Below are 224,603 nucleotides of genomic sequence, written 5' to 3'. Positions count from 1 at the left end.
TCCCTTGCCGCGGGTCGACGGGCAGACCAGCATCCGGATCTCGTCGACGGCGCCGGCATCTAGTAGGGAGCGCATGAGTTTCAAGCTGCCCCACAGCCAGATGTCCTTGCCGCTCTGGTCCTTGAGCTCCCGGATGGTGGCGACCGGGTCGCGTGTCACGGTCGCGGCCGGGAAGTCGCCCCACGGCGCGTCATCCAGCGACGACGAGGCAACGAACTTGGTCAGGCTGTTCAGCTTCCGGCCGTACTCACCCTGGTCCTCGGCGTGCGGCCAATAGTCCTTGGTTTGGTTGTAGGTGTTGGCGCCGAGAATCATCGTGTCGACCGAGTCGATGAAACCCATCAGGCTGTTCTGGAACGGGTTGTCGGTCACCGAGTCGTCGAACGGCTCCCCCGACACGAAGCTGAGCCCACCGTCCTCCTCCGCCGCGATGTTGTCGACCGTGACCCACTGCTGAACTACAAGCTTCCGCATGACTGTCCTCCGGCACGTGCGGCCACTCTGGCCGCATCTACACCTGAAACGGAGCCACCACACGGATCTCGACATCCCGCCCGATCTTCAGTGAGACCGCTCGAGCGACCGTCAGCGGCCGATCGTGCGGGTGAGGAAGTCGAGCATCAGGCCGGCCACCTCGTCGAGGGCGCTTTCGAGCAGGAAGTGGCCGCCGTCGAGGAGGTGGATCTCGGCGAGCTCTGTGTCGCGCGCGAAGCCCTCGGCTCCGGCCGGGCCGAAGATCGGATCACCCTTGCCCCACACGGCAAGCACGGGCAGCTGACGTTCCCGCAGCAGGTCGTGAAGAGCGGCGTACATCGGCGGGTTGCTCGCATAGTCACCGATGATCGCGAGCTGGATCTCGTCGTTCCCGGGCCGGGCGAGGAGCGCGGCGTCGTGTAGCCATGCTTCAGGATCGACGACTTCGGAGTCGTCAACGCCTGTGACGTACTGCCATTTCACCGCCTCAACCGGGTCGCTCGGGTTCAGCTTTGCGGCGTTCTCGGCTGTCTTGTCGCGGTTGTACTCCCAGATGGGCGCCCAGAACTCTTCGACGAAGCCCTCGTCGTACCCGTTGCCGCTCTGCGTGACGATCGCGGTCACCGCATCCGGGTCGCGCAGTGCGAGCCGCCAGCCGGTCGGTGCGCCGTAGTCCTGCACATAGATCGCGTACTGCGTGATATCGAGCTGCTCAAGCAGTCCGTGCACAACATCGGCCAGCGCGTCGAAGGTGTACGGGAACTCGGCAACCGCGGGCGCGTCCGAGAGCCCGAATCCGAGCAGGTCCGGCGCGATCACGTGATACGAGTCGGCGAGCTTCGGGATCAGGTTCCGGAACATGTACGAGCTCGCCGGGTATCCGTGCAGGAGCACGATCGCCGGAGCGTCGACGGGCCCGGCTTCGCGGTAGAACACCTGATGCTCCTGAATTGTCGCGGTGCGGTGAAAGACGGTGACCATGTATTTCCAACCTCCACAGTGGTATTCGATGGTTCAGAAACGTGCGCGCAGTGTCTGGGAGATGGCCCAGATGACTACGCCTACAAGCGAAAGCACGACGCCGAGGATGGCGATGCCGGTCCAACCCGCGTGTGCGTACACCACGCCCGATAGCGCTGATCCGGTCGCGCCGCCGAAGAAGACGCTGGCGATGAAGACCGTGTTGAGCCGAGAGCGCGCATCGGGCCGCAGCGCGTAGATCTCTTGCTGGCTGAGGACCAGGTTTCCCTGCACCGCGAGGTCAAGAAGGATGCCTGCGAGGGCAAGAACGACGAGATGGTGAACTCCGAAACCGGCCACGGCCATCGCGACGGCGGCCAGTGCGAAGACGACGCCGGTCGCGGGCCGACCGAGACCACGGTCGCCGATCCTTCCGGCGATCGGTGCCGCGGCGGCGCCGGCCGCACCGACGAGCGCGAAGATCGCGATCTTTGTCTGTGAGAGGTCGTACTCCGTGATCAGCACATACGTGACCGAGGTCCAGAACGCGGAGAACGTCGCGAACATGATCGCCTGCAGTACGGCGCGACGTCGCAAGGCCGGCTCTTCGCGGATCAGGTGCCAGATCGAGACCACCAGACTGCCGTAGCTACCGGTGTGATCGGGCTTGCGCCGGGGCAGCACGGTCGCCAGGACGATGACCATGATCACCATCAGCGCGGCGGAGAGCACGTAAACGGAGCGCCAGCCCCAGAGGTCGGCGAGGAAGCTGGAGACGCTCCGGGCGAGCATGATCCCGAGGAGCAGCCCACTCATCACCTGCCCGACGTACCGGCCGCTCTGTCCGGCCGGCGCCAGGTGCGCAGCGAACGGTACGACGATCTGCGCCACCACAGACGTGAACCCCAGAACCGCCGAGGCGACCAGGAAGATCGTCAGGTTCGTCGCAACCGCCACGCAGGCCGCCGCGACGGCCGTGATGACGAGCACCCGCGATGCCAGCGCTCGTGGATCGAACAGATCCCCGAGCGGAATGACCACGATGATCCCGGCCGCGTACCCCAGCTGGGTCACCGTCACCACGACAGCGGCCGAGCCCTCGCTGATCCCGAAGCTCTCGGCGATCAGGCTCAGCAGCGGCTGCGAGTAGAAGACGTTCGCGATGGAGATGCCGGCCGCTGCGGCCAGGACGAACGTCAGCGCGCGGAGCCGGCGCGTGCTGAGGCCCGGTTCGACCGGGACCGATGGGCTCCGAGAGGTCATGGGGTTCCTTCTCCTACGGGTCGAGGGGCAGCCACAAGTGGTGAGAATGCTCATTCTCACTAGCACCGACTACCCTAGAGAAGGAGCGTTCTCGCCGTCAAACGGAAAGGGCATGATGTCCACCACCTCGACCGAGGCGACCATGAGGGGACAGCTCCTCGACGCCGTGGAGCAGGTGTTCTACGCGCGCGGCATCCAGGCCGCGAGCATGAGTGAACTCCGGGACGTCGCCGGGCTCCCGCTACGCCGCATCTATCGGCTCTTCCCGAGCAAGGACGATCTGATCGTCGCGTTCCTGCGGCGGCGGCATGAGCGCATGATGGCCGCGATCGAGGCGCGAGTGGTCGCGGCGAGCTCTCCCGAGGACCAGGTTCTCGCGATCTTCGAGCACCTCGACGGATGGTTTCACGAACCGTCGTTCCGCGGCTGCCCCTGGACGAACGCTTACAGCGAGCTGGGGCCCACGAACGACGCCGTCGCCGCGGAGGTCGACCACCATGAACTCGAGTTCCGGGCTCTGGTGACCCGGATCGTCGTCGATGCCGGCTACACCCGCGACCTTGCTGACGTCATCTACCTCCTGGTCGCGGGGTCCGTCACGACCGCGGGAATACAGCACGCCCTCGACGCGGCGGTCCAGGCCAGCCGCGGCGTGCGGATGCTGCTCACCGGCCCGCAGGCGCGGATGCAGGTCAGGCCAGGCCGTTAGTCGGCTGCGGCGTCGAGGCGCTCGAGTGGGCCTGGACCCTTGTGTGGCTTTGGTGGGGCGCCGAGGTGGCGGGTGCGGAGTTCGTCCATGAGGTCATCGAGGAATGCCGGGCCCTCGTCGCGCATGAGTTGTTGCCGGCTGCGGAGTTCGTCGGCGCCGGGGCGCCAGTCGAGACCCCAGTTGCCGAGCGCATAGATGATCGGGAGCGTCTGGATGCCGGCTTCGGTGAGGCTGTACTGCGCGCGCTGTCCGCGGGCCGCCGTACCGCGACTGAGGATCCCTGCCTCGACGAGCCGCACGAGGCGGTCGGCGAGGATGTTCGAGGCGATGCCCTCGATCGATCCGGTCAGCAGCGCCCGGAAGTAGCGGCGGTCGCCGAAGATGACGTCGCGCAGTACGAGCAGCGACCAGCGATCCCCCAGCACCTCAACGGCGGCGTTGATCGGACACCTGGACCGTGGTTCCACGACTCCTCCTTGACAGCTGTTTGCATCCCAATATAGTGATTGCAGAACGCAAGCACTATTCGGAAGAGGGGGATGATGGGCCGCCTCGTGTATTCGATGAACGTGTCCCTCGACCTGCGGATCGAGCAAGTTCCCGGGGACAACGGTGCGGGCGAGTGGCTGCGCATCGACGAAGAACTGCACCGCGCGTTCAACGCCCACGCTCAGGCCCTCGCGCTGATGGTCCAGGGCCGGGTCATCTACGAGACGATGGAGGAGTACTGGCCACGGGGGCGCCAGGACGCGTCACTGCCGGACTTCATGCGCGAGTTCGCCGAGATCTGGACCGCCAAGCCCAAGGTGCTCGTCTCCCGCACCCGCGACAGCGCCGACTACAACACCCGGATCATCGGTGGAGACGACGCGATCGAGCAGCTCGCCGCGCTCCGGGCCGAGACCGACGGCATCATCGGCGTCGGCGGCGCGGCCCTTGCGACGCAGCTGCTCCGGGCCGGGCTGCTCGATGAGTTGCTGCTCGCCACCCATCCCTCGATCCTCGGCTTCGGCCGGCCGCTGTTCGACGACTACGACCTGCCGATCGACCTCGACCTGCTCGAGCAGCGATCGTTCAAGAACGGCGTCACGATGCACCGCTACGCGATCCGCGACGTCAAGGAGGCCGGCGCATGATGACGCAGGTTGCGGACGGTGTGTTCGTCCACCAGAGCGAGTTGATCCAGAACAACGCCGTTGTCGTGCAAGGCAGGGACGGCGTGCTGCTCGTCGACCCCGGACTCACGGGCGGCGAAATGGCCTGTCTCGCGGACGACCTTCGCGCACTGGGCCGGCCCGTGGTGGCAGGCTTCGCGACGCATCCTGACTGGGATCATGTGCTCTGGCACTCCGAGTTCGGTGAAGTGCCGCGCTACGGTACTGCGCGCTGCGCTGCCTTCATGGAGGATCTGCGGTCGAAGGCGGATTGGAAGACCGGCGTCACCGAAGGGCTGCCGGAGGAGATCGCCGACGAGATACCGCTGGACCTGTTCGGCCTCATCACCGGTCTACCCACTGGAACCACTCATCTTCCGTGGGATGGCCCGAAGGTCAGGGTGGTCGAGCATGAGGGACACGCCCAGGGCCATGCGGCACTGCTGGTCGAGGAACGCGGCGTTCTCGTCGCCGGCGACATGCTGTCCGATGTCCTGGTTCCGATGCCCGACCTGTACGGCGACGCCGCCGACCCGCTCGACGACTACCTCGCCGGGCTGCGACTGTTCGCGGACGTCGCGGACGACGTCACTGTCGTCGTCCCGGGCCACGGGGCTGTCGGCGGAGCGGACGAGCTGCACGCACGGATCGACCAGGATCGGGCCTACGTACAGGCCTTGCGTGATGGCCAGGACCCCAGCGACCCGCGAGTCGTATCGGCCAAGCCGGGCTGGGAATGGGTGAGCGACATACACACAGGCCAACTCCAGCGCCTCGCCCAGAGAAGCCAGCCCGACGGGACGCCCGGCTAGCGAGCGGATCAACGCTCAGGTCACCACAGCTGTCGGTGCCGGCGGGACCAGTAACAGCGGACAGCCGAGGGTGCGGAAGCGCCTTGACTGATAGCAGTTGAGAGAACTTCGCGCGCGTCTGTCGCGGTCGTTCGAGGCGTCGGCCGGCCTCGCGACGCTAGATGCGAGGCTCGGAGGGCTGGAATACGCGGTTTCGCTGATGGCCCGCGATGCGGCGACGGCGTAGCGTCGTACCTGGGAGAACGCATGACCGACAGCATGAGTGGGCGGGATCTGGACGCGCTGCGCGACGTGGTCAACTCGACCTTCGACGAGCCAGGCCCCGGGCTGCCGTGGGAGCTCATGGAGCGTGTGCGCGACCTGTTCCACTCCGAGTACGTGGAGTTCGACCGGACCCAGCCGCACTTGCGACTGTTCGTCGTCGAGCAGGACTTGGGCGAGACGCAGGAGTTCCTCGATCGAGATGTCCAGGATCCGCACTTCTGGGAGCTCTACCGATCCGACGATGCGGCCAACTACCCCGACCGCACCGGCGACATCACGCACGTGACCATGCTGAGCGACTTTGTCTCCGACCGTCAGCTGCGGGCCAGTCCGCTGTACGTCGAGTACTGCAGCTCGGCGATGTTCCGGGCTCTGTCCGTCAACTTTCCCGACGAACCCGGACATGCATCGCGGCTGATGCTGTGGCGCGGGCCGGGGCGGGACTTCGATGAGCGGGATCGGCTGGTGCTCACGTTGCTGCGGCCGCATCTGATCGCGGCGTACCGGAGCGCGGAGCGTCGCCGTCGAGCACCCTCAGCACTCACGCCGCGCCAGCTCGAGCTGCTCCAATACGTTGCCCAGGGCTACACCAACACGCAGATCGCCCGGCGAATGGAGCTGTCAGAGGGAACCGTACGTACGCACCTGAACCACATCTACGAGCGACTCGGTGTCACCAGCCGCACCGCAGCGGTGACAACCATGAGCACCGCCGGCCTGGGATAGCCGGCCGGTACGCAGCGTGATGTTTGGTTGCCCAAGGCCTCTTTATTGGCGCCATGGGTCGCGGATCAAGGATCTCAACTATTGCTGAGGTTTGGTTCGTGGTGGGTGGTGTTGGTTGCCGTTCGTTCGGCAAGGCGCCATGAAGGTATCAGCGGCGGGTCAGCTCGGAGGCCGACGATCGCAGGGCGCCGATTGCGGCGCACTCGACTGTTGATGTGAGGTCATCATGAACGAATCTCCTGACGCACCCGCGGGCATGAGCCGGCGCCGGCTGCTCGGCACCGGCGCCGCCGCGGCGAGCCTGGCCGCGGCCTCGCTCGCGCTGCCGCCGAACGTCCGTACGGCGCTCGCGTCGCCGCCCCCGAAGCACGGTGGGCTGAAGGACATCAAGCACGTCGTCATGCTCATGCAGGAGAACCGCAGTTTCGACCACTACTACGGGACGCTGTCCGGCGTACGGGGCTTCAGTGACCCCCGCGCGGCGCGACTGCCCAACGGGCGGAACGTGTTCTACCAGCCGGACCCGTCGAACCCGGACGGCTACCTGCTGCCCTACCGGCTGAACACCAAGATCACCGCCGCCCAGGCGATCCCCTCGATGAGCCATGCCTGGGCTGTGCAGCACCAGGCGCTGAACGGTGGGAAGAACGACAACTGGGTGCCGGCCCATATGGCCGCCGACGGTCCCATCGACGGCCAGTACACGATGGGGTACTTCACCCGCGAGGACATCCCGTTCCAGTTCGCCCTCGCCGAGGCCTTCACCGTCCTGGACGGCTACCACTGCTCGGTGCTCGGGCCGACCGCGCCGAACCGGCACATGTGGATGTCGGGCACGCTCGACCCGAACGGCCTGGCCGGCGGACCGTCGCTGACCACCGGCGGGCCGGCGAACCAGTTCAGCTGGAAGACGTACCCGGAGCGGCTGCAGGAGGCCGGCGTCAGCTGGAAGATCTACCGCCAGCCGGGCGGTCAGACCGGAGCAGCATCGATCACCAAGTGGAAGCAGTTCGGCAGCGCCCAGCCGGGCGACCCGCTGTACGACAACGGCATGGTCACCCAGCCGATGGGCCAGTTCGAGTACGACGCGATGAACGACCAGCTGCCTACGGTGAGCTGGATCCTCCCGCCCTCGGGCTTCGATGAGCACCCGGCCGCGCTGCCTGCTGCCGGCGCGACCTTCGTGGCCGCCAAGATCGACGCCATCGCCGCCAACCCCGAGGTGTGGGCGAAGACGGTCTTCATCCTGTCGTACGACGAGAACGACGGCATGTTCGACCACGTCGTACCGCCGACCCCCAAGCCCGGCACGCCCGACGAGTTCGTGTTCAAGACGTCCAACACCGGTGAGGTCGGTGGCGGTCTGCCGGTCGGCCTCGGCTTCCGGGTGCCGTGCGTCATCGTCTCGCCGTGGACGACCGGCGGCTACGTCTTCTCCGAGACCTCCGACCACACCTCGCAGCTGCGCTTCCTGGAGCGCATCACCGGTGTGAAGGAGACCAACATCAGCGACTGGCGACGGAAGACCGTCGGCGACCTGACCGGCGCGTTCCGCTTCGGCGACTCGAAGCGCGCGCCGACCCTGCCGGACACCACCGGTCAGTACAACCTCGCCCAGTATCAGGCCTCCCAGCTACCGCTACCGACCATCCCCGGCAGCGACCAGTCAGTCCCCCGCCAGGAGCCGGGCCACCGCCCCCACACCAACTGACGAAGCAGACGGCCGCTCCCCCACCCCCGGGAGCGGCCGTCAGTGCTGGTGCAGTCTGACATTGGCGTACGTCGGCGGTGTACGGGTGAGGTCGAGCATCTCACCGGTTGCCGAGACGTACAGGCCGGGGAGGTGTTCGCGGAGGCGGACGGTTCCGCCGGCCCAGTGGTCGAAAAGCAGGACCCCGTTCTCCTTGCGGAGTCTGGCGATCCCGTCCCGGACGCCGCTGGCCCGGATGACGTAGTCCCGATTCCACGCACCCTCTGCCGCGGCCGCCGTACCAGCTTGGAACGTGGTGGGCGCCGTGACTGGTTTCGGACTCGGCGCGGTTCGATGCGGGCGGGTTGGGATGAGGTCGCGGAAGATCTCCTCGGCCAACTCCCAATGCAACGGGTGGTTGGTCGAGTTGGTGAGTACGACGACGCCGATCTCTTCGTCTGGTGCCCAGTACATGTCGGACAGGAATCCGAAGCCGCCCCCGCCGTGGCCACGGACCGGTACGTCGGCCGCGTGCGTCAGCGCAAGTCCGAGGCCGTATCCCTGGTCAGGCTGGGGCGCCGCGTACATCTCGGCGAGGAGTGCGGGGTCGAGCAAGGACGCGCCACCGGTGAGGTGGAACTGCAGGTAGCGGCATGCATCGTTGACGCTCGTGTACAGGCCGCCGGCGGCAACCATTGGGACCCGGACCGGCACGCGTGCGGTGCCGGCCGCGTGACCGATGGCCCGATGGGGATCACGCATGATCTCCCGCGGGTTGAACGTCGTTCGCTTCATCCCCAGCGGCGCGAGCAACACCCGGCGTACGAACTCGTGGAACGGCTGACCGCTGCAGCACTGCAGGATGTATCCGGCGAGGTCGATGCCGAGGTTGGAGTACTGGTGGTGGTGCCCGACGGGGAAGCGCAACCAGGTGTCGGAGATGCTGTCGCAGTGCGCTTGGAAGGATTCCCGGCCGACCAGATAGTTGGAGCCGACCGGCGCCTCGTGCGTGAATCCGGCGGTGTGACCGAGCAGGTGGCGCAGGGTGATCCGGCGTTCGGGATGATCCTCGAAGGAGCTGTTGACCCGAAACTCCGGCAGGTAGCGGGTGATGGGAACGTCCAACTCGACCAGACCCTGCTGGACGGCGAGAAGAACCGCGGTCGCCGTGTACATCTTCGAACACGACTGCATGCCGTACGCCGTCTCCGCTGTGACCGGCTCACCCCCACCGGCCCGCGTCGTTCCGAACCCGGCCGACCACAACACGGCCGTCGAATCGCAAACCCCGACCGCCACACTTGGAAGCCCGTGCTCATCCAACAGACCAGGAACCCGTCGCCGCAGCTCATCACCCACACGCAGCACCGGGTTGCCGCGCCCGTCTGCCCTACCCAACGCCAACACTCTCCCCTACTTGTCCGCGTTCATTGGAAGGGGCGGACCTCTACCTTGCGGTTGCAGGCTTTGGAGGCTTGGGCGGCTAGGCGGTGGGCTGTGGCGAGGTCGGGGGCCTCGATGACCCAGAAGCCGCCGAGGTACTCCTTCGACTCCAGGTAGGGGCCGTCGGTGAACAGCGGCTTGCCGTTCCGGTTGTCGATGACCGTGGCGGTGCCGGGCGCCGCGAGTCCGCCGACGAAAACCAGGTGCCCCTCGGCCTCGAGTCGGTTGTTGTACGCGCTCGGGGCATCCGGGTCGCCCGGGCTGATGGAACTGGTCTCGTCGTCGATCGCGGAAACTAGGTACTGCATCTCGGATCATCTCCTGTTGCTCGGACGGCGCCCCTGGTGGACAGCCGCTCACCCCTACTACGAGCACAGCGGCCCAGATCCGACGTTCACTTCTGATTTGGCCAGTTCTGGATCGTTCGCGCCACTGATGGATCCAGATCGGCCAGCATGTTGACCACGTGGGTGAGGTCGAGCGGCGGACCTTGCAGGGCGGCGACAAGCGTGCGGAGAGCGGTGGCGCCTGCGGTGTCCCACAGGCGCTTCGCCAGCACATGCAGGCCGAACTCGAACCAGACGTAGTTCGATCCGTCGCCGACGAGCGATTCGTTCATCCGGGCCAGGTCGTGGACGGGCCACGGGTCGCTCGGCGCGGCCCACGTGACCTCGAAGATCGTCTCGAGAGTTGCTGACTGCTCGGGCTCGACCTCGGCGACGTACCCCTGGAGCCCGAGGTTCGCGGCGAGCTCCTTCAGCCAGAACCCCACCGGTCCCGCCGGCCACGACGCACCGTGGGCGAGATGGCTCAGCTCGTGGCACACCAGCAGGTCAGCGAACCCGCCCAGGTCGAGGTCGTCGCCGTACACCTGCCGCAGCCTTGCCAGCCCCTCGGGACCAACCAAGGGCGCGATGACGCCGGTCAGCGTTGACCAGAAGGCGGCGGGCTCTTGGCCGACCACGATGCGATCGCTGTCCACATGCGGCATCCCGTACTGGGGAGTGGTCGCGACGGCATCCCAGTCGTTCGCATTCACGACGTACAGCGGTGGTATCTCCGGCATTCCAACGGTGCGGTCGAGCCATTCGGCCGCCTGCGCAGCCCTCACTGCCACCGAGCGCCCACGCTCAGCACCGCCCGAGCTCACGAAGACCGGGAACGGGAAGCCCCTCAGAGTGTCCATTGAGCCGCTACTTGAGGATGCCGGTGATGTAGAGGGTGTCGCCGAATTGCATGTCGTCGTCGTTCAAGGGCGGGAGGTTGTTGGCGGCGAGTAGGTCTCGGATGGTGATTCCGTTCAGGGTCCAGCCGTGGTCGGCGAGGTAGGGGCCGGCCTCGTTGCGCTCGCCGTAGTAGCGCACCCTCGCCATATCGGCGTCGAAGTTGTGCTCACGCCACTGTTCGGAGATGCGATCCAGGCGTTGCTTCGTCTTGGTCTCCTCGCCCGGTTGTGGGTTGGGCTTGCTTTCGGTCGCCATCCGGCTTCCAGGTGCGCTGAGTTCGGTGATGGTGTCCAGCAGACGGTCCTGGGCCTCGGGCGGCAGATAGCCGAGCAGCCCCTCGGCGCTCCAGGCGGTCGGCTGAGCCGGGTCGAAGCCGGCGGCGCGCAGTACGGCGGGCCAATCGTCGCGCAGATCGACCGCGGCCACTCTCCGGTCGGCGGTGGGCGCAGCGCCCAGCTCGGCCAGGATGCGGGTCTTGAACTCGATGACCTCCGGCTTGTCGAGCTCGTACACCACGGTCCCGGCGGGCCAAGACAATCGGTACGCGCGGGAGTCCAGTCCCGACGCCAAGATCACGACCTGCGTGATGCCGGCGTTCGTCGCCGCGAGGAAGAACTCGTCGTAGTACTTGGTACGCACCTTGGCGACGTCGATCCAGACTTGCTCGACCAGGTCGCCGGGAGGGACTTCGCCGGTCGCCAGGCCGCTGAGGAGGTCGATGCCGACCGCCCGGACGAGCGGTTCGGCGAACGGGTCGTCGATGAGCCGTCGATCCGTCCGGGTCGCGATCGCCCGGGCTGCCGCGGCCGCGGTGGCGGTCGTGCCGACGCTGGAGGCCAGGTCCCAGGTGTCTCCGTCGTACCTCGTGGAAGTCATGCGGGCACTCTAAGACGCAGCTCCGACAGTCGTTTGAAACCCGCACAGAGCATGCGGGAAGGGCTCTTGGGTACGAGGACGGCATGCTGAGGATCCTGTTCACCCCGGACGACCTCGCGTCGACGCGGTTCCTGCCCGAGCCCACTCCAATCCTGGAGCTGAAGTTCGCGGCTGTCGGGCTGCGCCAGGGGATTCGTGCGCCGTGGGGAGAACGGTGGCGCAGCCGCGCGCTGGCGGCGATCCCGCTGTCGGCGCGGCAGACGGTGCGTCACGTCGGCGGACACTTCTCCTGGGCGTTGTCACCCACGTTCGCCGCCAGCCCTGACCTCGACGAGGGGATGGAAACGTTCCTGAGTTTCGGCACGGAGCGGTTGCGCGAGGAGATGGCCCTGTATTTCAGCGCCCCCAACTCAGGTGTTCCGATGTGGTCCGCCTTCGAGGGAGACCGCGACGCCGGACAGGTGCTGGTGCACGGGACGAGGACCACGTTCACCGCGACGGTGCAACCGTACTGGGCCGACATCCGCGCCAACCACCACAGCGAACTGGCACAGCACGGGCGGCGGGTGGCCTGCGACGGGGTTGGTGCCGCACTGACCACGGTGATCCCCGGGGCGAGCTGGTACGGCGACTGTCTGCAGATCGACAGCCCGCAGGACCGCACGGTCCGGTTGGACGGACGCGGACTGGTGATCACACCGACCGCCTTCTGGACCGGACCGCCGCTGGTGGGCGAGTTGCCGGAACAACCGGTCCTCCTGGCCTACCCCGCCCCCGCCGAGCTGAGCATCCGGGTCGGCGCCGAGTCCGACTCCCTCGCAGGGATCCTCGGAGCGACCCGGGCGGCGGTGCTGCGTCTGCTGTCCACCGAGCACACCACCGGCGACATCGCGCGGGAGCTTGGCATCAGTGCGGCATCGGCGTCCGAGCACAGTACGTCGCTGCGCCAGGCCCGGCTGATCTCCAGCCGCCGCGACGGCAAGGCGGTGATCCACCGCGCGACCGTCCTTGGCCTGGACCTCATCAGACTCAACAGCCCGTAAGTCGCTTCAGGATGGGCCGAACCAGGCAGTGAGCGCCGTACGCAGAGCTTCCCGGTCGTGGTGATCCGGCCGAGGCTTGTCGGTGGCCCAGGCGACGTAGCAGTCCGGGCGCAGGAGCAGCCCGGTGGTCGAGCCGTCCTTGGCGTGGGCGGCGACGGTGTCGATGCGGTCGCGCCACCCGTCCGCCGCTGCCGAGAGCGACGCATCCTCGGTGAGGTCGAGGAGCAGCGGCCGGGCGGTCTGGGTCAGCTCCGCGAGCCGGATCGGTTCGCTGCCGGCGTCGAGCACGAGGTCGGGAGCCCACCGGCCGACTAGATGGTGCGGATCGTCGACTCCCATCTCGTAGCGGATGTCCGCACCCGCCATCATGCTCGCGATCTGGGCGATGTTCCGCCGGTCGCGCAGCAACTCGGTGAACAGCTCACGCAACGCCGTGACCTCACTGCCCGGGGCCAGCAGCGCGAGCTGGGCCTGGCTGAGCATGGACACTCGATCACCGACCGGCCGCCGCTCGGCGTCGTACGTGTCCAGCAGGCCAGGTGGTGCCCAGCCATGGATGGTGGCGGCGAGCTTCCAGCCGAGGTTGACCGCGTCCTGCAGGCCGAGGTTGAGTCCCGGCCCGCCGATCACGAAGTGCACATGGGCGGCGTCCCCGACCAGCAGGACCCGGCCGTCGCCATACCGGTCGGCCAGGCGTGTATTGACGCCAACAGACCGATCCAACCGATGCGGTCCCCCGCTGTCCGGTGACCGCAGCGGCAGGTCAGCGCCCATGACGCGGTAGATGCTGTCGTGAACTTCCTCGAGCGTAAGCGGCGCATCGGCATCGATCCCGCCGGCCGTCCACTCGACGGTGAACACCAGATCCGCTCCGGACGCCATCCGCGCGTAGGCGAAGACTCCCTGTTCGGTGCGGTGGTACATCGGGGAGATGTAGCCATAACCAGGCATGTTCAGCCCACCGGTGGCCGGGTCGACGTACTCATCGGGTACGGCGACCTCCGCGATCCGGGTGACGATGTGATCGCTGGCCGCGCCGGGAAATCCGATGCCGGCGAGTTTGCGCGTCGCGCTGTGCGCACCGTCCGCGCCGACCACATACCGACTGCCGATCTCATAACGCCCCTCCGGCGAGGTGACCTCGACGGTCACAGAGTCAGCGTTCTGGGACAAGCCGGTCAGTTCGTGACCCCGGCGAACCTCGACGCCCAGCTCGGCGGCGCGCTCTGCCAGAACCTGCTCAATCCGGGTCTGCGGTACCGGCAGCAGATAGAACGGGTTGTCGTCCAGCAGCTGCAGGTCCAGCGGCATGGCACCGAAGAAGAACGCCGGCAGCGGTTCCGGTGGCTCCGACTTCCCGGCCAGTGGTTGATACAGGCCGCGACGATCCAGCATCCGCACCACCTGACCGACCAGCCCGTTCGCCCGATTCTCCCGACGCGGCTCGGACAAACGCTCCAGCACCACCGCACGCACCCCGGCCAGCCTCAGCTCACACGCCAGCATCAGCCCGTTCGGCCCCGCACCCGCAATCACAACATCGGCAACCATCCACGTCTCCTCAACGCCGAATTCGGTCCCGATCCTGCTGCGCCCCAACACCCCCACCAAACATTTCGGCCAAACCCGAACAGAGGGATGCGGTTACTCCGGCGGGGCTGGTGGGGTGAGGGCTGATTCGAGGTCGGCGGCTGCTGCGTCCAGGTCCTGGGACAGGGTTTCGGCGGTGCTGGAATCGCGGAGGGCTTCCATGCGGAGGCGCGCGGAGCGTACGGCGTCTCGGAGGGTGGTTGCCCGCGCTCGGTCGGAGTCGTCAGGAGCGGAATCCTGGAGGACGGTCAGGCGGTCCTCGGCTGCGGTGACGCGGCTCGCGGCGATGGTCCAGCCGCCGGCGGCCGCTTCGACTGAACCCGTCTGGCGTAGGTCGGGGATCAGCGACCGGGCGAACCACGCCACGTCCTGCTCAGCGGCAGCAAGGTCATCCCGCCAGGCCCGGCGATGCCGGCTTCGCACCAGCAGAGGTATCGCCACGGCGAGCGCAACCAGGAACGCGATCAGCAGCCACCACAGCCAGGACGGCGTATCGGATGCCTCGGCGGACGTGGGCGCAATGGCCGGCGAGGTCGGCGGCGAGGTCGGAGACGCTGGCTCGGACTGGGTCGGCGTGATGGTTTCGGTGCGCGTCTCTGTCTGGGTCGGCGCTGGGGGCGGCGCGTCGGTTTCGGTGCGGGTCACCGTCCGGGTCGGGTCCGGCTGCGTGTCTTCGGAACTGGGAGCCGTGGTTTCAGGGCGTGCCGGCGTCCGAGTGGTCTCGGTCTCCTCCGGACTTGGGGCGGCGGTTTCCGCGCGGGCCGGTGAGCGCGTCGGGCTCGGAACCGTCCCCGTCACTTCCGGCCGCTCGCCGGGTGAGCGCGAAGGCGCGACCGTCGGCGAACCAACGGTGCCACCGTCGCCGCACGAGCCGAGCAGGAGGGCCGCCACGGCCAGAACGACCACTCGCATCACGCGCACCGACGACATCGTGCTCTCCCTCTGTCTCGCAGAGTCACCATCGTCGCGTCGTACGGCGTCCGCGGCATCATCCCGCAGGGGCGAGACGGTCCCTCCTGGAGAAGGGTTTCGGTGGAAGATGTAGGCCAGCAGTCACCGGCATGCCACCGAAGGGACACCATGAACGCCCTGCAGAAGTTCTCACTCGAGGGCAAGGTCGCTCTCGTCACCGGCGGCAGCCGGGGTCTTGGACGCGCTATGGCCGAGGCACTCGGCGATGCCGGTGCCGCGGTAGCAGTCACAGCCCGAACGCTCGCCGCAGCGCAGGCCGCCGCCGACGAACTGAGCGCGCTCGGCATTCGCGCGTACGGCGTTCAGCTCGAGGTGTCCGATGTCGACGACGTCGAACGCGCGGTCGAGCAGGTGAGCACCGAGTTCGGCGAGATCGACGTACTGCTCAACAACGCCGGCATCGGTGTCGCCGGGCGGGCGTTCGAGACGCCCGACTCCGCGTGGCATGAGGTGTTCTCGGTCAACGTCGACGGCATCTGGTACTGCAGTCGTGCGGTCGGGCGCCGGATGGCGGAGCGGGGTGGAGGCACGATCGTCAACGTCGGTTCCATGTCGGCCGAGATCGTCAACCAGCCCCGCTGGCAGGCGTCGTACCTCTCGTCGAAGGCCGCCGTCCATCAGCTGACCAAGGCGCTGGCGGCCGAGTGGGCGCCGCACGGGATTCGCGTGAACGCGATGGCGCCGGGGTACTTCCTCACCGAGATGTCGCCCGTCGACCAGCCGGAGTTCAAGGAGTGGTGCGTCGATCCCGCCGCGATGAAGCGCTACGGGCTGCCGCCGGAATTGGGGCCGGTGGCAATCTTCCTCGCCAGTGACGCGTCCAGCTTCATGACCGGCTCGATCGTGAAGGTCGACGGCGGCTTCACCCTGTTCTGATCCACAACGTTCCCTGAAGGGTCGCTCATGGTCACCATTGGCATCGTCGGCGCCGGGCTGCGCGGGAGGCTGTTCGCCGAGGCACTCGAGGCACAGCCGGACGTCACCGTCGTCGGGCTGACGGAACCCTCGGCCAAGGTGGCCGACGAGGCGAGGGACGCCACCGGCCTGCCCGTCACCGCGTCGCACTTCGAGTTGCTCGAGAAGTTCGATCCGGATGCCGTGATCGTGGCGACCCCTGACTTCGCCCACCGCGAGATTGCCGTCGACGTGGCCGAGGCCGGCAAGCATCTGCTGATCGAGAAGCCTGTTGCCACCACCTCGGACGACGCGCATGCCATTGCTGCGGCGGTTCACCGCGCCGGCGTTCGATGCCTTGTCGGCTTCGAGAACCGTTGGAATCCGCACGTCGTACAGGCGAAAGCGGCGATGGCGTCCGTCGGCGAAGCGATCACGGCATCGGCCACCCTGAGCAACTCGTTCTACGTGCCGACCACCATGCTGTCGTGGGCGAGCCAGTCGTCACCCGCTTGGTTCCTCATGCCGCACACCGTCGACCTTCTCCTGTGGCTCACCGGCAACAAGCCGGAATCGGTGAGTGCGGTGGGATCTCGTGGCGTCCTCGCCAAGCGCGGCATCGACACGTGGGACGTCGTACATGCCCTGCTGACCTTCGACGACGGATCGACCGCGACACTCTCGTCGGCATGGACGCTCCCGGACGCCGGCGACGGCATCGTCGACTTCCGCTTCCAGGTGATCGGCACCGGGGGATCGGTGACCGCGGACCTGTCGCATCAGGGCCTCACCGTCGTCAGCGACAAGTACCGGTCGGCCTGGCCGGTCTCCGGCCGGATCGGCCGATCACAGGTCGGCCCCGCCGTCTGGATGGTCCAGGACTTCGCGGCCGGCCTCGTCGACGGCAGCGACCTCGGCCCGGGCATCGACCACGGCGTACTGGTCACAGACATCATCTGCGCCATCGAGCAGTCCATCACCACCGGCGGGACGGTCAGACCTTTTCAAACGTGAAAGGTGTTCGTGTGGTTGGTGAACGTTCGCCCGCGGCTCGGGGAATTCGATTGCCCCGCACCGGTGACCACGGGCGCGTTGTCCAGTTCCTGACAGCAAGGTGGCGCGCGCGGACCTGATCGGGACAGGGTTGACGGTAGTCGAGGGAACGGGAAGGGCGTATGACCAACCGCAACGCCGACAAGGACCGTGAGGCGACCGGGTTTCAGGAGCAGGCGCCGTACGACGCATCGATCGATCTGCGCACCGATTTCGTGATGGTCTACGGGCTCAACGACAGCACGCCGGAACGCATTGCGCGGTGGCGCGAGGCCGGGTATCGCGTCCATCTGATGACCGGTATTTCGTGGGGCAACTATCAGGACTATCTGGATGGGCGGTGGGACGGCTCCGACCACTGGGCCGACGCGCAGGCCGTGGGCGACGGGTCGCCGATCCTGCACGGCAGCAGCACGGACATCCCGTACATGGTCCCGACGTTCGGCTTCACCGAGTACCTGGTGCAGAAACTGCGCCCGATCATCGAGCTCGGCGTCGAAGGCGTCCATCTCGAAGAGCCGGAGTTCTGGGCCCGCGCCGGTTATTCGGAATCCTTCAAGCGGGAATGGCAGGCGTACTTCGGTGAGCCGTGGCAGCCCCCGCACAGCACGCCCGAAGCGCATTTCCGCGCCGGGCAACTGAAGCAGCACCTGCTGTCCCGCAGCCTCGACCGGGTCACATCCGTACTGCGCGACGAAGCGCTCCAGCAGGGTCGACAGGTCCGCTTCTACGTGCCGACGCACAGCCTCCTGAACTACACCCAGTGGCAGATCATCAGCCCCGAATCACGGCTGCGGACGCTGCCCTCGATCGACGGCGCCATCGCGCAGGTGTGGACAGGCACCTCCCGGACCCCCAACGTGTACGCCGGAAAGGTCGCCGAGCGCACGTTCGAGACGGCGTACCTGGAGTACGGCATCGCGCAGGACCTCACCCGCGGCACCGACCGGCGGATGTGGTTCCTGCACGACCCGATCGAGGATCACCCGGACCGGACCTGGGAGGACTACCTGGCCAACTACCAGCGCACCCTCGTCGCGTCGCTGCTGCATCCGGGCGTCTCGCGGTACGAGGTGGCGCCGTGGCCCAACCGGATCTTCAACCGCCCGTACCTGCGCGAGGGTTCCACCGAACGGCAGCCGATTCCGCCGGACACCGCCACCAGCTACCTGATCGCCATGAACAGCCTGCGCGACCTGGACCAGCCGGACGTGCGGTGGGCTCAGGAAGGACCGCGGATCGGGATCGCGCTGTCGGACACCGCGATGTTCCAGCGCTGGTCGCCCGGCGGTGAGAGTGGACACTACGACGGCTTGCAGGACGCCCTGGCACTTGAGGGCCGCGAGCAGCTGCACTTCTCCGACTTCTACGGCCTGGCGCTGCCACCGTTGTACGACGGGCAGCGGGTCAGCCCGGTCCAGCTCGAGAACGTGATCGACACTCCTGATGCGCTGGACGATGTCGACGTACTCGTCCTGAGCTACGAATTCCAGAAGCCGCTTGCCCCCGGCATCCATTACGCACTGGCCGGATGGGTCAGCCGCGGTGGCAGCCTGCTGTACGTCGGCGACGGCGCCGACCCGTACCACGAGCTCCGCTCTTGGTGGACCGGCCGCTACGACACTTGCGCCGACCACCTGGCCGAGGCGCTCGGCGCGGACCGCAACCGCGACGGTGTCCAGCCGATCGGTCAGGGCCGGGTCCGGTTCCTTCCGTCCCGGCCGGCCGACTTCACCGAATCACCGGATCGCGCCGCCGAACTGGTCGCGGCGATCCGCGAGCTCGCCGAGGCGGGCGGCCTCACCTGGGAGTCCACCAACTGGCTGTCCGTGCAGCGCGGTCCGTACCTGGTCGGCGCCGTACTCGAGGAGGCCGGCGGCTCGCACGTTGTCGAGGGCAAGTATCTCGACCTGCTCGACCCACAACTGGGTATCGTCCGCCAACGAGAGCTCGGCCCAGGCCAACTGACCTGGCTCCGCGACCTCACCTACGACGAAGAACCCCTCCTCGCCTCCGCCGGCCGAGTCATCAACTGGCACCAGGACCACACCACCATCAGCTTCACCTGTCAGGCTCCAAGCGGCGTCCAGGTCACCACCGCCCTCCGCGTCTCCTCCAACCCGACAACCGTCCAAGCCGACGGCACCAAGGTCACGGATTTCCGGTACGACGCCGGCGTCCTGTGGCTGCAGCACGCCGGCATCCCCACCGGCACCCACATCGAGATCAAGTTCTGAGGAGTTGTTCGTATGGCTGCGTTGCGTGTCTTGTTTCTTGGTGGGACCGGGATCATCAGCTCGGCGTGTTCGTGGAAGGCGGTTGGGGCCGGGCACGAGCTCACGGTGGTGAACCGTGGGAAGACCTCTGTGCGGCCGATACCGGCGGAGGTTCGGCAGATCACGGCTGATGTGAATGATCCGGCGGCGTTCGCGGAGGTTGCCGGGCAGGACTTTGATGTGGTGGTGGACTGGGTGGCGTTCACGCCGGATCAGGTGAAGGCTCGCACTGATGCGCTGCGCGGACATGTGGGTCAGTACGTGTTCATCAGCTCCGCCTCGGCGTACCAGACGCCGCCGTCTCGGCTGCCGATCACGGAGTCGACACCGTTGCGGAACCCGTTCTGGCAGTACTCCCGCAACAAGATCGCCTGCGAGGACCTCCTGAACACGCTGTACCGCGACGAGGGTTTCCCGGTCACGATCGTGCGGCCGTCGCACACGTACGACCGCACCCTCGTCCCGTTCGACGGCGGCTGGACCATCGTCGAACGCATGCGTCGCGGCCAACCGGTCGTGGTGCACGGTGACGGCACCTCGCTGTGGACGCTGACGCACCACCGCGACTTCGCCCGCGGCTTCGTCCGGCTGCTCGGCCACCCCCGCACCCTCGGCGAGGCCTTCCAGATCACCTCCGACGACGTCCTGACCTGGGACCAGATCGCCTACGCCCTCGCCGCCGCGGCCGGGACGACAGCACAGATCGTCCACGTCCCTTCCGACGCCATCGCCGCCGTACACCCCTCGTGGGGCGACGGCCTGCTCGGCGACAAGGCCCACGCGGCGGTCTTCGACATGACCAAACTCCGCCGCGTGGCCCCGGACTTCGTCGCCACCATCCCCTTCGAAGCAGGCGCCCGAGAGATCGTCGCCTGGCACGACGAGGACCCGACCCGCCACCGCATCGACCAAGCCATCAACGAAGCTATGGACACCCTCATCACCCGCTACACGCCCTAGCAGTCAGCCGAGGCAGCCGAAGTCGTACACACCCCGTTTCCGGCTCGGTGGTGTACAGACCGACAGGTAGTGCACCTGCGATACACCGTACGCGGGAACGCACTCGCGCTCAGCTGCACGACAGTCGGCCCAACACTTCCTGTCGAGCTGCACGCTGCGAGTCTCACCAGTTCGTGACGGAGCCGTCGGGGCGGTGGAGGCGGGGGATGGTGGCTGTCTCGGGCGGGACTGCCTGGGAGAGGTCGGCGGTGATTCCGAGGCCGGGGGCGTCGGACGCGGTCAGGCGGCCTGGCTCGGCCACGATTGTGGAGGTGAAGGCGCCGAGCGGTGCGGTGGCGCGGTGGGCCTGCTCCTGCACGCTCACGTTCGGCAGCGCGGTGTTGAACTGGGTCGACGCTGCCGTACACAGCGCGCCGATCGAGTTGTGCAGCGCCAGTTGCACGTGGTGCGTCTCGCACAGCGCCGCGATCTTGCGCCCTTCGGTGAGCCCGGTGTGGCCGAGGTCGATCCGGGCGTGGTCGATCAGCTCGTCCTCGACCAGCTGCCGGAACTCCCACTTCGTGCAGAGCTGCTCCCCCGCCGCGATCGGTACGCCGACCCGGCTCCGCAGCGACTTGTACGCCGACAGGTGCTCGCTGCGCAACGGGTCCTCGACGAAGAACGGCCGCAACGGCTCGAGCTCGCGGCACAGCTGCACCGCCTCCGCCAGGTCGAGCCGGGTGTGTACGTCGATCAGCAACTCGACGTCGTCCCCGAGGCCGGCCCGCAGCTCACGCATCAGGTCGACCGACCAGCGGACCGCACGACGAGCGTCGTACTCCGGCTCCTGCGGGTCCCACGCTGTCAGCCGCAAGTGCTTCCACCCCTGACCAGCCAGGTCGGAGGCATGATTGAGTACGTCGTCCATCGACCCACCACGCACGTGCGCGTATGCCGGAACGTAGTCCCGCGACCGCCCGCCGAGCAGCTCATGCACCGGTACGCCGAGCGACTGCCCACGGATGTCCCACAGCGCGATGTCGATCCCGGCCAGCACCGACGCATGATGGCGGTCGGAGGGAAAGAACACCGATCGAAAGCCCAGCTGCCAGATGTGCTCGATCCTGGTCGCGTCGACGCCGACAAGCAACGGGCGCAGGTCCTCCACCAAACCCGCCGCAGCCCGCTCGCGGCCGCGCATCCCCACCTCGCCGAGGCCGGTCAGACCGTCGTCGGTCCTGACCACTGCCACCAGCGCCGGCCAGTCATCGGCGGCCGGCAACGCCACCAGGTCGATCTCCTCGATCTTCATACCCTCACCCCATCACAGCGGGCCAACCAGGTCAGAAGTGGTCTATGCGGGGTTGGGTGCGGTCTTCGGTGCCGACCAATACGTCGATGAGCATTTCCTGCAAGCGGAGTCGCGTGGGTGCGTGGTCGGGGTTGTCCCAGAGGTTGTCCAGTTCTTGCGGGTCGGCCGCCAGGTCGTAGAGCTCGCCGGTTCGCTCGCGGTCCGTGGCGGGCAGGCCGTGATAGACCACGATCTTCCATTGGCCGGTGCGCAGCATGGTGGTGTGTACGGCGGGGTCGTACGGATGGCCGCTGTTGCGGTACTCGCAGAGCGCCCAGCCTCGGGTGACCGCATCCTGCTCGCCACGCGCCAGCGGCAGCAGGCTCGTGCCTTGACCGCGGGCTAGCGCCGGAGCACCGGCTGCTTCGAGGAACGTCGGCGCCAGGTCGATCCACTGCACGAGGTCGGAGCGGCGCTCCCCCGCCGGCAGGTGGCCGGGCCAGCGCACGATCAGCGGAACCCGTACGGCGCAGTCGTACATCATCGGGCCCTTGAGCATCAGCTGGTGGTCGCCGAGCATCTCGCCGTGGTCGCTGGTGAACACCACGATCGTGTTGTCCGCCAGCCCTTCCGCCTCGAGCGCCGCCAGGATCCGGCCGACCTCGTCGTCCACCAGGCTGACCATCGCCCAGTACGCCGCTTTGACCTGCTGCAACTCGTCCTCGCTGTAGGAGAGGTAGCCGCGCGCGTGACCGCCGTACGACTCCTTCGACGCATCGGTCAGGATCGGCGGCTTCCGGTCCAATTCCCCCTCCCGCGTCACCGGTCGCGGCAGCTCGTCCGGCTGGTATCGCTCGAGGTACTCCTTCGGCGCACCAAAGCCGTGGTGCGGGTCGAAGAAGTTGGCGACGAAGCAGAACGGCTTCGACCGGTCCCGCGACGACTGGAGGAAATCGATCGTCTCGTTCCCGATCCACCGGCTGTAGTGCGCCTCGGTCGGCAGGTTGTCGAACCCGTGGCGGTCAGGTGCCTGCGCCTCGGCGTACAGATGCGGGAAGGCCGTCTTCAACCAGCGGTGGTACTGGTTCTCCGACGAGCCCGGGTACGGGTCGTGCGCCCACCGGAAGACGCGGAACCCGTCGTCGTGCCTCGGCTCCAGCCGACCGCCCTTGCACGCCGACAGGTGCAGCTTGCCGACGAGGCCACAGTCATAGCCGTCGTCCGCGAGCGTCTTGGTGAAGAACTGCTCGTGATCGGGCAGTTGGACGCCGTTCGCCCACAATCCGTGCGCATGCGGATATCTCGAGGTCATCAGCGATGCGCGCGACGGCGAGCAGACGGGGTTCTGGACGTAGCAGTTCTCGAACAGGACGCCGTCGGCGGCCAGCCGGTCGAGGTTCGGTGTCCTTACGTGCTCGTTGCCGTAGGCCCCGATCGTGTCGTAGCGCTGCTGGTCGGTGCAGATCAGCAGGATGTTCGGCCGGTCGGTTCGGGTGCTGGGAAGGGTCATGACTTGATGGCTCCTGCGATTCCCTCGACGAAGTAGCGTTGGAGTACGACGAACAGCACGACCACCGGCAGCAGCGAGATCGAGGCGGCCGCGGCCATACCGGACCAGTCGGTCGAATTCTCCCCGACGAACGCCAGCATGCCGACACTCAGTGTGCGCAGGTCCGGCCGCGAGAACGTGAACACCAGCGGCAGGAAGAACGCGTTCCAGGTGCCCAGGAACGTCAGCAGCGTGACGGTGGCGGTGACCGGATTGGCCAACGGCAGCATGATCCGCCCGAAGATGCTGAGGAACCCGGCACCGTCGATGACGGCCGACTCCTCGAGCTCGCGCGGCAACTGCCGGAAGTAGCCGAGGTACAGCAGCACCGACGCCACGTGGGCGCCGCCGGACAGGGCCAGCACCATCCCGGTCAGGGAGTTGAGCAGCCCGAGTCGCTGGGAGACCTCGACCACCGGGATGATCGTGTACCCCGTCGGCACGAACAGCGTGGCGATCAGGATGCCCATCACGATCTTCCGGCCGAAGAACTGGTGCCTGGCCAGGACGTAGCCCGCCATCGCACACCGCAGGACGACCAGCACCACGGTCGTCACCGTCACGATGACGGTGTTGACCAGGTACTTGCCGAATCCGGCGTCACCCCAGGCCCGGCTGTAGTTGCCCCACTCCGCATGCTTCGGCAGCAGGGACAGACCGGACGTGAACACCTCGAGCGGATCCTTCAGCGACGCGCCGAGCATCCACAGGAACGGGTAGATCCAGAGCAGCCCGCCGATCCCGATCACGACGGCCGCTCCCCACCAGGGCAGCCTGCGCAGGATCCGGCCGGGACTCCACCGGTTTCCGCGCGGGCGGTCGATCAGGACGTCCGTCATCGCTCACTCCTCGCCTTGCGCGCGGCCCGGATCCCGAGCAGTTGCAGTACGCCGATCAGTCCGACGAACAACCCGAACACCACAGCGGCGGCCGAGGCGAAGCCCAACTGCGGAACCGTGGCCGCAAAGGCCCACCGGTAGATGTAGATCTCCACTACCTCGGTGGCGTAGAACGGACCGCCGTTGGTCATCGTGAGCATCAGGTCGAAGATCTTCAGCGTGCTCTCCAGCGTCAGCAACGTGATGATCACCGCGAACGGCTTGAGCAGCGGCAGCGTCACGTGCCGGAGCAGGCCCCACGGTCCGGCCCCGTCGATGGCGGCGGCCTCATACACCTCGTCGGGCACCGTCTGCAACGCCGCGAGCCAGTAGATCAACGTGACGCCGAACCACTTCCAGATGTAGACCCCGACCACCGTCCACAACGCCGCCTTCGGGTCGCCCAGGAAGTTGACGCCATCAGCAACGACACCGAGCTTGCGCAGTACGACGTTCACCGGACCGGAGGCCGGGTCGAAGACGAACTGCATCACCACTCCGACGATCGCGGTCGTGGTCACCACCGGCAGGAAGAACGCGGTCCGGAACAACGTCCGCAGCGGCAGCTTCGGCGAGTTGAGCACCAGCGCGAGCAGCAACGTCAGCAGGACCTTCACCGGCACCACCGCGACCATGAACAGCACGGTGATCCTGAACGAGTTCCAGAACAGCGGATCGGCGACCACCGCGCGGTAGTTCGCCAGGCCCACCCAGGTCTTCGCGGCGTCGAAGCCGTTCCACTCGACGAACGAGTACCAGTAGCTCGCGACGACCGGGTAGATGGTGTAGACGCCGTACAGGACGATGGTCGGGGTCAGGAACAGCCACACCCACAGCCGGTTACGGCCGAGCCGCGGGCCTCTGCCGTTCATCGAGGTACGGCGCGCCGAGCCGCTGCGGCGTTCCGGCGGCGCGTCGGGGACAACGGTGACAGCCACAGGTTCTTCCCATCCTCACGACGTCTTGTACTTGTCCCGGCCGTAGTCCTGACCTGGCGTCCAGTTGTCGAACGCCCAGTCGCCGGCCGCGACCTTGACGCCCTTGGCCGCGACCGCCTTGATCGCTCGCTCGCGCTCCGCGGTCAGCTTGCGGTCGAGGTCCGTGAGCGCCTTGCGGGCGTCCGGCAACTGACCGCTCAGCACGCCCTGGACGATCGAGCCCAGGTCCGGCTGGATCTGCTTCATCTCCGCGACCACTTCGCTGATCCCCGGATTGCGGACCTCGGGCGCGGGCCGCAGCCTGATCTGGCGACCGAAGATCGCGGCCGCCGTCTTGTACGTCGGGTGGACGTTCGCCTTGTCCACCAGGGACAGATCGACCGGCATCCCGTCCATCTGCTCGGTCTCGGCGAGCATGACTTCCTTGGTGGTGAACAACTTCAGCAACTCCGCGGCCGCCTCGGGCTGCTTCGACGTGGCCGCGAAGCAGTAGTCGCCGGCCTTCGGCGGGGTGTAGACGAAGATCGGCCGGCCGGCTTCGGACGACGGCATCGAGGTGACGCCGACCTTGTCCACGAACGGCTTGAACTGATCCTTGACCACTCCGATGTTCCATGGGCCGTCGAAGAACAGGCCGGCCACTCCGGTCGACCAGCGCGCCCGCGCCGTCCGCGCGTCCAGCGACGACGAGGCCGGGAAGAGCAGGCCGTCCTTCTTCAGCGAGACGAGGAACTCGATGGCGTGCACGTAGGGGTCGGTCCCGTAGGAGTATTCGCCGGTCCGCGGGTCGGTCGCGCCGGAGCCACCGGCCGCCATGGCCAGGTCGGTCACGTGCTCACCCATCCGCTCCGCGAACTGCAGCGGGGCGATCCAGCCGGAGACGCCGTCGCCGCCGGCCGACTCCATCTTGGCGGCCGCCGCCCGGAACCCGTCCCAGGTGGCGAGGTCGCGGTCCGGGTCCAGCCCGGCCTTCTCAGCAAGTTCCACGTTGTACCAGGTCAGCGTCCCGTACTGCCGGAAACTCACCATCGGCAGCGAGTAGAGCTTGTCGTCGAAGTGCGTGAAGCCGTTCAGGAACGCATCCTGCGGCATCGCGGCGAGGTCTTCCTTGCTGAGCTGGATGGGAGCGATCCAGCCGTCCTTGCGCAACCGGGCCTGCGGCAACTTCACGCCGGCGGTGGTGAAGATGTCCGGAAGTTGCTTGCTCCCGAAGGCCAGCTGCAGCGCCTGGCCCTGCTGGTTCGGGTTGTAGACGGTGTATTCCACGGCGGTTCCGGACGATTTCTGGAAGTCCGCGAACAGCTTCTTGTGCAGATCCTCCCGGGGCTGGAAGTGGTCCCAGACGCGCAGCGACTTCGCGCCGGCGGCCTGACCGCCGCCGCTCGGGGCCGTGCTGCACGCACTCGCGGCGAGCGCGCCGAGCACGCCGCCGGCGGATGCGCCGAGGAACCTTCGTCTGCTGATCATGAGTCCTCCTCGAGGAGCGGTGAGCGGTCGACCGCGGTACAACGTTGTACCAAGAAATGCCGTCAGCTGTACAGAGCCGATCGGAATCCCCGCTGCGGGATGCGGGTCGAGGCGATCTAACGTTGTATCGTTCGGTGCGACGATCCAGCGTGATGGGAGGTGCCGATGGCAGCGACGCTGAGCGATGTCGCGGCGCGCGCCGGCGTCTCGATCAAGACGGTCTCGAACGTCGTCAACGGCACCGGCCGGGTCGGAGCCGAGACCAGGGATCGGGTCGAGCGGGTGATCGAGGAGCTCGGCTACCGTCCCAACGTCTCGGCCCGGAACCTGCGCCACGGCAAGTCAGGTGTGATCGCGCTCGCCGTACCGCAGATCGGGAACCCGTACTTCGCCGAGCTGGCCGAGCTGGTCGTGAAGGCCGCCGAGGGCTACGGCTGGACGGTGCTGATCGATCAGACCGACGCCGACCCGGATCGCGAACGCCTTGTGCTGCAAGGGATCCGGTCGCATCTGATCGACGGGCTGCTGTTCGTGCCAGGCCGGTTGAGCGCTGAGGACTTCGCCGCCCGGACGGACACCACGCCGATGGTCTTGCTCGGTGAGCGGCTGACGAGGGTCGCCGACCGGGTGGCCATCGACAGCTATGCGGCGGCCCGCGCCGCGACCGAGCACCTGATCGACCTCGGCCGGACCCGGATCGCTGCCATCGGTGCCACCGCCAGCGGTGATGCCGTCTCCCGCGGGCGGTACGAGGGTTACCACGATGCCCTCGTCGCCGCCGGTCACCGGCCGTCGGCCAGGCTCGTGGTGCCGCAGCGACGCTGGCGCCACGAGAGCGGCGTGGAGGCAGTCGGTCGCCTGCTCGCCCTGAGCCGGCCGCCCGACGCGCTGTTCTGCTCGAACGACCTGCTGGCTCACGGTGCGCTCCGGGCTCTGCACGATCACGGCGTACGGGTGCCGGACGACATCGCCGTCGTCGGCATCGACGACATCGCCGAGAGCCGGTTCAGCCGGCCCAGCCTCACCTCCGTCGCGCCGGACAAACGGCACATCGCCGAAACCGCGGTCGGCCTGCTCGCCGACCGCCTGAAGGGCAGCTTCTCGTCCGCACCCCGCGAGTTCATCGCCGGCTTCCACCTCGAGGTCCGCGAGAGCACCGAAGGATGAGGGACCCGACGCCCAGAGACATCGTCCTGGTGATGACAGACCAGCAGCGAGCGGACCTCACGGCACGGGAAGGATTCCCGAGGGACTGCACCCCGACCCTCGACAGTCTGGCCACCAGCGGCCGCTGGTTCGACCGCGCCTACACCACGACACCGCTCTGCGTCCCCGCCCGCATCAGTCTCCTGACCGGCCGATTTCCCAGTGCACACGGGATTCTCGGGAACAGTGGGTACGACGATCCGGACCGCGGCGACGACCTGATCGACGTACTGAGTACCGCCGGATTCCGTACTGCGCTCGTAGGCAAGAACCACTCGCACCTGACGCCCGTCCGCCTCGATCATTGGGTCGAGTTCGGCCACTTCGGTCGTGTACCACCGTCTACCGCGACAGGGACCGATCGCGAGTTCGACGACTGGTTGCGCGCCCATCCTGGTACGACGACGACCCCCAGCCCGTTCCCGCTCGAGCACCAGTTGCCGGCGCGCATCGTCGACGAGGCGATCACCTGGCTGGACACCGCCGGTCCGGACGACCGGTCGTTCCTCTGGCTGTCGATTCCCGAGCCGCACGTCCCCTATCAGGTGCCCGAGCCGTACTTCTCCACCTATGAGACCGTGCCCCCTGCAGCGACGACCGCTGACGTCCTTGCAGACCGCGACTTCAGTTGGCGGTACGCGGGCAAGCTCGCCGAGCAGAGCGGTGAGGCCGAGCCGGATGTCCTGGCGCGGGCTCGCGCGAACTATGTCGGCATGCTCCGGCTCGTCGACGACCAACTGGCGAGACTCGTCGCCCATCTCGAGCGAACCGGGCGGCTCGCGACGACGCTGTTCGTGCACCTTGCCGACCACGGCGACTTCGCCGGCGAGTACGGCCTGATGCGCAAAGGCCCCGGACTTCCCGAAGTCCTGGCCCGGATCCCGATGCTCTTCCACGGTCCGGGCGTGAATCCGGATCCCCGCCCCAGCTCCGCTCACGTGTCGATCGCCGACGTCCTGCCGACGATCTGCGAGCTCATCGGCACGCCCGTCCCGTCCGGCGTCCAAGGCCGCAGCCTCGTTCCGCTGTTGCGCGACCCGGATCAGGTGGATGGGTTCTCGAGCGTGTACGTCGAGCAGGGCCACGGAACGCCGTACCGCGAGGAAGATCTCGGCGACCGGACCCCTGGAGTACGGCGGGGAGCGGATGGGCGACCGGTGATCGACACAGTCAACGAGGTCACCCAAGCCGGCGTACGCCGGATGATTCGCTCCGACCGGTGGAAGCTGCTGTCCGGGCCGGACGGCACGATCCAGCTCTTCGACCTGTCGACCGATCCGTTCGAACTGAACGATCTGGCAGGTCGCCCGGAACATGCTGCGACCTGCCAGAAGCTTCGAACAGAACTGGAGTCTTGGCTCGCGTCACGCGGCGTTCACGCGTGACCGGCGCTTCGACTTCCAGGCATTGGCGCCCAGGGCAACGATGCCGACGACCAGCCCCGAGCCGACGCCGATCATGAGGGCGATGCCCGTGGTGTACCCACGCAACGCAAGGTCCTGCCAGCCTGCGCTGAAGTTGTCGGCGAAGGCGACCGCGCCGGCGGGTGGGTTGTGGCCGAGCGAGGGCCCGACGTTCCACAGCACCTGGTGGACAAGCACCAGCGACAGTGCGTAGAGGACGCCGACCATCAGGAAATCCAGGAACGGGCGACGACTCCTGCGTACGACCGCCACGACCAGCCAGACCGCGAACGGCACCAACGCGAGGAAGTAGTAGAACAACGAGCCTTCCGGTTCGACGATGCCCAGGTCCTCCAGGACCGTCCGCGGCACCGCGAGCGCGACCAGCACAAGCATCAGCCACGTCGGCAGATCCGTGGCCGGGAAGCGCCGGCTGACGTGATGCTGATTCATGATCCTCCTCCTTTCCGGTACGCGACGCCGAACCGCGTCGCAACCATCCAAGAGTCCGTCGCACCACCGTCCCGCCGCATCGGCCCGGCGGCGTCACCCGGCGTACGCCCGACGACGTACTCCGAACCATCCCGGCCTACGGCGATCGGCGGTCAAGCCAAGAGCTGAGAGTCCACCACAGGCGCCGTCGTGGTCAGCTCGATGATCGAGTAGGAACTGGGCGGCAGGACCAGGGCACGGTCGTCGTCCAGCTTGACCTCGTCCGACCGCGGAGCCACGCGGTCCGGTTCGGCCAGGCTGTTGCGGTCCAGCGGATCCTCCGTGTGCAGTTGATGGACCCGTACGACGCTCGTCGCGAGCGGATGCCCTAGCTCGACGGACAGGCGTACGGACTGGTGGCGATCCCGGTTGACCACCGACAGCCAGACGGTCGTACCGCCCCGATCCGTCGAGGCGCTCACGTCGAGAGCCGGAAGCTCGATCGCAGTACGTTCGAGCGACTCACCGGCGACAGCGGAACAGATGGTGTCGCCGGCCAGCGAGATCCCACCGCTGTACCGGCGCTGCATCCACAGCGGCCAGTAGACGGTCTCGCGCACCAGCTCGTCGTCGGTGACGACCAGAGCCCCTACAACGTTGATGGTCTGGGCGAAGTTCGCCAGCGTGACACTGTCGGCCTGCCGCTGCATGACGTTGAGGAACGATCCGACCGCCAGTGCATCGACTGTCCGGTAGCGCGTGTCCGTCGGGCGCCACTTCGGACTCATCTCGAACCGGGTCGCGTCCGCGCAGTTCCACTCGGTGAACGCCAGCTCCGGCTTCGGCGTACCGGGCTTCTCCCGCGCCACCAGGTCCACGAGTCCCTGGATCGCGACGATCGCGCTCTCCGTGCGGTATGGACCGCTGAGGACGCGCTCGTAGTCGCCGCCTTCAGCCTCGGGATCGAACGGCCAGTACGTGTGCAGCGTCAGGTAGTCGATGTGGTCCCACGCCTCACGCAGCAGGGCGAGATTCCAGTCGAGTGCCTGCGAAGGCTCGAAGCAGCCGATCGCAAGCACCTTCAGCTCCGGGTCCAGTCGCTTGATCGCCTTGGCCCATTCGCGGCACCGTACGGCGTTCTCCTGCGGACCCACCTGGCCGAGCTCCCAGGACCCCCACTCCTCGTTGCCGATCTGCCAGTAGCGGACATCGAAGGGTTCGTCGTACCCGTGTGAGCGTCGCAGATTGGCCCATACCGAGTCGCCGGTGCCGTTGCAGTACTCGACCCACGCGAGCGCCTCGCGCAAGGACCCGGTCCCGGTCGTCAGGTTGATCTGCGGCTCGGCCCCGATCCGCCGGCAGTACGCGACGAACTCCGCCGTACCGAAGCCGTTGCCGACGTCGTAGCCGAAGTGCCAGTCGACCGTCCGCGCGCGCTGCTCACTCGGACCGACCCCGCGCTCCCACTCGTACGACGTCCCGGTGCAGCCACCCGGCCAGCGGACGACTGGGGCCCCGAGCTCGGTGATCGCGTCGACGACGGACCGTCGCAGGCCCGACTCGTCCGCGTCGGGATGGCCCGGGTTGTGCAGGGCCTCGTCGGCCACCCAGCGACGGCGGGACAGGAACTGCCCGTAGATCTCCGGCCGGATCGTCCCGTTCACAGTTCCCCGCAGCTTGAAGGTCGCTGGTGCACTCACTGGCAGTAGTCCCTTCATCGACTTATCTCTGTCTTGAAGATAAATAGGCCGCGCCAGCGTGTCAACAGTTGGCCCAAGCGCTCGGCAGTGCTAGAACCGACGGCATGAAGGAGCTCATGCGTTCTGCCCAGCTCAGCGATGTCCGGCAGCAGAACTACTCGACGATCATGCGTGAGCTCATGCGATCCGGACCGACAGCCCGGACGGATCTCGCGTCCGCCATCGGGATGTCCACCGGGTCGGTGACCAGGCTCACCGGTGCACTTGTACGGGCCGGGCTGGTCCGGGAAGCCGCGGAGCCGATGACACGTGGCATGGGCAGGCCGAAGGTCCCGGTCGCCATCGACGACTCGACGTACGGCGTCATCGGCGTGCACTTCGGCCTGCACCGGATCAACACCTGCCTGATCGATCTGCGCGGACAACTCGTCGCCGAGCTCCACGCGACCGAACGCACGACGAACCTCAGACCCTTGCTCCGGGGCGCGGCCCGATCGGTGCGGAAGATGATCGACAGTCACGATCTGACTGTTCTCGGTGTCGGCGCGAGCACTGGTGGCTGGGTCGACAGCTCGAGCGGGCAGGTGCACACCCAGCCGGTGCTGGGCTGGCAGGAGGCCCCGCTGGCGGAGGCGCTTCATGACCTGGTCGGTCTGCCGGTGCTCGTCGACTCGCAGGTGCGGGCGCTGGCGCTCGCCGAACACTGGTTCGGCGCGGCGGCCGGCGTGGACAACTTCATCCACCTGTTCGTCGGCAACGTCGTCGGCGCCGGCTTCGTGTTCAACGGGTCGCCGTACCGGGGAGCGCACTCGGCCGCGGGTGGGCTGGATCACCTGCCGGTCGCCGGCCGCTCCGGCCAGACCTGTGTCTGCGGCAGCCGGCGTTGCTTCGCGATGGTCGCCGGAGACCTCGAAACCGCGCGCCGAGCCCGCGCTGCCGGCCTGATCACCGACGATCAGGAGGTCTACGACGTCTTCGCCCTGGCGGTGGCCGGCAATCCGCAGGCCCGACGGCTGCTCCAGGATCGCGCCGGCGTGGTCGGGACGGCGACCGCCACCCTGATCGAGCTCCTCGATCCTGAACTCGTCGTCATCGGCGGTGGAGTCAGCGCCCCGGTCGACCACGTCTCGGTCGTGCGCGACGCCGCGCAGGACCGGCTGGCGGCCCGCCGAGGCGGCGATGCCACCGCGCGGATCCTGGCAAGTGCGTTCGGACCACACGCTCTGGGCATCGCCGCCGGCGCGATCATGCTGGACGCCGTCTACCGCTCCCCCGAGACCTTCGTCCCGGCGCTCACAGCCACCGCGAGCTGACTCACCGATAGCTCAGCTCGATCAGGCTCGCCGAGTGCGGCGGCAGCTCGGCATCGACCTCCTGTCCCTTTGCCTCCAAAGGCGTCGTCGTCCGCTGCACCGGCTGCGCCACGTCGTTGTTGTACGCCGTGATGTCCTCGTCGGTCACGGTCGTACGACGTGCCGACTTCACCGCCGGACCGCCACCCGGATCGACCGTGATCGGGACCGGCTGGTCGAGGCTCCGGTTGACGACCAGCAACTGAACGCCGTCGTTCGTCCGGGTCGCGGCTGCCACAACGGCCGAGTAGTCCTGGCCGGGCGGCACCGGATTGCCCGTCATCGTCACCTTCCGCGGCGCGGCGCCGATCATCGGCGCGGCGAGCGTGAGGGACAGCGCGCGCCCGGTGACGCCGAAGCCCGGCGGCGACCCCAGGATGTTGCCCCAGTCCCGCTTCGCCGGATCGGCGTTCGGTCCGCCGTTGAGGTTCGAGTTGATCGACAGTCGTGCGCCGTTGGTGAGCTGACCGATCAGCAACGCGGTCTCGTACACGTTGTGCATCTGCATCGCCGTGAAGTTGCCCGGCGTACTGACTCCGGTCGGACCGTTCTGGCTGATCGTGCCGTACTCCGTGACCGCGAGCGCGGGCCGCTTGCGCGGGTCCGGGAAGTACCGGCCGAGTTGCTTGCGCAGGTCGGTCAGCTCCTGGGTCGGGACGTCGCTCACACTCATCAAGCGCTGATAGAGCTCGGTCGGCGTGTACGCGCCGTCGGCGTCACCGCCCTGCTGATCGGTGTAGGAGTGGATGCCCAGGCAGTCGTACGGACGGTTGCCCATGGCATCGACGAACTCCGCCTTGCCCCAGCCGGAGCAGACCGTGATCTTCGGATCGACCGCCTTCATCGCGCGGACGAAGTCGAGGAAGCCGTCCTGACGGCCGGTGGTGTACTCGATGCTCAGCTTGGCGCCCTGCGGCGGCACCGCACCGTGGACCCCGTCACCGAAGCTGACCGTGCCGTCAGCCTGCCCGACGCGATACACCTGCTCGCTTGGTCCTGCCGCCGCCAGTGAATCCACGCGCGTCCACCGCACGCCGTTCACGGTCAGCACCGGTTCCGGGATCGGACCGGACTCAGCCGTCGCATCCGCAGGTAAGGCGATCGGCCGATAGCGCGTCCGGTAGGCCTGATCGGCCGCACCCGTACCGGTCCGCCGGTTGACCAGATCGCAGCCGCTGAACAGCCCGTCGTCGTTCTGGTAGGTCACCGACGCAGCCGTCTGCCGGCTCCACCCACCCTCGATGAACTGCTTCACCCGCACCTGCTGATCCTCGTCGCGCCAGTAGCGCTGACCGTCGAGGAACGGCTCGTTGCCGTACTCCCAGGTCTTGATCCCGTACGGCGCCGGATGGCCGTTGGCGGCGCGTACTTCGGCCCAGTCGGTGCCACCGTTGGGATTGATCGCCGTACCGTCGCTGGGCGAATTCATGTACTCGACATAGTCGGCCGCATCCGCGGCCGTCTGGTTGATCGACGGCACCATCACCATCGTCTTCGCGCCGATCGCCGAGACCAGTGCCTCCTCCTCGTCCGGCCCGAACCCGTTCCGCGCACCGGGAATCGCTCCGAAGCGAACCGCCGCGAAGCCGCCGGACGTCTGACACCCGCGCTGCTCCACCGGGCCGATCGCCGACTTGAAGTCGAAGAAGTTCGCGACCGTCCCGCCTGGGTAGCGGATCAGGTTGAGCTCCGCCGCCGCGGCCGCATCCGCGAACCCGGCCGCCGGCGCCTGTGTCGCCGGATCCCAGGCACCGAGCTCGTCGTCGATCCACCGAGCATTGGCACCGAAGATCTCCGGCTCGATCGTCGGCGCGGCCATCCCGTCCGCCATGACCAGTGGCGCCCGATCGACCCGGATCTCCACCCGACTTGGCGGTCGGGCGGCAGCCTGGGTGAGTCCGGCCGCGACCAGTACGACGGCGATCGCTCCTGTCGTTCTCCTCATGTCTGCACCTCCTCAGGCAGGCTGGTTGGGCATCGTGGCGCGGGCCGCGAGTACGTCGCCGTACGGGATGACGCCGACCGTGTTCGCCCAGGTCTGCCAGCGATCCGCCAGCTCCTTGACGCGTTCCGGCTGCTCGTCGCCCAGGTTGTTGCTCTCGCTCCGGTCGGACAGCAGGTCGTACAGCTCCCAGGGTCCTTCGTACTCGCGGACCAGCTTCCAGCGATCGGAGCGGATCGCCGCGTTGCCGATGTGTTCCCAGCAGAGATCGTGTGGTTCGGCCTCGCCACCACGGAGCAGCTCGAGCATGCTGACGCCTGGCAGCGCAGGCAGCTCGTGCCCATCGCGCTCGGCGAGCGGCGACACACCGGTTGCCTCTAGCAACGTCGGCGCGATGTCGGTCAGCTGGTGCGGCGCGTCGATCACGCCGTCGGACAGGCCACCGTCCGGCCACGACACGATCAGCGGGGTCGAGATGCCACCTTCGTGCACCCACCGCTTGTACAGGCGAAACGGCGTGTTCGAGAGGTTCGCCCAGGCCTGACCGTAGCTGGTGTAGGTGTCCGCGGTCCCCGGACTGATGTCGGGCGAGTTGCCCACGCGCATCGGCGTACCGTCGGGCGCACTGGGCGGGATGATCAAGTGGTGCTGCCGGAACCGAGCCGCGCCCTCGGGATCGCTGCGGAGCTCCTCCGCGCAGCCACCGTTGTCGGACAGAAAGAGCACGATCGAGTTGCCGGCCTGTCCGGTCTCTTCCAGCGCGGTGAGAATCGTGCCGACGGCTCGGTCCATGGCGCGCACCTGAGCGGCGTACGTCTCCATCCTCTCGAGCTGCCACTTCTGCTCGGGTTCGTCCGTCCACGCCGGAACGGCCGGATCGCGGCGGTCGAGCGTCGCGTCCTCCGCGCAGATGCCGGCATCGAGCTGGCGCTGCCGACGGCGGGTCCGCAGTACGTCCCAGCCCTCGTCGAACAGGCCGCGGGTCTCGGCCAGATCGGACTCCTTCGCGTGCAGCGGCCAGTGCGGCGCGGTGAAGGCGACGTACCCGAAGAACGGGCGCTCGTCGTCGGCGGCGTCGCGGATCGCCGCCGCCGCGTGCGAGCCGATCTCGTCGGTGTAGTAGAAATCCGGGCCGAGCTCGGACAGCGGTACGGGCGTCTCGCCGTCGTGCAGCGTGGTGGTCTGGAAGTAGCTGCCGGCGCCGCTGATCGTCCCCCAGAAGCGCTCGAACCCACGACGCGTCGGCCAGCTCCGATCCGGCTGCTCACGTTCGTTGGACAGGTGCCATTTGCCCGTCATGTGCGTGTGATAGCCGGCGGTCCGGAAGGTCTCTGCCAGCGTGGCGCATCCCTCGGTGAGGCTGCCTGGATAGCCACCGGGACCGTCGTTGTTCACCAGTTCGGCGACGCCGGTCTGGTGTGGGTGCAGGCCGGTCAGCAGCGACGCGCGCGACGGGCTGCAGCGGGCGGTGTTGTAGAAGTTCGTCAGGCGGGCGCCGTTCCCGGCGAGCCGGTCGATGTTCGGCGTACCGATCTCGCCACCGTAGCAGCCGATGTCGGAGTACCCCATGTCATCGACGAGGATGATGAGGACATTCGTTTCCATACAAGGCCTCCAAGAGCTTCACGTGTTCGCATCAGGCCCACCGTGGCAACGTGGCGAGCATTCCTCCGTCGACCGGTAGCGACGCCCCTGTCACTCCCCGGGCATACGGTCCGAGGAGGAAGGCAACGACCTGCGCCACGTCCTCGGCGGTGACGAAACGGCCGAGTGGATGCTCGGCCAGCAGGCTTTCGGCAGCAGTCGGATCGGACCACCGTTCCTTGTTCCGCGGCACCGGAACGAAGCCCGGAAGGACGGCGTTGCAGCGAACACCCTGCGGGCCCCACTCCACCGCGCCGGCCCTGACCAACGCGTCCAGCGCGGCCTTGCCCATCGCGTACGCCGCCATGCCGGGCACTGCCCGCTGCGCATGCACGCTCGAGATGTGGACGATCGATCCGTCGCCCGACGCCGCATCGGCTACCGCCGTACTCCAAGCCCAGGCCGCGGCGACCTGTACGTCGTACGCCTCAGCGAGGGAACGTCGGTCGAGGCTCCCGAGCGCACCACGATGCTCGGTCAACGTCGCCGTCACCAAGCCACTCAACCGTCCCAGCCGAGCCGCCGACTCGACCGCGCGGTCAATGCTCGTCTCATCGCGGACATCACCCACGACCCACTCCACCGCGTCGAGGCAATCCGGCCGGTCAACCAGGTCGACGCCGACCACCGCCCAACCGCGTGTCGCGAGAGTCGACGCGACCGCGGAGCCGATGCCGCCGCCGGCGCCCGTCACCAGTGCAACGGATCTCATCCCTTCAGGCCCGAGGTGGCGACTCCGTCGACGATCCTCCGCTGGAACGTGATGAACAGCACGAGCGGCGGGAGGAGGGCAACGGTGCTCATGGCAAGCATCGGGCCCCAGGACGAGTCGCCGGTCGAGTCGAGGAACTGGCGCAGCCCCAACGGTACGGTGAACAGCTCGACGTCGTTGAGGTAGATGAGCTGCTTGAAGAAGTCGTTGTACGTCCAGATGAACGTGAAGATGATCGTGGTGACCAGCGCCGGCCGCAACAGCGGGAACACGATGTAGCGGTACGTCTTCCACGGATTGCAGCCGTCCAGCCGGGCGGCCTCGTCCAGCTCGCGCGGCAGCGACCGGATGAACTGCACCATCAACAGCACGAAGAACGCGTCGACGGCGAAGAAGTGCGGCACGAACAAGGGATAGAACGTGTTCACCCAGCCCAGCTTGTTGAACAAGATGTACTGCGGCACCAGCGTGACGTGGGTCGGTAGCATCAGCGTCACCAGCATCGTCGCGTAGGCGATCCGCCGTCCGAGGAAGTTGAGCCGTGCGAACGCGAACGCGGCGAGGCTGCACGAGATCACGTTGCCGACGATCGCGAACAGCGAGATCAGCAAGGAGTTCTCGATGAAGATGCTGAACGCGGTGGACACTCCCCGCCAGCCCTCGGCGTAGTTCGACGGCTGCAGGTGACGCGGAATCAGCCCGGGCTGGGAGAAGATCTCGTCGGTCGGTTTGAAGGAGCTCGCCACCATCCACACCAGTGGATAGAGCATGACGAGTGTGACCACGATGAGCGCGAAGTGGGCGAGCAGGCGCCGTCCCGGCGCCCAGCGGCGGACGGCCGGACGGCTGTCGGCGTCGTCCCGGATCGCGGCAAGTCGCTCAGTCGCCATAGTGCACCCAGTACCGGCTGAAGATGAAGTTGACCGCGACGACCGCGCCGGCCAGCAGCACCAGCATCCAGGCCATCGCCGCCGCGTAGCCCATGTCGAAGTTCACGAACCCCTCCTGATAGAGGTAAAGGGAGTAGAAGAGCGTGGAGTCGGCCGGCCCGCCCGATCCGTCGCTGATGATGAACGCCGGCGCGAACGCCTGGAACGACCGGATCAGTTGCAGGGTGAGATTGAAGAACAGGATCGGACTCAGCAACGGCATCGTGATGCTCCAGAACTGGCGCCACCGGCTCGCGCCGTCGACCTGCGCCGCCTCGTAGAACTCCCGCGGTATCTGCCGGAGCCCGGCCAGGAAGATCACCATCGGGGCACCGAACTGCCACACCTCGAGCGCGATCAACGTGCCCAGCGCGGTGTGCGGTTCGGAGATCCAGGACGGGCCGTGGATCCCGACAAGGGCCAGCACCTGGTTGACCAGCCCGTCGCCGTTGAAGACCTTCCGCCACAGCACCGCGATCGCCACGCTGCCACCGAACAGCGACGGGAGGTAGATGGCCGAGCGATAGAAGTCGAGGCCGCGCAGTCCCCGGTTGAGGACCACCGCGACGGCGAGGGCGAAGGTCAGACTCAGCGGCGTACCGACGAAGACATAGATCGCGGTCACCTTCAGGGACTGCAGGAAGAGCGGATCGGCGCCGAACATCCGGCTGAAGTTGCCCGCACCGATCCACTTCGGTGCCGACAGCAGGTCGTAGTCGGTGAAGGCGAGATACAGCGACATCAGCATCGGACCGGCGGTGAAGGCCAGGAAGCCCACCAGCCACGGTGCCAGGAAGGCCAGTGCCCAGCCGTTCTGATAGCGGGTACGACGTTTCCGCTCGCCGCGGATCGTCGGATAGGTGATTGCCATGGATCACTCCTCTCGGCGGGAACGGGGCAGGCACCCGATGCCCGGACCGGTCGGCCGGATGATTCCGTCGTTCACGGGCTCGGCAGGCTCGAGGAAAGCGGTGCGATCCGCTTCGCCCCACGCGTACTCGAGCCAGGTCGTCGTACCGCCCAGCCCGGCGAGGTGAGCCGCGTGCGCGGTGCCGACCGGGCCGCTCGGATTGTGGAAGGTCAACTGCGTAGCTCCGACCGCTTCGGCGATCCGTACGACGCCGACCGGTCCGCCGGCGTGCTTGGGATCGACCAACCAGTACCGGAGCGCGCCAGTGGCACACGCTGCCGCGGCGATCTCCGGATTCCAGATGTGCTCCCCCGCGGCCAGTGCGAGTCCACCGGCTGCAGCCCGTTCCAACCCGGACCGGTCACCGACGTGCACGAGGTCCTCGACCCAGTGCAGCCCCATCGGCGCCAGCTCCCGGACGACGACGTCCAGCAGCTCGGCAGGGACCAGGTGGTGACAGTCGGCCATGAGCCGTACGTCGCTCGGAAGTGCATCCCGAACGCGTGCGACGAGTTCGATGCCTTCGTCAACCAACTGGTCGCCGGTCACGCCGCGGGCGTGGTTGTCCAGGAACGGCGCCACCTTCACGGCGGGGAATCCGTTGCTCACGGCATCTGCTGCGGCCGCGAGGATCGCCTCCGGACCATCGCCGCCGTACCGGCGGTTGAGGTTGGCGTACAGGCGCACGGGCTGCGGTTCGCCGAGGCCGAGAGACGTCGAGAGAGGTCTGCCCTCGAGGCGTGCCTGCAGGTCCGCGAAGGCGGCCTCGTATCCGCCCAGGACGGTAGACCACAGGAAGGCGTCCTCACCGGCGGTCCTCAGCTTCTCCAGCTGCCGACTCAGCGTCGTCCGGGCCACGTCCAACGGCAGCCCGATCACCACCGAGCTGACCGAGCAGGCGGCGTTCACCAAGGCGCCCAGCGGTGCTCCGTCGGAGAGCTCGCCGACACCTCGGGTGCCGTCGGCAACCACTTCCACCATCACCCACGTGCTTCGCCGCGAAGCCCGGTACGACCAGACTTCCACCGAGTCGATGTCACCCATAGCGCAGCTCGAGCAATCCGGGGACGAACTCCGCAGGCGCCGCGTAGATCCGATCGAGGATCACGCTGGCCGCCGACACGGCGACGCCGTCCGTGCCGAACGCGCTCAGCCGCACCACGGAGTCGACGTCCACCGGACGCTTGTCGCGCAGGTACGCACGCGCTCCCCGCTGGACGGACTCGAGGTATTCCGGCGCATCGACCACACCACCGCTGACGACGACCACCTCGGGGTCGAGCATGTCGATCAACGTGCCGGCCGCAACACCGACCAACTCCGCTCTCGCGACCAACAGACCGTCAGCACGCGCATCGCCGTCCCGAGCCGCCTGGACGAGCCGCTCCAGCGTCCCTCGCGTCCCGATCAAGCCTTCCTTGCGGGCACGCGCCAGTACGGCGAGATCGCTGGCCGCCACGTGCAGGCAGTCTCGCCGTCCGCAGGAACAGACCTCGTCGGCCGTCACGCCTACCGACAGATGATCGACCGTCCCCGCGGCCGCGCAGTACCCCGGGAACACCCGGCCGCCGAGCATGAACCCGGCACCCACGACGTTCCCGACGAACAGCCCGATCAGATCGTCCACACCCTGGGCGCCACCGAACCAGCGCTCGGCCATGGCCAGCGCCCGGAAGCTGGAGTCGACCTCCGTAGGCATCCCCAGACCACCCGCCAGCGCGTCCCGCAGCGGAGCGTCGCGCCACCGCAGTACCCGCTGGTCACGCACCACACCGGCTTCACGATCGACCCAGCCGCCGGTGCTCGCGCCGACACCCAGAATCCTGCCCGGGGTCCGCGACGTCAGCTCCTGGATCCCCTCGACCGCCTGGGCGACGAGCGGCTCGAAGCCGCGTCGACGATGCGGAAGTCGCACCTCGGCCAGCAGCGCGCCACGGAGATCCAGTAGGCAGACCGTCGTACGGCGCAGCCCGAAATGTACGCCGACCACGCGATGGGTCCGATTGTCGACAACCATCGGCGTTCGCGGCCGGCCGAGCGCGCCCTGACCGGACTCGGCCGGCAGTTCACGCAGCAGACCCGCCTCGGACAGGAGCCCGGTGAGCTTGGTCATCGTGCCCGTCGCCATCCCCGTGAGCCCGGAGAGCTCCGACCGCGCGATCGGACCGTGCTGCATCACCGCACGCAGGATCGCCGAGTAGTTCTGCTGCCGGACGTCGAACGGCTGCGCCGACCGCAGCCGCCGGCCCTGGCAGGCAGTACTCACTTGAGCGCGGCCTGAGCGTCCGCGAAGAACTTGGTCACCGCCTGAGCCACCGTGCTCTTGCCGAAGCCGACGACCTGGTTCGCGTTCGGCAGCGAGGTCTGCAGGAGCTTGCTCGCGCCGGGCGGGTACATCTGCAGCGCCGCCGGACCCTTCGACTCGACGAGAGCGTAGTTCTCGAGCACCAGCTTGTTCAGACCCGTCGCGGACGTCGCGATCGTGGCGCGAATGTCGTCGGGAATCGGGACGCCACGGGCCAGGCCCATCGCGTTGGCCGCCTCCGGCTTGCTGGTGAGGAACTTCAGCATCGACACGGCGCCCTCGATGTTCTTCGACTTGGGCGAGATCGCGAACCAGCCGGCCGGAATGATGTTCGTGCCGGGCTGCGAGCCCGCGCCACCGGACGGGAACGTGCCGAGACTCAACGCGTCCTTCGTCAGGCTCTGCATCGACGGCAGGCCCCGCGACGTCGCTGTACCGGTGTATGCCGCCTTGCCGACCGTCACCGGGTCGTTCTGGAACCCGGTCGCCGCCGCCGTCAAGGCCATCGGTACGGCGGCTCCGTTGCCCCGCAGGTCCTGCCAGAGCTGCAGCCAGGCCGCCATGTCGTCCTGACTGAACCCGAGCGAGCCGGCGTCGCCGAACAGCGCCTTGCCGCGACCGCGCAGGAACGACTCGAGGGCGATCGGGCTGCCGCCCAGATCCGCCGTACCGGCGAGCTTGTGCCCGCTCTTGCCCCAGACCTCCGCCATCGTGGCCTTGTACTGGTCGAGCGTCCAGTCGGGGCTGGGCGCGGCCAGGCCGAGCGCCTTGAGTTTCGTCGTGTTGACGATGATGGCCGGCTGGGTCGCGGCGCCGAGCAGGGCGAAGTAGTACTTGCCGTCGGCCTTGATCGTGGTCGACACGTAGTCGGGCATCGAGTCCAGACCGAGGTCGTCCTTGTACTGGTCCAGCGGCTGCACCGCACCGCGCTTGACGTACTCCATCAGGTACGGCAGGTGGATCTGGAACACGTCCGGCGGGTTGCCGCCGGCAACTCGGGTGGCGAGCTTGTCGTAGTACCCCGAGAACCCGGAGTACTGCGGGTTGACCTTCGCCGCACCCTCGCTCTTCTGGTAGACGTCGAGGGCCTCGATGAGCTTCTTGTTCTGGTCACCCTCGCCCCAGAACATGAACTCCAGCGCCGAGCTGGAGCCCTCTCCGCCGCTCGACGAGGAACCACCGAGGCCGCGGGAGCAGGAGGAGACGGCGGCGACTCCGGCCGCAGCGGCACCCAGCTGCAGGAACGTACGCCGGGACAGGTGTGTGCGGGTCATGATGTGGCCTTCGCTTTCGGTGAGCCGGCGCGGACCAAGGCCGCGGCGTCGGGAAGTACGTCGGCCACCTCGTCCGCGAGGAGCTTGGCCAGCGACGCCGCCGTCGGTGCTCCTTCGGCCGTGGCCGCGATGTTGTGCTGCTCCCAGGGGTCGGCAGCCAGGTCGTACAGCTCGGCCTCGTCATGAGACCGGAAGATGTAGCGATGATCCGCAGTACGGATGGACAGGTTCAGACCGTCTCTCGGGTACCGCCAATCCCTTGCATGGAACGGATCTCCGTTTCCGCCGGGACGACCGTCGTGCAGCATGGTCTCGGCGGTCACGTAGTCGCGCGTCGGTGCAGCGGAGTCGGTGCCGAGCATCGCCGCGAACGAACGCCCGTCGTGCTCCTCGTGCCAGGGCACCCCGGCGACCTCGGTCAGCGTCGGCCCGATGTCGCACAGCGATACGAAGTTGGCGTTGCGGCTTCGCCGGCCGTCCGGATGACGCACGATCAACGGCACCCGGAGATCTTCCTCGTAGTGCAGCCAGTGGCCCTTCTCCATCAGCCGATGGGCGCCCATCAGGTCGCCGTGATCGGAGGTGAAGACGACGACTGTCCGGTCCCACTCGCCGGCGTCCTCGAGGTACTGGCGGATCCGGCCGAACTGGCTGTCGACGAGGGCGCACAGCCCGAGGTAGTGGCTGGTGACCTCGATCCAGTCCTGCTCGGTGAGGCTCTCGAAGTCGCGGGCGAAGTGTGACTCCCGAACCTCGCGCGGCTTGGTCGCCGTACCCGTCGACCAACTCTCCGGCAGCCTCACCTGGTCGCGATCGATGAGTTTGTCGTACGGGCTCGGGACGAGCATCGGGAAGTGCGGTGCGTTGAACGAGCACACGGCCAGCCATGGCTTGTCCGAGGGACGTTGGTCGAGCCCGGCCAGGAACCTGTCGCACTGCCAGTTCTCGAGGAACGACTCCAACGGGACACTCGAGGTCGCGTACGGCCGCTCGGCCAGCGCTGCGAGGTCGGAGGCGGTGAGGTTCTCGATGTGGTCCGGGTCGAACTCGTAGCCTCGTTCGCCCGCCCAGGAGCGGTACTCCTCGATGTACCGCCCGCGATCCTGTCCACGCAGTACGGCGGGAATCGCACTGCTGTCCGCCCACCCCATCCGGTCCGGCGTCGTACCGGGAACGTGCCACTTGCCGTTGTAGTGCGTGTGATAGCCCGCGGCGGCGAACGCCTGCGCGACGCCCGTCGAACGCAACTGCGACTCGATCGGCCGCCAGTTCCCCAGTACGCCGTGATGCCGCGGCATCAGGCCGGTCCACAGACTCGTCCGCGCCGGGCAGCACAGTGGGAACGGCGTGTAGCACGCGTCGAAGACGGTCGACTCCTCCGCCAGTTCATCCAGGTGCGGCGTCCGCGCCGCGGGGTTGCCGGTCCAGCCCATCGTGTTCCAGCTCTGCTCGTCAGCCATGACGACCAGCACGTTCAGACGGTCGGTCACACGTCTCACCTTGTCGGGGGGTCAGCGGCTTTACTTCCAGCTGAAGTTAATTCCCCCCACCGACCGTGTCAACCACTCACTCCAGGGGTTGACAACCCCGCGGACCCCAATTAACTTCAACCGGAAGGAAAGCCCTCAACCTCCCCTTTGTTGCTCAGAACAACAAGATGGTCAGCGTGACAGCAGCTTGGCGACCCGTGGCAGGACCTGGTCGACCGGCCCGCTGAGGCCGCATTCCATCGCCAGCCAGCCGTTGTAGCCGATGGCTTCCAGGGCTTGCAGGGTCTCCGGCCAGTCGTAGTGGCCGGCGCCGGGCTCCAGGCGGTTGCTGTCGCCCAGCTGGACGTGGCCGATCAGCGAACCAGCCTGCCTGATCGACTCGCCGACGCGGGCTTCCTCGATCGACATGTGGAAGGTGTCCGCGGTGATCATGACGCCGGCCGATCCGACCTCCTCGACCACCGAGACCGCATCGGCCAGCTGGTTGATCACGAAGTCCTCGAACCGGTTCAACGGTTCCAGGTAGACCTTCGCACCCACGGACTCGGCATGCTCACCCACTTCGCGCAAAGCCTCGACCAGTGCCGCCCGCGAGTCCTCCACCGAGCGCGGCGGGACGAACGGCGGCAACCGCCGGGAGAACAGACCGAACGCGTGCGGCGACACGATGCCGGTGCCGCCCGCCGCCACGATCGTGCTCAACTGGATCTTCAGCTGCTCGATCGCATCGCGGCGACGGCCGGCGTCGAAGTCACCGATGAAGTGATCCATGTGGACGACCGCGGTCGGCATCAGTACGCCGGCGTCGCGGGCCCGTCGCAGTTCGTCGATCCGCGCTCCGAAGATCCCGTCGCCACGGGCGGACAGTTCGATCCCGTCGAAGCCGACCGTCCGCACGAAGGCGAACTTCTCCTCCAACGTGTCGCCGGGCAGCGTCAGCTCCGCGGCCGCAAGTCGGAAGCTCATGCGGTCACCTCCTGGTCGAAGCTGAGCACGACCTGCAAGGCATCCTGCGGACGTTCATCGAGCATTCGGAAGGCCTCCGCGGCTTGAGCAATCGGAACAGTGTGGGTGATCAGGTCGGTCACGTTCAGCCGCTTGTCCGACGCGAGCTGGATCGCGGTCCTCGCCAGTCGGTCGTAGTTCCAGCGATGCTGCAGCGCCGGCGCGACACCCGAGATCTGCGAGCCGATCAGCGACACTCGGTTGTGGTGGAACTCCTCCCCCAGCCGCAAGCCGGCCCCCTCGCCTTGCATGAAGCCCGCGACGCAGACCCGGGAGCTGTATGCAACCGCCCGAACCGCCTCGTGCAGGGCGTAATAGCTGCCCGACACCTCCAGGCAGACATCGGCGCCACGACCTTCGGTCAGATCGCGGATCCGCTCCGCAACTCCACCGTCAGCGGGATCGAGCGCGTGATCGGCGCCGAGGTCCAGCGCCAGTTGACGGCGGGCCGGGAGTCCGTCGACCGCGATCACCCGGCCGCCGTTCAGCCGGGCCAGTTGAGCAGCGAGTTGCCCGGGTACGCCGAGGCCGAAGACCGCGACCGTCTCACCGATGTGGATGTCGGCGTCCAGCACCAGGTTCAGCGCGATTCCACCGATCTGGCTGAAGATTCCGACCCGCGGATCAACGCCGGCCTCCAGGATCCGCTGCGCGGCCCAGTCCGCCTTCTTGACCGTATGGCTGCGATGGCCCCAGGTCCCCCAGACCACGTCGCCGACGTTTACGCCGTCAGCCGCGGACCCGAGCGAGACGATCTCACCGACCTCCTCGTACCCCCACCCGTCGACGGGGTAGCTGATCGAGGTGTCGCCCTCGACGAAGAGCCGGGAGTCGTCGTTCCACCGCTTGTTCAGATACGGATTGCTGCCGCGGTACGCCGTCAGTTCGGTGCCTGCGGAGATACCGGAGTACAGAGTGCGAATCAGGACCTCGTCGGGTTGCGGGGTGCGTTCGATGTCGGGCACCACCTGCGCGACGCGAGGCGAGCTGAATCTGACCAGGGATGGCATAGGTCTCCTTCGGAACTGCGTTGTGCGGTGGGTCAGCCCTTGACGGCGCCGGACATGAATCCCTGCGTGACTTGGCGTTGGAGGACGACGAAGATCACGATCACCGGGACGATGGTGATCAAGGTGCCGGCCGCGAGCGGTCCGATGTCCATCGAGCGGCCGCCGGTGAAGTTGTAGAGGCCGGCCGTGAGGGGCCGGTACTTCCCGCTGGGCAGGTAGAGCAACGGCACCAGGAAGTTGTTCCAGTTGCTCAGGAACGTGAAGACCGCCAGTGCGGCGGCGCCCGAGCTCACCATCGGCACCATCACCTGCGCGAAGATGCGACTCTCGGAGGCTCCGTCGATCCGCGCCGCCTGCTCCAGTTCTTCGGGCAGATCGGAGAAGAAGGCCCGCATGAAGAACGTCCCGAACGACAGGTTGGTCGAGATCAGTACGAGATTGGCGCCGACCAGGCTGTCCAGCAGTCCCATCGACCGGAGCTGGAAGTACAGCGGGATCATGTAGGTGAAGAACGGCACCAGCAGCCCGAGTACGACGAGATAGAAGACGGCCGTCCGTCCCGGGAACGGCAATCGGGCGAACGCGTAGCCGGCCATCGTCGAGATCACGATCACGACCGCCGTACTCGGCACAGTCAGCAGCACGCTGTCGAGCAGATAGCTGCTGAACCCCCCGACGGTCCACGCCGAGCGCAGGTTCTCCAGTGAGAACGAGGAGAACAGTCCGAACGGATCGCTTCGCACGTCCTGCGGTGTCTTGAGTGCCGTGGAGATGATCAGCAGCACCGGGAACAGTGTCAGCGCCGCCATCGCGATCAGCGCCAGGTGGCGGACGGCGAGATCCGTGGACCGACGGACCGCATGCCGGCGGAATTCCACCTGCTCGCTGGATCGACTGCGGCGGGAGACGGCGACAGGCAGATCGGCCATCAAGCCCCCAGCCCTTGCAGCGAGAGCCGTCGCTGGAGACGGTTCAGCATGATGGTGAACGGCACCGCCAGGACCGTGATCAGCAGCGCCAGCACAGTGCCGTAGCTGATCCGGTTGAGCTGGAATGCGCTCGAGTACGCGTACGTCCCGAGTACTTCGGTGGCATCGGCCGGTCCACCGCCGGTCATGATGAAGATGATGTCGAAGACGCTGAACCCGCCGACCAGAGTCAGGGTCAGCACCATCAGGAAGACCGGCATGATCTGCGGCAACAGGATGTGCCACAGCCGCTGGCCGGCGTTCGCACCGTCGATCCGGGCGGCGTCGACGAGTTCCACGTCGACGTTACGGAGCGCGGACAGGATGATCATGATGACGAAGCCGCAGGTCGCCCAGATCGCGGTGGCGAGGACGGCGAAGATCGCGGTGTCCGGATCCCCGAGCCAGCCGCGGCTCCAACTGCCGAGACCGACCGTGTCGAGGACCCGGTTGATCCAGCCGTTGACCGGGTCGTAGATCCAGCCCCAGACGATGCCGATCGCCACCCCGGGCAACATGAACGGCAGGAAGAACAGCAGCCGGTACGCCGCTCCGCCACCGCGACTGGACCAGATCAGGACGGCCACCAGCAGCCCGATGATCATCGGCGCCGCGGTGCCGATCCCGATCCAGATCGCGTTGTTCCCGAGCGCGTGCCAGGTCGCGGAGTCGGTGAACATCTCGGTGAAGTTGCTCAGCCCGACGAACGGCGGGGTCGGATCGAGCCCGTCGAAGTCGACCACCGAGTAGTAGAGCGCGTTGACCATCGGGAACACGAAGAACACCGCGGTGATCACCGCCACCGGAAGCGCGAGCAGGATGCCGAGTCGCGCCTGGGCCCTACGGGTGACCGGAGGAACGTTGCTGACGGCACCCATCCTATTTGGCCGACTTCTCGTACGCCGTCTGCAGCTGGGCGGCGACCTTCGCCGGATCGGACTGGTCGCTCAGGATGCCCTGGATGCCCTTCCACATCGCGTTGTTGAACACGTCGGTGGTCAGGACGTCGATGTTGTACCCGAAGTCACCGGTGCCGTCGGCGATCTTGGCCGAGTCGTCCAGGACCTGCTTGAACAGCGGCGACGCCTTCATGCCGGCGGTGTCGATGGGATAGGCCGGGATGTCCTGCAGCTTCTCGGCGGCCCAGCGGCCGTGTTCGGCGGTGAGCAGGTAGTCCAGGAACTTGATCGACGCGTCCGCCTTCGTGGTCGACGCGGAGACGAACGTGCCCGCCCCGAGACCGCCGCTGAAGATGCCCGGTCCGTCCTGGGCCGGGAACGGAATGAAGCCGACGTCGAACTTGGCGTTCCGCTCGATGTCCAGAGCCAGCCAGCTGCCCGTCGGGTCCATGGCGGCCTTGCCGGAGTAGAACAGCGCGTTCGCGTTGTCGTAGCTGACCGCTGCCGGTGACGGAGTCAGCAGACCCTTGTCGTTCCACTGCTTCCAGACCGCCAGCGAATCCACCACCGGCTGGGTGTTCCACGACGTACGTCCGTTGAGCAGGTCGTCCATGCCCTTCGACCCGACCGCGCTCGACAGCGACATGCTGAGCAGATGGCCGCCCTGCCAGCCTTCCTTGTCGCTGACGGCGAACGGGACGACGTTGTTCTGCTTGAGCTTCTCGGCCGCGGCGGTCAGGTCGGCGAGGTTCTGCGGCTGGGCGATCCCGTGCTTCGCGAACAGGGTCTTGTTGTAGAAGATGCCGACTTCCTCGATCTGGCTCGGCACCCCGACGATCTTGCCGTCGAAGGTGACGCGCTTCTTGGCGAAGTCGTAGATCGGCCACTTGTGCTCGGCGTACGCACCGGTCAGGTCGTACACCAGCCCTGCCTTGGCCAGGGCGCCGGCGAAGCCCGGGCCGGTGTCGTAGCCGAAGACGTCGGGACCCTCACCGGAGCGCAGTTGGGTCTGCAGGACGGTCCGGACGTTCTCGCTCGGGATGACGTCGAGCTTCACCGTGATGCCCTGGTTCTTGGACTCGAACGTCCTCAGGTCGGACTTGATCAACTCCAGATCCGCCGGATCCTCCGGCTGCCCGATCATGTACCGGATCTCCTGCTGGCTGCCGGTGTCCTGCTCGACTGTCCCGGACCCGGTGCCTGGAGCGCCGCCGGTGCAGGCCGCGCTGGCGAAGAGCGCTCCGGTGGTCAGCATGATCGAGGCGACGTACGCGATCTTCTTCACGGGCCCACTTCCCTGTCGGAGATGGCAGTCCTGTTGGCGGTCGGAAGCTTTTCTAACGTTAGAAGTTCTAACGTTAGAAGTATGCTGACCGGGCTCGTGGGCTCTGTCAAGATGTGGCTGAAGTAATCGAAGGGGGAACGATGACGCCTCAGAACGGCGTACCGGGTCGTCCGGCCCGGTTGAAGGACGTCGCGGAGCTGGCCGGGGTGTCGTTGAAGACCGTGACCAACGTGGTCCACGAGCGGCGCCACGTGAAGGCCGAGACCCGGGCCCGGGTCAAGGCCGCCATCGCCGAACTGGGCTACACCCCTTCACTGGTCGGCCGGCAACTGCAGAGCGGCCGCAGCAACATCGTCGCGCTCGCCATACCGCGGATCGACGAGCCGTACCTGGGCGCGTTGGCGCACGCCTTGATCATGGCCGGGGAACGGCACGGGTACGCCGTCTTCACCGACGAGACCGGACGCAGCGACGAGCACGAGTTGCGCGCCGCCGGTGGCTATCCCGGCCACAGCATCGACGGGGTGATCTACAGCCCGCTGGCCGTGGATCCGCAGCGAATGGCCGACATGAGCCGGTTCACCCCGATGGTGCTGCTCGGCGAGCACCTGAGTGAGGGCACCGCGGACTACGTCGCGATCGACAACGAGCAGTCCGCCCGGGATGTCGTCCGGCATCTCGCCGACGGCGGCCGGCGGCGGATCGCGTACGTCGGTGGCAATCCGTCCCGGCCGTCGAGCGTCGGCCAGCTACGACTCGAGGGCTATCGCGCCGCGGTGCGAGAGCTCGACCTGGAGAGCCGCGACGACTGGTTGCTCCGCTGCGACCGGTACAGCCGGGAGTCGGGCTCGGCGGTGGCCGAGCAGCTACTGCCCCGGATCGGCGAGATCGACGCGCTGGTCTGCGCCAGCGACCTGCTGGCGATCGGTGCCATCCGGACCTTCATCGAGCACCAGGTCCGGGTCCCCGACGATGTGGCGGTGATCGGCTGGGACAACATCATCGACGGACGCTACCTGTCCCCCAGCCTGAGCAGTGTCGCCACCGACCTGGACCTCCTTGCGGACAAGACGTTCGAGGCCTTGATCAGCAGAATCGAGGGCAACCGGGACCCGGCCCGCGTCTACACCGTCCCGCACGAAATCCTCGTCCGCGAGTCGAGCCGCCCGACGACCGCGCCATGGACGCTGCGGTAGCGGAATCGGTCAGGAGCGGCGGTTCTTCAGTGGGACTGAGTCGACAGTGACCGGGGCGTGCACCGGGCCGCCGAGGCGGGCGGTCAGGGCGTGGGCCATCCGGAGCAGCGACTCGGCGGCCTGCTTGCCCCGATGCTGGTCCACTGCCGCTTTGACCATGCTCACGCTCAGGGCACCGACCGGGCGACCGGAGCCGTCGGTGACGGCGGCGCCGACGCAGATCATGCCCAGCGCGGTCTCCTCGTCGTCGATGGCGTAGTGGCGGGTGCGGACGTTGTCGAGGTCGCAGTTCAGGTTGGGCCTGTTGGCGATGCTGTGCTGGGTCAGTACGTCGAACTGGTTGTCGGCGTACAGGATGTCCAGCTCGGGGACGGGCAGCTCCGCGAGCAGGGACTTGCCGCTGGCGGTGCAGTGGGCAGGCAGCCGCATGCCGATCTCGTAGTGCACGGCGACCGGGCGGGTGCCGTGACGCGTGCCGACGTACAGCACGTTCCTGCCGTCGAGGATGGACAGCAGGATGGTGTCCTCCGGGAGCAGGCCCAGCTCGGTGTCCACTCGGCGGAACTCCGTCGCGATGTCGGAGCGAGCCAGGTATGCGCGGCCCAGCTGGACGACCTTCCAGCCCAGCAGGTAGTGGCCAGTGCCGGAGCGCACGAGCAGTCCTGACTCGACGAGGGTGGTGCAGACCGAGAGGCAGCTGCTCTTCGGCGCCCCGATGGCGCGGGCGATCTCGCTCAGGGTCAGGCCGTTCGGCGCGTCCGACACCACCTCGAGGGCACGGGCGGCTCGAGCGACAGCTGGCACTGTGGGCTTCCCACTCACTTCGGACACGCCACGATCATCGCCGAAGCCGTCGGATCATCCACACCAGACCCGCCAACAAGGCCACGACGGGCGCCACTCGCTTGGCCATCGGCAGCGCCACGGCGCGCAGAACGTCGAGGGATTGTTCCGCCACGACGGGCCCGGATCCGTTGGCGGACAAGCCGACAGCCCTGGCCGGGGCGTCGTCCGGCCAGGGCTCGGCCGAGCAGGATCTTCGGGTCCTCGACGCGCCGTACGCGCCGGCCGACCCAGGTCGAGGTGTCGACGGCTGTCGTGCCGTCACTCATGCCGGCTCCGCTCCTCGGAGTACTCCACGACCGCGTCGACGATCGGCTGGTAGCCGGTGCAGCGGCAGATGTTGCCGGACAGCCGCTCCCGGATCCGCTCCCGCGACATCGCCGGCTCCTCCTCGACGGCGACGACGCCGGCCATCAGGAATCCCGACGTACAGAACCCGCACTGCAGCGCTTGGTGCTGCCAGAACTTCTCCTGCAGCGGATGCATCACCGCCTTGTTGCCGTCGCGTTCGGCGAGGCCCTCGACCGTCTCGACGGCGGCGCCGTCGGCCTGCACCGCGAGCGTCAGGCAACTCCGCACCGGCGCGCCGTCGAGCAGCACCGTGCAGGCACCGCACACACCGTGCTCGCAGCCGAGGTGCGTGCCGGTCAGCCGCAGGTCGTGCCGGAGGCAGTCGGCGAGCGTGGTGCGCGGCGTGACCCGCGCGGTCTCCCGATGCCCGTTCACCGTCATCGACACGGGTTCCGGCTCGTTGGCGTCACGCATGGGTTACCTCCAGAGGCAGCGCTGCTCGCAGTGACTTCTCGACGAGGCGAACCCCGGCCTTGCGCCGGTACGTCGCGGATCCGTGCAGATCACCGACCACGTCGAAGCCGTCGAACGCGTAGGCGGCGGCCTCGGTCAGCACCTGCGGGGTCAGTTCCGCGCCGACCAGTACCTGTTCGGCGACCGTGGCCCGCTTGGCGGTGCCGGCCACTCCGAACAGGGCGATGCGGGCGTCAGTACAGCGCCCGTCCGGTCCGGCGTCGAGCACGGTGATGACGCCGACCAGCGCGAAGTCGCCATCGCGGCGGGCGATCTCGAGCACGGACGCCCGTGCGGTCGGGGCCGGCTCCGGCAGCTCGATGCCGGCGACCAGCTCGCCCTCCTCGAGCGCGGTCAGGTACGGGCCGAGGAAGAAGTCGGCGGCGGCCACCCTGCGTCTGCGGGTGTCACTCGCGACTCGCACGGCGCCGTCCAGCGCCAGCAGCAACGCGGGCATCTCAGCGGCTGGGTCGGCGTGTGCAACTGCGCCGCAGACCGTCCCTCGGGTGCGGATCTCGACGTGGCCGACCTTGGCGAGGCACTCGGTCAGCAGCGGATGTCCGGCCGACTGCTCGGCGGTACGGGCGGTCACCGCGGCCGAGACCACCGCCCGCCCGTTCTGGATGGCATGACCGCTCAGGTCAGCGGCTTTGGTGATGTCGACGAGCAGAGCCGGCTGCGACATGCGCAGGGCCATCACCGGCAGCAGGCTCTGCCCGCCTGCTAGCACCCGCGCGTCCGCGCCGTGGCTCGCCAGCAGCGCCGTCGCCTCCTCGAGGGACTCGGCTCGCTGGTACGCGAACGCGGGCAGTTTCACGACCGCAAACCTCCGTTGTTCAGAATACTGAACGCAGTGCCGTTTATGGAACACACAGCTTGGGCGAGGGTCGCGCCGAGTGTCAAGGTCCTGTGGATTCAAGTGTGGCTGAAAGGTTGGCGGCGCCGCGAGGGGTCGCGGCAGGATCGCGGCATGCCTGAGTTCTCGATCCTGGCGGCGTACGTCGCGGCCGTCGCGGTGATCACCGTTGTCCCCGGACCAGGGCAGGCGGTGATGATTGCGAAGAGCGTCGGGGCGGGCCGATCCGCGGCTTTGGCCACGGCTTTGGGGCTGGAGACCGGCACGATGGTGCACTGCCTGCTGGCGGCGTTCGGCCTGTCCGCCGTCCTTGCCCAGGTCCCGGTGGCTTTCGTTGTCGTCAAGGTGATCGGAGCGGCGTACCTGATCGGGATCGGACTCCGATCCCTCGTCGGACGAACGGCACCACATGGTCGTGGTGATGCGTCTCCAGACGCCGGGTGGGCGACGAACTATCGGCAGGCGGTGATGATCGGCGTACTCAATCCGAAGGTCGCGCTGTTCTTCATGGCTTTCCTGCCCCAGTTCGTCCAACCCGCACGCGGTCTGGTGATCCTGCAGTTCCTCGTCCTCGGCGTTGTGTTCTGCACGATCGGCTTGTGTTTCAACGTGATCATCACCTTCGCCGGCGACCTCCTCGGACGCCGGATCCGCGACAGCCGCCGCTGGCAGCTCTGGACCCGCCGCGCCAGTGGCACGGTAATGGTCCTCCTGGGCATCAGACTCGCCGCCCAGCGCGTGTGACCACAGGCAGACGTCATCAAATACCGGAGCCGGGCTGCCCGTAACGGACAGCCCGGCTTCGGTCGTAGGGATCAGCTGATGCGGACCGGCTCTCGGTCCTCGGTTTGCTGGGGTTTCTGCTGGGTGTCACCGTGGCCCGGCCACCAGGCGCGGTGGCCGATCAGGGCGGTCAGCGCCGGAGTGAAGAACATCGCCATCACGAACGCCGCGATCGCGATACCGACCGAGATGGCGAAGCCCATCTGCGCCAGTGTCGAGTTGCCCGCCAGCATCATCGAGGCGAACGTGCCCGCCAGGATGACACCCGCCGCGGCGATGGTCGGCCCGGTGTGGTGCAGGGCCAAGGCGGCAGCTTCCCTAGGATTACGACCCTCCCGCGCCTCCTCCCGCAATCGCGCCACCATCAGGATGTTGTAGTCGGTGCCTAGGGCAACCACGAAGAGGTACATGATCACCGGCAGGGTGAAGATGAGCCCGCTCTCGCCGCGCAGGTGCTGGAACACCATGACGGTCGCACCCAGCGTGGCCCCGAAGCCCAGGAACACCGATGCCATCAGGTACCACGGCGCCACCAGGCTACGCAGCAGCAGCGCCAGCACGATCATGATCAGGATCGCCGCCACCGGGAACACGACCGCGTAGTCGTGGTTCATCGCATCCTGGAAGTCGACGAACACCGACGTCAGACCGCCGACCACCGCGGTGGTCCCGGGCGGTGCGGCCTCGTGGACCGCAGTACGCAGCGGTCCCCGGACAGTCTCGATCGCCTGGTCCGATTCGGGCGCGGTCTTCAGCGTGACCTGGAAGTGGGCGACCGTTTTGTCCTGCGACAGCGCGGGTTCCGAGACCTCACCGACTCCGTCCACTCGGGTCAGCTCGGTGCGATAGGTGTCGAGCTGGGTCTTGTTCAGTGGGTTCGGCGACTGCAGCAGCACATCCGACGGCTGGGTGACGCCGGCCGGCATGCCCTTGAGCAGTTCCTTGCTGTACACCGTGGATTCGGAGGCGTTCGAGGTCGAGCCGGAGGTGAGATCGAACGTCGGGTTGAACCCGATCGCGAACACACCCAGCACGATCAACAGACCACCGGACGCCGCCGCGAACACCGCCGGACGGCGGCCGAGCCCGCGACCCAGTGCGGCGAAGACGGCACCCTTCGGCTCCACACGCCACGCTTTCGACGGCCAGAACACCTTGGTGCCCAACAGCGAAACGATGGCCGGCACCAGAGTGAGCCCCGCCAGCAGTGCAACCGCGACAGCGATCGCCAGCGCCGGACCGAGCGCGCGGAACAAGCCCAAGGTCGACAGCGTGAGGGCCATGAAGGCGATGATCACCGCACCGGCCGCGGAGGTGATCGCTTCACCGACCCGGGTGACGGCGCTGACCATTGCCGTCTTCGGATCCTCCCCGACTCGCAGCCGTTCCCGGTAGCGGAACATCAGGAACAGGATGTAGTCGGTGCCGACCCCGAACAGCACCACCAGCAGGATCGTGCTGACCGAACTGTCGATCTTCAGATCGAACGCCTTGCTCACCGTGGCGATCAGGCCGTTGACGACCGTCGAGATCGCGCCGATGACCACGATCGGCAACAGCGCGATCACCGGGCTGCGGAAGATCAGGAGCAGCAGCACCAGAATCAACGCCACGGTGGCGATCCCGATGATCGCCAGGCCCTTGGTCGACGACTCCTGCGCGTCGAGCGTCTGCGCGGCCGAACCGGTGACGCCGGCCTTCAGGTCGGTGCCGTGCAGCTTGTCCTGCAACGCCGTACGCAGAGCCTTGACCGCGTCGTTCTGCCTGGTGTCGCTGGGGTTCCTGACCTTGGTCATCTGTACCGCGGCGATCTGGATGAGCCCATTCTCCGACGGTGGGACCGCCTGGATTCCGGTGACATCCTTCAGGTGTGCCTGGTTCAGCTGATCGGCGATGGACCCGACCGCTGCCGCGTCGGGCGCGCTCAGCGGCGCGCCGTCGGTTCGTTCGAACACCACGATCGCGGCGGGCGCGGCGGCGTTCGGAAAGGCCTTCTCCTGCAGCTTGGCTGCCTGGATCGATTCGTAGTGCGAAGGGAGGAAATCGGATTGGTCGGTGGTCGCGGTCAGCGCCGGGGCCGTCGCGACCACCGCGACGATGATCACCACCCAGGCGCCGATCGTCCGCCACGGATGGCGAACGACCAGCGACCCCAGTCGTGCGAACATGCTTGGTCCTTTCGGGAAGTTTGTGGCATGCACAGGCGCATGGTTGTTGCGAACGACGATCGCCGACGGCCCTGACATGCGGCTGACACGCCTCAGACACCGACCAGGGAGGGTGTGCGGATCGTGTTGACGATGGACGTCGCCGGCTGATTCTCGGCGAGAGCGCGCACCGGACCTGGCATCGTCTCGGTAGGCACGAACGCCGAACTGAGGAACGGCAGGAAGATGAGCGGGTACGAGAACGCACTCGCGCCGCCGAACAGGTAGACGAACAGCAGCATCATCGCGATCGGCATGAGCGCGGTGGTGATGATGGTGTCCGGGCTGCGGGTGATGTGCCGCAGCGAGCGCCCAGTGAGTACGGCGGTGTCGCCGAAGAGATGCGTGGCCATGGTGTCCCCTACTTGTCCGTGCCGACCAGGGTGAGGAAGACGTCCTCGAGGGTCGGCTGCTTCTCGACGTACTCGACCTTGGCCGGCGGAAGCAGTTGCTTGAGTTCGGCGAGGGTGCCGTCGACGATGATGTGGCGCTCGTCACCTCGATCCGCGCCTGCGGGTCGAGCCCGGTGGTCGGCTCGTCGAGGAAGATGACCGGCGGATTTAGCGACCTCCTTCGCGGAGCTGTTCGAGCCGTTCGGAGAGGAAGCTCCACGTCCTCCAGAACTCGTCGAGATATTCCAGACCCTGAGCATTGAGGGAATACACCTTGCGCGGCGGGCCCTTTTCCGACGGTCCGCCGGGGGCATAGGTCAGCTGTCGCGGGAGACCATCAGCCAGCTGACTTGGATGTCTGGTGCGCGGGTCGGCGCGATGGAGACGGTGATGTTGCCGTCGGCACCGACCGCGATGCCGCCGTACGACGCCGCCGTACCGGTGCCCGTGAACAGGCGCTGCTGGTCGACGAGCGAGCCGTTGACCGTCACCTCGGCGGCGCGGTTGGCCCACGGCCACGGATCGAAGTACCCGGCGTGGACCGTGTACGTCCCCGGCTGCAGGCCGCCGAAGGTGTAGACGAGCGCCTCGTGATCCTTGGCGTAGCGCAACGTACTGTAGAGATCCCCACTCCCCGCGGGTGCGCTCGACCCGGTGTAGCCCCAGGTCGTCCCAGTGACGGGATCGGTTCCCAATGGTTGCTCCGGGCCCGAATTCAGCAGCGCTCCCTCGCCAGCAGCGGTCTGCATCAACGTCTGCCAGTCCGGCGTCACAGCACCGCCCGCGTTGACGGCGTACCGGACGTTGTGCGGGACGACCATGACGGACCGGGTGAACGTACGCCCGTCCGACAGAGTGCCGCGGAGGCTCGCCGGTCCGGGCTGCGCGACGGTCGACGCATCCCAGGTGACCGCGACCTGCTGCGAGCCCGCTGCCGTCTTCACACTGACCGCGGCCGGTAGGGTGCTCGTGTCGTTCAGCCACACGTGATCCGGCAGCGCCGTCTCGACAGTCCAGCGCTGGTACGGCGCCAGGTCGCCCAGCGTCCACTCCTGGTCGGGGCCGATCGACAGACTGCCGCCCTCCCCGAAGCTCATCGGCATCCACATGTACGGCGCGTTGGCCAGGTCATCCGGAGTCCACCGGTCGCCCATGAACGCGTACTTGTTCCGCGCCGGATCGACCGGAATCACCGACGTACTCTGCGACCGGTAGGTGTCCGCCGCGCCGGCCCCACTGATCGGGCTGCCCTTGTCCGTCCACTGGCCGAGAACGCTCGTGGCGGTGGCGTAGCGCGCCGGGTTCGGATCCCATCCCGTGGCACCGGACGTGATCAGGTAATAGGTGCCCTCGGACTTGAACATCGCCGGCGCCTCCCGCTGGTTGCACGCGAGCGTCCGCACGAAATCCTTCCCCTGCACTGCCTTGCCGGGCGGCGCGGACAGGTACGTGTACGACTTGTTCAGCTTCGAGATGTACATCGTCCGGTTCTCCTCGGAGGAGTAGACGATGTACGCCGTCCCGTCGTCGTCGACGAACAGGTTCATGTCCCGCGCCATACCGCCGGCCGGGTCGAAGGCGGACCCGGTCCCACACCACGGCACCGAATCACTCGGCACACGATTCAGCCGGTAGGAGTCGATCCACCGGAACGGCCCGGTCGGCGAATCCGCGATTGCCACCCCGGCCTCGGCCCGCGCGTACGTCGACGTACCGGTCGGGGACGACGGTCCGTCGGAGTGCACCCACATGATCCACTTGCCGGTCGCCTTGTTGTGGATCACTTTCGGGCGCTCGAGGATCGACGGGCTGACCCAGCCGTCGGTACGGACGCTGTTGGTGGACAGGTCGCGCCAGACGATCTCCTTCTGCGCGGCGGTGTAGTGCTTGTAGAGCTTGGCGAAGTACTTGTCGTTGGTGAACTGGTCCGGTGAACTCATCGCCCGGAGAGCGAGTCCTTGGTCCTTCCAGTTGTACAAGTCGTACGACGCGTAGACGTGGACTCCGGGTGAGTTGAAGTACCCGTTGCTGCGGTCCTCGCCGTACCAATACCAGATCCGCCGGCCGCGCTGGTCGGTCGACGGCACCACCTGGCCGCCATGTGCCTGGATCACTTGGCCTGTGGTGTCGAGCCATTCGGCACCGGGGCGGAACGAGTTGTAGGTCGTGGGTGCGGGTGGGGCCGGGGCGGCGATCGCGGCCGGGGCCAGCAGGGTGAGCGTTGCGGTCAGGACGGCGAGTCTGATCAGTCTCATCCGGGGTCCTTACGTCGGGGCGGACGGGCAGTAAGGATGTTTACGTCAACACGGCTGGAGACATCGATTACAGCCCCGCTGGGACGTCGAGTCAAGGGCTCCCGAGCTGGCTTGTCGTGCGTTCGACGATGATCGCCGCCGCGTACCGCGTCGTACCCGGCGGTTCGACGTCTTCCCAGTCGCCGGTGTACTTGCGGGCGATCGCCTGCTCCAGCGCGAGATCCGGGTCGGGGACCAACTCGTCGACCCGGCCGCGCAGTTCCAGGTAGTAGGTCGGCCGCGCCGGGTCCACGATCACGACCGAGATCCGCGGGTCGCGTTGCAGGTTACGCAACTTCTGCCGGCCCTCCACCAGGCTGATCCGCACGCGCTCGCCGTCCCAGAGGAACCACAGCGGCGTCACCTGCGGCTCACCCCGCTTGCCGATCGTCCCAACGAACGCGACTGTTGTCGATGACAACAGTTCCTCGAACCCGGCCGGGATCTCCACTCTCGCCTCCTGATGTAGGTCGATCCGTGGTCGACAAGACTGGCATCCAGTGGCGCGTGCGTCGAGACTGTCGGTGGCCGCGTCGAGCATGGTGGTTGGAAGCCACCTCGCGGGTGCGGGTCGGGATCGGCATACTGCCGGTGCCGTTGCGCTCTGTCGCCCAGGCGGCCATGGAGATCGCGACCATCGATCGGCTCTTTCCCGGCCGGTTCGTGGCCGGCATCGGTCACGGCGTACAGCCATGGATGGAGCAGGCGGGAGTGCGGGCCGAGGCGCCACTCACCTTGTTGCGCGAGTACGCGACAGCACTACGCCAGTTGCTGGACGGCAACCGCGTCACGGTGTCCGGCCGCTACGTGCAACTGGACGACGTCGCGTTGACCTATCCACCGCTCCAGCCCGTGGCGCTGCTGATTGGGGCGGCCGGTCCACGATCGCTTGCAGCAGCCGGCCGACTCGGCCAACTGGGACATTCCAGGCGGGCCAGAGGTAGGTGCCGCCGGCAACGCCCGCACCATCGCCGACCGCATCCTGCAACTGGCCGACGCAGGGGTGACCACAGTCTCCATCCAACCGTGCCGCGACGAACCGGACCTCGACGCCTTCGTGCACTTCCTCGGCAAGGAGGTCAAGCCCTTGCTGCACGTCTGAGACGCCCGATCAGCGCGACGGCACCGAGTAGTGCCGGTACGGCGATCGCGACCGGCAGGGCACCACCGGTGTCGAGCGTCTGGCGAGGCGACACGGTGACGTGGACCGCTGGTCCTGCGACGAGAGCTCCGCTCTGCGGGATCAGTACGACGTACACCGCGAAGTGACCGGGGTTCACGGCCTGGAACTCCCAGTCCAGTTGGGTTTCCCGGCCGGACGGGACCGGCTGGGTGACGTCCTGCGTCCAGTCCTCCAGGTCGACGTACACGCCGTCGAGGCTGACCACGTTGAGATGGGCGATGGCCGGGCCTGACTCGCTGACGACCGACTCCACGGTGAGGGTCTGGCCGAGCTGCGTGGTCAGCTGGTCCTGATTCATGGTGATTGTCGGGTTGGCCATCACCACGGTGGCGATGAGGCTGAGCAGGTTCATCGCAGCCCCGCTGTCAGCCGGACGAGTCGCGGACCGGCCGCGATCAGGACCGCGATGACGACCAGTGCGACCACAACCGGCGCAGCCAGATAGCTGAGATCGCTGGTCCAGGCGCGGCGGCTGACAAGGATCTGGGAGATGTAGTGCAGGGCGGACCCGATCGGGTTGATCCGGGTCAGCACCTGGCCGAATCCGGTCCGCGGCAACGCGGGCAGTTGGGTCGGCGCGAACAGCACGAGCAGCATGAGCAGGCCGCACGCCAGGCTGGTCTTGTTGGAGTTCGTCCAGCCGCTGAAGAGCATTCCGATGCCGCCGAGCCCGACCGCGACCAGCGTCCCGACAGTCAAGGCGAGGAGCGCCGCCTGGCCTGCGCCTGCCACCCCGCGCCCAAGCACCCACAGATAAGGGAGCGTGACGACCAGGCAGGCCAGCCACATCGTCGAGGCGGCCGCGAGCTTGCCGACGACGATCGCGCGCCGGGACACAGGCGTGAGCAGGAGTGCCTCGAAGGTGCCGCGTTCGCGCTCGCCGCTGATCGCATCCGCACTGACCACGACCGTGAGCAGGACCCCGACCGCCAGCCCGACCTGGACCGTGAGGTTGACCGCCTCGCGTTGCTCGAGGAAGTTCATCGCCTGATTGGTCGCGGCCAGGTAGGTCATCGCACTGAGCAGGATGCTGAATCCGAACACCAGCACCGGTCCACGGCCGCCGATCCAGAGGTCGCGGGTCTCCTGTTCGGCTATCACCGTCCACCTAGGTCGTGTCTGGTAATCCCGCGCCGTAGCGAGCAGGTGCCGAGTGCCGCGCAGTAGGCGGGGGATTACCAGACACGGCCTAGTCATGACCGCTCTCCCCGGTCAGCTCGAGGAACGCGGCACTCAGGCTGCCCGCTCCAGCGACGATCCCAGCGATCGGTCCGGCCGCCCGAAGCCTGCCGTGGTCGAGGATGAGCACGCTGCCACAGACCTCCTCGACCTCGGTCAGCGTGTGGGTCGACAGCACCACCGTCGCTCCGCGTCGCTCGGCGATATCCGCGATGGTGCTCAGGATCTCGCGCTGACCGCCCGGGTCCAGGCCGAGCGTCGGCTCGTCCAGGAACACGACCACGGGGTCGTTGACCAACGCGCGGGCGATCCCGAGTCGCTGCTTCATCCCCCGGCTGTACGTCGAGATCCGTGCACCCGCTCGATCGCCGAGACCGACGTCGGTCAGCAATCGTCCCGCCACCGCGCGTGCATCGTGCCGACTCGATCCGAACAGCCGCGCTGCGTAGCGGAGGTACTCCGCGCCGGTCTGCCGCTCCGGATAGCCGGCGCTCTCCGGCAGAACGCCGATGCGCTGCCTGATCCGGTGCGGCTGATCGCTGGGTACGCCGGCGACGGTGAAGGTCCCACCGGTCGGCTCGAGGATCGTTGTGAGCAGGCGGATCGTGGTCGTCTTCCCGGCGCCGTTGGGTCCGAGCAACCCGATCACCTCGCCCGCGTCCGCGGCGAAGGTGAGTCCGTCGAGGGCGTTGCGCGCGCCGTACCGCTTGCTCAGGCCGATCGCCTCGATGGTCGCCATGGGCCGACGGTAGGTCCGCACGGCTGAATCCCGGCTGAACGGTGCATTCAGCCGGGATTCAGCCAGAATGGAGGAGGATCGCCTGGAGGTGGGTGATGCGCGCGCTGGTGGTGGAGGACGAGCTCCGGCTGGCCACAGGTCTGCGGGCCGGCCTGGAGGCCGAGGGGTACGCCGTCGATGTCGCGCTGACCGGGACCGACGGGCTGTGGCTCGCCCGCGAGTACGGGTACGACGTCGTCCTGCTGGATCTGATGCTGCCCGAGATCGACGGGTTCGAGATCTGCGCGACGCTTCGGGCCGAGCGGGTGTGGACGCCGATCCTGATGCTGACGGCACGGGATGCGGACACCGACCAGGTCCGTGCCCTGGACACCGGCGCGGACGACTATCTCACCAAGCCGTTCTCGTACGCCGTCTTGATCGCCCGGCTGCGAGCCCTGGTACGGCGGGGTGCCGCAGAACGACCGTGCGTCCTGGAAGCCGGCCACCTGCGGCTGGATCCCGCGGCCCGGAGAGTCTGGGCCGGGGAGGTCGAGCTGGTGCTGACCGCGCGGGAACTGTCGTTGCTGGAGTTCCTCGTCCGGCGGCACGGTCAGGTGGTTTCGAAACGAACGATCCTTAACCACGTCTGGGACTACGACTTCGACGGCGACCCGAACATCATCGAGGTCTACATCCGGCGACTCCGCACCAAGCTCGGTCAGGACTCGATCACGACCCTGCGCGGAGCCGGTTACCGACTCGCCGATTGACGATGGGGAGGTCGTGCCATGCGGCTGCGGGTGACACTCACGGCGGTGCTGGTGCTCGGCGTCGCGCTCATCGCGGGTGCCCTGGTGCTCGTCGCGCTGCTCGGCTCGGTGCTCACCGACCAGGTGTGCCAGGACGCGCGGGACCGAGCTGCGCAGCTGAGCTCGGCGACCGCCGCAGAGCGGCCGCAGTCGACGAGTGGCGAACTGATCCAGTGGACTACAGGTGGCGAGACCCTCGCTTCTCCGCCGGCCAACGGCTGCGTCTCGGTCGAGCCTCCCGGCTATCCGGAGGACTTCGTCTTCGCCGCGGCACCGCTCGCCACCGGTGGTGACGTGATCGTGGGTAAGCCCTTGGTGGATGTGCTGGACTCAACCCGGTTCGTCCGTCGCGTCCTCGTCGTCGGGGTGCCGTTGATGATGCTGATCGTCGGCGGCGTGACCTGGGTGGTGACGGGGCGGGTCCTGGCGCCGGTCACCGCGATCCGGCGTGAGGTCGAGGAGATCACCGCGAGCGAGCTTCACCGCCGGGTTCCCGCCGTACGCACCGACGAGATCGGCCGGCTGGCCAGGACGATGAACCGGATGCTCGACCGCCTGCAACGGTCACAGGAGAGCCGGCAACGGTTCGTCTCCGATGCCTCGCACGAGTTGCGGTCCCCGATCGCAGCAATCCGCCAGCACGCCGAGGTCGCCCAGGCCCATCCCGAGCGCACGACCGTCACCGAGCTGGCGACGACGGTCCTCGACGAGGACGTGCGGATGCAAGGCCTGGTTGACGATCTGCTGTTACTGGCCCGCTCCGACGAGGACCACACAGAACCTTCGAACACCCCGGTCGACCTCGACGACCTCATCCTCGCCGAGGCACAACGGTTGCGTTCGGCAACAAGCCTGACGATAGACACGGCGGGAGTGTCGGGCGGGCAGGTCCGCGGCGACGAGGCGGCACTGGCCCGGATGATCCACAACCTCGCCGACAACGCCGCGCGGCACGCCCGGAGCCGGATCGCCTTCACCCTCACGGAGTCCGACACCACCGTCGTCCTCACCATCAGCGACGACGGTCCCGGCATCCCCCCAGCCGACCGTTCCCACGTCTTCGACCGCTTCGTCCGCCTCAACCCCGCCCGCTCCCGCGACGCCGGCGGCACCGGCCTCGGCCTGGCAATCGTCGCCACCATCATCGAACGCCACCACGGCACAATCACCATCCACACCGCCAACAGCGGCGGCGCCACCCTCGAAGCCAAGCTCCCACAGGCTGACATCCGATAGCGTCCGGCCCGGTTCAGCGAGGGTCGTTGCCTCGGAGGCCGTCGATGGCTTCGCGGAGGAGGTCGGCGTGGCCGGTGTGTTTGAGGTACTCCTCCAGCAGATCGATCAGGAAGCGGCGGCGAGTCTTGGCCCAGGCCGGTTCGCCGGTGTCGATTACCACGTCGAGACCGCCGCCCGCGCTCAATTGCGCCCACGTGGTTTGGGAGCGTTTCGCGGCGGCGTACCACTGGGCGTAGAGCTGCTCCGGGTCGTCTGAGACCGCGGACTCCCAGCCCCACTCGTCGTTCTCGACCCAACTACGGACGTCCCACGGCGGCCCGAGAGGTTGCTCCGCCGCTTGCGCGGTGAAGCCGTCCTCGACGAACGTCATGTGCTTCACCAAGCCCGCCAGCGTCATCGTCGACGGCGCATGCGTACGGCGTAGCTGCTCTGCGTCGAGACCGCCGGTCTTCCAGGCGAACTGCTGCCGCACCCGATCGACCGCGAACCGCAGCATCTCCGCATCGGTGCCACGCGGACACTCGGACAGCTGAATGTCTCGCCAGTCCATGGAGCCTCCTCATCGTTCCTGGGAACGATGACATGTTGCCTCAGCCCCGGTCCTTTTCCGAGCGGCGGCGATGACGGAAGTGGGTCATCGCCCGGTGCAGGGTGCGGTTGATCGGTCCGGGAAGCGGCCGCTCCCATTCGCCGACGGTCTCGACAACCTCGCCGCCGGTGCCCAGCTTCCACCGCAGCAGCCCGTACGCGGCGTCATCCGGATCCAGCGAAGCCGACACACCGCGCATGTCGTACCGCTCGGCGCCGAGCTTCTGGGCGTCCGCCATCATTTTCCACTGCAGGATGTGGCTCGGCCTGACGTCGCGACGGTGATCGGCGGACCCGCCCGCCTGATACCAGACACGCCGCCCGACGACATTCATGGTGTGGGCCGCAAGTACTTCGTCCCGCCAGCTCGACAAATACAACCGCATCTGCCCCGGCACCTCGCCGTTCATCACCCGGTACTGGCGTTGGTAGTACGCCAACGACCGCCCCGAGCGGAACCCGTTGCGTCGTTCGGTGGCGCTCAAAAGCTCATAGAACGTCGGCAGGTCGCGCTCGGCCCCGAGTCGTACGTCGACCCCCGACCTCAACGCCTTGCGAATGTTGCGCTGCCACTCCTTGCTGAAGCCGGCCACGAGATCGCGACCCGCGATCGGGACCTGGAACAGATACCGCGGCTGCGCATCGCCTGCCGATTCCCGCTCGCCGCATCGATGCCATCCCAGGGTCCTCAACCGATCGGCGATCGCCGACCCGACTGGCTCCACCACATCGGGCAGGACATGGTCCACCCGGCGGCCAGGAGCGACAGCCGACCTCAAGGTGGCTGCCTGCCAACGCCGTAAGGCTTTCGGCGGTCCCAACCTGACCGCGAAAGCCTCCCGTCGCTCCAGATAGTCGAGCAGCGGATCGAGCCAGCGTTCCAGCCAGGGATCCGCCCAATCGATGTCCGGGCCCTCAGGCAGATACGCATACCACCGGGACAAACCTGGCACCTGCCGAAACAGCACCAGCGTCGTACCGACGACCCGTCCGTCGCCGTCCCGCCACGCCAGTAGCTCGGATTCCCAGCCGGTCTTGACCTGAGCCCAGGACGGGATCTGCAGAAAACTCCTGTCGTCGTGGAGATCGGCCACCGCTCGATAATGCAGCGGCTCGATCTCACCAACCGTCAACTGTTCCTGACGAATCGAAACCTCGGTGCGCACACATCTCACCCCGCCCGCAATCGGCTGTCATGTCGTCGCGTCACCCCCTTAGACGCCTCGACAACCGCGAAAGGTCACACCCGCAGGAGACCCCTTGACTCCGAACTACGCGCGTTCGCCCTACGTCGCCAACGCCGGTGTCCCGACTCCGGGCGCCGTCACCGCCGGCCTGAATCCCTTGGCGATCAACCAGATCGGCATGGCCACGGCCTCGAACAGCCCGCCTGGAATCAGGAGCACAAGGCCTGCTCCCTCATTCAGATCGAGTACGCCGAGAAGGTCGAGGACGACTCCGAGCGAGAGACAGGCGTAGCCGACCAGCCCGAGCACCGCGATCGCCCGAGGGACGATCTGAGAGACAAACAGCAGGTAGGTGAGGATCAGACCGCCAATTACCGTTGGGATGTAGACCCAGAGCAGGTGATTCGGAACGACCTCCAACTGTGTCAGCAGATAGATCCCGCACACAGTGGACACGGTGAACTCGATGACTCTCATCACCGGATACCAGATCGCAAGCCTCTGATTGACGTCCTTCAGGACCTGGTACATCAGCAGGCCGATCCCCACGACGGCGATCCCGGAGCACATCATCAGTACGACGCCGACCGTCAACGGTGCGCGGTCGGTATCGCCGTTCTCGAACGCGTCGATCAGTGACGTCCCGACCATGGCGGTGACCATCTGAACCAAGAACAAGATGCCGACAGCGACCGCGATTCCCCTTCTGGACATGACTCTCCTTCGATCAGCATGAGCAAGGAGATGCGAAATCGCCCCCGACAACGGTCTCCCCCGAATGTGACGCCCGCTCCTCCCGGCGGACGTCTGTTCTCACAGTGCGCCTCCCCCGGTCGACTGTCCAGGGTGGGGGATCGTATCGGGACCGCAAATTGCGCGTTTTGATCAATAGTGTGCGCGAATTCATCGGTGTCTTGACGGAATGTGTTCGCCGGATTACGTTTCAGGACTCATCGCGCATATTTGCGCTGCGTCGGCTTTCACTCCTGAGGGGTTTTGGCATGACCAATATGAAGCGGCGGACCGTGTTGAAGATCGCCTTGGGGGGCGCAGGTTTGGCCGCGCTGCCGGCTGCGGCGGCAGGGGCGGCGCGGGGCCCGAAGGTCGTGGGCGTTGGGGATACCTCCATCACTGTTGAGTTCGATGACCAGTTGCACAGCAGCGTCGCGCTGAACGGCTCGCGGCTGACGCAGTTCGACGCCGGTGAGGCGTTGCTCCTCGGCGACACGGTTATCGACACCTTCGCCTACCGGGAACACCGGACGCGGAAGACCTGGCATTCCCGGCATGGCGCAGGTGTGCAGGTGACCATCGAGGGTGACTCGAAGGAAGACGTGCGGAAGACCGTGGAGCTCACCTGCTACCAGCGATTGAGCGGCATGGCCGTCATGCAGGTGACCTACACGAACCTGTCCGGCAATTCGCTCGACATCACCGGCTGGCGGAACGGAGCCCACGAACTTCTGCAATCACCAGGCGGGTTCTACACCTTCTCCGGCTCCACCCACGAGGACCGGCGCGACTGGGTGCAACCGGTGACCGACGACTTCGTCCAGGAGAACTCGCTCGGCATGGATGCCTCCGACTACGGCGGCGGCACCCCGATGGCGACCATCTGGCGTCGCACCGGCGGCATCTCCGTCGGACACGTCGAGCCCAAGGCACGGATTCTGCGAATGCCGGTCCGCAAGTCGGAGCACGGAGCGAGCATCGCGATCGAGGGCGACACCCCACGCACCCTGAAGCCGGGAGAACGCCTGACGACCGACACCACCTTCGTGACGGTCCACTCGAGCGACCATTTCGTGCCACTTCAGCGGTACCGCGACTACATGGGCGACCTCGGTCTGCGGGCGCCCAAGGTCGCGAAGTCGGCGTACGCTCCGGTCTGGTGTGCATGGGGATACGAGCGCAACTTCACCGTCGAGCAGGTGCTCGGCACGTTGCCGAAGGTCCGCGACGTCGGGTTCAAGTGGGCCGGCCTGGACGACGGCTGGCAGACCAACGAGGGCGACTGGGACATCAACCTGGCGAAGTTCCCCGGCGGAGACGCGGACATGCGGGCGTTCACCCGGGACATTCGCGACGCCGGCCTGCTCCCCCGGCTGTGGTGGGCTCCGCTGGCTGCGGATCCCGAGAGCAACCTGTTCAAGGAACGCCCCGACATGCTGCTGCTCGACCGCGATGGCAACAAACAACAGGTGACCTGGTGGGACGCGTGGACCCTGTGCCCGGCGTACCAACCGGTGATCGACTACTTCGCCGGGCAGGCGCGGAAGTTCATCGGTGACTGGGGTTACGAAGGACTCAAGATCGACGGGCAGCATCTGAACGGCGTCACGCCCTGCTACAACCCCGCTCACGGTCACGCCCGCCCGGAGGAGTCGACAGAGGGACTCGCGCAGTTCTGGAAGGCGATCCACGACGCCGCGCACGGCGAGAATCGCAACGCGGTCGTCGAACTCTGCCCGTGCGGTACGGCGTTCGCCTTCCACAACCTGCCGTACGTCGACCAGTACCCGGGCTCGGACCCGACGTCGTCGTACCAGGTCCGGACCAAGGCCAAGTCGATGAAAGCGCTGATGGGGAACGGCAGCAGCTATGCCGGCGACCATGTCGAATTGAGTGACGGAGGCAACGACTTCGCCTCCAGCTACGGCGTCGGCGCCGTACTGTCGACCAAGTTCACGTACCCGAGCGACCCACCGGGCACGAAGCCGGGGCGGGAGAAGGTCCTGACCCCGGAGAAGGAGGCGCTCTGGCGCAAGTGGGTCGACCTGTACGAGGAGAACATGCTGCCCACCGGCGAGTACCGCGGTGAGTTGTACGACGTCGGGTTCGACCTGCCGGAGACACACGTCATCGCCAAGGACCCCACGCTGCACTACGCCTTCTACGCCGACCAATGGGACGGAGACGTCGAGCTGCGCGGCCTGGGCAAGGGCAAATACACCTTGACCGATCCCTTCAACGGAACGTCCCTGGGCACCGTCGACGCACGGCACAACACCGTCAAACTGACGTTCGAGAAGTTCCAGCTCGTCGTTGCCGAGCGCCACTGATCCCGTTCAGACCGCGGTCACTTGCACCCCGGCCCGCTGGAGAGCTTCCAGCTGGCCGGGCTGAGCGCCCCGATCGGTGACGACATCGGTGACGCCGGAGAGCATGCTGATCCGAGCGAACGTCACCCGCCCGAGCTTCGAACTGTCCGCGATCACCACACTGCGGTACGCCCGCCGCAGGAACGCGAGGTCGGTCTGCGCCTCCATCTCGTCGTACGTCGTACAGCCCTCCTCCGGCGTGAGTCCGTCCACGCCGATGAACGCGATGTCGAGGTGGTAGTTCGCGAGCATCGCCTCGGCGGCCGGGCCGACCAACTCGTAGGACGAGCGCGCGATCCCGCCGATGAGCACGAGCCGGACGCCCGCGTGACCGACAAGCTCGGAGGCGATGTTGATCGCGTTCGTCACCACGGTGATTCCGCGACGTCGCGCGAGCGCGCGTGACAGTTCGAGGGCCGTGGTGCCGCCGGTCATGCCGACAACAGCACCCTCCTCCACGAAGGAGGCCGCGGCTCTGCCGATGGCCCGCTTCTCCGCCTGCCGCAGCGCCGCTTTGACCCGGGTCGGCACTTCGTCCCCGGACTCGTTGGACATCGCTCCGCCGTGGGTGCGGACGAGCAACTGGTCGCGGCTCAGCAGCTGCAGGTCCCGGCGGATGGTCGCGCCCGAGACGCCGAGCGCCCGGGCCAGCGCGGCGACGTCCACGCTGCCGTGCTCGCCGACCTGATCGAGGATCGCACTCAACCGCTCTGACTTCCGCACATCGGGCACTGTACAAGATGCACATTTTTTGAGCACTTGCGCATTATCCTGCGCATGTAATCGAATGCCTTGACCGGTTGTTTTTCATTCAGCTACGTTCGCATCAAATTCGCGCGATCGAATGCGCAACTGTGCAGCGTCTCTCACTCGTACGCCGGCCGCTTCGGCCAGGGCCGGGATCACAACGGAGAAACCATGCTGAGGACCAGTCGTCGGATGGGTACAGCGCGGTGGAACGCAGCACTGATGGCAGGCGTCACCAGCCTCGCCCTCGTGCTGGCGGGCTGCGGCGGATCGGGGTCGGGAGACAAGCAGAGCAGTGGTGGCTCGACCCAGACCAGCGGAGTGACGATCACCGTCGCGCTCGCGTCGGACCCACCACCGAAGGCCGCGCTGGCCGCGTTCACCAAGGACACCGGCATCACGGTCAACTGGGTGAACATCGACTGGGACAGCCTGCAGAGCAAGATCTCCGCCGCCGCGACCGCGAAGACCTACTTCGCCGACGCCACCAACGTGGACTGGTCCCGGGTCGGTCAGCTCGGCAAGCTGAAGTGGTTCTACCCGATGGACACCTACATCGACACCAAGGCGATGGAGGCCGACGTACCGCAGCTCGCGTCGTTCACCGTCGACGGTCACGTGGTCGGTGTCCCGTACGACGCCTCGTTCATGGTGACGACCGTGAACACGGAGATGTTCCAGAAGGCCGGCGCGAATCCGGCGCCGAAGACGATGGACGAGTACACCGAGGCGCTCAAGACGATCAAGGCGAAGGGTGTCGCCGAGCATCCGCTGAACATCCCGTTCGCGGCCGCCGAGGGGTTGTCGACGTACTGGTACGAGACCACCGGCGCGTTCGGTGGGACGGTGCTCGACAAGGACGGCAAGCCGCAGTTCACCAGCCCCGACTCGCCCGGCTACAAGGCGGCCCAGTGGATGGTGGACGCGCTGAAGACCGGTCTCGTCCCGCCCGGCAACATCAACGTCACCGACTCGCAGGGACAGCAGAACCTGATGGCCAAGGGCCAGGTGGCCAGCACCTTCTCCGACTACTCCGGCAACGTCGGCACGCTGTACAACATCAAGGCGTCGTCGTCGGTCGTCGGCAAGGTGAAGTACCTGCCGACCCCGGGCGCCTCGGGCCCAGCGGCGAACCTCAGCAACCCGGACGGTGTCGGCATCCCCAAGGAGGCCAAGTACCCGAACGCCGCCGCGAAGTTCATCGAGTGGTTCACGGCCACCGAGCAGCAGGCCGACTTCGCCGGAGTGAACGGTCCGGAGAAGACCTTCGCGACGTACCCGATCCCCTCGCACCTGTCGGCGGTCCAGCAGATGGTTGCTAAGGGCAATCTGGTCGGTGGTACCGATCTCGAGCCGATGCTGAAGGGCTCCAAGCCGGTGTTCGAGGGTGGCGCGCCGTCGTGGTACCCGAAGTTCTCGAACGCGGTCTACACCAACCTGCACGCTGCCGCGACCGGCCCGATGTCGGTCGAGCAGGCGATGAAGACGATCGGCGACACGGCGAACCAGCTCGCATCCGGGTCGTGACGGTGAGCTCTTCGACCACCGAACCGATGGCGGCCGAGGGGGCAGCACCGCGTCCCCCGGCCGGTCCGACCAGCGTCGCACCGGTACGCCGTTCCCGCGTCGACCTGCTGCCGTACCTGCTGGTCGCGCCGGTGATGATCTTCATCGCCTGCCTGGCGCTGGTGCCGGCCGTGTTCACCGTCGTGCAGTCGTTCTTCAAGGTCGACGCACTCGATCCACCCACGCGGTTCGACGGATTCGGCAACTTCACCCGGCTCTGGCACTCCCCTGCCGTCATCGGCAGCATCGGGAACACCGCGCTGTACGTCGTGATCGGCGTGACTCTGTCCACCCTGATCGGTATCGGCGCCGCTGTCGTCCTGCAGAAGCCGTTCCGCGGCCGCAGCCTGGTGATCGCCATCCTGATCCTGCCGTGGGCGATGCCGGGAGTGGTCGAGGGCATCCTGTGGACCGGGATCTTCGATCCCAACGCGGGTTTGATCAACAGCGTGCTGTCGTCACTCCACCTCAGTGACGGCAACGCCGTACTGCTCGGCCAGAACCGGTTGCTCACGATCGCCCTGATCGAACTGGTCCAGGTGTGGCAGATCGCGCCGCTCTCGGTCCTGCTGATCCTGGCCGTTCTGCAACTCATTCCGGGCGAGCTGTACGAGGCCGCCCAGATCGATGGCTGTACGTCGTGGTCGGCGTTCCGGCGGATCACGCTGCCACTGGCCCGGCCGGGCATCGCGGTCACCATGGTGCAGGCGGTCATTGCCACGCTCAACGTCTTCGATCAGCCGTACGTCCTGAACGGTGCGGCGAACACCGGGGCCTCGGTCACCATGCAGACGTACTTCATCAGCTTCCAGGATCTCGACTTCGGTCAGGGGTACGCGTTGTCCCTGCTGATCACCATCGTCACGCTGCTGATCTCGCTGGTCGTGGTCCGCCTGGTCTACCGGAGGGTCGAGCTGTGAAACGACGGACCGGCGCCCGCGGTTTCGGGGTTGCGGCGATTCTGATCTGGTCCCTGGTGCCGATCTACTGGGCGATCAAGACCAGCCTGCAGACAGAGGCGGACGCACGCGCCAAGCCCGCGCACTACCTGCCGACGAATGCCACGCTGGACAACTATGCGACGCTGCTGACCGGCGACAGTGACGTCCCGGCGCAGATCCGGCAGTCCGCGGTGAACATCGTCGTCGAGTGCGGTGCGGCGACCATCGTGACCGTGCTGCTCGCGACGCTGGCCGGATACGCGTTCGCGCGGATGCGGTTCCGTGGCCGGAACGTCTTGTTCTACGCCGTTCTGGCGACGATGGCGTTCCCGGCGTACACGACGTTGATCCCGCTCTACCGGATCATGAGCACGTTCGGACTCGTGAACACCTACACCGGCATCGTCCTGGTGTACGTCTCGGGCTTCCTGCCACTGGCGACCTGGATCCTGCACAACTACTTCGCCAGTCTGCCGGTCGGGATCGAGGAGGCTGGGCTGGTCGACGGCGCCCGCCGGCTCCAAGTGCTGTGGCATTTGCTGCTGCCGTTGGCGAGACCGGGCATCATCTCCACCGCTCTGATCACCTTCCTGTTCGCCTGGGGTCAGTTCCTCTTCCCGCTGGTGCTGTCGAGTGATCTGTCCACGCAGCCGCTGACCGTCGTCATCGCCTCTCTCCAGGGACGGCACGTCGTACCGTCGACACTGCTGAACGCGGCCGGTGTACTGGCGATCATCGTCCCCGCACTCCTGGCGCTGGCCTTCAACCGCTACATCGTCAACGGCCTGCTGGCCGGCAGCACCAAGTGACATCCGGCCTGATCGATCCACGTTCCTGAAGGAGAAATCCTTGACCGAGAAGTCCTTCGTCCTGATCGGCGCGGGCAGCACCGTGTTCACCCCCGGCCTGATGACCGATCTCGCCTCGTCGCGGACCTTCGACGGCTGGACGGTCCATCTGGTCGATCTGAACGGCGAGGCCGCCGAGACCATGGCCAGGGTGGGTCGCCGGATCGCCGCCGAACGCGGCGCCGACCTCGAGTTCGTCCCGCACGTCGACCGCCGGGAAGCCTTGCCGGGCGCGCGATTCGTCACCACGACGATCGCCGTCGGAGCCGCCGCCGGCTGGCGGGCCGACATCGAGGTGCCGGCCCGCTACGGCATCGCCCAGACCGTGGGCGACAGCGTCGGGCCGGGCGGCGTACTGCGGGCGCTCCGGCACGTGCCCGAACTAGTGGCCATCGCAACCGATGTCGCAGACCTGGCACCTGAGGCGCAGCTGATCAACTACTCGAATCCGCTGACCGCCAACGTCCGGGCGATCACCCTCGAGACCGGGCTGAAGGCCGTCGGCCTGTGTCACGGGACGATGCACACGCTGTCCAAGCTGGCCGCCGACCTCGACATCCCGCGTGGCGAGGTGAACGCCGTCTTCGCGGGCCTCAACCATCTCTGCTGGCTTCTCGACGTACGCCGGGGTACCGAGGATCTGTATCCGCTGCTGCGCCAGCGCATTGCCGAGCGCGCAGGCGGGGTGGATGCACCCTCGACGAGGGAGGAAGGTGTTCATCTTCCGGTCTCGGCGGATCTGCTGCGGACGTTCGGCCTGTATCCAGCACCGGGTGATCGGCACGTCGCCGAGTTCTTCGGCTGGTACCTGCGCGCCGAGGACGGCAGCCCGGCCGACGAGACTCGGCTGCCCTGGGGATTGCAGGGTGGACGGGACGCGACGATGGAGTACATCGGCGAGAAGGACGACCTCTGGGAGCTCCTGCACGCCCAGGCCGATGGGAAGGCGCCGCTGCCGCGGACCGACAATCAGGAGGCCGAGCGGCTGGTGGCGATCGCCGAAGCCATTGTCAGCGGCAACGAACACGTCGAGCTGGCGGTGAACCTGCCGAACGAGGGCAAGATCCCCAACCTGCCGCCGACCGCCGTCGTCGAAGTGCCGGCCGTGGTCGGTGCCGCGGGAATCACCGGGCTTGGCGTGGGTGCGTTGCCGGACGGGATCGCCGCCGTGCTGACCGCACGGGCTCAACAACAGGAGATCACCGTTCGTGCCGCCCTGGCTGGTGACCGGGCGCTCGCGCTGCAGGCCATGGCACTCGATCCGCTCGTCGGCCGGCTCGACGTCGCGACCGGGATCCTGGACGACGCGATCAAGGCCCACGGGCCGCTGCTGGACCGCTTCGTTGAGACGGAGCCAGTCAGATGACCGGCGCACCGATCACCGCGGACAGGCTGGCTTCTCTCACCACGTACCGCGAAGTCGTTCAGCAGCCGGCGGTCTGGCGTGAGGCCGCCGAGACTCTGGCCGCCAGGTCGGACGAGGTCGCCGCATTCCTCGAGCCACTGTTCGCGCTGCCTGACCTGCGCATCGTGCTGACGGGCGCCGGGACGTCCGCATTTGCGGGGGAGGTACTGGCTCCCGCGCTGGCGCGGACCCTTCGGCGCCGGGTCGATGCGGTGGCGACCACAGACATCGTGTCGAATCCCCGGGAGATGTTCGCCGAGGACGTGCCCACGCTTCTGGTCTCATTCGCTCGTTCGGGCGACAGCCCGGAGAGTGTCGCCGCCACCCAGTTGGCCGCGAGCTGCCTGACATCCGTGCATCAGTTGGTGATCACCTGCAACCCCGAGGGCCAGTTGGCCCGCGAGCACAGCGGCTCCAACTCTTCCCTGGTCCTGTTGATGCCATCGGCAACCAATGATCGCGGCTTCGCAATGACGTCGAGCTTCACCTCGATGCTGTTGAGCGCCTGGCTGGCACTGGCGCCGGACCAGGATCCGCGGCTCGCCGAGCGGCTGGCCGCGGCGGCTGAGCAGGTTCTCGGCCGTCCGGACGAGCTGGCTCGGTTGACCGGTCGCCCATACGACCGGATCGTCTACCTCGGCAGCGGTTCGCTGGGTGGTCTGGCCAGAGAATCCGCGTTGAAGCTTCTCGAACTCACCGCTGGCAAGGTCATCAGCTACTACGACACACCACTCGGCTTCCGGCATGGGCCGAAGGCAGTCCTCAAGGACGGGACGCTTGCCGTCGTCTACCTGTCCAACGATGCCTACACCCGCCGGTACGACCACGACATCGTCGAAGAACTCCGTGCGGCCATCGGGTCCGAGAACGTGCTGGCCGTCAGCGCGCAGTCCGATGATGCGGAGTCCTGGCAGATCGACGGGGTGTCCGACGTGGACGACGCAGTACTGACGCTGCCGTTCGTGGTGATCGCTCAACTGCTCGCGTTGCGATTCTCCATCGCGCTCGGGCGAACGCCGGACAATCCGTTCCCCGACGGCGAGGTCAACCGCGTCGTTCAGGGCGTGACCATCCACCCCCTGCAGCCGTGACGATCTTCCTGGGCGTCGACGGCGGTGGCTCGGGTACGGCGCTGTGCCTGGTGACCGGTGATGGCGAAGTCCTGGCGACCGCCGACGCGCCCAGTTGCTACTACCTCGACCCGGCTGAAGGAGAAGGCGTCTCGCTGGTGGAGCGGATCCTGGCCGAGGCGGTCCCCCGAATCTGCGCGAGTGCCGGGATCGAGCCGGCCGCAATCACGTCAGCGTTCTTCGGCCTACCGGCGTACGGCGAGGTGAGCGCCGACGTACCGCTGCTCGACGCGGCACCACGCGTCGCGCTCGGACACGATCGCTACAGCTGTGACAACGACATGGTCTGTGCGTGGGCCGGTTCGCTCGGGCTTGCCGACGGCATCAACGTGATCAGCGGGACGGGGTCGATGACGTACGGCCGGTACGGCGGCAACGGGGTCCGCGTCGGTGGTTGGGGCGAACTGTTCGGCGACGAGGGCTCCGGCTACTGGATCGGCGTCCAAGGTCTGCGCGCGTTCTCACAGATGAGTGACGGGAGACTGCCGTCGGGCCCGCTGCTCGCCGTACTGCGGGAGGAACTCGAACTGACGTCCGATCTCGATCTGCTCGACGTCGTACTCAATCGCTGGCGAGGCAGCCGGCGGAAAGTGGCCGCGCTGTCCCGACCGGTCGTGCGGGCCGCCGGGCTGGGTGATGCGGAGGCAGCGCGAATCGTTCGTGACGCAGCGGCCGAACTCGTCCGGCTCGTGGAAACCACTCGCTCGCGCCTGGGCTTTGCTCCGGCGGAGATGGTCCCGGTTTCCTACTCAGGCGGCGTGCTCACGGCGCCTGAGGTGCTGGAGCCGTTCACGAATGCGCTGGCGGTGGACAAGCAGACCTACGACCTGCGTACGCCGCTGTACTCCCCCGTGGTCGGCGCGGCACTCTACGCAGCAGCCCGAGCCGGAGAGTCGTTGAGCGCGCACACGCTGATCAACAGCTCCCAGCACGAATCCACCCCGGTCGATCGGGTACAGGAAGGCTAGAGGTGCCCAGGCTTCTCGGGGGTCTGGTTGCTTCGAGGTCTGGGACCGTTCAGCCATGCAGCGGGCCCGGACCGTTCCAATTGGCGGCACGAACAACCTTCAAACGTTCGAATACGTAGGATTTCGGCACGTTGTAGTCCACAATCGTGACTAAGGGACGGTCGACTTCGTCTGCACGGTTGAGCCCCCCACACAGCTCCCGTTTTCCGGAGCCGGCCGTCTCGTGAACCTCTCGTCAGTCGAGAACAACGACGGCGAGGTCGCGCGCGGCGCGACCGAGATGGCGACCGTCCTGGGTGGCCCCCACCACCAAGGTCCCCTCGATCAGCAGATGTAGTTGCTCTGCAGCGCGTTCGGGGTCGGCATGACCCATGGCCTCGAGTTCCCGCACGAGGAGTGCGTGCAGGCTCCGCCGGAACGCAGCGGTCTCCGCATGGGCCGGATGAGCGGGGTCCGCGAACGAAAGGTCGGTCGCGAAGTACCGGCAGCCTCGGAAGTCCGGGGTCGCGACGAGTTCGTCGAGCCGATCGAAGAGCCCGAGCAGCCGGGCTCGCGGTTCGGTGGCGCCGGCCAACGCGTTCTCGTACCAGGCAAGATCCTCCGCGGACGCGCGCTGGAGCACCGCCGCGATCAAGCCGTCCTTGTCGCCGAAATGTTCGTAGAGCGACCTGCGGGCGACGTTCGCCTCCTTGAGCAGCGCATCCACTCCGACCGAGGCGCCTTGTGAGTAGAAGAGGTGCTGCCCTGCCGCGAGAAGTCGTTCCCGGGGTCCTGGGGAGGTCCTGGGAGTCATGAGCCGATCCTGATCCTGTCCTTGACGATAGACCATTCAGTCTACTACAGTCAGAAGTAGACCGACTGTTCTACTTTCCAGGAGGACGAGATGACCGACACCGCTGACACCATCGACCGCTTCAACACTGCCTTCCGGCTCCGCGACAAGGACGCGATGGCCGCCCTCGTCCATGACGACTGCGTGATGGTCGCGGCCCAGCCCGCTCCCGATGGCGCGTCGTTCATCGGGAAGGAGGCGTGCGTGACGTTCTGGGGCGAGCTGATGGACGACGAATCGACCACTTTCGAAGTCCAGCACGTGTTCTCGTCCGGGGACTGGGCGGCAGTGCGGTGGCGCTACCGCTTCGGTCCCACCGACGCCGAGTCCGTTCTGGGCGTGAACGTGACGCGGGTGAGCGACGGCCGCGTCATCGAGCAGCTCGGATACACCAAGACGCCCGGTGGGCTCCCACTGCCGGAGTGAGAGCCCACGGGGGACGACTACAGGTTGCTGACCTTGTAGACGACGCCGTTGATGGCTACGACGTACGCCGTGTTGCCGACGAACTCCATCGCTGTCGGGCGGTCCAGGACCAGCTCTCGTCCGCGACCGTCGGTGACCGGCGCCAGCGTTCCGTTGTGTTTGACAACAACCAGCCGGCCGGTGTTGGGCAGGGCCGGCGAGCCCTCGCCAACGCCGTCCCATTGACCTTGCGACAGCGCGAACAACTTGCCGCCCGGCCCCCGCTCGACGTCGATCAGCATGCTCGCTCCGGCGGCGACGACGCGTGGATCCGCGCCGCGACGCAACTCGAGAACCCTTCCGGTCGCCGGGACATGCGGGTTCGGTCCGAGCTGGGTGATGAAGACGTGGCCCTTGGTCACCTCGAGCCCGGTCGGGACCTGGTTGCCGAACGTGGCGATCTGCTTGATGGAGCCGTGCCTGGTCACTGACAGCACCCGGTTGTGGTGCCCGTCGGTGACCAGGAACCGGCCGTGGTAGATCTCCATGGCGTACTGCACACCGGTGTCGATGAAGAACGCCGGCACCGGTGGATTGTCGACCGACCACTGGCCGATGTCAGCGACGAGAGTGAAGCTGCCGTTGCGGTTGAGGCGATAGATGCCGTTCTTGTCGGCACTGTTGCCGAACGGCTGGCCGAAGGCCTTGCCGCTGACCAGAGTGACCAGCACATACGCAGTACGGCCGACGAAGGCGATGTCGACCGGACCACCGATGGCGTCGGGCAACGCCTTCCGCGGCAATCCGGTGGCATACGTGGTCACGTGACCGTTTCGCCGGTTGATCCGCTTCACACTTCCGGCGTCCCCATCGGTGACGTACACAGCTCCGTCCGGGCCGATCGTGCTCCCGGTGACGAAGCCTCCGCTGCCGAAGGTCGCGAGTCGGGTCACGCTCGGCCCCCGCCGGTCGTGCGCACTCGCAGTGGGTGCGATCACCCCCGCTGCGAGAACGAAAGCTGCGATGGACAGGGCAATACGACGCGTGGCAGACATGGGTTCCCCCCTCGTCACGCTCCACGAACAACAGCGGCCCCGCACAGCGGTGGCCTGGTCTGACAGCCCCACCGCCCCTGGGCGGGAACCATCGTGAACCCCCTCTCGCCACCCTCCACCCGCACCCGCAACCCGTCAAGGGAACAGGTCTCCGCAGGATCTTGGATACTGTCCTCGACGGGGCCCCCGACCGAGGAGTGCAGATGAACACCCGACCACCACTGCCGCCGTTCACCGAGGAGACCGCGATCCAGAAGGTCCGGGCCGCCGAGAACGCCTGGAACCTGCGCAATCCCGAGGCCGTGTCGCTCGCCTACACCACCGACACGCGGTGGCGTAACCGGGACGTCTTCGTCAACGGACGTGATGAAGTGGTCAGGTTCCTGACGCAGAAGTGGCAGCGCGAGCTCGACTACCGCCTGATCAAGGAACTCTGGGCGTACACCGGTCACCGGATCGCGGTGCGCTTCGTGTACGAGTGCCACAACGCGGACGGGCAGTGGTTCCGCAGTCACGGCAACGAGAACTGGGAGTTCGACGAGTTCGGTCTGATGCGCGTACGCCGGGCCAGCATCAACGACCAGTCCATCAACGAGTCCGACCGGCTCTTCCACTGGGACGCTCCGGGGCCTCGCCCCGACGACCACCCCGGGCTGACCGAGCTGGGACTGTAGCGCCGATCAGCACCAGCACAGGCAGCGAGGACCAGAGCACCCGGCTGGTCGACCAGTCATCGCCTGCTGTGTAAGGAAAGATCGGTACGACGTCCGCGGACGGCCGGGCCAGGGCGATACAGGTCGCGATCCCGACGATCGCGGCCGACACCGCTCGGGCCGGGGCGTCGGAGCCGCGGGAACGCTGCCAGGTAAGGAATCCGGCCGCGGCAACCACCAGCGCGATCCCCTGCCAGGCCACATCCGTCGCATGACCGAAGTACCCGGTCCGCGTCTCTCGTACGGCGATCAGCCACAGGAGCACGACCGCGAGCGCGCCGGCCGAACGGGCCGTCGTACGCCAGAACAGACCGCGCGGCAGGGTGTCGACCAGCGCCGCGGCCGGCTCCGGGTAGCACCAGACAACTGTTGCCGCGAGCAACCCAACGGCGATCCCCTGCAACGGCCACAACGTGTAAGGCCAGCGCTCCACCAGCAGGAGCAGCCCGATCATCAGGCCCGCACCGGTCCCCAGGAGTCCCCAGGGAACGGCGCGGGCGGCGTACCGGATCATTGCCCTGACGGCAACGGGTTGATCATGACTTCCTGCACTCCGGTGGTGATCGCGAGTCCGGCGGTCACCACCGCCACTGCCACCATCACACCGAGGACCACGAAGAGCGGGCCGCGCGGGCGCTCGCGATCGTGCAGCAGCGCGAGTACGACGCCGAGCGCGCACAGCACCAGCAGGTACACGCAGTACCAGTACGGCGACCCGGTCAGGATCATGATCCGCATGTCGTCGCCGGGAATGCCGTACGGACCGGTGAAATAGGTCCACGGAGCAACCAACCGGATATAGCGCAGCGGCTCGAACAGACCCTGCATGATGATCGTTTCGGCGACGAGCAGTACGGCGAGCAGCGGTGCGGCACCGCGACGCGGCAACCATCGCCCGATCACCAACCCGATGACCGGTCCGCCGATGGACGGGATCAGACCGAGCGCGACCAGGTTCGCCACGGCCCACCCGTCGCTGATGCCGCCGAACGGTGCACCATTGGGCGGCGGCGGCCAGTGCTGGTACGCCCAGATCGCCCAACCCAGCCAGCACAGCCCGGCCGCGAACGGCACGATCAACGCACAGACGAGGCCTAGCGTGCGGGTCCGCTCGCTGACCACGACCGCACCGGCGGCCGAGGCGATCTGGTCCGAGGTCCGGGTCAGCGAGGCCATCACAAGGAGTCCGATCACGCCGAATCCAGCGGCCGGCGCGATCACGTTGCCGAGAGAGGAGATGTCCCCGTCCGGCTTGCCGATCGAACTCAGCACGACGAGTGCGGCACCGACCAGGAACAGCGGATGCACGGCGTACCGAGCAATCTCCTTGCGGGCGACCTGGCCGAGCATCGACGACGGTCCGGCGACAACCACAGCGCTACTCATCGCGGCTCTCCGATCAGGTTCTCGCTCCGAACGAGCAGGTACGCGTCCTCGACCGCGGGCTCGGCCGGACGGCTGCCGGCCGCGGGCATGCCACCGAGCGAACGGATCTCGCCGGTCCCGGTGCGCCAGGACGACAGAGCGCCGGCGTTCACCTCGGATCCGATCCAGACCTGCCCGTCGGCCAGCCCGATCAGCGACGACACGGATCCGTCGAACCGGATCCGCCCGTCGTCGAGGATGATCACCCGGTCGCACAACGCCGACACGTCCTCGGTCTGATGTGTCGCGAGCAGTACGGCGCCCCGATCGGCGTACGACGAGAGGATGCCGCGCAGCGAGGCCCGTTGCTCCGGATCAAGACCCGTCGTCGGCTCATCGAGCACAACCAGGTCCGGGTCGCCCATCAACGCCTGGGCGAGTGCGAGTCGTCGCCGTTGGCCACCCGACAGCGCCGAGACCCGCTTGGTCCGCCGGTCCTCCAGCCCGACCAGGCCGAGGACACGGTTGACCTCGCGGTGCCTGGCGTCGGTGTCCTTCCATTCCTTGAGTACGGCGATGTAGTCGAGGAAGGCGAAGCTGGTCATCCGGCGCGGGATGCCGACTTCCTGCGGTAGGTAGCTGAGCCGGCGACGGGCCGCCGTACGGTCGGCCGATCCGTCGGTCACCACGTGATCGCTGACGACGATGCGGCCGGAGGTCGGCGGCATCGCGGTGGCCAGCAGCCGGAGCATGGTCGACTTGCCTGCGCCGTTCGGGCCGAGCAGCCCGATCACGCCACGGTCGAAGCCGAGGTCGGTGCGGTGCAGTACTTCGGTACCGCCGTACGACTTGGTGACGCCGTCGAGGACGGCGATCTGGGGACTCATGCGTAGCCTCCTGGTGCGTGGTGTGTAGTGAGCCGGATGGCGAGAGCGGCCAGCGCCAGGAGGGCTGCGACAGCGAAGGCCAGTTGAGCGAAGGGGGTGTCGACCGCACTGAGCTGATCCGCGGACCGCAGGATTCCGACCACCGTCAGCCAGAGGACGGCGACGACCCAGGCCGTGACGGATGCGGTCCACCACGTCAGCAGAGTGAGCGCGAGCAGGGTGAGCGTCAGCGACGGCAACAACCAGGCGAACGCGTCCGCGCCGACGAACGGAAGGGCGAGTCCCGCGAGCAGTACGACGGGGAGCGCGACTGCAACGACGGTCGCCGTTCGCAGCAAGGCGATGCGCAACTTGCTGAACGGTGTCGCCGCGGTGAGTTCACGGATCGGGTCGGTGGCGTCGTACGCCGCCGCGACAGTGATTGCCGGTAGCAACGGTGCGAACAGCAGGTAGAGGGCGCGTTGCTCGGTGGCCGGCATCATGGTCCCGCCGACACCGATCACGAACGCCCCGACGAGCGACAACAGCCACGGTCGGTAGAGCGAGCTGGACGCGCGGAGGATCACTGCATCGGTCTCGGCGAGGCCCAGCTTCCGCAGTAGCCGGAGCGGCCACGGCATCCGTGGTCGAGCGGTCGCGATCTGCACACCTTGCCAGATGTCTGTCAGCAGATCCTGCGGAGCCTTGGCCGACGTCAGGTCACGGCAGTCGGCGCAGGCGAGCAGGTGTGTCTCGACTGCGGACTGGCGAGCGAGGTCGAGGTCGCCGTCGCTGTAGCGGTCCAGCAGTTCAGGACCGAGGTGCCAGGTCATGAGGTCCTCCCGGGCATCAACTGGTCCCGCAGCCGGCTCTTGGCGACGCGCAGCCGGCTCTTTACGGTCCCCTGGGGTATGCCGAGCAGCACGGCCGCCTCCTTCGTGGTCAGCCCGTCGATCACGGTCGCCTGCAGGGTCGCGCGGAGTTCGGGCGGGAGGGTCCGCAGTGCGCGGCCGACGTCGCCGTACTCGACTCCGCGGAGCAACTCGTCCTCGGCACTGTTGACGACCGGTACGGCGGCGCCGACGACGTCATCGCCGAGCGGATCCGCGGCGGGGTGACCGCGCAGCGCGGAGATGAGCCGCCGGATCGAGATCCCCCAGAGCCAGGCCGCCACGTCGCCCTCGCCGCGGAACCGGCCGGCCGACTGCCAGACCGCGACGAACGTGTCCTGCAATGCACCGGCCACGAGATCCTGGCTGCCGCAGCGCCGGTTCAGGCGCAGCAGCAACCAGCCGGCGTGCCGTTCGTAGAGCTGCCGCAGCGCCGCCTCGTCACCCGCGGCGATGTTCCGCAGGAGCTCGGCATCCGACAGCGTGCTCATATCCTTACTGTCGCAGCGGAACCTCCCGCCGGATCGACCTGATTTTCCGTGCAGCCCCGGCGACTGTCCGTGGCAAAGCCTGGGCCGCAAATCACAACCCGGTACGCCGCGCGATGATTCAGACATGGGTGTCGACGTACTGACGGAGGTCGTGATCAACCGGCCGCTCGAGGAGGTTGCGGCGTACGTCGGGGATCCGGCGAACGCACCGGAGTGGTACGCGAACATCGAGTCCGTCGAGTGGCAGACCGCGCCACCCGTCGCGGTCGGGTCCCGGATGGACTTCGTGGCTCACTTCCTTGGCCGGCGCCTCGCGTATACCTACGAGGTGGTGGAACTGGTGCCGGACGAGCGCCTGGTGATGCGCACCGCCCAGGGACCGTTCCCGATGGAGACCAGTTACGAGTGGACGGCGGCTGGCGAGGGCACCACGCGGATGAGCCTCCGCAATCGCGGCGAACCTTCCGGGTTCGCGGGTGTCGCGGCTCCGCTCATGTCCGCCGCCATGCGACGCGCCAACCAGAAGGACCTCAAGCGCCTCAAGCATCTCCTCGAGGTGTGATCGTCACAGGTGCGGGGCGAGGTTGCCTCGGGGTGTGACGGTGGTCTTCTCCAGGTCGAGCCAGGTGGCGAGGGTGTTGAGCTCGGTGCTCAGGTCGGCCGCGATCGTCCTGGGCCTGACGGAGGGTTCGGCGTACGCGCCGAGGACTTGCAGGATGCCTTGGTTGCGGTCGGCTGACAGGTCCACTCGGGCGACCAGCCGTTCGCCCAACAGGAACGGGAGGACGAAGTAGCCGTACTCGCGCTTCGCGGGCTTCACGTACAGCTCGAAGCTGTGCCGGAAACCGAAGAGGCGCTCGACCCGGCTCCGCTCCCACAGCAGCGAATCGAACGGCGACAGCAGTGCCCGCGCCTCGACCGGACGCGTGTCAGCACCCGGATCCAAGTACGCCGGCTCATTCCAGCCTTGTACGACGGCCGGCCGCAGCTCACCGCCGTCGACCAACTCCCGCAGTCGCGCCCGGGTGACGACCGCCGGCAGCCGGTAGTAGTCGGCGACATCGCGGGCAGTTGCGACGCCGAGCGCCCGTACGGCGTGCTGGACCAGGAACCGCTGCGCCTCATCGGCAGGTGGAGTCGGCTGCGCGAGGATCTCCGCCGGGATGACCCGCTCGGTCAGGTCGTACAACCGCTCGAAGCCGCGCCGCCCGGACGCCGACAGCCGCCCGGCGTTGAACAAACCCTCGAGCACCGACTTGCCGTCCGAGAACCTCTCCCACAGCACGCTCGAAGCGGCGTATTTCGTGTCCGACCGATCGCGCCGCGCCGGATCGCTCAGCTCTCCGAACCTGATCGGCCCACGCTCAGCCACCTCCCGCTCGACCGCCGCGAGATAGCCGGGCCGTTCGCGCTCCACTCGTTCCTGGAACGCCAGCCAGTTCTTGTGCTCGGCGTTCGACGTCATCCGCCAGCGCAACGCCGGATGGAATTCGACGGGAATCAGCGACGCCGCATGACCCCAGTACTCAAAGGCCGCGCGATCCGGATCAAGCTGCTCATCCAGCAACCTGCGCGGATAAGGTCCGAGCCGCGAATACACCGTCAAATAGTGCGACCGCACCAGCACATTGACCGCATCCAGCTGAACCGCACCAAGCGAAGCCACCACCTTCCGGACCCGCCGCCGATCCACCCGCCCCGGCCTCGCCACTCCAAACCCCTGGGCCCGCAACCCAATCCGCCGAGCGTCACCCTCGGACAACTCCACCTGGTCTGGCACAGCCGCCAGTCTCCCGATCTTCCGGGGCCGCCTCAAGGGCGATGGGCAGTGATGATCCAGGCCCGGGAGTTGAACTGGACGCCGCCTGGGGTTTGGTGGGCGGCGAGGGTGGTGAGGAGGCGTTGGCGGGCTTGTTCCGCCTGGGTTGGGTTGAGGCCTGTGAGGAGGTCTTGGGTCATTTGCAGACTGCTTGCCGCTTCGTAGGCGGTCTCGGCGTCTTTGCCGTAGTAGACAGGTTCGCGCACGTCGGTGACTTCAATGTCGGTGAATCCTGCGGCGGTCAGGATGCGTTGCGCGGTCGCGGGGTCGGCGAGGGAGAACGCGCCAGCGGTGGCGGGATGGTCACCGCGGAAGGCGGCGTACCACTCCTGGTGTTTGCTGGCCTGCCAGACCAACTGCACGAACCGCGAGCCCGGGCGCAGTGTGCGGGCGATGTTGGTGAACGCGACCTCGGGGTCGGTGAAGAACATCGTGCCGAACCGGCTGATCCCTAATGAGAAACGTTGCGCTGGAAAGGCGTGGTCCTGGACGTCGGCCTGCTCGAAGGAGACGTTCTGAAGACCTTCCTGTTCGGCCAGGCGGCGAGCGGTCGCCACCATCTGGGCGGAGATGTCCACGCCGACCGCGGAGGCCGCCCGCTTGGAGGCGTCCCGGGTGGTCAGGCCGGTACCGCAGCCGACGTCGAGCACGTGATCATCAGGCCCAACATCCGCGACCGCCTGCAGCCGCAGGTGATAGCGACGGAGCTCGGCGTCGTAGTCGAACGGTTGATCCATGCGTACGACGCTAAGCCGCCCAGCTGCATGGTGAAAAGCGATAGTTCTCGATCGATGTCATCGCGAAGCCCGATCCACGCGGGTATCTTCAGGGTCATGGCCGAGGTTGAGTTGCGGCATCTGGCCACCATGGCGGCAGTCGCTGATGAGGGATCGTTCGGGCGTGCGGCGGTACGCCTCGGGTACACGCAATCGACGGTGAGCCAGCACATCGCATCGCTGGAGAAGGCCGTCGGCGGTTCGGTGTTCGATCGACCAGGCGGGCCGAAGCCGGTGCGGATCACGCCGCTCGGCACAGTCGTGCTGACCCACGGCCGGGACCTGTTGGAGCGGACCGAGGACCTGGCTGCCGCGGTCGACCGGTTCAAGGCCGGCGAAGGACGCATCGACATCGGCACCTTCCAGAGCGTCTCGAACGTGCTCCTGCCGCACGTCATCCGTCGCCTGCGCGAGGAGCACCCCCGCTGCGACATCCGGCTGATCGAGGACGAGTCCGATCCACCACCGGTCGGCGCGGTGGACCTGATGTTCCACGACCGCCGGGTGCCGGGCGAGATCGAACATCTCAAACTGCTCGACGATCCCTATGTCCTGGTGGCCCCGCGAGGCGCGTTCCCCGAAGGCCAGGTCCAAGTCACCAGTCTCGACCGCGCGCCGATGGTGGCGTGGCCATCCACCTGCGACCAGCGTGAGGTCGAGGCGATGTTCGCCCGCAACGACGTACGGCCGCAGATCGTGTTCCGTGCCGTCGGCAACGAAGCCGTACTGGCGATGGTCCGGTCCGGCCTGGGCTCCGCCGTACTCCCCTGGCTGGTCCTGACCGGCGCCGAGGTCGCCGACCCGGAACTCTCCATCCACGACCTGCACCCCGGCCCGTCACCTCGCGAGATCTACCTCCTCTGGCAGGCCGGCCGCACCCAGTCGCCCCTCACCCAACGAGCCATCGAGATCACAGTCGAAGTCGCAACCCAATGGAAGGCCCACGACCACGCATCAGCCACCGCCGTTCGGTAGCTGGAAGGCCGCAACCAGAGTGGCGAGGTCGCGTTGGCGGGAGGTCGCGGGCCAGATAGCCCAGGTACGGCGAACGATGGGATGGCCCGCGATCGGGTGCCAGTGAATGCCCTCGGGCAGGCTGGTCGCCCACCCCGGCGGGGCCAGCGTAAAGGATCGTCCGGCGCGTACGGCGGCAAACTTCACCTCGGCGGTGACCGGCGGATCGCCACCGGCTGCCGACGCCTGGTCGACGAGTCCGTGGGTCCTGAGGATCGCCGACACCTCGTCGTACCAAGGCGGTGCGTCCGAGCGCGGAAACGCCAGCCAATTCATCCCGGCCAGCCGATCCAGAGGCACACCGGAAGGCTCGGCGAGAGATTCCGAACGGCCGGCATCCAGCAGTACGCCGATCGGCTCGCGGACAACAAGCATCGCGTCGAACCGTCCACCCACAGGCCGATAGCGGACCAGAGCCAGATCGAGGTCTCCGTTCTCGAGCGCCGCCACCTGACCAGCGCTCGAGGCATGCCGGACCTCGACCTGAGTGGCCGGGTGCGCTGCCCGCAGCTCAGCCAGCGCCGACGGCAGTACGTCGAGCGGCAGCTCCAGTGGTACGCCGACACGGATGCTCCCGGCAACGACCGATCCGCTGTCGCCCAACGCCGTCAGCTCGGCCACCGCGTCGTCGTGGTCGGCCAGGATCGCGCGCGCCCGGCGTACCAATAGCTCCCCCGCCGCGGTGGGCGTCGTACCGCTGTGACTGCGGGTCAGAAGTTGTACGCCGAGCTGCCGTTCGAGCGACTGCACGACCTGGGACAACGCCGACTGGCTGAGGTGCAGGCGCCGCGCCGCCGCCGACACCCCACCCTCCTCGACGACGGCCACGAACGCCCGAAGCTCACGGATCTCCACAGACCGATTCTGTCATCAGCGGCACTGATGACCCCCTAGCGCCAGAGCCGATGGCACAACGGCATACGCCGTGACGGTCTCGTGGTTGAGCCCATCGATGCCAGTCCACACCACTCAAGGAGACATCGCTATGACTGCACAGCTCGACGGCTCGACTGCCCTCGTGACCGGGGGTAACAGCGGTATCGGGCGTGCCATCGCGCTCGACCTCGCCAGGCACGGCGCACACGTGATCGTGTCCGGCCGGGACGCCGCCCGCGCCGAGGAGGTCGTCGCCACAATCCGCGCGGCAGGCGGCAAGGCCGACTTCGTCGCCGCCGGCCTCAGCGACGAGGCCAGCGCGCGGGAGCTCGCTCGCCGCGCCACCGAAATTGGCGGCGGCCACGTCGACATCCTGGTCAACAACGCCGGCATCTACCCGTACGGGCCGACGGCTGAGACCACTCAGGACGTCTTCGAGAACGTCTACGACATCAACGTGAAGGCGCCGTACTTCCTGGTCGCCGCGCTGGCGCCGCGGATGGCCGAGCGGGGTAAGGGCGCGATCGTCAACATCGCGACGATGGTCGCGCATTACGGCGATCCCGGGTACGCGCTCTACGGTTCCAGCAAGGCCGCGCTGCTCCTGCTGACGAAGGCCTGGGCCGCCGAGTACGGCCCGTCCGGCGTCCGCGTGAACGCGGTCAGCCCTGGCCCGACCCGCACCGAGGGCACCTCCGGGTACGGCGATGCCCTCGACAAGCTCGCCGCCACGACTCCGCACGGCCGCCCCGGGCTGCCCGAGGAGATCGCGACCGCGGTGACGTTCCTGGTGAGCGACGACGCCCGCTACATCCATGGCGCCCAGCTCCCGGTCGACGGCGGCCGGATCGCCGTCTGATCCGATGCAACGGCGGCGCCAGGGTGGCGCCGCCGTTGCCTGCGGCTACTTTCCGGTGGTGTAGCGGATGACGTCGTTGCGCAGTACGTCGCCTGAGACCTTGACGATGCGCAGGGTGTGGTCGCCGTTCGTCAGACCCGTTTGGGTGATGGCCGGGCGGGCCGTGACGCGTGCATCGTTGGCGAGGTTCACCCGGCGTACGAGCTTGCCGTCGAGGTAGACGTCGGCGTCGCCCTGGTCCGGGCCGAGTGCGGTGAGCCACTCGACGCCGGTGCCGCGGAAGGCGAAGTCGATCGCCGCACCGTTCGCGGTGGCGTAGTGCACGTCGTCGTGGTGGTCGCCGCGGAACCTGAAGTCGAGCACCGTGCTGCCGACGGGCTGGGCCGCGAGGTACGTCTTGCTGATCGTCACGGCCGTCCCGTCGACGGTGTAGTCGGTTCCCTTGACGAGGTCCTTGCCGCCCTTCGCGATCCCGTCCAGTTCAGCCGGGTCGCGCCCGATCTGGACACTGACATCGGCCTGTGCGGACGGGTTCTTGTCGAACGCCGCCGTGTCCGGATTCAGCAGGCTCTCCTGCCGCACGTTCAGCTTGTCGAGCAGCATGAACTGGCCGGACTTCTTCACACCGCGGATCGTGTGAGTTCCGTTCGGCAGGTCCGAGATGCTGTACACGACCTGCTGCGCACCGCGGCCGTCGGCCGGGTCGCGATGAGTGTCGACCGTCGCCTTGAGCGCACCGTCGATGTAGATCTCGACATCGCCTTGCGACTCGTGCGTCTCGGTCACGTAGTCGACCCCGGTGCCGACGAAGCTGTACGTGAACGCGTCGCCGTTGGCCTCGGTGTACTGCACGTCGTCCTGATAGTCGCCGAGCCCGCGACCCGTGCTCCGGCTCCACGAACCCGTGTAGACAATCTCCGGGTTGTCGTTGTTGACCGAGATCGTCCGTACGCCGGCATTGGTCGATGTCCCGGCCTTCGCTGCCGAAGAATCGGTCACCGCGACCGTCAGCGGCTCGGAAACAGCCGGTACCTCGAAGTTGCCGTTGCGCTGCCAGGTTCCGTCGTACGACACGCGCAGATCGTCGTCGTTGACGCTGACCTTCGAGTTCTTCTGCGGCGTGACGGTCAACAGCCGGGTCCCGTGCGGCGGCACGGTCGCCGCGGTGTAGCCGGACGCGAACTGACCCAGATCCTTCTTCGCCCACAGGTCGCGAACCTTCGCGGAACCGTCCAGTCCGAGGTCCGCCCAGTTCACCGTCATGTTGGCCTCGGTGGTCCCGAGGTTGAACAGGGCAACGGTGTACGAGCCGTCCGCGTTGAGCGAGTACCACGTCTGCCGGTTGGTCTTGGTGGACACCGGCTGAGCCGGCCGCCCGGCCTGGTTGACCGCGATCACCTCGCGGTTGGTCAGCAGTTCGAGGCCGTACGAATCCAGCTTGGTCATGTCGTTGCCGATGTAGAACGGGGCCGCGGACACTGCCCACAGCGTCGCCGCCGTACGTCGCTCGTCCTTCGTCAGCCCGTCCATCGTGCCGTTGCCGACGTCCAGGGAGTCGAGGTCGTTCCAGCCACCCGGCCCGCCGTGGCGCCACCAGTCCGCGAGCTTGGGGAACAGTCGCGCGACGTTCTGCCACGTCGTGAGCGCCTCACCAGGGCAGTAGCACTCGACGTCCCAGTCGATCCGCCACCCGTTCGCGTACTGCTTCCAGTAGTCCGCGTAGTTGATGTCGAGAGCCCAGGAGAGCTCGAGCCAGATGCCGTGCTTGGCGAGAGCCTGCGACCAGGCCTTGACCTCGTCGCGGGCGTCCATGGACAGGTCGCTGACCCCTGAGCCCGGGGTCACGCTGTCGAACTTCAGGAAGTTGACGCCCCAGCTGGCGTAGAGATCGGCGATCGAGTTGATGTACGCCTGCGCGCACGGCTTCGCGACGTCGATCCGGTACCCGAAGCCCCAGTAGTCGCCCTTCTGCAGCGGTTGGACGGCGAGGTCTCCCGTCGTACAGCCAGGGGCGCCGTACACCGGAAGGTTGGCGTCGAGCATCGCCTTCGAGATGCCGGGGATGCCGTAGAGCCCGATCTTCTGGCCGTTCGCGTGGACGTGGTCGATCACCGCCTGCAGGCCGTCGGGGTACAACGTCTTGCTGGGCACCGGCCGGCCGTAGTCGTCGATGCCGCCGTTCCAGCCGGCGTCGATGTTGATGTACTCGTACCCGTACGGCTGCAGCTTCTGGTGCATCGCATCCGACTGCGCCTCGATCTGGTCGGCGGTGATCCAGCTACCGCCGGTCGGCGAGTACACCTGCATGCTGTAGCTGCTCCAGCCCATGTACGGCTTCCGCGCCTGCTCACCCGCCGGCGGGTACGTCGTACTCGCCGCCGCGGTGACCGTCTGCGGCGGAGCGGCACCTGCGGACGACGCAGCGGTCAGGCCGACCGGGAGGAGAGCGGCGACGGCGAGCGCCACGAGTGGTCCTCGGATCGCCTTGTTTCGAAGGAATCTGGTCATGAGCGGCTGACCTCTCTACGGGTTCCCCGACGAAGCGAATCGGATAGGATATCTGAACCCTGAGGCCTTTACTTACTTCTGTCAAGTATGTGGGGAGGAATCCTCCCGCCGTCGGTCAGGTCGCTGCGACGGTGATCAGGACCTTGCCGACCGCGTTGTTCTCGACGGCCGCGTGGGCGGCGGCGGTGTCCTCGAGTGGGTAGCGGTGCAGCGGGAGGCCGGCCTGCTCGCCGACCCGGTAGGCGTCGTCCTCGATGGCGTGGTTGATGTCTTCCGCGGCGGCCGTGATCCGGTCCCAGCCGAGCGTGTAGAGCAGGACGAACTGGTAGCGGGTGTTGAGGCCCATGTTCCGCCGTACGTCGAGCTCGAACGGCACACCGCCGTCGTTGGCGTAGATCGAGATCGTCCCGCGCGGACGGAGTACGGCGAGGTCGAGCTCGGCGTTCGCACCCGCGGCGACCTCGACGACGAGGTCGACACCATCGGGAGCGACCCTCCTGATCACGTCGGCCGCGTCGGACTTCGTGTAGTCGACGACGTGGTGAGCGCCGGCGGCCGTCGCGAGCGTTGCCTTCGACTCTCTGCTGACCGTCGAGATCACGGTCGCGCCGGCCCACCGGGCGAGCTGGATCGCGGCATTGCCCACCGCACCGGCTCCCCCGGCGACCAAGACGGTCCGGCCGGACAAAGCGCCCGGCCGGATCCGCCCCGCACCGCCGTCGCCGACCGTCAACGCGCGGTGTGCCGTGATGGCAGGAATGCCTGTACTGGCGCCGAGCTCGAAGTCCGCGTTCGCCGGCAAGGGGAAGACGCGGCCGGCGGGCACGACAGTGAACTCCTGGGCGGTGCCGCTGGCCGGCCGGCCGTCGCCGGCCAGAGTGACCCAGACACGGTCACCCACGGCCAGACCGTCCACACCAGCGCCGACCGCGTCGATCACCCCGGCGCCGTCGTGGTTGGGCACGGTCGCCTCCTCCGGTCCACCGCCGTAGGAGCCGGTCCGCGACTTCCAGTCCGTCGGATTGACCCCCGACACCATCACCCGGATCCGCACCTCACCATCGCCCGGCTCGGCGACCGGCCTCTCCCCGAGCTCGAGAACAGAAGGATCTCCGGAACGCGCGTACGTGATAGCTCTCATGCCTTGCATCCTCCTCCCCTACGCCAGGAGCAGCCCTACAGGTGTACGTCGGGGAGCGAGATATCTGCTGCTTTGGCGGCCTGGTCCAGCAGGCCCATCCGTTCGATCACGGTCCGGGCGGCGCCGCGCAGGTCGACCGCTTGTCCACCTGGCCGCAGGCTGGGCGCGCGCTCAACCACGGTGACGGCGTACCCGTAGCTGGCGACGGCTCCCGCAGGCACCCCCGGCTGGTTGTGCAGCCCGCGGGACGCCGTCGCAACCACCCTGCGGTGGCCGAGGGGGCGCGGCGCTGATCTGGCGTCAACTCGCCACCTGCTCCGCACGGCCGGGGTTCAGAGCCAGCCGCGGCGAATCGCCTCCGCGCCGGCCTGGAAGCGGCTGTGCACGCCGAGGACCTTGAGCAACTCTGCGACCCGGCGACTGTAGGTGCGCGGTGAGAGACCGAGCCGGGGCGCCGCGACCTCGTCGGGGGCACCCGAAGCCAGCGCCGGCAGGATGATGGCGAGGTGCGGTGGAGGCAGGTCCCGATCGATGCCCTCCGGGTCGAGTCCGGCGTTCCACAGATGCTGGTGGACTGCCACGAGTGCGCCGACGACACTCGGGTCCTGCACGATCTGGAACCCGTCCGCCAGCACCGTCGAGTTCAACGGCAGCAGGACCGTGTGCCGATCGATGATCGAAACCTTGAGCGGCACCGCGTCCACCACCCGCGCCTCGCCGCCGGATCGGTAGACGATCGCCCCGAGCTGCTGGTCGGCGAGCAAACCTGCTCGCGAAGTGACCTGACGCACTCTGGCACCGCGGCCGAGTGCCGCGCGGAGAGTCGCCGGACCGCGCCGCTGGATCGGATCCGGTACGTCGTGGGCCAGCAGGTAGCTGGTGTCGTCGAAGCTGAGGATCTCCCGGCGCGCCTGCGCCCGCAGCTTCGTGATGGTGTCCCAGAGCGACGCCTGCGACCCACGCACGGTGTGCGCCGGTGCGGTCGCCCCCAGCCGGACCCGGCGCCTACCCTGCTCCAGGGCATGCGTCATCTGCTCGACCGGCTCGGGCCTCCGTGTCATCCGTCCATTCTGGCCTCGACGGAGGGTCCTGCTCCCCGGTGGCGAGTTCCTGCCACCGTGCGAGTGATCACTGAGGTCGAGCAGATGCTGGCGCCATGCCTCAGCCGATCTCAGCGCCGAGTCCGGACCAGGTGACTGATCTGGTGACCCCTGTCGTCGTTCGGGTCGCGGTCACGATCGGCCTGCTCCCCGCGGAGCCCACTCCGATGGGCCAACTGGCGATCGGCTTGGGGATCGACGACTCGGTCCTGCGGCGACTGGTGCGATTCCTCGCCGTACGCGGAATTCTCGCTGTGGACGCGAACGGCGTGGTGTCGTCGACCGACCTCGGCCGGCGCATCTCGGACCGGACGGGATCGTACGCGGCCCGGTTGGACTGGAGTGGCGCGGCCGGTCGGATGGACAGGTCCTTCGTGGACGACTGTCTGGCGCCAGTACTGGGCCGACGGCGCAGACCGGATCCTTGGGCAGTCTTCGACGACGATCCTGTGCTGTCGGGCTCGTTCGACACGTTGATGACCGCCCGGGCCGCGGAGTGGGCGGACGAGCTAGTCGACGATCCGCTGTGGGGGCGGCTGGGCAGCATTGCGGATCTGGGCGGTGGACGGGGCCACCCTCCTCTACCGCCTCCTGCGAGCTTGGCCGCACCTGAACGGCGTACTCGTCGAACGCCCCGGTCCGGCTCGAGCCGCCCAGGCTGTTCGTGCTCTTCGGCGGAGGCGAACGCACGCACGACGACCTGCAAGCGCTGGCCGCGTCGGTCGGCTTGTCGCTGGAAGAACGCCGGCGCCTGACCTCAGGCCGGTCCCTCCTTGTCTTCGCCCGGGCCCCTAGTCCGTTGCAAAGGTGATCGGTGTGACTTCGTTACCGATCAGGGTGAGGAGCCGAGCGCCTTCGAGCTCGATCGCCTCCCGCTCATCCGTGGTCAGTGGCCGGTGGGGTGTGATCCGCAGACTCGGCTCCTTGCCGTGATGGTGACGCCAGTCGGCCTGGTAGTCGCCGTCGAGGAGGAGCGTGCCCATCGCCGCGCCGTTGCCGGGTGGCAGCGGGATCGTCCGCCCGGACGGATTGACCCGCCGGCGATCCGCGTGCGAGAGCAGCAGGTTGTCGTACTCCGGCAGGAATCGCACCGGCGCAGGCGTCTCCGGATCAGGCAGTGACCCATCCGGTACGTCGTACAGCTCCCGCCCCTCGTCATCGGCGTACACCCGCAGCTCGAGCCGATCCGCGACCTCCCGCAGCTTGGTCAGCCCGGACCACGTCTGTACGTCGGCCACGCTCGCGGGACCGAACGCCGCCAGATACCGCAGTACGAGCGAGTCGATCGGGCGATCAGCCACCGGTGACCGTCCGAGCCAGCTCTCCATCGTCTGCAGGGCAGCAGGACCGTTCTCGCCCCAGAGCCCGCGAGGGGTGACGTGGACCGTGCCGGCCAGGTAGCTCACGGCGTAAGCCATCGCCGTGGCGTCCCAGTCCGGCCAGCGCTCACCGAGCACTTCGCGCAGACGGCTGCGGGTGTACGGCTCTTGGCTCAGCAGCTCAGTGCCGTAGGCAACGACCGCGTCGATGTCGGCGCCGGCCAGTTGCTTGCCGAAGGCACCCCTCAGCCCTCGGTCCGCGACCGGATGCAGGAGCTGCCACAACGACAGGCAGTCCTCGGCGGTGACGAGATGAATCGTTGCTCGCATCAACGAAGAACGCACGAACCGGCGCGATCTCAGCAGCTCGGACAGCTCCTCCGGGTCGAAGCCCTCGAGCCTCGACCACAGCGCGACGTACGGCGCCAGCGGTGCCTGAGCCTGGAGCCCCACCAACCGCTCGATCAGCTCGGTCGCCGATCCGCTCCCCCGGTCCAGCAACTGCTGACGCTGGAGCAACGCCCGATTCAAGGCACGACGGCTGAGCACCGTACGCGGCACCGTTGCACTCATCGCCCCAGCGTACGGAAGAACGACTCAGTAGCCGAGGTTGCCGCCAGACGAGGACGCCTGGGTGGTGATCTTCTGGCCGCTCGTCGAGTCCACCCACCAGGTGCCGTCGACGCCCTGGCCGTTCACGTCGCCGGCCTTGGAGTCGTTGGCGAAGTGGTAGAGCGGCCATCCGGCCAGCGTGACCTGCTTGGTGCCGTCGGTCCGCGCCACCGTGCCCACCAGCGACGGGTCGACCCCGCTCACCTGCGGCTTGCCGGTACCTGCGAGGAACGGCGGCCAGAGCGCGGCGCAGCCGGTGTAGCAGTTGGACTTGGACGGCTTGGCGGTGTCCAGGTCGTACACGTACAGCGTGCGGCCGGTGCCGTCGACAACGATCTTGCCAAAGTTCCCGGCGGTGGCCGTGGACACCTTCGCCGGAGCGTTGGACGCCGACGCGGCGGGCGTGCTCTGCGGCGCGGGCGCCGAGCTCGAACCATTGCCGCAGGCTGCCAGGGTGGACAGCCCGAGCACAGCTGTGCCGGCGAAGAGGGCAATGCGCTTCATTTCAGGTTTCTCCTTGCGCTGTTGATCATTCGACACCCTCACACGGCCGGATCGAACGGACGGGTTCAGAGCGCGGAGCAGGTCTGCGGCTGGCACCCAGCTCGCCTTCCTGCTAGCCGGTAGATGGGATGCCCGCAGGCCCTGACGACTCGGACGGCGGTTTCCCAGCAGGCTGGAACGGTCGGAACACCGCCAGATCCGAAGGGTCAGCCCATGAACGCCGTCGCGGACCTCGCCGAAGTCGTCACGGAGCCTGTGACCGCACCGTCGGGACGGCTGGTCGCCGGGCGGTACCGACTTCGGTCACTGCTGGGACGCGGGGCGATGGGACGGGTCTGGCTGGCCGAGGACGAGCTGTTGTGCCGCCCGGTCGCTCTCAAGCAGCACCTGGCGAACGACACCGGTTCGGTGGGAGAGGCCAGGGCGGCGCGAGCCCGGTCGCTCAACGAGGCGCGGACCGCTGCCCGGGTGACTCACGACGGCGTGGTCAGGATCCTCGACCTCGTCCGCGAAGGCAGCCTCCCCTGGATCGTGATGGAGCCGCTGTCCGGGCAGACGCTGGCCCAGGTGATCGCGACCGACGGACCCCTGTCGATCGACCGGGTGATCCGCCTCGCCCTGCGGCTGCTCGACGTACTGCGGAGTGTCCACGCGGCCGGCATCGTCCACCGCGACGTCAAACCGGGCAACGTGCAACTGTGTGCCGACGGCCGGGTGGTGCTGACCGACTTCGGCGTCGCCTGCATGCACGACGAGGACTTCGACTGGCCGCACGGTGTGGTCGCCGGCAGTCCGGCGTTCATGTCCCCGGAGCAACTCCGAGGCGACGAGCCCGCGCCCCCGTCCGACCTGTTCTCACTCGGCGCGACGCTGTACGCCGCCGTCGAGGGCAGGACGCCGTTCGACCAGGGCGGCCTGTGGGCGACGCTGACCGCGGTCGCCGAGAACCCACCCGGCCCCTGGCTGCGGGCAGGTCGGGTGCGCCCCGTCATTGCCGGACTGCTGGCCAAGGACCCCGCCGCACGTCTCACCATCGGCGCTGCCCGGACTGCCCTCCTCGACCTCGCGCTAACCTGAGTCCAGGCGGCGTAGGGAGTCGAGATGAGCCGGACCCGAGTGGCGATCGCGGATGACGACGTCCTGCTCCGGGAAGGGCTCGCGAGCCTGCTGGAGCGCTCGGGATTCGAGGTCGTCGGCCAGGCCGGCAACGGCCCGGGACTGCTGGCGCTCGTCCGGCAACACCTCCCGGACCTGGTGATCATCGACATCCGAATGCCACCCGGCCACTCGACCGAGGGTCTGGACGTGGCGCAGGCGATCCGGCAGGAGCGTCCTCAGACCGCCATCCTGCTGCTCTCCGCGCATGTCGAGGTCGAGCACGCGATGCAGATCCTCGGCAGTGGACAAGGAGTCGGCTACCTCCTCAAGAGCCGTGTCACGGACGTGGACGAGTTCGTCGAGACGCTGGAACGGGTTGCGCGGGGCGGCTCCGTGGTGGACCCGGCGCTGGTGAAGGAACTCGTGGACTCTCGCCACCGGCAGGATCCGCTCGCGGTCCTCACCGAACGCGAACGCGAAGTGCTGGCGCTGGTGGCCGAGGGTCGATCGAACGCCGGCGTCGCCCGGCAACTGTGGGTCACCGAAGGCACCGTGGAGAAGCACGTCCGCAGCATCCTCACGAAGCTCCAGCTGCCCGAGGCCGACGACGACCATCGTCGCGTCCTGGCGGTCCTCACCTACCTCGAGGGCCGCTGACCCCTGACAGTGCCCGGCGCAAGATTGCAGGCAGCCGGTAGGTGGGTTGGCCGCTGGCGCTGAGGTCCGATCCTCGCTCGCCCGGAAGGGTTGAAGTACGGCCAGAACGCGCGTGCCAGCGCGGACGCCGTCCACCCCCGAGGAGCGTCATGTCGAACGTCCGCCTGGCCACCACGACGACCGCGGCCGCCGAAGCCGGACAGCGGTTCCGTGTTCTCGTCCTGCTGGCACTGGTCGTCCTGTTCGACCAGACGACCAAGCGGTGGGCCTGGCAGCACGTCGACGGCTCGATCATCAACCGTGGCAGCGACTGGCTCGCCGGCCCGCGGATCGGCGACTGGTACGCCGACCCGTCCACGGGCGCGCTATTGGACCTCGCCGGTCTCGGTTTGCTGATCACGGCGTACGTCGTGCTGGTACGGCGCCGGCGCCCGACCATGATCCTCGTCTCCGCGGCGCTGGTGATCGGCGGCTGGGGCAGCAACCAGCTCGATCGGGTCGGTCTGCACTCCTGGACCGCCCCGGGCAGCGTCCGCGGCGCCATCGACTTCATTGCTGTCAGCCACTACCGCTACAACCTCGCGGACATCGTCATCACCGTCGCGACACTCGTCCTCGGAGCCTCGCTAAGCTACCGATCCGGTACCGCAATCTACCGTCGCCTCCGGATGCGCCGGGAGATGTCGGTCCAGCCACGGACCGTGACCGGATCGATGTCCAGAGGTGCAGCTAGCCGGAATGCCACCGGTCTACTTCGCTGAAATGGTGGAACCATGGTTCGCTGCATCATCGTCGACGACAGCGCGCGCTTCCTCGAGGCCGCGCGGGCGGTGCTGGAGTACGACGGAATCCAGGTGGTGGGGACCGCCTCGACCAGCGCGGAGGCACTCGCCCTGGTGGCGCGGCTGCAGCCCGACGTGACGCTGGTCGACATCGACCTCGGCGCCGAGAGCGGACTGCGCCTGGCCGCCCGGTTGGCGGCCCAGGCCAACGGGTCGCCGGGACCGATGATCATGATCTCCGCGCACTCCGAGGAGGACTACGCTGACCTGATCGAGGCGAGCCCGGCGATCGGGTTCCTGTCGAAGACGGCATTGTCCGGTGCCGCCGTCCGCGAGAGGCTCGGCGAAGTCGGAGGGCCCTCGGGACGGTGAGCAGCGCGAGGCCCCGGGAGCGCGGCGACCAACCGGAGGGGCGGATGAGGGGTCTCGGCCTGAGCGTCCGGATCATCACCGCCAGCGTCCTGCTCGCCGTGATCATCGCCGCCGCGTTCGCCGTACTGCTCTCCTCGGTGACCGAACTGCGCAGCCTGGAGCGGCGGGCGCAGCAGTCCGAGGACGTGCTGGTCGCCGCCAACCGGCTGGAGCGGCTGATCGTCGAGATCGAGGACGGCCAGCGAGGGTTCCTGCTGACCGGATCCGAGCAGTTCCTGCAGCCGTGGGTTGAGGGCCGCGCGCAGTTCGCGCAGCAGGCCGCCGCCCTGGAGAACCTTGTCGCCGACAACCCCGAACAGCACGTTCGGGCCGAGGCCCTCACCCGAGCCGGGACGTCGTACCTGAACGACTACTCCGTGCCGCTCGTCGCCGCTGCCCGGCGGGACCGGGCGTCGATCGACGTCCTGCCGGCGACAACAGAGGGCAGACAACGGGTCGACGCGATGCGGGCGCAGTTCGATCAACTGCTGGACGCCGAGAAGCAGCTGGCGATGACGCGCCAGGACAGCGCCCGCGCCGCGGCCGGCCGCGCGATGTTCGCCGCAGCCGCCGGCCTGACCGGATCGGTCCTGCTTGTCGCGCTGTTCATCTGGTATCTGAACCGCAGAATCCTTAATCCGGTACGCCGTACCGCCGCCATGGCCGAGCGACTCGCGGCCGGGGATCTCAGCGCCAGAGTGTCTGAAGACGGTGTCGGCGAGATGGGCGTGCTGCAGCGGACCTTCAACGCCATGGCCGCGGCCGTGCAGCAGGCACAGCGGGACCTCGCCGGTTCGCGTGCCCGCATCGTCGCGGCTGCCGATCGCGCCCGTCAGCGGATCGAACGCGACCTGCACGACGGGACGCAGCAGCGCCTGGTGGCGCTGGCGCTCCAGCTTCGCGCGGGCGAGGCGGCGGTGCCGCCCGACCACCCGGAAGTCCGCGCCCAGCTCGCCAACGCCGCCCGCGAGCTGACCAATGCGACTGACGAACTGCGGGAGCTGTCCCGGGGAATCCATCCGGCGATCCTGACCGAAGGCGGCCTCGGACCGGCCCTCAAGGCGCTCGCTCGCCGCAGCCCCGTGCCGTCCGAGCTCACGGTGGACATCCCGGCCAGGCTCCCCGAGCCGATCGAGGTCTGCGCGTACTACGTGGCGTCGGAAGCGCTGGCCAACACGGTCAAACACGCCAATGGGTCGGCGGTGTGGATCGATGCTCGGGTCAACGAGGGTCGCCTGCACCTGTCGGTCCGCGACGACGGCACCGGTGGTGCGGTGCCTGATCAGGGAACTGGGCTGATCGGGCTGGCCGACCGGGTCGAGGCACTAGGTGGCACGATCTCGGTGGACAGCCCGGTCGGTGTGGGTACCACGCTGCTGGTGGACCTTCCGCTCGAATCCGGCACCTAGGGCACATCTCTCAATTCCCTGCAGTAGCGAGCAGGTGCTCGGCGGAGTGCAGCGCAAGGCGGAGGGCGAGGCTCGGAGTGGGGTTCTCCGTGCCTCGTCCTCCAACGCCGCGATGTGCCCGCCGAGTGCCGCGCAGCACGCAGGGAATTGAGAGATGTGCCCTCGAGCCGGGCGAGCTGGTCGCGTCCCGGCAACCGGATCCACCCATGATTCAGCCCTCGCTCAGCTGGCCCGTGCCCGGCGGACGACCGCGTCGAAGCCGGCGGCCAGCAGCAGTACGGCGCCCGTGACGACCCACTCGTAGCCGGCCGAGTTCGCGCCCTGGATCAGGTCGCTCATGCCGTTGATGATGACCGCGACGACCAGTCCACCGAGGACGGCGTCGATGACACGGCCGTGCCCACCGAACAGCGACGTACCGCCGATCACCGCGGCACCGACCGCCAGCAACAGGGTGTTGCCGGCGCCCGCGTTCGACTGGACCGACTGCAGCAGCGAGGCCGCGACGACCCCGGAGACGGCGGCCATGCCGGAACAGATGGCGAAGACCGAGATCCGGATCCGGGACACCACGATGCCCGCGCGCCGAGACGCCTCCTCGTTGCCGCCGACGGCGTACAGGTGCCGGCCATACGACGTACGGCTGAGGATGAAGTGCCAGCCGGCGAACAGGATCACCAGCAGTACGACGACCCACGGCATGCCCTCAGCCTTGTTGTTGAAGAAGGCGTTGGCGGACAGGTTGCGGTTGATGCCCATCTCGTACGTGAACGCAGCACCGAGCGCGGCCAGGACGACCACCTTCGCCGCGATCACAGTGAACGGCGGACGGGACAGACCCGAGCGCTCGCGTCCGAGTGCGTCGTTGACCTTGACCGCGGCGTACCCGATCACGAACAACGCCCAGAGGACCCAACCGAGCCAGAGCGGCACGAAGCTGTTCTCCAGCTTGATGATCGGCGAGTCGGCGGGGAGCGTCACGGCTCCCTGGCCACCGATCAGAATCAGCGTGACGCCCTGAAAGGCCAGGAACGTCGCCAGGGTGATGACGAACGACGGGACGCCGACCCGCGCGCGCAGCCAGCCGATCCCGAGACCGATCAGGACACCGACGCCCAGGCCGATCAGGAGTCCGAGCCACCAGGGAAAGCCGTGCCGGATCATCAGCACGGCCATGATCGCCGAACACAGGCCGCCGGTCGTGCCGGCGGAGAGGTCGATCTCGCCGAGCAGCAGGACGAAGACCAGGCCCATCGCCATCAGGATGATCGGCGCCGCCTGGATCACCAGTGCCTCGATGTTGTAGGCGCTCAGGAAGCCCTGGTGCACCACGGCGAACACGACGGTGATCACGATCAGGCCGACCATCGCGGGGATGGAGCCCAGCTCGCCACCGCGGACCCGGCCGAGATAGTCGCGAATGTAGGCGCTCAAAGCGCCGAGTCCCTCGACCGGCTCCGCGCTGTCCGGCTTGATGAAGTGATCTGTCTGGGCGCTCATATCGCCGCTCCGGTCGACTCTTCGCGGGACAGTCCCAGGTCACCCGAACGGCCGGCGGTGATCAGCTCGACCACCTGCGTCTGGGTCACGTCCTCGCGTCTCACCTGGGCCGCCATCCGGCCCAGGAACAGGACGCCGATCGAGTCGGCGACCTTCATCACGTCGTTCATGTTGTGCGACACCAGAATCACGGCCACGCCGTGCTCGGCGAGGCGGCGTACCAGGTCGAGCACCTGCTCGGTCTGCGCGACGCCCAGCGCGGCCGTCGGCTCGTCGAGGATGACGATCTTCGACTGCCAGAGCACCGACTTGGCGATCGCCACCGTCTGGCGCTGACCGCCGGACAGGCTCGCGACCTGCTGCCGTACCGACCGCACGGTCCGTACCGACAGCGTGGTCAGCGCCTGCCGTGCCAGCTTCTCCATCGAGTTCTCGTCGAGCGTGTGGAGTCCGGTGACCTTCTCGCGGCCGAGGAACATGTTCTGGACGATGTCCAGGTTGTCTGCCAGCGCCAGGTCCTGGTACACGATCTCGACGCCGAGTTGCGCGGCGTCGCGCGGGCCGGTGACGACGTGCGGCGTACCGTCGAAGACCAGTTCGCCCGCATCGATGCGGTGGATGCCGCCGATGCATTTGATCAGGGTCGACTTGCCCGCGCCGTTGTCGCCGACAAGGGCGGTCACCTCACCGCTGAGCGCGGTGAGGTTGACCGAGGACAACACGTGGACCGGGCCGAACGACTTGTCGACGCCACGCAGTTCCAAAGTGGGTTGGGTGGTCATCACGGAGTCTTGATGCCATTGGCCGCGCACAGCTGAACCAGCGCGGGAGTGGGGCAGACGGCCGCGGCCGTCACGTAGCCGTCGGTCACCGGCTTGGCCACGTTCGCCTTGGTGATGACGGTCGGGTCAGCCAGGTACGCCGGGACCTCGCGACCGGTCGTCGGGTCCTTGACCGTGGTCGGCGCGGTCGGCTTCTGGCCGGCGAGAATCTGGCCCGCCAGCTTGATCGCCACGTCCGCCTCACCGGCGACGGGCTTGTAGATGGTGAAGGCCTGGGTTCCGACCATCACGTTGTCGAGGCCACCGGCGGTGGAGTCCTGCCCGGACACCGCGACCTTGCCGGCGAGGCCCTGGGACTTCAGCACGTTGATGACCGACTGCGCCATGGTGTCGTTGGCAACCATGACCGCGTTGATGTCGGGGTGCTGGCCGAGCATCGTGGTGAACACGGTCTGCGCGGTGGCGGCATCCCAGTTACCGGTCTGGTCGGCGAGCTTCTTCCAGCCCGGCTGCTTCGACAGGACCGAGTTGTAGCCCTGGGCGAACTGCGTGGCGTTGTTGTCGGTCGGCGCACCGTCGATCTCGACGTAGTTGACCGCGCTCTTGTCCTTGACCTGTGGGGCCTGGGTCAGCGCCGTGCCCTGGTCCTCGCCGACCTTCACGTTGTCGTACGAGACGTAGTACGACGCCGTACCGCCGGAGGTGAGCCGGTCGTAGTCGATCGTGACGACGTTGTGCTGCTGGGCGAGGGCCTCGATCGCCTTGCCGGAGCCCGAGTCCAGGTTCACGACCAGGAGGACGCCGATGCCGGCGTTGATCAGAGCCTGCGCCTGCGACTGCTGCGTGGTCGCGCTGCCGTTGGCGTTGTCGATGAAACAGGTGAGCTTGTTGTCCGCGCACTGCGCCTTCAGCTCGTTCGGGTCCGCCGCGACCCAGCGCGGCGAGGACGCCGTGTCGGGCAGCAGGATGCCGACCTTCGTGTTCGCGGGCGGGGCACCGCCGGCCGAGGAGGTCTTGGTGTTTCCGCAGGCGACGAGCCCGGCCGTCATCGCGGTCGCGACTCCGGTCATGGCCACGACGGTGCGGAGTGTTCTACGCATGTCCCAGGGAGCCTTCATACTGGCAACACTCCGCCCGGGCGGCCGTCACATCATCCCGGCAAGCGCCCGACCCACCTACCGGCTAGCCGCACCCCTCACCTCCGGCTAACTGCAACGGAAGCTGCGGGCGCCCGGGCCGAGCTCGCCGCCTGACTCGGGCTGCCCTTGCTGGTGGCAACTGTCAGAGTCGGTACGGTATGGGGATGTTCGAGCTCGGCACTGATGGTCCTCGGTCGATCCTGGTGGGGGTCGACGGGTCGGAGACGTCGCTGCGGGCCGGGTCGTACGCCGCCGGGATGGCCAGGCGTCAAGGCGCGGAGGTGATCGTCCTGTTCGTCCATGTCCCGGCCGGAGGCGGCCTGCTGAACCCGCAACTGATGGAACTGCAGCGCCAATCCCAGGTCACCGTCGTCGAGGAACTGCGGGAAGAGATACACCGCCACGCCGGCGCCCTCGGTCTGCAGGTCACCTTCCACGAACGCCACGGCAACCCGTACCTCGAACTCGTCCGCCTCGCCGACGAACTCCGCGTCGACGCTGTAGTAGTCGGCGCCTCGATGCAGTCCGGGCACCGCCTGATCGGCTCCCTGGCCACCCGCCTGGTCCGGGACGCCCGCTGGCCGGTAACCGTCGTCCCCTGAGGGTGAAGCATGGTGGAAGAGGTCGTTCAGTATCGGTTCCGGCCGGCAACCGGCGATGATGATGCGTTTGTCTACGAACTGCATCGGGCCGCCATGGGTGCGGTTGTCGAGGCTACGTGGGGGCCTTGGGATGAGGCGGTGCAGCGGGGGTTTCATGAGCGGTCGTTCTCGCCGGATCGGCTGCAGATCGTCATGGTCGGCGAGGTGGAGGCCGGGGCTGTCGATGCTGAGTTCGAAACGCCGACCGTTTTCTACATCGGACGGATCGAGATTCTGCCGCGGTTCCAGGGGCTCGGGCTCGGGTCGCGGATTCTGCGGGAGCTGCTCGCGGCGGCTCGGGGGCGCGGAGCCGCCGCGGCAGAACTCCATGTACTGAAGGCGAATCGGGCCAGGTCCCTCTACGAGCGGCTCGGGTTCGTCGTCATCGCGGATGAGGATCCGAAGTTCCGGATGCGGCTGGAGTTGCCGGACGCTGGTGACGCGGCAACAGAGCACTGACCACCGCGATGGCCACGCCGAGCCCGGCCGCTGCCAGGAACACCAAGTCGTAGCCCTCGGCGAAGGAAGCAGGCCGACCGTCGGCTGTTGCGGCTCCGGCGGCCGTGGTGAGGATCGCGAGACCCACTGATCCGCCCACTTGGCTGGCAGTGTTGGCGAGGCCGCCGACGATCCCGGCGTCGCTCTCGGGGACGTCGGCGGTGACCGCGGCCATCAGCGTCGGGAAGGTCAGCCCGATGCCGGCCGCGACGAGCAGCGTCGGCCAGAGGATGCCCGTGAAGTAGCCGGTGCCGGCGCCCGCCTGGGCAAGCCACGCGAACCCGGCCAGGAAGAAGGCACTCCCGGCAAGGATCAACCGACGTACTCCGGTCCGCGGCAACAGAGCCGCAGCCAGTCGCGCGACCACCACGAACGTCACCGCCGCAGGCGTCTGCCCGAGCCCGGATCGCAGCGCGCTGTAGCCGAGGACGTTCTGCAGGAACAGCGACGTGAAGTACCACATCGCGATTGCGATCCCACCGAACAACAGCAGCATGCCATTGCCAACAGCAACCTTCCGGAGCCGGAACAACCGGAGCGGCATCATCGGCCGAGCGGCGACGCGCGCCTCCACCAGCGTGAACACAGCGAGCAGCAGCAGACCGGCCACGATCGGTATGACGACCGGCACCGACGTCCAGCCATGATCGGTGCTCTGCATGACGCCGTAGATGAGCGCGGCCAGCCCGGCCGTGCCCGTGACCGCGCCGGTGAGGTCGAGCGACTCCCGGCGGACGGTGCGTACGCCGGCGAGCGATATCATCGCCACCACGATCAGCACCGCACCGATCGGCACGTTGATCAGGAAGACCCATCGCCACGACAGGCCGGTCGTGAGCGCGCCACCCGCGACCGCGCCGGCCATCCCGCCCACGCCACCAGACGCAGACCAGGCGCCGAATGCCCGCGCACGTGCGCGTTCCTCGGTGAAGTGGGTGTTGATCACGGCCAGCGTCGCCGGCGCGAGCATGGCGGCTCCCACGCCCTGCACGATGCGGGCCGCGACGAGGACCGCCGGGTCTGCGGCCAGACCGCCGACCAGGCTTGCTGCGGAGAACATCAACAACCCGGCGGCAAGCATCCGCCGGTGGCCGAACAGGTCGGCAGCGCGCCCGCCGAGCAACATGAAGCCGGCGAACGTGAGCAGGTAGCCGTTCACCACCCAGGCCAGGCCGGTGGAGCTGAAGCCGAGGTCTCGCTGGATCGAGGGCAGGGCGACGTTCACGATGGACGCGTCCAGGATCACCATGAACTGGCTGGCACACGCCAGCGCCAGGATCATCCACGCGGATCTCCTGACTGCGGGCTGAATTTCTACTGCGGGTTGCATCTCAAGGCCTTCCCGGGAGTCCGGCGAGCGTCGGGTAGTCGGTGTAGCCGCGGTAGTCGCCGCCGTAGAACGTGGTGCTGTCCGGCGTGTTGTAGGGGCCGCCGGCAGCGAGGCGGTCGGGCAGATCGGGGTTGGCCAGGAACAGCGCCCCGAACGCGATCAGATCCGCAGTGCCGTCCTCGATCAGGTCGAGGGCATCCGGACCGGTGGTCTCGGGAAGGGTCTGCGGGTTGAGGATGAACGTGCCGGGCCACTCCTTGCGCAGCCGGTAGGTCAGGTCGCGGTCCGGGCCTTCCATCAGATGCAGGTAGCTCAGTCCGAGCGGAGCCAGTCGTGCGAGCAGAGCGCCGTACGTCCCGTAGGGATCGACCTCGACGATGTCGTTGTTCGGTACGCCGGGTGAGATGCGGAGCCCGACGTTCTCGGCCCCGACCGCGTCGGCCACCGCAGACGCCAGTTCGACGGGGAAGCGGATCCGTCGCTCGGCCGGACCGCCCCAGCCATCGGTACGACGGTTGGCGTTCGGCGCGAGGAACTGGTGGATCAGGTATCCGTTGCCGCCGTGCAGTTCCACCCCGTCGAACCCAGCGGCCATCGCGTTGTGGGCGGCCGCGACGAAGTCGCCGATGGTCCGGGAGATGTCGGTCTCGGTCAGCTCCTTCGGGGTGAGGAAGTCTTGCGGGCCGTCGTGGGTGAACACCTGCCCCTGCGCGGCCGTTGCGGACGGGGCGACCGGGTGCAGGCCATCCGGCAGCAGGCTGGGGTGGCCGATCCGGCCGGTGTGCAGGAGTTGCGCGTAGATCACCCCGCCCGCGCGGTGCACGGCGTCCGTCACCGTTCGCCACGCTGCTACCTGCTCGGCGCTGTGCAGTCCCGGCGTATTGGGGTACCCCTGGCCGACCAGCGAAGGCTGGGTGCCCTCGGTGACGATCAGGCCGGCTCCCGCCCGTTGCGCGTAGTACTCCGCGGTCAGGGCCGTTGGGCTCGCTCCGGGCCCGTAGGCGCGACTGCGGGTCATCGGGGACATCACGATGCGATTCGCCAGGCGCTTGCCACCCAGGTCGTACGGGTCGAAGGCCATCGACATGGTCGGACTCCCGTTCTCGAGGGAGGTCGCCGCCCTCCGCGGCGACCCAATACCTGTTCGAACAGGTAATTCTTCCAAACCATTTCCGCTGACTGTGTGACCTGCGTCACTCAATGCCTTGGATTGCGCGGGACGGACCACCCAGAGGTCGCTCGATCGACGTTCCGCTACAGTGACAACTGGTTGAACAGCTAAACGATCCTGGTGAGAGGCTGATGAGTCCTTCAGAGCACGCGCCGCAGCCGTCCATGCCGGCTCAGCCGCTGACCAACGCGATCGTCCGGGTGGCACGGCTGCACCGGATGATCGCCGGCCAGCTGCTGCGCCCGCTCGGCCTGCGCCTCGGTCAGGAACTGGTGATGATGCAACTGTGGGACCGCGGCCCGCAGAGCCAAACGGAACTGGTCCGCGTCCTCGGCTCCGACTCCGCGACCATGACCCGCACCGTGCGACGACTGGAGAACGCCGGCTTCGTGCGCATCCGGCCCAGCACCACCGACAAGCGCGCCACGATCGTCGAGGCCACCCCCGCCAGCCAGTCCGTACGCCGCGAGGTCGAACGCATCTGGGCCCACCTGGAAGAGAGCGCCACCGGCGACCTCACCCCCACCGAGCAAGCCGACGCACTGGCAATCCTGCAACGCATCGAAACCAGCCTCACCCGCGCCACCACTTAGCCCGTCCGACCTTCATCGGAAGTGATCCCGCCAGGGCACACCAGGGACTTGGCCCGTGTCTTCCACTGGTGTGAGCGGACAGCGGCGGCGCGACCGTGGAGGAGTACAGAGGCACGGTCTAGGAGGCAACTTCATGAAGCTCTTCCGCGGGCGGCAAGGCGCCGAGGCCGCGGCGGGCCGCACCTCTGCGCCGGCGGCCGGCCCGGACAACGGCCCGGTCGTCGTTCTGGTCGACGAGCACACCACCGACCTGGACGCGCTGGAGTGGGCGGCGGCCGAGGCCGCGGCACGGGGCTCGGAGTTGCGGATCGTGTACACGTTCCGCTTTCCCCGTCTGCTCGACCCTGTCGGCAACCCGACCGTGGACCTGCAAGCTCGTGAGTCGGCCGAGGACGTCGTCACAGTGGCCGTACGCCGCGCCCGCCGGATCGCCCCGGACCTGCGCATCAGGACCCACGTCTTCCCGGGCAGGCAAGTCACCGCCCTGGTCACCGAAGCACGCGAGAGCGACAAAGCGCTCATAGTTCTCGGGCATGGTCGCCGGTCCAGGCTCGAAAGGACGCTGACCCGGCGGTTGGCCCGCAGTACGACGGCCTCCCTTGCGGTGATCGGGCTCTCGAAGCGAGGCGCGGTCGGGCCGTCCGCGGGCCGCGTTGTCGTCGGTGTCGACGACAACGGTGGTCCGCCGGCCGCGCTCGGATTCGCGTTCCGCGCCGCGAGGCGCCGGGGCACCGGCCTGACCGTCGTGCACGCCGCCGCATCGAGCCGGCGCAGGTCAGTCGAAGACGCGGTGCAGATCTGGCGGATGGCCTATCCGGAGGTCCACGTCCAGTGGGACTTCACCCGTGGACCGATCGACAGCGCCGTCCTGGCCGAGTCGCCGGCGGCCGCGCTGACAGTACTCGGCGCGGACCGCCACGGTTGGCTCCGACGAGTGGTGCGTGGCTCCGCGTCGTACAACGTCCTGCGGCTTGCCCGCGGCCCGGTCGTGATGGTCGGGGCCGCAACCGTCTGAGCGCCACCACTCCACCGAACTAGCCGTCGGCCCAGGCGTTAGGTGCGGGCGTCGTGGGGGATGCCTGCTGCGGCGTAGGCGTCGGCCTCGTCGAGCGTTTCGTGGCGGAGCAGTTGTTCGGCGATGCCCTCGAGGCGGTCGCGGTTGTCGCGGATCAGCCGCCTGGCCTCCTGGTAGCACTCGTCGATCAGGCGCCGTACTTCGTCGTCGACGGTGTTGAGCAGCGAGTCGGACGCGACGGCCCGTGGGTCGCCGTCGACCGGTAGCACCGACACCGGTCCGACTGCGGCGGACATACCCCACCGGCCGACCATCGAACGGGCGATCTGGGTGGCGGTCTGCAGATCGCTCTCGGCGCCGGTGGTGACCACGCCGAGGATCTCCTGCTCGGCCGCCATCCCGCCGAGAGCTCCGATGATGCGGCCGCGCAGGTACTCCGCGTCGTAGCCGTACCGATCCATCTCGGGCGTCGACAACGTCACCCCGAGCGCGCGACCGCGGGGAATGATCGACACCTTGCGGACCGGGTCCGCGCCGACCTGGATCATGCCGAGGAGTGCGTGCCCGCCCTCGTGGTACGCCGTACGGCGTCGCTCCTCCTCCGGCATCACGACGTTGCGGGCGGTACCCAGCTGGATCTTCTCCAGCGCGTCGGTCAGGTCCCGGCGGACGATCTCCGACCGGCCGTCGCGAGCAGCAGCCAGGGCTGCCTCGTTCAACAGGTTCGCCAGGTCGGCGCCGGTCATGCCCGGAGTCGACTTGGACACCGCAGTCAAGTCGACGTCGGCGGCCAGCGGCTTGCCCCGCGCGTGCACGCGAAGAATCGCCTCCCGGCCCTTCTGATCCGGGGCATGGACGGTGATCGTCCGGTCGAACCTGCCGGGTCGCAGCAGCGCCGCATCCAGCACGTCGGCCCGGTTCGTGGCCGCCAGCACGACCACACCCTCCGTTCCCGAGAACCCGTCCATCTCGGTGAGGATCTGGTTCAGCGTCTGCTCGCCCTCGTCGTGACCACCGAACGAGCGGGCGCCGCCCCGGGCCCGGCCGATGGTGTCGATCTCGTCGATGAAGATGATGGCCGGCGCGACCTTCCGGGCCTCGCTGAACAACTGGCGGACCCGGCTCGCCCCGACACCGACGATCGCCTCGATGAACTCCGAGGCGGCGGCCGAGAAGAACGGCACCCCGGCCTCGCCGGCCGTAGCCCGCGCGAGCAGTGTCTTCCCGGTCCCGGGTGCGCCCGAGAGCAGCACGCCCTTCGGCGCCCGGGCACCGAGCCGGCGGTACTTGTCCGGGTCCTTCAGATAGTCGACGATCTCGGAGATCTCGTCCTCGACCTCGTCGATCCCGGCGACGTCGGCGAAGGTGGTCCGCACGGTCTGCGGGTCGACCGGCTTCTTCTGCCCACCACCGAGCAGACCGCTCAGCCCTCCCCCGGCCGCGCGTTGCTGGCGCCGGAACAGCCAGATGTAGAACCCGACCAGCAGCAGGATCGGAGCGAACGAGATCAGCAGGTTCCACAGTGCTCCGCGCTGCTGGACCACCGGAGTGGCCTTCACCGTGGTGCCGGCCTTCTGCAGGGCGCTGTACAGATCGTCGTTGGCGAACGTCGGCCGCTCGGTGGTGAACTTCGTGTACTTCGAGTCGCTCTTGCCCGGCACCGGGGCCTCGTTCTTGAGCTGGCCCTGGATCGTGTCACCGCGGGCGAAGATCTCCGAGACGTTGCCCTTCTGCACCTGCGCCGAGAACTCGGTGTAGGACACCGTCTCCGCGCTGCCCGACATCTGGTCCTGCATCGTGGTCAGCAGGAACAGCACCAGGTAACCGCCGACGATGAACGCCACCCACCGCAGCCAGCTCGGCCGCCGCGGCTTGTCCCCCTGCTTGCGCGGCGGGAGCCCCTCGGTCCGCCACGGCTGGTCGGCGGGCCGCTGCGAACCGTTGGATCGGTCGTCCGGATCCGACGGGGGCTGCTCACGCGGTCGCTGGTCCTGGTCGCTCATCGTCGGCTCCGTTGTCTCGGGTTGCCTCCATCATCGGGCCGGGCGACCGGAATCGCGCTAGTGCAACTCCCCGGTCCTGAGTCCAGGGACTCTCCCTGGTGCGACCCGCCCAACCGGCGAGCGAGCGTGGACACAGCACCTGTCGAGGAAGGAACCGAATATGACAACCGAGTACGACGTGATCGTCCTGGGCGGCGGATCACCCGGCGAGCACACCGCCGGTGCCCTGGCCGAGGGCGGCCTGCGGGTCGCTGTCGTCGAACGTGAACTGGTCGGCGGCGAGTGCTCCTACTACGCCTGCATCCCGTCCAAGTCGTTGCTCCGTCCGGGCGAGGCCGTGCGGGGCGCGCGGGACGCCGGTGCCACTGCAGAGGTCGATGTCGAGGCGGTGTTCGCCTGGCGCGACTTCATGGTGTCGGACTACTCCGACGCCGGTCAGGAGCAGTGGCTGGCCAAGAACGGTATCGACCTGCTCCGCGGCTCCGGCCGCCTGGCGGGACCGGGTGTCGTGGAGATTGACGGCGTACGGCACACGGCCGGCAACGTCGTACTCGCCAACGGTGCGGATGCGGCCATCCCACCGATCCCAGGTCTGCGCGAACTCGAGGGTGCCTGGACGAGTCGCGAGGCGACCGGCATGAAGGCGGTCCCCCGCCACCTGCTCATCATCGGTGGCGGTCCGGTCGGCACTGAGCTGGCCCAGGTCGTACGACGCCTCGGCGGTGAGGTGACGCTGGTCGACCAGGCCCAACGCCTGCTGTACCGGGAGCCCGCGCCGCTGGGCGATGCGCTCGGCGAGTCACTCCGCCGGGAGGGGATCGAGCTCGTCCTCGGGGTCGAGATCGCCGCTGCGCGGCTCGACGGCGACGACTACGTGCTGAGTCTCAGTGACGGCCGGGACTTGCGCGGCGACAAGCTCCTCGTGGCCACCGGCCGTCGCCCGCGCGTGGAAGGGATCGGGCTGGAGACCTTCGGCATCACACCCGACCGTCGCGGTGTTCCGGTCGACTCCCGGCTCCGCGCCGGTGAGCGGCTCTGGGCCGTCGGCGACATCACCGGTCTGTGGCCGCTGACCCACGTCGGCAAGTACCAGGGCGAGGTCGTTGCCGCCAACATCCTCGGCGATCCGCGGGAGGCGAACTACGACGCGGTCCCGCGGGTCGTCTACACCGATCCACAGGCGGCCTCGGTCGGAGCGATCGAGGCGTCGTACAGCGGGACGGCCGCGCTCTCCGGCGTCGCCAAGACGGCCACCTACACCCACGCGTACGCCGAGTCGAACGGCTTCCTCACCGTGCTCAGCGATGGGCACAAGCTGACCGGCGCGTACGCCCTCGGGCCTGAGGCCGGCGAATGGCTGCAACAGGCTGCTCTCGCGATCCGGGCCGCCGTACCCCTCGACGTACTGCGCGACGTGATCCAGCCCTTCCCGACCTTCTCCGAGATCTACGTCGAAGCGCTCAAAGCCTTGCGAACCTAGTTCGCCGCGCCCACCGTCGCCTCCGTGGTGACGGCGAGGGCGCAGCCGTGGTGCGGGGCCGGCGGGGCGAGGCGGGGTGCCTCGGCCCGGTCGTTCGACACGAAGACGGCGACCAGTACGGCGGCTACCGCACAGACCCCGCCGAGGACGAGCATCGCCGGGCGGTAGCCGTCGGCGAGTGAGTCGGCGAGGCTGCTGCCCGCCGTCGCACCGATGAGCAGAGGCACAAGAGCGATCACGGCCAGTGCGCCGACCCGGGCGGCCGCGTCGTTGATCGCGGACGCCTCGCCGAGATCGGCGTCGCTGACAGCTGCGAGAACAGCCGCCGTCAGCGGCGCGACCATCACGCCCTGTCCGACGCCCAGCACCAGTGCGGCGGGCAGGATCGTGCCGACGTAGCTGGAACCGGGAGCCGCCTGGGCCAGCCAGACCTGAGCGGCCGCGATGATGAGGATCCCCGCGAACATCAGCCACCGCGGCCCGAGACGAGACACGAGCGCTCCGCTGAACGGCGACAGGAGGAGGAACACGATGGACGCCGGGATCAGCGCCGCCCCGGCCTGCGCGGCCGTGTAGCCGAGGCTGAGTTGGCAGTTCACCACGAACAAGTAGCCGCCCGCCGCGAGAGCGCCGTACACGAGGACCGTCACGACGTTGATCGCGTCGAACTGGCGCGACTCGAACAGCGAGAGCCGCAGGAGTGGTGCGCGTCGGCGGTTCTCGACCGGCAGCAACGCGATCAGCCCTAGGGCACCGATCACACCCGGGACCAGCACGCGCGCGCTCGACCAACCTGCACTGGGCCCCTCGGTCAACGCGTAGATCAGGCCGCCCAATCCGACGACTCCGAGCACCGCACCGACCACGTCGACCGACAGCGCCGGCCGATCGCGAGTCGTCTCGGGCACATGCCGCAGTACGGCGAACACGGCCACGAACAACGGCAGTGGGAGCAGGAACACCCAGCGCCAGGACGCGTTGTCGATCAGCCAGCCGCCGCCGTACGGACCGATGGTGCTCAGGGCTGTGGACAGGCCCGCCCAGATCCCGATGCCCTTCGCGCGATCGGCGACGCGCAGCGTGCCGTTCAGCAAGGCAAGACTGATCGGTACGACGAGGGCCGCGCCGATGCCCTGGATCGCCCGGGCACCGATCAGCCAGCCGATCGATTGAGCGACCGCGCAGAGGAACGACGCCCCGAGCATGACGAGCAGGCCGACCACGAGCACGCGCCGCCGGCCGAACCGATCGGCCAGTGCACCGGCCAGGAGCAGCAGCGACGCGACGGCGAGGAGGTAGGCCGTCAGTGTCCACTGCACCGACGAGACACCGGCGCCGAAGTGCCTGCCGATCGCCGGCACCGCGACGTTCACGACGTACGCGTCGTACCACGCGATCCCCGAGGCGAGCACGGTCGCCGCGACAATCGCGACGCCGGCCCGGCTGCGCAGTGGGACGAGGAGATCGGAGGTAGGCATGGTCGGCTCCCGGGGTGACGGCGATGTTCACGTCCGACCTTCCTCCACGCCGCACGTAGGTCGCACCAGTGAGTCACCCTGGTGCGACGGAATAGTCGCGGCGCGAGGATCGTCTGTACAAGCAGACACCCATCCAGGAGGCACACATGAGCACCACCCAGGACTCGACCGGAGTTGCCGGCGCCGACGGGCGCACCGGGAAGGTTCCGTTCAAGTTCGAGGCCACCGTCATCCCGGTGACCGACGTCGACGCCGCGAAGGCGTTCTATGCGAACCTCGGCTGGCGCGAAGACGCGGACTTCGCCTTCGACAACGGCTTCCGGGTTGTCCAGTTCACCCCGCCGGGGTCGCCGGCCTCGGTCCAGTTCGGCGCCGGCATCACCTCGGCCACGCCGGGCTCGGCCCAGGGTCTGTACCTGATCGTGTCCGACATCCAGGCGGCTCGCGACGAGCTCGCCGGGCTCGGTGTCGAGGTCAGCGAGGTGTTCCACCCCGGTGCGCCGGGCGCCCAGTTCCACACCGACGGCAGCGATCGCGTCGGCGGGCGGGCAGAGGAGGGCGCCAGCTACAGCTCGTTCGCGACGTTCAGCGACCCGGACGGCAACCGCTGGCTGCTGCAGGAGATCACCAGCCGGCTCCCCGGCCGGATCGAGTCCGACGAAACGTCGTTCGCCTCCGTCGACGACCTGCGCGACGCGCTGATCCGGGCGGCCACGGCCCACGGCGAACACGAGAAGCGCCACGGCGGCGAGTTCGACGAGAACTGGCCGGCCTGGTACGCCGAGTACATGGCCGCCGAACAGTCCGGTGCCAAACTCCCGGAATAAGCAGCGGAGACGTTCAATGCGTGCCGACATCACTCCCGGGAGTGCGTTCCCCGACTACGAGTTGCCGGATCACACCAGCGTTCCGCGGAAGCTCAGTGAGTTGCAGGGGGACGATCCGATGATTCTCACGCTGGCGCGCGGGCACTACTGCCCGAAGGAGCACCAGCAGCACCAGGAGCTCGCGGCGTTCTATCCGAAGATCGCGGTCGGGTACGCCCAGATCGTCACGATCGCGACCGACGAGCACCACACCCTGCAGGAGTTCCGCGCGTCGGTCGGCGCGCAGTGGCCGTTCCTGGAGGACCCGGGACGGATCGTCCAGCGGGACCTCGACATCCAGGAGTACACCGATCCCGAGAACGACCCGATGATCCCGCACACCATCGTCCTCAAACCGGGACTGGTGGTCCACAGCATCTACAACGGGTACTGGTTCTGGGGCCGGCCGTCGATCGCCGAGCTGTGGCGGGACCTCCGGGAGGTCAGCCAGGAATGCCGTCCGGACTGGGACCTCAGCACGCCCGGACTGCGCGCCGCCTGGGACGCCGGCGATCTCAGCTCGTTCCACGGCTGGAACAAGGAGCCCACAACGGACGACTGAGACCGCCGCGTGGCGTGGTTATGCTCGCAGCATGACTGGCGAGGTCGAGCAGTTGTGTGCGGCGCTCGATGGGTTGCGGGCCGGAGTGCTGAAGAAGTCGGCCGGGCTGAGTGAGGCGGATGCGCGGCGCAGTACGGTCGATTCCGGTACCAACATCGCCGGCCTGATCCAGCACCTGACGTTCGTCGAGTCGCTGTGGTTCGAGGAGATCGTGGCCGGACGGAAGGCGACCCGGGGGAAGCGGTCGATGCAGGTCGACCCAACGGTTTCGCTGAAGGACCTTCGCGCCGACTACCGCGCTGCCTGCCAGACCAGCAACGAGATCGTCGCCGCGATCGGCGACGCGGACGCACCGGTGACCCGCAACGGCAAGAGCCACGACCTGCGCTGGGCGATCCTGGCCGTCATCGGCGAGACCTCCCGGCACGCCGGCCACGCCGACATCATCCGCGAACAGATCGACGGCACCACCGGCCGCTGACTCATCGTTCGACGCCGGGGGCCGGCGTCCGGTTATCGGGAGTGCGTTTGATTTTCGGTCACCGGGGACTTCACAGTTGAAAGATGGACAGGTCCGAAGAGGATCGCGCGATCGCCGAGGCGATCGTGCGCCTGCGCAAGCAGTTCCCTGACGTCCCCGCCGACGATGTCGCGGCCGCGGTCGAGGCCAGCCGGCCCGAGTTCGAACCCAACCCGATCCGGGATTTCGTGCCGCTGTTCGTCGAGCGTGGCGCGAAGGACAGACTCCGGGGCCGGGTGCCCAGCTGACCCCGCCACTCCATCGCGACGGCTCGCCGGAAATCGCGACCCTCCGCTGAGGTCCGTAGATGGTTGACTATGGCGATGGATGACGCTCAGTACGGCCCGCACCGGTTCTCGGGTGGCGGCGAGGAAACGGATACCTTTCGCGGTGCGGCGTTCCGGGTCGCGGATCTCCGCGGCGCACGCTTCACCGACTGCGATCTGTCCGGGGTGAAGATCGTCGACGGCTGCCTGGTCGACGTCGACATCTCGGGATACGTCGAGCGGCTGCTCGTCAACGGAGTCGACGTGACCGGGTACGTCGACGCCGAACTCGACCGCCGGCATCCCGAGCGCGTCCAGCTCCGCGAGATCCAGGACGCCGACGGCTTCCGCGCGATGTGGGACACGGTCGAGAAGCTCTGGTCCGACGCCATCGCACGTGCCGAACGCCTGCCCGAGGCCGCCTGGAACGAACGCGTCGACGGCGAATGGTCCTTCGCCGAGACCCTGCGCCACCTCGTCTTCATCGTCGACGCCTGGCTCAGCCGCACGGTCCTCGACCAGGAACGCCCGTACCATCCGCTCGGCGTCATCCAGTCCTGGTACGCCGACCAGGATGCGGTTGCCCTAGGCATCGACCTCGACGCGACCCCGGCGTACGACGAAGTCCTCCGGGTCCTCGCCGACCGGATGGCCCTGGTACGCCGTACCGTCGACGCCCTCACCAACGCCGACCTCGGCCGGACCAGCAACCGCAACCCGGCTCCCGGCTATCCCGACGAACCCTTCGCGGTCGCCGAATGCCTCGCCGTACTGATGGAAGAAGCCTGCGAGCACTACCGCTTCGCAACCCGCGACCTCGCAATCCTCGAAGCCCGCTGACCCGTCACCGGGTGCTTCTGACACCTACCGGCCGCCCGTTCGGGTCGTAGCGGCGGCGGAGGGTGAAGGCCTTCGGGGATGGACCCCAGCGGCGCAGGTAGTCGAGGCGGGCCAGGGCGTCCTCGACGGTCGGGTGCTCACCCGCGGCCAGCCACCAGAGTGCGGTCGACGGCTGCTGGACCTTCTCGAACCACCGGCTCCGCTTCAGCACGAAGCGACCGTGCGCGCTGCGATAGACGAACGCATGCAGGTCCTCGTACGACGACCACACCGACAGGTTCACCACATCGCGCGCACCGCCAGGCCCGTGGGTCAGTACGTGCCCATCGGCAGCCGGGAGGCGCCAGACGAAGCCCGGGCTCTGGTCCGCGAGCCGGTTGACCGGATCCAGCGCCGCGATGAACTCACCGACGACAGGCGAGCCGGCCTCCGCCCGCATCCTCGCGACATTGACCTGAGCAAGGTTGAACTCCACCAGATCCCTTCCGCCGATCGGTTCACCGATCATGCCAGCGGAAGTCGCAGATCACCGCTCTGTGGTCGGACGGGAAGACGCCGTCCACAGCATCCCCAGCGATGACGGCCGACTCGACGTTGACGAGCTGATCCTCGTGCCCGGGCCGGTAGAAAATGTGGTCGATCCGCTGGTCGACCAACTCCGGGCCGGCTTCGAGCGGAGCAGACGGATGCGTCGAGGGCAGCGTGACCGCGTCCGATGCGCCGTTCCCATCCACCCAGGCGTCGATCAGTACGTCGCGCAACGGCCGCAGTACGGCGCTGTCGGGCGCGGCGTTCAGGTCTCCCATCACCAAGGACGGACACGGTCCGTCGGTGGCGGGATCGGTGGCGAGGTCGGCCAGTAGGCCGGCTTGAGCCAGCCGGTCATCGCTGTATGTCGTCGCGTGCTCGAGGCACGCCACGAGGATCGGGAGCGGGCCGGCGGGATGAGCGACCGAGGCTCTCAGGACGACCGGATCCCACGCGCGGTGGCGTGACGGCATCGCGATCACGTCCTGGTTCAGGATCGGCCAGCGGCTGAGCAACGCCACCCCGAGTTCGACACCCTCGTGGTCCGGAAGCACCGGCGGATCTGGCGCAGTCGGATACGAGGGAGCCGCGAACGTCGAGTGGAAGCCGAGCTGCTGCGCGAGTTCCTCGGCCTGCGTCGTACCGTCTGCGCTCCAGACCTCCTGCAAGGCGACGACATCGGGCGTGAACCGCTCGATCGTTGCGAGGATCCCGGGCTGCCGCTCACGCCACCGAGGTCCGAACCGCCACCAGATGTTCCAGGTCATCGCCCGGACCTGATGATCAACCACCAAGGGCTACTGACTTGTGCGGCCGATTGCGGGCTTCGGGCGGCTTCTGGCCACCGCTTTGCTCGTGTTGTTCCGGAGACTTCGGGGCCGGGCACACCGGTCCGCGACGAATCGGTCCGCCGCCGAGTCTCCGGCTCTTCCACTGCTTCTCGTCGTAGTCGTAGTACGTATCGACACCACCGACGGTCATCATTCCTCCAGCCACAACCCGAATCCCACTTCGGCTGCTGACTGCTCAACAGGCCCACCCGGGGGCAAGCTTGCCACCATTGCGGTATACCGCACTAGCCCCCTGAGGCACTCAACCGGATTACGGACTCCGCTCGATCCCGGAGTCTTACTTCGGTAATTTGCGGGTGTCGATCAGGCGCTGGGCCACGTCGCGGAGCTTGGTGTTGGTGTCCTGGGAGTACCGCTTGAGGATCGCGAACGCGCGATCGCCGTCCACGCCGTACCGCTCCATCAGGATGCCCATCGCCTGCCCGACCAGCTTGCGCGCGTCGACCGCCTGAGCCAGGCTGGCCTCCTTGCGCGCGGTCGCCACCGCCACCGACGCATGCCTGGCCAGGATGTGCGCGACCGCCTCGTCGTCAGCGTCGAACGCATCCGGCGTCGCGCTGTACAACCCGAGTACGCCGACTGTGCCGGCTGCCGTCGTCAGGGGAACGTCGAGAACGCTGCGGACACCCAGCGACAGCACCTTCGCCGCCCAGTCCGGCCACCGGCCGTCCGTCGCGGTGTCTCGCACCAGCAGCGTGCTGTGCTCACGCATCGACACCACCAGGGGACCTTCGCGACTCGCCATCTGCCACTGGTAGATCTCCCCAACCACCGGATCCGTCACCGCCGGAACCTCAGGCCGCCCGCGAGTGGCCAGCGCGACACCGGCGTGCGAACAACCCAGCGCCTGCAGCGCGAACTCCACCACGGCCTGCACCGTCTCCTCGACCCCCGCCGAGTCATGCAACTCGAGCGCCAGGCGCGCGAACACACCAGCCACCGCGTCCGTGTCCGGGACGAGCCCCGATCGGGCAGGTCCCCGGTCGAGGACGCCGGCATCCGCCGCGTCTTCCAACTCACCGCGTTCCATGGCCCCTATTTTGCCCCGCAACTCCTCAGACCGGTACGAACCGTGCCTGTGGCGTGCTGAGGTGACCCCACGCATCCGACCGGCGGAGGTGGGGTCGCCTGCCCGTACTGACCTGAAACGACTCCCGATCGGCGCACTGCTTCCGTGGCTGCACGTGCCGGGGCGCTGGGGCATACCCCCCCGGCGGGCGGTAGGACTCTCAGGCGACTGCGGCCTTGACACCGCGGGTCGATCACGCGCTGTCAGTCTGTGAAGGCGTCCTTGGCTTTCTCGCCGGCCTGCTTCAGGTCGGCCTTCGTCTTCTCCGCCTGCCCTTCGGCCTGCAGATCGCGATTGTCGGTCGCGTCCCCGGTCTTCTCCTTGATCTTGCCCTTGGCCGACTCGGCGGCGTGCTTCATCTTGTCGCCAGCATCCATCGAACTCTCCTCCTCGAAGTTCCGGACGTTTGTCGCGCTCCGGGTGCCCCCGATCCGCCGATCCATGCGCATGCGGCTGGGGTGGATCCCCCACGCATCCGACCTTGAGGCAGGCTGTCGCGCCGATGCGATGTCCGGAAACAAATCGCCACCAGGCGACGACAACTTTCCGGAAAGCCGTCCAACTGGTACATGGTCATGAGGTTGGTGACAGGCCGGATCCGGGCCGGTGACCGGAGGCATCCACCTACAGTCAGCTCGGCCACGCCGACGTTCCCTCCGAAGCATCACCCGCTCACGCGCCCCCATCGGGTGAATACATCAGCGCCACGACCACCTCCCGGCAGTCGATCGCAGGCGGCAGCCTGCCCTCAAGGCTGGGCGGGAGGGTCCGCGAGCACGCGACGACAGGAGCGCGCGTAGCGGATGCGTGGGATTACAAGATCACAGGATGTAGCGGTCGCCCGGCCGGATGATGCGGAGCCAACGCGAGCCGTAGCCATCCACATCGAGACAGATCATGCCGTCCTCCTGGACGTCCGTGGTGCCATCGTGCAGGAGATCGACCGCTTGTACGCCGACCCCAGCACCCGCCACCGCCAAGGTGACCCGAGCCGGTTCCGCAGCGAAGTTGTGGAGGGCAACGATCGTCCCATCCTCGTGGTCAGACCGGTGCGCGAAGACCGACGGCGACTCGTGTTCAAGGATCGTGCACTCGCCCCACGACAGCTCGGGACACTCCCGATACCGCCGGATCAACAGCCGCATCCAGTTCAGCAGCGACTCCGGATCGCGCCGCTGAGCAGCGACGTTGACGTGCTCAGGACCAAACTCCCCCTCAGTCACCGGAGCGGCCAGCTCAGCAGGGTCAGCGGTCGAGAACCCGCCGTTCAACCCAGTCGTCCACTGCATAGGCGTCCGTACGGCGTTGCGCCCTTCCGCAGCGAGGTTCTCCCCCATCCCGATCTCCTCGCCGTAGAACAGCACCGGCGTACCAGGCAACGAGAACAGCAAGCTGTACACCATCTTCAGCCGGGCAAGGTCGTTCCCCAACATCGGCGGCAACCGCCGGCGCAGACCGCGGCCGTACAGCTGCATGTTCTCCGCCGGACCGAACGCGTCGAACACCTCCTGGCGTTCCTCGTCGGACAGCTTGTCCAGCGTGAGTTCGTCGTGGTTGCGGACGAACGTGCCCCACTGGCCCTCCTCCGGCCGATCCGGACGCGACCGCAACGCCTGCACCAGCTCGGCCGGATCGTTGCGCGCCAGGGACAGATACAGCCGCTGCATCCCGATGAAGTCGAAACACATCGTCAGCTCGTCGCCGTCCTCGTCCCCGAAGAAGCGCCGTACGTCGGGATAGGGCAGATTGACCTCGCCGAGCAGCATCGACTGACCGCGCCGCCGATCCAGGAACGCCCGCAGGTCACGCAGATAGTCGTGCGGATCCGGCAGGCCGGATGCATCGAGCGCGCCGGCGGTGTCGAGCAGGAACGGTACGGCGTCGACCCGGAACCCGGACATCCCCAGCTGCGACCAGAACCCGATCACCCGCTCGATCTCCTCACGCACCTCCGCGTTCGCGATGTCAAGATCCGGCTGGTGCTTGTAGAACCGGTGCAGGTAGTACTGACCGGCCTCCTCGTCGTACTGCCACAGGCTGTCCTCCTGGTCCGGGAAGACGATTCCCTTGTCCGCGTCGGGCGGCGGCTCGTCCCGCCAGACGTACCAGCCCCGGTACGGCGATTGCCGCGACTCCCGCGCACTCCGGAACCACGGATGCTGGTCAGAAGTGTGGTTGACGACCAGGTCGGCGATCACCCGGATCCCGCGGTCCTGCGCGAGCGTGAGCAGCTCGACCAGATCGCCGTGCGACCCCAGCCGGGGATCGACCCCGTAGAAGTCGGTGATGTCATACCCGTCGTCGCGGTCCGGCGTCGGATAGAACGGCATCAACCACAGGCAAGTGACGCCGAGCTCGGCCAGATGGTCGATCCGCTGACTCACGCCCTGCAGATCACCGCGCCCGTCACCGTCGGTGTCGAAGAACGTCTCGACATCGAGGCAGTACACCACCGCGTTCTTCCACCAGACGTCAGCAGTCTCGGTCAGCCGCATGCCTTCCCGTGCCCCGGCCCAAACCTGTGCATCCGGTACGGCGATCGGGGTACCGGTCGGACCGAGTCCTGAATCGAGCTGAGGAGGCGGAGGGCGTGACGAAGCAGGTCGTGGTGGTGACGGGCGCGAGTGGTGGGATCGGTCGCGCGAGTGCGATCGCGTTCGCCCGGCGGGGCGCCAAGGTCGCGTTGCTGGCACGGGGCAAGGAAGGCCTCGAGGGTGCGGCTCGCGACGTGGAGGCGGCCGGCGGTACGGCGCTCGCGATCCCGGTCGACGTCGCCGAGTACGAACAGGTCGAGGCAGCCGCGCAGCGCGTCGAGGACGAACTCGGGCCGATCGATGTCTGGGCCAACGTTGCCTTCACCTCGGTGTTCGCGCCGTTCACGCAGATCGAGCCGAAGGAGTTCAAGCGGGCGACCGAGGTGACGTACCTCGGCTATGTCTACGGCACCCGCGCCGCACTGGACCGGATGAAGCCGCGCGACCGGGGGTCGATCGTGCAGGTCGGGTCCGCGTTGGCGTACCGCGGCATCCCGCTGCAATCGGCGTACTGCGGAGCCAAGCACGCGATCCAGGGATTCCACGACTCGTTGCGGTGCGAACTGCTGCACGACAAGTCCAACGTGCGCGTCACGATGGTGCAGATGCCTGCCGTGAACACCCCGCAGTTCTCCTGGGTCCTGTCGAAGCTGCCCAAGCATCCGCAGCCGGTGCCGCCGATCTTCCAGCCCGAGGTCGCAGCCGACGCGGTGGTGTTCGCCGCGGACCATCCACAGCGCCGCGAGTACTGGGTCGGTACGCCGACCGTCGCCACGCTGATCGCGAACAAGTTCGCCGCCGGACTGCTGGACCGCTACCTGGCCCGAACCGGCTACAAGTCCCAGCAGACCGACTCGGTCTCCGACCCTGACCAGGCCGCGAACCTCTGGCACCCGGCCGATCAGAAGGAGGGCCAGGACTACGGGACGCACGGCGTCTTCGACGACCGTTCAACCCCGCGCAGCTACCAACTCTGGGCGTCCCAGCACCGCGGCCTGGTCACCACCGCGCTGGCCACCTGCACAGCGGCCGCAACCGCCGTCCTCACCGCTCGCCACTCTCGAAGCCGCTGACGAGCTCACTCGGTTCCGTCGAGGGCGATCGCGTTGCCGGTCACGGCGATCTCACGCGTGATGTTGCCAGGCTGCACGTACAGAGTCAGGCTGGCTTCGCGAAGGCCACTGCCGGACGGCCGGAATTCCACCCGCACCGAGCACCCGGTTCCCGGCTTCAACCTCCCGTCGCACCGGTGGGTGATCAGGAAGTCGTCAGCGTGAGCACCGCTCATCTCCCCGGTGGCAATCTCGACGGTCTTGGCCCCGGCGTTCCCGACGCCGATCTGCTTGCAGACCTTCACGTCGCCCACCGGGATCTCCGGGCACTCCCGCCGGTCCGGCAGCTCGATCGCCGCGCCGGCCTGCGAAGGCCCCGATGGCTCGGGCGAGGGTGCAGGCGAAGTGGGCGAGTCCGACGGTTCGGGCACTGGCGTGGGATTCGTCGCTGGACCGGCTTGCGGAGGGGTCGGTGTCGGGCCCCGTTTCGTGTACACGAAGGTGCCCGCGCGGTCCGAGGTCAGTGATCCGTGGCCCGCGATCGCCTCGGGCAGAGTGAACCCACCGAGGCTGACGACGAAGGCGATGGCGGTCACGGACGCGATGCCGACAGTACGGATCACCCCCGGTCCTCGCGTGGTGAACATCGCCACCACCAACGGGCTCAGTACGGCGCCGAGTACGGTCGCGATCCGCCCCGCGCCCAGCGCCGGAATGATCGCCGCGCACACGACGGACGACAACACGCCGAAGAAGAGCGACGTACCGCTGAACGCGTTCGTCTCTCTGAGCTGCCGTCTGATGCGATGGTTCTGCTGCGTTCCCATGTCCCGTCTCCCCTCGGACGTGGCCATGCCAACCGGAGTCAGATCCGCCGGATCTGATACCACCGCCCGCACCCGAATCCGGATGTATCCGGGCGCGGCCTCGCGACTCTGGTTCGGGAGGGGAAGAGAACGAACCGGAGGGATCCAGTGACCACCACAGCACGTCCTGCCACTGCCCGGCCTGGCATTGCCCGGCCGCGGAACAAGGCCGCGATGAAGCCGATGACCCGGCGGATGATCGGCGCGATCAACTTCGCCGAGGCGATCATCACGCTGGTCGGTCTGATCGCGGCGTACGGCATCGCCGAGCGGCTCGTGTCCGACCAGGAGATCACCGGGTCGGCCGGCATCGCGACCCGGACGGTGCACTGGTGGGGCCCGGACTTCACGACCACGTTGAACATGTCGCTGCTGATCGTCGGCGCGGCAGCCGGCGCCGTCGGCAGCGTCATCCATCAGAGCATGGTCTTCGCCCAGCGGGCCGGTCTGGAGACGCTGGAGCGCGGGTTCGTCTGGTGGTACCTGCTGCGTCCGGTCTGGTCCGCTCTGCTGGGCTCGGTGATCGTCGTCGCCGTCAACACCGGCCTGATCAGCATCGGCGACGAGACGACCTCCTCGGCCGGCGTGACAGTGCTGATGATGACGGGCTGCCTGGCCGGTCTGTTCACCGATCAGGCGATGGTGCGACTGCGTCCGCTGCTGGGCGTCACTCCGCCCGAGGACTCCCAGGTCCCGGACGAAGAGACGACCCCGAACGACGACCAGCGCTGAACCCGGCTACTCCGGCAGCAGCACAGCTCCGACACCGGGTTGTGCTGCCTGCCGGGCCTCCGCGATCAATGCGGCCGCCGCGTCCCGGCCGTTCTCGCCGGTTCGCGACATCCGCGCTGCGATCAGCCCGGCGACGAGCGGCGTACTGAACGACGTACCGCTCCATCTCGCCATGCCGTGGAACTCCTCCTGCCGCGGCGGGCGTCCGGGACCCACGTGCGGCGGCTCGCGATACGTGTAGTTCCCGACCGGGAACGCGTTGATCAGGTCCTGCCCGGGCGCATAGACGTCGACCCAGCCGCCGTAGTCGCTGAAGCTCGCTCGTCCGTGCCAGTACGTGTTGAGCGCTCCGACGGACACGGTGTACGGCGCCGCGGCCGGCCAGAACGCCTTCCGGTCGGCATAGTTGCCCGCAGCAACTACGAAGACGACACCCTTGTGATGGCTGAGACGTCGTTCGTTGAAGACCCCGAAGGTTGGCAGGCCGGTCGCGTCGTGGCAGTACGTGCCCGCCGACATGCTGATGATGTCGGGGTCGTCCTTCTCGATGATCTCGTCCAGCTTCGCGACCAGGTCGGACTCCACCACCGTGCCCTCGGGTCCGAACCCCTTCCGGACGCAGACCTCCGCGAGCGGGGCGACGGACCTGATGACTCCCGCGATGAACGTTCCGTGGCCGGCGTAGAACTCCAGAGTGTTGCCGAGGATCCCGAGGTCCTTGTCCCCCTCCACGCCTTTCAGCCAGTCGCTGCGGTCCGGCGCCGTGTCATCGAAGCCCGTGTCGACGACGACGATCTTGACGCCCTCGCCGGCGGATCGATGCGGTGTGTACCCGGGATACGGGGCGCTTCCGGCCGGCACCGGCTCAGGCTCGGTCGCCGGACAACCTGCACCGTTGCCCCGGCCACCGGTGATGGAGACGAGATGATTCGGTGTCCCCACCCCAGGCCCAAGCCCAGTGACAAGCACCGTCTGCGGCACCGTATTCGGCGGGCGCTCCCCTTCTTCGGATCCCGCACCTTCCGCGGACCCCGCATCGTCCGCGGGCCGCTCGCCCTGCTCCGGCCCGGAGCTTTCCGCCGGTGTGTCCACGTCCCCTGGCTGATCTGCGGGGCGGTTGATCGTGACTTCGCCACCCTCCCGGAGCAGCTTGAGCGTCTCGAGGGTGCCGAGCTGCGGATTGAGCTCCGGGTTCAACCGAATCAGCCGGATACCAGCGATCACCGGCCGCGACACCGGCTCCCGGTCACCGCGGGGCAGCAGGTGCAACTGGTCCAGAATCCTGCGCACATGCTCGAAATGCTCTTCCCGCACCAGAATCGTGCCGGCCTCGTAGAAGAAGTCGATCCCGGAATCCGTCCCCGCTCCCCGCCCCGTCGCCAATTTCCGCGGATGCTCGGAGTCGCGGTCGAAGCCACTGAGAATCAAGGCACGCTGGGCGTCCTCCGGTGTTTCAGGAACCACCGTAGCTTCCTCAGTGCGACCTTCCGGACTCGTTGCGTCGTCTTCTGACATGACCCCTCCCGATTGCGCAGTAGGTTTCTTAGACTCCTTGGATGTCAGCCGGTGACCGTCACGACGATCCCGACCGACTCCTGCCGCTGGCGGTGTCCCGCCCGTCCGAAGCACTCGCGGCGGCCGCCATGGTGCTGGCGGATACTCCGGACCCGAGGACCGCGTCGATCGCTCGTCAGGCGCGCGCGATCGTCCTGCGCGACTCCGGCCACCAGACCGAAGCGGTCACCGAACTCCGCCGCGCGTTGCGCCTGGCCAAGAGTTCCGCCGAGCCCGAACGCATCGCCGACGTCCAAGCAACCCTCGGCCTCACACTCGGCCTGGGAGGCAAACACGTCGAAGCGCTCGCCCTGTTGGAACAGGCGATCGCGAACAGCAAGGGCGCCGCCGCGGGAAGGGCCTTGACCCGACGCGGATACCTGCTCCGAGTCCTCGGCCGGTACGACGAAGCGCTCGCCGACCTCCGCCAGGCCGTCATGCTCCTGCATCGCGGCGACGACCAGGTCTGGGAGGCTCGCGCACGGACGCACCGATTCCTGGTGTACGCCGCCCTCGGACAGGCAGCCCACGCCGACCGAGACCTCGTGGTGGCCGAGCAACTGTCGGCTGCCAACGGCCAGGAACTCGAATCGGCCATGCTCGTGCACAACCGCGCCGACGTGGCGTTCCAGGCAGGCGACCTGCCCGCGGCGCTGGGCTTCCTCGACGAGGCGGCGGCGCGGTACACGGCACTTCAGACGGAGTGGCCGAGCTTGGCGATCGACCGTTGCGCCGTACTGCTCGCCGCCGGTCTCGCGACCGAAGCCGTCACCACGACCGAACAGGTCCTGCGCGACCATCTGCGTCGCGATCCAGGAGGGACCGGGACGGCCGAGCTCCTCTTCGCCGTGGCACAAGCCGCGCAGGCGGCCGAACGACCGGCGCTCGCTGAGGAACGTGCTGTCCAAGCCGGTCGACTGTTCCGCCAGCAAGGCCGGAAGGGCTGGCTGGCGCGGACGACGTACCTCACGCTCCAGGCGCAGTACGACGCCGGTCAGCGTGGCGATCGGCTCTGCGCCGAGGCTCAGCGGCTCGCCGATCAGCTCGATGAGTTCAGCTCCCCGGACGCACTCTCGGCGCACCTTCTGGCCGGCCGCCTCGCTGCTGACGCGGGACGCCAGGCCGACGCCGATCGCCATCTCGCCCTCGCGGCACGTTTCCGTCATCGCGGTCCGACGTTCGGGCACGCGGCCGGCTGGCTGGCCCACGCGCTGCGGGCCGAGGGACGTGGCGACACGGCCGCGACCCTGATCGCCTGTCGCCACGGTCTCGAAGCCGCGGCCGACCACCAACGCTCCTTGGCCGCACCAGAGTTGCGTGCCCACGCCGCGGCGTACGGCGTCGAACTCGCCGCCCTGGCCCAGCGTCACGCCGTACGACGGAACGACGCGCGGATGCTGTTGCGGTGGAGCGAGCAGTGGCGCGCCGGTGCCCTGGCGCTGCCACCGGTCCGCCCTCCCGACGATCCCGAACTGGCGGCCGAGCTCGCCGCACTGCGCAACGTGGCTCGACGCGTCGAGGCCGCTCAAAGGGCGGACGAGGACACCGATCGGCTCCAGCTCGAACGGAACCGGCTCGAGTCGTCCATCCGGGCCCGAACCAGGCGGCTCAGCAACCGATCCGGCACGTCGGCCGATCCGCGTCGCCGGGATGACGCAGCTGACCTCGGCATGTTGATCGAGAGCCTGGGAGACCATCGCCTGGTCGAGATCACTGCGCTCGACGGCGTGCTGCACGCGATCACGGTTGTCGACCGGAGAGTTCGCATGTATCCGATCGGTCCGGTCGACGTCGCCGTACGGGAGCTCGATCTCGCACTGTTCATGCTGCGTCGGCTGGCGCACGGCCGTGCGCACTCCGGAGCTGTCGAGCGAATGGATGCGGTCGGTCTCCGGCTGCAACAGGTCCTGCTGGGTCCGGCGGCTGCCGGGCTCGGCGACGGACCTGTCCTGATCGTCCCGCCGGCGGCTCTGCACGCGGTGCCCTGGGCGATGGTGCCGGCGTTGAGATCGGCGCCGGTCGTGGTCGCGCCGTCGGCGTCGATGTGGTTGCGGGCCGGGCACGCGCCGCGAGAACGCCGCGTCGCTCTCGTCGCGGGACCTGGTCTCCGCAGCGGCGACAACGAACTGCGGCAGATCAGGGGCAACTATCCGAATGCCGACGTCCTCGCCAACGGGCAGGCCACTGCCGACAAGACCTTGGCCGCGTTGGACGGCGCCTGGACCGCCCACATCGCGGCCCACGGGCGCTTGCGTCGCGACAACCCGCTGTTCTCCGCGTTCGCTCTCGACGACGGGCCGCTGACTCTCTACGACCTCGGCCGACTCCGCCGGGCGCCGCTGCGATTGGTCTTGTCCAGTTGCGAGTCCGGTGTCGCCGCTCCGATCGGTGCGGACGAGCTTCTCGGCGCGGTGTCCGCGCTGGTCCCACTCGGTACGGCGAGCCTGCTGGCCAGCGTCGTACCGGTCAACGACACCGCCACCGCTGGGTTGATGGTCGACTTCCACCAGCACCTGCGCGCGGGAGATTCCTTCGGCGTCGCCCTCCAGAAGGCCCGCGCCGGCGTCGGCGACGACCCGATCGAGGTCGCGACTGCCCTGTCTTTCGTGGCTCTCGGCCGCTGACGGGGTCACAGGTTGACCCAGGAGGTGATCACCGGGCTGCCGTCGACCGATCGGCACCGGATCCGCACCGGTCCGCTCCGCCTCCGATCGACCAGGAATCGTCCGAGGTCATCCAGCGGCAAGGTCTCGCGGCGGCCATCGCCGTACTCGAGCTCGCAGCCCTCCGGCGAGGCACCGATGACCTGCCCAATGACTGTCAGCTCACCGTCATCCGGCACGATCTCCAACTCGACCCGGACACCACCACCTTCGAACGACAGCAGGCGGTCCGCGACCTCGGTACGCCGTACCGCGTCGTACTCCGGGGTCAAGCCCGCGGAGTCTGCGATCAGCTCGGCCAATTGCCCGTCGAGGTCGTGCAGGCCGATCGCTTCGTGCGCGGCGGCGGTGATGTCGCCGGGCATCGGGTCGGCCTCGGCTGCGACTCGCTTCAACCACGCCAGCAGTGCGTCGTCGTCATGGTCGGCGTTCATCTCACTGATCACCGCCAGGCTCCGCGATCGTGGACTCGAACGGATACGGGTCGGCCGCCATGATCTCGCGGAGTGCCGCGAGACAACGCTTACGTGTCGGGCCGATGCTCCCGACTGGCATGTCCAGCGCTGATGCGACCTCGGTGTAACTGGGCGGCGGGTCGGTCATCAACACTCGCAGCAACGTCTGGCAGCGCGGCTTCATCGAGCGGAATGCCCGCCACAACGCCGCATCCTGCTCTCTACGCAGCAGCGCGTCGTCGAACGGATCGGTGTGGTCCGGCAGCTCGTCGAAGATCTCCAGCACCACCACTTTGGACCGGCGCCGCAACGCCGCCAGGCATTCATGGCGCATCGTGGTGGCCAGCCAGCTGCCGATGCTCTCCGGCTGCCGAAGGGTGTCGACACGCTCCATCAGCCGGAGCCAGGTGGTCTGGATGGCGTCCGCCGCATCCTCCTGGCTCAGCCGCATTCCGCGCGCGATATGCCACAGCAGATTGGTGTAGCGATCGGTCAGCGTCCGCCAGGCGACCGGGTCGGCGGAGCGCACCAAAGCGACGAGCGCCTGTTTGTCGGCATGCCGTCGCTGGTCCATCGCCCGCCCCCCTCGGCATTCTCGCCGAGGTGGGCGACGCAGTCCACAGCCTGCACGCCTTTCGCGGTTCCTGCCTCGCGCCGGGAGTAAAGGGATTGCGACAGCCATCTCCGGCCTCCTTCCGATCGACGTGATGCCGACAAGAGCCCGGGACCCGGATTCTGATACCGAAAGGTATTTACCGCACCGGCCGATTCTCTGACCTCAGAACGCACTGCGTAGGGAGGAGAAATGACCACACCGAACGGAAATCCCGGCCCACCGCGCCAGGAGAACTGGTGGACCCGCATCGGCACGTTGGGCCAGACTCTGACGGCCCTGATCGGGCTGCTCGCCGCCCTGATCCCGATCCTCGCGAAGACCGGACTTCCCGGTCAGGACGGTGATGTCACCAAGACCGACGCGATCGTGACGACCGCGCCGTACGTGCCGCCGACCACGTCACCCGCGCGGACGACGACACCGCCCGAACAGCCTGATCCGATCAACCTCACCGTCTCCGACCAACTCACCGAAGGCGCGCTTGAAGAGGTCATCGTCATCAGCCTCGAAGGAACCCGGGTCGCCACGCTGCACGCCACCAGTGCGAAGCCCGTGGTGAGCCAGCGAGTCACCGCAACGAAGCCGGGAAACTACAGCTACGTGGTCGACGCGGCCATGACCGTGTACGACGAGATCGGCGCCGTACAGGTCATCGAAGCCACCGGCCGCGGCAGCGTGATGATCGACGAAGGAACCCGCCTCGACGTCTACATCCACCAGGAACCCAACGGCCTGAGCCTCTCGCTGGAGTCCGCCGCCCCGTGAGGGGCGTGCGGCGGGGACCGGTTGCGGCCGCCTTGGCCAGAGCCTCGTCGACGAGTTCCTTCAGGGGCGCGACGGGCATGATCCCTCCTCTCCGCGGCAACGCGACCGCTCGATGCCAGCCTGCCTCGCCGAACGCTGCAGAAATGCTGCACTCCTAGGCGTGGGTACGGCGCTTGAGGCGGAGCTGGGCGATCAGGCTGACGAAGGCGAGGACGACAGTCACGGCTGTGTACGACGTGACCGCGGGGACCTCACCGATGGGGCCGGACAGCTGACCGGCGATGACCACGGGGATACCGAGGGCGAGGTAGGACACCAGGTAGATCGCGGCGACGACGCCGGCGCGCTGGTGTGGGGCCGCGAGCGGGAAGATGAGCTGGAGCGCGGCCGTGAACGCCGCGCCGAAACCGATCCCTGCGATGGCTTGTCCGATGATCATCACGGCCAGGCTTCCGGCCAGGACACCGGTGATGATGCCGATGGCCCCGGCGATCGACGTGTAGATCCCCCACGTCATCGCCCGCCGCGAGTCGACGCGGGCGAACGCCAGCCCGACCACGGCGGACGTCGCCGGCGCGACGAACCCTGCCACGCCGTTGAGAAGCCCGCTGTTCAGGTGAAAGACGCTGCGCACCATGCTCGGCGCGAGCCCGCCGGACAGACCGGCGAGCATCCAGACCGCGGCGACCACGGGCGCGGCCGCGGCGAACTCCCGGCGGGTCGCCGGCGGAAAGGCGATGCGTGGGACCAACGAATGCAACGCCCCAGGGACCCGGGTGGCGGTCTCGGGCGACAGGACCACCAGGACCGTTCCGAGGATCGTCACGATGGTCAGGACGACGAAGATGACCGAGTTCGCCGCCGGCGTGAGCTGGATCGCGAGGCCGGCCAACAGGGAGCCGAAGCCCAGACCTCCGGTCAGTCCGACACTGCCCAAGATCGTGCCCAGCCGTTTGCGGTTCGGCGCCGCGAGCTCCACCAGCGCTGCGGTGAAGGCGGCCGTTGCCGCACCACTGGCGACGCCTTGGATGATCCGGCCGGCGATCACCCAGCCCACACCCGAAGCGGCGAGAAAGGTGAGGTTCGACGCGATCTGGATGACCAGGGCACCGATCAGCACCGGACGCCGGCCGATGTGGTCAGAGAGCGAACCAACGGTGAGTACGGCGGCCAGGAAGCCGACCGCATAGACCGCGAACGCCAGCGCCAGCAAGGACGGCGCGAAATCCCACTGCTCCTTGTAGAACACGAGCAACGGGGTCAGCGCCCCGGCCGCGAGATACAGCGCGGTGAAGGTGATCGCCGCGCCCGCCATCGCGAGGCCGGCAGGGATGGTCGGCCGCCGGCGGACAACAGGCCGCTCGGCCACCACGTGAGAGGATGACATCGGAAACTCCTTGTAAAGGACGAGGTATGGCGATCACGTTCGAAGGGGTGCTGGCCGATCGGAGCACCTGGACACTCGAGAACTGCTCGATCGCGATGACGATGGATCTGATCGGCACCCGGTCGTCGATGGTGATCCTGCGCGAGGCGTTCTACGGCACCACGAGGTTCGACGACTTCACCCGGCGTACGCGGCTGACCGACGCGATCGTGGCGGCCAGGCTCAGGGATCTGACCGAGATCGGCCTGTTCAGCAAGCGGCCGTACCGCGAGCCGGGCCAGCGGACCCGCTCCGAGTACCTGCTGACGGACAAGGGCCGGGAGCTGTTGCCCGCGGTCTTCGCACTGATGCAGTGGGGCAACAAGTACGTGCAGGACGAGGAAGGCGGGCCGCTGAGCCTGGTCGAGCGAGGTACCGGCGAGCCGGTGATCATCGGAGCGCGGACCGCGTCCGGCAAGAACCTCGAGCTCGAGGACCTCGCGATCGTCGCGAACGGCGACTGGGCCGACTCGCGGGACAGCTGACGATCAGTCGGTGATGACGACGACACCGCTCGGCTCGCGCAGCGCTTGCACCGTGCGCTCCGCGGCCCGGTCGATGTGGACCCGCGGCTCCGCGGGCAACTGCTTCTCGTTGTACGTGCCCGGCCCGTAGAACTGCCCATAGCTCAGTACGACGCCACCCTCGGCAAGTACGGCTCGCTGCAACTCGGCGACCGCCAGGGCATCGGGGCCGTCAGGTAGCTGCCAGGCGACGGTCTGGGCCAGGATCTTCGGCGACCCGGCCCGCCGCGCGGCCTCGATCAGATTCTGGTTGCCCTCGGTCCGGATGCGAGCGTTCAGATCCGCGTGCGCCCCGATCCGCGTCGCGTCGTCCGGCAGGTCGGTCAGCTCGTTCAGGATCACGTCCGGCTTGAAGTCGCCCACCGCCTGGATCAGCGCGTCGCGGTCGAACACATCGCACAGGATCGGCTCGGCCCCGAGACCCTTCACCAGTTCGGTCTTCGCGACCGACCGCGTCATCCCTGCGACCACATGGCCGTCCGCCACCAGCCGCGGAATCAGCGCCCGCCCGATCACACCCGACGCCCCGGCAAGAAAGATCCTCATCGCTTCAACTCCCATCCGTGAATGTTCTGGATGTTTTATATCCAGAATATGTTTCTGACCTTAGAAGCTGACTATCGAATCGTCAAGTCAGAGGTGGTGTGACAGGGCTAACGCGGTCCTTCAGTGGTCGTCGGCCTGCTCGCCGATCTCGATGGTGCGGTCTCGGCCGGCCTCGGTGGCGGTCATGACTGCGCCACGGACTCCTGCCTTCTCGAGTTCGCGGATGGCGGTGATGGTGGTGCCGCCTGGACTACTCACAGCGGCACGGAGGCGGACCGGGTCCATGCCTGAGTCGCGCAGCATGACGGCCGCGCCAACAGCGGTCTGGATCACCATCTCCTCCGACAACTCCCGGCTCAAACCGAGCAGCACACCGGAGTCGATCAAGGCCTCGGCGAAGTAGAAGAAGAACGCCGGACCACTGCCGGAGAACGCGGTGATCGCGTTCATCTGCGTCTCCGGAACCTCGACGACCTTGCCCACCGATCGCAGCAGCGCACCGGCGCGTTCCAGATGCACGTCACTGGCGAACGATCCGGCGCAGATCGCCGTCATCCCTTCCCCCACGGACGCCGCCGTGTTCGGCATCGCCCGTACCACCGGCGTCTTCGGCACCAGCCCGCGTTCGATCTGCGCCGTACTGATCCCACCGACCACCGAGATGACCAACTGCTCGGCAGTCACGTGCTCGATCAACTGAGGGAGCAGCGCCTCGACGTGGTACGGCTTCACCATCAGCAGCACGGTGTCGGCTCCCCGCACCGCCTCGGCGAGACCAGGCGTCGAGATACCGAAGCGCTCCCGCAGGTACTGCGCCCGGTCCGGCGACTGCTCGACCACCGCGATCCGCGCCGGATCGTGCAGTACGACGTCCCCCTCGAGCAACCCGGACAGCAGTGCCGCACCAATGTTGCCGCCGCCAACGATCGCGAGACTGTCCATCAGGTTCGTCATCCCTTCTCCTGCTCGCGGTCCGGACGACCGGCCCACGCTCCACGGACATGCTTGATGTGCCGGCTCATCACGGTCGTCACCCCGGCCTCATCCCCGGCGAGGAGGCGATCGAGGATCTCGACGTGCTCCTCCGCCGAGGCGATCAGGAGTTCGTGATCGATGTCCGCCATCCCGGTGAGCCGACTGCGGGCGCGCAGATTGCCGACGATCTCGACCAGGGTCTGATTCGCCGCGAGTTCGAGCAGCGACAGATGGAAGTGGCGGTCGAGACCGACGAAGCCGACCAGGTCCCGCTGCCTGGTCAGTTCGACGAGTTGCCGCGCCGCGGGATAGAGCGCCTCGAGTTGGCGCCGCGTCTCGTCGGTGACGTTGGTCGCCAGCCCGGCGACTGTCGGAACCTCGAGCAGCAGCCGGACTCCGGTGATGTCGTCGAGTTGCTTGTCGGACAGTTCGACGACCCGGAATCCCTTGTTTCGAACGGCTTCGACCAGTCCTTCGGCCGCGAGGTCGAGCATGGCCTCGCGGACCGGTGTCGGTGAGACTCCGAACTGCTGGGCGAGAGTCGGAGCGGAGTACACGACGCCTTTCTGCATCCGCCCGGCGATCACGGAGGCTCGCAGTACGTCGCCGATCTGCTGGCGGAGGTTCGGACCGCCGCCGAGGTGCGGGATGCCGATCTGGTCGGCCATGACGTTGCCTTGGACGGTCATCGCAGCACGAAACCCGATCCGAGCGGATCGCGCGGATCCAGCGTGAAGATGGCCTGGCCGGTCTCGTACGCGGCGCCGGTGACCTCGGTGACCACGGCCTGATGACCGTCGGCCTCGACGTGCTCGACGACCCGGCCGAGGAACGTCGTACCCACGATCGAGTCGTGCTTGAGGGTGCGGCCGATCGGCAGCCGGCCGTCCTCGGCCAGCAATGCGACGCGTGCGGATGTCCCGGAACCACAAGGTGACCGGTCGAGTTCGCCGTCCGCGAAGATGGTGACGTTGCGCTGGTGCGGACCGTCCTCGGTCCCGCCGAGGTCGTCGTACAGGATGGTGCCGTAGATGCCGTCGAGGCGGCTGTCGGTCGGGTGCCGCGCCCACTGGGTGTCGTTCAGCGCCCACTTGACCTCGCGCCCGACGGAGATCAGGTCCGTGCTGTTCTTCGGCGTCACCTCGAGGCCGACCGAGGACGCGTCGACGGATGCGTAGAGGGCGCCGCCGTAGCTGATGTCCGCCCGGACCGTGCCGCGCCCGATCGTGACTTCGATGCCCCGGGCAACGACGTACGCCGGGATGTTGCGGAACGAGACCCGTTCGACTTCTCCACCCACACAGGTGACCCGGGCCAGGACGCGGCCCGACGGTACGTCGATCACCACCTCGGTGTCGCCGTCCGGCGTAGCTGGGATCTGCCCGGTCCGGACAGCCCAGGCGCCGAGCGCGATGGTGCCGTGACCGCACGCCGTCGAGTAGCCGTCCTTGTGCCAGAACAGGACGCCGAGATCGGCGCCGTCGTCATCGGGCGGCACCAGGAAGCCGCCGTACATGTCGGCATGTCCCCGCGGCTCGTTCACCAGAAGTTGCCGTACGGCGTCGACCTCAGGCGACGTCTGCGCGTACGACCGCCGTTCCAGAATCGTCTGTCCCGGTATGTCGGGAAGTCCGCCAGTCACGATCCGGAACGGCTCGCCGGCCGTGTGGTAGTCCGTCACGCTGACTCGCATCCCAGCTCCCAACCACCCGGTGGCATCTGCCACAGCACAGTAGCATGTAATATTTTACTGATCGGGCCGGGACTTCTCTCCTGCTCCCCAACGATCCGCAGCATCGCAAGACCTCCGGGTGGTCGACCCTTCGGCGGGCAGGATGTGGGGGGTCGCGACGGAAGGGATGCGTGGGATGAAGGGCAAGTGGGCTGGGGGGCTGGCTTTGCTCGGTGCTGTGTGGATGCTGTTCTTGTTCTTCAATTCCGCCGATGTGAAGTACTACGGGTTCGACAACGGCGACCCGATCAGCGTCAAGTGCCCGGCGCTGGGCCGGCTCAGCTCCGAAACGCAGGACCTGGACGAGCCGCTCAGTGAGGACGAGTCGGACGCGCTCTCGGCGTTCATGGACAAGGTTCGCGGGTCGGACGAGCCCGCGGAGTCTCAGCAGAAGACGGAGGACGAGGCGCGGCAGACGATCCTCGCCGACTGCCAGCAAGTCCGCACCGACCGCGTGGCCCTGCTCATCCTGGTCACCTTCGCCACCGGCCTCCTCACGTTCGCCCAGGTCCTGCGGTCCCGCCGCAAACCAATCGAAGAGTGACGCCGCGGTGGCCGACGGCGGTTAGTGCGCCATGGTGACGAGGCGGCGGCTGGCCTGGCTGCGGATCACGGCGTGGGTGGTCGACTGGCTGTGCATCCTGGTGCTGGCGGTAATGCTGGTTCCGATCGGGTTGGTCGTGCATGGACTCGAGTTGCCGGTCTGGGCGCTCAACCTCGGGTCGTTTCTGCTGCTGGTTCTGCCCGCCACGCTGTGGCTGGCCTGGCGAGAGTCGGCGCGTGGAGCTACACCCGGCAAGCGGCTGCGCGGGCTGATGGTGGTGTCGGCTCGGACCGGCCGGCAGGTGTCGTTCCGGCGGGCGCTGGCCCGGAACGCTCTGAAGGTGACTGTGCCCTGGGAGCTCGGGCACACGGTCGCCTACGGATTCGCGACCGAGGCGGACCCCGGCGCTTGGCTGATCGTCGTGAGCATCGTCCTGTACGCCGTCGTCCTCGTCTGGATCGCAGGGTTGTTCGCCCGCGTCTCGCCGTACGACGCGTTGGCCGGCACTCGCGTGGTCCTAACGTCTGGCGATCAGAATATTAGTTAGGTTGAGCGCTTGTGATCTGGATCCCTAATGCTTAGACTCACAGCATGTCCGTTATGCCGACGATCGATGCGATGCAGGATGCCGGGTTCCCGATGGGTGGGGAGCCGCTCGCGGCGCTGGATCTCGTGGATACGGCGATCCTGGTCGTCGACCCGCCACGCGACCTGCTCTCGGAGCGGCCCGACGCCTGGTGGGACCTGCAATCGGACCGGCTTCCGGCCGGCCCCCGCCCACCCGAGGCCGCGGTGCTGCGTCTTCGGTCCGCGATGCGTGACCTCTTCGACGCTCACCTCGAAGGCCGCGCGCCGCAGGCGACCTCGGTAGCCGACGTCAACGCGTACGCCGCGGCGGTCCCGACGAGCACGCAGCTCAAGCTGGGGCCTGACGGACCGGTGGCCGAGACCCGCTGGCACACCGAGCTCGGCGGGAACGCGATCCTCGCCGCACTCGCCCAAGAGGCGATCGAGCTGCTGTCGGATCCCGATCGGCTGGCGACGCTGCGGCGGTGCGCGTCGTCGTCGTGCTCGATGCTGTTCCTGGCGGAGAACAAGCGCCGGATCTGGTGCTCGAGCGCCGGCTGCGGGAACCGCGCCCGCGCGGCGCGGCACTACCACAAGACCCACCGGGGATCCGGAGACGCACGATGACCGCCGCACCGAACACACCGAGCATCGCCGGGGCCCGAGGCTCCGCGGCCAGCCAGACCACCGGATTCCACGAGGGCGAACTCGCGGTACAAACGCGGGCGGGACTGCGGGACGCGGCATCGCGTCTGGAAGGCATGCTCGCACCGGTGTCGCTGACGGGCGGCCGGGCCGCGATCTTGGGGTTGCAGTCCTTCGCGGTCCTCGTCGCGCGCGACGAGCAGCACCGGCTGTGGGCCTCCCCGTTGGTCGGCCAGCCAGGGTTTCTCGCGGGTCATGGCCAACTGTTGCTGGTGAAGACCAAGCCCGCGCGGGCGGACGCGTTGCACAACCTTGCGCCGGACCAGGCAGCCGGCGTACTGGCGATCGATCTCGAGCGCCGCCGGCGCGTCAGAGTCAACGGCTGGATCACCGACGTCGCCGAGAACGGTCTCACCCTCGATGTCCGCGAGGCGTTCGGCAACTGCCCGTCGTACATCCAGCCGCGACAGATCACGTCAGGGCCCGCGCGTCCGGCGAGCCCAGCGCACTCAGGGCTGACAGCGGGCGGCGAACTGACGGACGAGGCGCGCCGGATCATCACGACCGCGGACACATTCTTCCTGGGGACGGAGCATCCCGACCGCGGAGCGGACGCCTCGCACAAGGGCGGCTCCCCCGGATTCGTCCAGGTCGACGGTGCGGACGTGATCTGGCCCGACTACGCGGGCAACAACATGTTCAACAGCATGGGGAACCTCGCCGTCGATCCGACGGCTGCCCTGCTGTTCATCGACTTCGACAGCGGCAACGTACTGCAACTCACCGGGAGAGCAACTCTGGAGTGGGACCCTAGCGATGCCCCGGGCAACGACTTCGCCACTGGTCGGTCGGTCCGTTTCCACACGACCGCCGGTGCGCTGTGGCCGTCCGCCATCACCCAGCAGATTGCTTGACCGATTCGATCAGCGCGTACGACGTCTTGGCAGCAGCCTCCGGATCGCCGTCGCGGATCGCCGCCAGCAACGAATAGTGCGCATCGCGGACCTTGGTGTTCTCGGGAATCGTGGCGGTCTGATGGATCGAATCGGTCAGCACCTCTGCAAGAGCGTCGTACAGACGGAGCAGGAGCGGATTGCCGCTGGCCTCGACCACACCTCGATGAAAGCTGGCATCCGCAGCAACGTAGCCAGCCAGATCGCCGGCTTCGTGCGCGCCGCTGCGCGCCTCGAGTGCCGCGTCCAGCCCGTCGACTCCATCGGACTGCTGGGCAGCCAGCCGCGCGGCCGCGGCCTCGATGCCGGCCCGCGCATCGAGGACATGCGTCAGCGACGCCTCGTCGCGGACAAGAACACCACTGATCTCATTCGTCGCGCGGACATACGTGCCGTCGCCGACCCGCGGCTCCAACAGACCGGTCAGACTCAACGACCGCAACGCCTCGCGGACAGTTCCCCGGCTGACTCCCAGGTCGCCGGCGAGCTGGTTCTCGCCGGGAATCCGGCTCCCCACCGGCCACGTGCCGGACTCGATCAGCCCCCGGAACTGCTCCGAGACCTGCAGCACCAGCGGCACCTGACGCACCGGTCCACTCAATGACACCGCGACGACCTCCGTTCTCCACCCAGGTTACAGTGTAAATGTAGGACATCTAGTCAGGGGTGAGGATGTGTTGAAACCGCCGGCCGAGCCCCCGTCCGGACGACGGGCCGCCCTGCTGACCGCGACCGTCTTCCTGGTGGCTCTGTGCCTGCGACCGGCGCTGACCGCGCTCGGCCCGGTGCTGCCGCAGATCGGTGCCGACGAGCAACTCGGGGAGGGAGCGCTCGGCCTGCTCGGCACGCTGCCGCTGATCGCCTTCGGGCTGGCCTCGCCTCTCATCCATCGGCTGTCGCGGCGCCACGGGATGGAGCGGGCCGTGTTCGTCTCGCTGCTCGTCCTCGCCGTCGCCAGCGTCGCCCGGTCCTACACCGGCCTGCCCGGACTGTGGCTCGGCACGATCGTGGTCGGTGCAGCGATTGCGGTTGGCAACGTCCTGGTCCCCGTCATCCTCAAGCGTGACTACGCGGGCAACGTGTCCCGCGCGACCGGGGTATACACGGCTTTCATCACCGGCGGCGCCGCGATTGCTTCGGTGACGGCAGTGCCGATCGCGGACGCGGCCGACTGGCGGCTCGCGCTGGCGATCTGGGGAGGTCTTGCCGCGATCGTCGCGGTGATCTGGCTGCCGAGGCAGTCCGCGTCAGTGCCGATGCCGCCACCGGACCCCGACGACGGCGCTCCCCCGGTCAGCGTCTGGCGGCAGCCGATGGCCTGGCTGATCACGGCGTTCATGGGCCTGCAGTCGACGAGCTTCTACCTTCTCGTCAACTGGTTGCCCACCATCGAGATCTCGACCGGCGTCTCTGAGCGGACCGCCGGCGTACATCTGTTTCTGTTCCAGTGCTTCGGCCTCGTCGGCGGCCTGACGATTCCCCGGCTGCTGAAGCATCCGACAGATCAACGAGCCGGCACGATCACCGCCAGCGTTCCGATCCTCGTTGCCCTGCTCGGAATCCTGCTCGCGCCAGGTCTGGTCGTCCTCTGGGTCGTCATCGCCGGGCTTGGCCAGGGCGCCGCCCTCGTCGCCGCGCTCACCCTCATCAGCATCCGCGGCCGCAGCCACCACGAGGCGACCCAGTTGTCCGGTATGGCGCAGGCCGTCGGCTATCTCCTCGCGGCCACCGGCCCCGTCATCGCCGGCTCCCTCACCGAACTCACCGGCAACTGGGACGCGACGCTCACCCTGTTCGCGGCCCTGGCCGCCGTACAGATCGTGATCGGCATCATCGTCGGCCGCGACACCCGGACAGCGTGACGCCCGGACAGCGTGACGCCCGTACGGCGCGACACCCGGACAGCGTGACGCCCGTACTGCGCGACGCCCGTACTGCGGGACGGTCGTACTGCGTGACGGGCTCGAAGGCCCGGGGTCGCGCGCCCGGGCCTTCGAGTCCGTCGGTCAGCGCACGGGTACCAGATCGAGCACGGTCTGGTCGACCGAGTTGCCGGCCTTGTCCGTGATCGCGGCCCGGACGGACAACGTGTGCCCGGGCAGCAGCGACCACGGGGCGACGATCGTCCGGTAGCCGTCCTTGGTACGGACCAACGGCGCCGGCGTCCAGCGCTTACCGCGGTCCGACGAGATCCACAGCCGGGCCGACTTGACCGGTGCGGTCGCCGCACGCTCCTGCGATCCGACCCGCAGGTCGAAGACCATCGGCCGCCAGGCCGGCGCACTGCCGTCCAGCGCAACGTACGGGTCGTAGTCCAGCCTCAGCATCGACGGCCGGACCGGGTTCGCCCACTCCGCCGGTGGCGTGGCCGTGAACTCCCAGATGGTCTTCGCCTCCGTGGAGGTCGAGAAGTGGTCCGTCTTCCAGCTGTGCTCGAGCCGGTAGCGCGCCGTACCACTGGGGACCTGGAAGAAGCCCGACGTGTTCTTCTGCTCGCCGAGCTTGACGCCGTTGCGATAGAGCGCGAGCCGCACGTCGTCGATCAGCGCGGTGTCGACAATCCCCAGGTGGCCGGGGTCGGCCAGTCCGACCTGGATGTTGAAGTCCCCGTTGAAGATCTCGCCGATGTTCAGCTGCGGATGCATCGCCGTACCGAAGACCGAGCGTGCCTTCTCGCCGGCCTTGTAGGTCCGCACCGGATTGTCACAGACACCGGCGATACCGGTGGCCGGTGAATCCAGACACTGCCACCATTCGACGCCCGGGCCGGCGGACAGCATCTCCACGCGGTGGGAGGGCGTCTCGACGGTCCGCCACGTTCCTCCACCGAAGCCGGTCACCGCGCTTCCGACCCCACGACCGACGCCGGCTGTACCGCCTCCCCAGACGCTGCCGAACGTGGTGTCGACCCGAGCCATGGCGCGGACGGCCTTGCGGTCCAGGTTCTTCGCCAACGGCACGGTGAACCGGTTCGCGCTCTGGTAGACCTGGTACAGGTCCGCTGCGGTGTGGTCGACCTTCTTCGTCGACTGCAACTGCCAGCGAGTGACGGCTTCGACGATGCCTTCCTTGGGCGCGCCGGTGGGTTGCACATAGACCTTCCCGGCGGCGATCTCCTCGATGGTGGGGAAGAACTCCTCCGCCTGCCACTTCGCCGGATCCGACCCGCGCAGGGCGGTGACCGCGCCCTCGGTCGGCTTGGTCGGCTGCCCGTCGACCACGGGCACGTTCAGGCGCACCGCCTTCCGGGCGTCCAGCGTGAAGTCGGTGTCCTTCGCGACCGTGAAGTCCGTACCGCCGGTCATCGCGACGGTGTCGCCGGTGGTCACGAAGGTCCACATGCTCCACTCACCGGGCGAGATCCGTCGGGTACTACGGCCCTGGTCGTCGAGCAGGAACTGCATGAAGTCGCCGTTGCTGCCGTTGAACGCGTTGACCCACCCGCCGGACACGGCCTTGCCGTCGCGGTCGAGCACCCCGACCGACACGTCGTACGCCGGCGGCTCGTCGTAGGCGTTCAGGGCCAGGCGGAGGAGTTCCTTGCCGTCGGCTCCGAGCAGGTCGACCGCCCCCTGCCACATGGCGTCGGCGACAGCGGCCGGGTCCAGCGTGACGGTGAGGCTCGCCGTACCGCCGGCCGGAACCGTCAGCGTGGCCGGGGAGACGACGACGGCCGCGTCGGGTGCCGTCGTGGTGTTGCCCGACAGCACCTCGTGGTCGGCGGCCGTGACCGCCACCGGCTCGCTGCCCGGATTGGTCAGCGTGACTGTGCGAGTCTGTAGGGCGTCGTCGGGGTGACGGATCGCGCCGAAGTCGACGACGCCGACGTCAGCGGACAGGCCGTTCGAGGTCGCGGTGGCGAGGTTCAGCCGGCCGCTGCCGGACCACGAGGTGTACGTACCGGTGTCGTCCACCGCGCTGCTCAAGCGCGCCTTGACCTGCTGCCAGGTCAGTTCGGGGTGCTGCTGGAGCAGGAGAGCCGCGGATCCGGTCACCTGCGGTGTCGCCATGGACGTACCGGAGTACGCGATGTACAGGTCACCGTCACGAGCGCCGGCCCGAGCACCCAGGATGTCCACACCCGGTGCGGACACCTCCGGCTTCTGCACGTACGACCAGGTCGGACCCTCGCTCGAGAACTGCGCCTTGTGGTCGGTGCCGTCGACGGCACCGACGGTGAGCGCGGACGCGGCGGTCCCCGGCGACTCGATCGAGAACGGCGTGGGGAGGAAGGACCCGCTGTTGCCGGCGGCAATGACGAACAGCGCGCCGGACTTCTCGGTCAGCCGGTTGACCGCGTCGGCCATGAGGTCGTCGCCGAACTGCGGCGCGCGGCCACCGAGGCTGAGGTTCACCACGTCCGGGTGCTGGTCGGCCGCCCACTCCATCCCGGCGATGACGCCGGACTCGGTGCCCTCGTTGGCGGCGTTGATGACCTTGCTGGAGACCAGTTCGACGCCAGGCGCGACCCCCTGCCGGGCGCCGTCCGATCCCGCGCCGTTCCCGGCGACCAGCGACGCCACGTGGGTCCCGTGGCCGAGGTCGTCCTGGGTGCCCTCGCCGGTGAAGTCGGCGGTGGCCGTTACCTTCCCGGACAGGGCCGGGTGGCCCGAATCGATCCCCGAGTCCACGATCGCGACCTTGACGCCACGCCCGTCGAGTCCGCGGTCCCAGGCGGCAGGTGCCTTGATCTGGTCCAGGTAGCCGTCCCGCGGCGCGGCCTCGACCGCGGTCGCCGACTCGCCGTGCACGGCCGCGTCGAGCCAGATCTTGTCCGGCCGCGCCGCCCTGGTCGTGGTGAGCGATGCACCGAACGTCGTCGTCCGAGACTTCTGGATCCGGCCGGCGGTCGCGTCCACGCTCGCCAGTTCGCGGGTCGCGGTGAACCCGTTGCTCGCCATCGTGCGTTCACCAGCACCCTGGCGCACGATCACCGGCAGGTCCGCGCGGTGCGCGTCGTCGTACTTCATCTCGACCAGACCGCTCACGTCGAACAGCGCAGGATCGAGTACGTCGGGCACCAGGGTCGCGACGTCATGCGGAACGACGCTGATCCGGCCGTGGTCGTTGCGGACGGAGAACCCGTTGGTCCCGCTCTGTCCGTCGCGAGACCGGACGTCGACACGCGGCGTCCCGTTCTTGTCCGGGGTCAGGGTGACGCGGTCACCGGTCAGCAGCGTGACGGTGGCTGGGCCGGTCAGCACCGGGGCGGCTGGTGCGGCTCCGGGCGGCGGCGGTTTGGCAGCGGACGCGAGGCCCGGGACGGTCACCGCGGACAGCAGCAGCGCGCCGGTGAGCAGCAGCGCCGTCCGGGTCGGAAGTGGTTTCGACAAGGCCACAGGGGCTCCATCCTTGCTCCAGGCACCGATCTGGTGCGTCCTGATGCACCTGTCGTATCCGATCCGTCACCACCCCGGCCACGGACCACCGTGACAAGTCCCGGACATGACGGAAACCGGTCAAGCCGTCGGACGGCCCGGTTGAGCGTCGATCCAGGCGCGGAGGCGGCGGGAGTGGCGGGCCATCAGGTCGGGCTGGGCGAGGGTGGAGGCGAGGACGGCGGCGCCTTCGTAGGCGGCGACCAGGTCGATGGCCAGGTCGCGGGCATCGCGGCGTACCAATTGCTGGAACTGGCGCTCGGCCCAGTTGATGAGGAGCCCCATCAGGTGGGTGGCGAGGGGGTTCGTGCCGTCGGGGCGCTTGGAGAGCTCGGTGGCCAAGGTGCCGTAGGGACAACCGTAGAGAGCGGTCTCATCGGCCCGGTCGGCGAGCATGTCGACGAGCGCCTTGAGTCGCGTCTTCGGCGTGCGGTGACGGGCCTCCAACTCGGCGAGTGTCGCTTCCAGTTGCTCCGCGCGGGCCTGGACGACGGCGCCGACGATGTCTTCCTTCGTCTTGAAGTAGTAGTACACGTTCCCCAGCGGTACGTCGGCCGCCTCCGCGATGTGCGCCAGCGTCGTCGGCGCGACTCCCTGGCGGTACACCATCTCCGCCGCGGCCGCCACCAACCGCTCTCTTTTGCCCGGTCGCGTCTGGCTCATGGTCCCGAGTATAAGAAACTGTCGGAGGCGAGTTCTAGGTTAGTTACCTAACTAACTCGCCGGTCCACGAAGGGCCGGTTCGATCGAAGGGGACCACCATGCAACGCACCGCCGTCAACCCGTGGAACTGGTCCGTCGGCCTCGGCTTCGACCAGGCCCAACTCGTCGAGAACCGCCACCGTGAGCTCATTTGCAGCGCCCAGGACTCCGTCGACGCCAACGGCAACGCACAGCATCCGGGCGACATGGCCGCCCAGCTCCGACTCGCGCTCGACAACCTCGAAGCGGTCCTGGCCGGTGCTGATATGACCGTGGCCAACGTGGTCCGGCTCAACATCTACACCACCGACGTCGGCGAGCTACTCCAGCAGTTCGGCGTCCTCGCCGAGCGGTTCGGCGGCACCCCCGACCGCTTCGCCAGCACCGTCCTGGGCGTCGCGGCCCTCGCCGGCCCGGACCTCCTGGTCGCTCTGGAAGCTACGGCGATGGACTAGCGCGCGAGGTCCAGGAGTTCCAGTACGCCGTTGACGTGAGCCTCGGCCTGGGCCCGTGAGGGCGGAGCATCCAGGCCGAGGAGGCGGCGCCGGTGCGGTTCGCCGAGGAGGAGGGCGAAGAGCTCCTCGGGGCACGGGACGAGGTCACTCAAGCCGTCGATGTAGCGCTGCGGGCCGGCCGCGTAGAAGCCGGTGGCGAGGTCCGGGAACTGGTGCGCTTCGGCGATCACCATCCGGTGCAGGCCGATGGCGACGTCCGAGTGCAGGGTGATCACGAGCCGGACGGCCAGCGCCTCGAGGGCGTCCGCACCAGGCGTCTGTTGGTCGACCGGCCCGGTCTCCGGCAGGACCTCGCGGTTCAACCGGGCGACCGCGGCGATGAAGACCTCGGTCTTGTCGCCGACGTAGCCGTAGATCGTGCGCTTGGTGACCTTCGCCTCCGTCGCCAGCCGGTCCAGCGAGACACCGCCGTACCCGTACTGGAGGAACAACCGGACCGCCGCGTCCAGGATCTCCTCCCGCCGCTGCTCGCGTTCGGACTCGGTCGGTCGTCCACGTTTGCGCGGACCGCCGTCGGCAGCTCTGGTCATGGCACTATCCTCCTTCATGACAGAATGACACGATCTAGTATCATTATCCTCGTGAGGAGAGCCGACACGATGTCCGCACCGCCCGACCTGCCGGGCCACTACCGGCAGATGCTGCTGATCCGGCGCTTCGAGGAGCGCGCCGCCCGGGCCTACACCGAAGCCAAGATCGGCGGTTACTGCCACCTGAACCTCGGCGAGGAGGCAACGGTCGTCGGGTTGATGAGTGCCCTCGACCCGAGCGACTACGTCTTCACGAACTACCGCGAGCACGGGTACGCGATCGCGCGCGGCATCGACCCCGGCCGTGTCATGGCCGAGCTCTACGGCCGGACCGATGGGGTGTCCAAGGGCTGGGGCGGCTCCATGCACCTGTTCGATGCCCAGGCCCGACTGCTCGGCGGGTACGGCATTGTCGGCGGCCAGCTGCCGCTGGCAACCGGAGCGGCGCTGGCGATCGCGTACCGCGGCGGGCCGGAGGTGGTGATGTGCCACCTGGGCGACGGTACGACGAACATCGGCGCCTTCCACGAATCGCTCAACCTGGCCGCGCTCTGGAAACTCCCCATCGTGTTCGCGGTGGTGAACAACCAGCTCGGTATGGGCACCACCGTCGAGATGTCTTCGGCCGAGCCCGAGTTGCACAAGCGCGCCACGGCGTACCGGATGTACGGCGAACGCGTCGACGGCAACGATGTGGTCGCCGTACAGGATGCCGCCGTACGTGCGGTCGCGATGGCGCGTGAAGGGCGGCCGGTGCTGTTGGAAGCTGTCAGTGGGCGGCTGCGTGGGCATTCGGTGGTCGATCCGGCGGCGTACCGCTCGAAGGAAGAAGTGGCTGAGCTCAGGGCCGCCGATCCCGTGCTCGCGTTGGGCGACCAGCTTCGGTTGAGCGCTGAGGAGCTGGAAGAGTTGGAGCAGTCTGTTGCGGAGGAGGTCGGTGCGGCGGTCGCGTTCGCGGATGCCAGTGCGCCACCGGATGTGAAGACATTGTTCGACTACAACTACGCGACGCCGGTGCCGAACGATCTCGAGCGACTGCCGGGGCAGCCTCTCTTCGCGGTGGCCGGCGCATGACCGTGATGTCCTACCGGCAGGCGATCAACGAGACGCTGCGTGCCGAGATGCAACGCGACGACCGGGTGTTCCTGATCGGCGAGGAGATCGGTGTCTTCGAGGGGTCGTACAAGATCACCGCGGGGTTGCTCGCGGAGTTCGGCGAACGGCGCGTGCGGGACACACCGATCTCCGAGGAAGGGTTCACCGGGGCCGCGATCGGTGCGGCGATGCTCGGGCTCCGGCCTGTGGTCGAGTTGATGACGATCAACTTCTCGCTGCTTGCGCTCGATCAGATCGTCAACCATGCGGCGAAGATCCACGGCATGTTCGGGGGCCAGCGCAGCGTGCCGATGGTGATCCGGACGCCTGGTGGTGGGGGTCAGCAGCTCGGTGCCACGCACTCGCAGAACGTTGAGCTGTACTACGCCTTCGTGCCGGGGCTGAAGGTGGTTGCCCCTAGCAACCCGGCGGACGCCAAGGCGTTGTTGCTCGCGGCGATCCGGGACGACGATCCGGTGCTGTTTCTGGAGAATCTCTCGCTGTACAACACGAAGGGCGACGTACCGGACGACGACGTACCGGCCGAGATCGGGCGTGCGGCGGTGACCAGGGCCGGTAGTGACATCACGGTGATCGGCTACTCGCGGATGGCGTCGCTTGGGTTGGCCGTGGCGGAGGAATTGGCTGCTCGGGAGGGGTTCGATGCCGAGGTCATCGATCTGCGCAGTCTGCGTCCGCTAGACCGGGAGACGATTGTGCGGTCGGTTCGCAAGACGCACGCGGCGGTGGTGTTGGAGGACGACTGGCTGACGTACGGGATTGGCGCGGAGATCGCGGCAACGGTGTCGGACGGTGCGTTCGACCAGCTTGACGCACCGGTACGCCGGGTTGCGATGGCCGAAGTACCGCTTCCGTATGCCAAGAGCCTGGAGAGCGCTGCCTTGCCGTCGGCGGGCGACGTCGAGACGGCGATCAGACAGACCCTGGCCGCAGTCGGCCGGCTGCGCTGAGAGGAGACAGGATGAGCACGATTCTGATGCCACGGTTGTCGGACACGATGGAGACCGGCGTCGTCGTCACCTGGCACAAGCAGACCGGTGAAATGGTCGAGGCCGGCGAGATCCTGGCCGACATCGAGACCGACAAGGCCGTGATGGAGTACGAGGCGTACGAGTCCGGCGTACTCGGCCGAATCCTCGTAGCCGAAGGCGAAGAAGCCGCGATCGGCCAACCAATAGCAGTCATAAGCGAAGAAGACGACGCGGCCGCACCGGACGAGGCGGCGGCGTCGCAGGCGCCGACGCCTACACCGCTCGCGCAGGCAGCAGCCCCGCCGTCCCCTGTCGCGGTGACGGCTTCGGGGGCTGCGATGGAGCGTATGCCTGCTTCTCCTTTGGCTCGGCGGGATGCGGTGGAGCTCGGGGTGGATCTGACGCAGGTTGCCGGGACCGGGCCTGGTGGGCGGATCATCCGCGCGGATGTCCGCGCCGCCGCCCAAGCAATGCCCGCTGAGCCGGAGACAACCGTCACCCAGGCACAGAACGACGGCGAGGAGATGCCGCTCAGCCTGCTGCGCAGGACGAGCGGGAAGCGGCTGGCCGACAGCGCCCGGACCGCACCGCACTTCTACCTGACCGCGAGCGCCGATCTCGAGAACCTCGTCGACCTGCGGTTCGAGATCAACGCACAGCTCACGGAGGCCGGACGGCAGAAGGTCAGCATCAACGACCTCGTCATCCGCGCCTGCGCACTGACCCTCCGCCGGCACCCGGACGTCAACTCGTCCCTGTCCGGCGACAACGTCCTACGCCACCACGACATCAACCTCGGCGTAGCAGTCGCGATCGACGACGGACTCCTGGTCCCCGTCATTCGCAACGCCGACCACAAGTCGGTCGGCGTCATCGCCGAGGAGTCCGCGGCCCTCGCCGTACGCGCAAGAGAGCGCCAGCTGACCACCGACGAGATGGCGGGCGGCACCTTCACAATCAGCAACCTCGGGATGTACGGCGTCGAGCAGTTCACCGCTATCATCAACCCCCCACAAGCCGCGATCCTTGCCGTCGGCGTCTCCCGCCGCGAGGCCGTCGTCCTCGACGACGGATCCCTGGCCGCCCGCACCCGAATGCGCTACACCCTCTCCGCCGACCACCGAATCCTCAACGGCGCCGACGGAGCCCGCTTCCTCGCCGACCTGACCCACCTCCTGGAGCACCCCTGGCTGATCATCGCCTGACCCCGCCGCCCCGAGCTAAACCCGCGGCGGATTCTCAGAGCCGACGCCTCGATCGGCTCACCTATCTCACCCAGATCGCCGGAAACAAATCGCCGCCAGGTGACGAAAATGTTCCGGAAAGCGGAGGTGAGCCTGCCGGAGCGGGTGGTGGGTGGTGCCTTCCTCCTGCCGACCCCTAGCCCCGGTTGAGGATGTATTCGGTGAGGGTCGGGTGGGGTGGGAATGTGGTGCGGGTCTGGCGGCCGGTGGGGTGCCAGCCGAGCTTCTCGTAGAAGCGGCGGGCTCGGGTGTTCTCGGTGAAGACCCGCAGCCGCAGAGTCTCGAGCGTCGACGGGAAGGTGGCGAGCAGAGCGTCGTGCAGGTACGTCGCCAGCCCCGAGCCCCACGTATCGACAGCGGTGCCGAAGTGGAAGAGCTCGTCATCCCGGCGGGCCGCGAATCCGGTGATCCGATCGTTCTGATCACACGAGACGTAGACCGCGATCGACGGATCGGCCAGCTCGACCGCCCACCGGTCCAGGACGTCGGCGCGCGGAAACGGATACGTCTCCTGCGGGAAGATGTGCCCCAGTCCTTCCACAGCCCCGCGCTCCTGCAACTCCACCAACTCGGGCAGGTCGGACTCCTGCGCCTCCCGGAAGACCCAATCCATACGGTTATTGTCCCGGGCCGATGCCGGCGGTGCTTTCGCGGACGACCAACGTGAACGGCGCTTGCAGGCGGGCCGGTTCTTGACCCGGCTTCTGGTCGCGGAGCGCCTGCAACGACAAGCGGGCAATCGCGACCCGGTCCGGCGCGACCGTGGTCAGCGTCGGGAGGGTGGCGAGGTCGTACGGAATGTCGTCGAACCCGACGACAGCCACCTGCTGCGGCACCTTCAGACCACGCAGCACCAGAGCCCGGATCGCGCCCATCGCCAACCAGTCGGTGCCCGCGAAGATCGCGTCCGGAGCGGGGTTGCCGGCGTCCAGCCAGCGGCCGAGAGTCAGCTCGGCGTCCTCACCGCGAACGCCTCCGGCCGGAAGCACGATGTCCTCGTCGACGCCGATCCCCGCCGCCACCAAGGCATCGCGATAACCGTTGATCCGATCGTCCGCGACCCCAGGACCCGGCGCCAGCGCCATCACTCGCCGCCGGCCGAGCGACAGCAGATGCTCGGTCGCCGCCCGCCCGGCCTCGCGGTTGTCGATCCCGACATGGTCGGCCAGGTGGTCCTCCCCGGCCTTCTCACCCAGCAGCACCAGCGGCAGCGCGGGATCACGCCGCTGCACATCCTCCGGACTGAGGTTCAGCGGGCTCATGATGATCCCGTCGAGACGGGCGGGATGCCGGTCCGTGAGCAGACCCAACTCGGCCTCTCGCCGGCCACCGGTCTGGTGGAACTGCACGATCCAGCCGAAGGTTTCCGCCTCGTCCAGCATCCGCGCCGCGAGCGAGGCGAAGTACGGGCGATCAAGCTGGGGAACCGCGAACGCGATCACCCCGCTGCGGCCCTGGGCCAGGTTCCGGGCCGCGATGTTCGGCCGGTAGCCGAGCTTGTCGATCGCGGCGAGGACCCGCAACCGGGTCGCCTCGCGGACGTGTTCCGACCCGTTGACGACGTTCGACACCGTCTTCATCGACACGCCGGCCGCCTCGGCGACGTCGATCAAACGAGGCCTCATGGGTGGTAAGGATGTCACTTCAACCCGGTGTGTGCCATTCCGGCCAGGATCCGCCGCTGGAACACCACGAACACCACCACGACCGGAACCAGCGTGACCACACTCATCGCGAACAGCGCTCCCCACTCCGAGCTGCCGGTGGAGTCGAGGAACCCGCGCAAGGCCACCGGGACCGTCAGTTTCGTCCGCGTCGACAGGTAGATCAGCTGGCTGAAGAAGTTGTTCCAGGTCCAGATGAAGGAGAAGATCGCGGTCGTCACCAGCGCCGGGGTCAGCAGCGGCAGGATGATCCGCCGGTAGATCCCCCACGCCCCGCACCCGTCGATCCGCGCGGCGTCGTCCAGCTCGACCGGGATCGACCGGATGAACTGCACCATCAGGAACACGAAGAACGCGTCGGTGGCCAGGAAGCTCGGCACGATCATCGGCCAGAACGTGTCGATCCAGTTGAGGTTGCGGAAGATCGAGTACTGCGCGATCAGCGTGACGTGACCGGGCAGCATGATCGTGGCCAGCATGAGCGCGAACAGCGTCTTGCGCCCGATGAACTTGAGCCGGGCGAAGGCGTACGCCGTGAGCGAGCAGGTCAGCACGTTCCCGATCACGACCGCGGTGCAGATGATCAGCGAGTTGGCGATGTACACCCCGAAGTTGACGCCGGTCGAGTGCCAGCCCAGCGCATAGTTGCCCAGGGTCGGATGCTCGGGCACCAAGCCGGCATCCTTGAAGATCTCGGTGTTCGGCCGAAATGACGCGGTGATCATCCACAACAGCGGATACAGCATGATCAGCGCACCGGCGGTCAGCCCGACGTGCGCGAAGACGCGGCGAGTTCTCATCGGCGGACCCCTTCGTCTCCGTAGAACACCCAGGTGCGGCCGAGCACGAAGTTCAGGCCGGTGAACACCGCGATGATCAGCAGCAGGACCCAGGCCATCGCGGCGGCGTACCCCATCCGGAAGTTGCCGAACGCCTGCTGGTACAGGTACAGCGTGTAGAACAGCGTCGAATCCGACGGCCCGCCCTTGCCGCCGCTGATGATGTACGCCGGGGTGAACGCCTGGAACGCACCGATGATCTGCAGCACCAGGTTGAAGAACACAACCGGCGAGAGCAGCGGCAGTGTGACCCGCCAGAACCGCTGCCACTTGTTCGCGCCGTCCATCTCGGCCGCTTCCATCACGTCGTCCGGGATCTGCCGCAGCCCGGCCAGGAAGATGACCATCGGAGCGCCGAACTGCCACACCCGCAGCACGATCAGCGTCCACAGCGCCGTACCCGGCTCGGAGATCCAGCCATGTCCCTGGATGCCGAACAGGCCGAGGACGTGGTTGAGCAGACCGTCACTGCCGAAGATCTGCTGCCAGAGCAGGGCGATCGCGACACTGCCACCGAGCAGACTCGGCACGTAGTACAGAGCGCGATAGACCGCGAGACCACGCAAACCACGGTTGAGCAGTACGGCGATCGCGAGGGCGAAGGTCATCTCCAGCGGCACCGACACCGCGACGTACAGGAACGTCACGCGCAGCGAATGCAGGTAGCGGGCGTCGTGGAACAGCGCCGTGTAGTTGTGCAGTCCGGTCCAGGCCGGGGTGTTGAACAGCGCATAGTCGGTGAACGAGTAGTACAGCGACAACACCATCGGGCCGACGGTCAGGCCGAGGACGCCGATCAGCCAGGGCAACAGGAACAGGTACCCCGGGACGCTCTGGCGGAGACGGGTTCCGAACGAGTCGGCAGCGGACCGCGATGTGGGTGGCGACAAGCGTCGTCGGCTCACTGGCCCAGCGTCTTCCCCGCCAGCTCGACGAACTCGGTCGCGCCGGAGGCCGGGGTGGCCTTGCCGAAGCCGATGTTCTCGGCGATGCGCCCGAAGCCGGTGAGGAGTTCGCCGTACCCCTTCGGCCAGGGTTGCGGCGACGGACCGACCTTGCCGGCGATGTCCTCGACGTACGCGATCGCGCGCGCACCGGCGGAGTCGGCCTCGGCCGAGACCACGTCGCGCGCCTTCTTCGACGGCGGTACGCCGAGCAGGATGCCGATGGTCTTGATCGCCGTCTCGTCGTTGAGCAGGAACCCGATCAGCTTCGCCGCGTCCTCGGGGTGCTTGCTCGCGGCCGAAATGCACCACAGGTCGAGGGCCTTGATGAACTGGCCCTTGAGGTCGCCGGCCGTGTCCTGAGGCACCGGCAGCACAGTCAACGGGCTCTTGACCAGCGGTTGATAGAAGGTGACCTGCTGCACCCAGCCGAACTGCAGCGGCGCCTTCCCGGTCGCCACCAGGGACTTCTCGATCGCGGTGGTCTCGCCGCTGACGTTCTGCGACGGCGCGGCCTTGGCCGTCCGCAGATCCGCCCAGTACTGGAACCACTCCTGGATCGTGTCCTTGCTGGTCGTCAGCTTCGCACCGTCGTCGGAGAACATCTCGGTCCCGTGCTGACGGGCGAACACCTCGAACAACTGGAAGTTGCCGGCCTGGTCGCTGGACCCGAAGGTGCCCTGCACCGATCCCGAGTAGTCCTTGGCGAACTCGGCGAACGCGTCCCACGTCCACCCCTGTTCGGGGACGGTGCCGCCGGCCTTCTTCACAGCGGCCTCGTCGACGTACATGGCGTAGCTGATCGAGCTCTGCCCGATGCCGAAGTTCTTGCCGTCCGCGGTGCCGCTGCCGGCCACGTCCGGGTCCAGCGCGGACGTGTCGATGCCCAGTGAGCCCAGGTCCTTGAGGGCACCGCGACCGGCGTAGTCGCTGAAGTAGCTCATCGACATCCGCAGTACGTCGGGCGCGTTGTTGCCGGAGGTCTGCGTGGCCAGCTTGTCCCAGTAGTCGTCGAACGGCGCGCTCTCCGGGGCGAACTCGGCACCACCGTTGGACTTCCACGCGTCCAGTGCCTTGTTGATCGCCTTGGTCACCGGGTCAGGCCCGTACCACGCGACCCGCATCGGCCCCGACTTCGCGGAGCAACCGGGCAGCATGGTGGCGGCGGCCGTGGCGGCACCGAGACCCAGCAGGGTACGGCGGCTGAAGGTGGACGGATTCATGTCAGTTCTCCCTGCTCGTTGGCGTGGTGGGGGCCCAGCGCCAGTTGTGTTCAAGGCGAAGCGGGACGTAGACGCCGGTCGGCAGGTCGTCGGTGAGTCGTGCCTGCCAGCGGGCGAGTTGGTGCAGCAGCCGGGCGCGGACGGCCAGGTGGCGTTCGCTGTCGAAGAGGTTGTCCAGCTCGGCCGGATCGGCGTCGAGGTCGTACAGCTCGCCGGCGAGATCCGCGTGGACGATGAGCTTCCACTGGCCGCTGCGCAGCATGCGCGCCGCTCCGGACTGGGTGACCGTGTTGAGTTCGTCGAACGTCGGGCCGTCGTACGAGAAGTGCAGTGGCGGTCGATCGGTGACGTCGCGGGCGCGTCCGCCGAAGCCCTGCTCGGCGATGATGCTGCCGAACTCCGCCTCCGGTGCCCCCTCGCCGTGGGCGAGTGGCAGCAGACTCCGGCCCTGGACGCCCTCGGGCAGAGGCTGACCGACCGCCTCACAGATGGTCGGCAGAATGTCGACAATCGACACAGGCTCGTCGCGGCGCTGGGTCGCGACGCCGTCCCCGGCGATGACCAACGGGATCCGCAGCAGGAATTCCGAGAGCCCAGCGCCCTTGCGCTGCAGGCCGTACTCGCCGACGTAGTCGCCGTGGTCGGCCAGCACGATCGTCAACCGCGGTCGCGTCCGCTTGGCGAGACCTTCGTGCAGGCGCTCGATCTGCTCGTCCAGGAGTCGCAGCATCCCGAGGTAGTTGGCGGCGTACCGGCGCCAGCCCGCGTCGTACCCGGGCCGCTTCTCCTCCTGCAGCCGACGCAACCACGCGTAGCTGCCACCTTTGACCTCGGCGCCTTCCGGGCCGGTGATCCGGTCCGGGACATCGTCGGGCGCGACCATCGAGAAGTAGGGCTCCGGCACCTGGTACGGGTTGTGCGGCTCGGGATACGACACCCAGAAGAGCCCCGGCTGGTCCGGATCGGCAGCGTCCACGGCGGCCAGTGCGTCAGTGGTGATCCGGTACGGCAGTTGGCAGCGCAGCTCGTACGGCGTGGGCTCCTCGGAGACACCGTGGTCGAGTCGCTCGAGCCACCCGTCGAAGGCTTGCTCCTGCTTGTCGCGCTCCGGACCGTGGGTGTGGAAGTAGGGGCCGTTGTACGTGTCGAAGTCGTCGGCACCCCGCGGCATGTGCGGCTTGCCCGCGAAGTGCAGTTGGTACTCCGCCGCCCGCAGTACGTCGAGGAGGTCGGCCTCGAACCTGGCATGCGCCGGCGTGCTGTTCTGCCGGACCTGGTGGGCGCTGGGGAAGCGTCCGGTCAGCAGGCTGGTACGGGCGGGCACGCAGGCGGGGGCCGAGGTGTAGGCCTGGGTGAAGTCGGTTCCGGCGGCCGCCAGCCGGTCGACGAAAGGCATGGTGTCGACCGGGTAGCCGCTCCGGCGGGTGAATCCGGCGCGTTGCTGGTCGGTCATCACGATGACGATGTCGGGACGCATTCCCTGGTCTCTCCTGGCGGTCGGGCGGCAATGTTGTACAGCGCTGTAATACAGCGCTGTAAAGATTGGCGTACGCCGGCTGCCCGCGTCAAGGGCCGACGCCGACGGCCACGATTCGGTAAGGAGGTTGCTTAACCGGTCGGCGCGATGGTCGACTAGGCGCGTGACGGCAACGGAAGGCCCGGCCTCGGGAGTGCAGCAGGATGCCGGGTTGTCGTACCGGACCCTGATCTGGCTGGCGGTAGCGACGTTCTCGATGGGGATCGACGGCTACGTGCTGGCCGGGTTGCTGCCCGCCATCGCCGGCGATCTGGAGGTGAGCGCGGCAGCCGCCGGGCAGCTGGTGTCGGTGTTCGCACTGACCTCGGCGCTCGCGGCCCCGGTGCTCGGGACGGTCACCAGCCGGTGGGAGCGACGTACGACGATCGCGCTGTCGCTGGCCGTGTTCGTGCTCGGCAACCTGGTCGTCGGGCTCGCGCCCAACTACGCGACCGCGCTCGGCGGCCGCGTGATGGCGGCGCTCGGTGGGGCGCTGCTCAACGCCGCGGTGACCGGGTACGTGATCGCGCTCGCGCCGCCGCAGCACCGCGGCAAGGCGCTGTCGTTCGTGCTCGGTGGCTGGATGACCGCGACCGCGCTCGGCGTACCGGTCGGCCTGGCGCTCGGCCAGACCAGCTGGCGGTTCCCGATGATCCTGGTCGCGGTGGTCGGCACGATCGCGTTGGCCGGGATCATGCTCAAGCTTCCGCGCTTGCACCTCCCGGCCGGGACCCTGGCCGAGCGCCTGCGTCCGCTCGGCCGGCCGCGGCTGTTGGCGGGTCTGCTCGTCACGACCGGCATCCTGTGCAGCAGCTACACCTGCTTCACCTACGCCACGCTGATCTTCGCGCCGACCTTCCGGCTCGACTGGATGATCATCGTGATCATGTTCGGGTACGGCGTGGCCAGCATGCTCGGCAACGCGGTCACCGGCCGGCTGACCGACCGCTTCACGCCGCTGCGCGTCCTGACCGTCGTACTGATCGGGCTGCTGCTGAACTCGGTGCTGGGGATGGTGACCTTCCTGGCCCTGCCGATCGCGGTGACCGCGGTCACCGGCCTGGTGTGGTTCTTCGCCGCGGGCGTCGGCAACGGCGGCGCCGCCGTACCTCAGCAGGCCCGTCTCGCGGCCCTCGCCCCGAACTCCGCCGCCATCGTGATGGCCTTGAACGGCAGCGCCATCTCGCTCGGTTCCGCCCTCGGCAGCGGGCTCGGCGGCGTCTCCTTGGCCGCCGGCACCTCGCCGTACGGCCTGCTCGGCATCGCGGCCGTCATCCTGACCGTCACCCTGGCGCTGCACCTGCTCGTGGCGAGGGCGTCGCGCCAGGATGACGTCGTGGTCTCAGCGGTTGAAGCCTGAGAGCAGGTTGTACGGGTAGACCGACGGCTTCTCGCTGACTTCGGTCAGTCGGGCGAGCTGCTCGGCGTCGAGCGACCAGCCGGCCGCACCGATGTTGTCGGTGTAGTGCTCGAGGGTGCGGGGACCGATGATCGGTGCGGTGACAGGCTCGGTCTGGATGAGCCAGCGCAGCGCGACCTGCGCGACGCTGCGACCGGTGTCCGCCGCGATGGCATGCAACGCGTCCAGGACGTTCCAGGTGCGGTCGTTGTCGTAGTAGTCCCAGGCCTCGTAGAGCCCCTGCTTGGCGGCCTCCGCAACCCGGGTCCCCTCCGGCGGCGCCTCCATGCCCCGGTGGAACCGGCCCGCCAGCCAGCCCGCGCGCAGCGGACTCCACGGCATCACACCAAGTCCCTCGTTGCGGCAGATGGCGAGCAACTCCCACTCGGCCTCGCGGTCGAGCAGGTTGTACAGCGGCTGCAATGCGCTGTACCCGTTGATCCCGGCCTGCTTCGCCACGTCCACAGCCTTCTGGAGCTGCCAACCGGTGACATTGCTGGCGCCCAGGTAGCGAACCTTGCCCGACGACACCAGTACGTCGAGCGTCGACAGCGTCTCCTCGATCGGCGTCGCCGTGTCCCACACGTGGGTGTAGTACAGGTCGATGTAGTCGGTGCCCAGCCGGCGCAGACTGGCGTCCACCCCGGCGAGGATGTGCTTGCGGCTGAGGCCGTCGTCGTTCGGGCCGTCACCCATGCTGCCGTAGACCTTGGTCGCGATCACCAGCGAGTCGCGGTCGCGGCCCTTCAGCCAGCGGCCGAGCACGGCCTCCGACTCACCGGCGTTGTACACGTCGGCGGTGTCGATGAACGTGCCACCGGCCTCGACGAACTCGTCCAGGATGCGCACGCTGGTCTGCTCGTCCGCCGGGCCGCCGAAGTGCATCGCCCCCAGGCACACCTCGCTGACCTTCAGGCCGGTCCGGCCCAGATTGCGGTACTCCATCGTCAAATCCCTTCGTTGCAGCAGCCGGATCCGCTATCCGTGATCGACGCTGACCACGATCTTGCCGACCTGGCTGTTGGACTCCATGTGCTCGTGGGCCTGAACGATCTGCTCCAGCGGGAACACTCGATCGACCACCGGGCGGAACGTGCCCGCGAGCAGGCCCGACGAAACAAAAGCTGTTGCCCGGAGCAACCGCTGTGGATCGCGGGTGATCTCGTGCACCGTATAGGTGCGCAGATTGAGCGCCGGCATGCCCAGCTCGAACCCCGGGTACGGCGTGGGTTGTCCGCTCTGGGCACCCCAGAGGAACAACGTACCGCCGGATGCCACCACGCGCGCCAGATTTACGACCCCCGGCCCGGCCACCGCGTCGAACACGTACTCCGCGCCGCGGCCCGCGGTCAGGTCGAGAACGCGACCGGCCACATCTTCCTCGTCCGAGACGATCACCTCGGCAGCGCCCTCGGCGAGCAGCCGCTGCCGCTTCGCGCGGGTCCGCGTGACGACCAACGGTGTGGCGCCGACGCGGTTCGCGGTCTGGATCGCCGCGAGGCCGACGCTGCTGGACGCCGCGTTCAGTACCACGGTCTCCCCCGCACGCAATCCGGCGATCTCGACCATCGCGCCGTACGCCGTGAGGTACGGCATCCAGACGGCCGCGCCCGCGATTGCATCGATGCCGTCAGGTCGATTCACCAATGCACTCGCGGGCACGATCGCCTGCTCGGCGTACACGCCGTAGTCGTTCTGCGAGAAGGCCGGTACGACGCTGACGGCCTGGCCGGGCGCGAATCCGGTGACGTCCGGGCCGATCGTCTCGATCACGCCCGCCGCCTCGGCGCCGAGCCGGGACGGGAACTGCTTCACCGGCTCGATGTACTGGTCCCGGCGGAACAGCACCTCGGCCCGGTTGATCCCGACCGCGTCCACCCGGACCCGCACCTCACCGGGACCCGGCTCGCCCGGATCGACGTCGTCCAGCCGCAGCACGTCCGGCCCGCCGGCCTGGTGGAACCGCACCGTCCTCGCCATGCCATCACCTCCCGCTAGGATAAGTTTGATCACCGTCAAACTTTGCGATGATCATACTATTGACCCCATGGGACGTATTCCGCAGCACCCGGAGGTCTCCGACTTCGACGTCCAGCGGGTGCTGGAAGCCCTGGTCGACCCGGTCCGGCGCAGCATCGTGACGCAACTCGACGCGCTCGGCGCGGACATCAAGTGCGGCGGCTTCGACCTGCCGGTCGGCAAGGCCACCGCGACCCACCACTTCGGGGTCCTGCGCGACGCCGGCGTGATCCGGCAGTACTACGTCGGCACCCTGCGGATGAACTCACTCCGCCGCGCCGACATGGACCAGGCCTTCCCCGGCCTGCTCGACGCGATCCTGGCTGCCCAGAAGCAGCCGGCCTGACCGGCTGATCACAACCAGCCCGCGCGGGCGGCGTACAGCCCGGCCTGGAACCTCGTATCGGCGCCCAAGGCCGACATCAGCGTGGCGATCCGCCGCCTGGTGGTGCGATGGCTCCAGCCGAGGTGGTGCGCGATGGCCTCGTCCTTCAGGCCGCCGGCCAACAGGGCCAGAACCCTCCGGTCGTTCTCGCTCGGTTCGGCGACGCCGTCCGGCTCGGCCGAGCGCAGCGACCCGGTCGCGGTCAGCGGCGTGGCCCCCGCCCAGAGCTGGTCGAAGACGAAGAGCAGGACGTCGAGCAGACTGCACGGATGCACCACGATCGCGCCGGCGATGTCCCGCTGCGCGATCGACTGCGGGATGAAGGCCACCTTCCGATCGAAGGTGGCCAGCTTCAACGGCAGCTCGGAGGCGACCCGGGCCTGCTCGCCGGCGGCGACGTACCGCAGGATCGCGGTCACCGCGTTCGGCGACTGTTCCAGCGCGGCCCGGGCGTAGATCGCCCGGCAGGTCACCCCTCGGGCCAGGACCTCGAACTCCGCGTCGTTCGTGATCGGCCCCGCGTCACCGGCGTACGGCGGGGTGTCGAGAACCTGCACCTCTTCCACCGCCCCGCGCTGCAGCTGATCGAAGCGGCTGAGGACCGTGTCGGCGCCGGTGACCACCTCGATCAGCTCGGTCGGCGCGGCGTTGCCGCCGGAGCGGAACTCCGGGACCCAGGACGCGGCCAGCGCCCGGATCCGCTCCAGCTCCGACTCCTGCCGGCGGACCAGCGGCTCGATCGCCGCATCGGGTGCCACCGGCAACAATCGGGGCGTGGGCAGCGGTGACCGGCTGACCAGACCCGACTGCTCGAGCACGGTCACCGCGCGACGCACCCGGCCGGCCGGCGAACCCATCCGGTCCGCCAGCCCGGTCACCGTCAGCCCCGGTGAGCGCAGCAGGATCCGGTAGGCGCGTTCCTCGAACGCCCCGACGCCGAGGATGGCCAGGTTCGCCGCCGCGTCCGTCCATGGTGATTGCACGTCCGGCGCCTACCCGCCCGGCAGGACCGAGCACGGTCCTGCCTTGGCCAGCCGGAGGTCTCCGGTGGCCGTCTGCTTCGGCCGCACCCTGACGACCTCCGACGCCGGCAGCCAGCCGGGCGCTGTCGCACTCACGTGGAGGTGTTCATCCGCCTTCAGCCAGTACGAGTACCGTCCCTCGTCATCCGCGACGAGGTGCACCGCGGACTGTCCGGTGCCGATCGCCACAACTGCTCGTGGCAAGGCGGACGTCTGACCGGTGCACCGATCCTTGCCGGTGACTGTGCCGGTGATCCGGCCCCAGCTGGGCGGCGCGACCGCGTCCATGGTCACGGTCAGCGGTGCGTTCCGAAACGGCGTGTCCTCCATCAGCAGCAGCCGAGCGCTCACCTCGCGCGGCTGACTCGTCGCAGGCGTTCCGGCGTCGAGCGTGACCCGGATCCGCGTCGACTGCCCCGGTGCGAGAGTGCCGGCCGGCTTGTCGGCCTTCAGCCACGGCACGTCCCGGCCACCGGACGCGCATTGGTCGTTGCCGGCTAGCTGCTCGACGTAGGGCTTGGCGCCCAGAATGCCTTCTGCTCCGCCCACCTTGAAGAATCCGCACGCACCGGCCACCCGGGTCACCGCGAACTGGGAGTTCGGCAACGACCTCCAGGTGTCCGAGGCCGGGCTGTAGGCGAAGCCCAGGTTGCTTCGGTAGCCCGCCACCGTCCCACCCGAGAGCAGCAGTTCACCGTTGGCCGCGGAGTACGCGGCACCCCAGACCGATGTGGGCAGGTCGTTCAGGCGCAGCCAGCGGTCGGTCGCCGGGTTGTAGCTGTACGCCGTCCGGAGCGGATGATCGGCATCGTCGTCCAGACCTCCGGCGCAGTAGATGCGCGCACCGATGGCGCCACAGTGCTGCCAGGACACCGGCTCCGGATAGTCGGCCGCTCGCGTCCAACGCTTCGAGGCCGGGTCGTAGACCATCACACTTCGGCTTGCGTGCACGTCGTCGGTGTTCGTGCGCCCACCGATGACGTAGAGCTTGCCGCCCAGGACCGCCGATGCGGCTGCGGCCGTGCCGATCGGGGCGTCCGGTCCGGACGACCACTTGTCGGTGGCGGGGTCGTAGATCGTCAGCCCGGTGGCCGGCGCACCTCCGCGCGGCCAGCCGCCGACGACGTACAGCTTGTCGCCGACGAACCCACCGGAAGCCCGCTCCAGCGGATTGGTGGTCCGTGCGATCTCCTGCCAGGTCTTGGTCTTCAGGTCGTAGACGTAGTTGCGTTGTTCGGTGTTGTTCTGGTCGGCGACGCCGCCGACCTTGTACAGCTTCCCGTCGTGGTACGCGGCCAGGGCATCGAAGTCACCCACCGGGAGATCGCTCTCCTGTTGCCAGGGCGCGATCTTCGCACCCGTCGTCCGGGACACCGCCGCTCCGGTGGCCGACGACAACGGGCCGCCGTCGTCCAGGCTCAGGTACCGCCGCTCCGGAACAGTGGAGACGGCTGCCGCCTTGGTCTCCGGCTTGTCCTCGAACGGCGTCAGCTCGTACGTCGCCCGACCGGTGCCGACGTTCTTCACAGTCAGCTCGATCGTCCGCCGATCCCCGATCCGCACCGATTGGGTCAGATCGTTCGCGGTTACCGTCAGTTCGGCCAGGCCGAGCGCGAAGTCGGCCCGGGTCACCGTGTCCGGTCGTACGTCGACAGTCCGCGTCCTGGCCTCGTACTGCCCGGCGTCGTACTGCGCACTGAACCGCTGCCGACCGGCCGGTGCGAACATCCAGTAGAAGCCGTCACCGAGGTTCGGATCAGCCGGCGTCGGTCCTGCGGTCGCTAAGTCGGCGGGCCGGGAGAGACTCTGCACGGTCGCATCGTCGACCGCCCGGCCGAACCTGTCATCCGTCACGTTGCCGAGGACGAGACCGCCCGCGACCGGAGCGCACTTGGTCGTCCCGATCACCACGTCGTCGATCTGCAGCCACCCGTTGCCGGCGACCTCGGTGCTGTAGCGAAACCGGGCCCGGACCTTGTCGTGCCCGGCGGCCGCGGGGATCGGCACCTCGATCGGCCGCGGGCCGCGCAGGCTCCCGTTCTGGTGCCACACATTGGTCCAGGTCGCCCCGTCGTCGACGGACAGGTCGACCTCGACCGCGGCCCAACTGCCGAGGACGTCCGTCCGGAACGCGATCACCGGATGGTCCTGCGCGCTCAGGTCGACGCCGGGCGAGATCAGCCGCGAGTCCTCCAGCCGCTTCCCCGAGCCGCTGTCGATGCTCGCGAAGGCACCGGATCCGCCGGTCAGGTTCGTGTTCTGTCCCGGGTCGTCGAACTCCCAGCCGTCGCCGATGACCGTCTCCTGCGTCCAGCCGGCCGGGATCGACGTACCGTCGAAGGATTCGCCGAGGCCCTGGTGTTCGCTGTGGTAGCCGGGCGCCGTACAGGGCGCCGCGATCACAGGTACGGCGAAGTCCACCGACTGATCGCCCTGGACGACGACCTTGCGGGTCATCAACTGGTAGCCGGCCGGATCCGGATCCAGCTCGATCCGGTACGTCGATCCGACCGGCAACCGGACACTGTACGAACCGTCCACCGGTGAGGTGTGGATCGGCGCGAGCGGCGTGCCGGCGACCGTCAGGGTGGCGTACAGCGGCCAGCCGTGGCCGGAGCCGTCGGTCACCCTGCCGCGAACCGTTGCCATCGGCACCTGGGTGAGCGAGACATCGCGCACCGCCCGCTGGTCCTTCGTCACCACGACATCGTCCGCGGTCGCGTTCTCGAACCCGAAGGCCGAGACCGCGAGGTGGTACGTCCCGGTGCTCACCCGGATCTCGAAGGTGCCGTCGGCCGCGGTCGTCGTCCGCCGCTCGTACGCCGCGGCGGTGGCGGCCACCGTCGCGTCGGCCACGGGCTTCCCGGCGCTGTCCGTGATCCGTCCGGCCAGCGTGCCGGTGTCGCCACGCGGCGACGCCGTGACCGCGGCCAGCGCGTTCAGGCGGCCCTCTCCGAAGGTGTTGTTCCGCTGGACAGTGCCGCCGCAGGACAGGTCGCCGGTGTCCGTCGCGGTCTGGTTCAGCAGCTCACGCGTGCCGTCGATGTCACCGATCAGGGACGGCGCCGCCGACCACATCAGAACGACCGTGCCCGAGACGTGCGGCGAGGCCATCGACGTACCGTTGCCGGTGCCGAAGGCGCCACCCGGAACCGACGAACCGACGGCGACACCAGGGGCGGCGATGTCCGGCTTGACCCGGCCGGACCCACCCGGTCCACGACCGGAGAAGTCGGCGATCGCATCGGTCTCGTCGTACGCGCCGACCGCGTACGTCGATCCGCCGTCGGCCGGCGAGCCGGTGGTGTCACAGCCGGCCCGGCCGTCGTTGCCGTTCGAGAAGACCGCGAAGATGCCGGACGCGTTCCACGCCGCGATCACGTCGTCGTAGAACGGGTCCTCGACGCCGCGGTTGTCGTCTCCCCACGAGTTGTTGAGGACGTTCGGCCGCAGGTCGGCTCGCGGGTTGGCGCCGGACAGGTCGGTCGGGGCGAGCATCCACTGGCCGGAGGCGAGCAGCCCGCTCAGAGAGCACCCTCGCTCCTCGTCCTCGCAGCCCTTCGCGGCAATCCACCGCGCGGCCGGCGCGACGCCGATCTTCCCGCGCGGTCCGTCCCCGCCGACCATCGTGCCCATCGTGTGAGTGCCGTGCCAGATGTTGTCGCAGGGTACGGCCGAGGGGCAGACCTGGGACGGATCGAACCAGTTGTAGTTGTGGTCGAAGACCCCCTGGCCGACCGTGCCGCGGTAGGAGTCCACCAGCGCCGGGTGATCGAACTGGACGCCGGTGTCGATGCTGCCGACGACGATGCCCTGGCCACGATCGTCCAGTTCCGACCAGACCTTGTCCGCCTGGATGTCCGCCAGGCCCCACTCGACCGCGGCCGCCCTCGCCGCCTTCGTCTCGGCGGCCGGCGCCGGTTCGGTCAGTTCGTACGTCGGAGCCTCCTGCACTCCCACGACCTCGGGCCGTACTGCGAGCGACTGCGCCAGCGCCGCGGATCCACCCCTGACCAAGATGGCGTCGGTGATCCAGAACGGAGTGTAGTCGTTGCCAGCGGCATCGAGCGCTGCACGGGCCTCGCGCTGTCCCGTTGCGGCCGCCTGTTGCAGCTGCTGGACGACGTACTCGCCACGCTGCTTCCAGTCCTTGATCGTGGCCGCCTTGCTCAGATCGGCACGATCGGCGAACCGGACCATGAAGTCGCTCGCCTTCCCGGCGACCAGGCCGGCCCGCAGACTGGACGACACCTTGTCCTGCCAGGGCACCGGAGGTGGTGCGGCTGCCGCCGTCCCGGCCGGCAACATCAGCAGCCCGGCCAGCATGGCCAGGACGACGCCGAACACGGTTCGGCGTCGTCCGGATCCAGAGACCACAGGGTGCATGCGGAACCCTCCCCAGGATGGTGCGCCCCGGAATCCTCACCGTCCCGGCACGACGTCCAGCAGTTTTGCCAGCGCGGCGTGAGGGTGTCCAGCATGCTCGGTGGCCGAATCTGGCCACGGCCAGAACTGGCCGGGCGGCCGGCTACGAATTCCAGCGACGGACGGCGATCGAGGTCAGCACGGCGGTCGGCAGGGAGATCAGCACCGCCCACGCCAACCGGTTCACCTGGCCGGTCTCGCAGTTCTCGATCGCGGTCGGATCGGACTCACCGCGATAGGGATAGCCCGTCCGCAGCACCGACTTGCATTCGGTCCGCGGCCCACCGCCGAGACTGGGCACGGTGTTCCCGCTACCGGAGTCGGGTGCGCCGAGCAGCAACCACAGAACGGTAGCCAGGCCGGCCAACGACAGGACCCACACAATCGCTCGCTTCATGGCAACGACCCTAGGTGAGACCAGCGGTCAACTCGCAGTCCGTCCCTTTGCCTGCGGCAACCAGTGCTCACGACCGGGCGGCGATGGCACGCAGACCGTCGACCAGCGAGATGGTGGGCCGGCCGATCAGCTTGTGCAACTCACCGGTCGCGTCCGCTGACACGCCGTTGGAGACGTCCCTGTCCAGCTGGACAAGGAAACTGACGGTCTGCTCGTCGACACCGTTGGCTCGCAACGCCTCAGCGTGCTCCTCTGAAGACAGGTCCTGATAGACAACAGGCTTGCCACTCACCTCTGCGATCGCGGCCGCCAGCTCCGGATAGGTCCACGCCGTGTCGCCGGCCAGCTCGTACGCCGCATTGTCGTGGCCGTCGGTGGTCAGCACGACCGCGGTCGCCTCGGCGTAGTCGAGGTGATCGGCGCTGGCCACCCGGCCCTCATGCACGCTGCCGATCATCACGCCGGTCTCCGGCGCCGAGGTCAGGAACGGGACGTAGTTCTCGTGGTACGAGTTCATCCGCAGCATCGTGTAGGTCAGGCCGGACTCGCGGATCAACTGCTCGGTGGCCTTGTGCTCGGTCACGATGAACGTCGGGCTGGTGTCGGCGTGGGCCGCGCTCGTGTAGACGATCCGGGAGACACCGGCCTGCTGGGCCGCACGGATCACGTTCTCGTGCTGGATCATCCGCTTGCCGAACTCGTTCCCCGAGACCAGCAGCGCAACGTCGACACCGTCGAGGGCGGCGTCGACCGCCGCACGGTCGTCGTGGTCGGCGATCCGGACCTGGACTCTCTTCGCCTCCAGTGCGGCCGCCTTGGCCGGGTTCCTGGCGATGGCGACGATGCGCTCGGCCGGGACGCGGGCGAGCAGTTGATCAATGATCAGAGTGCCGAGCGCGCCGGTCGCGCCGGTGACAGCAATGAGATCGGACATGATGGGTTTTCCTCACGTGACGGCCGATGCCTGGACGCATCGAACTTGTTCGTAGTACGAACCATATTAGTTCGTACTACGAACTGCAACCCATCGTCCAGAAATTCAGGCTTGCTCCATGAAGACCACCGGGACCTCGTTGTCCAGCACGACGCGGCCGAGCAGGCAGGCGAGCGTCTCGCGCTCCGCGGCGCTCAGACCGTCCGGCAACCGGTCGATCCGGCGGCAGGTCTCGGCGTAGAACTCCTCCGCGACGTCCTGTCCGCGCGGGGTGAGCGCGACGCGGACGGCCCTGGTGTCACGTGGATCCGGCTCGCGGCGTACCAGGCCGTTGCGCACGGTGCGGTCGACGAGGCCGGTCATGCTGGACTTGGCCAGGCCGAGCATCGTGCCCAGCTCCCCCATCCCGTACGGCTGGGCCATCAGGACGCAGAGCAGTTGCCCCTGCTGCGGGGTGAGGCCGCGTTCACGACTCGCCTCGGCGTACACCGCATTCACCAGGAACGCCGACCGGACGAGTCCGGCCACCACTCCGATCTTGCCGTCCTCATTCTTCGCCACGCTGCCAAGATAGCATTCGCGCCCACAGCAGTTCGTGGCGCGAACCATCACTGGCGCAGCAGATCCTGGAGGATCTGATTGATCTGATCGGGGCGCTCGAGCGGAGGCAGGTGACCGGTGTCGGCGAGGTCGATACGTCGTGCGCCAGGGATTCGATCACTGATCAGATCCGAGACAGCCTGGACCCACGGCGGGTCTTCCAAGCCGTTGATCACGACGGTCGGCACCTGGATCTCAGCCAGCCGCTCAACCGGCGGAGGGTCGAGGGTCAGCTCTGTGATCACCGGGCCACGCCAGCTCCGCTCGAACACACCCCGCAGCATCGTCAGCGCCAACTCCCACACCTGCGGGTCGACAGCGGACGACGGCCGCTTCGGCCCGGCCACGATGAACTCGGCCTGCGCCCGAGCCATCGCGTCGACCTCGGCAGGATCGACGTACTCGTTCCGTCCACCGCGATACCTGGCGAGGCGCTCAGCCGGGACCGACGAGCGGACATGAGCTTTCACATACTCATTCATCTCCTCCGGCCACACATGACCGGACAGCCCCGAACAGATCAACGCCAGCCCCGTGACGCGCGACGGTTCAGCCAGCGCGACCTCGAGCGAATACGACCCACCCATCGACGAGCCGACCAGGGTCGCCTCCTCCACATCCAACGCGTCCATCAGCCCGAGCAGATCCCTGTACGGCGCGAACGAGCCCTCAGCCTCACCGGATTCGCCATAACCACGCCAGTCGTACGTGATCACCCGATGGGTGGCCGAAAACCGCTCCACCTGGTGCTTCCACATCCGCCGATCCGCGATCCCGGCATGCGAGAACACCACAGCCGGCCCACGCCCCACCTGGTCGTACACGATCCGAACCCCACCAACCTCAACCGCCTTCATTGCACCGATTCTGTCCTTAGGGTGGGGCCATGGAACTGAACGAGATCGCGCAGGCGTTGATCGATGGGGACAATCCGGCGGTGCTGGCCACGACGAACGCGGATGGGAGTCCGCAGACGTCGGTGGTGTGGGTCGGGCGGGATGGTGACGACGTACTGATCTCGACCGGACAAGGCCGCAAGAAGGACCGGAACGTGCGGCGGGATCCGCGGGTGAGCGTGATCGTCATCGACAAGGACGAGCCGCTGCGGTACGTCGAGATCCGCGGCACCGCGGCCGTTTCGGCCGACGTCGACCGCGAACTCGCCCAGCGACTCGCCGAGAAGTACCAGGGCGAAGGCGCCGGCAAGGCGTTCGCCGATCTGCCGCCGGAAATGATCCGGATCGTCATCCGCATCACCGCGGAGAAGGTGCACGTCCGCAACTGAGGGTCAGTGCCAGCCGTTGCGGCCGGCTTGCAAACCGGCCTGGAACCGGCTGGTGGCGCCGAGCTGATCCTGGACCTGGGAGATCCGCCGCCGTAGGGTCCGCCCACTGACGCCCAACTGCCGCGCGATCGCCTCGTCCTTCATCCCGCTCGCGAGCAGGTTGATCAGGGTCGTGACCGGATCAGCTCCGGCGGACTCCGTCAGCCGCAACGGCGTGGCCTGTCCCCACAACTGGTCGAACAGGACCTGGAGTGCGCTCGTCAGCGCCGAATCGGTGACCACCACCGCCCGCGCCTGGCCCGGCCGCGACGGTCCGTCGCCGGCGAGCGGCAGGATCGCAGTCGTCCCGTCCACGATCAGCAGCTTCACCGGCACCTGCGGAAGCACCCTGGACTGCTCACCCCGCTCGGCCATCGACCTCAACCGGGCGACCCAGCCGGGATGGTCCAACACCTCGGCCGCATAGATCGCGCGGAACTTCACACCACGCTCCAGCAACGCCAGCTCCGCACTGGACACCTGATGGCTACCGTCCGCGACGTACGGCGGGGTGTCGGTGCCGACCGCCTGCACGGTTGCCCCACGCAACATGTCGTCGATGCGCGCCTCGATCGCGTCCCGCCCGACGGCGATCTCGATCAGGCGGCTCGGCTCCGCCTGCAACTGCCCGGCGCTGAACTCGCGCGCCAACTGGTCGGTCATCGCCGCCACGCCGTCCAGCGCCGCCCGGCGTTCCCGGACGAGCATGCCGAGCCCGGACCGAGGATCGACCGGCGCCGGCGCTGCCTCTGAGCCGCTGCGCACCAGCCCCGCCTCGGCCAGCCGGGCGACAGCCTCCTCGACAGTTGCCGGCGGCAGCTCCAGAGACTCCCCTAGTTGCCGCACCGGGACGCCCGGATCTCGCAGCAACTGCCGATACACCTGTGCGTCGAACGCGGACAGCCCCACCGCTTCCCAATCGGCCACAGGCCGAGCCTACGTTGGCCGGTTTGGGCAGATGGCCGGATCCGGCGCCCTGGCGGCCGAGTCAAGGCTTAGCGTGTCGCAGGAAACTGTCGTCGTCCGAGGAGTGAACAGTGCGTCTGCCTGCCGGTCGTTCCGCGATCGCCCTGATCGGGGCACTTGTCACTGCACTTCTCCTCGGGATCGGAGCGACCGCGCAAGCAGCCGTGACCGAGGAAGGGACCGAGCCGGCGTTCGCGCCCCAGGCGATCGTGTGGCCGACCCCGACCGACGGCTACCTGCTCGGCGGCGTCGACTGCGGTACGGCGACCTGCCCGGCCGAGGTGCAGGCCACCCATGACGGCGGCAAGACCTGGACCACAGTGGGACATACCCACAACGAGCTGGCCCGCAGCGGCGAGCCCGGCATCACCAGCCTGCAGTTCCTGGACCGCAAGAACGGGTGGGCCTACGACCCGTACCTCGAGAACACCAAGGACGGCGGCCGGACCTGGACCAAGGTCGCCGTACCCGGCGGCGACGCGAGAGTGGTTCAGTTCCTCGCCTCGGCCGACGGGACGTACGTCGTCACCAGCGGCTGCCCGATCGGTAGCGGTGTCTGCGACGACCGGCCGCTCAACGTCTGGCGGGCGCCGGCCGGGAAGACGACCGGCTGGCAGCGGATCGACGTACCGGTAGCGGCGGGTGACCACACCTGGCTCGCGGCGAACGGCTCCACGGTCTACCTGCTGGCTTCTGCCGGCGCCGGGGTGGCCGGACGGCTGACCACCCTGCGGCAGGGCAAGGTCCGAGCGACCGGCCCGGCCACCTGCGCGGACCAGGACGAGGCGACGATCACCGGCTTCACCGCCAACGGAGCCGACCGCGTCTTCGTGCTGTGCATGGCGTACTACGGCCAGGGCCACTCGGTGAAGACGCTGATGTCCTCCGGTGACGGTGGCAGGACCTTCCGGTACGACGAACTTCCCGGTGACCGTGGCCTGGCCGACGAGCTCACCGTCGCGCCCGACGGCGCCGTGATGGTGCCGACTCTCACCGCCAGTCAGGTGTACAACCGCCCGGCCCTGTCGAAGTCATGGCGACTCGACACCACCTGGCTCGAGAACGGCGGTGAGGTCCTGCACAGTCTGGTCTTCCAGAACCCGACCACCGCCTGGATGATCGAGGCGCAGGCGATCTACGGCCAGCAGTCTCGGCTCTGGGTGACCCGCGACGCCGGACAGACGTGGGAGCTGGCCTCGGCGCCCGCAGCGAAGACTGTGACCAGCAAGGATGTGCAGGAGGCGCCGAAGGTCGAAGCCAACTGCGACCGGAAGGTGGAGCCGGGGAGCTTCAGGTGCTTCGCGCAACGACGTACGGACCTCGGCTTCCGTTCGCGCTCGGCGACCGAGACGCCGGCCGGCTACAGTCCCGGCGACCTCCAGTCGGCGTACCGCTTGCCGACGAACGCCGGTCAGGGGCAGCGGGTCTACATCGTCGACGCGTACGACAGCCCGACGGCGGAATCCGACCTCGCTGTCTACCGGCAGCAGTACGGGCTGCCGCCCTGCACGACCGCGAACGGTTGCTTCCAGAAGCTCAACCAGGACGGCCGACCGAGCCCGCTGCCGGCACCGTCGCGCTCGTGGGCCGGTGAGATCTCGCTCGACCTCGACATGGTGTCCGCGGTCTGCCCGCAGTGCGCGATCACACTGATCGAGGCGAACTCGCCGACCGACGACCTGCTGGCCGGGGTCCGGACCGCCGGGCAGCTCGGCGCGAAGTTCGTCTCACTGAGCTGGGGCGGATCCGAGACCGGCAACCTCGCAGACCTCGACCGGGAGTACTTCCGTCCGCACGGCGTCGTGTACGCGGCCTCGACCGGGGACAGCGACTACGAGGCAGGTACGTCGTACCCCGCGAGCTCGGCGTCGACCACAGCAGTCGGCGGTACGACGCTGGTCAAGGACGACTCGCCCCGCGGCTGGAGCGAGACGGTGTGGAACAGCTTCCCCGGCGACGGCACCGGCTCGGGCTGCTCCGCCGAGGTGACCAAGCCCGCCTGGCAGTCCGTCATCCCGGCGGCGGTCTGCCCGAAGCGTGCGGTTGCGGACGTCTCCGCGATCGCCGACCCGTCGAACGGCGTAGCGGTCTACCAGACCACCGGCGGCGAAGGCTGGGCCGTGTACGGCGGAACCAGCGCGGCTGCCCCGATCATCGCCGCGACGTACGCCCTCGCCGGCGACCCGGCACCCGCCTCGTCCCCGGCCAGCTACCCGTACGCCCGGACCGGCAATCTCAACGATGTCGTCAAAGGCAACAACGGCGAGTGCGCGCAAGCTCCGCTGTGTACTGCGCAGGCCGGCTGGGACGGCCCGACCGGCCTGGGTACACCGATCGGCACCCAGGCACTCACGTCACCGGCGAAGTCGAACCGGATCACGGTGAGCACACCGACTCAGCAGTTCAGCGCCGTCGGTGACCTCGTCCTGCTCCCGGTCCGGGCGACCGATTCCGGCCACCGGATGGTCCATTTCGCCGCGACGGATCTGCCGCCGGGCCTGCGCATCAACGCCACCACCGGCATCATCTACGGCCGTCCGACTCAGCCACAGACCCACTCGGTCACCGTGACCGCGACCGACTCGACCGGTGCCCACGGCAACACCGTGATCAACTGGGTGGTCAGCACCCGCGAGGGTTCGCGCGGCGTCTCCAACGGCGACCTCGAGTCCGGCCTCGGCGGCTGGTCGCAGACCGCGGACGTCCTCCGCGCGGATGGTCAGTACGCCGACGACGGTTTGGGCTACGCGTGGCTCGGCGGTTACGGAACCACCCACACCGACTCGCTGAGCCAGCGCATCACCGTCCCCCTCATCGGCCGGCCCAGCCTGCGGTTCGCGCTGCGGATCGACAGTAACGACATCTCGAACCACGACGTCCTCCGAGTGACCGTCGACGGCCATCCGGTCCGCACTTACACAGCTGCTCAGAGCGGTCCGAAGTACGTCGGTCAGTCCGTGGACCTCACGCCGTACCGCGGCCGGACCGTGACGCTGCAGTGGACCAGCACCGAGGATGACGCGGCCGCGACGAGCTTCCTGATCGATGGGATCAGCGTCTCGCGCTGACGAGTTGTCCCCAGGCGTCGCGGCCGAAGGACCAGACGAGTGACAGCAGGGCGATGGCAGGAAGGAGTGCGAGCCAACTGCCGGAAGTGACCGTGGCCAGCAGGACGCAGAGCACCAGGATGATCGCCTGACCGAGCCCGATCACTCGACGTACCTGACTGAACGGCAGCGGCGCTCGGAGTGCCGGCACAGCCACGGCCGCGACCAGGCGGGCCAGCGTCAGCGCGTTCGCGACACCGAAGGCGCGGTGACCCGGGCGGTTGCGCATCCAGCCGACCATCACGACCAGCGCGGCCGCCACGTAGCCGGCGAAGGCGGCGCCGGCCGGGACCGGCGCCGCGGCGATCATGCAACCGAAGGCGGTCGCGCCAGCCCCGACCGCCACGGGGCGGAGTACGACGAGTTCAGCAGTAGCCATCGACGATTTACGGTACGTCGTGCTCCAACGCGGTCGCCGTACTGGTCCGGCGCAAGACCGCCAGCAAGATGACAACGGCACCGACGAGGAGCGCGGCACAGAGGGTCAGACCCAGGCCATAACCAGCGTTGAGAGTCTCCGGCGTGACGATCGAGCCGGTGCGGTCGTGGGCAGCCGTGCCGAGTGCAGCCAGTCCGAGCGAGGCACCGATCTGACGCGAGCTGTTCAGCAGGCCGGACGCCGTACCCAGCTCCCCGGGATCGACGCCCACAGTCGCGGTCGAGACCAGCGGGGCGAGGCAGAGCCCGAAGCCGACACTCGCAATGATCGACGGACCTAGTACGTCGGTCAGGAACGAGCCGTCCGCGCTGATCTGTCCGAACCAGGCGAATCCGGCCGCGGTCAGCAACGCTCCGGCGACGAGTAGGTTCCGGGCGGCGAACCGGTAGCCGAGCTTGATGGCAAGCACTGAACCGACGACCACTCCCAGCGCGAAGGGCAAGAACATCGCCCCACTCGCGGCCGGTCCGTGTCCGAGCACCTGCTGGAGATACAGGGACATGAAGTAGAAGGACGAGGCCATCGCCGCGCCGACCAGCAGGTTGAAGGCATTCGCACCACTGACCGAGCGATGGGAGAACAGGCCGAGCCGGATCAGCGGCTCGCGACGAGTGGTCCGCTCGACCGCGATGAAACCGGCCAGCAGGACGACCGCAATCGCCAGCGTGGTCACAGTGGTCGGCGAGGTCCACGGGTGCCGATCGGTCCGGACGACACCGAAGACGAGCGTGACCATGCCCGCCGTCGCGAGCACACCACCGAGTACGTCGGGACGACCACCACGAGCGATTTGCTGCGCCGTCCTGACCCGCCAGGCCATGGCGAACGCGACGACCACCATCGGTACGTTGACGAACATCACCCAGCGCCAGCTGACGTACTGGGTCAGCAGGCCCCCGATCAGGACGCCGAACGCGCCACCGGCGGCGTTCATCGCACTCCAGATCCCGAACGCCTTGACCCGCGGCCTGCCGCTCGGGAACGTCGCGGTGAGCAGCGCGAGCGCGGACGGCGCCAGGGTCGCGGCACCGATGCCTTGCGCGGCGCGTGCGGCGATCAGTTGACCCGGCTCCTGCGCGAACCCACCGGCGAGGGAGGCGAGACCGAAGAGGGTGAGGCCGAACAGCAGGACGCGTTGCCGGCCGTAGCGGTCGGCGGCCTTGCCTCCCAGCAAGAGCAGTCCGCCGAAGGTGAGGGCGTAGGCGTGGATCACCCACGCCAGGTTGACGGCACTGAACCCGAGGCCGTCGGCGATCTGCGGAAGACCGACGTTCACGACCGACAGGTCCAGCGACACCATGAACTGCACGACAGCCACCGCGGCGAGCGTGAGCGCAGGCCGCGTCTGCGCGGTTGGCGACTTTAGGAACATGTTCCGAAAGTAGCACCGCGGCTCGGCGGTTGTCGATCTCATTGCATGATGGGTCGGTGCCTCGACCCACATTCGCGAACGGCCGGACCGGCCGGCCACCGGTCACGTCGCGCGCCCAGATCCTGGCCGCGGCCCGTCAGTTGATCGACCGGGACGGCTGGGAGAAGCTGACGGTCCGGCGGCTCGCCGCCGAGCTCGGGATCGGGCCGACAACCCTGTACCACCATGTGCGGGACAAGGAGGATCTCCTGCTTCTCCTGCTCAACGAGTACGTCGGCAAGGTTCCGCAGCCCGACCTGCCGAGCGATCCGGCCGAGCGCATCGTCGTCTCCGCCACGACGATGCACGACGTCCTCGCCGCCTGGCCGTGGGCCTTGGAGGTCCTCACGGTCGACGGCTTCCTCGGCCGTCTGGACGACTCGGCCCGGTGGATCGTCGAACTCGTCCTGGCCGCCGCCGTGGACGCGGGCTGCACACCCGAGCAAGCCGTCCACGTGTTCCGCAGCATCTGGTACTACACGGCCGGCGAGATCCTGGTCCGCGCCCACTCGGCCCACGTGCGAGGAGACGACGGCCAGCCCCTCGACCGCACGCTCCTGGCCAACCTGAACGCGACCCAACTGCCGCACCTCGCCAGCGTCGCGAACAAGTGGTCCGCTCTCGCCGCCGAGGACAACTACGAACCAGCACTCCGAGCCTTCGTCACGGGCCTCCTGGCCCAGGCGGGCCGATGACCGACTACCGTCGCGTGAGCATCGTCGTCCTCGCTAGTGTCCTGAGTCGGAAGGGTCGCCTGTGACCGAGTACCACGAGAGCAACCGTGGCCAGTTTCACTTCAGTCCCCGGCGTGGGTGGATGAACGACCCGAACGGGATGCTGCACTACCGCGGCACCTTCCACTTCTACTTCCAGCACGCGCCGAACAGCCTCGTCTGGGACACCATGCACTGGGGTCATGCGACCAGCCCCGACATGGTCCATTGGGAGCAGCAGCCGATCGCGCTCGATCCTGCCGTGCATCCGGGTGAGCTGTGGTCGGGCGGCGGCGTGGTCGACGTACGGAACACGTCCGGGCTGAAGGACGGGGACCACGATCCGATCGCGGTCTTCACCGGGACGCAGGGTGTCCGGATGTTCTACAGCCTCGACGGCGGCATGACGTTCACGGCGTACGACGACGGCCGGGTGATCGCGCAGCCGAGCGGTCACGAGAGCCGGGATCCGAAGGTCGTCTGGAATGAGCCGAGCCAGACCTGGGCGATGGTCGTGTGGTCCGACGACAACGGCAACGGCGCGGACTTCTTCGTCTCACCCGATCTGCGCACCTGGGAGCGGACCGACCGGTACGTCGCCGACTGGTTGTTCGAGTGCCCGGACTTCACGCCGATGATGCTGGACGGCGTCGTGACCTGGGTACTGCGTGACGGCCGCGGATCGTACGTCGTCGGCGACTTCGACGGGCGCGAGTTCCGGACGGAGTGGACGGAGCCGTGCACGATCACCGTGAACCCCGGCGGTGCGGGTGGTCACTACTACGCGGCTCAGTCGTTCGACAACCTGCCGGACGACCGGGTGGTGACGATGGCTTGGCAGGGCCTGAATCGTGGCTCGGTCTGGACCGGCAACGCGAGCTTCCCGGTGCAGCAGCGATTGGTCGCGACTCCGGACGGTCCTCGCGTGTTCAGTCTGCCGGTCGACGAGATCGCGTCGCTGCGCCGGTCGACGACGTCGTACGAGGCTCAACTCGTCACGCCCGGAGCCCCGCTCCTGACCGACGTGGACGCCACGAGTTACGAGCTCGAGGCAACCTTTGATCTGTCCGGTGCCGTGGATGGTTCGTTCGCCCTCCGGCTGCGGACCGGTGCCGACGGGTCGTCCGCGCGTGAGGTCATCTACGACGTCGGAGCCGGAACGCTGGACGGAGTGCCGCTGTCGCCGGCCGACGACGGCGCACTCGCCGTCCGTCTCCTGGTCGATCGCGGCCAGCTCGCGATCTTCGCCGCCGACGGCGCCTACTACGCCTGCTACAACGTCGACTTCGACACGACCTCGACGGGCAACGGGTTGCAGTTGACCACCACGGCTCCCTTGAAGCTGACGTCGCTCACCGTCCACCACCTGTCCTCCATCTGGCCCACCTCCGGGTGATGCCCGGCGGAGTACGTACAGTTGCGCGGGTGAGGATTTCGCATGTCGTGTGGGACTGGAACGGCACTCTGCTCGACGACAACAACGCCGTACTGGCCGCGGTCAACGCGGTCTGCGTCGAGTTCGGCCGGGCGGATCTGACCTGGCCCGAGTGGCAGGCGGTCTACGCACGGCCGATGCGGGTCTCGTACGAGCAGATCCTCCAGCGCGCTCTCGACGACGAGGAGTGGGCCCGCGTCGACAAGCTCTACCACGAGCGGTACGACGCTCTGTTGCACACGTGTGGCCTGGCGACGGGAGTCCCCGACGAGCTACGGCTGTGGGGCGAGAGCGGGCGGACCCAGTCCTTGCTGTCGATGTGGTTCCACGCACGGCTCACGCCGACGATCGACCAGTTCGGGCTGACGCAGTACTTCAGCCGGGTCGACGGCCTGGTCGGCGACGTCGGTGGCGGTTCGAAGGCCGAGAGCCTGATCCGCCATCTGGAGGCTCAGAGCCTGGACCCGGCAGACGTCGTCCTGATCGGCGATGTCGTCGACGACGCCAACGCCGCCGCAGCTGCCGGCACGCAGTGCATCCTCGTCACCACCGGCGCCATGACGCGCACGGCGTTGGAGACCACCGGCCTCCCGGTCACCAACTCCGTCACCGAAGCCCTGCGCCTGATCGAGTCCTGAGCGCCCTCTCAGAGCCCGACTGCGCCGTCGAGCTGCTCGCGGAGCAGGTCGGCGTGACCGTTGTGCCGCGCGTACTCCTCGAGCAGGTGCATCAGCACCCAGCGCAGTGAGACGGGACCCTCACCGGGCTCGTCTCCGATGACGTCGAGATCCGGCGCCGCCTCGACGAACTTGTTCGCGAAGTCGATCTCGGACCGCCACGCATCCCAAGCCTGATCGACCATCGCCGCATCGGCACCTGTGACGTCGAACGCGTCGGCGAACAGCGGCGGGGCTTCCTCACCTGCCATGACTCGGCGAAACCAGAACCGTTCACTCTCGGCGGCGTGCCGCACCAGCCCGAGCAGCGACAACCCCGAACGCCGTACCGCGTGCTCCGCCAGCTGCTCCGGCTGCAGATCGGCGCACTTGAGCTCGAGGGTCTCCCGATGCCACTGCAGGAACGCGAGCACCGTCTCACGTTCATCCGCACGCGGCGGACGTCTACTCCGCGAATTCACCACCCCCGGATCCTACGTGGTGGCTACTATCTGGCCATGCGTGATGGGGTTCGGATGTTGCTGGTGGCTACGCCGTCGTTCCGGTCGATGGTGTTCTCGGACGAGAGCGTCGCGCGGCTGGAGAAGCTCGGTGAGCTTGTGATGCTTGACGATCCCGGTGACGCCGAGGCGCTGGTGGACGCGTTGCCCGAGACCGACGTACTGATTCCGTCGTGGGGTGCGACGCCGCTGACTGCTGAGGTGCTTGCGCACGCGCCGCGGTTGCGGTTGATCGCGTACAGCGCGTCCTCGGTGAAGCACTTCGTCACGGACGAGGTGTTCCGGCGTGGCATCCGGCTGACGCAGGCCGGGCAGGCGATGGCGCGGCCGGTGGCCGAGGTCTCGCTGGCGTTCACGCTGATGATGCTGCACCGGATCCATCGGTTCGACCGCGCGATGCACAGTGGCGCGGCGTGGGTGGGCGCGATCGACACGCCTCCGCAGCATGGCATCACCGGCTCCCGGATCGGGGTCGTCGGCGCCTCCCGGACCGGCGTCGAGTACATCGCGATGGTCGTTGCCCTCGGCGCCGATGTCGTTGTCTACGACCCGTATCTGACCGAGGAGCGCGCGACAGAGCTCGGCGTACGGCGGATGGACCTGGACGAACTGCTGCGGACCAGCCGGGTGGTTGCTCTGCACGCGCCGACGCTGCCAGAGACGCGCCAGATGATCGGGACCCGCGAGCTGGCGCTGATGCCGGACGGCTCGGCGCTGGTCAACACCGCGCGCTCCTGGCTGGTCGACTCGGATGCGTTGCTCGCCGAACTGCGGACCGGCCGGATCGACGCGGCCCTCGACGTGTTCGACGAGGAACCGTTGCCGCTGGACAGCCCGCTCCGAGGACTTCCGAACGTCGTACTCACTCCACACCGGGCCGCCGGGACGGTCGAGTGCTACCTCGAGATGGGCACGATCGTGGCGTCCGAGATCGAGCGGTACGTCGCCGGATCGCCGCTGCAGTACGAGCTCACCGAAGCTGGTCTCGCCCGGATGGCCTAAGGCTTGTCCCAGCGCGCGAGTACCTCGTCGGCGACCTCGTCGATCGTGCGACCTCCGGTGCCGACCGAGTAGTCGCTGACGTCGTGAGCGGCGAGCTGGGCGGACAGCTCGACCGCGCGGGCCACCAACCTGGCGACGTCGGCGCCACCCTCTCGACCGCGGCCGAGGATCCGCTGCGCCAGCTCATCGTCCGGCGCCTCCAGCCGGCAGATGACCACCGCTCCGCCCGTGGCCACCTCCAACAGCTTCCGCTCGCCCTCGTCCTCCACAACCCCCGCGATGATCAGCCGACGACTGCCGGCGGCGCGGTAGTTCGACCACACCGCCGCCAGGTTCGTCGCCTTCAGCCGCGCTTGATGCGGATCGTCCGGCGGAGCGGGCCAGGCCGCACCCATCAGGTCGAGATCCACCAACGCCGGATCCTGCCCGAGATCGGTACACCGATCGAAGACCCGCCAGCCGACCATGCTCTTCCCGACCCCGGGCGGACCCGAGAGCACCAGAGCAGACACCAGGCTCATCCGCAGACCGTTGCGGTGCCGACGGCCAGAGCCTGCCGGTGGAGGCGGTCGAAGTGGTGCTTGGCCGCGCCAGTCGTCGTTGCTACCAGCAAGGAGACGTCGCAGGCCAGGCCGGTGTGCCGGAGGTGGTCGACGCGGACCAGCTCGGTCAGCAAACCCGTGGTCAGCTCGTCGAGCTCCTGACGTACGGCGTCCAGGTCCGGACCGCTGGTCGGAGTGGATGAGGGATCGGCGGCCCACTTGGCGAGCAGCCCGCGCTGCACGACCTTGCTGGCCTCGATCTGCGCCTGGAAGAAGGCGGCCGTCGAATCCGGGTCGATCCCCAGCTGTACGGCGGATGCCCGGACCGAATCGATGATCTGCTGCTCCCGGACCGGGTCCTCGACCGGCTTCCCACTGAAGTACTTCGACGCGGCCACCTCGTCGCCTACCTCGATCCGGCGGATGACCAGCTCGGTCAGGCCGTCGAGCCGCACCGGCGCCTTGTGAAGCACGGCCGTCTGCGTCGATCCCTGAGCCGGGACCGTTGCAGCCGGCGCAGCGACGGCCGACGTTCCGGCCTGAGTCACCCCAACCACCCCGGCCACGATTACACCGCTGATCACCCTGCGAAGCACGTCTCCACACCCTTTCCCCGAGCACGCCCACCCCGAATGGCGACGCGCCTCCTCGATGTCGCTCGCTGACGTTACCCGCGGCGGGGTCCAGGCGATCTCAGGTGGCCAGTTGTCGCCAACCGCCCATCCGAGCGGTGCGCGTCGCCGAACCAGGTGCATGGGTACGTCGCGAGGTCGGCAGGCAGCAGGTGCGGTTGGCGGAGTCGTCGCGGCCGGTGCCGCCTTGTCGGTCGGCTACCTCGTGGCGGCCGTGACTGGCGGTCCGTGGCCGGTCGACGCGGTCGGCGTACAGGTCATCGATTGGTCTCCCGGCCCGGTCAAGGACTTCGCCGTCCGAGAGCTGGGTACCGCGGATCGTCCCCTCCTCCGAGCCGGCATCTGCGTGGTCCTTGCGCTGGTAGCCGCCACAGCCGGCGCCATAGGCATGGGAAACAGCCGACGGCGGACAGGCGTGGCGGTTGGGATCGCCGCGGGGCTTGGGGTTGTCGGGGTGGTGTTCGCGGCGTTCGGGCGGTCGGCTGCCGATGGCGTTGTGGATCGGTTGCTGCCGGCAATTGTCACGCTGGTGGTGGCGGTGCTGGCCATGGCACTGGTTGTTCGGGCGCCACGACCGAAGACCGAGGCGGAGCAGCCGGAGGGGTTCGATCGGCGGCGATTCCTGGTGACCGTGGCTGGATTGGCGGTGGCCGGGGCTGCGGCGTGGTCGACGACGAGGGTCGCGTCGTTCGGGCCTGGTGATGCGGTGCGCGCCAAGTTCCGCGTGCCGACCCCGGCGGATGCCGCCGGGCCACTCCCAGCCGGCGTGCAGGCCGACGTACCTGGGGTGTCTCGGTTCGTCACGCCGAACGCGAGGTTCTATCGGGTCGACACCTTGCTGCAAGTACCGCGGATCGACCCGGACGACTGGGAGCTGCGGATCCACGGCATGGTGAACAAGGAAGTCCGGCTCTCGCTCGGCGACCTGGTGGAACGCCGGCTGATCGAGCGCGACATCACGCTGACCTGCGTGTCCAACGAGGTTGGCGGCCCGTACGTCAGCACCGCGCGCTGGATCGGCGTACCGATCGCCGACATCCTCGCCGAGGCCGGTGTCCGGAACGGCGCCGACGCGGTGAAGTCCACCAGCATCGACGGACTGACGATCGGTACGCCGCTCAGCGCGCTCACCGACGGACGCGACGCGATCTTCGCGGTCGCGATGAACGGCGAACCGCTCCCGTTCGAGCACGGGTTCCCGGTGCGAATGGTCGTGCCGGGGCTGTACGGCTTCGTGTCGGCGACCAAGTGGATCGTCGACTTCGAGGTCACCCGGTTCCAGGACTTCAGCGCCTACTGGACCGACCGGGGCTGGTCCGTCGAGGCCCCGGTCAAGACCGCGTCGCGGATCGACGTACCCAAGGGTTTCGCGACGATCAAGGCGGGGCCGGCGGTCGCCGCCGGGGTCGCGTGGGCGCAGCAGCGCGGCATCCGCAAGGTCGAGGTGCAGGTGGACAGCGGCGCGTGGCAGGAGGCGACGCTCGCGGCCGAGGACACCATCGACACCTGGCGGCAGTGGACGTTCCGCTGGGACGCGACGCCCGGCAACCACAAACTCACCGTCCGGGCGACCGACGGCGACGGCAACCTGCAGACAGCGCAGCGGGCCGCACCGCGTCCGAACGGTTCCAGCGGCCTGCACAACACGGTCGTGACGGTCGAGTAATTCCCACCCATCCGGGGCCACGGCGGCACCGAAGTACCGGTGTCAGTGTCCCCTTCGAGAAAGCGAACCTGTCATGCCCAAGTACCTCGTCCGCGCCGGTCTCGCCGTGTCCGCACTGGCTCTCGTCCTCGCGACGGCAGCGTGTGGCAGCGACGACAACAACAGCAACAACAGTTCCGCCGCCTCGTCAGCGAGCACGCCATCGGCCAGCAAGTCGATGGACAGCACCTCGGCCGGCCTGGTCGGCCCCGGCTGTGCCGACTACGCGAAGGCGAACCCATCCGGTGCCGGCTCGATCGACGGCATGGCCGCCGCCCCGGTCGCGACCGCCGCGTCCGGCAACCCGCTGCTGACCACCCTGGTCTCGGCCGTGTCCGGGAAGCTCAACGCGAAGGTCGACCTGGTCTCGACGCTCAACGGCGGCGAGTTCACGGTGTTCGCGCCGGTCGACGACGCGTTCAAGAAGATCCCGGCGGCCACCATCACCACGCTGAAGACGAACGACGCGCTGCTCACCAAGATCCTCACCTACCACGTGGTGCCCGGGCAGCTCGACCCGTCCGCGGTGGTGGGCACGCACGCCACCGTCGAGAAGCAGGACGTCACGGTCACCGGCTCCGGCGACAACCTGAAGGTCAACAATGCGTCCGTCATCTGTGGTGGGGTGAAGACGGCCAACGCTACGGTGTATCTGATCGACTCTGTCCTGATGCCACCGGCGAACTGACCGTGACCGAACCGACTGCACTGCCCTGGCCGGCCGGGCCGCAGACGCGGCCCGGCGAGGTCAGCGACGGCGATCTCCTGGCCCGTGCCGCCGGCGGCGACACGGCAGCCTTCAGCGCGCTGTACGACCGGGTCACGCCCTGGGTGTTCGGCCTGGTACGGCGGATCCTTCGCAACCCGGCCCAGTCGGAGGAGGTCACCCAGGAAGTGATGATCGACGTCTGGCGGACGGCCACCCGGTTCGATCCGCACCGCGGCTCGGCGCACGCGTGGATCCTGACCATCGCGCACCGCCGGGCCGTCGACCGGGTCCGGTCCGAGCAGGCCGCCGCCGACCGCACCGAGCTGATCGGCGCGCGGTCGGCCGAGGTCGACTTCGACCAGGTCGCCGACACCGTCACCACCCGGCTCGAGTCCGAGCAGGTACGGCGCTGCCTGGACACATTGACCGACCTGCAACGCGAGTCGATCACCCTGGCCTACTACAACGGCTACACCTATCCGGAGGTCGCCCAGCGGCTGGATGCCAAGCTGCCGACCATCAAGGCGAGAATGCGCGACGGCCTGATCCGTCTCCGCGACTGCCTCGGAACCACAAAGGGGCGTACGTCATGACCGAATCCGACGTGCACACTCTGACCGGCCCCTACGTCCTCGACGCGCTGCCCGAGGACGAGCGGACCTTGTTCGAGGCTCATCTGGCCGGCTGCACCTTCTGCGCCACCGAGGTCGCCGAGCTCCGCGAGGCCGCGGTCAAACTCGCCACCCAGGTCGCGACCCCGCCGCCGCCCACGCTCAAGCCGAACGTCCTGGCCGCGATCGACCACGTTCGGCAGGTACCTCCGCTGGTCGCCGGCCACCGCGGCGTGCCCGCGCGCAAGCGGTTCACCCGTCGTTCCGTCCTGACTCTCGCCGCGGCCGCGCTCGCGGTTGCCGGTGTCGGCGGAGTTGCCATCGACCAGTACCGCGAGAAGACCGACGCGGTCCAGGCCAACGACCAGATCGCCGCCGTACTGTCCCAGCCGGATGCGCGAACCGTCCGAGGCCCCGTCGCCGGTGGCGGTCAGGCCACCATCGTCATGTCTCCCAGCGCGGACGAGGCGGTCGTCGTACTGAACGACCTGCCCAAGCTGCAGGCGGGCCGGACCTGGCAGCTGTGGATGATCGACCCGTCCAAGACTGCTCACTCGGTCGGCCTTGCCGCGGGCGACGTCACCCAGGTGCTGGACGGCTCGGTCACCGGCATGATCGCCTTCGGCCTCACCAACGAGCCCTCCGGCGGCTCCGCGACGCCGTCCCAGCCGGCCGCGGCGACGATCCCGATGACCTGACGGCGGCTACTGTCGCCGCATGGACGAGGCTTCGGCTGAGGTGCAGGGTCGGGTCAGACACTCATCCAGGTCGCGGCCCGGCCCGAACGCTGAGCCACGCTCAGAAATTCCTTCTCATCGGACCGATGAATTCGGCGGTCGCGCGCGGTCTACCCAGGTGACAGCAATTTCCCTGGAGGACCTGTGCGGACGACGACTCAACAACGATGGGTGCTGGGACTGGCCTCGATCGGCTCGGTCATGGTGGCCCTTGACGTGCTGGTGGTGGCGGCTGCGCTGACCACCATCCGGGCGGATCTCGGCGCCACGGCCGAGCAGCTCGAGTGGACCGTGAACGCGTACGGCCTGAGTTTCGCGATGCTTCTGATGACCGCCGCCGCGATCGGTGACCGCTGGGGTCGACGGCGTACGTATGCCGGTGGTCTGGTGTTGTTCACGCTGGCATCGGTGGCCTGTGCGCTGGCCACCTCACTGCCGTGGCTGATCGCGGCGCGCGCCATCCAAGGCGTCGGTGCGGCCGTGGTGATGCCGCTGGCGATGGGGTTGCTCGGTGCGGCGTTCCCGCCCGAACGGCGAGGCTGGGCGACCGGTGTGTTCAGCGGAGTGACGGGCCTCGCGGTGCTCGGCGGCCCGATGATCGGCGGCGCGGTGACCGAAGGTCTGGCCTGGCAGTGGATCTTCTGGATCAACGTCCCGGTCGGCCTGATCGCGATCCCGTTGGTACTGCGCAACATCCCGGAGAGCAAAGGCCCGATCCGGCGACTCGACCTGACCGGCGCCGTGCTGATCAGCCTCGCGGTCCTCGGTCTGGTCTGGGGTGTGGTCCACGGTCAGGGTTCGGGCTGGTCGAGTGCTGAGGTGCTCGGGTCGTTCGCGGCCGGCGTCGTACTGCTCGCCGCCTTCGCCGTCCGGGAGAACCGGACCGACCACCCGATGGTGCCGCTGACGTTCTTCCGCAACCGGACCTTCAGCGCGGCGAACTCGGCCGGCTTCTTCCTCAGCGCCGCCCTGTTCAGCGCGGTGTTCTTCCTCTCGCAGTACATGCAGGTCGTCCTCGGCTCCGGGCCGTTCATGGCCGGGCTGAAGCTGCTGCCCTGGACCGCCACGCTCTTCATCGTCGGCCCGATCGCGGGTCGCCTGGTGGACCGCGTGGGTGAGCGACCGCTGGTCGTGATCGGGCTCGGTCTGCAGGCCCTCGGGATGCTCTGGGTCAGCCAGATCAGCAAGGGCTCGGTGGAGTACTACGAACTGATCGTGCCACTCGTGATCACGGGCTGCGGTGTCTCGCTGGCGATGCCGGCCACGCAGAACGCCAGCGTCGGTTCGCTGCCGCGCGAGTCGGTGGGAATGGCGGCAGGCATCTACAGCATGACCCGCCAACTGGGTGGCGCTGCCGGTGTCGCCGTACTCGGGTCCGTGTTCGCATCCGCCGGTGGGTACGCCGGTCACGGCTTCACCCGGGCGCTCGCGGGCTGCGGCGTACTGTCGTTGCTCGGAGCACTCTCGGGCCTCGGCATCACCGCCCGCCGGCGGGCTGCCGGACCGGTCGTGCCCAGGGCCATGGAGGAGGTGGGATGAACCTCGAGGAGGAGTTCGCGCAGCACCGGGCCGAGCTGGTCGCGCACTGCTACCGGATGCTCGGCTCGCTGCACGACGCCGAGGACGCGGTGCAGGAGACGTACCTGCGGGCCTGGCGCGGACACGCGGACTTCGAGGGCCGCTCGAGCGTCCGGACCTGGCTCTACCGGATCGCGACCAACGTGTGCCTCAACCTCCTCCAGCACAGCAGCCGCCGGGTGGTTCCGTCCGCGCTCGGTGCCCCCGGCAACGACCCGGACGAGCTGCATCCGTACGCGCTGGAAGTGACCTGGCTAGAGCCGTTTCCGGACCTGCTGCTCGGCGCCGACCCGGCCACCGTGGTCGGCGACCGGGAGAGCCTGCGGCTGGCGATGGTCGCCGCGATGCAGCACCTTCCGCCGCGGCAGCGCGCCGTACTGATCCTGCGCGAGGTGCTGACCTGGCCGGCGGCCGAGGTCGCGACGCTGCTCGACACCACCACGGCTGCCGTCAACAGTTCACTGCAGCGCGCCCGGGCCGAACTGGCCCGGCTCCGGCCGATCGAGGCGGACCTCAGCGAGCCGGACGAGCCGCTCCGGCGCGCGTTGCTCGATCAGTTCGCCGCCGCGATGGAGAACAAGGATCTGGCCGCGTTGGAGGCGCTGTTCACCGCGGACGCCCGGTGGGAGATGCCGCCGATCCCGACCTGGTTCAGCGGACGGAACGACGTACTGCGGCTGCTGGACTCGAAGCTGCGGCCCGGTCCGGATCGCCGGATCCTGGTCGAGACGTCGGCGAACGGGCAGCCCGCGTTCGCGCTCTACATCCGCGGTCGCGACGGGCTCTATCACGCGCATTCGATCAAGGTCCTGACCCTCACCAAGGCCGGTATCGCGGCCGTTCTCGCCTTCCACCAGCCCGCGCTGTTCCCTCCGTTCGGGCTGTCCATCATCCGCTGACACGGAGACAACGATGACTTTGGCAACCACTCTCCGGGCGCTGCACGTGCCCGGCGCACCCGTCGTACTGCCCAACGCGTGGGACGCAGCCTCGGCCCGGATGGTCGAGGCGGCGGGCTTCCCGGCCGTCGCGACCAGCAGTTTCGCCACCGCGACGATCCTCGGGTACGACGACGGCGAACACGTACCGGTCGAGGACGTTCTCGCCGCGACGACCCGGATCGCGCAGTCGATCGCCGTGCCGTTGACGGTCGACTTCGAGCGTGGCTACCGGCTCGACCCGGCCGAACTGGTCGAGCGCTTCACGGCGACTGGTGCCGTCGGCCTCAACCTCGAGGACTCCGATCCCGCCACCGGCACGATGATCGATCCGGCCGAACAGGCGGACTTCCTGGCCGCGATCCGGGCCGAGGCCGGCACCGAACTGGTGATCAACGCCCGGATCGACGCGTTCGTGCGCCGCGCCGGTTCACCTGAGGAGCAGTTGCGGACCGCCCTCGACCGCGCCGCCCGGTACGTCACCGCCGGCGCTGACTGCGTCTACCCGATCGGGGTCGGCGACCTCGACCTGATCGGCACGCTGACCAAGGAGATCCCCGGTCCGGTGAACGTCGGCTACGGGCAGGGCGCCAACTCGCTGGCCGACTACACCGCGGCCGGGGTCGCCCGGATCAGCTTCGGCCCCATGCTCCAACGCCATCTGTACAGCAAGCTGTCCGATTCGATGCTCCCCGCGCTCGTCGCCGACCGGAATCCGTTTTCCGACGACGCTCCGTGATCAGGTGTGTGGAATCCAGCCGATCGGGTACGGCGGGATTTAGGTAGAGCCAGCAACCATCGACAGAACGGGGAAAGACGATGGGCATGTTCGACAACCTGAAGGACAAGGCGACCGAGGCCGTCGACGAGCACGGCGACAAGGTGAGCGAGGGCCTGGACAAGGCCGGCGAGTTCGCCAACGAGAAGACCGGTGGCGAGCACGGGGACAAGATCGACCAGGGCACCGACTTCGCCAAGGACCGGCTGGACGGCCTGGACGGTCAGAACGACGACATGCCGGACAACGAGTCCTGACCGTCCTGAACTGAGCAGAGGCGCAAGCGGCCGCGGACCCACCGTCCGCGGCCGCCCGCGGCCGGCTGTCTGCTCCGTGACCTGTCAGTGCCAGATGACGGCTTCGATCTCGCGGCGGCGTTCGGAGAACAGGTCGTCGGCGGCGGCGTCACGGAGCAGGGCCCGGAGATCGCTCTTGGCCATCCGGCCGACCGCGTAGTGCTCGGCACTACCGGCGTACAGGCTCTCGTCCCAGGTCCAGTCCCACTCGCCGGCATTCACCGCTCGAGACCAATCGAGGAGTTGTGACCACGCGACTGTGATTTGGTGGGGCGATGGAGTTGACGCAGAAGCTCGAATGGAACGTACGGACGATCGTGTGGGGCCGGGGAGGTCGGGGTCCGGCGGTCGTGTTCTGTCACGGTACGCCGTTCTCGTCGCGGGTGTGGAGTGAGTACGCGGATGCCTTGAGCAACGAGTTCACGGTGTATCTGTGGGACATGCCCGGGTACGGCGAATCGTCGAGGCGGGCCGAGGACGCGGTGGACTTCGACGCTCAGGGCAAGGTGCTGGCCGCGCTTCTGCAGCATTGGGGACTGGAGCGGCCGCACGTCGTCGCGCATGACTACGGCGGTGGGGTGTCGTTGCGGGCCACGCTGTTCGAGCAGGCGACGTACGCGTCGTTACTGCTGGTCGACACGGTTGCGATCCCGCCCGCCGGGTCGCCGTTCTTCCGGTCCGTGCAGGACAATCCAACGACGCTCGATCAGCTGCCCGGCTACATCCACGAGGCGATCCTGCGTGCGTACATCCAGAACGCCACGCACCGTGGCCTCCGCGCGGACCAGCTCGACCAGCTCGTCCCTGGCTCTCCCCCGCCATCGGCCGGCGCCTGGCCTCCCTCATCCCACAGGCCACCTTTGTCGAGGTCGCTTCCTCCGGCCACCTCATGCAGTACGACGCTCCGGTCCTCCTGAGCCAGCATCTCCACAGCTGGCTCGCTCAGGTTGTGTGAATCGGAACCGGGCGAACGCCCAGCGAACGGACCGAGTCGTCGAGAAGCTGGTTGCCTCGGGCATCGATGGTGCAGCGGGCCGGATCCGGATTGCCGGACGGCACGTCCTTGACGGTTACGACGAGGTCGTCGACGAGGTTGGCCGGAAGCTGGTTCAGGTAGGTTGCCGCGGCCGCCACGCATTCGTCCGGTGTCGGCCGGCGGGTGCTGCCGGTGGCGACGTACTCGCGCGAATGCAGCTGTGAGCAATTCACCGCAGACTGGGTCCGGCGATCGAAGCAGCGCCGCCAACCGGCCGCCGTTCCCTGCTGCAGGACGTTGTGAGCCGATCCCATCACGTCCTCATCTGTCTGCACAGTGCACACTCCGCCCGGCACCGTGGCAGGCTGCGCCGTGACCACGTCGACCGACGGCGAACCACCCAGGAACCGTACGACGGCCGCCTGATCGCAGTTCGTTGCTCCCAGCAACTCCTCGAACTGATGCTTCTCCCGGCAGTCGATCAGTCCCTGCGAAGCCGACCAACACCGAGGCCCAGCCGCCGTCGTCGCCACCGGACTCTTCGGCCGTTCAGTGGTCGTCACAGACGACGATGGAGCGACACTCGGCCCGGCCACCCGCCCCGGTCCCTGCCCCGACGGGTGAGCATTGCCGAGGATCATCACGACCACCGACAGGAAGTAGCAGACGGCCGCAGCAGTCGCCGGGAGCTTCCGCAACCGCGGATGAGTGGACCAGATCCAGTACGCCAGCACGACTGCCGCCGCTCCCACCAGGATCAGGGCGGCGGCGGTGATCTGGGCCCAGATCGCGTCGGTCGCGTCGATCACCGACGGCACCGCGAACGCCAGCGGCACCCCCAGCGCCACAGGCAGCCCGGCCGACGCGACGAAAGGCCAGAGCTTCGTCGCGCCGCCGGAGGTGGACTGCGTGTTCAGGACAACACCATGTTCATCAGCACGGCCTCCACCCGGCCGCTCTGGCAGCCGTCGGACTGCGCGAGCGAGACAATCACCTTGAGCGCGTTGACGCTGCTGACCGACACGTCCAGGGTGGCGATCTTGTTCAGTGGCACCGTCTTCTGATCGGCGTACTTCCCGTTGGTGTCGATCCGGACCTGCAGGACCTGGTCGGAGCTCTCCGAGGAGTTGCTCTGGCCGAACTCGAGCTTGAGCCGGTTGAAGTTGTTCGCCAGGCGCAACTCCAGGACCTGGGCCCAGTTGTCTCCGCACGAGTCGAGCTCCCCGCCGATGCCGGTCGCCTGCTTGCGGTCGGCAACGTCGTACCGGCCGTCACGCCAGCCGTCGGGGTACTTGAAGATGCTGCTCAGTGTCAGCGGCCGGTTCTTCGCGTCGGGTGGCAGCACCGCCGGCGTCTCGCTGTCTGTCGGCTCGGTCGGTGGTTCGGTCGGTGGATCCGTCGGCTGGTCGACGGACGGTGTGTCCGTCGGGATTGTTTCGGTTGGCGTGGTTTCGGTTGCCGTCGGGCTGTCGGTGGGTGTCGGTGCGGTGGTTTGGGTGGAGGACTGGGCTGCGACTGCGCCGGTGTTCGGCGTGTCGTCGCCGCAGCTGGTTGCGGCCAGGCCGAAGAGCAGCACGGTGGCCAGGATGCGCAGTTTCATGGCCGCCTCCGGAATGCGTCGGATCCGGTGGGTTCGGTCATCCTGGGCAGGACGCCGACCGCGTAGGCGATCGCCAGCAGGATCCCGACCGGCAGGAACAGCAGGCCGAAGACGAGACCGCTGATCCAGTAGGCGCGGTTCCGGTCGGCTTCGACCCAGACGTACGACGGACGCCGTACGGCATCGATCACCGCGGCGATCGTGATCAGGTAGCAGACAACGATGATTGCTGTCAGCATCGGCGTCACACCGTCCGCGGGTAGGCGGTCGCGGGCTTGGCCTGCCAGGACGTCGGCATGGCGTACACCGCGAACTTCTTCGGTTGCGGGCGGGCGAGCTCGGGCGACTCTGCGAGTTGCCGGAAGCTTGCGAGTTCGTCGTCGGTCAGCGTCTCGTGTGTCGTGCGGTACTGCACCGCGCGCAGCATGATCGCGCGCGCCACGGCGCCTGAGTCGGTCTCCTTCGGCAGGTTCAGGTCGACCACGAGCAGCCTGGACGGGTCCGCCGTACCGTCGCGCACGACGAGTCGCAGCACCTCCTCGTCGAGCCAGCCCTGCTTCGGACTGAAGCCGACCGAGATCAGCCACGGATAGCGGATGTGCCCGACCAACGCCGTACCGCGACTGCGGCGTGCTGCCCGAAGCTTGCTGACCGCGTTGAGCATCAACGCCGTACCAGGACTGCCGACCCAGCCGCCGCCCTTGTCGTACTTCGAACACAGCAGGATCACCCGTGCGTCGGTGATGAACACCTCGGCCCGAACCTCCCGCACCTCGACAACAGTCCGAGCCTTTCCCCCACCCACATCCCGCACCGCGATCGCCCGCGCCACCAACTGCTGCGCCGAATCCCCATCCAGCAACTCCTGGTTGACCTTCCCACCCCCATCCACCCCAGGAAACATCGTCTCGTCCCCCGCCTCCCCCAACCCCTTCACACAAAGCACATCAAACGTCATGCATCCCCCCTCAGAAGTAGTTCACCCACAAGCCTCAGAAGTTGAGGCCGAGTGGGTGGCCGCAGGTGTCTGCGATGGCGATGGTTGCGTTGCGGAGCTCGTTCAGGGTCGTGGACCTGCTCTTCGAGATCTTCTTGATCCCGTCCGCCGACGCCTGCACCGCGGTCGATCCGTCGTACCGCGCCGCCGTGCCGGCCAGGTCACCCGCCGCCCGGAACACCCCGTTGTCGCTGAACACACCCCGGTACAACTCGTGGCTTACGGCATCGAAATCCGAGCAGAGCTCGGCCTTCGTCGCCGGGCCCTGGGCGGCGCATCCGCTCAGGACCGACAGCACCGCCGTCGCCCCCACCATCCATCGAGTGCTGATCTTGTGCCGATTCATCTCTCCCCCTTGCAGCTGTGAGTCGGCTGCCGTTCCCCCGCATCGACGGTACGAGCCGGCGGGTACGGCGAGGGACCTCCGAACGGAGGTCATTCCGTCGCTCTGTGTTGTTGACGGTCGCGATTCGGGCGGGCAAGGTATTCCTGCGGCAGGGAACCGCATGGGGGGATGTTGATCGACACAAACAGGCTTCTCGCTGATGCGAGAGCCTCAGTTTCACGCGCGCCGGTGCCGGAGGATCTGGCCTTGGAACGCGGCGCTCCGGATCGCGCACTGGACCGCTTCGCGGCCGTCTACGGTCTGGCGCTTCGGCTCGGGACCGTCGGCCTCGGCGCCATCGCGGCTGTCTTGAGCCTCGCACCACCGGTCGCACCGCGCTGGCTCGTGCCGGTCCTCGGCGGACTCGCCGTCTGGTGCCTGCTCTTCCTGTCGGTCGTGGTCCGGCACGGACTGACGCACCGCCTGGTCGTTGCCGACAGCCTCATCGTCTGCGCGATCCTCTTACTACAAGGCCATCTGGTCTCAGCCGCCGAGCTCCCGAACAGCTCGGCCTGGCTACTGCCGATCGCCACGGCGGCAGTCCTACTCGCCCAACTGCGACTCCGACCGGCCGTCGGCGTGCCGATCGGCATCCTCATCAGCGCCGCCCACGCCCTGGGTCAAACACTTGCGACAAACTTCCAGCCGTCGATGCTCATCGGCGCCGGCATCCTCGTGATCCAGACCGGCCTGGCGGCCGCCACAGTCCAGCTCGTACGTCGGGCCGGACGCGCCGCTGAACTCGAGTGCGAGCGCCAAGCCGTGCAGGATCGGGAGGCGCAAGTGGCAGCAGCCCGACGCGCCGACGAACGCGAACACTTCCGCCACCTGCACGACACCGCCCTCGCGACGTTGACGATGATCGGCTCAGGATCAGTTCGTTCGGGGTCGAGCATCCTGCACGCCCGCGCCGCATCAGACGCCGCGGCTTTGCGCGCACTGTCCACCCGTCCGTCCAGGACCGATCGGCAGGAGCGGCTCGACGACAGGCTGCGTTCCGTCATCGAGAGCGAAGCCGCAGACCTGGACATTGCCGCTGCCCTGCCCGTGGTGTCCGTCCGCGCCGACGTCGCCGCCGCGATCTCGGCCTGCGTTGGCGAGGCGCTGCGGAACGTCGTACGGCATTCTGGGGTCGATGCCGCCAGTGTCGGAGTCTCGGTCGACCGAGCGGGACGGCTGCGCGTCGACATCCGCGATCGTGGCCGCGGCTTCGACGTACGGGCGATCGGCGCGCACAGCCGCGGGGTCCGGGAGTCGATCCTGGGACGGATGGCCGATGTCGGCGGAGCGGCCGAGGTCTTGTCGATGCCGGCCGGTGGCACCCAGGTCGTCCTGCGGTGGGGTGACGGTGACCGGCGAGGGTGATCAAGCGGCGAGGATCCGGTCCGGCCTCGCCCGTGCCTTGGACATCAGCGTCGTGGTCATCGTCGGCGTTTGGCATGTCGTCTACGTACTGCCGTCACTCGTCCTGAGCGCCGGCCTCTATCGCGCTGCCGGCACCGAGCTCATCGCCTGGGCACTGCTCGCGGCACTGTTGGTGCACGGCTCGATCAGATTGCTGACCGGCCGACCGGCCTTCGCCCACTGGTGGTGGTCGGCAGCGGCGGTCATCGCGGCGGGCGCTCTAGCTGTCGCGATGGTCCCCGGCGACCAGATCACCGGCGCCGCGAACTGGGCCTTCGGTGACGTCGTACTGATCGGCGTCCTGCTGATGCTGCGCGAGCGGCTGATCGCGTTCGGCGTGGTCTTCCTCGCGAACATCCTGCTGAACCTGTCGGTCCTGCTGCTCACCGACCACCACATCGACCTGACCGTCATCGCGCGCTTCCTGGTGATCGCCTGCGCGGGCGGCGTACTGGTCCCGTCGGCGGTGCTGCTCGCGGCTCGCGCGCTCGACGACGCGGCCGCGGTGGCGGGATTCGCGACGGCGCAGCGAGCCGAGTCGAGCGCAGACCGCGAGGTCGCCGACGCCCTCCACGAAGCCCGCCGGGAACGCTACGAGTCGCTCCGCGGCCAGGTCGCGCCACTGCTCGACGGCCTCGCGGACGGTTCGCTCGACCCGGACTCTCCCGACGTACAGCGCCGTTGCGCGATCGAGGCCGCCCGGCTCCGCCGGTTGTTCGCCGAGTCCGACGACGTACCCGATCCGTTGCTGCACGAGGTGCGCGCCTGCGCGAACGTCGCCGAGCGCCGCGGTGTGCTGGTCGAGCTCGCGACGGCCGGCCCGTTGCCGGAGCTCCCGCTCGAGGCCCGCCGCATCCTCACCGAGCCGGCGATCGAAGCACTCGTTGCGTCGAGCACCTGGGCCCGCGTCACGGTGTACGGCGGCCCGGACGAAGTGATCGTGTCAGCGGTCGGCGATCAGGCCGGACGAGCAGATCCCGTGTGGCTGGAGGCCAGATGGCAGCATCAGTGACGGTGGCCGTGGTCGACGATCACCCGGTGGTGATCGAAGGCGTCCGGACCTGGATCGGCCAGGACGCGGCCGCCCGGGTCCGCATCGTCTCGGCCGGACCGGACCTGGACGCGGCGGTCCACGGCGCCGGTCGGCAGGCGGACGTGATCCTGCTCGATCTCGAACTCGAGGGCCGGTTGATGATCGACGCGATCGCCGGCCTCGCCGACGGCGGACGCCGCGTCATCGTGTTCTCCCAGCACTCCGGCGAGGAGATGGTGCGGGCCGCCCTCGACGCCGGAGCCATTGCCTACGTCACCAAACAGGAGGGACCGCGCCATCTGGTCGACGCGATCGTCGCGACCGCGCACGACCGGCCCGCAGTACCTCCCGCGATGGCCGGCGTCATGGTCGCCGATCAGCGACCCCGGCTTGCGCCGCAGGAACGGACGGCGTTGCTGCTGTGGTTCCAGAGCCGGTCGAAGGCCGCGGTGGCCGAGCGGATGGGAATCCGCGAGACGACCGTGAAGCAGTACATCGACCGTGCACGGATCAAGTACGGGCAGGTCGGCCGGCACGCCGCAGGCAAGGCTGCCCTACTCGCTCGCGCCATCGAAGACGGTCTGGTCCGCCCCGACGAGATCGACGACTTCTAGCCCACCAGGCTCCGCAGGCCGGCGAGCTTGCCGGGGAACTCGGTGAGGAGCTTGGTGACGGCCTGCTCGGGGTCGGTCATCCACCGGGCGGCTGGGATGTCGCCAAGGCAGACCACCACGTGCTCGAACAAGATGTGGAGGTCGTGGCGGGACTCGCTCAGGAAGAGGTCTTGACCGGGCCAGCTGACGTCGCCACCTGCTGCCGTGTACGCCGCCAGGATGCTGGTGATCGGCTCTTGCTTGCCGGCCGCAAAGATGTAGGCGACGCGGGCGGCCTCCAAGGCAGCGCTGTCGACGCGGACACTGTCCCAGTCGACCAGGATCGGGCCATCCGGAGCGATCAAGAGGTTGTGGGTCTTGAAGTCGCCGTGCGTCACGACGCAGTCCGGGGCGAGCTCGCAGACGTTCCGGATGCGGTCGGTCAGGTCGAGGATCAGAGGCAGCCGGTCCCACCCGAGGTCTGCCCACTCCTTGCCGCGCTCCTGCGCCTCGGTGAACCACTTCTCCCAGTCGGCGCGCGGGCGGAGCGCCGTACGCCACCAGTCCGGTAGGCCGGACGTGCCCAGCGGTTGCAACTGGTGGACCTGGGCCATGGTGCGGCCGAGCCACTCGTTGATGTCGTCGTCCGGGGCCAGCGGGCGGCTCTCGATCCAGTGGTAGACGCGGAAGAGGCGCTCGTTGATGCGGGTGATCCAGCCGAGCACTGGATCGACCGGGGCAATCGGCTCGGCCTGGTCGATCCCCGCGGCCAGCGCCCGGCTCTCGAACGCCATCGCCACCTCGAGCTGATCGGTCAGGCCGCCGGGCGTGAACTGAGCGGTCGAGGACCAGTACCCCTTCACGAAGTAGCTGCCGGTCACCGTCTCGAGCCGCCACGTGTCGGTGTCGCCGCGTCGTACCAGGACCAGGTCGCCGAGTGGCTCACCGAGCGCGAAGGCTTCCGCAATCGCGGCGGCGGTCGGCGTGTCCATGTCCTCGTTCACGGTTGACCCATCGTTCCCGGTCAGGTGACCGTCCGCAACCCCGGTTGAACGACGGGTTGCCCGGGACAGAAACCTGCGGAGAAGGCTTCGATCCGGAGGGCTCGCGTCGTAGGCTGCGTGGCAGCGCACCGTCCGGGCGCCGCAGGGGGGAACTGCTATGAGTGAGTTTTGCCTGCCTTCGGGCGTGAAGCAATGAGTCCGCTGGGGCGGATGCTGGTGTGGATCTCCGGTGCATCGGCCGGACTCGGGGCGGCGCTGGCGGCGACGATTCCGTTCGAGGCGGATCTGGTCGACATCTCCCGGCGCGGCGGGACGCCGGGGGCGTTTCATGTGGCGGTGGATCTGGCCGATCCGGCCTCCTGGCCGGTGGTGGCCGACGACTTCGAGCGGCGGCTGTCCAGGTTCGACGGGGACACGGTGGTGTTCATCCACAACGCCGGCACGCTGACCCCGCTGGGGTCGGCCGGTCGGGTCGACACCGAGGAGTACACGCGCAACGTGCTGCTCAACTCGGCCTCGGCGCAGGTCCTCGGGCAGGCGTTCCTGCAGGCGGTCGGCGGGAAGCCGTACCACCAGCACCTGATCATGGTGTCGTCGGGCGCTGCCCAGAACCCGCACGAAGGCGAGTCGAGCTACTGCGCCGGCAAGGCCGCGATCGACCAGTGGGTGCGAACGGTCGGGCTGGAGCAGGACCGCCGAAGTCCGGGCTGCCGGGTCATCTCGGTGTCACCCGGTGCGGTCGACACCGACATGCAGGCGGAACTGCGCGCCAGTACCGAAGAGCAGGTGCCGGACGCCCAGCGCTTCCGTGAGCTGGACGCACAGGGCCTGCTCGCCAAGCCGGAGGACGTCGCCCGGTCCATCTGGTCGCTGCTCGACCGCGACCTACCCAACGGCACCGTGCTCCACATCAGCGACGTCACCTGACGCCTCGGCCGAGCGGGCCAGCCGGTGCACCTGGGTGCGGGTCGCCGGGTACAGCTCGCCGTACGTCTGGAAGAGGGTCGCGTAGACGGACGCCGTCGACGGATCCGGCTGGATCGTGTGATCCAGCCGCGCCCAGTCCGTCTCCGGTGGGACCAGACCGACCCCGATCGCCGCGAGCAGTGCATCGCCGTACGACGCTCCGATCGTCTCCGCCGGCACTTGCTGGACCAGTCCGCTCACATCACTCACGATCTGCGTCCACAGTCCGCCCTGCGTACCGCCGCCGACCGCGACGATACGGGTCGGCCGCCCAGCCGCCTCCTCGAAGGACTCCACGATCTGCCGCACGCCACAAGCGATTCCCTCGTACGCCGCCCGCAGCAGATGGCCACGCCCGTGGCGCAGAGTCAGTCCGGCGATCACGCCACGCGCCAGCGGGTCGTAGATCGGGGTCCGCTCCCCGCTGAAGTACGGCAGCATCACCAGACCCTCGCTACCTGCAGGAACTGCGGCAGCCTCGGCGACCAGCGTCTCGAACGGCACGCCACCGGTCAGGTCCTGCAGCCACGTGGTGATCGTGCCGGACGTCGCCATACCCGCAGCCAATGTGTGGGTTGACCGCTCGACCCCGGAGGTCGTCCAGAGCCCGCGCACACTCGTCGGCGCAGTCAGCACCTGCACGAAGAACATGGTGGAGCCGTACATCAGCATCAGGTCCCCGGGACGTCGTACGCCGACGCTGAAGGCCTCTGCCCAGGCGTCGACCGTGCCTGCGACGACCGGAGTCCCTTCAGCGAGTCCAGTCGCTGCAGCCGCGGCGGCATGGACCACACCGACCTGCTCCGAGGGCCACACCAGGCGTGGCAGGGCCAGACCCGGCAGCACCTGCTCAACCCAGTCGGTCGCCCAGTCCTGCGTGTGGATGTCGTAGAAAGGGTCGCACTGACTGGCGGTGTGGTGGTCGAGCACCCACTCTCCGGTCAGCCGGGCCACGACGTACGTGTGCGCGCTGAACCACCGGTCTTGTGGTCGCCACGCCTCGCCGGCCTCCCGGCACAGCCACGCCAGCTTCGGACCGATCGCCTGGCTGGACAGGTCCTTGCCGCAGCGTTGCAGGATCGAGTCCGCGCCGAGCTGGGCGGTGATCTCGTCGATCTCCACTGTCGCGCGGGTGTCGACGCCGTACAGGATGGCCGGCCGTCGCGGGTGGAGTTGCTCATCGGTTTGGACGACGCATGGTCCGAGGCCGGAGACACAGACGGCCTCGATCCGGTCGTCCGGATGCGCCGAGGTCAGCTCGTTCAGTACCTCCGCGACGTCACCCCACCAGTCGCGCTCGGCGTCCATCTCCACCCAGCCCGGCCGCGGCAGGCTCGGCACATGATCCCGCCGCGCGACGACTCGCACTGTGCCGTCCGTGGTGGCCAGGACGGCCTTGGTGCTGCCGGTGCCGATGTCGACTCCGATGACGAGGTTCACGCCCCCACCCTCCGTCGCGCCGGCGCCACGGTGCAAGACGGCACCTGGCGACCACCGGCCGACTCTGATCTTGTTGGCCCATGAGTTCAGTGGAACTGGATGCCCGGGGCATCCGCATCGACGGCGAACCGCGGGTCGTGCTGTGTGCGTCCCTCTTCTACTTCCGGCTGCCCCGGGAGCAGTGGCGGGCGCGACTCGACCAGGTCCGGGCCTCGGGGTACACCTGCATCGACGTGTACCTGCCGTGGAACTTCCACGAGCTCGCGCCCGGCCGGTGGTCGTTCGCGGGCCGGCGTGATGTCGCCACATTCCTGGATCTCGCGTACGACGCCGGGCTGCACGTGATCGCCCGGCCCGGTCCGTACATCTGCTCGGAGTGGGACGGCGGCGCGCTCCCGGCCTGGCTCGGGCTCGACCCGTCGCTGCGGATCCGCGACAACCAGCCGGGCTTCCTGGCCGCTGTGACGTCCTGGTTCGACCAGGTGCTGCCGATCCTGGCCGCTCGCCAGCACGGCGCCGGCGGCTCGGTGATCATGGTCCAGCTGGAGAACGAGCTGGACTTCTTCGACTGCGAGGACCGGCCCGGCTACATCACCGCGCTGCGAGACCAGGCGGTTGCCCACGGCATCACCGTGCCGCTGATCGCCTGCGCCGGTCAGGGTGATCTCTTCGGTGCCACCGGCAACGTGGCGGACGTCGTACCGGCGTGCAACTTCTACCCGAACGACGACTCGCCGGACATCGAGCCCGAGGTACGCCGGTACGCCGACCTGCTCGCGGATCGCGGGCTGCCGTTGCTGATCACCGAGACGAACCGGCGGCACCGAACCCTGCGGCGACTGCTGGCCAGTGGTGCGTCGCTGCTTGCGCCGTACTTGCAGGCGTCCGGCTGGGACTTCGGCTACACCCCGTCGAGTGGGAACTGGGGCAAGCCGGGGAACTTCATGAGCCACGGCTACGACTTCGGCGGGTATGTGTCGTCGACGGGTGTGGAGCGGCCCGAGTACGCCGAGGCGCAGGTGCTCGGACGTGTCCTCGATGCACTCGGATCGCGGTTGGCCCTGGCGATGCCGGGAGCGCCTGTTGAGGTGGCGGCTGACTTCCCGACGAGCTCCGCTCCGGGAGCGCTCGACCTGGATGGTGGTGGACGGTTGGTCGCCGTACCGAATCTCGGCCGCAGCGATGGGCGGGCGGTGGTCAACGGGGTGTCGGTAGCGGTCGCGGCGGACTCTTGTCCGTTGATGCTGGTTGATCTGCCGTTGGGAGGCCGGACGCTGACGTTGGCGTCGGCGGATGTGGTGGAGCTCGGGGACGACAGCCTGGTGTTCTGTTCAGCGGTGCCGGTGACTGTTGTCATTGGCAACAGTTCGGTGGAGGTCGCGGTCGGATCGACCGAGGTGGTCGACAGCGTCAGCGTGACCGTGCAGCCGCGAGCTGAGGTCGTGCCTGCTGAGAACCCTTTGTCGCTGGAGGTTTCCGAGGTGCGACGACGGACCACGGTGGCACCGGAGACACCGGCGGGCGCGCACGAGCTGGCGCCCACGCTGGAGTCGCTCGGTGTCTATCGCGGCCGCGGGATCTACACGACCACGGCGGAGTTGACCAACGAGCTGCTGCTCGTGGGTGCGGCCGATATTGTCGACCTGTCGATCGGCGGCCGGCTTCACACGTTCGCTGGTTTCGGCGCCACCCGGCGGATCGATGTACGTGGGTTGAGCGGCGAGATCCGTGCCACCGTGGAGATCTGGGGTCACGGTAACTTCGACGACGCCCGGTTGCCGGCGCTCCGGCTCGGTGCGCTCCGCGGTCTGGGCAGTCTCTGGACGGTCGTCAGGACCGAAGACATCTCGGCGTTGTGGACGGTCGAGGGCCACTGGGCGGGCGACCCTGCGCCCACGCGGGTTCTCACCGGCTGGAGCAGCACCCGGGTGGGTACGCCGGTCACCTACACGCGACGGATCTCCGCCGAGATCACGACCGCTCTGCACCTGCATGGCGCCCATGTGCCGGTCGCGGTGTCTGTGGACGACGGTGAGCCGACCACGGTCCACGCTGAGAATCCGTGGATGCTGTTGCCGGCCGGGACCAAGCAGATCTCGGTCACTGTGCCGCATGACCCCAGTGGTGAGCGTCTCCGCGCCGAGCTGCTCAGTCTGGAGCCGGTGACGGGCTGGACGTGCGCCGTCCAGGACGACGAGTTGCTGACCGCCTTTGCCGGCCGCGGTGGGCCGGGGCAGGACGTCGTACTGCCCCTGGCCGTGAAGCCGGGTGAGGAGGCGTGGCTTGATGTGGACCTGCCCGCTACGGAGTCCGGCTATCTGCTCCGACCAGAAGGTGTGCAGGTGCGGGTGACCGCGTGGTCGTCCGGCGAGTGCATCGGGCGGGTGTGGACAGGCGAACGCCCGGCCTTCGCCGGCGGAGATCCTGACGTGCTGTGGATCCCACCGGCTTGGGCCGGGCTCACGCTGCTCGTGACCGGAATGGCCGGTCCGGCCGAGCCGGAACTGCGCCGGCTACGGCTGGAGCCTGCGACTTAGGCCGCCTTGGTGAATTGGGTGGTGTAGAGCTCGGAGTAGAGGCCGCCGGCGGCGAGGAGTTGCTCGTGGGTGCCGCGTTCGCGGATGCGGCCCTCATCCAGGACGAGGATGACGTCGGCGTTGCGGATTGTGGACAACCGGTGCGCGATCACCAGCGACGTACGCCCGACCAGCGCGTTGGCGAGGGCGGCCTGGACCGCGGCTTCGGACTCGGAGTCGAGGTGGGCCGTCGCCTCGTCGAGGATGACGATGGACGGCGACTTGAGCAGCAGCCGGGCGATCGCGAGACGCTGGCGCTCGCCACCGGACAGCCGGTAGCCGCGATCACCGACCACGGTGTCGAGGCCGTCGGGCAGGCTGTTCACCAGGGTCGCGATCTGTGCGGCCTCGAGGGCAGTCCGCAGCTCCGCCTCGGTTGCTTCCGGCCGGGCGAGTAGGAGGTTGGCGCGGATCGTGTCGTGGTACATGTGCGAGTCCTGGGTCACCACGCCGATGACGGATCGCAGTGAGCTCTGGGTCACCTCGCGGACGTCGCGTCCACCGACCAGGATGGCGCCGTCGGTGACGTCGTACATCCGGGAGACCAGGGACGAGAGAGTGGTCTTGCCGGCGCCGGACGGGCCGACGACGGCGACCATCTGGCCGGGTTCGACGGTGAAGCTGACGTCCTTCAGGACCTCGTCGCCGGTCTCGGCGGACAGCGTCGCGACCGACTCCAGCGAGGCGAGCGACACCTCCGCGGCCGACGGGTAGTGGAACGAGACGTGGTCGAACTCGATCGACGGCTCGACCGTCGACGGCAGTTCCTTCGCATCCTTGTGGTCGGCAACCATCGGCGGGAGGTCGAGCACCTCGAGCACACGCTCGAAGCTGACCAGCGTGGTCATCACGTCGACCTGGAGATTGGAGAGCGCGGTCAGCGGGCCGTACAGCCGGGTGAGGTAGGCGGTCAAGGCAACGACAGTGCCGATCCCGAGTGCTCCTTCGACCGCGAACACCCCGCCGACGCCGTACACCAGGGCGACCGCGAGAGCCGCGACCAGGGTGAGCGAGACGCGGAACACCCCGGCGTACATCGAGGTGGTGACGCCGATGTCGCGCACTTGCGCGGCCTTCCCGGCGAAGTCACGGGAGGAGTCCTGGGTCCGGCCGAACACCTTGGCCAGTACGGCGCCCGCGACGTTGAACCGCTCGGTCATCGTCTGGGCCATGGTCGCGTTCAGCCGGTAGGTCTCGGCGGTCGCTTCGCGCAACCGGCCGGCGATCAGCCGGGCGGGCAGCACGAACAGCGGCAGCAGGATCAGGGCGAGCAGAGTGATCTGCCAGGACATGACGAACATGGCGCCGAGCACGAGAACGACACTGAGCACGTTGCTGACCACGTTCGACAGCGTTGAGGTGAACGCCTGCTGCGCGCCGAGGACATCGCCGTTCAGGCGCTGGATCAGCGCACCGGTCTGGGTGCGGCTGAAGAAGGCGACCGGCATCTGCTGGACGTGGTCGAACACGGCAGTGCGCAGGTCGTAGACGAGTCCTTCGCCGATCCGGGACGAGAACCAGCGCTCAGCCAGCGTGATCGCACTGTTGGCGATCGCGAGCAGCGCGACGACGAGGGACAGCCACACCACCACCTGGGCGTGGCCCGGGACGATGCCGCGGTCGATGATCGCGCGGAAGAGCAAGGGGGTGACGGCGCCGGTGCCGGCGTCGAAGGCGACGAGGACGAGGAACACGGCCAGAAAGCCGCGGTAGGGACGGGCGAACGTCATGATGCGGCGCAGGGTGCCCGCAGTGAGCTTGTGGTGGCGGACGGAGGAGTCCTTCAGCAGCGATCGCATGGCGCGACCGCCGCCGGCTCCCGCGCCCGGAAGTCCGGAGATCTGTGACATCGGAGCCTTTCGGTCGGGGACGACATATACTGAGGTTACCTCACTATGAGCTAAACTCACAAATCCCTGTTGCCCGGCCCTACGGGCCGTTCACCACTAGGCTCGGTTCGTGCACGCACCGGAAGACACCGCCGAACAGATCGCGGCCCTGCTCGAGGGCATCGTTCGCCGTCAGCGCCGAGCGACCAAGGACGGCGTCGGCGCCAGCGTCACCCACGGCCAGTTCCGGCTGCTGCGCACCCTCGACCAGGCCGGCCGCGCCCTCCGCCTGAGCGAGCTCGCCACCCAGCTCGGCATCGTCCCGCGCTCCGCGACCTCCGTCGTCGACGACATGGAATCCGCCGGTCTGGTCGCCCGCCAGCCCGACCCGGGCGACCGCCGCGCGACCCTGGTCACCCTCACCCCCGCCGGCACCGAGGTCCTCACCACCATCCGCCGCACCCGCCGCGACGCCATGGTCACCCTCGTCGCCCGCCTCACCCCCGAAGAGCAATCCACCCTCCACCACCTCCTCACCCGCCTCGCCCAGGACTGACCTACGGGCGGGCAGAGCAGGCGATCCTTCAGCAGATACCCGAACCCGCCAAGCGACACGAGGTCGCGTGGATTGAGAATTTCGCTCAATCCACGCGAGGTACGGCGTACGTCCTGCTTGGCTGAGCGCATGCGTACACCGACAACATCGCCGGCCGAGGCCGCGCGGCTGATTCGTGCGGACCAGCGGTTGTTGCTGGATCGGATCGACGGACTGACCGAGACCGAATTGCGGGCGCCGTACCGGGTGACCGCCGGGCCGCTCGGGCACTTCTGCGACTCGCTGCACGACCTGACCGCGCACATCCTGATGTGGGACGAGATCAACCTCGCCGTGCTCTGCGAGGCCAAGGCCGGGCGGCTGCACTGGAGCCTCGACCCGCGCTGGGAGACGGCGGAGATCGGCAGCGCCCTCAACGTCGGCGGGGTCGAGGCGGGCCGGCACATCCCCTCGGACCTGCTCCTGCACCGCTTCCACAGCCTCGGGGCGGCGTTCCTCGCCGAGATCGAGCAGTACGACGAGAAGTCGTGGGCCGACCCATCGACCGGCGGTGGGTTCGACGGAAGTATCGGTGCTTTGGCCGAGTATGTCTGCACCACCCCGGACGGCTTCCTGTTCTCCCATGCGGCTCGTCACCTCACTCCGGCGGCGGTCCCGGCATGAGCACCATTGCCGAGGGCATCGAAATCGTGGATCTACCGGCGTTCCGCACCGAGACCGACGCACTACTCGAGCGCTTCGCCGCCGAACCGGCCGGTCCCGAGCTCGATCCCTACCAAGCACTCCTGCTCGATCGGCAGGAGCTCCCCGACCCAGAGCTGGCCGGCGAGCGAGACCCGCGCACCAGCTCCGAGGACCTCACCATCGACCTTCCGGGTCGCACCCTGCAAGCGAGGGTGTACCGGTTCGCGGCCGGGCCGAGGCCGGTGCTGTTGTGGTTGCACGGCGGCGGGTTCATCGGCGGCGATCTGCGCGACATCGAGTACGCGGCCTCCGGGATCGCTGCCGCAGGCAACGTCATCGTTGTATCACTCAACTATCGCCTCGCACCCGAAGACCCTTTCCCTGCGGGGCTCCACGACGTCCGCGACACCCTGGACTGGTTGCGCGAGCACACGGCGGACCTCAACGGCGACGGCCGGATCACGGTCGGCGGTCAGAGCGCCGGTGCCGCGCTGGCCGCTGGTGCTTGCCTGCTTGCACGCGACGAAGGCCAGCCACTCCCCGAACGACAGATCCTCTGCTATCCAAGCCTCGATCACGACCAGGACACCGAGTCGGTGCACCTCTTCGACGGCACGTTCCTCAGCATCGCCGCTGACCGGTGGTCCGCACAGCAGTACTTCCCGGCCGGCGAGTTGCCCGCGACCGCCGTACCGCTGCGGGCTGAAACGCTGGCCGGTCTACCGCCGGCGCTCCTGCTCGCGGCCGGTCGTGATCCGCTCCGGGACGACGCCCGCAACTACGCGAGTCGGCTCGCCCGGGACGGCGTACCCAACCGGTTGGTCGAGTACGCCGACACCATGCACGCGTTCCTGAACTTCCCCGCCGTACTGTCCGCCGGCCGGCACGCCGTCGAGCTCATCGGAGCCGACCTGCGGACGACGTTCAGTGCACGCCGCTCATGAGCCGCCGGATCGGCTTCACCGCGATCATCAGGGCAACGCCGAGCATGATCGCCACCGCACCGATGACACCGAAGTACGTCGACTCGTGGTCGGTGCTGTAGAACTTCGCCAGTACGCCGGACAGCGCCGTACCGAGAGCCACGGACAGGAAGAACAGCGCCACCATCTGGGTCCGGAACGCCTCCGGCGCGAGCTTGGTCGACAAGGACAGGCCGACCGGCGAGATCAGTAGCTCGGCGATGGTGAAGACCAGCAGGATGCCGGCGAGTCCGAGCAGCGGCGCGCTGTTCGGACCGCCGCCGGCCATCGTCAGGAACAGCAGGAACGCGATCCCCATCACGCCCAGACCGAGGGCGAACTTGACCGGCGTCGACGGCTGCCGCGAGCCGAGCTTCGTCCACAGCGCCGCGAACGCGCCGGACAGCACGATGATCATCACCGGGTTGATGGACTGCACCCACGACACCGGCATCTCCCAGCCGAAGATGTTGCGGTCCAGCCGCTGGTCGGAGTAGATCGTGACCACGGTGAACTGCTGCTGGTACAGCGACCAGAACGCGGCGCTCGCCACGAACAAGGGGATGAAGGCAACAACCCGGCTGCGCTCGACAGCGGTCACCTGCCCGCTGCCGAGGATGACGGCGAAGTAGATGACCGCCGCGACCGCGCTGACGACCGCGACCGCGGTGGCGAACCGCGACGCCGGCAGGACTCCGGTCAGAAGGATCAGTACGACGACCACCAGCACGATCCCGGCGCCGACGGCGACCCGCCGTGCCACCTCGGGCGTCAGCGGGTTCGGCACGACCCGCGCGGCACCGCTCAGCCGACGGCGGCCCGCGCCGTACTGGACGAGGCCGAGGAACATCCCGACGGCGGCCAGCCCGAAGCCGTAGTGGAAGCCGGTGTTCTCCTGCAGCAGGCCGGTGAGCAGCGGACCGGCGAGCGCACCGAGGTTGATGCCGAGGTAGAAGATCGAGAAGCCGGCGTCACGGCGATCGTCGTCCGGCGCGTACAGCGTGCCGACCAGCGAGGTGGCGTTGGCCTTCACTCCGCCACTGCCGAGGGCGATCAGCACCAGGCCGACCGCGACGCCGACCAGGCCGGGGAGCAGCGACAGCGCGATGTGGCCGAGCATCACCACGATCGCGGCGTAGAACAGGGTTCGTTCCGGACCGAAGATCCGGTCCGCGAGCCAGGCGCCGAGGATCGTGGACAGGTAGACGAGGCCGCCGTACGCGCCGACGATGCTGGTGGCGGTCCCCTCGTCGATGCCGAGTCCACCCTGGTCGGCCGGGTAGTACAGGTAGATGAGCAGGATGCCCTGCATGCCGTAGAACGAGAACCGCTCCCACAGCTCTACCCCGAAGAGATTCGCGAGCACTGGCGGTTGCCCGAAGAACGTGCGTGTACTCCGGCCCTCGTCGGTGCTGGCCACTCAGCTCTCCCGTCTGTCGCTCCCCCAGGTGTGCGGTCAGTGCTCGGCGCGATGCGTGAAGAACCTGGCCGGATCGCCGGCCGCGCGCGGACCGGAGGCGAGCCAGGCGGCGAACGCCTCGGGCTGTCGTCGCTCGAGCTCGTCCAGATACGCCCGGCGGACGTCGGCCACCCCGAGTCGCAGCTCGCGCCCGGTCGAACTCTGCAGTTGCCTGAAGCTCCGCCGCCAGGCCAGGCAGAGCTCCTCGTCCGTCAGGTCGCGCAGCGTAGGCGCTACGACATCCAGCCGCACGATCGTCCCCTCGTCGATCGACTCTACTTCGGGATGCCGCTCCGGTGCCGCTTCCCGCGCCGGTTTCGGTATCGGCCAGATTCGTACGACGATCGGCGGCGACGTCGCGACCAGGAGTGCGAGCAGGACAAGGGTCTCGGCTCCCACCGCCGCGCCGTACCCGCAGGTGGCCAGCACCAACAACCCACCGAGCCCGCCCCAGCGTGGCGCGGCGCGGATCAGCTCCGCGGGTGGCAGCTCGCGCGCCAGCCCGAAACTGAAGTACACCGCTCCGACCGTGAGGGTCGAGATCAGGAAGGCGACCAGATTGGTCGCCGGTGACACGAAGACAAGTGATGCGATGACGCCGATAGCGGCCAGCAGCCCCGCGGCTGTCCGCCAGATCTGGCTGTACCGCAGCCCGACACGCTCCAGCATGTGCTCCCAGTGCCCATCACGCCGTGCTTCCAACCGGCCGCGGCGGCGTGACGTTGCGCAGTGCTTCGATGAACGCCGTGGTGGCCGGCGGGTCGGGCGGATCGCCGTACGTCGCGAGGTAGATCCGGCGTACGACGGGCAGCTCGGTGGCGTGCACGCCCTCGGCGAGATGTGACCGCAACGCCATTCCCGGCATGGTCGTGACCCCGAGCCCGGCGGCGACGAACGCCTGCTCCACAACGATGTCGTCGCTGGTGTAGGCGATCCGTGGCGTGAACCCCGCGTCGGCGCAGTGGCCGAGCAGTTCGCGGCGGCAGTTCACGCAGCCCGCGATCCAGGCCGAGTCCCGGTGGTCGGTGAGTGTGTCACCGCTCCGCTGGCTGAGCAGGTACACCGGGTCGTCGAGGAGGTAGGTGTAGCGGATGCCGTCGTCCGGCGTGGCGTCGTCGTACCGGAAGACGATCGCGAGGTCGATCGCCCCCTCGCGCAGCTGCTGGTGCGCGACAACGGGATGGGCGTCGGCGAGCTCCAGCTCGATGTTCGGGTACCGGCGGCCGATCTCGGCCGCGGCCGGTGGGACGAGCACACTCAGCGCCGAGCTGAACGAGCCGACCCGGACCTTGCCGGTCTGCAGTCCGATCCGTTCGGCCAGTTCGGCGTCGGCGGCGTCGACCCGGCCGATGATCTCCGCGGCGCGGCGTGCGAGCAACTCGCCTTCGGGAGTGAGGCGGATGCCCCGGCCGGCCTTCTGGACCAGCTTCGCGCCGGTCGCGGCCTCCAGCCGGGAGAGGTGATGACTGACAGTGGGCTGGGTGTAGTGCAGTGCCTCGGCCGCCGCGGTGACCGAACCGTGCGCGGCGACCGCGGCCAGCACGCGCAGCCGGACGAGATCGAGCATAGATCGATCGTATCTATGATTCCGGCCCCCGATTGGCATTGGACGCATACTTCTCGACCCGGCAGGGTGGGGCGTAGTCGAAAGGAGATCACCATGACCGGCACGGTTGTCTGGCACATGACCATGTCCCTGGACGGTTTCATCGGAGACCGCGACGACAATCTCGACTGGAGCTTCGGCGAGACCGAGCCGTCCGAACTGGCGGCCGAAGTGATCGCCACGACCGGCGCGTTCCTGTGCGGCGGGCGCCTCATCGACCGCGTCGGCGAGAACCGGCCGTACGGCGGTGTGTGGAGCGGAGCGGTCCTCGTCTATACCCGCAAGGACCCGGCCACCAATCCGATCCCGGAGTTCACCTACGTGTCCGGCGACATCCGTGACGTGGTCGCCGACGGCCTGAAGGCGGCGAACGGCAAGAACCTGGTCGTCACCGGCGGAACCGTCCCCCGCCTCAGCCTGGACGCCGGCCTCGTCGACGAAATCGTTCTCCACATCGTTCCCGTCCTGCTCGGCGAAGGCGTGCGCTTCTACGACAGCCCCGGCGTCGAGCCCACCAAGCTCGAGGTCCTCACACAGGAGCGGATGAACTTCCGCTTCAAGGTCCTCAAGTAGTGGCCGCACGAGTCGTCGTACTCGACGCCATGGGCGTGCTGTACCGGCACGGGAACGTGGTGAGCGGCGTACTGATCCCTTACCTTCGCGACCACGGGTGCACGGACTCGGAGGAGAGATCCGTCGGCTGTACCGGCGCTGCACACTCGGTCAGTTGTCGACGGAGGAGTTCTGGGCGGCTTTGGGCGTCGGCCAGTCTGCGTACGAGGCCGTCCTCGCGCATCCGGGGGTCTCGGGGAGCGCGGTTCTGGTCGACGATCGGCCGACCAACCTCGCGGCTGCCTCCGCCACCGGCTTCCGTCCGGTGTTGTTCCACAGCGAGGACACTGCCGCCAACTTGGTCCCGGGTCTCGAGGTCACGAGTGCGCGGAGTATGCCGGAGCTGCTCGAAGTACTGCTTGCGACTCACACCTCGGCGGTCTGATCCGTTCCCTACCTATGACCGACAAGTATGCGCAGCGAGTGGCCAAGGCGGACTGGGATGCGGTGACCGCCGGGGTGAACGATCTCGGGTGTGCGTTGCTGCCGCGGCTGCTGACGCCCACCGAGGCGACCGGGATCGCGCGCCTGTACGACGACGTACAGCGGTTCCGGGCCACGATCGACATGGCCCGGCATCGGTTCGGCGAGGGGCAGTACCGGTACTTCGACCGGCCGTTCCCTGAGGCCGTGGAGGCATTGCGGCAGGCGCTGTATCCGCGGTTGTTGCCGATAGCAAGGGATTGGTACGGCAAGCTCGGGCGGGACGCGGAGTGGCCGGACACGTTGGACGAGTGGCTGGAGATCTGCCACCAGGCCGGACAGACGCGGCCGACGCCGATCCTGCTGCGCTACGGCCCGGGTGACTGGAACGCGCTGCATCGCGATCTCTACGGCGACAAGGTGTTCCCGCTGCAGGTCGTGATCAACCTCAACGACCCGGGTGTCGACCACACCGGCGGCGAATTCCTCCTGGTCGAACAACGCCCGCGCGCCCAGTCCCGCGGTACGGCGACCCTCATCCCCCAGGGCCACGGCCTCGTCTTCACCACCCGAGACCGCCCCGTCGCCTCAACCCGAGGCTGGTCCGCCTCCCCCGTCCGCCACGGCGTCTCCCCGATCCACAGCGGCCACCGCCACACCCTGGGCCTCGTCTTCCACGACGCGAAGTAGAAGACCCCCGTCTCGGCCGGCGGCCGTCGTCCTGCCGCCGCCGACGAGGATCGGGCGGCGAACGGGGGACGTGCCCGCGGCCCGATCCTCAGCTGGCGACTCGTCCGATCAGGCCGCCGTCGAGTGGGCGCGGGGGTGCGAGGTGGTGGTCGACCACCGGCGAGGGATGGCCCGCAGTTGCGCGGCGACGTACACCGCGGAGAGCCCGACCAGCCCGTACACGATCCGGGTCAGCGCATTGGTCTCCCCGAACTCCAGGCCGAACAGAGCCGCGACCAGATCGAACTTGGCGATCGCGACCAGGCCCCAGTTCAGGCCACCGACCACGAGCAGTACTGCGGCGACAAGATCCAGCTTCTTCATGTCCGTTCAACCTCCGTCTAGAGTTTGTCTAGACTCCAGGAAACGCGCGCCGAGGCAGATTGTCAAGATTCCGTCTAGGTTCTGTATGGTGAGGGTGTGGCCGCGAACGAATCGCCCGCAGTGCTGCGGATCGGTGAGCTGAGTCGCCGGATCGGCGTCAGCGATCACGTGCTGCGCGCCTGGGAGCGGCGGTACGGCCTGCTCCAGCCGGTGCGGTCGGGCGGCGGATTCCGGCTGTACTCCGAAGCTGATCTTCGCCGGGTACAGCGGATGCAGGACCAGCTTGCTCAGGGGTTGTCCGCGGCCGAAGCCGCCCGGGTCGCCATCGACGCGGAGCAGAAGGCTCAGACCGAGGCCGCGGACCGTGGAAAACAGCCGAGCGAGGCCGGTCTCGACGGCCTTGCCGGCGCCGCCCGGACGCTGGCGACCGCACTCGACGAGCTCGACGAACCAGCCGCGCAGGCCGTCATCGATCACCTGCTGAGCATGCTGACCGTCGAGACCGTCATCCGCGACGTGCTGATGCCGTACCTGGGCGAGCTCGGCGACCGCTGGGCGCGAGGCGCGGTGAGCGTCGTACAGGAGCACTTTGCGTCCAACGTCATCCGCGGCCGGCTGGCCGGCCTCGCCCGCGGGTGGGGGCACGGCCACGGCCCACGGGCCTTGCTCGCTTGCCTACCGGCCGAGCAGCACGAGCTCGCGTTACTCGCGTTCGGGGTGGTGCTCAACCGCAACGGCTGGCGGATCAGCTACCTCGGCGCCGACACCCCACTGGACGAGCTGACCAAGGCCACCACAGCCGCGCCGCCGGATCTGATCGTGCTCGCCGCGACCACACCGGAGCGTTTCGACGGCCTGACCGAGCAGCTGTCCCGGCTGGCCCGGATCGCGCCACTCGCTATCGCGGGCGCCGGCGCGAATCAGAAGACCGCCGACGCAATCGGTGCGCGGCTGCTGACCGAGGACCCCGTAACGACCGCAGAGCAGATGCCGGCCGCCGAGACGGGTGTCTAACTGGGGTCTGGGGTTTGGGGTGTGGGGTCGGCTGGGGGTGTGTAGAGGATTTCTCGGGCTTGTTCGGCGGCTCGGGCGATGCTTTCGCCGACGAAGTCGACGAAGCGGGCGATGTTTTCGAGGCGGCCGGCGGCGGGGGTGCCGGGGCCTAGAACGCTGACGCCTTGGCGTGCGGTCTCGGCGAGCCGGGCGTGGGAGCGGGCGCTCGCGATCATCGACTGGTACCAGACGTCGGCGTCGACGACGTACCGCTCACGGCGGCGTTCGTCGCGCTCCCGTCGGATCAGGCCCTGGCTCTCGAGGAACGCGCTCGCCTTGGAGACGGATGCCGGGCTGACCTGGAGGCGCTGCGCGAGCTCGGACGCCGTGAGACTGCCCTCGTCCGCGATGGTGAGGCTCGTCAGCACCCGCGACATCATCTTCGGCAGACCCGATTGCATCACGAGGGTGGTGAACGCCTCCTCGTACTCGCGCACCGCCTCGGCATCGCGCCCGTGCGCCTGCGGGAGCGCCTGCTGTCCGCGGGGAGCGGCCTGCCTGCGCTGGTGGGCGCGGCGTTCGGTGGCGCGGTGGGCGAGGTCAGCGCGGTACGCCGCCGGGCCGCCGTTCCGCATCACCTCACGCGTGATCGTCGAGGTCGGGCGGTCGAGGCGCCTGGCGATCTCGGCGTACGCGAGCCCGTCGGCCAACCCCAGCGCGATCTGCTGGCGGTGCTGCTGCGTGAGCCTGCCTCCCGGCATCACGATCTCCCTTCACATTCACTGACGCCGACACAATAGCGTTCACTCTCCTTCCAATGCAACGACTTCACGTGCAGACGTTGCGTTAAAAACACAACCGTTGCAACGATATTTGGCGTATGACCTGCATAGATGCGATCTCCGCGCAACGATATCGTTGCCAGATTCTCAAACGCAACGTAGCGTTTCCGGTGTCAGAAACCACCGGTCCAGGAGGACAGCGCGATGCAGAAGTTCGACACCCCCACCACGATCTCCGCCGTCCTCGACATCCCCGCCGGACGCGTCCAGTTCATCGCCGCCGACCGTTCCGACTCCACGGTCGACGTCCGTCCGGTGAACGCCTCGAAGAGCCGCGACGTGAAGCTCGCGGAGCAGACCACGGTCGAGTACGCCGACGGCGTACTGCGGATCGAGGCCCCGACGACCACCCAGATCCTCGGCAGCTCCGGATCCATCGAGGTGACCGTCCAGCTGCCCGCCGGTTCCGGCGTCGAGGCCAAGGCGGCCAGCGCAGAGTTCCGCGGCGTCGGACGCCTCGGCGACGTCACGTACGACAGCTCGCACGGCCCGATCAAGATCGACGAGGCCGCGAGCGTCCGCATCGCCACCCAAGCCGGTGACGTGTCGGTCGGCCGTCTCAACGGCCCCGCGGAGATCACCACCTCGAAGGGCGACATCACGATCGCCGAGGCCGTCCGCGGCGACGTCGTACTGCGCACCCAGGTCGGCAATGTGTCGGTCGGCACCGCCGCCGGAGTCTCCGCCTCCCTGGACGCAGGCACGACCGTCGGCCGGATCGACAACTCGCTCAAGAACACCGGCAACGCGACCGACCTGACCATCCACGCCACCACCACCCAGGGCGACATCACCGCCCACAGCCTCTGAACTCGCCGATCACCGACAAGGAACCCAGAGAATGACCACCACGCAGGACTACCAAGCCGCGGAGCAGCTCCTCCGCCGGCCCGCCCGCCCCGGCGAGCTCGTCGTCGGCGACAAGGTCAGGCCGCAGTGGATCGACGGAGGCGCCCGGTTCTGGTACGCCGTGAGCAACGGCGCCGGCAAGCGGTTCGTCCTGGTCGACCCGACCGCAGGCACTCGCGAACCGGCCTTCGACCACGCCCGTCTCGCCGCCGCGCTGACCTCCGTCTCCGGTCGAGACGTCGACCCTGAGTCCCTTCCGTTCATGGGCATCGCGCTCACAGGGAACTCCGTCGAGTTCGACGCCTTCGGCGAGTACTGGCGCTGCAGCCTGGACACCTACACCTGCGAGCGGGCCGTGTTCACGCCGCCGGGCAACCCGCTGGAGGTGCCGTCGCCCGACAACAAGGTCGCGGTGTCCCGGCGCGGGCACGACCTGTGGGCGCGCTCGCTGTCCGATGGGCGCGAGTGGGCGCTGACCACCGACGGCGAGCCCGACTACCAGTACGGCGCCGGCCCGGCCAGCACGGGCAACAGCACCCTGCTGCGCAAGATCGGTCTGCCGTACATGCCGCCCGCGGTGGCCTGGTCGCCAGACTCGTCGAAGGTGCTGGCGCATCGGACCGATGAGCGCAACGTCCGGCAGACCCACCTCGTGGAGGCCAGGCCCGCCGATGGCAGCGCACCGGTCCTGCACACCCAGCGGTACGCGTATCCCGGCGACGAGCACATGCCGCAAGCAGAGCTGGTCGTGCTGAACGTTGCCGAAGGCACCGTTGTCCGTGCGCAGACCGAGCCGCTGCTGATGCCGCAGGTGTCGCCGATCATGGCCAAGTGGGCGTGGTGGGCTCCGGACGGCTCGGCGGTGTACTACCTCGACCGACCCCGCGACCTGCGCACTCTCTCCCTGTACCGGCTGGACCCGACCACCGGTGCGGTCACCACTGTGCTCAGCGAGACCGGGGACACTCGCGTCGAACCCAACCAGTGGCTGTTCGAGCCGCCGATCGTGCAGGTGCTGGCCGACGAGGTGCTGTGGTATTCGCAGCGGGACGGCTGGGGTCACCTGTACCGCTACGACCTGCTCTCCGGCGAACTGCTGGGGCAGGTCACCACCGGACAGTGGGCGGTGCGGCAGATCCTGCGCGTCGACGAGGCCGAGCGAGTGGTGTACTTCGTTGCGTCCGGGCTGGTCGACGACGATCCGTACCGGCGTACGGTGTGCCGCGTCGGACTGGACGGCACCGGATTTGCCAAGGTCACCGACGACGAGCTGGACCACGTCGTCACGCCGGCGCCCAACCCAGCGTACTTCATCGACTCTGCCTCGACGGTCGACGTCGCTCCGGTGTCGCGCGTTCTTGACTGGACCGGGCGCGTGGTGGTCGAGCTGGAGCGCGCCGACATCAGCAAGCTCACCTCCACCGGTTGGACGGCGCCGGAACGGTTCTGCATCAAGGCGGCCGACGGGGTGACGTCCGTGTACGGCGTGCTGTACCGGCCGCGCGGGTTCGACCCCGCGCAGCATTATCCGGTGGTGGACACCCTCTACCCAGGCCCGCAGGTCAACCGGGTTGCGCCGAGCTTCGACCCCGGCGGGATAGGCCTTGACGCCGAACCCCTTGCGGCGCTCGGCTTCGTGGTGATCGCGCTGGACGGACGTGGCACTCCTGGTCGCAGCAAGTCCTTCCATGATGCGTCGTACGGTCACTTGGCCGAAGCAGGCTCGCTGGCCGACCATGTCGCGGCGCTGCAGCAGCTGGCCGCGACCCGGCCGTGGATGGACCTGGATCGGGTTGGTGTGTTCGGTCACTCCGGCGGCGGGTTCGCGGCCGCGCGGGCGATGCTGGACTTCCCCGAGGTGTACAAGGCCGGCGTCGCCATGTCCGGTTCGCACGACCTCCGCTACTTCAACCTGGGCTTCGCGGAGACGTACGACGGTGCCGACAACCCCGAGGCTTGGGCTGCTGCCTCGAACGTGGACCTCGCGGACCGCTTGGCGGGCAAGCTCCTCCTCATCCACGGCGAGATGGACGACCAGGTCCACCCACACCACACCCTCCGCCTGGCCGACCGACTAGTTGCCGCAGACAAGGACTTCGAACTCCTCATCGTCCCCGGAGCCGAACACACCCTGATCGACTGCCTCACCTACGTCCGCAAACACTCCTGGGACTTCCTGATCCGCGAACTAACCGGCACCCAGCCACCCACCTACCGCCCCGCCCCCATAACCCTCACCCCAGACCTACTAGCCGACGTCTTCGCCTAACCGGCGACCACCCAGGTGGCCATTCAGACAGGACACCCCCTTGGCGGCGACTGTTCTGCTTGGCCACCTCCGCCGGCGACTGCCCTGTCCGGCCACCTCCGGCGGCGACTGCCCTGTCCGGCCACCTCCGGCGGCGACTGCTCTGTCTGGCCGCCTCCGGCGGCAGTCGCCGCCTGCCCGTACAGCTCTCAGCAGACCCTCGGATGCCGGCGGGTCGCGACCCAACTCATCCGCGACGGGCATGAGTACAGCGTCGCGCTGGTCTCGGACCTGATGCGCACCATCGGCTGAGGGCAAGGCAGCCACGTAACTACCAATGCACCCCGGCGAACAATCGGTCCACTCACCCGACCTGCTCGAGCCCGACTTCGCCCGGACAGTTGCGTAGCGGGTGAGCGGCTGGTTGGCGACATCACCGGCCTGCACACCGGACACTGCTGGCTGTATCTGCCCACCCTGATCGACCTAGCCACCCAGAGAGTCATCGGCTGGCGACACCCTTCCGGTGTCGGTCGCGATCGGCCTGGCCGTCGAGACCGGCCAACCACCTCCACACAAGTCTGGCGATCGACGATTTCCGGATGGCCACCCACGCCGGCCGCGTCCAATCCGGCGCGATCTTCCCACTCCGACCCGCTCGAGCCTTCCTAGCAGGCTGATGCCGCGTACGGCGGGGGTATCGTCCGGCCTTACCGGTGGCCGAACGGTGGCCTGCGCGCTCCTTCGTTGCGCACGGTCGGACGCGAGGCAGGCGCCATCCGCTAGGCAACTGTGGTCACGGGGATTGGCGTACGGGTCGCACCAGCGGGAACTCGGGGTGATGCCAGCCGATCAGCGAATGTTCGGAGACGATTAAGCAGCGCCAGCTCGGTTGAAGTAGGCGCGTTTCCCGGCCTGACACGCGTCCAGGAACGTTGCCCACCTGCTCCCCACCATGGGAGACAACCGCGGGGGCTCGGGTGGCGGTCAACTCCCTGACTCGCTTAAGTGGTGGGTGGGAAGATGCGGCTATGGCTAGCAACAGCAAGGCGGATGCCGCGTAGGCGTCCGGTTGAACTGCGCGCGGTTTCTGCTGCGCGACTGCGGACCAGAACGTATGGTCCGATGATCAGCGAGACGTCCGAGTTTGCTGGGCTGTCTGCGCACGGGCGGGTGGTGTTAGCTCGGCTCGAGAACACGCGCCTGTGGTTGGGGGCTGTTGCCGGCGCCCTCGAACGTTGGGAGAGCTACGTTCGTCACCCGCATCGACCCGACTTCGATCCCCGGTACGAAGGATGCGGTCTCTACGGCTGTTGCACCCCGATATCTGAGGTCCACAAGGTCATCGAGGTTCTGCTCATCGCGGAACGGCACCTGCCGAACCGCGACGCCCGACGACTACGCCCGCGCGTCGGCAGACTCGAGGACTTCTGGTGAGTGCTGCCCCACCCGCCAGATGTGCTTGCTCTCAGCAACTACATCACCATCGGCACAGCCTTGATGTTTCACGCAGGGAGCTGGGCGTCGACTGCTGCGCAGGCGTCGTCGGCCCACGGATCGAAGGGTGGGGGTACGGCGGGCGTCGGTGGAGGTGGGGTGGACGTGTGTACGTCGGGTTCGGGGCCGTCGTTCCAGGGGTCGAAGGGTGAGGGTACGGCGGGCGTGAGTGGAGAGGGCGGGGACGTGTGTACGGCGGGCTCGGTGCAGCCGCCAGACCCCGTCTCATCAGCATCACCAGGGCGGCGCATGTCGTTCCAGGGGTCGAAAGGTAGGGGCGAGGGGGCAGTTGGTGTGGGCGTGTGTGCGGCGCGCTCGGGACCGTCGTTCCAGGGGTCGAAGGGTGGGGGCGTGAGTGGAGGGGGTGGGGACATGTGTGCGGTGGGCTCGGGGCAGCCGCCAGGCCTCGTGCCATCAGCATCACCAGAGCGTGGCTTGTCGGTCCATGGGTCGACGCGTGCGGGTGAGGGTGGGGTGTGGTGACTTGAGGGCGCGGCGGGTGGTCGGTATCGGCCTGGTGGGATCGTGGTGGGGGTAGTCCAGGTGGGGCGGGTGACGCGGACTACGCCGCCGATGATGCGGATGTGCCAGTGGCCGGAGTGTAGGTCGTTGTGGTGGCGTTTGCAGAGCAGTGCCAGGTTGGACACGGCGGTCACGCCACCGTCTAGCCAGGGCACGACATGATGGGCTTCGCATTGGATGGGTGGGGCGCCGCAGACGACGCAGCCTTTGTCGCGGGCGTTCAGGGCGCGGCGCATTGGTCGGGTGACGAGGCGTTGGCTGGTGCCGACGTCGAGGGGTTGTGACTTGGAGCCGAGCACGATCGGGACGATTTCGGCATCGCAGGCCAGGCGGCGGATGGTCCCGGCGGACAGGTTGTCGCCGAAGACCAGGGCGCCGGTCGCGTTTGCGGTTGCGGCTCGCAGGTCGTTGAAGTCGATGGTGACGCTGATTTGTGCCTTCGGGCCGAACCCCGGCACGAACCCACCATCCACACCCGCACCACCGTCTACTCCCGCACCGCCATCCACACCCGAGCTATCACCGTCCCCGGCCATCGATGCAACGGATCCGATGGGTCGGCGCAGGTCACTGGTGCCGGGGAGCGTGTCTTGGGCGGGGCCGGTCGCGCCGCCGTCCGAGCTGGAGCTGACCGAGCCGGTCGGGATCCCGGCGGTGCCCGCGGTCGTGGCACGGCTGGTGGCGAACGTGCGTGTGCTGGCGGTCGTCTCGGCACCCGGCGTGATGGCGCTGCTCGCCGCGGTGCCGGGGGCGGTTGGCGCGCTCGACGTGTGGCTAGTGCCAGCTCCGGTTTCGGCGGCTGTGGTGGGTTGAGCGGACGTACGACTGTGGCGTGCGGCGCCGCCTGTCAGGTGGGCGGCGGTTGGCGCGCTCGACGTGTGGCTAGTGCCAGCTCCGGTGTCAGCGGCCATGGTGGGTTGAGCGGGCGTGCGGCTGTGGCGTGCGGGGCCGGTGGCTAGGTGGGTGGTCGTGGCGGTATTGAGGATGGTGGTGAGGGCGTCGGCTTGGCGCTTGTCGCGGGGGCGCGGGTCTAGCTCACCGTCGATTGTCTTGTGGGGTCGGGCGTGGGCGTGGATGAGGGTGCGGAGGAGTTCGGCGTTTTCGTTGGCGAGGTAGCCGCGGAAGGTGACGCCGCGGTCGGCGGGTTTCAGGGTGAGGGATTCGCGGGTGTAGGCGGCCTGTTCGTCCGGTTCGGGGCCGTCGGGGTCGAGGATGTCGCGGATCTTCTTGCCCGCGCGGCGTAGCTCCGACGGCGTGTGGGTAGCGGCCAGGTTGATCAGTTGCCGTTCGGCGAACTCGATGTCGTCGGCCGGCACCGTCGAGGGGACCCTGGCCAGGATCGACAGGATGGCCTCGGCTTGCGCGGGATGGACGCGCCAGGCGCCGGCCGTGGGGGCGTCCGGGTCGCTGAGAGCCTCTGTCTCGGGCGCAGCGGGGTCGGCGGTGGCTGGGTTGGGGAAGGGGTGGCTGGGGCCGGGGAGGGCGGCGGTGGTGGCGGGGTGGCTGGTGAGTCGGGTGGCGGCGCGGACGTCTCGGTGGGCTTGGGTGGTGTCGATGCGGTAGCGGTGGGTCAGCATGCGGGCGGTGTCGCCGGCGCCGAGGTCCTTGGCGTAGCCGGAGTGGTCGAGGCTCGCGATCAGCTGCCATTTGATGGTCTCCAGCCGGGCCACTTCGGCGATCACCGCGTCGAGAGTCGACAGCTTCTCGCTGTCGCTCATCGACCAGGCGGGTCGTTCGCCGAGGATCTCCATGTCAAGAACTCTAGACTGGCCCACCGACAGTTTCCAAAGCCGAGAACCCCTTGTTCTCAAGGGATCTCGGGACATGAGGTTATCCACAGCCAAGCGTCCTGTGGACAATCGAGTCCCAGATATTTGCTTCGAGCAACGACTAGCAGGGCGACCACCAGGTCGGCGTTGTCGGGAAAGGAGCACTGCACTCGGTGAGCAACTCCATGACGGGTGTGCTCTGTCCGGTCGAATCGCGAGCCGCGCATCCGCTGGTCGCCGCCGATCCGCAACCTCCGCTGTTTGAACATCGACCCCAGACGGCCCGATTGGCCGTCTGGGGTGCCGCCGAAGGCGATGTCCAAACGGCGGGATCCTCGCCGACATCGCGTCCCACCAGATCATCACCCGGTGTCCGGGTGTTCCCCCCGACCACGGCTACCCCCATACGAGTCCGAGGATCTAGCCGAATCACAGCAGCACGCGACTCGAGTCCGCGGCTCCCGCCGAAGCCAGTAGTCGAACCGCCTCCGCCGAAGGCGGTGGTCGAACCGCCTCCGCCGAAGGCGGTGTCTTATTCCACCGGTGACCAGATTCCTCAGCCGACCACGGCAGCACGCACGACGATCTCGCGGCACCCGCCGGAGGCGGGCAACAGAACAGCCGCCGCCGAAGGCGGTGTCCATTCGCGCCGTGCTGAGTGTTTCCGCCGAGTACGCACACACCTGATGCGGGTTCGCGAGTCCCGCCGGAGGCGGCATGAGAACTGTCGCCGCCGAAGGTGGTGTCCTTTCTACCCGGTGTCCGGGTGGTCCCGCCGAGCACGCCAGCACAGGATGCGAGTCTGCGGCTCCCGCCGAAGGCGGTGGCCGATTCAGGCGAACTCTTCTACGTTCACCCGGCTGCCTCGTTCGAAGGAGGCGATGGCGGTTTGGGCTAGTTGGAGGGCTCGGCGGCCTGCGGTGGCGGGGATGGGGGGTGGGGCGCCGGTTTGGAGGGCGGTGATGATGTGGTCGACGTGCCGGTCGAAGGTGCCGTGGAACGAGCGGGCCTCGTCGTTGAAGTAGCCGGCCTCCCAGACACTGGTCGTCTCGTCCCCGGCCCGCGACAGCGTGAGACGTCGTACGGTGTCGTGGATCGTGAGCCGACCGCCCGTCCCGTTGACCTCGACCAGGTGCGTCTCGGGATAGGCGTACGACGAGTCGTAGCTGCCGAGAATGGTGCCGACGGCATCGTTCTCGAATCCGAGCGCCAGCGCCACCGTGCTGTACGCCCCGTACGTCTTTCGAGTCATCTGCGCCGCGATCGACCGGATCGGCCCACCAAGATGCTCGAGCATGTCGAACCCGTGGCACTGCGTCTCGATCAGGTTCGCATGCGGCGAATCCCCATAGTTCGCCTCGCCACCGAACCGCCAGGTGAGGAAGACCAGCTCACCGAGTACGCCGTCCTGGATCGCCCGCTGCGCACGGACGACGGGCTCGGCGTACCGGTGGTTGAAGTTGATCCCGAAGAAGATCCCGCGGTCCTCGGCCCGCCGCAGGAGTTCGTCCGCCTCGGCCAGGTCAAAGACCAGCGGCTTCTCCACCAGCAGATTCGCGCCGGCGTCGATCAGCGCGAGCGTCGGCTCGAAGTGCTCCTCGTTGGGCAGGCAGACCGTGACGAGGTCGGGCCGCGTCTCCTTGAGCATCGCGTCGAGATCCGTGTACGGCGCTGTCCGGTACTCCGCCGCCCGTTCGGCCGCACTCGATGGGGTCCGCGCCGCGATCGCGACCAGCTCACAATCGGACCGGCCGGAGAAGATCCGGGCGTGCTGCCGTCCCCAACGCCCGGCACCAACTACCGCAACGCGAACCGTCATTCGAGCTCCTGGGTGATGACGACCTTGCCGGTTTGGCCGGAGAAGAACAGCTCGAACGCATCGCCCAGCGAGCTCACCGGCATCCGATGGGTGATCACCTTGCCGATGTAGTCCGTGTGGGCGCGGAGGAGCTCGAGGTTCTCGGGCAGCTCGTCGTACCGGAAGTACTCGCTCCCCATGACCGCCCGCTCGGGCGCGATCAGGTCGCGCGACACATCAAGCATCAAACCCTCGCCGTGCCCGACACAGATCAGTCCGCCGCGCCGGGTGCTCGCCGCGAGGGCGAGCTCGCGCGCAGCCTGCCGGCCGGAGGAGTCGAAGCTCATGTCGGCGCCCGCGGCGATGATGCCATCCCGGTCGTCCGCCGCGAAGCTGACCGCGCCGAGGCTCTCCGCGAAGGTACGCCGCCAGTTGCTGACGTCGGAGATGAACACCGGGAAGTCGGCCCCGAACCGGACCTTGGCCATCACCAGCAGCCCGAGACCGATCGGCCCGGCGCCCGCGACGAAGATGCTCTCGATGTCGGGGCGGATCAGCTGGGCCCGGGCGAGCGCGTGCGAGCTGGTGCCCATCACGTCGAGCAGCATGGTCGCGGTCGCCAGGTCGAGCTCGTCGCCGATCGGGAAGAAGTTGCTCTCGTGGACGACGGCGTACGGGCCGTAGCCGCCGTCGGTGTTCTGGCCGACGTCGCCGCGCTTGGCGAAGCACTGGTTGGTCGCGCCGATCCGGCAGCTGCGGCACTCGCCGCAGAAGTCCATCAGGTAGACGACACCCCGGGTGCCCGGCGCGGTCGTCGTATCCGGACCGGCGTCGGCGACGATGCCGGCGGCTTCGTGGCCGGGGACGATCGGGCTGCCGTCGTAGTACTCGTGCCGGTCGGTGCCGCAGATGGCGTTCGCGGCGATCCGCAGCCGCAACTCACCGGCACCTGGTTCGCGGTACTCGTGGTCGGCCCACTCGATCTTCGCGTCACCCCGGAACCGGGGGACGACGGCGGGGACGGGCATGCCGGACTCCATTCCTCAGTAGTCAGCCGGCAAGGGACTGGCAGATGTCCCAGGCGGAGTGGCGAAGCAGCGCGGCGGTGTCCGCGTCGAGACCCTTCACCGGTACGTCGATGCCCACCGGGTCCTCGTTCAGCAGCGCGATCAGAAACACGCACGCCGCGAGGTAGCTGCCTGCGAGCGCGGGGTGACTGTTGTCCGCGTCGTGCAGTGCGGGTTCGTCGTGGGTGCTGAGGAAGCGTTCCCACACCATGCCGACTGGGACGAGGGTCGCGCCGAGCTCCGCCGCACTTCCGGCGTACGCCGAAGTCAGGGCCTCCTGCGCTTCGGGAGCGTTGCGCCGGGCCCACGTCAGGTAGAGCGCGGTCCGCGCACCGGCATCCTTGATCGCCTTGTCGAAGTCCCGCACGCTGTCCTGCATCCGCGCCGGGCTCTTGACCGGCAACGTGCTCTGCTCCTGCAGTACGACGGTGTCGAACGAACCACCGGCGATCGCCTCTAGCGCCTTCCCGGCGTTCAGATGCTGCCGCAACGACGCGCCACCGGCCGAGATCAGTTTGTGCTCGATGTCGATCCCCCGCGCGCCGGCCAGGCCCTTCAGCAGTCCGGGCAGGTTGTTCCGCGACGTGAAGCTGTTCCCGACGAACAAGATGCGCACGAGAGGGACGCTACTACGCTGGAGCGATGGCTGAGCTGCGAATCGTGTCGGTGGGTGACGACGACACGCTGCTGGACTGGCAGCGGGTGCACAACGAGATCATCCCGACGGCGCCTCTGTCGGTCGAAGACGTGCGGGGCCGGGTGACACGACACGTCCTCGAGGTGGCGTACGACGGCGACGTACTGGTGGGGAACTCGACGGTGCGACCGCCGTCGGAGGAGTCGGCTGCCGCGACTGTGATCGCCCGAGTACTCCCGGAGTACCGGCGGCGCGGGTTCGGCGAGGCGATCTACCAGCGCTGCCGCGAGCAGGCCCGTGAGCTGGGTGGCGACGGCCTCGAGACGCACATCCTGGCCAGTAACGAGGACGGGCTGCGGTTCGCCAAGGCACACGGATTCGTCGAGCTGGAGACGTACCTGCTGCCCGGCGACACTATTCCCTTCGTCGAACTACGCCTCGATGAGTGAGGATGCGACAGTGCGCTTCTCGATCAACATTCCGAACTTCGGCGACTTCGCCGACGCCCACACCGTCGCCCGCGTGGCAACCGCCGCCGAGGAGGCCGGCTGGGACGGTCTCTTCGTCTGGGACCACGTCGTCCACAGCAAGGAACGGCGGAAAGGTCAACCCTTCGGGGACCCATGGATGCTCCTGACCGCGGCCGCGTTGGCGACGTCGCGGATCAAGCTCGGTCCACTGGTGACCCCGATCGCGCGACGACGGCCGGAGCAGTTGGCCCGGCAGGTCGCGACGCTGGACGGGATGAGCGGCGGCCGGGTGATCTTCGGTGCGGGTCTCGGCGGGCCGATCGACGACGAGTTCGGCAGCTTGGGCGACGAGACCGATCCGAAGGTGCTCGCCGCGAAGCTCGACGAGGGGCTCGGCCTGCTCGCCGGCTACTGGTCCGGCGAGACCGTCAACCACGAGGGCGAGCACTACCGGGTCGATGACGTCGCGTTGCTCCCGGCAACGATTCAGACACCGCGGCCGCCGGTCTGGCTCGCCGGGTACTGGCCGCGCAAGGCTCCGATGCGCCGGGCCGCCCGCTGGGACGGCGCCGTACCGCTGTTCCGCAGCGCCAACCACGGCGAGGCTCCCCCGGTCGAGGAGGTGCGCGAGCTGATCGCGTTTCTCCGCGACAACGGCGCCGGTACAACGACGCCGTACGACGTGATCGTCGGCGGGATCAGCCCGGCGGACCCGGCGCAGTCGCGCGCGCTGATCGAGCCGCTGGCCGAAGCCGGCGCCACCTGGTGGGACGAACGCCAACTGCTCGGCGGCACCGACTTCTACCGCCTGGACCCGGTCCTGCGCCGCATCGAGCAGGGCCCACCCAGCCTCGGCTGACCGCGGAAAGCGCTGTAAACCTATCCTTGCTGGTATGAGTGAGGAGCACCCGTCCTGTTGCGCGCCGTCCCGCCCGGTGGTGGGGATCTCGGCGCCGCCTCCGGTACCGGCCGCCGAGCCCGGGCGGCATGAGATCGAGCAGGTCGCGCTGGCGGGTGGCGAGTTCGCGATGGGTGACGGGACCGGCGACGGCAACACCGGCGACGGCGAGGTGCCGGTCCACCAGGTCCAGCTCCAGCCGTTCAGCATCGATGCGACGAGCGTGACCAACCAGGACTTCGAGAGGTTCGTGGACGCGACCGGGTACCGGACGGAAGCCGAGACCTTCGGGTTCTCCGCGGTGTTCCACCTGGCCTTGCAGACCAAGCCGGCCGACTTCATGGGCCCGGCCTCCGGTACGCCGTGGTGGGCCGGGGTGCGTGGTGCCGACTGGCGTCATCCCGGTGGATCGCTGTCGGATCTGGACGGGCTCGATGATCACCCGGTCGTGCACGTGAGCTGGAACGACGCGGTCGCGTACTGCGCGTGGGCCGGGCGACGACTGCCATCGGAGGCCGAGTGGGAGTACGCGTCCCGCGGCGGGCTCGAGGGCGCTCGCTACCCCTGGGGTGACGAGCTGATCAGGCCCGACGGGGAGTGGCGCTGCAACATCTGGCAGGGCGTGTTCCCGGACCGCAACGACCTCGAGGACGGCTACCTGACGACCGCGCCGGTCCGCACGTTCACGCCGAACGGCTACGGCCTGTGGCAGACCGTCGGGAACGTGTGGGAGTGGTGCGCGGACTGGTTCGGTCCGCGGTACTACAAGTTCACGCCTGGCGAGGACCCGCGCGGCCCGTCCCTCGGCGCGGCCCGGGTGATGCGCGGCGGCTCGTACTTGTGCCACGACTCGTACTGCAACCGCTACCGCAACTCTGCCCGCTCGTCGAACACCCCCGAGTCGTCGATGGGCAACGCCGGCTTCCGCACGGTCGCGCTCACCCCGCCGGCCTAGTCGACCAGTTGCTCCTCGGGCGCTGGTTGCCGGAGGCCCGGAGTACTGGCGGCCACCGCGGCGACCGCGACAAGACACAGGATTGCGCCGGACGCCAGCGAGGCCACCGGCGAGGTCAACTGGGAGACCACACCGCCGCGGAGGTTGCCCAGGTCCGGCCCGGCCTGACCGACGATCTGCTCCGCCGCGGTGACGCGACCGAGCAATTCATTCGGTGTGTGCAACTGGATGATCGTGCTGCGGGAGACGACTGACACCGTGTCGGCGGCACCGGCGAGGGCGAGGAAGACCAACGCGAGCCAGGGCGTCGGCGCGAACGCGAACAGCACAAGCGCGACGCCCCAGGCGGCGGATCCTGTCAGCATCACCACGCGGTGCCGCGGCAGCCGGGTGAACGCACCGGACAGCACCGATGCCGCCACGCCACCGACCGCGATCGCGGTCAGGAACAACCCGAGCGTCCGCGGATCGTTGCCGAACTTCTCCGCGTTGATCACCGGGAACAGGCTGACCGGCATCGCGAGGACCGTGGCCGCGAGATCAGTGATCAACGCACCCCGGATCACCGGCGTCGCCACCAGGAACGCCAGCCCGTCTCGTACCTCTCGCAACCCCGCCCGAGCCACCGCCTCGACCCGCAATCTCGGCAGACCGAGTACGCCGTACAGCGCGGCAACGAAGCTCAGACAGTCGATCAGGTAGCAGACCCCGGTCCCCCAGGCACTTACCACGAGGCCACCCACCGCAGGCCCGACCAGCATCGGCCCCTGGAAGGCGATTCGGTTCAGGGCGATACCACTGGCGAGCAGGTCGCGCGGCAGCAACTGTGGCAGCACGGTCCGCGCCACCGGACCGCTCGCAGCCCCGAACGACGCTTGCGCGGCAACCAACCCGAGCAGTACGCCGACCGGCACCGAACCGATGATCAACTGGCTCGCCATCAGGCCCGCCGTGACCAACTGACCGGTCGTGGTGATCAGGTAGAACCGCCGCCGCTCGAACCGATCGACCGCCGCGCCGGCGAACAGCCCGAGCAGGATCATCGGCAGGGCCTTGGACAACCCGACCGCACCGGTCCACGCCGCACTCGAGGTCTCGTCCCACACCTGGAACATCACCGCGACGAAGGCCAACTGCCCACCGAAGGTCGACAGCATCTGACCGGTCCACAGCCGCCGGAACGCCGGCGAGACCCGCAGCGGGCGCAGGTCGATGAACGCGCGCATCATCGCTTCGGCGAGGGATCGCCCTCGAAGCCCTGCAACTTCTCCGCGATCCGGTCGTGGAAGCTCTTTCGCGCCAGCGCCTCCTCGACGTCACGGACCACCTGTGTCATTGGATACGGGATCTCCGCCTCCAGTTCGGTGATCGCTGCCTCCGTCGCCCGCCACTCGGCCGCGAGCAGTTCGACGATGGCCTTGGATTTGGCCGTCAGCGTGACCTTCTTGCTGCGGGCATCGGTCCCCGGCACCGTCCGGACCAATCCCGCGGTGCGCATCGCGGACACCTTCTGGCTGAGCGCCGAGTGCGTACGGCCCACCGACTCGGCCAGCTCGGTGATCGTCATCGGCCCCTTGGCCTGCAGCCGCAGCAACTCCATCACGTACGTCGGCTTCAGGCCCTTGATCTGCCGCTCGGTGTAGATGCGTGCGATCTCGGCATCCATCCGGGCCTGCAACTGCTGCAGGCCACGCCACTGACTCTGTTCGGTCGGATCGTCCATGCGCTACATCGTAACAGCACTTATATAAGCTCTGTCAGATTCGGCCCGGCGGATCCAGACGGCGGCGAGCACCGCGGTGGCGAGGCTGATGGCCGCCAGCGCCGCGAAGCCGTAGTGGGGTGCTGGTGCGATCCGTGATCGCGGACGTGACCAGCATGACGACGACCGTCGTGGCCAGCCCGTAGCCGTTCGCGACACCGAACGCGCGGCCGACCTGCGACTCGTCCACCGACGTCATCAGCAGCAACCGCGTCGCGATCCTGGCCTGGCCGAACACGAACGCACCGACCAGCACGAGACCCATCAGCGCACCAACCCCGAACAGCGGCTGCAGCACCAGCAACGCATTGCACGCGACGAACCCGACCAGCGCGACCCGCAGATCACCCAGCCGTATTGTGGAACGCCGGTAAGCCACCGCAGCCAGCAGGAACCCAGCACCACCGAGTGCGTCCACGACTCCGACCACCGCCGCACCGCGATGCCACTCACCGACGATCAGGACAGGCAACAGCGCATTGAACACCGTCACCA

Annotated in this window: 222 protein-coding genes and 1 pseudogene (2 of these 223 running past the window's edge); 95 read left to right on the top strand and 128 right to left on the bottom strand. The window is 68.1% G+C overall.

Going from position 1 to position 224,603, the window contains the following annotated elements; translation table 11 throughout:
* The 3 genes from E0H73_RS30730 to E0H73_RS30720 form a co-directional block, all read right to left on the bottom strand.
* A protein-coding gene (locus E0H73_RS30730; protein WP_131362084.1) for a dihydrofolate reductase family protein crosses the window boundary here: on the bottom strand, nt 1-474 show its 5' portion. 96 nt of this gene lie to the left of the window's left edge; the window shows 474 of its 570 coding nt (coding positions 1-474); the start codon lies at nt 472-474; its stop codon lies off the left edge, out of view.
* 111 nt (nt 475-585) lie between these two features.
* Entirely contained in the window at nt 586-1,455 is an 870-nt protein-coding gene (locus tag E0H73_RS30725; protein WP_131362083.1) for an alpha/beta fold hydrolase, read from the bottom strand.
* A gap of 33 nt (nt 1,456-1,488) precedes the next feature.
* Complete coding sequence (locus tag E0H73_RS30720; protein WP_131362082.1) at nt 1,489-2,697, bottom strand: MFS transporter; 1,209 nt, start codon at nt 2,695-2,697, stop codon at nt 1,489-1,491.
* Between the two features lie 112 nt (nt 2,698-2,809).
* On the opposite strand from E0H73_RS30720, the gene E0H73_RS30715 reads away from it, so the two are divergent.
* The gene (locus E0H73_RS30715; protein ID WP_165555889.1) at nt 2,810-3,406 is read left to right on the top strand and encodes a TetR/AcrR family transcriptional regulator; all 597 of its coding nucleotides are present in this window, start codon (nt 2,810-2,812) and stop codon (nt 3,404-3,406) included.
* Here E0H73_RS30715 and E0H73_RS30710 read toward each other — a convergent pair.
* Nucleotides 3,403-3,873 (bottom strand): winged helix-turn-helix transcriptional regulator, encoded by a 471-nt coding sequence (locus E0H73_RS30710; protein WP_131362080.1) that lies wholly within the window; start codon nt 3,871-3,873, stop codon nt 3,403-3,405. The genes E0H73_RS30715 and E0H73_RS30710 overlap by 4 nt on opposite strands.
* 75 nt (nt 3,874-3,948) lie before the next feature.
* On the opposite strand from E0H73_RS30710, the gene E0H73_RS30705 reads away from it, so the two are divergent.
* The 4 genes from E0H73_RS30705 (at nt 3,949) to E0H73_RS30690 (ending at nt 8,073) form a co-directional block, all read left to right on the top strand.
* Nucleotides 3,949-4,542, top strand: coding sequence for a dihydrofolate reductase family protein (locus E0H73_RS30705; protein ID WP_131362079.1), 594 nt, complete (start codon nt 3,949-3,951; stop codon nt 4,540-4,542).
* Entirely contained in the window at nt 4,539-5,372 is an 834-nt protein-coding gene (locus tag E0H73_RS30700) for an MBL fold metallo-hydrolase (protein WP_131362078.1), read from the top strand. Before E0H73_RS30705 ends, E0H73_RS30700 begins: the two co-directional genes overlap by 4 nt.
* A gap of 246 nt (nt 5,373-5,618) precedes the next feature.
* Nucleotides 5,619-6,362, top strand: a complete 744-nt coding sequence (locus E0H73_RS30695) for a helix-turn-helix transcriptional regulator (RefSeq protein ID WP_131362077.1) — start codon at nt 5,619-5,621, stop codon at nt 6,360-6,362.
* Nucleotides 6,363-6,588: 226 nt separating this feature from the next.
* On the top strand, nt 6,589-8,073 hold the full coding sequence (locus tag E0H73_RS30690) for an alkaline phosphatase family protein (protein WP_202867631.1): 1,485 nt from the start codon (nt 6,589-6,591) through the stop codon (nt 8,071-8,073).
* Between the two features lie 39 nt (nt 8,074-8,112).
* Here the strand turns inward: E0H73_RS30690 and E0H73_RS30685 are convergent, their stop codons facing one another.
* The 4 genes from E0H73_RS30685 to E0H73_RS30670 all read right to left on the bottom strand — a co-directional run bounded on the left by E0H73_RS30685 (nt 8,113) and on the right by E0H73_RS30670 (nt 11,597).
* Nucleotides 8,113-9,411: a serine hydrolase domain-containing protein gene (locus E0H73_RS30685; protein WP_272949164.1), complete on the bottom strand. Its 1,299-nt coding sequence runs from the start codon at nt 9,409-9,411 to the stop codon at nt 8,113-8,115.
* Nucleotides 9,412-9,479: 68 nt separating this feature from the next.
* Nucleotides 9,480-9,803 (bottom strand): YciI family protein, encoded by a 324-nt coding sequence (locus E0H73_RS30680; RefSeq protein ID WP_131362075.1) that lies wholly within the window; start codon nt 9,801-9,803, stop codon nt 9,480-9,482.
* 86 nt (nt 9,804-9,889) lie between these two features.
* Nucleotides 9,890-10,681: a hypothetical protein gene (locus E0H73_RS30675; RefSeq protein WP_131362074.1), complete on the bottom strand. Its 792-nt coding sequence runs from the start codon at nt 10,679-10,681 to the stop codon at nt 9,890-9,892.
* A gap of 7 nt (nt 10,682-10,688) precedes the next feature.
* A complete protein-coding gene (locus tag E0H73_RS30670) occupies nt 10,689-11,597 on the bottom strand; it encodes an SAM-dependent methyltransferase (protein WP_131362073.1) in 909 nt (302 codons plus the stop codon).
* Between the two features lie 83 nt (nt 11,598-11,680).
* On the opposite strand from E0H73_RS30670, the gene E0H73_RS30665 reads away from it, so the two are divergent.
* Nucleotides 11,681-12,640, top strand: coding sequence for an ArsR/SmtB family transcription factor (locus E0H73_RS30665; RefSeq protein WP_131362072.1), 960 nt, complete (start codon nt 11,681-11,683; stop codon nt 12,638-12,640).
* 6 nt (nt 12,641-12,646) lie between these two features.
* Here the strand turns inward: E0H73_RS30665 and E0H73_RS30660 are convergent, their stop codons facing one another.
* Nucleotides 12,647-14,191: an FAD-dependent monooxygenase gene (locus tag E0H73_RS30660; protein WP_131362071.1), complete on the bottom strand. Its 1,545-nt coding sequence runs from the start codon at nt 14,189-14,191 to the stop codon at nt 12,647-12,649.
* A gap of 93 nt (nt 14,192-14,284) precedes the next feature.
* Nucleotides 14,285-15,160: a hypothetical protein gene (locus E0H73_RS30655; RefSeq protein WP_131362070.1), complete on the bottom strand. Its 876-nt coding sequence runs from the start codon at nt 15,158-15,160 to the stop codon at nt 14,285-14,287.
* Nucleotides 15,161-15,310: 150 nt separating this feature from the next.
* Here E0H73_RS30655 and E0H73_RS30650 point away from each other — a divergent pair, with 150 nt between their 5' ends.
* The 4 genes from E0H73_RS30650 (at nt 15,311) to E0H73_RS30635 (ending at nt 20,385) form a co-directional block, all read left to right on the top strand.
* The gene (locus E0H73_RS30650; RefSeq protein WP_131362069.1) at nt 15,311-16,078 is read left to right on the top strand and encodes an SDR family NAD(P)-dependent oxidoreductase; all 768 of its coding nucleotides are present in this window, start codon (nt 15,311-15,313) and stop codon (nt 16,076-16,078) included.
* A gap of 27 nt (nt 16,079-16,105) precedes the next feature.
* Nucleotides 16,106-17,110 (top strand): Gfo/Idh/MocA family protein, encoded by a 1,005-nt coding sequence (locus E0H73_RS30645; protein ID WP_131362068.1) that lies wholly within the window; start codon nt 16,106-16,108, stop codon nt 17,108-17,110.
* 161 nt (nt 17,111-17,271) lie between these two features.
* Nucleotides 17,272-19,386 carry a hypothetical protein gene (locus E0H73_RS30640; protein WP_131362067.1) on the top strand — a complete coding sequence of 705 codons (2,115 nt, stop codon included), beginning with the start codon at nt 17,272-17,274 and terminating at the stop codon, nt 19,384-19,386.
* Between the two features lie 12 nt (nt 19,387-19,398).
* Complete coding sequence (locus tag E0H73_RS30635; protein ID WP_131362066.1) at nt 19,399-20,385, top strand: NAD-dependent epimerase/dehydratase family protein; 987 nt, start codon at nt 19,399-19,401, stop codon at nt 20,383-20,385.
* A 163-nt stretch (nt 20,386-20,548) separates the two neighbouring features.
* Here E0H73_RS30635 and E0H73_RS30630 read toward each other — a convergent pair whose 3' ends face one another.
* Genes E0H73_RS30630 through E0H73_RS30610 form a run of 5 tightly spaced genes read right to left on the bottom strand, consistent with a single transcriptional unit; the run spans nt 20,549 to nt 26,487 of the window.
* Complete coding sequence (locus E0H73_RS30630) at nt 20,549-21,676, bottom strand: mandelate racemase/muconate lactonizing enzyme family protein (protein WP_131362065.1); 1,128 nt, start codon at nt 21,674-21,676, stop codon at nt 20,549-20,551.
* A gap of 31 nt (nt 21,677-21,707) precedes the next feature.
* Nucleotides 21,708-23,165: a sulfatase family protein gene (locus E0H73_RS30625; RefSeq protein WP_131362064.1), complete on the bottom strand. Its 1,458-nt coding sequence runs from the start codon at nt 23,163-23,165 to the stop codon at nt 21,708-21,710.
* Nucleotides 23,162-24,043, bottom strand: coding sequence for a carbohydrate ABC transporter permease (locus tag E0H73_RS30620; protein WP_131362063.1), 882 nt, complete (start codon nt 24,041-24,043; stop codon nt 23,162-23,164). Before E0H73_RS30620 ends, E0H73_RS30625 begins: the two co-directional genes overlap by 4 nt.
* Nucleotides 24,040-25,020, bottom strand: a complete 981-nt coding sequence (locus tag E0H73_RS30615; RefSeq protein WP_238164381.1) for a carbohydrate ABC transporter permease — start codon at nt 25,018-25,020, stop codon at nt 24,040-24,042. The genes E0H73_RS30620 and E0H73_RS30615 overlap by 4 nt, the downstream gene beginning before the upstream one ends.
* A gap of 15 nt (nt 25,021-25,035) precedes the next feature.
* Entirely contained in the window at nt 25,036-26,487 is a 1,452-nt protein-coding gene (locus tag E0H73_RS30610) for an ABC transporter substrate-binding protein (protein ID WP_131362062.1), read from the bottom strand.
* Between the two features lie 165 nt (nt 26,488-26,652).
* Between E0H73_RS30610 and E0H73_RS30605 the strand changes: the two genes are divergently transcribed.
* Together E0H73_RS30605 and E0H73_RS30600 are read left to right on the top strand one after the other, a co-directional pair.
* The gene (locus E0H73_RS30605; RefSeq protein WP_131362061.1) at nt 26,653-27,654 is read left to right on the top strand and encodes a LacI family DNA-binding transcriptional regulator; all 1,002 of its coding nucleotides are present in this window, start codon (nt 26,653-26,655) and stop codon (nt 27,652-27,654) included.
* On the top strand, nt 27,651-29,078 hold the full coding sequence (locus E0H73_RS30600; protein ID WP_131362060.1) for a sulfatase-like hydrolase/transferase: 1,428 nt from the start codon (nt 27,651-27,653) through the stop codon (nt 29,076-29,078). The genes E0H73_RS30605 and E0H73_RS30600 overlap by 4 nt, the downstream gene beginning before the upstream one ends.
* Here E0H73_RS30600 and E0H73_RS30595 read toward each other — a convergent pair.
* Entirely contained in the window at nt 29,058-29,549 is a 492-nt protein-coding gene (locus tag E0H73_RS30595; RefSeq protein ID WP_131362059.1) for a hypothetical protein, read from the bottom strand. The genes E0H73_RS30600 and E0H73_RS30595 overlap by 21 nt on opposite strands.
* Before the next feature lie 152 nt (nt 29,550-29,701).
* Nucleotides 29,702-31,228 carry an alpha-L-arabinofuranosidase C-terminal domain-containing protein gene (locus tag E0H73_RS30590; RefSeq protein ID WP_165555886.1) on the bottom strand — a complete coding sequence of 509 codons (1,527 nt, stop codon included), beginning with the start codon at nt 31,226-31,228 and terminating at the stop codon, nt 29,702-29,704.
* Between the two features lie 104 nt (nt 31,229-31,332).
* Here E0H73_RS30590 and E0H73_RS30585 point away from each other — a divergent pair, with 104 nt between their 5' ends.
* Nucleotides 31,333-32,541, top strand: a complete 1,209-nt coding sequence (locus E0H73_RS30585) for an ROK family transcriptional regulator (protein ID WP_131362057.1) — start codon at nt 31,333-31,335, stop codon at nt 32,539-32,541.
* A 1-nt stretch (nt 32,542) separates the two neighbouring features.
* Here the strand turns inward: E0H73_RS30585 and E0H73_RS30580 are convergent, their stop codons facing one another.
* From E0H73_RS30580 to E0H73_RS30515, 14 genes are all read right to left on the bottom strand, one after another.
* The gene (locus E0H73_RS30580) at nt 32,543-34,525 is read right to left on the bottom strand and encodes a hypothetical protein (protein WP_131362056.1); all 1,983 of its coding nucleotides are present in this window, start codon (nt 34,523-34,525) and stop codon (nt 32,543-32,545) included.
* Between the two features lie 12 nt (nt 34,526-34,537).
* Complete coding sequence (locus E0H73_RS30575) at nt 34,538-36,127, bottom strand: arylsulfatase (protein WP_131362055.1); 1,590 nt, start codon at nt 36,125-36,127, stop codon at nt 34,538-34,540.
* Nucleotides 36,128-36,158: 31 nt separating this feature from the next.
* Nucleotides 36,159-36,878, bottom strand: a complete 720-nt coding sequence (locus tag E0H73_RS30570; RefSeq protein ID WP_131362054.1) for an SDR family NAD(P)-dependent oxidoreductase — start codon at nt 36,876-36,878, stop codon at nt 36,159-36,161.
* Nucleotides 36,875-37,768 (bottom strand): carbohydrate ABC transporter permease, encoded by an 894-nt coding sequence (locus E0H73_RS30565; RefSeq protein ID WP_131362053.1) that lies wholly within the window; start codon nt 37,766-37,768, stop codon nt 36,875-36,877. The genes E0H73_RS30570 and E0H73_RS30565 overlap by 4 nt, the downstream gene beginning before the upstream one ends.
* Nucleotides 37,758-38,678, bottom strand: a complete 921-nt coding sequence (locus tag E0H73_RS30560) for a carbohydrate ABC transporter permease (RefSeq protein WP_131362052.1) — start codon at nt 38,676-38,678, stop codon at nt 37,758-37,760. The genes E0H73_RS30565 and E0H73_RS30560 overlap by 11 nt, the downstream gene beginning before the upstream one ends.
* A gap of 3 nt (nt 38,679-38,681) precedes the next feature.
* Nucleotides 38,682-39,761, bottom strand: coding sequence for an enolase C-terminal domain-like protein (locus E0H73_RS30555; RefSeq protein ID WP_131362051.1), 1,080 nt, complete (start codon nt 39,759-39,761; stop codon nt 38,682-38,684).
* On the bottom strand, nt 39,754-40,983 hold the full coding sequence (locus tag E0H73_RS30550) for an ROK family protein (protein WP_131362050.1): 1,230 nt from the start codon (nt 40,981-40,983) through the stop codon (nt 39,754-39,756). Before E0H73_RS30550 ends, E0H73_RS30555 begins: the two co-directional genes overlap by 8 nt.
* A complete protein-coding gene (locus tag E0H73_RS30545; protein WP_131362196.1) occupies nt 40,980-42,296 on the bottom strand; it encodes an ABC transporter substrate-binding protein in 1,317 nt (438 codons plus the stop codon). The genes E0H73_RS30550 and E0H73_RS30545 overlap by 4 nt, the downstream gene beginning before the upstream one ends.
* Entirely contained in the window at nt 42,293-43,786 is a 1,494-nt protein-coding gene (locus E0H73_RS30540) for a sulfatase-like hydrolase/transferase (RefSeq protein WP_131362049.1), read from the bottom strand. Before E0H73_RS30540 ends, E0H73_RS30545 begins: the two co-directional genes overlap by 4 nt.
* 171 nt (nt 43,787-43,957) lie before the next feature.
* Nucleotides 43,958-44,752, bottom strand: a complete 795-nt coding sequence (locus tag E0H73_RS30535; RefSeq protein ID WP_131362048.1) for a sugar phosphate isomerase/epimerase family protein — start codon at nt 44,750-44,752, stop codon at nt 43,958-43,960.
* Nucleotides 44,749-45,801, bottom strand: coding sequence for a zinc-binding dehydrogenase (locus E0H73_RS30530; RefSeq protein WP_131362047.1), 1,053 nt, complete (start codon nt 45,799-45,801; stop codon nt 44,749-44,751). The genes E0H73_RS30535 and E0H73_RS30530 overlap by 4 nt, the downstream gene beginning before the upstream one ends.
* Before the next feature lie 32 nt (nt 45,802-45,833).
* On the bottom strand, nt 45,834-46,730 hold the full coding sequence (locus E0H73_RS30525) for a carbohydrate ABC transporter permease (RefSeq protein WP_131362046.1): 897 nt from the start codon (nt 46,728-46,730) through the stop codon (nt 45,834-45,836).
* Complete coding sequence (locus E0H73_RS30520; protein WP_131362045.1) at nt 46,730-47,647, bottom strand: carbohydrate ABC transporter permease; 918 nt, start codon at nt 47,645-47,647, stop codon at nt 46,730-46,732. The genes E0H73_RS30525 and E0H73_RS30520 overlap by 1 nt, the downstream gene beginning before the upstream one ends.
* Nucleotide 47,648: 1 nt before the next feature.
* Nucleotides 47,649-48,953, bottom strand: coding sequence for an ABC transporter substrate-binding protein (locus E0H73_RS30515; protein ID WP_131362044.1), 1,305 nt, complete (start codon nt 48,951-48,953; stop codon nt 47,649-47,651).
* Between the two features lie 140 nt (nt 48,954-49,093).
* Between E0H73_RS30515 and E0H73_RS30510 the strand changes: the two genes are divergently transcribed.
* Nucleotides 49,094-50,149, top strand: a complete 1,056-nt coding sequence (locus E0H73_RS30510; protein WP_131362043.1) for a LacI family DNA-binding transcriptional regulator — start codon at nt 49,094-49,096, stop codon at nt 50,147-50,149.
* A gap of 9 nt (nt 50,150-50,158) precedes the next feature.
* Here E0H73_RS30510 and E0H73_RS30505 read toward each other — a convergent pair whose 3' ends face one another.
* The 3 genes from E0H73_RS30505 to E0H73_RS30495 all read right to left on the bottom strand — a co-directional run bounded on the left by E0H73_RS30505 (nt 50,159) and on the right by E0H73_RS30495 (nt 52,613).
* Nucleotides 50,159-50,953 (bottom strand): IclR family transcriptional regulator, encoded by a 795-nt coding sequence (locus E0H73_RS30505; protein ID WP_165555885.1) that lies wholly within the window; start codon nt 50,951-50,953, stop codon nt 50,159-50,161.
* A 300-nt stretch (nt 50,954-51,253) separates the two neighbouring features.
* The gene (locus E0H73_RS30500; RefSeq protein ID WP_131362041.1) at nt 51,254-51,757 is read right to left on the bottom strand and encodes a (2Fe-2S)-binding protein; all 504 of its coding nucleotides are present in this window, start codon (nt 51,755-51,757) and stop codon (nt 51,254-51,256) included.
* Complete coding sequence (locus tag E0H73_RS30495; RefSeq protein WP_131362040.1) at nt 51,750-52,613, bottom strand: FAD binding domain-containing protein; 864 nt, start codon at nt 52,611-52,613, stop codon at nt 51,750-51,752. The genes E0H73_RS30500 and E0H73_RS30495 overlap by 8 nt, the downstream gene beginning before the upstream one ends.
* A 153-nt stretch (nt 52,614-52,766) precedes the next feature.
* Here E0H73_RS30495 and E0H73_RS30490 point away from each other — a divergent pair, with 153 nt between their 5' ends.
* A complete protein-coding gene (locus tag E0H73_RS30490; protein WP_165555884.1) occupies nt 52,767-53,396 on the top strand; it encodes a LysE family translocator in 630 nt (209 codons plus the stop codon).
* Nucleotides 53,397-53,467: 71 nt separating this feature from the next.
* On the opposite strand, the gene E0H73_RS30485 is transcribed toward E0H73_RS30490, so the two are convergent.
* The 5 genes from E0H73_RS30485 to E0H73_RS30460 all read right to left on the bottom strand — a co-directional run bounded on the left by E0H73_RS30485 (nt 53,468) and on the right by E0H73_RS30460 (nt 58,779).
* Complete coding sequence (locus E0H73_RS30485) at nt 53,468-55,603, bottom strand: MMPL family transporter (RefSeq protein WP_131362038.1); 2,136 nt, start codon at nt 55,601-55,603, stop codon at nt 53,468-53,470.
* 92 nt (nt 55,604-55,695) lie between these two features.
* Nucleotides 55,696-55,995: a hypothetical protein gene (locus E0H73_RS30480; protein WP_272949161.1), complete on the bottom strand. Its 300-nt coding sequence runs from the start codon at nt 55,993-55,995 to the stop codon at nt 55,696-55,698.
* Nucleotides 55,996-56,003: 8 nt separating this feature from the next.
* Nucleotides 56,004-56,294, bottom strand: a complete 291-nt coding sequence (locus E0H73_RS30475; RefSeq protein ID WP_238164380.1) for a hypothetical protein — start codon at nt 56,292-56,294, stop codon at nt 56,004-56,006.
* A gap of 57 nt (nt 56,295-56,351) precedes the next feature.
* Complete coding sequence (locus E0H73_RS30465) at nt 56,352-58,289, bottom strand: glycoside hydrolase family 43 protein (RefSeq protein ID WP_131362037.1); 1,938 nt, start codon at nt 58,287-58,289, stop codon at nt 56,352-56,354.
* Between the two features lie 91 nt (nt 58,290-58,380).
* On the bottom strand, nt 58,381-58,779 hold the full coding sequence (locus E0H73_RS30460; protein WP_165555883.1) for a PPOX class F420-dependent oxidoreductase: 399 nt from the start codon (nt 58,777-58,779) through the stop codon (nt 58,381-58,383).
* On the opposite strand from E0H73_RS30460, the pseudogene E0H73_RS48450 reads away from it, so the two are divergent.
* Nucleotides 58,743-59,183 (top strand): annotated as a pseudogene (locus E0H73_RS48450) (LLM class flavin-dependent oxidoreductase); the annotation flags it as partial. The gene E0H73_RS30460 and the pseudogene E0H73_RS48450 overlap by 37 nt on opposite strands.
* Nucleotides 59,184-59,217: 34 nt before the next feature.
* Nucleotides 59,218-59,430, top strand: coding sequence for a hypothetical protein (locus E0H73_RS47440; RefSeq protein ID WP_238164379.1), 213 nt, complete (start codon nt 59,218-59,220; stop codon nt 59,428-59,430).
* Here the strand turns inward: E0H73_RS47440 and E0H73_RS47435 are convergent.
* From E0H73_RS47435 to E0H73_RS30440, 3 genes are all read right to left on the bottom strand, one after another.
* Nucleotides 59,408-59,863: a hypothetical protein gene (locus tag E0H73_RS47435; protein WP_131362035.1), complete on the bottom strand. Its 456-nt coding sequence runs from the start codon at nt 59,861-59,863 to the stop codon at nt 59,408-59,410. The two genes, E0H73_RS47440 and E0H73_RS47435, sit on opposite strands and share 23 nt — an antisense overlap.
* Nucleotides 59,860-60,612, bottom strand: coding sequence for an ABC transporter permease (locus E0H73_RS30445; protein WP_238164378.1), 753 nt, complete (start codon nt 60,610-60,612; stop codon nt 59,860-59,862). Before E0H73_RS30445 ends, E0H73_RS47435 begins: the two co-directional genes overlap by 4 nt.
* Nucleotides 60,613-60,700: 88 nt before the next feature.
* Nucleotides 60,701-61,429 carry an ABC transporter ATP-binding protein gene (locus tag E0H73_RS30440; RefSeq protein WP_131362033.1) on the bottom strand — a complete coding sequence of 243 codons (729 nt, stop codon included), beginning with the start codon at nt 61,427-61,429 and terminating at the stop codon, nt 60,701-60,703.
* A 95-nt stretch (nt 61,430-61,524) separates the two neighbouring features.
* Between E0H73_RS30440 and E0H73_RS30435 the strand changes: the two genes are divergently transcribed.
* A complete protein-coding gene (locus E0H73_RS30435) occupies nt 61,525-62,181 on the top strand; it encodes a response regulator transcription factor (protein WP_131362032.1) in 657 nt (218 codons plus the stop codon).
* A gap of 18 nt (nt 62,182-62,199) precedes the next feature.
* Nucleotides 62,200-63,456, top strand: coding sequence for a sensor histidine kinase (locus E0H73_RS30430; RefSeq protein ID WP_131362031.1), 1,257 nt, complete (start codon nt 62,200-62,202; stop codon nt 63,454-63,456).
* Nucleotides 63,457-63,469: 13 nt separating this feature from the next.
* On the opposite strand, the gene E0H73_RS30425 is transcribed toward E0H73_RS30430, so the two are convergent.
* The 3 genes from E0H73_RS30425 to E0H73_RS30415 form a co-directional block, all read right to left on the bottom strand.
* The gene (locus E0H73_RS30425; protein ID WP_131362030.1) at nt 63,470-64,006 is read right to left on the bottom strand and encodes a mycothiol transferase; all 537 of its coding nucleotides are present in this window, start codon (nt 64,004-64,006) and stop codon (nt 63,470-63,472) included.
* A gap of 40 nt (nt 64,007-64,046) precedes the next feature.
* The gene (locus E0H73_RS30420; RefSeq protein ID WP_131362029.1) at nt 64,047-65,210 is read right to left on the bottom strand and encodes a lipid II:glycine glycyltransferase FemX; all 1,164 of its coding nucleotides are present in this window, start codon (nt 65,208-65,210) and stop codon (nt 64,047-64,049) included.
* Between the two features lie 120 nt (nt 65,211-65,330).
* Nucleotides 65,331-65,945, bottom strand: a complete 615-nt coding sequence (locus tag E0H73_RS30415; RefSeq protein ID WP_131362028.1) for a DUF4386 domain-containing protein — start codon at nt 65,943-65,945, stop codon at nt 65,331-65,333.
* 287 nt (nt 65,946-66,232) lie between these two features.
* Here E0H73_RS30415 and E0H73_RS30410 point away from each other — a divergent pair, with 287 nt between their 5' ends.
* Entirely contained in the window at nt 66,233-68,293 is a 2,061-nt protein-coding gene (locus tag E0H73_RS30410; RefSeq protein ID WP_131362027.1) for a glycoside hydrolase family 36 protein, read from the top strand.
* A 6-nt stretch (nt 68,294-68,299) separates the two neighbouring features.
* Here the strand turns inward: E0H73_RS30410 and E0H73_RS30405 are convergent, their stop codons facing one another.
* The gene (locus E0H73_RS30405; RefSeq protein WP_131362026.1) at nt 68,300-69,055 is read right to left on the bottom strand and encodes a DeoR/GlpR family DNA-binding transcription regulator; all 756 of its coding nucleotides are present in this window, start codon (nt 69,053-69,055) and stop codon (nt 68,300-68,302) included.
* A 216-nt stretch (nt 69,056-69,271) separates the two neighbouring features.
* Here E0H73_RS30405 and E0H73_RS30400 point away from each other — a divergent pair, with 216 nt between their 5' ends.
* Genes E0H73_RS30400 through E0H73_RS30375 form a run of 6 tightly spaced genes read left to right on the top strand, consistent with a single transcriptional unit; the run spans nt 69,272 to nt 75,937 of the window.
* Nucleotides 69,272-70,606 carry an ABC transporter substrate-binding protein gene (locus tag E0H73_RS30400; RefSeq protein ID WP_165555882.1) on the top strand — a complete coding sequence of 445 codons (1,335 nt, stop codon included), beginning with the start codon at nt 69,272-69,274 and terminating at the stop codon, nt 70,604-70,606.
* Entirely contained in the window at nt 70,603-71,565 is a 963-nt protein-coding gene (locus tag E0H73_RS30395; RefSeq protein ID WP_131362024.1) for a carbohydrate ABC transporter permease, read from the top strand. The genes E0H73_RS30400 and E0H73_RS30395 overlap by 4 nt, the downstream gene beginning before the upstream one ends.
* Nucleotides 71,562-72,395 carry a carbohydrate ABC transporter permease gene (locus E0H73_RS30390; protein WP_131362023.1) on the top strand — a complete coding sequence of 278 codons (834 nt, stop codon included), beginning with the start codon at nt 71,562-71,564 and terminating at the stop codon, nt 72,393-72,395. Before E0H73_RS30395 ends, E0H73_RS30390 begins: the two co-directional genes overlap by 4 nt.
* Nucleotides 72,396-72,435: 40 nt before the next feature.
* The gene (locus E0H73_RS30385) at nt 72,436-73,800 is read left to right on the top strand and encodes a family 4 glycosyl hydrolase (protein ID WP_131362022.1); all 1,365 of its coding nucleotides are present in this window, start codon (nt 72,436-72,438) and stop codon (nt 73,798-73,800) included.
* The gene (locus E0H73_RS30380) at nt 73,797-74,930 is read left to right on the top strand and encodes an SIS domain-containing protein (protein ID WP_131362021.1); all 1,134 of its coding nucleotides are present in this window, start codon (nt 73,797-73,799) and stop codon (nt 74,928-74,930) included. The genes E0H73_RS30385 and E0H73_RS30380 overlap by 4 nt, the downstream gene beginning before the upstream one ends.
* Nucleotides 74,927-75,937: an N-acetylglucosamine kinase gene (locus tag E0H73_RS30375; protein ID WP_202867628.1), complete on the top strand. Its 1,011-nt coding sequence runs from the start codon at nt 74,927-74,929 to the stop codon at nt 75,935-75,937. The genes E0H73_RS30380 and E0H73_RS30375 overlap by 4 nt, the downstream gene beginning before the upstream one ends.
* 235 nt (nt 75,938-76,172) lie before the next feature.
* Here E0H73_RS30375 and E0H73_RS30370 read toward each other — a convergent pair whose 3' ends face one another.
* Nucleotides 76,173-76,730: a TetR/AcrR family transcriptional regulator gene (locus tag E0H73_RS30370; protein WP_131362020.1), complete on the bottom strand. Its 558-nt coding sequence runs from the start codon at nt 76,728-76,730 to the stop codon at nt 76,173-76,175.
* A gap of 90 nt (nt 76,731-76,820) precedes the next feature.
* Between E0H73_RS30370 and E0H73_RS30365 the strand changes: the two genes are divergently transcribed.
* Nucleotides 76,821-77,195, top strand: a complete 375-nt coding sequence (locus tag E0H73_RS30365; RefSeq protein ID WP_131362019.1) for a nuclear transport factor 2 family protein — start codon at nt 76,821-76,823, stop codon at nt 77,193-77,195.
* Between the two features lie 17 nt (nt 77,196-77,212).
* Here E0H73_RS30365 and E0H73_RS30360 read toward each other — a convergent pair whose 3' ends face one another.
* On the bottom strand, nt 77,213-78,229 hold the full coding sequence (locus E0H73_RS30360) for a ScyD/ScyE family protein (protein WP_131362018.1): 1,017 nt from the start codon (nt 78,227-78,229) through the stop codon (nt 77,213-77,215).
* A 203-nt stretch (nt 78,230-78,432) separates the two neighbouring features.
* Here E0H73_RS30360 and E0H73_RS30355 point away from each other — a divergent pair, with 203 nt between their 5' ends.
* Nucleotides 78,433-78,903: a nuclear transport factor 2 family protein gene (locus E0H73_RS30355; protein ID WP_131362017.1), complete on the top strand. Its 471-nt coding sequence runs from the start codon at nt 78,433-78,435 to the stop codon at nt 78,901-78,903.
* On the opposite strand, the gene E0H73_RS30350 is transcribed toward E0H73_RS30355, so the two are convergent.
* The 5 genes from E0H73_RS30350 to E0H73_RS30330 are packed head-to-tail and all read right to left on the bottom strand — an operon-like array spanning nt 78,818 to nt 82,554.
* On the bottom strand, nt 78,818-79,456 hold the full coding sequence (locus E0H73_RS30350; RefSeq protein WP_131362016.1) for a hypothetical protein: 639 nt from the start codon (nt 79,454-79,456) through the stop codon (nt 78,818-78,820). The genes E0H73_RS30355 and E0H73_RS30350 overlap by 86 nt on opposite strands.
* Nucleotides 79,453-80,328 carry a hypothetical protein gene (locus E0H73_RS30345; RefSeq protein ID WP_131362015.1) on the bottom strand — a complete coding sequence of 292 codons (876 nt, stop codon included), beginning with the start codon at nt 80,326-80,328 and terminating at the stop codon, nt 79,453-79,455. Before E0H73_RS30345 ends, E0H73_RS30350 begins: the two co-directional genes overlap by 4 nt.
* On the bottom strand, nt 80,325-81,194 hold the full coding sequence (locus tag E0H73_RS30340; protein WP_131362014.1) for an ATP-binding cassette domain-containing protein: 870 nt from the start codon (nt 81,192-81,194) through the stop codon (nt 80,325-80,327). The genes E0H73_RS30345 and E0H73_RS30340 overlap by 4 nt, the downstream gene beginning before the upstream one ends.
* Nucleotides 81,191-82,006, bottom strand: a complete 816-nt coding sequence (locus E0H73_RS30335; RefSeq protein ID WP_131362013.1) for a zf-HC2 domain-containing protein — start codon at nt 82,004-82,006, stop codon at nt 81,191-81,193. Before E0H73_RS30335 ends, E0H73_RS30340 begins: the two co-directional genes overlap by 4 nt.
* On the bottom strand, nt 82,003-82,554 hold the full coding sequence (locus tag E0H73_RS30330) for an RNA polymerase sigma factor (protein WP_131362012.1): 552 nt from the start codon (nt 82,552-82,554) through the stop codon (nt 82,003-82,005). The genes E0H73_RS30335 and E0H73_RS30330 overlap by 4 nt, the downstream gene beginning before the upstream one ends.
* Before the next feature lie 124 nt (nt 82,555-82,678).
* Here E0H73_RS30330 and E0H73_RS30325 point away from each other — a divergent pair, with 124 nt between their 5' ends.
* On the top strand, nt 82,679-83,116 hold the full coding sequence (locus E0H73_RS30325; protein WP_131362011.1) for an SRPBCC family protein: 438 nt from the start codon (nt 82,679-82,681) through the stop codon (nt 83,114-83,116).
* Between the two features lie 3 nt (nt 83,117-83,119).
* Here E0H73_RS30325 and E0H73_RS30320 read toward each other — a convergent pair whose 3' ends face one another.
* Both E0H73_RS30320 and E0H73_RS30315 read right to left on the bottom strand, forming a co-directional pair.
* Nucleotides 83,120-84,220: a winged helix-turn-helix domain-containing protein gene (locus E0H73_RS30320; RefSeq protein ID WP_238164377.1), complete on the bottom strand. Its 1,101-nt coding sequence runs from the start codon at nt 84,218-84,220 to the stop codon at nt 83,120-83,122.
* Nucleotides 84,221-84,366: 146 nt separating this feature from the next.
* Nucleotides 84,367-85,110, bottom strand: coding sequence for a class I SAM-dependent methyltransferase (locus E0H73_RS30315; RefSeq protein WP_131362009.1), 744 nt, complete (start codon nt 85,108-85,110; stop codon nt 84,367-84,369).
* A 96-nt stretch (nt 85,111-85,206) separates the two neighbouring features.
* On the opposite strand from E0H73_RS30315, the gene E0H73_RS30310 reads away from it, so the two are divergent.
* Nucleotides 85,207-86,124 (top strand): LysR family transcriptional regulator, encoded by a 918-nt coding sequence (locus tag E0H73_RS30310; protein WP_131362008.1) that lies wholly within the window; start codon nt 85,207-85,209, stop codon nt 86,122-86,124.
* On the opposite strand, the gene E0H73_RS30305 is transcribed toward E0H73_RS30310, so the two are convergent.
* On the bottom strand, nt 86,104-87,018 hold the full coding sequence (locus tag E0H73_RS30305; protein WP_131362007.1) for a LysR family transcriptional regulator: 915 nt from the start codon (nt 87,016-87,018) through the stop codon (nt 86,104-86,106). The two genes, E0H73_RS30310 and E0H73_RS30305, sit on opposite strands and share 21 nt — an antisense overlap.
* A 130-nt stretch (nt 87,019-87,148) precedes the next feature.
* Here E0H73_RS30305 and E0H73_RS30300 point away from each other — a divergent pair, with 130 nt between their 5' ends.
* On the top strand, nt 87,149-87,898 hold the full coding sequence (locus tag E0H73_RS30300; protein ID WP_131362006.1) for an SDR family NAD(P)-dependent oxidoreductase: 750 nt from the start codon (nt 87,149-87,151) through the stop codon (nt 87,896-87,898).
* Between the two features lie 45 nt (nt 87,899-87,943).
* On the opposite strand, the gene E0H73_RS30295 is transcribed toward E0H73_RS30300, so the two are convergent.
* The 4 genes from E0H73_RS30295 to E0H73_RS30280 all read right to left on the bottom strand — a co-directional run bounded on the left by E0H73_RS30295 (nt 87,944) and on the right by E0H73_RS30280 (nt 92,608).
* Entirely contained in the window at nt 87,944-90,406 is a 2,463-nt protein-coding gene (locus tag E0H73_RS30295) for a X2-like carbohydrate binding domain-containing protein (protein WP_238164376.1), read from the bottom strand.
* A 115-nt stretch (nt 90,407-90,521) separates the two neighbouring features.
* A complete protein-coding gene (locus E0H73_RS30290) occupies nt 90,522-91,547 on the bottom strand; it encodes an NADPH:quinone reductase (RefSeq protein WP_131362005.1) in 1,026 nt (341 codons plus the stop codon).
* 35 nt (nt 91,548-91,582) lie between these two features.
* Complete coding sequence (locus tag E0H73_RS30285) at nt 91,583-91,768, bottom strand: hypothetical protein (protein ID WP_165555865.1); 186 nt, start codon at nt 91,766-91,768, stop codon at nt 91,583-91,585.
* Nucleotides 91,769-91,879: 111 nt separating this feature from the next.
* Entirely contained in the window at nt 91,880-92,608 is a 729-nt protein-coding gene (locus E0H73_RS30280) for a helix-turn-helix domain-containing protein (RefSeq protein WP_131362003.1), read from the bottom strand.
* Nucleotides 92,609-92,703: 95 nt separating this feature from the next.
* Here E0H73_RS30280 and E0H73_RS30275 point away from each other — a divergent pair, with 95 nt between their 5' ends.
* A complete protein-coding gene (locus E0H73_RS30275; protein ID WP_131362002.1) occupies nt 92,704-93,402 on the top strand; it encodes a hypothetical protein in 699 nt (232 codons plus the stop codon).
* Nucleotides 93,403-93,438: 36 nt separating this feature from the next.
* On the opposite strand, the gene E0H73_RS30270 is transcribed toward E0H73_RS30275, so the two are convergent.
* Together E0H73_RS30270 and E0H73_RS30265 are read right to left on the bottom strand one after the other, a co-directional pair.
* Nucleotides 93,439-94,539: a winged helix DNA-binding domain-containing protein gene (locus tag E0H73_RS30270; protein ID WP_202867627.1), complete on the bottom strand. Its 1,101-nt coding sequence runs from the start codon at nt 94,537-94,539 to the stop codon at nt 93,439-93,441.
* 24 nt (nt 94,540-94,563) lie between these two features.
* The gene (locus tag E0H73_RS30265; RefSeq protein ID WP_131362001.1) at nt 94,564-95,082 is read right to left on the bottom strand and encodes a COG4315 family predicted lipoprotein; all 519 of its coding nucleotides are present in this window, start codon (nt 95,080-95,082) and stop codon (nt 94,564-94,566) included.
* 213 nt (nt 95,083-95,295) lie between these two features.
* Here E0H73_RS30265 and E0H73_RS30260 point away from each other — a divergent pair, with 213 nt between their 5' ends.
* The 5 genes from E0H73_RS30260 to E0H73_RS30240 all read left to right on the top strand — a co-directional run bounded on the left by E0H73_RS30260 (nt 95,296) and on the right by E0H73_RS30240 (nt 99,439).
* A complete protein-coding gene (locus E0H73_RS30260; protein WP_165555880.1) occupies nt 95,296-96,159 on the top strand; it encodes a serine/threonine-protein kinase in 864 nt (287 codons plus the stop codon).
* 24 nt (nt 96,160-96,183) lie between these two features.
* A complete protein-coding gene (locus E0H73_RS30255) occupies nt 96,184-96,837 on the top strand; it encodes a response regulator (protein ID WP_131361999.1) in 654 nt (217 codons plus the stop codon).
* Nucleotides 96,838-96,986: 149 nt separating this feature from the next.
* Nucleotides 96,987-97,598, top strand: a complete 612-nt coding sequence (locus E0H73_RS30250; protein ID WP_131361998.1) for a signal peptidase II — start codon at nt 96,987-96,989, stop codon at nt 97,596-97,598.
* A gap of 12 nt (nt 97,599-97,610) precedes the next feature.
* Complete coding sequence (locus E0H73_RS30245) at nt 97,611-97,991, top strand: response regulator (protein ID WP_131361997.1); 381 nt, start codon at nt 97,611-97,613, stop codon at nt 97,989-97,991.
* Between the two features lie 44 nt (nt 97,992-98,035).
* The gene (locus tag E0H73_RS30240; RefSeq protein ID WP_131361996.1) at nt 98,036-99,439 is read left to right on the top strand and encodes a sensor histidine kinase; all 1,404 of its coding nucleotides are present in this window, start codon (nt 98,036-98,038) and stop codon (nt 99,437-99,439) included.
* A 222-nt stretch (nt 99,440-99,661) separates the two neighbouring features.
* Here the strand turns inward: E0H73_RS30240 and E0H73_RS30235 are convergent, their stop codons facing one another.
* Genes E0H73_RS30235 through E0H73_RS30225 form a run of 3 tightly spaced genes read right to left on the bottom strand, consistent with a single transcriptional unit; the run spans nt 99,662 to nt 102,791 of the window.
* Nucleotides 99,662-100,939 (bottom strand): sugar ABC transporter permease, encoded by a 1,278-nt coding sequence (locus E0H73_RS30235; protein WP_131361995.1) that lies wholly within the window; start codon nt 100,937-100,939, stop codon nt 99,662-99,664.
* Complete coding sequence (locus tag E0H73_RS30230; RefSeq protein ID WP_131361994.1) at nt 100,936-101,721, bottom strand: ATP-binding cassette domain-containing protein; 786 nt, start codon at nt 101,719-101,721, stop codon at nt 100,936-100,938. The genes E0H73_RS30235 and E0H73_RS30230 overlap by 4 nt, the downstream gene beginning before the upstream one ends.
* A complete protein-coding gene (locus E0H73_RS30225; RefSeq protein ID WP_202867626.1) occupies nt 101,721-102,791 on the bottom strand; it encodes a sugar ABC transporter substrate-binding protein in 1,071 nt (356 codons plus the stop codon). The genes E0H73_RS30230 and E0H73_RS30225 overlap by 1 nt, the downstream gene beginning before the upstream one ends.
* A 233-nt stretch (nt 102,792-103,024) precedes the next feature.
* Between E0H73_RS30225 and E0H73_RS30220 the strand changes: the two genes are divergently transcribed.
* Both E0H73_RS30220 and E0H73_RS30215 read left to right on the top strand, forming a co-directional pair.
* On the top strand, nt 103,025-103,462 hold the full coding sequence (locus E0H73_RS30220) for a universal stress protein (RefSeq protein ID WP_202867625.1): 438 nt from the start codon (nt 103,025-103,027) through the stop codon (nt 103,460-103,462).
* A 9-nt stretch (nt 103,463-103,471) separates the two neighbouring features.
* Entirely contained in the window at nt 103,472-103,960 is a 489-nt protein-coding gene (locus E0H73_RS30215) for a GNAT family N-acetyltransferase (RefSeq protein WP_131361991.1), read from the top strand.
* Here E0H73_RS30215 and E0H73_RS30210 read toward each other — a convergent pair.
* Both E0H73_RS30210 and E0H73_RS30205 read right to left on the bottom strand, forming a co-directional pair.
* Complete coding sequence (locus E0H73_RS30210; RefSeq protein WP_202867624.1) at nt 103,884-105,281, bottom strand: MFS transporter; 1,398 nt, start codon at nt 105,279-105,281, stop codon at nt 103,884-103,886. The genes E0H73_RS30215 and E0H73_RS30210 overlap by 77 nt on opposite strands.
* A 49-nt stretch (nt 105,282-105,330) precedes the next feature.
* Complete coding sequence (locus E0H73_RS30205) at nt 105,331-106,416, bottom strand: alkene reductase (protein WP_131361989.1); 1,086 nt, start codon at nt 106,414-106,416, stop codon at nt 105,331-105,333.
* Nucleotides 106,417-106,664: 248 nt separating this feature from the next.
* Between E0H73_RS30205 and E0H73_RS30200 the strand changes: the two genes are divergently transcribed.
* Both E0H73_RS30200 and E0H73_RS30195 read left to right on the top strand, forming a co-directional pair.
* Nucleotides 106,665-107,093, top strand: a complete 429-nt coding sequence (locus tag E0H73_RS30200; RefSeq protein ID WP_131361988.1) for a MarR family winged helix-turn-helix transcriptional regulator — start codon at nt 106,665-106,667, stop codon at nt 107,091-107,093.
* Nucleotides 107,094-107,226: 133 nt separating this feature from the next.
* The gene (locus tag E0H73_RS30195; RefSeq protein ID WP_131361987.1) at nt 107,227-108,108 is read left to right on the top strand and encodes a universal stress protein; all 882 of its coding nucleotides are present in this window, start codon (nt 107,227-107,229) and stop codon (nt 108,106-108,108) included.
* A 38-nt stretch (nt 108,109-108,146) separates the two neighbouring features.
* Here the strand turns inward: E0H73_RS30195 and ftsH are convergent, their stop codons facing one another.
* Entirely contained in the window at nt 108,147-110,111 is a 1,965-nt protein-coding gene (ftsH, locus tag E0H73_RS30190; protein WP_131361986.1) for an ATP-dependent zinc metalloprotease FtsH, read from the bottom strand.
* Between the two features lie 160 nt (nt 110,112-110,271).
* Between ftsH and E0H73_RS30185 the strand changes: the two genes are divergently transcribed.
* A complete protein-coding gene (locus E0H73_RS30185; protein ID WP_131361985.1) occupies nt 110,272-111,591 on the top strand; it encodes a dihydrolipoyl dehydrogenase family protein in 1,320 nt (439 codons plus the stop codon).
* Here the strand turns inward: E0H73_RS30185 and E0H73_RS30180 are convergent.
* Nucleotides 111,588-113,069, bottom strand: coding sequence for a DHA2 family efflux MFS transporter permease subunit (locus E0H73_RS30180; protein ID WP_131361984.1), 1,482 nt, complete (start codon nt 113,067-113,069; stop codon nt 111,588-111,590). The two genes, E0H73_RS30185 and E0H73_RS30180, sit on opposite strands and share 4 nt — an antisense overlap.
* A gap of 146 nt (nt 113,070-113,215) precedes the next feature.
* Here E0H73_RS30180 and E0H73_RS30175 point away from each other — a divergent pair, with 146 nt between their 5' ends.
* From E0H73_RS30175 to E0H73_RS30155, 5 genes are all read left to right on the top strand, one after another.
* The gene (locus E0H73_RS30175; RefSeq protein WP_131361983.1) at nt 113,216-113,896 is read left to right on the top strand and encodes a VOC family protein; all 681 of its coding nucleotides are present in this window, start codon (nt 113,216-113,218) and stop codon (nt 113,894-113,896) included.
* A gap of 16 nt (nt 113,897-113,912) precedes the next feature.
* Complete coding sequence (locus E0H73_RS30170) at nt 113,913-114,497, top strand: redoxin domain-containing protein (protein ID WP_131361982.1); 585 nt, start codon at nt 113,913-113,915, stop codon at nt 114,495-114,497.
* A 31-nt stretch (nt 114,498-114,528) separates the two neighbouring features.
* A complete protein-coding gene (locus E0H73_RS30165; protein ID WP_131361981.1) occupies nt 114,529-114,978 on the top strand; it encodes a DinB family protein in 450 nt (149 codons plus the stop codon).
* Between the two features lie 83 nt (nt 114,979-115,061).
* Nucleotides 115,062-115,265 carry a three-helix bundle dimerization domain-containing protein gene (locus tag E0H73_RS30160; RefSeq protein WP_131361980.1) on the top strand — a complete coding sequence of 68 codons (204 nt, stop codon included), beginning with the start codon at nt 115,062-115,064 and terminating at the stop codon, nt 115,263-115,265.
* A 75-nt stretch (nt 115,266-115,340) separates the two neighbouring features.
* Nucleotides 115,341-116,123 (top strand): DinB family protein, encoded by a 783-nt coding sequence (locus E0H73_RS30155; protein WP_131361979.1) that lies wholly within the window; start codon nt 115,341-115,343, stop codon nt 116,121-116,123.
* A gap of 4 nt (nt 116,124-116,127) precedes the next feature.
* Here the strand turns inward: E0H73_RS30155 and E0H73_RS30150 are convergent, their stop codons facing one another.
* The 5 genes from E0H73_RS30150 to E0H73_RS30125 form a co-directional block, all read right to left on the bottom strand.
* Complete coding sequence (locus E0H73_RS30150) at nt 116,128-116,631, bottom strand: DUF3291 domain-containing protein (protein ID WP_131361978.1); 504 nt, start codon at nt 116,629-116,631, stop codon at nt 116,128-116,130.
* Nucleotides 116,621-117,418, bottom strand: coding sequence for an endonuclease/exonuclease/phosphatase family protein (locus tag E0H73_RS30145; RefSeq protein WP_131361977.1), 798 nt, complete (start codon nt 117,416-117,418; stop codon nt 116,621-116,623). Before E0H73_RS30145 ends, E0H73_RS30150 begins: the two co-directional genes overlap by 11 nt.
* Before the next feature lie 361 nt (nt 117,419-117,779).
* On the bottom strand, nt 117,780-118,532 hold the full coding sequence (locus tag E0H73_RS30135; RefSeq protein ID WP_131361975.1) for a GAF and ANTAR domain-containing protein: 753 nt from the start codon (nt 118,530-118,532) through the stop codon (nt 117,780-117,782).
* 242 nt (nt 118,533-118,774) lie between these two features.
* Nucleotides 118,775-118,948, bottom strand: a complete 174-nt coding sequence (locus E0H73_RS30130) for a CsbD family protein (protein ID WP_131361974.1) — start codon at nt 118,946-118,948, stop codon at nt 118,775-118,777.
* Nucleotides 118,949-119,392: 444 nt separating this feature from the next.
* Nucleotides 119,393-121,066 carry an alpha-amylase family protein gene (locus E0H73_RS30125; protein WP_131361973.1) on the bottom strand — a complete coding sequence of 558 codons (1,674 nt, stop codon included), beginning with the start codon at nt 121,064-121,066 and terminating at the stop codon, nt 119,393-119,395.
* Between the two features lie 95 nt (nt 121,067-121,161).
* On the opposite strand from E0H73_RS30125, the gene E0H73_RS30120 reads away from it, so the two are divergent.
* On the top strand, nt 121,162-122,178 hold the full coding sequence (locus E0H73_RS30120; protein WP_131361972.1) for an SDR family oxidoreductase: 1,017 nt from the start codon (nt 121,162-121,164) through the stop codon (nt 122,176-122,178).
* A 5-nt stretch (nt 122,179-122,183) separates the two neighbouring features.
* Here E0H73_RS30120 and E0H73_RS30115 read toward each other — a convergent pair whose 3' ends face one another.
* On the bottom strand, nt 122,184-122,984 hold the full coding sequence (locus E0H73_RS30115) for a hypothetical protein (RefSeq protein WP_131361971.1): 801 nt from the start codon (nt 122,982-122,984) through the stop codon (nt 122,184-122,186).
* Between the two features lie 213 nt (nt 122,985-123,197).
* On the opposite strand from E0H73_RS30115, the gene E0H73_RS30110 reads away from it, so the two are divergent.
* Nucleotides 123,198-123,755, top strand: a complete 558-nt coding sequence (locus tag E0H73_RS30110) for a hypothetical protein (RefSeq protein WP_131361970.1) — start codon at nt 123,198-123,200, stop codon at nt 123,753-123,755.
* Between the two features lie 6 nt (nt 123,756-123,761).
* Here E0H73_RS30110 and E0H73_RS30105 read toward each other — a convergent pair whose 3' ends face one another.
* A complete protein-coding gene (locus E0H73_RS30105) occupies nt 123,762-125,219 on the bottom strand; it encodes a S8/S53 family peptidase (protein WP_165555879.1) in 1,458 nt (485 codons plus the stop codon).
* A 92-nt stretch (nt 125,220-125,311) separates the two neighbouring features.
* Here E0H73_RS30105 and E0H73_RS30100 point away from each other — a divergent pair, with 92 nt between their 5' ends.
* Complete coding sequence (locus tag E0H73_RS30100; protein ID WP_131361968.1) at nt 125,312-127,933, top strand: CHAT domain-containing protein; 2,622 nt, start codon at nt 125,312-125,314, stop codon at nt 127,931-127,933.
* A gap of 5 nt (nt 127,934-127,938) precedes the next feature.
* Here E0H73_RS30100 and E0H73_RS30095 read toward each other — a convergent pair whose 3' ends face one another.
* Both E0H73_RS30095 and E0H73_RS30090 read right to left on the bottom strand, forming a co-directional pair.
* Nucleotides 127,939-128,418 carry a hypothetical protein gene (locus E0H73_RS30095; protein ID WP_131361967.1) on the bottom strand — a complete coding sequence of 160 codons (480 nt, stop codon included), beginning with the start codon at nt 128,416-128,418 and terminating at the stop codon, nt 127,939-127,941.
* Nucleotides 128,408-129,001: an RNA polymerase sigma factor gene (locus tag E0H73_RS30090; protein WP_131361966.1), complete on the bottom strand. Its 594-nt coding sequence runs from the start codon at nt 128,999-129,001 to the stop codon at nt 128,408-128,410. The genes E0H73_RS30095 and E0H73_RS30090 overlap by 11 nt, the downstream gene beginning before the upstream one ends.
* A 231-nt stretch (nt 129,002-129,232) precedes the next feature.
* Between E0H73_RS30090 and E0H73_RS30085 the strand changes: the two genes are divergently transcribed.
* Nucleotides 129,233-129,808 (top strand): hypothetical protein, encoded by a 576-nt coding sequence (locus E0H73_RS30085; RefSeq protein ID WP_131361965.1) that lies wholly within the window; start codon nt 129,233-129,235, stop codon nt 129,806-129,808.
* A 154-nt stretch (nt 129,809-129,962) separates the two neighbouring features.
* Here the strand turns inward: E0H73_RS30085 and E0H73_RS30080 are convergent, their stop codons facing one another.
* Nucleotides 129,963-131,195: an MFS transporter gene (locus E0H73_RS30080; RefSeq protein ID WP_202867623.1), complete on the bottom strand. Its 1,233-nt coding sequence runs from the start codon at nt 131,193-131,195 to the stop codon at nt 129,963-129,965.
* Between the two features lie 26 nt (nt 131,196-131,221).
* Between E0H73_RS30080 and E0H73_RS30075 the strand changes: the two genes are divergently transcribed.
* A complete protein-coding gene (locus E0H73_RS30075) occupies nt 131,222-131,719 on the top strand; it encodes a winged helix-turn-helix transcriptional regulator (protein WP_131361964.1) in 498 nt (165 codons plus the stop codon).
* Nucleotides 131,720-131,722: 3 nt separating this feature from the next.
* Here the strand turns inward: E0H73_RS30075 and E0H73_RS30070 are convergent, their stop codons facing one another.
* From E0H73_RS30070 to E0H73_RS30055, 4 genes are all read right to left on the bottom strand, one after another.
* Nucleotides 131,723-132,304 (bottom strand): NAD-dependent epimerase/dehydratase family protein, encoded by a 582-nt coding sequence (locus E0H73_RS30070; RefSeq protein WP_131361963.1) that lies wholly within the window; start codon nt 132,302-132,304, stop codon nt 131,723-131,725.
* A 120-nt stretch (nt 132,305-132,424) separates the two neighbouring features.
* Nucleotides 132,425-133,258: a pyrroline-5-carboxylate reductase gene (proC, locus tag E0H73_RS30065; RefSeq protein WP_238164375.1), complete on the bottom strand. Its 834-nt coding sequence runs from the start codon at nt 133,256-133,258 to the stop codon at nt 132,425-132,427.
* Entirely contained in the window at nt 133,255-133,968 is a 714-nt protein-coding gene (locus tag E0H73_RS30060) for a GntR family transcriptional regulator (protein WP_238164374.1), read from the bottom strand. The genes proC and E0H73_RS30060 overlap by 4 nt, the downstream gene beginning before the upstream one ends.
* Complete coding sequence (locus tag E0H73_RS30055; RefSeq protein ID WP_131361962.1) at nt 133,965-134,972, bottom strand: proline racemase family protein; 1,008 nt, start codon at nt 134,970-134,972, stop codon at nt 133,965-133,967. The genes E0H73_RS30060 and E0H73_RS30055 overlap by 4 nt, the downstream gene beginning before the upstream one ends.
* A gap of 175 nt (nt 134,973-135,147) precedes the next feature.
* On the opposite strand from E0H73_RS30055, the gene E0H73_RS30050 reads away from it, so the two are divergent.
* Genes E0H73_RS30050 through E0H73_RS30035 form a run of 4 tightly spaced genes read left to right on the top strand, consistent with a single transcriptional unit; the run spans nt 135,148 to nt 137,681 of the window.
* The gene (locus tag E0H73_RS30050; RefSeq protein ID WP_131361961.1) at nt 135,148-135,555 is read left to right on the top strand and encodes a hypothetical protein; all 408 of its coding nucleotides are present in this window, start codon (nt 135,148-135,150) and stop codon (nt 135,553-135,555) included.
* Nucleotides 135,556-135,586: 31 nt separating this feature from the next.
* Complete coding sequence (locus E0H73_RS30045; protein ID WP_131361960.1) at nt 135,587-136,102, top strand: RDD family protein; 516 nt, start codon at nt 135,587-135,589, stop codon at nt 136,100-136,102.
* A 44-nt stretch (nt 136,103-136,146) separates the two neighbouring features.
* Complete coding sequence (locus E0H73_RS30040; protein WP_202867622.1) at nt 136,147-136,749, top strand: CGNR zinc finger domain-containing protein; 603 nt, start codon at nt 136,147-136,149, stop codon at nt 136,747-136,749.
* Complete coding sequence (locus E0H73_RS30035; RefSeq protein ID WP_131361959.1) at nt 136,746-137,681, top strand: pyridoxamine 5'-phosphate oxidase family protein; 936 nt, start codon at nt 136,746-136,748, stop codon at nt 137,679-137,681. Before E0H73_RS30040 ends, E0H73_RS30035 begins: the two co-directional genes overlap by 4 nt.
* Here the strand turns inward: E0H73_RS30035 and E0H73_RS30030 are convergent.
* A complete protein-coding gene (locus tag E0H73_RS30030; RefSeq protein ID WP_238164373.1) occupies nt 137,662-138,309 on the bottom strand; it encodes a FadR/GntR family transcriptional regulator in 648 nt (215 codons plus the stop codon). The genes E0H73_RS30035 and E0H73_RS30030 overlap by 20 nt on opposite strands.
* Nucleotides 138,310-138,394: 85 nt before the next feature.
* Between E0H73_RS30030 and E0H73_RS30025 the strand changes: the two genes are divergently transcribed.
* The gene (locus E0H73_RS30025; RefSeq protein WP_131361957.1) at nt 138,395-139,582 is read left to right on the top strand and encodes a CynX/NimT family MFS transporter; all 1,188 of its coding nucleotides are present in this window, start codon (nt 138,395-138,397) and stop codon (nt 139,580-139,582) included.
* A 144-nt stretch (nt 139,583-139,726) separates the two neighbouring features.
* Here the strand turns inward: E0H73_RS30025 and E0H73_RS30020 are convergent, their stop codons facing one another.
* Both E0H73_RS30020 and E0H73_RS30015 read right to left on the bottom strand, forming a co-directional pair.
* Nucleotides 139,727-143,059, bottom strand: a complete 3,333-nt coding sequence (locus E0H73_RS30020) for a S8 family peptidase (protein WP_238164372.1) — start codon at nt 143,057-143,059, stop codon at nt 139,727-139,729.
* A 120-nt stretch (nt 143,060-143,179) separates the two neighbouring features.
* Nucleotides 143,180-143,761, bottom strand: a complete 582-nt coding sequence (locus E0H73_RS30015; RefSeq protein ID WP_131361955.1) for a TetR/AcrR family transcriptional regulator — start codon at nt 143,759-143,761, stop codon at nt 143,180-143,182.
* Nucleotides 143,762-143,859: 98 nt separating this feature from the next.
* Here E0H73_RS30015 and E0H73_RS30010 point away from each other — a divergent pair, with 98 nt between their 5' ends.
* Nucleotides 143,860-144,255 (top strand): RidA family protein, encoded by a 396-nt coding sequence (locus E0H73_RS30010; RefSeq protein ID WP_131361954.1) that lies wholly within the window; start codon nt 143,860-143,862, stop codon nt 144,253-144,255.
* Here the strand turns inward: E0H73_RS30010 and E0H73_RS30005 are convergent.
* Nucleotides 144,252-144,845, bottom strand: coding sequence for a TetR/AcrR family transcriptional regulator (locus tag E0H73_RS30005; protein WP_131361953.1), 594 nt, complete (start codon nt 144,843-144,845; stop codon nt 144,252-144,254). The genes E0H73_RS30010 and E0H73_RS30005 overlap by 4 nt on opposite strands.
* Nucleotides 144,846-144,896: 51 nt before the next feature.
* On the opposite strand from E0H73_RS30005, the gene pdhA reads away from it, so the two are divergent.
* From pdhA to E0H73_RS29990, 3 genes are read left to right on the top strand one after another with little or no spacing between them, the layout of a single operon-like run.
* Nucleotides 144,897-145,919: a pyruvate dehydrogenase (acetyl-transferring) E1 component subunit alpha gene (pdhA, locus tag E0H73_RS30000; RefSeq protein WP_202867621.1), complete on the top strand. Its 1,023-nt coding sequence runs from the start codon at nt 144,897-144,899 to the stop codon at nt 145,917-145,919.
* Nucleotides 145,916-146,911 carry an alpha-ketoacid dehydrogenase subunit beta gene (locus E0H73_RS29995; RefSeq protein WP_131361951.1) on the top strand — a complete coding sequence of 332 codons (996 nt, stop codon included), beginning with the start codon at nt 145,916-145,918 and terminating at the stop codon, nt 146,909-146,911. The genes pdhA and E0H73_RS29995 overlap by 4 nt, the downstream gene beginning before the upstream one ends.
* Nucleotides 146,912-146,922: 11 nt before the next feature.
* Nucleotides 146,923-148,137: a dihydrolipoamide acetyltransferase family protein gene (locus E0H73_RS29990; RefSeq protein WP_202867620.1), complete on the top strand. Its 1,215-nt coding sequence runs from the start codon at nt 146,923-146,925 to the stop codon at nt 148,135-148,137.
* 175 nt (nt 148,138-148,312) lie between these two features.
* Here the strand turns inward: E0H73_RS29990 and E0H73_RS29985 are convergent, their stop codons facing one another.
* Genes E0H73_RS29985 through E0H73_RS29960 form a run of 6 tightly spaced genes read right to left on the bottom strand, consistent with a single transcriptional unit; the run spans nt 148,313 to nt 154,323 of the window.
* Complete coding sequence (locus E0H73_RS29985) at nt 148,313-148,789, bottom strand: GNAT family N-acetyltransferase (protein ID WP_202867619.1); 477 nt, start codon at nt 148,787-148,789, stop codon at nt 148,313-148,315.
* 4 nt (nt 148,790-148,793) lie between these two features.
* Nucleotides 148,794-149,801, bottom strand: coding sequence for a LacI family DNA-binding transcriptional regulator (locus tag E0H73_RS29980; protein WP_131361950.1), 1,008 nt, complete (start codon nt 149,799-149,801; stop codon nt 148,794-148,796).
* 14 nt (nt 149,802-149,815) lie between these two features.
* Nucleotides 149,816-150,640 carry a carbohydrate ABC transporter permease gene (locus tag E0H73_RS29975; RefSeq protein WP_131361949.1) on the bottom strand — a complete coding sequence of 275 codons (825 nt, stop codon included), beginning with the start codon at nt 150,638-150,640 and terminating at the stop codon, nt 149,816-149,818.
* Nucleotides 150,637-151,584: a carbohydrate ABC transporter permease gene (locus E0H73_RS29970; RefSeq protein WP_131361948.1), complete on the bottom strand. Its 948-nt coding sequence runs from the start codon at nt 151,582-151,584 to the stop codon at nt 150,637-150,639. Before E0H73_RS29970 ends, E0H73_RS29975 begins: the two co-directional genes overlap by 4 nt.
* A complete protein-coding gene (locus tag E0H73_RS29965; RefSeq protein ID WP_131361947.1) occupies nt 151,581-152,846 on the bottom strand; it encodes an extracellular solute-binding protein in 1,266 nt (421 codons plus the stop codon). Before E0H73_RS29965 ends, E0H73_RS29970 begins: the two co-directional genes overlap by 4 nt.
* 1 nt (nt 152,847) lies before the next feature.
* Nucleotides 152,848-154,323: a sulfatase-like hydrolase/transferase gene (locus E0H73_RS29960; RefSeq protein ID WP_131361946.1), complete on the bottom strand. Its 1,476-nt coding sequence runs from the start codon at nt 154,321-154,323 to the stop codon at nt 152,848-152,850.
* Nucleotides 154,324-154,486: 163 nt separating this feature from the next.
* Here E0H73_RS29960 and E0H73_RS29955 point away from each other — a divergent pair, with 163 nt between their 5' ends.
* Nucleotides 154,487-155,722, top strand: coding sequence for an MFS transporter (locus E0H73_RS29955; protein WP_238164371.1), 1,236 nt, complete (start codon nt 154,487-154,489; stop codon nt 155,720-155,722).
* Here E0H73_RS29955 and E0H73_RS29950 read toward each other — a convergent pair.
* Complete coding sequence (locus E0H73_RS29950; protein WP_131361945.1) at nt 155,705-156,706, bottom strand: aldo/keto reductase; 1,002 nt, start codon at nt 156,704-156,706, stop codon at nt 155,705-155,707. The genes E0H73_RS29955 and E0H73_RS29950 overlap by 18 nt on opposite strands.
* Nucleotides 156,707-156,739: 33 nt before the next feature.
* Nucleotides 156,740-157,741: a zinc-dependent alcohol dehydrogenase family protein gene (locus tag E0H73_RS29945; RefSeq protein ID WP_131361944.1), complete on the bottom strand. Its 1,002-nt coding sequence runs from the start codon at nt 157,739-157,741 to the stop codon at nt 156,740-156,742.
* Nucleotides 157,742-157,808: 67 nt separating this feature from the next.
* On the opposite strand from E0H73_RS29945, the gene E0H73_RS29940 reads away from it, so the two are divergent.
* Nucleotides 157,809-158,126, top strand: coding sequence for an ArsR/SmtB family transcription factor (locus tag E0H73_RS29940; protein WP_131361943.1), 318 nt, complete (start codon nt 157,809-157,811; stop codon nt 158,124-158,126).
* A gap of 8 nt (nt 158,127-158,134) precedes the next feature.
* Here E0H73_RS29940 and E0H73_RS29935 read toward each other — a convergent pair whose 3' ends face one another.
* The 6 genes from E0H73_RS29935 to E0H73_RS29910 form a co-directional block, all read right to left on the bottom strand.
* Nucleotides 158,135-159,148 (bottom strand): helix-turn-helix transcriptional regulator, encoded by a 1,014-nt coding sequence (locus E0H73_RS29935; protein WP_131361942.1) that lies wholly within the window; start codon nt 159,146-159,148, stop codon nt 158,135-158,137.
* Between the two features lie 9 nt (nt 159,149-159,157).
* Nucleotides 159,158-163,573: a S8 family serine peptidase gene (locus E0H73_RS29930; RefSeq protein ID WP_131361941.1), complete on the bottom strand. Its 4,416-nt coding sequence runs from the start codon at nt 163,571-163,573 to the stop codon at nt 159,158-159,160.
* Between the two features lie 142 nt (nt 163,574-163,715).
* Nucleotides 163,716-164,009 (bottom strand): hypothetical protein, encoded by a 294-nt coding sequence (locus tag E0H73_RS29925; RefSeq protein WP_131361940.1) that lies wholly within the window; start codon nt 164,007-164,009, stop codon nt 163,716-163,718.
* Nucleotides 164,010-164,076: 67 nt separating this feature from the next.
* Complete coding sequence (locus E0H73_RS29920; protein ID WP_131361939.1) at nt 164,077-164,943, bottom strand: SDR family oxidoreductase; 867 nt, start codon at nt 164,941-164,943, stop codon at nt 164,077-164,079.
* A gap of 105 nt (nt 164,944-165,048) precedes the next feature.
* On the bottom strand, nt 165,049-165,504 hold the full coding sequence (locus tag E0H73_RS29915) for a MarR family winged helix-turn-helix transcriptional regulator (RefSeq protein ID WP_131361938.1): 456 nt from the start codon (nt 165,502-165,504) through the stop codon (nt 165,049-165,051).
* Nucleotides 165,505-165,551: 47 nt separating this feature from the next.
* A complete protein-coding gene (locus E0H73_RS29910; protein ID WP_131361937.1) occupies nt 165,552-166,400 on the bottom strand; it encodes an alpha/beta fold hydrolase in 849 nt (282 codons plus the stop codon).
* A gap of 29 nt (nt 166,401-166,429) precedes the next feature.
* On the opposite strand from E0H73_RS29910, the gene E0H73_RS29905 reads away from it, so the two are divergent.
* Complete coding sequence (locus E0H73_RS29905) at nt 166,430-166,828, top strand: PPOX class F420-dependent oxidoreductase (RefSeq protein WP_131361936.1); 399 nt, start codon at nt 166,430-166,432, stop codon at nt 166,826-166,828.
* 3 nt (nt 166,829-166,831) lie between these two features.
* Here E0H73_RS29905 and E0H73_RS29900 read toward each other — a convergent pair whose 3' ends face one another.
* Nucleotides 166,832-167,794, bottom strand: a complete 963-nt coding sequence (locus tag E0H73_RS29900) for a winged helix-turn-helix transcriptional regulator (protein WP_131361935.1) — start codon at nt 167,792-167,794, stop codon at nt 166,832-166,834.
* 110 nt (nt 167,795-167,904) lie between these two features.
* On the opposite strand from E0H73_RS29900, the gene E0H73_RS29895 reads away from it, so the two are divergent.
* Nucleotides 167,905-170,901, top strand: a complete 2,997-nt coding sequence (locus tag E0H73_RS29895) for a putative Ig domain-containing protein (RefSeq protein WP_131361934.1) — start codon at nt 167,905-167,907, stop codon at nt 170,899-170,901.
* Here E0H73_RS29895 and E0H73_RS29890 read toward each other — a convergent pair.
* Nucleotides 170,885-171,319: a hypothetical protein gene (locus E0H73_RS29890; protein ID WP_131361933.1), complete on the bottom strand. Its 435-nt coding sequence runs from the start codon at nt 171,317-171,319 to the stop codon at nt 170,885-170,887. The genes E0H73_RS29895 and E0H73_RS29890 overlap by 17 nt on opposite strands.
* 7 nt (nt 171,320-171,326) lie before the next feature.
* The gene (locus tag E0H73_RS29885) at nt 171,327-172,751 is read right to left on the bottom strand and encodes an MFS transporter (protein ID WP_131361932.1); all 1,425 of its coding nucleotides are present in this window, start codon (nt 172,749-172,751) and stop codon (nt 171,327-171,329) included.
* A gap of 56 nt (nt 172,752-172,807) precedes the next feature.
* Here E0H73_RS29885 and E0H73_RS29880 point away from each other — a divergent pair, with 56 nt between their 5' ends.
* The 3 genes from E0H73_RS29880 to E0H73_RS29870 all read left to right on the top strand — a co-directional run bounded on the left by E0H73_RS29880 (nt 172,808) and on the right by E0H73_RS29870 (nt 175,576).
* Nucleotides 172,808-173,485 (top strand): TetR/AcrR family transcriptional regulator, encoded by a 678-nt coding sequence (locus tag E0H73_RS29880; protein ID WP_131361931.1) that lies wholly within the window; start codon nt 172,808-172,810, stop codon nt 173,483-173,485.
* Between the two features lie 61 nt (nt 173,486-173,546).
* The gene (locus tag E0H73_RS29875; RefSeq protein ID WP_272949160.1) at nt 173,547-174,899 is read left to right on the top strand and encodes a glycoside hydrolase family 32 protein; all 1,353 of its coding nucleotides are present in this window, start codon (nt 173,547-173,549) and stop codon (nt 174,897-174,899) included.
* A gap of 29 nt (nt 174,900-174,928) precedes the next feature.
* Nucleotides 174,929-175,576 (top strand): HAD family hydrolase, encoded by a 648-nt coding sequence (locus tag E0H73_RS29870; RefSeq protein WP_238164370.1) that lies wholly within the window; start codon nt 174,929-174,931, stop codon nt 175,574-175,576.
* An 8-nt stretch (nt 175,577-175,584) separates the two neighbouring features.
* Here E0H73_RS29870 and E0H73_RS29865 read toward each other — a convergent pair whose 3' ends face one another.
* Nucleotides 175,585-176,079, bottom strand: a complete 495-nt coding sequence (locus tag E0H73_RS29865) for a DinB family protein (RefSeq protein WP_131361928.1) — start codon at nt 176,077-176,079, stop codon at nt 175,585-175,587.
* A 33-nt stretch (nt 176,080-176,112) separates the two neighbouring features.
* Between E0H73_RS29865 and E0H73_RS29860 the strand changes: the two genes are divergently transcribed.
* Entirely contained in the window at nt 176,113-177,117 is a 1,005-nt protein-coding gene (locus tag E0H73_RS29860; RefSeq protein ID WP_238164369.1) for a hydroxyacid dehydrogenase, read from the top strand.
* Here the strand turns inward: E0H73_RS29860 and E0H73_RS29855 are convergent.
* A complete protein-coding gene (locus E0H73_RS29855; RefSeq protein WP_131361927.1) occupies nt 177,114-177,638 on the bottom strand; it encodes an AAA family ATPase in 525 nt (174 codons plus the stop codon). The genes E0H73_RS29860 and E0H73_RS29855 overlap by 4 nt on opposite strands.
* Nucleotides 177,635-178,207 carry a gamma subclass chorismate mutase AroQ gene (aroQ, locus tag E0H73_RS29850; protein ID WP_165555878.1) on the bottom strand — a complete coding sequence of 191 codons (573 nt, stop codon included), beginning with the start codon at nt 178,205-178,207 and terminating at the stop codon, nt 177,635-177,637. The genes E0H73_RS29855 and aroQ overlap by 4 nt, the downstream gene beginning before the upstream one ends.
* A 205-nt stretch (nt 178,208-178,412) precedes the next feature.
* On the opposite strand from aroQ, the gene E0H73_RS29845 reads away from it, so the two are divergent.
* The 8 genes from E0H73_RS29845 to E0H73_RS29810 all read left to right on the top strand — a co-directional run bounded on the left by E0H73_RS29845 (nt 178,413) and on the right by E0H73_RS29810 (nt 185,604).
* On the top strand, nt 178,413-179,957 hold the full coding sequence (locus E0H73_RS29845; RefSeq protein ID WP_131361925.1) for a molybdopterin-dependent oxidoreductase: 1,545 nt from the start codon (nt 178,413-178,415) through the stop codon (nt 179,955-179,957).
* Between the two features lie 73 nt (nt 179,958-180,030).
* Nucleotides 180,031-180,684 (top strand): fasciclin domain-containing protein, encoded by a 654-nt coding sequence (locus tag E0H73_RS29840; protein ID WP_131361924.1) that lies wholly within the window; start codon nt 180,031-180,033, stop codon nt 180,682-180,684.
* 2 nt (nt 180,685-180,686) lie between these two features.
* Complete coding sequence (locus E0H73_RS29835; RefSeq protein WP_238164368.1) at nt 180,687-181,298, top strand: sigma-70 family RNA polymerase sigma factor; 612 nt, start codon at nt 180,687-180,689, stop codon at nt 181,296-181,298.
* On the top strand, nt 181,295-182,014 hold the full coding sequence (locus E0H73_RS29830; protein WP_131361923.1) for an anti-sigma factor: 720 nt from the start codon (nt 181,295-181,297) through the stop codon (nt 182,012-182,014). The genes E0H73_RS29835 and E0H73_RS29830 overlap by 4 nt, the downstream gene beginning before the upstream one ends.
* 183 nt (nt 182,015-182,197) lie before the next feature.
* Nucleotides 182,198-183,592, top strand: coding sequence for a DHA2 family efflux MFS transporter permease subunit (locus E0H73_RS29825; RefSeq protein ID WP_238164367.1), 1,395 nt, complete (start codon nt 182,198-182,200; stop codon nt 183,590-183,592).
* Complete coding sequence (locus E0H73_RS29820; RefSeq protein WP_131361922.1) at nt 183,589-184,530, top strand: sigma-70 family RNA polymerase sigma factor; 942 nt, start codon at nt 183,589-183,591, stop codon at nt 184,528-184,530. The genes E0H73_RS29825 and E0H73_RS29820 overlap by 4 nt, the downstream gene beginning before the upstream one ends.
* Nucleotides 184,531-184,543: 13 nt before the next feature.
* Nucleotides 184,544-185,308, top strand: coding sequence for an isocitrate lyase/PEP mutase family protein (locus E0H73_RS29815; RefSeq protein ID WP_131361921.1), 765 nt, complete (start codon nt 184,544-184,546; stop codon nt 185,306-185,308).
* 80 nt (nt 185,309-185,388) lie between these two features.
* Nucleotides 185,389-185,604, top strand: a complete 216-nt coding sequence (locus tag E0H73_RS29810) for an antitoxin (protein WP_131361920.1) — start codon at nt 185,389-185,391, stop codon at nt 185,602-185,604.
* Nucleotides 185,605-185,688: 84 nt separating this feature from the next.
* On the opposite strand, the gene E0H73_RS46075 is transcribed toward E0H73_RS29810, so the two are convergent.
* Nucleotides 185,689-185,865 (bottom strand): hypothetical protein, encoded by a 177-nt coding sequence (locus E0H73_RS46075; RefSeq protein ID WP_165555877.1) that lies wholly within the window; start codon nt 185,863-185,865, stop codon nt 185,689-185,691.
* A 53-nt stretch (nt 185,866-185,918) separates the two neighbouring features.
* On the opposite strand from E0H73_RS46075, the gene E0H73_RS29805 reads away from it, so the two are divergent.
* On the top strand, nt 185,919-186,560 hold the full coding sequence (locus E0H73_RS29805; RefSeq protein ID WP_202867617.1) for an alpha/beta fold hydrolase: 642 nt from the start codon (nt 185,919-185,921) through the stop codon (nt 186,558-186,560).
* Between the two features lie 25 nt (nt 186,561-186,585).
* On the opposite strand, the gene E0H73_RS29800 is transcribed toward E0H73_RS29805, so the two are convergent.
* From E0H73_RS29800 to E0H73_RS29780, 5 genes are all read right to left on the bottom strand, one after another.
* Nucleotides 186,586-187,467 (bottom strand): hypothetical protein, encoded by an 882-nt coding sequence (locus E0H73_RS29800; protein ID WP_131361919.1) that lies wholly within the window; start codon nt 187,465-187,467, stop codon nt 186,586-186,588.
* A gap of 65 nt (nt 187,468-187,532) precedes the next feature.
* The gene (locus tag E0H73_RS29795; RefSeq protein ID WP_131361918.1) at nt 187,533-188,219 is read right to left on the bottom strand and encodes a hypothetical protein; all 687 of its coding nucleotides are present in this window, start codon (nt 188,217-188,219) and stop codon (nt 187,533-187,535) included.
* Nucleotides 188,216-188,458, bottom strand: a complete 243-nt coding sequence (locus E0H73_RS29790; protein WP_131361917.1) for a hypothetical protein — start codon at nt 188,456-188,458, stop codon at nt 188,216-188,218. Before E0H73_RS29790 ends, E0H73_RS29795 begins: the two co-directional genes overlap by 4 nt.
* A 5-nt stretch (nt 188,459-188,463) precedes the next feature.
* Complete coding sequence (locus tag E0H73_RS29785; RefSeq protein WP_131361916.1) at nt 188,464-189,177, bottom strand: hypothetical protein; 714 nt, start codon at nt 189,175-189,177, stop codon at nt 188,464-188,466.
* A 34-nt stretch (nt 189,178-189,211) separates the two neighbouring features.
* A complete protein-coding gene (locus tag E0H73_RS29780; protein WP_131361915.1) occupies nt 189,212-189,562 on the bottom strand; it encodes a molybdenum ABC transporter substrate-binding protein in 351 nt (116 codons plus the stop codon).
* 246 nt (nt 189,563-189,808) lie between these two features.
* Here E0H73_RS29780 and E0H73_RS29775 point away from each other — a divergent pair, with 246 nt between their 5' ends.
* The 3 genes from E0H73_RS29775 to E0H73_RS29765 are packed head-to-tail and all read left to right on the top strand — an operon-like array spanning nt 189,809 to nt 192,652.
* A complete protein-coding gene (locus E0H73_RS29775) occupies nt 189,809-190,966 on the top strand; it encodes a sensor histidine kinase (protein ID WP_131361914.1) in 1,158 nt (385 codons plus the stop codon).
* On the top strand, nt 190,950-192,017 hold the full coding sequence (locus E0H73_RS29770; protein WP_131361913.1) for a hypothetical protein: 1,068 nt from the start codon (nt 190,950-190,952) through the stop codon (nt 192,015-192,017). The genes E0H73_RS29775 and E0H73_RS29770 overlap by 17 nt, the downstream gene beginning before the upstream one ends.
* Entirely contained in the window at nt 192,002-192,652 is a 651-nt protein-coding gene (locus E0H73_RS29765; protein WP_131361912.1) for a response regulator transcription factor, read from the top strand. Before E0H73_RS29770 ends, E0H73_RS29765 begins: the two co-directional genes overlap by 16 nt.
* Here E0H73_RS29765 and E0H73_RS29760 read toward each other — a convergent pair.
* Nucleotides 192,649-193,635 carry an aminoglycoside phosphotransferase family protein gene (locus E0H73_RS29760; protein ID WP_165555875.1) on the bottom strand — a complete coding sequence of 329 codons (987 nt, stop codon included), beginning with the start codon at nt 193,633-193,635 and terminating at the stop codon, nt 192,649-192,651. The two genes, E0H73_RS29765 and E0H73_RS29760, sit on opposite strands and share 4 nt — an antisense overlap.
* 192 nt (nt 193,636-193,827) lie before the next feature.
* Here E0H73_RS29760 and E0H73_RS29755 point away from each other — a divergent pair, with 192 nt between their 5' ends.
* Nucleotides 193,828-194,562, top strand: a complete 735-nt coding sequence (locus E0H73_RS29755; RefSeq protein WP_131361910.1) for an SDR family NAD(P)-dependent oxidoreductase — start codon at nt 193,828-193,830, stop codon at nt 194,560-194,562.
* Here the strand turns inward: E0H73_RS29755 and E0H73_RS29750 are convergent.
* On the bottom strand, nt 194,521-196,041 hold the full coding sequence (locus E0H73_RS29750) for an FGGY-family carbohydrate kinase (RefSeq protein WP_131361909.1): 1,521 nt from the start codon (nt 196,039-196,041) through the stop codon (nt 194,521-194,523). The genes E0H73_RS29755 and E0H73_RS29750 overlap by 42 nt on opposite strands.
* Before the next feature lie 80 nt (nt 196,042-196,121).
* Between E0H73_RS29750 and E0H73_RS29745 the strand changes: the two genes are divergently transcribed.
* Nucleotides 196,122-198,578, top strand: a complete 2,457-nt coding sequence (locus tag E0H73_RS29745; RefSeq protein WP_131361908.1) for a beta-galactosidase — start codon at nt 196,122-196,124, stop codon at nt 198,576-198,578.
* Here E0H73_RS29745 and E0H73_RS29740 read toward each other — a convergent pair.
* Complete coding sequence (locus tag E0H73_RS29740; RefSeq protein ID WP_238164366.1) at nt 198,575-200,416, bottom strand: ABC transporter ATP-binding protein; 1,842 nt, start codon at nt 200,414-200,416, stop codon at nt 198,575-198,577. The two genes, E0H73_RS29745 and E0H73_RS29740, sit on opposite strands and share 4 nt — an antisense overlap.
* Nucleotides 200,417-200,576: 160 nt before the next feature.
* Between E0H73_RS29740 and E0H73_RS48060 the strand changes: the two genes are divergently transcribed.
* From E0H73_RS48060 to E0H73_RS29725, 3 genes are all read left to right on the top strand, one after another.
* Nucleotides 200,577-201,002 carry a MarR family winged helix-turn-helix transcriptional regulator gene (locus E0H73_RS48060; protein ID WP_131361906.1) on the top strand — a complete coding sequence of 142 codons (426 nt, stop codon included), beginning with the start codon at nt 200,577-200,579 and terminating at the stop codon, nt 201,000-201,002.
* A gap of 129 nt (nt 201,003-201,131) precedes the next feature.
* Nucleotides 201,132-201,665, top strand: coding sequence for a hypothetical protein (locus E0H73_RS29730; protein WP_131361905.1), 534 nt, complete (start codon nt 201,132-201,134; stop codon nt 201,663-201,665).
* Nucleotides 201,662-202,630: an alpha/beta hydrolase gene (locus E0H73_RS29725; protein ID WP_131361904.1), complete on the top strand. Its 969-nt coding sequence runs from the start codon at nt 201,662-201,664 to the stop codon at nt 202,628-202,630. The genes E0H73_RS29730 and E0H73_RS29725 overlap by 4 nt, the downstream gene beginning before the upstream one ends.
* On the opposite strand, the gene E0H73_RS29720 is transcribed toward E0H73_RS29725, so the two are convergent.
* Genes E0H73_RS29720 through E0H73_RS29710 form a run of 3 tightly spaced genes read right to left on the bottom strand, consistent with a single transcriptional unit; the run spans nt 202,611 to nt 205,674 of the window.
* The gene (locus E0H73_RS29720; RefSeq protein ID WP_131361903.1) at nt 202,611-204,068 is read right to left on the bottom strand and encodes a peptide MFS transporter; all 1,458 of its coding nucleotides are present in this window, start codon (nt 204,066-204,068) and stop codon (nt 202,611-202,613) included. The genes E0H73_RS29725 and E0H73_RS29720 overlap by 20 nt on opposite strands.
* Before the next feature lie 36 nt (nt 204,069-204,104).
* Nucleotides 204,105-204,776, bottom strand: coding sequence for a hypothetical protein (locus E0H73_RS29715; RefSeq protein ID WP_131361902.1), 672 nt, complete (start codon nt 204,774-204,776; stop codon nt 204,105-204,107).
* Between the two features lie 16 nt (nt 204,777-204,792).
* Nucleotides 204,793-205,674: a LysR family transcriptional regulator gene (locus E0H73_RS29710; protein WP_131361901.1), complete on the bottom strand. Its 882-nt coding sequence runs from the start codon at nt 205,672-205,674 to the stop codon at nt 204,793-204,795.
* 93 nt (nt 205,675-205,767) lie between these two features.
* Here E0H73_RS29710 and E0H73_RS29705 point away from each other — a divergent pair, with 93 nt between their 5' ends.
* The 3 genes from E0H73_RS29705 to E0H73_RS29695 all read left to right on the top strand — a co-directional run bounded on the left by E0H73_RS29705 (nt 205,768) and on the right by E0H73_RS29695 (nt 207,438).
* Entirely contained in the window at nt 205,768-206,286 is a 519-nt protein-coding gene (locus E0H73_RS29705) for a dihydrofolate reductase family protein (RefSeq protein WP_165555874.1), read from the top strand.
* A gap of 154 nt (nt 206,287-206,440) precedes the next feature.
* On the top strand, nt 206,441-206,710 hold the full coding sequence (locus tag E0H73_RS29700) for an HAD family hydrolase (RefSeq protein ID WP_131361899.1): 270 nt from the start codon (nt 206,441-206,443) through the stop codon (nt 206,708-206,710).
* 14 nt (nt 206,711-206,724) lie between these two features.
* The gene (locus E0H73_RS29695) at nt 206,725-207,438 is read left to right on the top strand and encodes a 2OG-Fe(II) oxygenase (protein WP_131361898.1); all 714 of its coding nucleotides are present in this window, start codon (nt 206,725-206,727) and stop codon (nt 207,436-207,438) included.
* Between the two features lie 108 nt (nt 207,439-207,546).
* Here E0H73_RS29695 and E0H73_RS29690 read toward each other — a convergent pair whose 3' ends face one another.
* The gene (locus tag E0H73_RS29690) at nt 207,547-207,801 is read right to left on the bottom strand and encodes a DUF378 domain-containing protein (protein ID WP_131361897.1); all 255 of its coding nucleotides are present in this window, start codon (nt 207,799-207,801) and stop codon (nt 207,547-207,549) included.
* Between the two features lie 96 nt (nt 207,802-207,897).
* Between E0H73_RS29690 and E0H73_RS29685 the strand changes: the two genes are divergently transcribed.
* Nucleotides 207,898-208,815: a MerR family transcriptional regulator gene (locus E0H73_RS29685; protein WP_131361896.1), complete on the top strand. Its 918-nt coding sequence runs from the start codon at nt 207,898-207,900 to the stop codon at nt 208,813-208,815.
* On the opposite strand, the gene E0H73_RS29680 is transcribed toward E0H73_RS29685, so the two are convergent.
* Complete coding sequence (locus E0H73_RS29680) at nt 208,812-209,555, bottom strand: helix-turn-helix domain-containing protein (RefSeq protein ID WP_131361895.1); 744 nt, start codon at nt 209,553-209,555, stop codon at nt 208,812-208,814. The two genes, E0H73_RS29685 and E0H73_RS29680, sit on opposite strands and share 4 nt — an antisense overlap.
* Before the next feature lie 225 nt (nt 209,556-209,780).
* On the opposite strand from E0H73_RS29680, the gene E0H73_RS29675 reads away from it, so the two are divergent.
* Both E0H73_RS29675 and E0H73_RS29670 read left to right on the top strand, forming a co-directional pair.
* Nucleotides 209,781-210,446: a DUF4097 family beta strand repeat-containing protein gene (locus E0H73_RS29675; RefSeq protein WP_131361894.1), complete on the top strand. Its 666-nt coding sequence runs from the start codon at nt 209,781-209,783 to the stop codon at nt 210,444-210,446.
* 31 nt (nt 210,447-210,477) lie between these two features.
* Nucleotides 210,478-212,754 (top strand): S9 family peptidase, encoded by a 2,277-nt coding sequence (locus tag E0H73_RS29670; protein WP_131361893.1) that lies wholly within the window; start codon nt 210,478-210,480, stop codon nt 212,752-212,754.
* 1,484 nt (nt 212,755-214,238) lie between these two features.
* Here E0H73_RS29670 and E0H73_RS47425 read toward each other — a convergent pair.
* The 4 genes from E0H73_RS47425 to E0H73_RS29650 all read right to left on the bottom strand — a co-directional run bounded on the left by E0H73_RS47425 (nt 214,239) and on the right by E0H73_RS29650 (nt 220,002).
* Nucleotides 214,239-216,503, bottom strand: a complete 2,265-nt coding sequence (locus E0H73_RS47425; RefSeq protein WP_238164365.1) for a DUF222 domain-containing protein — start codon at nt 216,501-216,503, stop codon at nt 214,239-214,241.
* 850 nt (nt 216,504-217,353) lie between these two features.
* Nucleotides 217,354-218,340: a Gfo/Idh/MocA family protein gene (locus tag E0H73_RS29660; RefSeq protein ID WP_131361891.1), complete on the bottom strand. Its 987-nt coding sequence runs from the start codon at nt 218,338-218,340 to the stop codon at nt 217,354-217,356.
* Entirely contained in the window at nt 218,337-219,347 is a 1,011-nt protein-coding gene (locus E0H73_RS29655) for an alcohol dehydrogenase catalytic domain-containing protein (RefSeq protein WP_131361890.1), read from the bottom strand. Before E0H73_RS29655 ends, E0H73_RS29660 begins: the two co-directional genes overlap by 4 nt.
* Nucleotides 219,348-219,369: 22 nt before the next feature.
* Nucleotides 219,370-220,002 (bottom strand): SGNH/GDSL hydrolase family protein, encoded by a 633-nt coding sequence (locus tag E0H73_RS29650; RefSeq protein ID WP_131361889.1) that lies wholly within the window; start codon nt 220,000-220,002, stop codon nt 219,370-219,372.
* 26 nt (nt 220,003-220,028) lie between these two features.
* Between E0H73_RS29650 and E0H73_RS29645 the strand changes: the two genes are divergently transcribed.
* Genes E0H73_RS29645 through E0H73_RS29635 form a run of 3 tightly spaced genes read left to right on the top strand, consistent with a single transcriptional unit; the run spans nt 220,029 to nt 222,346 of the window.
* The gene (locus E0H73_RS29645) at nt 220,029-220,472 is read left to right on the top strand and encodes a GNAT family N-acetyltransferase (protein ID WP_131361888.1); all 444 of its coding nucleotides are present in this window, start codon (nt 220,029-220,031) and stop codon (nt 220,470-220,472) included.
* A complete protein-coding gene (locus E0H73_RS29640) occupies nt 220,465-221,352 on the top strand; it encodes an LLM class flavin-dependent oxidoreductase (protein ID WP_202867616.1) in 888 nt (295 codons plus the stop codon). The genes E0H73_RS29645 and E0H73_RS29640 overlap by 8 nt, the downstream gene beginning before the upstream one ends.
* A 34-nt stretch (nt 221,353-221,386) precedes the next feature.
* The gene (locus E0H73_RS29635) at nt 221,387-222,346 is read left to right on the top strand and encodes a formylglycine-generating enzyme family protein (protein WP_202867615.1); all 960 of its coding nucleotides are present in this window, start codon (nt 221,387-221,389) and stop codon (nt 222,344-222,346) included.
* Here the strand turns inward: E0H73_RS29635 and E0H73_RS29630 are convergent.
* The 3 genes in view from E0H73_RS29630 to E0H73_RS29620 are tightly spaced (at most 34 nt apart) and all read right to left on the bottom strand, a layout consistent with a single transcriptional unit that may run on beyond the window.
* The gene (locus tag E0H73_RS29630) at nt 222,343-223,572 is read right to left on the bottom strand and encodes an MFS transporter (protein ID WP_238164364.1); all 1,230 of its coding nucleotides are present in this window, start codon (nt 223,570-223,572) and stop codon (nt 222,343-222,345) included. The genes E0H73_RS29635 and E0H73_RS29630 overlap by 4 nt on opposite strands.
* Nucleotides 223,572-224,069 carry a MarR family winged helix-turn-helix transcriptional regulator gene (locus tag E0H73_RS29625; protein WP_202867614.1) on the bottom strand — a complete coding sequence of 166 codons (498 nt, stop codon included), beginning with the start codon at nt 224,067-224,069 and terminating at the stop codon, nt 223,572-223,574. Before E0H73_RS29625 ends, E0H73_RS29630 begins: the two co-directional genes overlap by 1 nt.
* Before the next feature lie 34 nt (nt 224,070-224,103).
* On the bottom strand, nt 224,104-224,603 hold the end of the coding sequence (locus tag E0H73_RS29620; protein ID WP_165555873.1) for an MFS transporter. The gene runs 661 nt beyond the window's last position; the window shows 500 of its 1,161 coding nt (coding positions 662-1,161); its start codon lies beyond the right edge, outside the window; it ends in the stop codon at nt 224,104-224,106.

The organism is Kribbella pittospori (assembly GCF_004331465.1).
In the GTDB taxonomy this organism is placed as follows: domain Bacteria; phylum Actinomycetota; class Actinomycetes; order Propionibacteriales; family Kribbellaceae; genus Kribbella; species Kribbella pittospori.
Note: the sequence above shows the minus strand (reverse complement) of the source record. Positions and strands in the feature narration are given on the sequence as shown.

Bases quoted from the DNA above. Each gene is read 5' to 3' on its own strand.
- E0H73_RS30360 (WP_131362018.1), bottom strand. From the start codon at position 78,229: ATGTCTGCCACGCGTCGTATTGCCCTGTCCATCGCAGCTTTCGTTCTC.
- E0H73_RS30335 (WP_131362013.1), bottom strand. From the start codon at position 82,006: ATGACCTGGCACCTCGGTCCTGAACTGCTGGACCGCTACAGCGACGGC.
- E0H73_RS29890 (WP_131361933.1), bottom strand. From the start codon at position 171,319: ATGGCTACTGCTGAACTCGTCGTACTCCGCCCCGTGGCGGTCGGGGCT.
- E0H73_RS29675 (WP_131361894.1), top strand. From the start codon at position 209,781: ATGCAGAAGTTCGACACCCCCACCACGATCTCCGCCGTCCTCGACATC.
- E0H73_RS29930 (WP_131361941.1), bottom strand. From the start codon at position 163,573: ATGCACCCTGTGGTCTCTGGATCCGGACGACGCCGAACCGTGTTCGGC.
- proC (WP_238164375.1), bottom strand. From the start codon at position 133,258: ATGACGAACCTGATGGACAGTCTCGCGATCGTTGGCGGCGGCAACATT.
- E0H73_RS30655 (WP_131362070.1), bottom strand. From the start codon at position 15,160: ATGTCGTCGGTGCGCGTGATGCGAGTGGTCGTTCTGGCCGTGGCGGCC.
- E0H73_RS29810 (WP_131361920.1), top strand. From the start codon at position 185,389: ATGGGCATGTTCGACAACCTGAAGGACAAGGCGACCGAGGCCGTCGAC.
- E0H73_RS30185 (WP_131361985.1), top strand. From the start codon at position 110,272: ATGACAACCGAGTACGACGTGATCGTCCTGGGCGGCGGATCACCCGGC.
- E0H73_RS29730 (WP_131361905.1), top strand. From the start codon at position 201,132: ATGCGTACACCGACAACATCGCCGGCCGAGGCCGCGCGGCTGATTCGT.
- E0H73_RS30595 (WP_131362059.1), bottom strand. From the start codon at position 29,549: ATGAATCAGCATCACGTCAGCCGGCGCTTCCCGGCCACGGATCTGCCG.
- E0H73_RS29690 (WP_131361897.1), bottom strand. From the start codon at position 207,801: ATGAAGAAGCTGGATCTTGTCGCCGCAGTACTGCTCGTGGTCGGTGGC.
- E0H73_RS30340 (WP_131362014.1), bottom strand. From the start codon at position 81,194: ATGAGTCCCCAGATCGCCGTCCTCGACGGCGTCACCAAGTCGTACGGC.
- E0H73_RS29795 (WP_131361918.1), bottom strand. From the start codon at position 188,219: ATGAAACTGCGCATCCTGGCCACCGTGCTGCTCTTCGGCCTGGCCGCA.
- E0H73_RS29740 (WP_238164366.1), bottom strand. From the start codon at position 200,416: ATGCGATCGCTGCTGAAGGACTCCTCCGTCCGCCACCACAAGCTCACT.
- E0H73_RS30620 (WP_131362063.1), bottom strand. From the start codon at position 24,043: ATGACGGACGTCCTGATCGACCGCCCGCGCGGAAACCGGTGGAGTCCC.
- E0H73_RS30225 (WP_202867626.1), bottom strand. From the start codon at position 102,791: ATGACCGGAGTCGCGACCGCGATGACGGCCGGGCTCGTCGCCTGCGGA.
- E0H73_RS29990 (WP_202867620.1), top strand. From the start codon at position 146,923: ATGAGCACGATTCTGATGCCACGGTTGTCGGACACGATGGAGACCGGC.
- E0H73_RS29625 (WP_202867614.1), bottom strand. From the start codon at position 224,069: ATGGACGATCCGACCGAACAGAGTCAGTGGCGTGGCCTGCAGCAGTTG.
- E0H73_RS29860 (WP_238164369.1), top strand. From the start codon at position 176,113: ATGCGTGATGGGGTTCGGATGTTGCTGGTGGCTACGCCGTCGTTCCGG.
- E0H73_RS30240 (WP_131361996.1), top strand. From the start codon at position 98,036: ATGAGGGGTCTCGGCCTGAGCGTCCGGATCATCACCGCCAGCGTCCTG.
- E0H73_RS30205 (WP_131361989.1), bottom strand. From the start codon at position 106,416: ATGTCGATGGCCTTCGACCCGTACGACCTGGGTGGCAAGCGCCTGGCG.
- E0H73_RS30600 (WP_131362060.1), top strand. From the start codon at position 27,651: ATGAGGGACCCGACGCCCAGAGACATCGTCCTGGTGATGACAGACCAG.
- E0H73_RS30490 (WP_165555884.1), top strand. From the start codon at position 52,767: ATGCCTGAGTTCTCGATCCTGGCGGCGTACGTCGCGGCCGTCGCGGTG.
- E0H73_RS30200 (WP_131361988.1), top strand. From the start codon at position 106,665: ATGCCGGCTCAGCCGCTGACCAACGCGATCGTCCGGGTGGCACGGCTG.
- E0H73_RS29885 (WP_131361932.1), bottom strand. From the start codon at position 172,751: ATGTTCCTAAAGTCGCCAACCGCGCAGACGCGGCCTGCGCTCACGCTC.
- E0H73_RS30055 (WP_131361962.1), bottom strand. From the start codon at position 134,972: ATGCGAGTCAGCGTGACGGACTACCACACGGCCGGCGAGCCGTTCCGG.
- E0H73_RS29985 (WP_202867619.1), bottom strand. From the start codon at position 148,789: ATGGATTGGGTCTTCCGGGAGGCGCAGGAGTCCGACCTGCCCGAGTTG.
- E0H73_RS30100 (WP_131361968.1), top strand. From the start codon at position 125,312: ATGTCAGCCGGTGACCGTCACGACGATCCCGACCGACTCCTGCCGCTG.
- E0H73_RS30500 (WP_131362041.1), bottom strand. From the start codon at position 51,757: ATGCGTGACGCCAACGAGCCGGAACCCGTGTCGATGACGGTGAACGGG.
- E0H73_RS30260 (WP_165555880.1), top strand. From the start codon at position 95,296: ATGAACGCCGTCGCGGACCTCGCCGAAGTCGTCACGGAGCCTGTGACC.
- E0H73_RS29715 (WP_131361902.1), bottom strand. From the start codon at position 204,776: ATGCTGGAGCGTGTCGGGCTGCGGTACAGCCAGATCTGGCGGACAGCC.
- E0H73_RS30160 (WP_131361980.1), top strand. From the start codon at position 115,062: ATGGACAGGTCCGAAGAGGATCGCGCGATCGCCGAGGCGATCGTGCGC.
- E0H73_RS30115 (WP_131361971.1), bottom strand. From the start codon at position 122,984: ATGGGAACGCAGCAGAACCATCGCATCAGACGGCAGCTCAGAGAGACG.
- E0H73_RS30170 (WP_131361982.1), top strand. From the start codon at position 113,913: ATGCGTGCCGACATCACTCCCGGGAGTGCGTTCCCCGACTACGAGTTG.
- E0H73_RS30210 (WP_202867624.1), bottom strand. From the start codon at position 105,281: ATGATCCTGGCGCTGGCGTGTGCCAGCCAGTTCATGGTGATCCTGGAC.
- E0H73_RS30555 (WP_131362051.1), bottom strand. From the start codon at position 39,761: ATGGGTGACATCGACTCGGTGGAAGTCTGGTCGTACCGGGCTTCGCGG.
- E0H73_RS30510 (WP_131362043.1), top strand. From the start codon at position 49,094: ATGACGCCTCAGAACGGCGTACCGGGTCGTCCGGCCCGGTTGAAGGAC.
- E0H73_RS29845 (WP_131361925.1), top strand. From the start codon at position 178,413: ATGGGTACGTCGCGAGGTCGGCAGGCAGCAGGTGCGGTTGGCGGAGTC.
- E0H73_RS30640 (WP_131362067.1), top strand. From the start codon at position 17,272: ATGACCAACCGCAACGCCGACAAGGACCGTGAGGCGACCGGGTTTCAG.
- E0H73_RS30665 (WP_131362072.1), top strand. From the start codon at position 11,681: ATGCTGAGGATCCTGTTCACCCCGGACGACCTCGCGTCGACGCGGTTC.
- E0H73_RS29950 (WP_131361945.1), bottom strand. From the start codon at position 156,706: ATGGAGTACCGCAATCTGGGCCGGACCGGCCTGAAGGTCAGCGAGGTG.
- E0H73_RS29780 (WP_131361915.1), bottom strand. From the start codon at position 189,562: ATGAATCGGCACAAGATCAGCACTCGATGGATGGTGGGGGCGACGGCG.
- E0H73_RS30680 (WP_131362075.1), bottom strand. From the start codon at position 9,803: ATGCAGTACCTAGTTTCCGCGATCGACGACGAGACCAGTTCCATCAGC.
- E0H73_RS47425 (WP_238164365.1), bottom strand. From the start codon at position 216,503: ATGGAGATCCTCGGCGAACGACCCGCCTGGTCGATGAGCGACAGCGAG.
- E0H73_RS29960 (WP_131361946.1), bottom strand. From the start codon at position 154,323: ATGCGTCCCGACATCGTCATCGTGATGACCGACCAGCAACGCGCCGGA.
- E0H73_RS30585 (WP_131362057.1), top strand. From the start codon at position 31,333: ATGAAGGAGCTCATGCGTTCTGCCCAGCTCAGCGATGTCCGGCAGCAG.
- E0H73_RS30245 (WP_131361997.1), top strand. From the start codon at position 97,611: ATGGTTCGCTGCATCATCGTCGACGACAGCGCGCGCTTCCTCGAGGCC.
- E0H73_RS30400 (WP_165555882.1), top strand. From the start codon at position 69,272: ATGGGTACAGCGCGGTGGAACGCAGCACTGATGGCAGGCGTCACCAGC.
- E0H73_RS30475 (WP_238164380.1), bottom strand. From the start codon at position 56,294: ATGCTCAGGGTCTGGAATATCTCGACGAGTTCTGGAGGACGTGGAGCT.
- E0H73_RS30220 (WP_202867625.1), top strand. From the start codon at position 103,025: ATGTTCGAGCTCGGCACTGATGGTCCTCGGTCGATCCTGGTGGGGGTC.
- E0H73_RS29705 (WP_165555874.1), top strand. From the start codon at position 205,768: ATGACCGGCACGGTTGTCTGGCACATGACCATGTCCCTGGACGGTTTC.
- E0H73_RS30235 (WP_131361995.1), bottom strand. From the start codon at position 100,939: ATGAGCGCCCAGACAGATCACTTCATCAAGCCGGACAGCGCGGAGCCG.
- E0H73_RS30045 (WP_131361960.1), top strand. From the start codon at position 135,587: ATGGTGACGAGGCGGCGGCTGGCCTGGCTGCGGATCACGGCGTGGGTG.
- E0H73_RS30670 (WP_131362073.1), bottom strand. From the start codon at position 11,597: ATGACTTCCACGAGGTACGACGGAGACACCTGGGACCTGGCCTCCAGC.
- E0H73_RS29940 (WP_131361943.1), top strand. From the start codon at position 157,809: ATGGGACGTATTCCGCAGCACCCGGAGGTCTCCGACTTCGACGTCCAG.
- E0H73_RS29630 (WP_238164364.1), bottom strand. From the start codon at position 223,572: ATGCGCGCGTTCATCGACCTGCGCCCGCTGCGGGTCTCGCCGGCGTTC.
- E0H73_RS30575 (WP_131362055.1), bottom strand. From the start codon at position 36,127: ATGGAAACGAATGTCCTCATCATCCTCGTCGATGACATGGGGTACTCC.
- E0H73_RS30175 (WP_131361983.1), top strand. From the start codon at position 113,216: ATGAGCACCACCCAGGACTCGACCGGAGTTGCCGGCGCCGACGGGCGC.
- E0H73_RS30370 (WP_131362020.1), bottom strand. From the start codon at position 76,730: ATGACTCCCAGGACCTCCCCAGGACCCCGGGAACGACTTCTCGCGGCA.
- E0H73_RS29995 (WP_131361951.1), top strand. From the start codon at position 145,916: ATGACCGTGATGTCCTACCGGCAGGCGATCAACGAGACGCTGCGTGCC.
- E0H73_RS30610 (WP_131362062.1), bottom strand. From the start codon at position 26,487: ATGATCAGCAGACGAAGGTTCCTCGGCGCATCCGCCGGCGGCGTGCTC.
- E0H73_RS30310 (WP_131362008.1), top strand. From the start codon at position 85,207: ATGGCCGAGGTTGAGTTGCGGCATCTGGCCACCATGGCGGCAGTCGCT.
- E0H73_RS30565 (WP_131362053.1), bottom strand. From the start codon at position 37,768: ATGGCGACTGAGCGACTTGCCGCGATCCGGGACGACGCCGACAGCCGT.
- E0H73_RS30130 (WP_131361974.1), bottom strand. From the start codon at position 118,948: ATGGATGCTGGCGACAAGATGAAGCACGCCGCCGAGTCGGCCAAGGGC.
- E0H73_RS30410 (WP_131362027.1), top strand. From the start codon at position 66,233: ATGACCAATATGAAGCGGCGGACCGTGTTGAAGATCGCCTTGGGGGGC.
- E0H73_RS30535 (WP_131362048.1), bottom strand. From the start codon at position 44,752: ATGAGCTTCCGACTTGCGGCCGCGGAGCTGACGCTGCCCGGCGACACG.
- E0H73_RS30650 (WP_131362069.1), top strand. From the start codon at position 15,311: ATGAACGCCCTGCAGAAGTTCTCACTCGAGGGCAAGGTCGCTCTCGTC.
- E0H73_RS30215 (WP_131361991.1), top strand. From the start codon at position 103,472: ATGGTGGAAGAGGTCGTTCAGTATCGGTTCCGGCCGGCAACCGGCGAT.
- E0H73_RS30580 (WP_131362056.1), bottom strand. From the start codon at position 34,525: ATGAGGAGAACGACAGGAGCGATCGCCGTCGTACTGGTCGCGGCCGGA.
- E0H73_RS29925 (WP_131361940.1), bottom strand. From the start codon at position 164,009: ATGAAGCGAGCGATTGTGTGGGTCCTGTCGTTGGCCGGCCTGGCTACC.
- E0H73_RS29830 (WP_131361923.1), top strand. From the start codon at position 181,295: ATGACCGAATCCGACGTGCACACTCTGACCGGCCCCTACGTCCTCGAC.
- E0H73_RS30570 (WP_131362054.1), bottom strand. From the start codon at position 36,878: ATGAGATCCGTTGCACTGGTGACGGGCGCCGGCGGCGGCATCGGCTCC.
- E0H73_RS29745 (WP_131361908.1), top strand. From the start codon at position 196,122: ATGAGTTCAGTGGAACTGGATGCCCGGGGCATCCGCATCGACGGCGAA.
- E0H73_RS30125 (WP_131361973.1), bottom strand. From the start codon at position 121,066: ATGCGGCTGACCGAGACTGCTGACGTCTGGTGGAAGAACGCGGTGGTG.
- E0H73_RS29840 (WP_131361924.1), top strand. From the start codon at position 180,031: ATGCCCAAGTACCTCGTCCGCGCCGGTCTCGCCGTGTCCGCACTGGCT.
- E0H73_RS30265 (WP_131362001.1), bottom strand. From the start codon at position 95,082: ATGAAGCGCATTGCCCTCTTCGCCGGCACAGCTGTGCTCGGGCTGTCC.
- E0H73_RS29965 (WP_131361947.1), bottom strand. From the start codon at position 152,846: ATGAATCCGTCCACCTTCAGCCGCCGTACCCTGCTGGGTCTCGGTGCC.
- E0H73_RS30625 (WP_131362064.1), bottom strand. From the start codon at position 23,165: ATGACCCTTCCCAGCACCCGAACCGACCGGCCGAACATCCTGCTGATC.
- E0H73_RS30165 (WP_131361981.1), top strand. From the start codon at position 114,529: ATGACTGGCGAGGTCGAGCAGTTGTGTGCGGCGCTCGATGGGTTGCGG.
- E0H73_RS30040 (WP_202867622.1), top strand. From the start codon at position 136,147: ATGTCCGTTATGCCGACGATCGATGCGATGCAGGATGCCGGGTTCCCG.
- E0H73_RS30005 (WP_131361953.1), bottom strand. From the start codon at position 144,845: ATGACCAGAGCTGCCGACGGCGGTCCGCGCAAACGTGGACGACCGACC.
- E0H73_RS30280 (WP_131362003.1), bottom strand. From the start codon at position 92,608: ATGACACGGAGGCCCGAGCCGGTCGAGCAGATGACGCATGCCCTGGAG.
- E0H73_RS30230 (WP_131361994.1), bottom strand. From the start codon at position 101,721: ATGACCACCCAACCCACTTTGGAACTGCGTGGCGTCGACAAGTCGTTC.
- E0H73_RS29670 (WP_131361893.1), top strand. From the start codon at position 210,478: ATGACCACCACGCAGGACTACCAAGCCGCGGAGCAGCTCCTCCGCCGG.
- E0H73_RS30255 (WP_131361999.1), top strand. From the start codon at position 96,184: ATGAGCCGGACCCGAGTGGCGATCGCGGATGACGACGTCCTGCTCCGG.
- E0H73_RS30350 (WP_131362016.1), bottom strand. From the start codon at position 79,456: ATGATCCGGTACGCCGCCCGCGCCGTTCCCTGGGGACTCCTGGGGACC.
- E0H73_RS30330 (WP_131362012.1), bottom strand. From the start codon at position 82,554: ATGAGCACGCTGTCGGATGCCGAGCTCCTGCGGAACATCGCCGCGGGT.
- E0H73_RS30180 (WP_131361984.1), bottom strand. From the start codon at position 113,069: ATGCCTACCTCCGATCTCCTCGTCCCACTGCGCAGCCGGGCCGGCGTC.
- E0H73_RS29805 (WP_202867617.1), top strand. From the start codon at position 185,919: ATGGAGTTGACGCAGAAGCTCGAATGGAACGTACGGACGATCGTGTGG.
- E0H73_RS30705 (WP_131362079.1), top strand. From the start codon at position 3,949: ATGGGCCGCCTCGTGTATTCGATGAACGTGTCCCTCGACCTGCGGATC.
- E0H73_RS30015 (WP_131361955.1), bottom strand. From the start codon at position 143,761: ATGAGCCAGACGCGACCGGGCAAAAGAGAGCGGTTGGTGGCGGCCGCG.
- E0H73_RS47435 (WP_131362035.1), bottom strand. From the start codon at position 59,863: ATGAACCTGCTCAGCCTCATCGCCACCGTGGTGATGGCCAACCCGACA.
- E0H73_RS30725 (WP_131362083.1), bottom strand. From the start codon at position 1,455: ATGGTCACCGTCTTTCACCGCACCGCGACAATTCAGGAGCATCAGGTG.
- E0H73_RS30720 (WP_131362082.1), bottom strand. From the start codon at position 2,697: ATGACCTCTCGGAGCCCATCGGTCCCGGTCGAACCGGGCCTCAGCACG.
- E0H73_RS30485 (WP_131362038.1), bottom strand. From the start codon at position 55,603: ATGTTCGCACGACTGGGGTCGCTGGTCGTTCGCCATCCGTGGCGGACG.
- E0H73_RS30270 (WP_202867627.1), bottom strand. From the start codon at position 94,539: ATGAGTGCAACGGTGCCGCGTACGGTGCTCAGCCGTCGTGCCTTGAAT.
- E0H73_RS29655 (WP_131361890.1), bottom strand. From the start codon at position 219,347: ATGCCCGTCCCCGCCGTCGTCCCCCGGTTCCGGGGTGACGCGAAGATC.
- E0H73_RS30035 (WP_131361959.1), top strand. From the start codon at position 136,746: ATGACCGCCGCACCGAACACACCGAGCATCGCCGGGGCCCGAGGCTCC.
- E0H73_RS30195 (WP_131361987.1), top strand. From the start codon at position 107,227: ATGAAGCTCTTCCGCGGGCGGCAAGGCGCCGAGGCCGCGGCGGGCCGC.
- E0H73_RS30290 (WP_131362005.1), bottom strand. From the start codon at position 91,547: ATGAGAGCTATCACGTACGCGCGTTCCGGAGATCCTTCTGTTCTCGAG.
- E0H73_RS29725 (WP_131361904.1), top strand. From the start codon at position 201,662: ATGAGCACCATTGCCGAGGGCATCGAAATCGTGGATCTACCGGCGTTC.
- E0H73_RS30050 (WP_131361961.1), top strand. From the start codon at position 135,148: ATGAAGGGCAAGTGGGCTGGGGGGCTGGCTTTGCTCGGTGCTGTGTGG.
- E0H73_RS29695 (WP_131361898.1), top strand. From the start codon at position 206,725: ATGACCGACAAGTATGCGCAGCGAGTGGCCAAGGCGGACTGGGATGCG.
- E0H73_RS30695 (WP_131362077.1), top strand. From the start codon at position 5,619: ATGACCGACAGCATGAGTGGGCGGGATCTGGACGCGCTGCGCGACGTG.
- E0H73_RS30560 (WP_131362052.1), bottom strand. From the start codon at position 38,678: ATGGCAATCACCTATCCGACGATCCGCGGCGAGCGGAAACGTCGTACC.
- E0H73_RS29640 (WP_202867616.1), top strand. From the start codon at position 220,465: ATGAGTGAGGATGCGACAGTGCGCTTCTCGATCAACATTCCGAACTTC.
- E0H73_RS30430 (WP_131362031.1), top strand. From the start codon at position 62,200: ATGCGGCTGCGGGTGACACTCACGGCGGTGCTGGTGCTCGGCGTCGCG.
- E0H73_RS30415 (WP_131362028.1), bottom strand. From the start codon at position 65,945: ATGTCCAGAAGGGGAATCGCGGTCGCTGTCGGCATCTTGTTCTTGGTT.
- E0H73_RS29905 (WP_131361936.1), top strand. From the start codon at position 166,430: ATGGAACTGAACGAGATCGCGCAGGCGTTGATCGATGGGGACAATCCG.
- E0H73_RS29945 (WP_131361944.1), bottom strand. From the start codon at position 157,741: ATGGCGAGGACGGTGCGGTTCCACCAGGCCGGCGGGCCGGACGTGCTG.
- E0H73_RS30365 (WP_131362019.1), top strand. From the start codon at position 76,821: ATGACCGACACCGCTGACACCATCGACCGCTTCAACACTGCCTTCCGG.
- E0H73_RS30630 (WP_131362065.1), bottom strand. From the start codon at position 21,676: ATGAAGATCGAGGAGATCGACCTGGTGGCGTTGCCGGCCGCCGATGAC.
- E0H73_RS29765 (WP_131361912.1), top strand. From the start codon at position 192,002: ATGGCAGCATCAGTGACGGTGGCCGTGGTCGACGATCACCCGGTGGTG.
- E0H73_RS30135 (WP_131361975.1), bottom strand. From the start codon at position 118,532: ATGGAACGCGGTGAGTTGGAAGACGCGGCGGATGCCGGCGTCCTCGAC.
- E0H73_RS29920 (WP_131361939.1), bottom strand. From the start codon at position 164,943: ATGTCCGATCTCATTGCTGTCACCGGCGCGACCGGCGCGCTCGGCACT.
- E0H73_RS30645 (WP_131362068.1), top strand. From the start codon at position 16,106: ATGGTCACCATTGGCATCGTCGGCGCCGGGCTGCGCGGGAGGCTGTTC.
- E0H73_RS29975 (WP_131361949.1), bottom strand. From the start codon at position 150,640: ATGAGAACTCGCCGCGTCTTCGCGCACGTCGGGCTGACCGCCGGTGCG.
- E0H73_RS30440 (WP_131362033.1), bottom strand. From the start codon at position 61,429: ATGGCGACCATCGAGGCGATCGGCCTGAGCAAGCGGTACGGCGCGCGC.
- E0H73_RS30520 (WP_131362045.1), bottom strand. From the start codon at position 47,647: ATGGGTGCCGTCAGCAACGTTCCTCCGGTCACCCGTAGGGCCCAGGCG.
- E0H73_RS30605 (WP_131362061.1), top strand. From the start codon at position 26,653: ATGGCAGCGACGCTGAGCGATGTCGCGGCGCGCGCCGGCGTCTCGATC.
- E0H73_RS30150 (WP_131361978.1), bottom strand. From the start codon at position 116,631: ATGATCGGTGAACCGATCGGCGGAAGGGATCTGGTGGAGTTCAACCTT.
- E0H73_RS30250 (WP_131361998.1), top strand. From the start codon at position 96,987: ATGTCGAACGTCCGCCTGGCCACCACGACGACCGCGGCCGCCGAAGCC.
- E0H73_RS30355 (WP_131362017.1), top strand. From the start codon at position 78,433: ATGAACACCCGACCACCACTGCCGCCGTTCACCGAGGAGACCGCGATC.
- E0H73_RS30075 (WP_131361964.1), top strand. From the start codon at position 131,222: ATGGCGATCACGTTCGAAGGGGTGCTGGCCGATCGGAGCACCTGGACA.
- E0H73_RS30145 (WP_131361977.1), bottom strand. From the start codon at position 117,418: ATGACCTGGAACATCTGGTGGCGGTTCGGACCTCGGTGGCGTGAGCGG.
- E0H73_RS30715 (WP_165555889.1), top strand. From the start codon at position 2,810: ATGATGTCCACCACCTCGACCGAGGCGACCATGAGGGGACAGCTCCTC.
- E0H73_RS30675 (WP_131362074.1), bottom strand. From the start codon at position 10,681: ATGGACACTCTGAGGGGCTTCCCGTTCCCGGTCTTCGTGAGCTCGGGC.
- ftsH (WP_131361986.1), bottom strand. From the start codon at position 110,111: ATGAGCGACCAGGACCAGCGACCGCGTGAGCAGCCCCCGTCGGATCCG.
- E0H73_RS30060 (WP_238164374.1), bottom strand. From the start codon at position 133,968: ATGACCGTCCAAGGCAACGTCATGGCCGACCAGATCGGCATCCCGCAC.
- E0H73_RS29680 (WP_131361895.1), bottom strand. From the start codon at position 209,555: ATGCCGGGAGGCAGGCTCACGCAGCAGCACCGCCAGCAGATCGCGCTG.
- E0H73_RS30465 (WP_131362037.1), bottom strand. From the start codon at position 58,289: ATGAGACTGATCAGACTCGCCGTCCTGACCGCAACGCTCACCCTGCTG.
- E0H73_RS29635 (WP_202867615.1), top strand. From the start codon at position 221,387: ATGAGTGAGGAGCACCCGTCCTGTTGCGCGCCGTCCCGCCCGGTGGTG.
- E0H73_RS30085 (WP_131361965.1), top strand. From the start codon at position 129,233: ATGACCACACCGAACGGAAATCCCGGCCCACCGCGCCAGGAGAACTGG.
- E0H73_RS30300 (WP_131362006.1), top strand. From the start codon at position 87,149: ATGACTGCACAGCTCGACGGCTCGACTGCCCTCGTGACCGGGGGTAAC.
- E0H73_RS30700 (WP_131362078.1), top strand. From the start codon at position 4,539: ATGATGACGCAGGTTGCGGACGGTGTGTTCGTCCACCAGAGCGAGTTG.
- E0H73_RS30275 (WP_131362002.1), top strand. From the start codon at position 92,704: ATGCCTCAGCCGATCTCAGCGCCGAGTCCGGACCAGGTGACTGATCTG.
- E0H73_RS29755 (WP_131361910.1), top strand. From the start codon at position 193,828: ATGAGTCCGCTGGGGCGGATGCTGGTGTGGATCTCCGGTGCATCGGCC.
- E0H73_RS30660 (WP_131362071.1), bottom strand. From the start codon at position 14,191: ATGGTTGCCGATGTTGTGATTGCGGGTGCGGGGCCGAACGGGCTGATG.
- E0H73_RS29855 (WP_131361927.1), bottom strand. From the start codon at position 177,638: ATGAGCCTGGTGTCTGCTCTGGTGCTCTCGGGTCCGCCCGGGGTCGGG.
- E0H73_RS29815 (WP_131361921.1), top strand. From the start codon at position 184,544: ATGACTTTGGCAACCACTCTCCGGGCGCTGCACGTGCCCGGCGCACCC.
- E0H73_RS30635 (WP_131362066.1), top strand. From the start codon at position 19,399: ATGGCTGCGTTGCGTGTCTTGTTTCTTGGTGGGACCGGGATCATCAGC.
- E0H73_RS29660 (WP_131361891.1), bottom strand. From the start codon at position 218,340: ATGACGGTTCGCGTTGCGGTAGTTGGTGCCGGGCGTTGGGGACGGCAG.
- E0H73_RS30690 (WP_202867631.1), top strand. From the start codon at position 6,589: ATGAACGAATCTCCTGACGCACCCGCGGGCATGAGCCGGCGCCGGCTG.
- E0H73_RS30110 (WP_131361970.1), top strand. From the start codon at position 123,198: ATGAAGCCGATGACCCGGCGGATGATCGGCGCGATCAACTTCGCCGAG.
- E0H73_RS30010 (WP_131361954.1), top strand. From the start codon at position 143,860: ATGCAACGCACCGCCGTCAACCCGTGGAACTGGTCCGTCGGCCTCGGC.
- E0H73_RS30480 (WP_272949161.1), bottom strand. From the start codon at position 55,995: ATGGCCACGCATCTCTTCGGCGACACCGCCGTACTCACTGGGCGCTCG.
- E0H73_RS29785 (WP_131361916.1), bottom strand. From the start codon at position 189,177: ATGACGTTTGATGTGCTTTGTGTGAAGGGGTTGGGGGAGGCGGGGGAC.
- E0H73_RS30315 (WP_131362009.1), bottom strand. From the start codon at position 85,110: ATGGATCAACCGTTCGACTACGACGCCGAGCTCCGTCGCTATCACCTG.
- E0H73_RS30545 (WP_131362196.1), bottom strand. From the start codon at position 42,296: ATGACCCGCACACACCTGTCCCGGCGTACGTTCCTGCAGCTGGGTGCC.
- E0H73_RS30080 (WP_202867623.1), bottom strand. From the start codon at position 131,195: ATGTCATCCTCTCACGTGGTGGCCGAGCGGCCTGTTGTCCGCCGGCGG.
- E0H73_RS29980 (WP_131361950.1), bottom strand. From the start codon at position 149,801: ATGAGGCCTCGTTTGATCGACGTCGCCGAGGCGGCCGGCGTGTCGATG.
- E0H73_RS29910 (WP_131361937.1), bottom strand. From the start codon at position 166,400: ATGAAGGCGGTTGAGGTTGGTGGGGTTCGGATCGTGTACGACCAGGTG.
- E0H73_RS29790 (WP_131361917.1), bottom strand. From the start codon at position 188,458: ATGCTGACAGCAATCATCGTTGTCTGCTACCTGATCACGATCGCCGCG.
- E0H73_RS30435 (WP_131362032.1), top strand. From the start codon at position 61,525: ATGCGCGCGCTGGTGGTGGAGGACGAGCTCCGGCTGGCCACAGGTCTG.
- E0H73_RS29645 (WP_131361888.1), top strand. From the start codon at position 220,029: ATGGCTGAGCTGCGAATCGTGTCGGTGGGTGACGACGACACGCTGCTG.
- E0H73_RS30155 (WP_131361979.1), top strand. From the start codon at position 115,341: ATGGATGACGCTCAGTACGGCCCGCACCGGTTCTCGGGTGGCGGCGAG.
- E0H73_RS30090 (WP_131361966.1), bottom strand. From the start codon at position 129,001: ATGGACCAGCGACGGCATGCCGACAAACAGGCGCTCGTCGCTTTGGTG.
- E0H73_RS29820 (WP_131361922.1), top strand. From the start codon at position 183,589: ATGAACCTCGAGGAGGAGTTCGCGCAGCACCGGGCCGAGCTGGTCGCG.
- E0H73_RS30325 (WP_131362011.1), top strand. From the start codon at position 82,679: ATGGGTGTCGACGTACTGACGGAGGTCGTGATCAACCGGCCGCTCGAG.
- E0H73_RS30070 (WP_131361963.1), bottom strand. From the start codon at position 132,304: ATGAGGATCTTTCTTGCCGGGGCGTCGGGTGTGATCGGGCGGGCGCTG.
- E0H73_RS30425 (WP_131362030.1), bottom strand. From the start codon at position 64,006: ATGGACTGGCGAGACATTCAGCTGTCCGAGTGTCCGCGTGGCACCGAT.
- E0H73_RS30295 (WP_238164376.1), bottom strand. From the start codon at position 90,406: ATGACCAGATTCCTTCGAAACAAGGCGATCCGAGGACCACTCGTGGCG.
- E0H73_RS30345 (WP_131362015.1), bottom strand. From the start codon at position 80,328: ATGAGTAGCGCTGTGGTTGTCGCCGGACCGTCGTCGATGCTCGGCCAG.
- E0H73_RS30380 (WP_131362021.1), top strand. From the start codon at position 73,797: ATGACCGGCGCACCGATCACCGCGGACAGGCTGGCTTCTCTCACCACG.
- E0H73_RS29710 (WP_131361901.1), bottom strand. From the start codon at position 205,674: ATGCTCGATCTCGTCCGGCTGCGCGTGCTGGCCGCGGTCGCCGCGCAC.
- E0H73_RS30525 (WP_131362046.1), bottom strand. From the start codon at position 46,730: ATGGCCGATCTGCCTGTCGCCGTCTCCCGCCGCAGTCGATCCAGCGAG.
- E0H73_RS30530 (WP_131362047.1), bottom strand. From the start codon at position 45,801: ATGCCATCCCTGGTCAGATTCAGCTCGCCTCGCGTCGCGCAGGTGGTG.